235 protein-coding genes, 1 other RNA gene, 3 pseudogenes and 1 riboswitch (2 of these 240 running past the window's edge) are annotated in these 230,686 nt (G+C 38.1%); of the genes and pseudogenes, 126 read left to right on the top strand and 113 right to left on the bottom strand.

Translation table 11 applies throughout. From position 1 onward, the window contains the following. The 9 genes and pseudogenes from IGI46_RS13800 to nth all read left to right on the top strand — a co-directional run. Window positions 1-504, top strand: the final stretch of a protein-coding gene (locus IGI46_RS13800; RefSeq protein ID WP_429963660.1) for a PTS transporter subunit EIIC. It extends 927 nt beyond the left edge of the window; 504 of the gene's 1,431 nt are visible here — the last part of the coding sequence; its start codon lies off the left edge, out of view; its stop codon occupies window positions 502-504. Window positions 505-637: 133 nt separating this feature from the next. Beyond that, a pseudogene (locus tag IGI46_RS13795) lies at window positions 638-1,690 on the top strand (glycoside hydrolase family 32 protein); the annotation flags it as partial. Between the two features lie 15 nt (window positions 1,691-1,705). Continuing rightward, entirely contained in the window at window positions 1,706-2,020 is a 315-nt protein-coding gene (locus IGI46_RS13790) for a GH32 C-terminal domain-containing protein (protein WP_429973630.1), read from the top strand. A 146-nt stretch (window positions 2,021-2,166) separates the two neighbouring features. Then, on the top strand, window positions 2,167-3,096 hold the full coding sequence (gene cysK, locus IGI46_RS13785) for a cysteine synthase A (RefSeq protein WP_429973629.1): 930 nt from the start codon (window positions 2,167-2,169) through the stop codon (window positions 3,094-3,096). A 95-nt stretch (window positions 3,097-3,191) separates the two neighbouring features. Then, the gene (locus tag IGI46_RS13780; protein ID WP_429963658.1) at window positions 3,192-3,623 is read left to right on the top strand and encodes a Fur family transcriptional regulator; all 432 of its coding nucleotides are present in this window, start codon (window positions 3,192-3,194) and stop codon (window positions 3,621-3,623) included. A gap of 802 nt (window positions 3,624-4,425) precedes the next feature. Continuing rightward, a complete protein-coding gene (locus tag IGI46_RS13775; RefSeq protein WP_429973628.1) occupies window positions 4,426-5,850 on the top strand; it encodes an MSCRAMM family protein in 1,425 nt (474 codons plus the stop codon). A gap of 283 nt (window positions 5,851-6,133) precedes the next feature. Next, window positions 6,134-7,480 carry an FAD-dependent oxidoreductase gene (locus IGI46_RS13770; protein ID WP_429963656.1) on the top strand — a complete coding sequence of 449 codons (1,347 nt, stop codon included), beginning with the start codon at window positions 6,134-6,136 and terminating at the stop codon, window positions 7,478-7,480. A 148-nt stretch (window positions 7,481-7,628) separates the two neighbouring features. Beyond that, entirely contained in the window at window positions 7,629-8,342 is a 714-nt protein-coding gene (locus IGI46_RS13765; RefSeq protein WP_429973627.1) for a DnaD domain protein, read from the top strand. Further along, entirely contained in the window at window positions 8,332-8,982 is a 651-nt protein-coding gene (gene nth, locus IGI46_RS13760) for an endonuclease III (RefSeq protein WP_429973626.1), read from the top strand. The genes IGI46_RS13765 and nth overlap by 11 nt, the downstream gene beginning before the upstream one ends. Before the next feature lie 78 nt (window positions 8,983-9,060). Here nth and IGI46_RS13755 read toward each other — a convergent pair whose 3' ends face one another. Both IGI46_RS13755 and recU read right to left on the bottom strand, forming a co-directional pair. Next, the gene (locus IGI46_RS13755; protein WP_429973625.1) at window positions 9,061-11,376 is read right to left on the bottom strand and encodes a PBP1A family penicillin-binding protein; all 2,316 of its coding nucleotides are present in this window, start codon (window positions 11,374-11,376) and stop codon (window positions 9,061-9,063) included. A gap of 6 nt (window positions 11,377-11,382) precedes the next feature. Then, window positions 11,383-12,006, bottom strand: a complete 624-nt coding sequence (gene recU / locus IGI46_RS13750) for a Holliday junction resolvase RecU (RefSeq protein WP_429973973.1) — start codon at window positions 12,004-12,006, stop codon at window positions 11,383-11,385. 67 nt (window positions 12,007-12,073) lie between these two features. On the opposite strand from recU, the gene IGI46_RS13745 reads away from it, so the two are divergent. From IGI46_RS13745 to IGI46_RS13720, 6 genes are all read left to right on the top strand, one after another. Further along, window positions 12,074-12,631, top strand: a complete 558-nt coding sequence (locus IGI46_RS13745; protein ID WP_207703097.1) for a DUF1273 domain-containing protein — start codon at window positions 12,074-12,076, stop codon at window positions 12,629-12,631. Window positions 12,632-12,703: 72 nt separating this feature from the next. Beyond that, window positions 12,704-13,111, top strand: a complete 408-nt coding sequence (gene gpsB / locus IGI46_RS13740; RefSeq protein ID WP_207703096.1) for a cell division regulator GpsB — start codon at window positions 12,704-12,706, stop codon at window positions 13,109-13,111. A gap of 12 nt (window positions 13,112-13,123) precedes the next feature. Continuing rightward, window positions 13,124-13,489: RNase P RNA component class B (gene rnpB / locus IGI46_RS13735), an RNA gene on the top strand. Window positions 13,490-13,611: 122 nt separating this feature from the next. Then, the gene (locus IGI46_RS13730; RefSeq protein WP_429973624.1) at window positions 13,612-14,763 is read left to right on the top strand and encodes a THUMP domain-containing class I SAM-dependent RNA methyltransferase; all 1,152 of its coding nucleotides are present in this window, start codon (window positions 13,612-13,614) and stop codon (window positions 14,761-14,763) included. Beyond that, entirely contained in the window at window positions 14,760-15,443 is a 684-nt protein-coding gene (locus tag IGI46_RS13725) for an HD domain-containing protein (protein WP_429973623.1), read from the top strand. Before IGI46_RS13730 ends, IGI46_RS13725 begins: the two co-directional genes overlap by 4 nt. Before the next feature lie 65 nt (window positions 15,444-15,508). Further along, entirely contained in the window at window positions 15,509-15,856 is a 348-nt protein-coding gene (locus IGI46_RS13720; RefSeq protein ID WP_207703093.1) for a hypothetical protein, read from the top strand. A 13-nt stretch (window positions 15,857-15,869) separates the two neighbouring features. On the opposite strand, the gene IGI46_RS13715 is transcribed toward IGI46_RS13720, so the two are convergent. After that, window positions 15,870-16,184, bottom strand: a complete 315-nt coding sequence (locus IGI46_RS13715) for a hypothetical protein (protein ID WP_429973622.1) — start codon at window positions 16,182-16,184, stop codon at window positions 15,870-15,872. A gap of 205 nt (window positions 16,185-16,389) precedes the next feature. Here IGI46_RS13715 and IGI46_RS13710 point away from each other — a divergent pair, with 205 nt between their 5' ends. The 8 genes from IGI46_RS13710 (at window position 16,390) to cls (ending at window position 26,537) form a co-directional block, all read left to right on the top strand. Further along, window positions 16,390-17,568 carry a VanZ family protein gene (locus tag IGI46_RS13710; RefSeq protein WP_429973621.1) on the top strand — a complete coding sequence of 393 codons (1,179 nt, stop codon included), beginning with the start codon at window positions 16,390-16,392 and terminating at the stop codon, window positions 17,566-17,568. Beyond that, window positions 17,555-18,904 carry a DEAD/DEAH box helicase gene (locus IGI46_RS13705; RefSeq protein ID WP_207703090.1) on the top strand — a complete coding sequence of 450 codons (1,350 nt, stop codon included), beginning with the start codon at window positions 17,555-17,557 and terminating at the stop codon, window positions 18,902-18,904. The genes IGI46_RS13710 and IGI46_RS13705 overlap by 14 nt, the downstream gene beginning before the upstream one ends. 205 nt (window positions 18,905-19,109) lie before the next feature. After that, complete coding sequence (locus IGI46_RS13700) at window positions 19,110-20,162, top strand: DUF7278 family profilin-like fold-containing protein (RefSeq protein ID WP_429973620.1); 1,053 nt, start codon at window positions 19,110-19,112, stop codon at window positions 20,160-20,162. A 263-nt stretch (window positions 20,163-20,425) separates the two neighbouring features. Further along, complete coding sequence (gene alaS, locus IGI46_RS13695; RefSeq protein WP_429973619.1) at window positions 20,426-23,059, top strand: alanine--tRNA ligase; 2,634 nt, start codon at window positions 20,426-20,428, stop codon at window positions 23,057-23,059. A gap of 271 nt (window positions 23,060-23,330) precedes the next feature. After that, window positions 23,331-23,615, top strand: a complete 285-nt coding sequence (locus IGI46_RS13690; RefSeq protein WP_429973618.1) for an antitoxin — start codon at window positions 23,331-23,333, stop codon at window positions 23,613-23,615. After that, window positions 23,608-23,757, top strand: coding sequence for a hypothetical protein (locus tag IGI46_RS13685; protein WP_429973617.1), 150 nt, complete (start codon window positions 23,608-23,610; stop codon window positions 23,755-23,757). The genes IGI46_RS13690 and IGI46_RS13685 overlap by 8 nt, the downstream gene beginning before the upstream one ends. A gap of 11 nt (window positions 23,758-23,768) precedes the next feature. Next, window positions 23,769-24,455 carry a zeta toxin family protein gene (locus IGI46_RS13680; RefSeq protein WP_429973616.1) on the top strand — a complete coding sequence of 229 codons (687 nt, stop codon included), beginning with the start codon at window positions 23,769-23,771 and terminating at the stop codon, window positions 24,453-24,455. Window positions 24,456-25,076: 621 nt separating this feature from the next. Then, window positions 25,077-26,537 (top strand): cardiolipin synthase, encoded by a 1,461-nt coding sequence (cls, locus tag IGI46_RS13675; RefSeq protein WP_429973615.1) that lies wholly within the window; start codon window positions 25,077-25,079, stop codon window positions 26,535-26,537. Here the strand turns inward: cls and IGI46_RS13670 are convergent. After that, on the bottom strand, window positions 26,532-26,933 hold the full coding sequence (locus IGI46_RS13670) for a ribonuclease HI family protein (protein WP_429973614.1): 402 nt from the start codon (window positions 26,931-26,933) through the stop codon (window positions 26,532-26,534). The two genes, cls and IGI46_RS13670, sit on opposite strands and share 6 nt — an antisense overlap. A 34-nt stretch (window positions 26,934-26,967) precedes the next feature. Here IGI46_RS13670 and IGI46_RS13665 point away from each other — a divergent pair, with 34 nt between their 5' ends. After that, the gene (locus IGI46_RS13665) at window positions 26,968-27,396 is read left to right on the top strand and encodes an EbsA family protein (protein ID WP_429963637.1); all 429 of its coding nucleotides are present in this window, start codon (window positions 26,968-26,970) and stop codon (window positions 27,394-27,396) included. Window positions 27,397-27,425: 29 nt separating this feature from the next. Here IGI46_RS13665 and IGI46_RS13660 read toward each other — a convergent pair whose 3' ends face one another. Further along, window positions 27,426-27,635, bottom strand: a complete 210-nt coding sequence (locus tag IGI46_RS13660) for a cold-shock protein (RefSeq protein ID WP_207703082.1) — start codon at window positions 27,633-27,635, stop codon at window positions 27,426-27,428. 256 nt (window positions 27,636-27,891) lie between these two features. Between IGI46_RS13660 and IGI46_RS13655 the strand changes: the two genes are divergently transcribed. Next, window positions 27,892-29,565: a formate--tetrahydrofolate ligase gene (locus IGI46_RS13655; protein ID WP_429973613.1), complete on the top strand. Its 1,674-nt coding sequence runs from the start codon at window positions 27,892-27,894 to the stop codon at window positions 29,563-29,565. Window positions 29,566-29,647: 82 nt separating this feature from the next. Here IGI46_RS13655 and IGI46_RS13650 read toward each other — a convergent pair whose 3' ends face one another. Beyond that, on the bottom strand, window positions 29,648-30,517 hold the full coding sequence (locus tag IGI46_RS13650; protein ID WP_429973612.1) for a MurR/RpiR family transcriptional regulator: 870 nt from the start codon (window positions 30,515-30,517) through the stop codon (window positions 29,648-29,650). 376 nt (window positions 30,518-30,893) lie between these two features. Between IGI46_RS13650 and deoC the strand changes: the two genes are divergently transcribed. Together deoC and IGI46_RS13640 are read left to right on the top strand one after the other, a co-directional pair. Further along, window positions 30,894-31,592, top strand: coding sequence for a deoxyribose-phosphate aldolase (gene deoC / locus IGI46_RS13645; protein ID WP_429973611.1), 699 nt, complete (start codon window positions 30,894-30,896; stop codon window positions 31,590-31,592). A 413-nt stretch (window positions 31,593-32,005) separates the two neighbouring features. Next, on the top strand, window positions 32,006-32,977 hold the full coding sequence (locus IGI46_RS13640; RefSeq protein WP_429973610.1) for a tyrosine-type recombinase/integrase: 972 nt from the start codon (window positions 32,006-32,008) through the stop codon (window positions 32,975-32,977). Window positions 32,978-33,116: 139 nt separating this feature from the next. Here the strand turns inward: IGI46_RS13640 and IGI46_RS13635 are convergent, their stop codons facing one another. Next, on the bottom strand, window positions 33,117-33,584 hold the full coding sequence (locus tag IGI46_RS13635; protein WP_429973609.1) for an Rrf2 family transcriptional regulator: 468 nt from the start codon (window positions 33,582-33,584) through the stop codon (window positions 33,117-33,119). A 106-nt stretch (window positions 33,585-33,690) separates the two neighbouring features. Here IGI46_RS13635 and IGI46_RS13630 point away from each other — a divergent pair, with 106 nt between their 5' ends. The 4 genes from IGI46_RS13630 (at window position 33,691) to IGI46_RS13615 (ending at window position 36,814) form a co-directional block, all read left to right on the top strand. After that, window positions 33,691-34,536: an SDR family oxidoreductase gene (locus IGI46_RS13630; protein ID WP_429973608.1), complete on the top strand. Its 846-nt coding sequence runs from the start codon at window positions 33,691-33,693 to the stop codon at window positions 34,534-34,536. Between the two features lie 64 nt (window positions 34,537-34,600). Further along, window positions 34,601-35,458, top strand: coding sequence for an NAD(P)H-binding protein (locus IGI46_RS13625; protein ID WP_429973972.1), 858 nt, complete (start codon window positions 34,601-34,603; stop codon window positions 35,456-35,458). Between the two features lie 151 nt (window positions 35,459-35,609). Beyond that, window positions 35,610-36,047 (top strand): MerR family transcriptional regulator, encoded by a 438-nt coding sequence (locus IGI46_RS13620; protein WP_429963630.1) that lies wholly within the window; start codon window positions 35,610-35,612, stop codon window positions 36,045-36,047. After that, on the top strand, window positions 36,044-36,814 hold the full coding sequence (locus tag IGI46_RS13615; RefSeq protein WP_429963629.1) for an SDR family NAD(P)-dependent oxidoreductase: 771 nt from the start codon (window positions 36,044-36,046) through the stop codon (window positions 36,812-36,814). The genes IGI46_RS13620 and IGI46_RS13615 overlap by 4 nt, the downstream gene beginning before the upstream one ends. A gap of 152 nt (window positions 36,815-36,966) precedes the next feature. Here the strand turns inward: IGI46_RS13615 and IGI46_RS13610 are convergent, their stop codons facing one another. Further along, on the bottom strand, window positions 36,967-37,770 hold the full coding sequence (locus IGI46_RS13610; RefSeq protein ID WP_429973607.1) for a MerR family transcriptional regulator: 804 nt from the start codon (window positions 37,768-37,770) through the stop codon (window positions 36,967-36,969). Window positions 37,771-37,852: 82 nt separating this feature from the next. On the opposite strand from IGI46_RS13610, the gene IGI46_RS13605 reads away from it, so the two are divergent. Together IGI46_RS13605 and IGI46_RS13600 are read left to right on the top strand one after the other, a co-directional pair. Next, entirely contained in the window at window positions 37,853-38,539 is a 687-nt protein-coding gene (locus IGI46_RS13605; RefSeq protein WP_429973606.1) for a PRD domain-containing protein, read from the top strand. A 198-nt stretch (window positions 38,540-38,737) separates the two neighbouring features. Next, complete coding sequence (locus tag IGI46_RS13600) at window positions 38,738-38,908, top strand: hypothetical protein (protein WP_429973605.1); 171 nt, start codon at window positions 38,738-38,740, stop codon at window positions 38,906-38,908. A gap of 168 nt (window positions 38,909-39,076) precedes the next feature. On the opposite strand, the gene IGI46_RS13595 is transcribed toward IGI46_RS13600, so the two are convergent. From IGI46_RS13595 to IGI46_RS13570, 6 genes are all read right to left on the bottom strand, one after another. Next, window positions 39,077-39,190, bottom strand: a complete 114-nt coding sequence (locus IGI46_RS13595; protein WP_347298847.1) for a putative holin-like toxin — start codon at window positions 39,188-39,190, stop codon at window positions 39,077-39,079. Between the two features lie 96 nt (window positions 39,191-39,286). Then, complete coding sequence (locus IGI46_RS13590; protein ID WP_429973604.1) at window positions 39,287-39,961, bottom strand: DUF2922 domain-containing protein; 675 nt, start codon at window positions 39,959-39,961, stop codon at window positions 39,287-39,289. A gap of 39 nt (window positions 39,962-40,000) precedes the next feature. Further along, complete coding sequence (locus IGI46_RS13585; protein WP_429973603.1) at window positions 40,001-40,384, bottom strand: hypothetical protein; 384 nt, start codon at window positions 40,382-40,384, stop codon at window positions 40,001-40,003. Window positions 40,385-40,495: 111 nt separating this feature from the next. Then, window positions 40,496-40,714: a DUF2922 family protein gene (locus tag IGI46_RS13580; protein WP_429965670.1), complete on the bottom strand. Its 219-nt coding sequence runs from the start codon at window positions 40,712-40,714 to the stop codon at window positions 40,496-40,498. A 12-nt stretch (window positions 40,715-40,726) separates the two neighbouring features. Next, window positions 40,727-40,933, bottom strand: a complete 207-nt coding sequence (locus tag IGI46_RS13575) for a hypothetical protein (protein ID WP_429973602.1) — start codon at window positions 40,931-40,933, stop codon at window positions 40,727-40,729. A gap of 401 nt (window positions 40,934-41,334) precedes the next feature. Continuing rightward, window positions 41,335-41,484: a hypothetical protein gene (locus IGI46_RS13570; RefSeq protein ID WP_429973601.1), complete on the bottom strand. Its 150-nt coding sequence runs from the start codon at window positions 41,482-41,484 to the stop codon at window positions 41,335-41,337. A 255-nt stretch (window positions 41,485-41,739) separates the two neighbouring features. Here IGI46_RS13570 and IGI46_RS13565 point away from each other — a divergent pair. From IGI46_RS13565 to IGI46_RS13530, 8 genes and pseudogenes are all read left to right on the top strand, one after another. After that, a pseudogene (locus tag IGI46_RS13565) lies at window positions 41,740-42,216 on the top strand (DUF2716 domain-containing protein); the annotation flags it as partial. A gap of 152 nt (window positions 42,217-42,368) precedes the next feature. After that, window positions 42,369-42,998 carry a hypothetical protein gene (locus IGI46_RS13560; protein WP_429973600.1) on the top strand — a complete coding sequence of 210 codons (630 nt, stop codon included), beginning with the start codon at window positions 42,369-42,371 and terminating at the stop codon, window positions 42,996-42,998. A 718-nt stretch (window positions 42,999-43,716) separates the two neighbouring features. Continuing rightward, window positions 43,717-44,655 (top strand): sugar phosphate isomerase/epimerase family protein, encoded by a 939-nt coding sequence (locus IGI46_RS13555; protein ID WP_429973599.1) that lies wholly within the window; start codon window positions 43,717-43,719, stop codon window positions 44,653-44,655. 16 nt (window positions 44,656-44,671) lie between these two features. Further along, complete coding sequence (locus IGI46_RS13550; protein ID WP_429973598.1) at window positions 44,672-46,042, top strand: PTS transporter subunit EIIC; 1,371 nt, start codon at window positions 44,672-44,674, stop codon at window positions 46,040-46,042. A 15-nt stretch (window positions 46,043-46,057) separates the two neighbouring features. Further along, complete coding sequence (locus IGI46_RS13545; protein WP_429973597.1) at window positions 46,058-46,519, top strand: PTS sugar transporter subunit IIA; 462 nt, start codon at window positions 46,058-46,060, stop codon at window positions 46,517-46,519. A gap of 19 nt (window positions 46,520-46,538) precedes the next feature. Next, window positions 46,539-47,204, top strand: coding sequence for a ribulose-phosphate 3-epimerase (locus tag IGI46_RS13540; RefSeq protein WP_429973596.1), 666 nt, complete (start codon window positions 46,539-46,541; stop codon window positions 47,202-47,204). Next, on the top strand, window positions 47,201-47,641 hold the full coding sequence (rpiB, locus tag IGI46_RS13535; protein ID WP_429973595.1) for a ribose 5-phosphate isomerase B: 441 nt from the start codon (window positions 47,201-47,203) through the stop codon (window positions 47,639-47,641). The genes IGI46_RS13540 and rpiB overlap by 4 nt, the downstream gene beginning before the upstream one ends. A gap of 174 nt (window positions 47,642-47,815) precedes the next feature. Next, window positions 47,816-48,556 (top strand): DeoR/GlpR family DNA-binding transcription regulator, encoded by a 741-nt coding sequence (locus IGI46_RS13530; RefSeq protein WP_429973594.1) that lies wholly within the window; start codon window positions 47,816-47,818, stop codon window positions 48,554-48,556. Between the two features lie 213 nt (window positions 48,557-48,769). On the opposite strand, the gene IGI46_RS13525 is transcribed toward IGI46_RS13530, so the two are convergent. Then, window positions 48,770-49,663, bottom strand: a complete 894-nt coding sequence (locus IGI46_RS13525; protein ID WP_429973593.1) for a LysR family transcriptional regulator — start codon at window positions 49,661-49,663, stop codon at window positions 48,770-48,772. 265 nt (window positions 49,664-49,928) lie between these two features. Between IGI46_RS13525 and IGI46_RS13520 the strand changes: the two genes are divergently transcribed. From IGI46_RS13520 to IGI46_RS13395, 26 genes are all read left to right on the top strand, one after another. Further along, window positions 49,929-51,104 (top strand): Gfo/Idh/MocA family protein, encoded by a 1,176-nt coding sequence (locus tag IGI46_RS13520; RefSeq protein ID WP_429973592.1) that lies wholly within the window; start codon window positions 49,929-49,931, stop codon window positions 51,102-51,104. A 20-nt stretch (window positions 51,105-51,124) separates the two neighbouring features. Next, on the top strand, window positions 51,125-51,871 hold the full coding sequence (gene aroD, locus IGI46_RS13515) for a type I 3-dehydroquinate dehydratase (RefSeq protein WP_429973591.1): 747 nt from the start codon (window positions 51,125-51,127) through the stop codon (window positions 51,869-51,871). A 284-nt stretch (window positions 51,872-52,155) separates the two neighbouring features. Next, window positions 52,156-53,187 (top strand): N-acetyl-gamma-glutamyl-phosphate reductase, encoded by a 1,032-nt coding sequence (gene argC, locus IGI46_RS13510; protein WP_429973590.1) that lies wholly within the window; start codon window positions 52,156-52,158, stop codon window positions 53,185-53,187. A gap of 18 nt (window positions 53,188-53,205) precedes the next feature. Continuing rightward, window positions 53,206-54,399, top strand: coding sequence for a bifunctional glutamate N-acetyltransferase/amino-acid acetyltransferase ArgJ (gene argJ, locus IGI46_RS13505; RefSeq protein WP_429973589.1), 1,194 nt, complete (start codon window positions 53,206-53,208; stop codon window positions 54,397-54,399). Between the two features lie 13 nt (window positions 54,400-54,412). Beyond that, a complete protein-coding gene (gene argB / locus IGI46_RS13500) occupies window positions 54,413-55,162 on the top strand; it encodes an acetylglutamate kinase (protein WP_429973588.1) in 750 nt (249 codons plus the stop codon). Continuing rightward, window positions 55,159-56,304: an acetylornithine transaminase gene (locus tag IGI46_RS13495; protein WP_429973587.1), complete on the top strand. Its 1,146-nt coding sequence runs from the start codon at window positions 55,159-55,161 to the stop codon at window positions 56,302-56,304. Before argB ends, IGI46_RS13495 begins: the two co-directional genes overlap by 4 nt. A gap of 178 nt (window positions 56,305-56,482) precedes the next feature. Then, the gene (fic, locus tag IGI46_RS13490) at window positions 56,483-57,088 is read left to right on the top strand and encodes a protein adenylyltransferase Fic (RefSeq protein ID WP_429973586.1); all 606 of its coding nucleotides are present in this window, start codon (window positions 56,483-56,485) and stop codon (window positions 57,086-57,088) included. Window positions 57,089-57,395: 307 nt separating this feature from the next. Next, window positions 57,396-57,575: a hypothetical protein gene (locus IGI46_RS13485; protein WP_429973585.1), complete on the top strand. Its 180-nt coding sequence runs from the start codon at window positions 57,396-57,398 to the stop codon at window positions 57,573-57,575. A 133-nt stretch (window positions 57,576-57,708) separates the two neighbouring features. Beyond that, complete coding sequence (locus tag IGI46_RS13480; protein WP_429973584.1) at window positions 57,709-57,915, top strand: hypothetical protein; 207 nt, start codon at window positions 57,709-57,711, stop codon at window positions 57,913-57,915. A 116-nt stretch (window positions 57,916-58,031) separates the two neighbouring features. Then, on the top strand, window positions 58,032-59,720 hold the full coding sequence (locus IGI46_RS13475) for a hypothetical protein (RefSeq protein ID WP_429973583.1): 1,689 nt from the start codon (window positions 58,032-58,034) through the stop codon (window positions 59,718-59,720). After that, entirely contained in the window at window positions 59,713-60,423 is a 711-nt protein-coding gene (locus tag IGI46_RS13470; protein ID WP_429973582.1) for an ABC-three component system middle component 1, read from the top strand. Before IGI46_RS13475 ends, IGI46_RS13470 begins: the two co-directional genes overlap by 8 nt. Beyond that, entirely contained in the window at window positions 60,407-62,692 is a 2,286-nt protein-coding gene (locus IGI46_RS13465) for an AAA family ATPase (RefSeq protein ID WP_429973581.1), read from the top strand. The genes IGI46_RS13470 and IGI46_RS13465 overlap by 17 nt, the downstream gene beginning before the upstream one ends. A gap of 226 nt (window positions 62,693-62,918) precedes the next feature. After that, complete coding sequence (locus IGI46_RS13460; RefSeq protein ID WP_429963604.1) at window positions 62,919-63,617, top strand: CBS domain-containing protein; 699 nt, start codon at window positions 62,919-62,921, stop codon at window positions 63,615-63,617. A 4-nt stretch (window positions 63,618-63,621) separates the two neighbouring features. Continuing rightward, a complete protein-coding gene (gene lspA / locus IGI46_RS13455) occupies window positions 63,622-64,086 on the top strand; it encodes a signal peptidase II (protein ID WP_429973580.1) in 465 nt (154 codons plus the stop codon). Continuing rightward, window positions 64,076-64,984, top strand: a complete 909-nt coding sequence (locus IGI46_RS13450) for an RluA family pseudouridine synthase (RefSeq protein ID WP_429973579.1) — start codon at window positions 64,076-64,078, stop codon at window positions 64,982-64,984. Before lspA ends, IGI46_RS13450 begins: the two co-directional genes overlap by 11 nt. A 215-nt stretch (window positions 64,985-65,199) precedes the next feature. Further along, window positions 65,200-65,742 (top strand): bifunctional pyr operon transcriptional regulator/uracil phosphoribosyltransferase PyrR, encoded by a 543-nt coding sequence (gene pyrR / locus IGI46_RS13445; protein ID WP_010759041.1) that lies wholly within the window; start codon window positions 65,200-65,202, stop codon window positions 65,740-65,742. Between the two features lie 6 nt (window positions 65,743-65,748). Next, entirely contained in the window at window positions 65,749-67,020 is a 1,272-nt protein-coding gene (locus IGI46_RS13440; RefSeq protein WP_429973578.1) for a solute carrier family 23 protein, read from the top strand. Window positions 67,021-67,032: 12 nt separating this feature from the next. Next, complete coding sequence (locus IGI46_RS13435; protein ID WP_429973577.1) at window positions 67,033-67,959, top strand: aspartate carbamoyltransferase catalytic subunit; 927 nt, start codon at window positions 67,033-67,035, stop codon at window positions 67,957-67,959. 164 nt (window positions 67,960-68,123) lie between these two features. Then, on the top strand, window positions 68,124-69,404 hold the full coding sequence (locus IGI46_RS13430) for a dihydroorotase (RefSeq protein ID WP_429973576.1): 1,281 nt from the start codon (window positions 68,124-68,126) through the stop codon (window positions 69,402-69,404). Between the two features lie 4 nt (window positions 69,405-69,408). Continuing rightward, entirely contained in the window at window positions 69,409-70,488 is a 1,080-nt protein-coding gene (locus IGI46_RS13425) for a carbamoyl phosphate synthase small subunit (protein ID WP_207701329.1), read from the top strand. Next, window positions 70,489-73,671, top strand: coding sequence for a carbamoyl-phosphate synthase large subunit (gene carB, locus IGI46_RS13420; protein ID WP_429973575.1), 3,183 nt, complete (start codon window positions 70,489-70,491; stop codon window positions 73,669-73,671). It abuts the gene before it with no gap. Between the two features lie 95 nt (window positions 73,672-73,766). Then, window positions 73,767-74,537 carry a dihydroorotate dehydrogenase electron transfer subunit gene (locus tag IGI46_RS13415; protein WP_429973574.1) on the top strand — a complete coding sequence of 257 codons (771 nt, stop codon included), beginning with the start codon at window positions 73,767-73,769 and terminating at the stop codon, window positions 74,535-74,537. Continuing rightward, complete coding sequence (locus IGI46_RS13410) at window positions 74,537-75,460, top strand: dihydroorotate dehydrogenase (RefSeq protein WP_429973573.1); 924 nt, start codon at window positions 74,537-74,539, stop codon at window positions 75,458-75,460. Before IGI46_RS13415 ends, IGI46_RS13410 begins: the two co-directional genes overlap by 1 nt. After that, window positions 75,460-76,176, top strand: coding sequence for an orotidine-5'-phosphate decarboxylase (gene pyrF / locus IGI46_RS13405; RefSeq protein ID WP_429973572.1), 717 nt, complete (start codon window positions 75,460-75,462; stop codon window positions 76,174-76,176). The genes IGI46_RS13410 and pyrF overlap by 1 nt, the downstream gene beginning before the upstream one ends. After that, entirely contained in the window at window positions 76,173-76,805 is a 633-nt protein-coding gene (gene pyrE / locus IGI46_RS13400; protein ID WP_429973571.1) for an orotate phosphoribosyltransferase, read from the top strand. The genes pyrF and pyrE overlap by 4 nt, the downstream gene beginning before the upstream one ends. Window positions 76,806-76,915: 110 nt before the next feature. Continuing rightward, on the top strand, window positions 76,916-77,932 hold the full coding sequence (locus IGI46_RS13395; protein ID WP_207701335.1) for an AI-2E family transporter: 1,017 nt from the start codon (window positions 76,916-76,918) through the stop codon (window positions 77,930-77,932). Here the strand turns inward: IGI46_RS13395 and efbA are convergent. Together efbA and IGI46_RS13385 are read right to left on the bottom strand one after the other, a co-directional pair. Continuing rightward, window positions 77,929-79,632, bottom strand: a complete 1,704-nt coding sequence (gene efbA, locus IGI46_RS13390) for a fibronectin-binding protein EfbA (RefSeq protein ID WP_429973570.1) — start codon at window positions 79,630-79,632, stop codon at window positions 77,929-77,931. The genes IGI46_RS13395 and efbA overlap by 4 nt on opposite strands. A gap of 80 nt (window positions 79,633-79,712) precedes the next feature. Then, complete coding sequence (locus IGI46_RS13385; RefSeq protein ID WP_429973569.1) at window positions 79,713-81,380, bottom strand: phosphoenolpyruvate carboxykinase (ATP); 1,668 nt, start codon at window positions 81,378-81,380, stop codon at window positions 79,713-79,715. A 158-nt stretch (window positions 81,381-81,538) separates the two neighbouring features. On the opposite strand from IGI46_RS13385, the gene IGI46_RS13380 reads away from it, so the two are divergent. From IGI46_RS13380 to IGI46_RS13310, 15 genes are all read left to right on the top strand, one after another. Then, window positions 81,539-82,114 (top strand): hypothetical protein, encoded by a 576-nt coding sequence (locus IGI46_RS13380; RefSeq protein WP_429973568.1) that lies wholly within the window; start codon window positions 81,539-81,541, stop codon window positions 82,112-82,114. Window positions 82,115-82,475: 361 nt separating this feature from the next. Beyond that, on the top strand, window positions 82,476-83,489 hold the full coding sequence (gene trpX, locus IGI46_RS13375; RefSeq protein ID WP_429963590.1) for a tryptophan ABC transporter substrate-binding protein: 1,014 nt from the start codon (window positions 82,476-82,478) through the stop codon (window positions 83,487-83,489). A 3-nt stretch (window positions 83,490-83,492) separates the two neighbouring features. After that, a complete protein-coding gene (locus tag IGI46_RS13370) occupies window positions 83,493-84,371 on the top strand; it encodes an ABC transporter permease (protein ID WP_207701340.1) in 879 nt (292 codons plus the stop codon). A gap of 4 nt (window positions 84,372-84,375) precedes the next feature. Continuing rightward, complete coding sequence (locus IGI46_RS13365) at window positions 84,376-85,158, top strand: ABC transporter ATP-binding protein (protein WP_429963589.1); 783 nt, start codon at window positions 84,376-84,378, stop codon at window positions 85,156-85,158. Window positions 85,159-85,509: 351 nt separating this feature from the next. Beyond that, window positions 85,510-86,676 (top strand): chorismate synthase, encoded by a 1,167-nt coding sequence (gene aroC, locus IGI46_RS13360; RefSeq protein WP_429963588.1) that lies wholly within the window; start codon window positions 85,510-85,512, stop codon window positions 86,674-86,676. Window positions 86,677-86,690: 14 nt separating this feature from the next. Further along, on the top strand, window positions 86,691-87,773 hold the full coding sequence (locus tag IGI46_RS13355) for a prephenate dehydrogenase (RefSeq protein ID WP_429963587.1): 1,083 nt from the start codon (window positions 86,691-86,693) through the stop codon (window positions 87,771-87,773). A gap of 4 nt (window positions 87,774-87,777) precedes the next feature. Beyond that, window positions 87,778-89,061, top strand: coding sequence for a 3-phosphoshikimate 1-carboxyvinyltransferase (gene aroA, locus IGI46_RS13350; RefSeq protein WP_429963586.1), 1,284 nt, complete (start codon window positions 87,778-87,780; stop codon window positions 89,059-89,061). A 2-nt stretch (window positions 89,062-89,063) separates the two neighbouring features. Then, window positions 89,064-89,564: a shikimate kinase gene (locus tag IGI46_RS13345; RefSeq protein ID WP_207701345.1), complete on the top strand. Its 501-nt coding sequence runs from the start codon at window positions 89,064-89,066 to the stop codon at window positions 89,562-89,564. After that, window positions 89,564-90,403 (top strand): prephenate dehydratase, encoded by an 840-nt coding sequence (gene pheA / locus IGI46_RS13340; protein ID WP_429963585.1) that lies wholly within the window; start codon window positions 89,564-89,566, stop codon window positions 90,401-90,403. The genes IGI46_RS13345 and pheA overlap by 1 nt, the downstream gene beginning before the upstream one ends. A 99-nt stretch (window positions 90,404-90,502) precedes the next feature. Next, a complete protein-coding gene (locus IGI46_RS13335) occupies window positions 90,503-91,681 on the top strand; it encodes an LCP family protein (protein WP_429963584.1) in 1,179 nt (392 codons plus the stop codon). An 80-nt stretch (window positions 91,682-91,761) separates the two neighbouring features. Further along, window positions 91,762-92,610, top strand: coding sequence for a DegV family protein (locus IGI46_RS13330; protein WP_429973567.1), 849 nt, complete (start codon window positions 91,762-91,764; stop codon window positions 92,608-92,610). Window positions 92,611-92,727: 117 nt separating this feature from the next. Further along, window positions 92,728-93,207 (top strand): DUF6530 family protein, encoded by a 480-nt coding sequence (locus tag IGI46_RS13325; RefSeq protein ID WP_207701349.1) that lies wholly within the window; start codon window positions 92,728-92,730, stop codon window positions 93,205-93,207. An 18-nt stretch (window positions 93,208-93,225) separates the two neighbouring features. Further along, entirely contained in the window at window positions 93,226-95,469 is a 2,244-nt protein-coding gene (locus IGI46_RS13320; RefSeq protein WP_429973566.1) for an AAA family ATPase, read from the top strand. An 83-nt stretch (window positions 95,470-95,552) separates the two neighbouring features. Beyond that, window positions 95,553-96,065: a type 1 glutamine amidotransferase domain-containing protein gene (locus IGI46_RS13315; protein WP_429973565.1), complete on the top strand. Its 513-nt coding sequence runs from the start codon at window positions 95,553-95,555 to the stop codon at window positions 96,063-96,065. 64 nt (window positions 96,066-96,129) lie between these two features. After that, a complete protein-coding gene (locus IGI46_RS13310) occupies window positions 96,130-96,615 on the top strand; it encodes a GNAT family N-acetyltransferase (RefSeq protein ID WP_429963581.1) in 486 nt (161 codons plus the stop codon). A 34-nt stretch (window positions 96,616-96,649) separates the two neighbouring features. On the opposite strand, the gene IGI46_RS13305 is transcribed toward IGI46_RS13310, so the two are convergent. From IGI46_RS13305 to IGI46_RS13295, 3 genes are read right to left on the bottom strand one after another with little or no spacing between them, the layout of a single operon-like run. Then, the gene (locus tag IGI46_RS13305; RefSeq protein WP_429963580.1) at window positions 96,650-97,189 is read right to left on the bottom strand and encodes a TIGR01440 family protein; all 540 of its coding nucleotides are present in this window, start codon (window positions 97,187-97,189) and stop codon (window positions 96,650-96,652) included. Between the two features lie 15 nt (window positions 97,190-97,204). Continuing rightward, the gene (locus IGI46_RS13300; protein WP_429963579.1) at window positions 97,205-97,699 is read right to left on the bottom strand and encodes an ECF transporter S component; all 495 of its coding nucleotides are present in this window, start codon (window positions 97,697-97,699) and stop codon (window positions 97,205-97,207) included. Then, entirely contained in the window at window positions 97,696-98,481 is a 786-nt protein-coding gene (locus IGI46_RS13295) for a bifunctional hydroxymethylpyrimidine kinase/phosphomethylpyrimidine kinase (protein WP_429963578.1), read from the bottom strand. Before IGI46_RS13295 ends, IGI46_RS13300 begins: the two co-directional genes overlap by 4 nt. A gap of 152 nt (window positions 98,482-98,633) precedes the next feature. Here IGI46_RS13295 and IGI46_RS13290 point away from each other — a divergent pair, with 152 nt between their 5' ends. Then, complete coding sequence (locus IGI46_RS13290; RefSeq protein WP_207704874.1) at window positions 98,634-99,257, top strand: NAD(P)H-binding protein; 624 nt, start codon at window positions 98,634-98,636, stop codon at window positions 99,255-99,257. A gap of 38 nt (window positions 99,258-99,295) precedes the next feature. On the opposite strand, the gene IGI46_RS13285 is transcribed toward IGI46_RS13290, so the two are convergent. Together IGI46_RS13285 and IGI46_RS13280 are read right to left on the bottom strand one after the other, a co-directional pair. Beyond that, window positions 99,296-99,751: a pyridoxamine 5'-phosphate oxidase family protein gene (locus IGI46_RS13285; protein ID WP_429963577.1), complete on the bottom strand. Its 456-nt coding sequence runs from the start codon at window positions 99,749-99,751 to the stop codon at window positions 99,296-99,298. Next, the gene (locus IGI46_RS13280; RefSeq protein WP_207704876.1) at window positions 99,751-100,350 is read right to left on the bottom strand and encodes an ECF transporter S component; all 600 of its coding nucleotides are present in this window, start codon (window positions 100,348-100,350) and stop codon (window positions 99,751-99,753) included. Before IGI46_RS13280 ends, IGI46_RS13285 begins: the two co-directional genes overlap by 1 nt. A gap of 113 nt (window positions 100,351-100,463) precedes the next feature. Beyond that, window positions 100,464-100,580: riboswitch (FMN riboswitch) on the bottom strand. A gap of 288 nt (window positions 100,581-100,868) precedes the next feature. Between IGI46_RS13280 and IGI46_RS13275 the strand changes: the two genes are divergently transcribed. The 4 genes from IGI46_RS13275 (at window position 100,869) to IGI46_RS13260 (ending at window position 103,105) form a co-directional block, all read left to right on the top strand. Continuing rightward, complete coding sequence (locus IGI46_RS13275) at window positions 100,869-101,369, top strand: hypothetical protein (RefSeq protein WP_429973564.1); 501 nt, start codon at window positions 100,869-100,871, stop codon at window positions 101,367-101,369. Continuing rightward, a complete protein-coding gene (locus IGI46_RS13270) occupies window positions 101,257-101,841 on the top strand; it encodes a GrpB family protein (RefSeq protein WP_429973563.1) in 585 nt (194 codons plus the stop codon). The genes IGI46_RS13275 and IGI46_RS13270 overlap by 113 nt, the downstream gene beginning before the upstream one ends. 372 nt (window positions 101,842-102,213) lie before the next feature. Further along, a complete protein-coding gene (locus tag IGI46_RS13265) occupies window positions 102,214-102,582 on the top strand; it encodes a DUF6483 family protein (RefSeq protein WP_429963574.1) in 369 nt (122 codons plus the stop codon). Window positions 102,583-102,604: 22 nt separating this feature from the next. Next, complete coding sequence (locus IGI46_RS13260) at window positions 102,605-103,105, top strand: hypothetical protein (RefSeq protein WP_429963573.1); 501 nt, start codon at window positions 102,605-102,607, stop codon at window positions 103,103-103,105. 183 nt (window positions 103,106-103,288) lie between these two features. Here the strand turns inward: IGI46_RS13260 and IGI46_RS13255 are convergent, their stop codons facing one another. Further along, on the bottom strand, window positions 103,289-104,071 hold the full coding sequence (locus IGI46_RS13255) for a tyrosine-protein phosphatase (protein ID WP_429973562.1): 783 nt from the start codon (window positions 104,069-104,071) through the stop codon (window positions 103,289-103,291). 754 nt (window positions 104,072-104,825) lie between these two features. On the opposite strand from IGI46_RS13255, the gene IGI46_RS13250 reads away from it, so the two are divergent. From IGI46_RS13250 to IGI46_RS13180, 15 genes are all read left to right on the top strand, one after another. After that, on the top strand, window positions 104,826-105,344 hold the full coding sequence (locus IGI46_RS13250; RefSeq protein ID WP_429963571.1) for an AmiS/UreI family transporter: 519 nt from the start codon (window positions 104,826-104,828) through the stop codon (window positions 105,342-105,344). 21 nt (window positions 105,345-105,365) lie between these two features. Next, the gene (locus IGI46_RS13245) at window positions 105,366-105,668 is read left to right on the top strand and encodes an urease subunit gamma (protein ID WP_429963570.1); all 303 of its coding nucleotides are present in this window, start codon (window positions 105,366-105,368) and stop codon (window positions 105,666-105,668) included. A gap of 37 nt (window positions 105,669-105,705) precedes the next feature. Continuing rightward, the gene (locus IGI46_RS13240) at window positions 105,706-106,032 is read left to right on the top strand and encodes an urease subunit beta (RefSeq protein WP_429963569.1); all 327 of its coding nucleotides are present in this window, start codon (window positions 105,706-105,708) and stop codon (window positions 106,030-106,032) included. Between the two features lie 29 nt (window positions 106,033-106,061). Next, window positions 106,062-107,783 carry an urease subunit alpha gene (gene ureC, locus IGI46_RS13235; RefSeq protein ID WP_429963568.1) on the top strand — a complete coding sequence of 574 codons (1,722 nt, stop codon included), beginning with the start codon at window positions 106,062-106,064 and terminating at the stop codon, window positions 107,781-107,783. Window positions 107,784-107,945: 162 nt separating this feature from the next. Continuing rightward, window positions 107,946-108,401, top strand: a complete 456-nt coding sequence (locus IGI46_RS13230; RefSeq protein ID WP_429963567.1) for an urease accessory protein UreE — start codon at window positions 107,946-107,948, stop codon at window positions 108,399-108,401. After that, the gene (locus IGI46_RS13225; RefSeq protein WP_429973561.1) at window positions 108,391-109,095 is read left to right on the top strand and encodes an urease accessory protein UreF; all 705 of its coding nucleotides are present in this window, start codon (window positions 108,391-108,393) and stop codon (window positions 109,093-109,095) included. The genes IGI46_RS13230 and IGI46_RS13225 overlap by 11 nt, the downstream gene beginning before the upstream one ends. Before the next feature lie 12 nt (window positions 109,096-109,107). Further along, window positions 109,108-109,719: an urease accessory protein UreG gene (gene ureG / locus IGI46_RS13220; RefSeq protein ID WP_429963565.1), complete on the top strand. Its 612-nt coding sequence runs from the start codon at window positions 109,108-109,110 to the stop codon at window positions 109,717-109,719. A gap of 1 nt (window position 109,720) precedes the next feature. Continuing rightward, window positions 109,721-110,569: an urease accessory protein UreD gene (locus IGI46_RS13215; protein WP_429973560.1), complete on the top strand. Its 849-nt coding sequence runs from the start codon at window positions 109,721-109,723 to the stop codon at window positions 110,567-110,569. A gap of 248 nt (window positions 110,570-110,817) precedes the next feature. Then, the gene (locus tag IGI46_RS13210; protein WP_429963563.1) at window positions 110,818-111,588 is read left to right on the top strand and encodes a class I SAM-dependent methyltransferase; all 771 of its coding nucleotides are present in this window, start codon (window positions 110,818-110,820) and stop codon (window positions 111,586-111,588) included. A 62-nt stretch (window positions 111,589-111,650) separates the two neighbouring features. After that, on the top strand, window positions 111,651-113,243 hold the full coding sequence (nikA, locus tag IGI46_RS13205) for a nickel ABC transporter substrate-binding protein (protein WP_429973559.1): 1,593 nt from the start codon (window positions 111,651-111,653) through the stop codon (window positions 113,241-113,243). Between the two features lie 15 nt (window positions 113,244-113,258). Continuing rightward, on the top strand, window positions 113,259-114,194 hold the full coding sequence (locus tag IGI46_RS13200) for an ABC transporter permease (protein WP_429963561.1): 936 nt from the start codon (window positions 113,259-113,261) through the stop codon (window positions 114,192-114,194). Then, window positions 114,191-115,012, top strand: coding sequence for an ABC transporter permease (locus tag IGI46_RS13195; RefSeq protein WP_207704893.1), 822 nt, complete (start codon window positions 114,191-114,193; stop codon window positions 115,010-115,012). The genes IGI46_RS13200 and IGI46_RS13195 overlap by 4 nt, the downstream gene beginning before the upstream one ends. 15 nt (window positions 115,013-115,027) lie before the next feature. Then, entirely contained in the window at window positions 115,028-115,852 is an 825-nt protein-coding gene (locus IGI46_RS13190) for an ATP-binding cassette domain-containing protein (RefSeq protein ID WP_429963560.1), read from the top strand. Beyond that, complete coding sequence (locus IGI46_RS13185) at window positions 115,830-116,573, top strand: ABC transporter ATP-binding protein (protein WP_429963559.1); 744 nt, start codon at window positions 115,830-115,832, stop codon at window positions 116,571-116,573. The genes IGI46_RS13190 and IGI46_RS13185 overlap by 23 nt, the downstream gene beginning before the upstream one ends. Window positions 116,574-116,679: 106 nt before the next feature. Further along, window positions 116,680-117,894 (top strand): ammonium transporter, encoded by a 1,215-nt coding sequence (locus IGI46_RS13180; protein WP_429963558.1) that lies wholly within the window; start codon window positions 116,680-116,682, stop codon window positions 117,892-117,894. A gap of 659 nt (window positions 117,895-118,553) precedes the next feature. Here IGI46_RS13180 and IGI46_RS13175 read toward each other — a convergent pair. The 5 genes from IGI46_RS13175 to IGI46_RS13155 form a co-directional block, all read right to left on the bottom strand. After that, the gene (locus IGI46_RS13175; protein ID WP_429973558.1) at window positions 118,554-119,909 is read right to left on the bottom strand and encodes a hypothetical protein; all 1,356 of its coding nucleotides are present in this window, start codon (window positions 119,907-119,909) and stop codon (window positions 118,554-118,556) included. Continuing rightward, window positions 119,902-120,474 (bottom strand): RNA polymerase sigma factor, encoded by a 573-nt coding sequence (locus IGI46_RS13170; RefSeq protein WP_429963556.1) that lies wholly within the window; start codon window positions 120,472-120,474, stop codon window positions 119,902-119,904. Before IGI46_RS13170 ends, IGI46_RS13175 begins: the two co-directional genes overlap by 8 nt. Before the next feature lie 134 nt (window positions 120,475-120,608). Continuing rightward, on the bottom strand, window positions 120,609-121,241 hold the full coding sequence (locus tag IGI46_RS13165) for a pentapeptide repeat-containing protein (protein WP_429973557.1): 633 nt from the start codon (window positions 121,239-121,241) through the stop codon (window positions 120,609-120,611). Between the two features lie 362 nt (window positions 121,242-121,603). After that, the gene (locus tag IGI46_RS13160) at window positions 121,604-122,035 is read right to left on the bottom strand and encodes a VOC family protein (protein WP_429963553.1); all 432 of its coding nucleotides are present in this window, start codon (window positions 122,033-122,035) and stop codon (window positions 121,604-121,606) included. A 16-nt stretch (window positions 122,036-122,051) separates the two neighbouring features. Continuing rightward, complete coding sequence (locus IGI46_RS13155) at window positions 122,052-122,762, bottom strand: DUF2087 domain-containing protein (protein ID WP_429963552.1); 711 nt, start codon at window positions 122,760-122,762, stop codon at window positions 122,052-122,054. A 152-nt stretch (window positions 122,763-122,914) separates the two neighbouring features. On the opposite strand from IGI46_RS13155, the gene IGI46_RS13150 reads away from it, so the two are divergent. Next, window positions 122,915-124,345, top strand: coding sequence for a cryptochrome/photolyase family protein (locus IGI46_RS13150; protein WP_429963551.1), 1,431 nt, complete (start codon window positions 122,915-122,917; stop codon window positions 124,343-124,345). 28 nt (window positions 124,346-124,373) lie between these two features. Here IGI46_RS13150 and IGI46_RS13145 read toward each other — a convergent pair whose 3' ends face one another. The 5 genes from IGI46_RS13145 to IGI46_RS13125 all read right to left on the bottom strand — a co-directional run bounded on the left by IGI46_RS13145 (window position 124,374) and on the right by IGI46_RS13125 (window position 128,350). Beyond that, a complete protein-coding gene (locus tag IGI46_RS13145) occupies window positions 124,374-125,186 on the bottom strand; it encodes a helix-turn-helix transcriptional regulator (RefSeq protein WP_429963550.1) in 813 nt (270 codons plus the stop codon). Continuing rightward, window positions 125,183-127,180, bottom strand: a complete 1,998-nt coding sequence (locus tag IGI46_RS13140) for a HelD family protein (protein ID WP_429973556.1) — start codon at window positions 127,178-127,180, stop codon at window positions 125,183-125,185. The genes IGI46_RS13145 and IGI46_RS13140 overlap by 4 nt, the downstream gene beginning before the upstream one ends. 82 nt (window positions 127,181-127,262) lie before the next feature. After that, window positions 127,263-127,523, bottom strand: a complete 261-nt coding sequence (locus IGI46_RS13135) for a TfoX/Sxy family protein (protein WP_207703498.1) — start codon at window positions 127,521-127,523, stop codon at window positions 127,263-127,265. Continuing rightward, window positions 127,520-127,765 (bottom strand): zinc ribbon domain-containing protein, encoded by a 246-nt coding sequence (locus tag IGI46_RS13130; protein ID WP_429963548.1) that lies wholly within the window; start codon window positions 127,763-127,765, stop codon window positions 127,520-127,522. The genes IGI46_RS13135 and IGI46_RS13130 overlap by 4 nt, the downstream gene beginning before the upstream one ends. A gap of 6 nt (window positions 127,766-127,771) precedes the next feature. Continuing rightward, window positions 127,772-128,350, bottom strand: a complete 579-nt coding sequence (locus IGI46_RS13125) for a TetR/AcrR family transcriptional regulator (protein WP_429963547.1) — start codon at window positions 128,348-128,350, stop codon at window positions 127,772-127,774. Between the two features lie 127 nt (window positions 128,351-128,477). Between IGI46_RS13125 and IGI46_RS13120 the strand changes: the two genes are divergently transcribed. Continuing rightward, on the top strand, window positions 128,478-129,416 hold the full coding sequence (locus IGI46_RS13120; RefSeq protein ID WP_429963546.1) for a helix-turn-helix domain-containing protein: 939 nt from the start codon (window positions 128,478-128,480) through the stop codon (window positions 129,414-129,416). A gap of 37 nt (window positions 129,417-129,453) precedes the next feature. On the opposite strand, the gene IGI46_RS13115 is transcribed toward IGI46_RS13120, so the two are convergent. Then, a complete protein-coding gene (locus tag IGI46_RS13115; protein ID WP_429973555.1) occupies window positions 129,454-131,709 on the bottom strand; it encodes an ATP-binding cassette domain-containing protein in 2,256 nt (751 codons plus the stop codon). 194 nt (window positions 131,710-131,903) lie between these two features. Here IGI46_RS13115 and IGI46_RS13110 point away from each other — a divergent pair, with 194 nt between their 5' ends. Continuing rightward, window positions 131,904-134,006, top strand: a complete 2,103-nt coding sequence (locus tag IGI46_RS13110) for an LTA synthase family protein (RefSeq protein WP_429973554.1) — start codon at window positions 131,904-131,906, stop codon at window positions 134,004-134,006. A 53-nt stretch (window positions 134,007-134,059) separates the two neighbouring features. Here the strand turns inward: IGI46_RS13110 and IGI46_RS13105 are convergent, their stop codons facing one another. Beyond that, a complete protein-coding gene (locus IGI46_RS13105; RefSeq protein WP_429973553.1) occupies window positions 134,060-134,416 on the bottom strand; it encodes a hypothetical protein in 357 nt (118 codons plus the stop codon). A gap of 100 nt (window positions 134,417-134,516) precedes the next feature. On the opposite strand from IGI46_RS13105, the gene IGI46_RS13100 reads away from it, so the two are divergent. Then, the gene (locus IGI46_RS13100) at window positions 134,517-135,329 is read left to right on the top strand and encodes a MerR family transcriptional regulator (RefSeq protein WP_207703505.1); all 813 of its coding nucleotides are present in this window, start codon (window positions 134,517-134,519) and stop codon (window positions 135,327-135,329) included. 187 nt (window positions 135,330-135,516) lie between these two features. Here IGI46_RS13100 and IGI46_RS13095 read toward each other — a convergent pair whose 3' ends face one another. The 16 genes from IGI46_RS13095 to IGI46_RS13020 form a co-directional block, all read right to left on the bottom strand. Continuing rightward, window positions 135,517-135,648: a hypothetical protein gene (locus IGI46_RS13095; protein ID WP_429973552.1), complete on the bottom strand. Its 132-nt coding sequence runs from the start codon at window positions 135,646-135,648 to the stop codon at window positions 135,517-135,519. Window positions 135,649-135,674: 26 nt separating this feature from the next. Next, on the bottom strand, window positions 135,675-137,561 hold the full coding sequence (gene asnB / locus IGI46_RS13090) for an asparagine synthase (glutamine-hydrolyzing) (protein WP_207703506.1): 1,887 nt from the start codon (window positions 137,559-137,561) through the stop codon (window positions 135,675-135,677). A gap of 555 nt (window positions 137,562-138,116) precedes the next feature. Beyond that, the gene (locus IGI46_RS13085) at window positions 138,117-139,148 is read right to left on the bottom strand and encodes a hypothetical protein (RefSeq protein ID WP_429973551.1); all 1,032 of its coding nucleotides are present in this window, start codon (window positions 139,146-139,148) and stop codon (window positions 138,117-138,119) included. Continuing rightward, the gene (locus IGI46_RS13080) at window positions 139,149-139,985 is read right to left on the bottom strand and encodes a hypothetical protein (protein WP_429973550.1); all 837 of its coding nucleotides are present in this window, start codon (window positions 139,983-139,985) and stop codon (window positions 139,149-139,151) included. It lies immediately after the preceding gene. Window positions 139,986-140,151: 166 nt separating this feature from the next. Then, window positions 140,152-141,198 carry a DUF1002 domain-containing protein gene (locus IGI46_RS13075; protein WP_429973549.1) on the bottom strand — a complete coding sequence of 349 codons (1,047 nt, stop codon included), beginning with the start codon at window positions 141,196-141,198 and terminating at the stop codon, window positions 140,152-140,154. Between the two features lie 155 nt (window positions 141,199-141,353). Then, window positions 141,354-142,115: an alpha/beta hydrolase gene (locus IGI46_RS13070; protein ID WP_429963538.1), complete on the bottom strand. Its 762-nt coding sequence runs from the start codon at window positions 142,113-142,115 to the stop codon at window positions 141,354-141,356. Between the two features lie 115 nt (window positions 142,116-142,230). Further along, complete coding sequence (locus IGI46_RS13065; RefSeq protein ID WP_429963537.1) at window positions 142,231-142,413, bottom strand: hypothetical protein; 183 nt, start codon at window positions 142,411-142,413, stop codon at window positions 142,231-142,233. 57 nt (window positions 142,414-142,470) lie between these two features. Next, on the bottom strand, window positions 142,471-144,495 hold the full coding sequence (locus IGI46_RS13060; protein ID WP_429973548.1) for a penicillin-binding transpeptidase domain-containing protein: 2,025 nt from the start codon (window positions 144,493-144,495) through the stop codon (window positions 142,471-142,473). 32 nt (window positions 144,496-144,527) lie between these two features. After that, window positions 144,528-146,294, bottom strand: coding sequence for a BlaR1 family beta-lactam sensor/signal transducer (locus IGI46_RS13055; RefSeq protein ID WP_429973547.1), 1,767 nt, complete (start codon window positions 146,292-146,294; stop codon window positions 144,528-144,530). Continuing rightward, window positions 146,278-146,664, bottom strand: a complete 387-nt coding sequence (locus tag IGI46_RS13050) for a BlaI/MecI/CopY family transcriptional regulator (protein WP_429973546.1) — start codon at window positions 146,662-146,664, stop codon at window positions 146,278-146,280. The genes IGI46_RS13055 and IGI46_RS13050 overlap by 17 nt, the downstream gene beginning before the upstream one ends. A 129-nt stretch (window positions 146,665-146,793) precedes the next feature. Then, a complete protein-coding gene (locus IGI46_RS13045; protein WP_429973545.1) occupies window positions 146,794-147,423 on the bottom strand; it encodes a hypothetical protein in 630 nt (209 codons plus the stop codon). Further along, window positions 147,407-148,600 carry an ABC transporter permease gene (locus IGI46_RS13040; protein ID WP_429963532.1) on the bottom strand — a complete coding sequence of 398 codons (1,194 nt, stop codon included), beginning with the start codon at window positions 148,598-148,600 and terminating at the stop codon, window positions 147,407-147,409. The genes IGI46_RS13045 and IGI46_RS13040 overlap by 17 nt, the downstream gene beginning before the upstream one ends. After that, entirely contained in the window at window positions 148,597-149,484 is an 888-nt protein-coding gene (locus IGI46_RS13035) for an ABC transporter ATP-binding protein (protein WP_429963531.1), read from the bottom strand. Before IGI46_RS13035 ends, IGI46_RS13040 begins: the two co-directional genes overlap by 4 nt. Before the next feature lie 194 nt (window positions 149,485-149,678). Next, window positions 149,679-150,839 carry a HAMP domain-containing sensor histidine kinase gene (locus IGI46_RS13030; protein WP_429963530.1) on the bottom strand — a complete coding sequence of 387 codons (1,161 nt, stop codon included), beginning with the start codon at window positions 150,837-150,839 and terminating at the stop codon, window positions 149,679-149,681. Beyond that, window positions 150,827-151,501: a response regulator transcription factor gene (locus tag IGI46_RS13025; RefSeq protein ID WP_429963529.1), complete on the bottom strand. Its 675-nt coding sequence runs from the start codon at window positions 151,499-151,501 to the stop codon at window positions 150,827-150,829. The genes IGI46_RS13030 and IGI46_RS13025 overlap by 13 nt, the downstream gene beginning before the upstream one ends. Window positions 151,502-151,528: 27 nt before the next feature. Continuing rightward, a complete protein-coding gene (locus IGI46_RS13020) occupies window positions 151,529-152,170 on the bottom strand; it encodes a lactate utilization protein (RefSeq protein ID WP_429963528.1) in 642 nt (213 codons plus the stop codon). Between the two features lie 135 nt (window positions 152,171-152,305). Here IGI46_RS13020 and IGI46_RS13015 point away from each other — a divergent pair, with 135 nt between their 5' ends. Then, window positions 152,306-152,851 carry a guanylate kinase gene (locus tag IGI46_RS13015; RefSeq protein WP_429963527.1) on the top strand — a complete coding sequence of 182 codons (546 nt, stop codon included), beginning with the start codon at window positions 152,306-152,308 and terminating at the stop codon, window positions 152,849-152,851. Window positions 152,852-152,866: 15 nt separating this feature from the next. Here the strand turns inward: IGI46_RS13015 and IGI46_RS13010 are convergent, their stop codons facing one another. From IGI46_RS13010 to IGI46_RS12985, 6 genes are all read right to left on the bottom strand, one after another. Beyond that, window positions 152,867-153,526, bottom strand: coding sequence for an N-acetyltransferase family protein (locus IGI46_RS13010; RefSeq protein WP_429963526.1), 660 nt, complete (start codon window positions 153,524-153,526; stop codon window positions 152,867-152,869). A 3-nt stretch (window positions 153,527-153,529) separates the two neighbouring features. Then, window positions 153,530-154,441 (bottom strand): sce7725 family protein, encoded by a 912-nt coding sequence (locus IGI46_RS13005; protein WP_429963525.1) that lies wholly within the window; start codon window positions 154,439-154,441, stop codon window positions 153,530-153,532. Between the two features lie 4 nt (window positions 154,442-154,445). After that, window positions 154,446-155,132, bottom strand: a complete 687-nt coding sequence (locus IGI46_RS13000) for a hypothetical protein (protein ID WP_429963524.1) — start codon at window positions 155,130-155,132, stop codon at window positions 154,446-154,448. 74 nt (window positions 155,133-155,206) lie between these two features. Further along, window positions 155,207-156,532 (bottom strand): dihydrolipoyl dehydrogenase family protein, encoded by a 1,326-nt coding sequence (locus tag IGI46_RS12995; protein WP_429973544.1) that lies wholly within the window; start codon window positions 156,530-156,532, stop codon window positions 155,207-155,209. Window positions 156,533-156,634: 102 nt separating this feature from the next. Next, window positions 156,635-157,582 carry an ABC transporter ATP-binding protein gene (locus IGI46_RS12990; RefSeq protein WP_429963522.1) on the bottom strand — a complete coding sequence of 316 codons (948 nt, stop codon included), beginning with the start codon at window positions 157,580-157,582 and terminating at the stop codon, window positions 156,635-156,637. After that, on the bottom strand, window positions 157,583-159,118 hold the full coding sequence (locus IGI46_RS12985) for an ABC transporter permease/substrate-binding protein (RefSeq protein WP_429963521.1): 1,536 nt from the start codon (window positions 159,116-159,118) through the stop codon (window positions 157,583-157,585). Window positions 159,119-159,236: 118 nt separating this feature from the next. Here IGI46_RS12985 and IGI46_RS12980 point away from each other — a divergent pair, with 118 nt between their 5' ends. Then, window positions 159,237-159,851 carry a hypothetical protein gene (locus tag IGI46_RS12980; RefSeq protein WP_429963520.1) on the top strand — a complete coding sequence of 205 codons (615 nt, stop codon included), beginning with the start codon at window positions 159,237-159,239 and terminating at the stop codon, window positions 159,849-159,851. 50 nt (window positions 159,852-159,901) lie between these two features. Here the strand turns inward: IGI46_RS12980 and IGI46_RS12975 are convergent, their stop codons facing one another. The 3 genes from IGI46_RS12975 to IGI46_RS12965 all read right to left on the bottom strand — a co-directional run bounded on the left by IGI46_RS12975 (window position 159,902) and on the right by IGI46_RS12965 (window position 162,069). Then, entirely contained in the window at window positions 159,902-160,252 is a 351-nt protein-coding gene (locus tag IGI46_RS12975; protein WP_429973543.1) for a carboxymuconolactone decarboxylase family protein, read from the bottom strand. A gap of 382 nt (window positions 160,253-160,634) precedes the next feature. Then, entirely contained in the window at window positions 160,635-160,976 is a 342-nt protein-coding gene (locus IGI46_RS12970; protein ID WP_207703649.1) for a metal-sulfur cluster assembly factor, read from the bottom strand. Between the two features lie 196 nt (window positions 160,977-161,172). After that, a complete protein-coding gene (locus IGI46_RS12965; RefSeq protein ID WP_429963518.1) occupies window positions 161,173-162,069 on the bottom strand; it encodes a YitT family protein in 897 nt (298 codons plus the stop codon). Window positions 162,070-162,207: 138 nt separating this feature from the next. Between IGI46_RS12965 and IGI46_RS12960 the strand changes: the two genes are divergently transcribed. Next, the gene (locus IGI46_RS12960; RefSeq protein ID WP_429963517.1) at window positions 162,208-162,699 is read left to right on the top strand and encodes a YajQ family cyclic di-GMP-binding protein; all 492 of its coding nucleotides are present in this window, start codon (window positions 162,208-162,210) and stop codon (window positions 162,697-162,699) included. Between the two features lie 40 nt (window positions 162,700-162,739). Here the strand turns inward: IGI46_RS12960 and IGI46_RS12955 are convergent, their stop codons facing one another. Then, complete coding sequence (locus IGI46_RS12955) at window positions 162,740-163,138, bottom strand: SRPBCC family protein (protein ID WP_429963516.1); 399 nt, start codon at window positions 163,136-163,138, stop codon at window positions 162,740-162,742. A gap of 360 nt (window positions 163,139-163,498) precedes the next feature. After that, window positions 163,499-165,850 (bottom strand): ATP-dependent DNA helicase, encoded by a 2,352-nt coding sequence (locus tag IGI46_RS12950; protein WP_429963515.1) that lies wholly within the window; start codon window positions 165,848-165,850, stop codon window positions 163,499-163,501. Window positions 165,851-166,121: 271 nt separating this feature from the next. Here IGI46_RS12950 and IGI46_RS12945 point away from each other — a divergent pair, with 271 nt between their 5' ends. The 5 genes from IGI46_RS12945 (at window position 166,122) to rpsT (ending at window position 170,964) form a co-directional block, all read left to right on the top strand. Continuing rightward, a complete protein-coding gene (locus IGI46_RS12945) occupies window positions 166,122-166,748 on the top strand; it encodes an MBL fold metallo-hydrolase (RefSeq protein ID WP_207703654.1) in 627 nt (208 codons plus the stop codon). Window positions 166,749-166,765: 17 nt separating this feature from the next. Beyond that, complete coding sequence (locus IGI46_RS12940) at window positions 166,766-167,470, top strand: histidine phosphatase family protein (RefSeq protein WP_429963514.1); 705 nt, start codon at window positions 166,766-166,768, stop codon at window positions 167,468-167,470. Window positions 167,471-167,637: 167 nt separating this feature from the next. After that, complete coding sequence (locus IGI46_RS12935) at window positions 167,638-168,468, top strand: undecaprenyl-diphosphate phosphatase (protein ID WP_429963513.1); 831 nt, start codon at window positions 167,638-167,640, stop codon at window positions 168,466-168,468. 207 nt (window positions 168,469-168,675) lie between these two features. Continuing rightward, on the top strand, window positions 168,676-170,586 hold the full coding sequence (locus tag IGI46_RS12930; RefSeq protein ID WP_429963512.1) for a heavy metal translocating P-type ATPase: 1,911 nt from the start codon (window positions 168,676-168,678) through the stop codon (window positions 170,584-170,586). Between the two features lie 123 nt (window positions 170,587-170,709). Beyond that, on the top strand, window positions 170,710-170,964 hold the full coding sequence (gene rpsT, locus IGI46_RS12925) for a 30S ribosomal protein S20 (RefSeq protein WP_010758954.1): 255 nt from the start codon (window positions 170,710-170,712) through the stop codon (window positions 170,962-170,964). A 28-nt stretch (window positions 170,965-170,992) separates the two neighbouring features. On the opposite strand, the gene holA is transcribed toward rpsT, so the two are convergent. The 13 genes from holA to IGI46_RS12860 all read right to left on the bottom strand — a co-directional run bounded on the left by holA (window position 170,993) and on the right by IGI46_RS12860 (window position 184,746). Then, on the bottom strand, window positions 170,993-172,021 hold the full coding sequence (holA, locus tag IGI46_RS12920; protein WP_429963511.1) for a DNA polymerase III subunit delta: 1,029 nt from the start codon (window positions 172,019-172,021) through the stop codon (window positions 170,993-170,995). Window positions 172,022-172,053: 32 nt separating this feature from the next. Beyond that, window positions 172,054-174,279, bottom strand: coding sequence for a DNA internalization-related competence protein ComEC/Rec2 (locus tag IGI46_RS12915; protein WP_429963510.1), 2,226 nt, complete (start codon window positions 174,277-174,279; stop codon window positions 172,054-172,056). A 2-nt stretch (window positions 174,280-174,281) separates the two neighbouring features. After that, window positions 174,282-174,773 carry a ComE operon protein 2 gene (locus IGI46_RS12910; protein ID WP_207703660.1) on the bottom strand — a complete coding sequence of 164 codons (492 nt, stop codon included), beginning with the start codon at window positions 174,771-174,773 and terminating at the stop codon, window positions 174,282-174,284. Between the two features lie 26 nt (window positions 174,774-174,799). Next, on the bottom strand, window positions 174,800-175,423 hold the full coding sequence (locus IGI46_RS12905) for a helix-hairpin-helix domain-containing protein (RefSeq protein ID WP_429963509.1): 624 nt from the start codon (window positions 175,421-175,423) through the stop codon (window positions 174,800-174,802). 273 nt (window positions 175,424-175,696) lie between these two features. Next, window positions 175,697-176,743, bottom strand: a complete 1,047-nt coding sequence (locus IGI46_RS12900) for a SepM family pheromone-processing serine protease (protein WP_429973542.1) — start codon at window positions 176,741-176,743, stop codon at window positions 175,697-175,699. Beyond that, on the bottom strand, window positions 176,733-177,227 hold the full coding sequence (gene coaD / locus IGI46_RS12895) for a pantetheine-phosphate adenylyltransferase (RefSeq protein ID WP_429963507.1): 495 nt from the start codon (window positions 177,225-177,227) through the stop codon (window positions 176,733-176,735). Before coaD ends, IGI46_RS12900 begins: the two co-directional genes overlap by 11 nt. Beyond that, window positions 177,228-177,785, bottom strand: coding sequence for a 16S rRNA (guanine(966)-N(2))-methyltransferase RsmD (gene rsmD, locus IGI46_RS12890; RefSeq protein ID WP_429963506.1), 558 nt, complete (start codon window positions 177,783-177,785; stop codon window positions 177,228-177,230). Between the two features lie 146 nt (window positions 177,786-177,931). Further along, the gene (locus tag IGI46_RS12885) at window positions 177,932-178,273 is read right to left on the bottom strand and encodes a YlbG family protein (RefSeq protein WP_429963505.1); all 342 of its coding nucleotides are present in this window, start codon (window positions 178,271-178,273) and stop codon (window positions 177,932-177,934) included. Beyond that, the gene (locus IGI46_RS12880; protein ID WP_207703665.1) at window positions 178,266-178,691 is read right to left on the bottom strand and encodes a YlbF family regulator; all 426 of its coding nucleotides are present in this window, start codon (window positions 178,689-178,691) and stop codon (window positions 178,266-178,268) included. Before IGI46_RS12880 ends, IGI46_RS12885 begins: the two co-directional genes overlap by 8 nt. Window positions 178,692-178,693: 2 nt before the next feature. After that, window positions 178,694-179,803, bottom strand: coding sequence for a CAP-associated domain-containing protein (locus IGI46_RS12875; RefSeq protein WP_429963504.1), 1,110 nt, complete (start codon window positions 179,801-179,803; stop codon window positions 178,694-178,696). 12 nt (window positions 179,804-179,815) lie between these two features. After that, window positions 179,816-183,241, bottom strand: coding sequence for a pyruvate carboxylase (locus tag IGI46_RS12870; protein ID WP_429963503.1), 3,426 nt, complete (start codon window positions 183,239-183,241; stop codon window positions 179,816-179,818). Window positions 183,242-183,246: 5 nt separating this feature from the next. Continuing rightward, on the bottom strand, window positions 183,247-184,440 hold the full coding sequence (locus IGI46_RS12865) for an FtsW/RodA/SpoVE family cell cycle protein (protein ID WP_429963502.1): 1,194 nt from the start codon (window positions 184,438-184,440) through the stop codon (window positions 183,247-183,249). A gap of 3 nt (window positions 184,441-184,443) precedes the next feature. Beyond that, the gene (locus IGI46_RS12860) at window positions 184,444-184,746 is read right to left on the bottom strand and encodes a DUF1507 family protein (RefSeq protein WP_207703669.1); all 303 of its coding nucleotides are present in this window, start codon (window positions 184,744-184,746) and stop codon (window positions 184,444-184,446) included. Window positions 184,747-185,063: 317 nt separating this feature from the next. On the opposite strand from IGI46_RS12860, the gene IGI46_RS12855 reads away from it, so the two are divergent. From IGI46_RS12855 to IGI46_RS12845, 3 genes are read left to right on the top strand one after another with little or no spacing between them, the layout of a single operon-like run. Next, the gene (locus tag IGI46_RS12855) at window positions 185,064-185,840 is read left to right on the top strand and encodes a DeoR/GlpR family DNA-binding transcription regulator (RefSeq protein ID WP_429963501.1); all 777 of its coding nucleotides are present in this window, start codon (window positions 185,064-185,066) and stop codon (window positions 185,838-185,840) included. After that, window positions 185,833-186,456, top strand: a complete 624-nt coding sequence (locus tag IGI46_RS12850) for an HAD family hydrolase (protein WP_429973541.1) — start codon at window positions 185,833-185,835, stop codon at window positions 186,454-186,456. Before IGI46_RS12855 ends, IGI46_RS12850 begins: the two co-directional genes overlap by 8 nt. 2 nt (window positions 186,457-186,458) lie before the next feature. Then, on the top strand, window positions 186,459-186,680 hold the full coding sequence (locus tag IGI46_RS12845; protein ID WP_207703671.1) for a hypothetical protein: 222 nt from the start codon (window positions 186,459-186,461) through the stop codon (window positions 186,678-186,680). Window positions 186,681-186,787: 107 nt separating this feature from the next. Here IGI46_RS12845 and IGI46_RS12840 read toward each other — a convergent pair whose 3' ends face one another. The 3 genes from IGI46_RS12840 to IGI46_RS12830 are packed head-to-tail and all read right to left on the bottom strand — an operon-like array spanning window position 186,788 to window position 188,215. Beyond that, the gene (locus IGI46_RS12840) at window positions 186,788-187,540 is read right to left on the bottom strand and encodes a methyltransferase domain-containing protein (protein ID WP_429963499.1); all 753 of its coding nucleotides are present in this window, start codon (window positions 187,538-187,540) and stop codon (window positions 186,788-186,790) included. Further along, window positions 187,533-187,886 (bottom strand): cupin domain-containing protein, encoded by a 354-nt coding sequence (locus IGI46_RS12835; RefSeq protein WP_207703673.1) that lies wholly within the window; start codon window positions 187,884-187,886, stop codon window positions 187,533-187,535. Before IGI46_RS12835 ends, IGI46_RS12840 begins: the two co-directional genes overlap by 8 nt. Next, on the bottom strand, window positions 187,883-188,215 hold the full coding sequence (locus IGI46_RS12830) for an acetate kinase (RefSeq protein ID WP_429963498.1): 333 nt from the start codon (window positions 188,213-188,215) through the stop codon (window positions 187,883-187,885). Before IGI46_RS12830 ends, IGI46_RS12835 begins: the two co-directional genes overlap by 4 nt. 253 nt (window positions 188,216-188,468) lie before the next feature. On the opposite strand from IGI46_RS12830, the gene IGI46_RS12825 reads away from it, so the two are divergent. After that, window positions 188,469-189,131 carry a Crp/Fnr family transcriptional regulator gene (locus IGI46_RS12825; protein ID WP_429963497.1) on the top strand — a complete coding sequence of 221 codons (663 nt, stop codon included), beginning with the start codon at window positions 188,469-188,471 and terminating at the stop codon, window positions 189,129-189,131. 60 nt (window positions 189,132-189,191) lie between these two features. Here the strand turns inward: IGI46_RS12825 and typA are convergent, their stop codons facing one another. From typA to IGI46_RS12760, 13 genes and pseudogenes are all read right to left on the bottom strand, one after another. Further along, a complete protein-coding gene (gene typA, locus IGI46_RS12820) occupies window positions 189,192-191,033 on the bottom strand; it encodes a translational GTPase TypA (protein ID WP_429963496.1) in 1,842 nt (613 codons plus the stop codon). Between the two features lie 107 nt (window positions 191,034-191,140). Beyond that, complete coding sequence (locus IGI46_RS12815) at window positions 191,141-191,899, bottom strand: inositol monophosphatase family protein (protein ID WP_429963495.1); 759 nt, start codon at window positions 191,897-191,899, stop codon at window positions 191,141-191,143. A 96-nt stretch (window positions 191,900-191,995) separates the two neighbouring features. Continuing rightward, window positions 191,996-192,268: a UPF0223 family protein gene (locus IGI46_RS12810; RefSeq protein ID WP_429963494.1), complete on the bottom strand. Its 273-nt coding sequence runs from the start codon at window positions 192,266-192,268 to the stop codon at window positions 191,996-191,998. 164 nt (window positions 192,269-192,432) lie between these two features. Next, window positions 192,433-193,194 carry a helix-turn-helix domain-containing protein gene (locus tag IGI46_RS12805; protein ID WP_429963493.1) on the bottom strand — a complete coding sequence of 254 codons (762 nt, stop codon included), beginning with the start codon at window positions 193,192-193,194 and terminating at the stop codon, window positions 192,433-192,435. A gap of 742 nt (window positions 193,195-193,936) precedes the next feature. Next, a pseudogene (locus tag IGI46_RS12800) lies at window positions 193,937-194,227 on the bottom strand (class II fructose-bisphosphate aldolase); the annotation flags it as partial. A gap of 14 nt (window positions 194,228-194,241) precedes the next feature. After that, entirely contained in the window at window positions 194,242-195,636 is a 1,395-nt protein-coding gene (locus IGI46_RS12795) for an SLC13 family permease (protein ID WP_429963492.1), read from the bottom strand. A gap of 45 nt (window positions 195,637-195,681) precedes the next feature. Then, complete coding sequence (locus IGI46_RS12790) at window positions 195,682-196,830, bottom strand: iron-containing alcohol dehydrogenase (RefSeq protein WP_429963491.1); 1,149 nt, start codon at window positions 196,828-196,830, stop codon at window positions 195,682-195,684. Between the two features lie 21 nt (window positions 196,831-196,851). Continuing rightward, a complete protein-coding gene (locus tag IGI46_RS12785) occupies window positions 196,852-197,646 on the bottom strand; it encodes a sulfite exporter TauE/SafE family protein (protein ID WP_429963490.1) in 795 nt (264 codons plus the stop codon). Between the two features lie 13 nt (window positions 197,647-197,659). Beyond that, window positions 197,660-200,140: a (2S)-3-sulfopropanediol dehydratase gene (hpfG, locus tag IGI46_RS12780; RefSeq protein WP_429963489.1), complete on the bottom strand. Its 2,481-nt coding sequence runs from the start codon at window positions 200,138-200,140 to the stop codon at window positions 197,660-197,662. A 31-nt stretch (window positions 200,141-200,171) separates the two neighbouring features. Then, entirely contained in the window at window positions 200,172-201,122 is a 951-nt protein-coding gene (gene hpfH / locus IGI46_RS12775) for a (2S)-3-sulfopropanediol dehydratase activating enzyme (RefSeq protein WP_429963488.1), read from the bottom strand. A gap of 214 nt (window positions 201,123-201,336) precedes the next feature. Continuing rightward, window positions 201,337-202,446: a response regulator transcription factor gene (locus IGI46_RS12770; RefSeq protein WP_429963487.1), complete on the bottom strand. Its 1,110-nt coding sequence runs from the start codon at window positions 202,444-202,446 to the stop codon at window positions 201,337-201,339. A 276-nt stretch (window positions 202,447-202,722) separates the two neighbouring features. Then, complete coding sequence (locus IGI46_RS12765) at window positions 202,723-202,905, bottom strand: hypothetical protein (RefSeq protein WP_429973540.1); 183 nt, start codon at window positions 202,903-202,905, stop codon at window positions 202,723-202,725. 464 nt (window positions 202,906-203,369) lie between these two features. After that, complete coding sequence (locus tag IGI46_RS12760) at window positions 203,370-203,534, bottom strand: hypothetical protein (RefSeq protein WP_429969592.1); 165 nt, start codon at window positions 203,532-203,534, stop codon at window positions 203,370-203,372. A gap of 270 nt (window positions 203,535-203,804) precedes the next feature. Between IGI46_RS12760 and IGI46_RS12755 the strand changes: the two genes are divergently transcribed. Further along, window positions 203,805-204,962 carry a hypothetical protein gene (locus IGI46_RS12755; RefSeq protein ID WP_207703691.1) on the top strand — a complete coding sequence of 386 codons (1,158 nt, stop codon included), beginning with the start codon at window positions 203,805-203,807 and terminating at the stop codon, window positions 204,960-204,962. A gap of 84 nt (window positions 204,963-205,046) precedes the next feature. Here the strand turns inward: IGI46_RS12755 and IGI46_RS12750 are convergent, their stop codons facing one another. The 6 genes from IGI46_RS12750 to IGI46_RS12725 form a co-directional block, all read right to left on the bottom strand. Next, window positions 205,047-205,793, bottom strand: a complete 747-nt coding sequence (locus tag IGI46_RS12750; protein ID WP_429963484.1) for a hypothetical protein — start codon at window positions 205,791-205,793, stop codon at window positions 205,047-205,049. Between the two features lie 612 nt (window positions 205,794-206,405). After that, window positions 206,406-206,756 carry a hypothetical protein gene (locus IGI46_RS12745; protein ID WP_429963483.1) on the bottom strand — a complete coding sequence of 117 codons (351 nt, stop codon included), beginning with the start codon at window positions 206,754-206,756 and terminating at the stop codon, window positions 206,406-206,408. Window positions 206,757-206,973: 217 nt separating this feature from the next. Then, window positions 206,974-207,267, bottom strand: coding sequence for a hypothetical protein (locus IGI46_RS12740; protein WP_429963482.1), 294 nt, complete (start codon window positions 207,265-207,267; stop codon window positions 206,974-206,976). 59 nt (window positions 207,268-207,326) lie between these two features. After that, window positions 207,327-207,632 (bottom strand): hypothetical protein, encoded by a 306-nt coding sequence (locus IGI46_RS12735; protein WP_429963481.1) that lies wholly within the window; start codon window positions 207,630-207,632, stop codon window positions 207,327-207,329. Window positions 207,633-207,766: 134 nt separating this feature from the next. Beyond that, window positions 207,767-208,003, bottom strand: coding sequence for a hypothetical protein (locus IGI46_RS12730; RefSeq protein ID WP_429963480.1), 237 nt, complete (start codon window positions 208,001-208,003; stop codon window positions 207,767-207,769). An 835-nt stretch (window positions 208,004-208,838) separates the two neighbouring features. Continuing rightward, window positions 208,839-209,000, bottom strand: coding sequence for a hypothetical protein (locus IGI46_RS12725; protein WP_429963479.1), 162 nt, complete (start codon window positions 208,998-209,000; stop codon window positions 208,839-208,841). Window positions 209,001-209,706: 706 nt separating this feature from the next. Here IGI46_RS12725 and IGI46_RS12720 point away from each other — a divergent pair. The 7 genes from IGI46_RS12720 to IGI46_RS12690 all read left to right on the top strand — a co-directional run bounded on the left by IGI46_RS12720 (window position 209,707) and on the right by IGI46_RS12690 (window position 214,548). Beyond that, complete coding sequence (locus tag IGI46_RS12720) at window positions 209,707-209,940, top strand: hypothetical protein (RefSeq protein WP_429963478.1); 234 nt, start codon at window positions 209,707-209,709, stop codon at window positions 209,938-209,940. Beyond that, a complete protein-coding gene (locus IGI46_RS12715; RefSeq protein WP_429963477.1) occupies window positions 209,924-210,166 on the top strand; it encodes a DUF2922 domain-containing protein in 243 nt (80 codons plus the stop codon). The genes IGI46_RS12720 and IGI46_RS12715 overlap by 17 nt, the downstream gene beginning before the upstream one ends. A gap of 139 nt (window positions 210,167-210,305) precedes the next feature. Next, window positions 210,306-210,695 carry a hypothetical protein gene (locus IGI46_RS12710; RefSeq protein ID WP_429963476.1) on the top strand — a complete coding sequence of 130 codons (390 nt, stop codon included), beginning with the start codon at window positions 210,306-210,308 and terminating at the stop codon, window positions 210,693-210,695. A 58-nt stretch (window positions 210,696-210,753) separates the two neighbouring features. After that, window positions 210,754-211,353: a DUF2922 domain-containing protein gene (locus IGI46_RS12705; protein WP_429963475.1), complete on the top strand. Its 600-nt coding sequence runs from the start codon at window positions 210,754-210,756 to the stop codon at window positions 211,351-211,353. A 68-nt stretch (window positions 211,354-211,421) separates the two neighbouring features. Beyond that, window positions 211,422-211,520 carry a type I toxin-antitoxin system Fst family toxin gene (locus IGI46_RS12700; RefSeq protein WP_207701710.1) on the top strand — a complete coding sequence of 33 codons (99 nt, stop codon included), beginning with the start codon at window positions 211,422-211,424 and terminating at the stop codon, window positions 211,518-211,520. Window positions 211,521-211,809: 289 nt separating this feature from the next. Beyond that, window positions 211,810-213,570, top strand: a complete 1,761-nt coding sequence (locus IGI46_RS12695; RefSeq protein WP_429973539.1) for a CocE/NonD family hydrolase — start codon at window positions 211,810-211,812, stop codon at window positions 213,568-213,570. A gap of 72 nt (window positions 213,571-213,642) precedes the next feature. Beyond that, entirely contained in the window at window positions 213,643-214,548 is a 906-nt protein-coding gene (locus IGI46_RS12690; protein ID WP_429963473.1) for a LysR family transcriptional regulator, read from the top strand. Window positions 214,549-214,716: 168 nt separating this feature from the next. Here IGI46_RS12690 and IGI46_RS12685 read toward each other — a convergent pair whose 3' ends face one another. The 16 genes from IGI46_RS12685 to IGI46_RS12610 form a co-directional block, all read right to left on the bottom strand. Continuing rightward, window positions 214,717-215,523 carry an alpha/beta fold hydrolase gene (locus IGI46_RS12685; RefSeq protein WP_429963472.1) on the bottom strand — a complete coding sequence of 269 codons (807 nt, stop codon included), beginning with the start codon at window positions 215,521-215,523 and terminating at the stop codon, window positions 214,717-214,719. Window positions 215,524-215,646: 123 nt separating this feature from the next. Then, on the bottom strand, window positions 215,647-216,936 hold the full coding sequence (locus tag IGI46_RS12680; RefSeq protein WP_429973538.1) for an MFS transporter: 1,290 nt from the start codon (window positions 216,934-216,936) through the stop codon (window positions 215,647-215,649). A 180-nt stretch (window positions 216,937-217,116) separates the two neighbouring features. After that, entirely contained in the window at window positions 217,117-217,752 is a 636-nt protein-coding gene (locus IGI46_RS12675; RefSeq protein ID WP_429963470.1) for a TetR/AcrR family transcriptional regulator, read from the bottom strand. 230 nt (window positions 217,753-217,982) lie between these two features. Further along, window positions 217,983-218,936 (bottom strand): uroporphyrinogen decarboxylase family protein, encoded by a 954-nt coding sequence (locus IGI46_RS12670; RefSeq protein WP_429963469.1) that lies wholly within the window; start codon window positions 218,934-218,936, stop codon window positions 217,983-217,985. Beyond that, window positions 218,923-220,077, bottom strand: a complete 1,155-nt coding sequence (locus IGI46_RS12665; protein ID WP_429963468.1) for a trans-sulfuration enzyme family protein — start codon at window positions 220,075-220,077, stop codon at window positions 218,923-218,925. The genes IGI46_RS12670 and IGI46_RS12665 overlap by 14 nt, the downstream gene beginning before the upstream one ends. Then, window positions 220,067-221,362: a Sapep family Mn(2+)-dependent dipeptidase gene (locus IGI46_RS12660; RefSeq protein WP_429963467.1), complete on the bottom strand. Its 1,296-nt coding sequence runs from the start codon at window positions 221,360-221,362 to the stop codon at window positions 220,067-220,069. The genes IGI46_RS12665 and IGI46_RS12660 overlap by 11 nt, the downstream gene beginning before the upstream one ends. A gap of 15 nt (window positions 221,363-221,377) precedes the next feature. Continuing rightward, window positions 221,378-222,202: a PTS system mannose/fructose/sorbose family transporter subunit IID gene (locus IGI46_RS12655; protein ID WP_429973537.1), complete on the bottom strand. Its 825-nt coding sequence runs from the start codon at window positions 222,200-222,202 to the stop codon at window positions 221,378-221,380. Between the two features lies 1 nt (window position 222,203). Beyond that, window positions 222,204-222,956: a PTS mannose/fructose/sorbose/N-acetylgalactosamine transporter subunit IIC gene (locus IGI46_RS12650; RefSeq protein WP_429963465.1), complete on the bottom strand. Its 753-nt coding sequence runs from the start codon at window positions 222,954-222,956 to the stop codon at window positions 222,204-222,206. A gap of 12 nt (window positions 222,957-222,968) precedes the next feature. After that, window positions 222,969-223,814, bottom strand: coding sequence for a PTS sugar transporter subunit IIB (locus IGI46_RS12645; protein ID WP_429963464.1), 846 nt, complete (start codon window positions 223,812-223,814; stop codon window positions 222,969-222,971). Continuing rightward, window positions 223,811-224,281 (bottom strand): PTS system mannose/fructose/N-acetylgalactosamine-transporter subunit IIB, encoded by a 471-nt coding sequence (locus tag IGI46_RS12640; protein ID WP_429963463.1) that lies wholly within the window; start codon window positions 224,279-224,281, stop codon window positions 223,811-223,813. Before IGI46_RS12640 ends, IGI46_RS12645 begins: the two co-directional genes overlap by 4 nt. A gap of 15 nt (window positions 224,282-224,296) precedes the next feature. Beyond that, window positions 224,297-224,686: a PTS sugar transporter subunit IIA gene (locus IGI46_RS12635; RefSeq protein ID WP_429963462.1), complete on the bottom strand. Its 390-nt coding sequence runs from the start codon at window positions 224,684-224,686 to the stop codon at window positions 224,297-224,299. Between the two features lie 156 nt (window positions 224,687-224,842). Further along, entirely contained in the window at window positions 224,843-227,347 is a 2,505-nt protein-coding gene (locus tag IGI46_RS12630) for a sigma 54-interacting transcriptional regulator (protein ID WP_429963461.1), read from the bottom strand. Window positions 227,348-227,654: 307 nt separating this feature from the next. Further along, window positions 227,655-228,689, bottom strand: coding sequence for a S66 family peptidase (locus tag IGI46_RS12625; protein WP_429963460.1), 1,035 nt, complete (start codon window positions 228,687-228,689; stop codon window positions 227,655-227,657). Further along, on the bottom strand, window positions 228,686-229,093 hold the full coding sequence (locus IGI46_RS12620) for a hypothetical protein (protein WP_429963459.1): 408 nt from the start codon (window positions 229,091-229,093) through the stop codon (window positions 228,686-228,688). Before IGI46_RS12620 ends, IGI46_RS12625 begins: the two co-directional genes overlap by 4 nt. A gap of 204 nt (window positions 229,094-229,297) precedes the next feature. Continuing rightward, complete coding sequence (locus IGI46_RS12615) at window positions 229,298-230,224, bottom strand: transketolase family protein (RefSeq protein ID WP_429973536.1); 927 nt, start codon at window positions 230,222-230,224, stop codon at window positions 229,298-229,300. After that, on the bottom strand, window positions 230,208-230,686 hold the 3' portion of the coding sequence (locus IGI46_RS12610) for a transketolase (RefSeq protein WP_429963457.1). It continues 355 nt past the right edge of the window; the window shows 479 of its 834 coding nt (coding positions 356-834); its start codon lies beyond the right edge, outside the window; it ends in the stop codon at window positions 230,208-230,210. Before IGI46_RS12610 ends, IGI46_RS12615 begins: the two co-directional genes overlap by 17 nt.

Raw genomic sequence — 230,686 nt, 5'->3', positions numbered from 1 at the left:
TATCCATTAGCAGTTATGACCGGAATGCACCACTTGTTTATAATGATTGAGACTAGTTTATTAGCCCAAACTGGATTCAATCCCTTGATTACATTATGTGCCATGTATGGCTTTGCTAATGCAGCTGTTTGTTTTGCAATAAGTACTAAAGCAAAAAACAAGAAAATAAAAGTTATTGGTACTAGTGCTGGTATTACCCAGTTGCTGGGAGTTAGTGAACCGGCTTTGTTCGGGATAACGATTCGTTATGGAACTAAACCGTTAATTGTTATGTTAGGTTGTTCTGCATTAGGAGGCGCACTCTTATCTGTGTTAGGTGTACAAGCTAATTCTTATGGTTTAGCAGTTATTCTTTCACCTTTAATGTATATTTATGAGCCATCTCAGTTTGTTACCTATATAGTTGTGGGTCTGCTGATATTTATTCTGGCTTTCGTAATTACGTATCTTTTTGCAGTCCCCGAAGAGGTAATGATACCAGAAGAAGCTTTAGCGGAAGAGTGAAAACATGGAATGGACTAGGAAAGAACGATATCGACCATATAACTCTGTAGATCGAGTGGAGTTAGAGAACTTAAGTCACAAAGCTGCTGCTAGTGTCTGGCGGCAAGCCTTCCATATATAACCTAAATACGGCCTTTTAAACGATCCTAATGGGTTTGGCTGGTTTGATGGGAAATATCATCTGTTTTATCAGTGGTTCCCTCTAGGAGCTGTCCATGGCTTAAAATACTGGTATCAAGTGACGAGTATGGATTTAGTGAATTGGAAAGATGAAGGAGTAGCTTTGACACCGAAATATGATCACGAGTCTCACGGTATTTTTTCAGGCAGCAGTCTAGCAAGTAAAGATAAACTTTATTTGTTTTACACTGCAAACAACCGGGATTCTGATTGGGTGCGCCACTCTTCTCAAGCCTTGGCGTGGATAAATAAGGACGGATCAATCGAAAAACTGGAAAAACCGCTGATTCCTAAACCGCCAGAAGGTTACACAGATAACTTCAAAGATCCTAAAGTGTTGAAGCATGAGAGAATATACTATATGTTTGTTGGTGGTCAAACTGACGAACAAACTGGTTGTATATTGACCTACCAAAGTAACGATCTCTCTAATTGGCTCTTTAAAGGACCTTTGGAAATAAACGTTGAAAGACTTGGATTTATGTGGGGATGCCCAGATGTGTTCTCGATAGATGGGAAAGATCTACTAATGCTGTCTCCCCAAGGATTATCATCAAAGGGGCATCAATTCCAAAATGTTTATCACTCCGGAACTTTCATTGGTGAACATCAAATAGCAGAAAATATATTTAGAACTGCAGGTGAGTTTCAGGAGTTAGATTGCGGCTTTGATTTTTATGCGCCACAAACTACTTTAGGGCCTGATAATCGACGAATTTTAATTGGTTGGATGGGTTTGCCCGACACGATTTACCCAGCTGATGTGGATGGTTGGGCTAATTGCTTGACCATTCCTAGAGAGCTTTCGATTAAGCAAAATCGTCTGATTCAAAAGCCAGTTGCTGAACTTATGAAGTTTCGTCAAGAGGCTTATCAAATAGAAGTTGAATTAGTCAGTGAGCAACTGGAGATAGCGAATGCAAATGGACGGCCTGTTGAAATCCATCTGATTTTGACTAACGTCGGGTGTGAGCAGGCGGGAATTAAGTTTAATGTGAGTGAATAAGAAGAGACAATTTTCTTGCTTAATTTCGCGGAAGGACACTTAGTTTTAGATCGAACCTTAGCAGGGCAGCCGATTGCGGAAGATTATGGAACGATTCGGAGAAAACCTTATACGGAAACAAAGGTTGAGCTGACTTTATTTATTGATACTTCTTCAGTAGAGGTATTCGTGAATCAAGGCGAGGCCGTATTCACCAGTCGTTTATTTCCTAATCCGGATAGTCAAGGTTTAAAGTTGTTTGCTGAAGATGGAGCCTGTAAGTTTGATGCAACGGTTTGGTCGCTAGGTTCTGAATTTTCCAAAGAGTCATCACTAAATTTTTTTCAGTAAAAGATGGTGGGTCTTCAAACCTTAATTGCGGATCAACCTTTTTTTACGTTATCAGTTAGCATTTTTGTAAGAAGTGATGACGTATTTCTAGCATATATTTGTTTTTTCGTTTACTATACTTACATAAGGTAAGGGAGGATGCAACGATGACAAAAGTTTTTGATTCCATTTTATCGACAATTGGTCAGACACCTATTGTAAAATTAAAGCGCTTAGCTTCCACTGATATGGCGCAAGTATATGTAAAGGTAGAGTCTTTTAATCCTGGAGGCAGTGTGAAGGATCGTATTGCTTTGAGTATGATTGAACGGGCTGAAAAAGAAGGGAAATTGACGGAAGATGCAACAATCATTGAACCCACCTCCGGGAATACTGGAATCGGTTTAGCAATGGTTGGTGCGGCTAAAGGCTATAAAGTGATTCTAGTAATGCCGGAAACCATGAGTATTGAAAGAAGAAAATTAATGCAGGCTTATGGTGCGGAGCTGATTTTAACACCTGGTCCTAAGGGTATGAAAGGCGCAATTGCTAAAGCCGATGAGCTGGCAAAAGAGAATGGTTGGTTCGTCCCTTCACAATTTGAGAATCCGGCCAATCCTGCAATCCATGAAAAAACGACAGCCCAAGAAATTGTCGATACCTTCGGCAATAGTGGATTGGATGTTTTCGTGGCAGGAGTCGGAACGGGCGGAACAATTACTGGTGTCGGCCGAGAACTAAAACGTGTCTATCAACAAATCAAAATCGTTGCAGTTGAGCCGGAAGAATCACCCGTATTAGAAGGCGGCCAGCCAGGACCTCATAAGATTCAAGGAATTGGTGCGGGTTTCATTCCGGCCAACCTGGATACCTCAGTATACGATGAGGTTGAAGCAGTCAAGGGGACCGAAGCGATGGAAATGGCTCGCGAGCTAGCTAAGCAAGAAGGCATCCTGGTTGGTATTTCTTCAGGCGCTGCTTTGAAAGCAGGATTGGACTTAGCGAAAACAATGACGAATGACAAAAAGGTGTTAGTTCTGCTTCCTGATAGTGGAGAACGTTACCTGTCAACGGAATTGTTTAATTATGATGACTAATTTTTGGGTATTTGTGAAGTTTTAACATTTTCTCTAGCTTTTATAATTGAAGAGTAGTATTATTTAAGAAAGATTATAAGGGGGAGGGATATATTATGGCAGAACAAACTGTAGCACATGCGATTGAAGGACTTAAAGAATCGAATGTACGAATCACACCACAACGTTATGCGATCTTAGAATTTCTAATTGAGCATCGCAGTCATCCCACGGCAGACGAAATTTTTAGAGCTTTGGAAAGTCGTTTCCCAAATATGAGTGTGGCAACAATCTATAATAATTTGCGAAAATTTGTTGAAATCGGTATCGTGCAAGAAATGAGCTATGGAGATGCGGCAAGTCGGTTTGATTTTGGTGTACAAAAACATTATCATGCGATTTGTACAGACTGTGGCAAGATCGAAGACTTTTTCTATCCAGGTTTAGAAGACGTTGAGATGGCTTCCAGTGAATTGACTGGATATCAAATTAGCGAACACCGGTTAGAAGTTTACGGAGTTTGCCCTAATTGTCAAAAGAAAGGATAAGTCGTTTCGACGATTTATCTTTTTTTCTTTATGAAAGGTTTCATTATAGACTGAAAAGAGAACAGCAATTATTTCGTCGTTTTAATTCACAGTCTGTGTCTTTTGCTACCTAGAGCTAGTGGGTAAGACAACTAAAGAAGAAGTGGGGACATTGTTCTTGAGACGATGTCTTTTTTTGTTTCCCTGAATACATAGAGTATTGTTGTAAAATATTTTTCCAGTGAGATCGATTATAGTACAAATAGATATTTTGAAAAAGAGACTACAATATATGAAATAACGTACTTTTTGTTTATGAAGTGCAAGATAATCTCGTGAGAAGAAATCCAAATCAATTATCCTTTAACGACAAAATATCTTTATCTTTAAAATTTGTTATATTATTCAATTGATTTTGATTCGATTAAAAAAATGAATTATCTTGCATATATCTTATAGCTTTCTTTTTTTAAGTTATTTTCTGTTTTCATGCGAAAAAAATAGAAAAAAAGAGCAAAGCTATGATATCATAGAAGTGTAAACTAATTTAATTAAATTAGTCAATCTGAGTCGTGATGTTTTTTTATAAATTGGATATTTGCAATTTCTTTTACAGGGAAAAGTATAAGGTAAATAGGGTTGTAGTCGATTAGGAATAAAAAATAACTATATGGGGTGAATCGTTTTACAAGAATAGAAAAATCAGTTGCAACGACCAAAAGCTAAAGCTTTGCAGCCATTAGAAGTGATTCCTGAGTTTTTTTGCTGACCTGTTTTTGAAAACTTCCGAACTGTCGATATGCAGTGGAGAGGGGAATATACTATGAAAAATGCTAAGGTAGCATATTGGTGGACGCTCATTTTACTGGTTCCATTTTGTTTTTCAATACTGGCCTTTTTTTTAGGAGAGACAGTGTCAGCTCAAGAGGATGTCACACATAAAACCACTATCTCAGAATTTGAAATGCAATCTGATGATGCAAAGCGAATCAATAAAGACAATCCTATCAAGATAAAAAACATTATTCTAGCGAATGACAAAAAAAGTGCCCTTCAAGAAAACGAGGCGGGAAACAGTTTTTCCGGTGATAATCTAAAACCAAAGCCAGCTTCAGTTGAAGTAGGATTGAAGGTACGAAATCAATTAATAGGACGCCCATTGACTGCGAAGGAATTTGAATTTGAATTGTATGATGAAGCTGGGAATTTGCTAGAAACGCAAGCTAATGATGAAACAGGTGAGATCACCTTTTTGAAACGAGAATTTCGGGATACAGGAACTTACTATTACACCATTGTCGAAAAAGCAGGATCAGAATCAGAAATAATTTATGATGCAAAAAAGGTGACGGCTATCATCGAAATAGTTGAAGAAGATGGACAACTGTTAAGCAGTGTAACTTATAAAGACAATGATCAAAAGGACAATATTTCAGAAAAATTTATCAATAGTTATCATGATAATTCATCCCCAACAGGGAGCCTCTTACTTAAGAAGATCGACAGTAATTCTGAGGAACCTTTGGCAAACTCAGTTTTTCATTTGTATAATTCAAATAATCAGCGGGTCAAGGAAAACGAAGTTATTCAAACCGGATCAGATGGAACCATTGAAGTAACGAATCTGCCCTGCGGTGAATATCTTATCTATGAAATTAATGCTCCAAAGGGATATCAGATTGGTAAAGACCCAGAAAAGATAATCATAAACGAAGAAAACGCCCATCAGAAGAAACTGGTTTTTAATCGAGGGCCTAAGGTTAAGGAAGGCATTATCTTAACCAAAAGCGATAGTGTCACCAATAAGAAACTTAGAGGTGCAGAATTTATCCTCTGGGATGCTTACGGAAAAGAGATAATCACGGAAGATGATCTGGTAACCGATGAGAATGGAATCCTGCATATCGGTCGTTTGCCGTCAGGTACTTATTCATTAGTCGAAACGAAGGCACCCAGTAACTATCTTTTAGACGAAACGCCATTGATATTCAATGTTACTGAAGAGAATAACCTGATCGAGTTGACGAAAAAGAACAAAAAGATTCCGGAGCTGATTCAAACAGTTCAAAACAATTATTCCAGCAAAGCAGCCTCAAAGAGTATTCCAATTGCTGCATCCGGAATAGGGAAGACTTCCCCTGCATCGGGAACAAAATCAGATTGCATTTTGTGTTTTATTGGTTTTTGTTTAGTTGTTGGTATATGGGTATGGACTAAGAAAAAAATTGATGATTATTTGACCTCATAAACCTATTCTGTTTTTAGACTAGTTTCTAATAGAAGGAACTAGTCTTTTTGTGAATGAATAAGGTAAAAACTTAGCGAATTTCCATATTTAGGACAAAGAATCTTAATGCTTAATCTACGGCGTTTTTTAGTTGAACATTTAATAAAACGCTTGAATAGTTTCGATAAAATGATAGAAAATGCAAATCTGTGAGCAAAATAGATAGGGAATTCGCTCTATTCTGCTATACTTATTGTGCAAATAATTGCAAACTAATAATGGTTACAAAGAAAGAGGGATATAGATGAAAGTCGTAGTTGTCGGATGTACCCATGCTGGTACTGCAGCAGTAAAAAATATTTTAGCAACTCATCCAGAAGCTGAGGTTACTGTTTTTGAACGTAATGATAATATTTCGTTTTTGTCATGCGGAATTGCTTTATACGTCGGTGGCGTTGTGAAAGACCCTGCAGGATTGTTCTATTCAAATCCTGAAGAATTAGCTTCTTTAGGTGCGAGTGTGAACATGGAGCATGATGTAACAAACGTTGATACTGAAGGCAAAAAAGTTACAGCAAAAGATTTAAAAACCGGCGAAGAAAAAATCGTCGATTATGATAAATTGGTAATGACTACTGGCTCTTGGCCAATTATTCCGCCAATTCCAGGTATTGAATCAAAAAATGTTTTATTATGCAAAAACTACAACCAAGCCAACAAAATTATTGAAGAAGCAAAAAGCGCACAAAAAGTTGTCGTAGTTGGCGGGGGCTATATTGGAATTGAATTAGTAGAAGCTTTTGCAGAATCTGGCAAGGATGTTACCTTAATTGATGGTCTGCCTCGTATCTTGAACAAATATTTGGATCAGCAATTCACAGACCTGTTAGAAAAAGAACTTGAAGACCACGGCGTAAAACTAGCTTTGGGCGAAAACGTTAGTGAGTTTGTAGCAGATGAAAACGGTGCAGTGAAGCAAGTTGTTACACCAAGTGCCCAATTCGATGCTGACATGGTTATCTTGTGTGTTGGTTTTAGACCAAATACTGATTTGTTGAAGGGCAAAGTAGATATGCTTCCAAGTGGAGCAATCCAAGTCAATGACTATATGCAAACTAGCAATCCAGATATTTTTGCTGCTGGTGACTCGACTGTGGTTCATTATAACCCGACTCATAAAGACAGCTATATACCTTTAGCAACCAATGCTGTTCGCCAAGGTATGCTAGTTGGTCAAAATCTAACAGAACAAAAAATGAAATACCGCGGTACTCAAGGAACTTCTGGCTTATACTTATTTGGCTGGAACATCGGTTCAACTGGTTTAACGAGTGAAGGCGCGAAAATGCAAGGAATTGATGTAAATGTTACCTTGATCGAAGATAACTATCGTCCAGAATTCATGCCGACGACTGAAAAGATTCTAATGGAATTAGTCTCAGAAAAAGGGACAAACCGTATCGTTGGTGCTCAATTTATTTCTAAGTACGACATTACTCAGTCGGCTAACACTATGTCAGTTGTAATCCAAAATGAAATGACTGTTGAAGATTTAGCATTACAAGATTTCTTCTTCCAACCTCATTTTGACCGTCCTTGGAATTACTTAAATATTTTAGCCCAAGCAGCTTTAGAAAAAATTAATCAATAAGACGACTAAACAACTGAGGTCTGGACCTAGGATTTTTCCTAGGTCCTTTTACTATTGAAGCCAAAAAAGGAGCTTTTTTTTCTCATGAAAAGCTATCTTGGATATCTGAATTATTTAGTGTACACTAGGAAAGAACGGAGGCAGTAAAATGATTTCACTTGAAGAATATTTAGCGAGCGGGCAAACAACCGTGTCGAATCTTTTTTTGACGAATTACGCGCGCCTAGGGCTTTCAACTTTTGAATATATGCTTTGGCTGCAGCTTTCAGCAGCTAACCAAAAGGGAAACGATTTTCCTGATTTGGGAAGAGTAGCCGAGGCCATGGGGATTGGCACTGAGAAAGCCTATGACCTGTTAGGTGATTTAATAAATAAAGGTTTTGTTGCTCTGGAAACAACTCAGGATGAGAATGGCCGAAAAAAAGATTGTTACAACCTTCTGCCTGCTTATGATCGATTAGCCATCTTAAGAGAACAGGAACGTTTCCAAGAAGAACAGGAAACCGAAGAGCAGGCAATTAAGAAGATGTATCAATCCTTCGAGCAGGAATTCGGCCGACCGCTTTCTGCGATCGAATATCAACGAATTGGTCAGTGGCTGGACGAAGATCATTATGCACCAGATTTAATTGCTCTAGCCCTACGAGAAGCAGTTTTGAATCAAGCTTACAATTTAACCTATATCGATCGAGTACTGCTGAGTTGGGAACGAAAAAACATCCGTACCAAGCAGCAGGTAGAGGAGGAACAAAAACGTCGCAAACAGATTCTGTTGCAAAAAGAAGAAGTAAAGAGCTCCGAAGAGTTGCCGAAAGTATCGTTGTACAATTGGCTGAAGGAGAATGATTCAGATGCTAAGTAAAGAAAGAACAATGGAAGCTATTTCGCGAATGTACGAAATGTTTCCTGAAGCTCACGGTGAATTGGTTTCAAATAATCCTTTCCAGCTTTTGATTGCAGTGATTTTGAGTGCGCAGGCAACTGATGTATCGGTGAACAAAGCAACTCCAGCGCTTTTTGCTGCTTATCCAACCCCTGAAGCATTAAGTCAGGCACCGATTGAAGGGATTATTGAAAAGATCAAAACTATCGGCTTGTATCGTAACAAGGCAAAAAATATCAAAGCCTGCTCGGAAATGCTGTTGATGGAATATGATGGTGAGGTTCCTAAAACCCGAGAAGAGCTCATTAAATTACCGGGTGTAGGTCGTAAAACAGCCAATGTTGTGTTGGGAGATGCATTTGGTATTCCGGCAATCGCCGTAGATACTCACGTGGAACGAGTTAGCAAACGTCTGAGAATCTGTAAATTGAAGGCTAGTGTAACAGAAGTAGAAGATGTGCTGATGCGTAAAGTACCTAAAGAGTTGTGGGTAAAAACCCACCATACTATGATCTTCTTTGGCCGCTATCATTGTTTGGCTCGAGCCCCTAAATGCAATATTTGCCCTCTGTTGGATATGTGTCAAGAAGGCAAGGAACGGATGCGGATTGCTAAGTAGAAACTGAATTTCCTAAAAAGATCAAAACTAAAAAGACCTCAGAAACTTGTAAAAAAGTTTCTGAGGTCTTTGCTTTGTCTATTGTGAAGCAGGAGGTGTTTGATTACCTCCTTGATTGTTATCTCCACCGGTGCCACCATCACCGCCAGTGCCTGGATCAGGCGGCTGAGGAGTGCTGCTGTCCGGAGTCTGACTTGGTTCTGTTACCGGATTAGATGGTGTCGTTTCTGATGGAGTCACTGGTTCCTGTGAGGAAGAAGGTGTTGTTTCTTCTCCAGAAAAAGAGCTGGACGGTGTCGTCGTGCTCGGAACCGTATAATTTGGCGTATTATTATAATTATTGTAGTAAGAAGAACTTGGTGCTTGATATTGAGTAGAGTTTGACCCCTTAACATAAAGTTCATTGCCGACTCTTACTAGATCGTCTGGGAAGTCCCAGTCCACATTGGGAACACTTGATGACACATATTGCATTAATTCTCGATAAACATCCGATGCAATCATGTCAGACTGCGAGGTAATTGGCTGCTGTCGATCATTATAACCAGTCCAAACAGATATAGCATAGTTAGTGGTATATCCGCTAAACATAACGTCAGGTGAAATACTGCCATAATGTGGTATCTTGGCTAATTCATCATCGGTATAGTTAGACGTGCCGGTTTTACCTGCTTGAATTAAGGACGAAATTCGGGCATTTGTTCCAGTCCCTTGAGTGATTACATCCTTTAAGATATCAGTTACCATATAGGCCGTATAAGGCTCCATTGCCTTTTCGCCATCGCTCTTGAATTCTTCTTCTGTGCCATCCTGATAAACGATCTTGTTTACATATTGTGGTTCAAAATAAGTTCCACCGTTGGCAAAAGCAGCATAGGCGGCTGCCATTTTCTCAGTTGAGATTCCATATTTTGTTCCATCCTGGGTTTCAGTATTGCTAGAAATCGCATTTGACATCAAAACATCCTTGTACTCAATGCCTAATTTCTTCATAAATTCAGCAGATCGATCCGTTCCCACTTCATCGAGAAGCTTCACAGCAGGTACGTTTCTTGATTCATATAACGCTCTGCGGAGAGTAATGTTGCCGTAGTAACTGTTGTCCCAGTTCGTTACTGGTGTCTTGGTACCTGGATAATTGTACGGTGCATCTTGAATATAGGTTCCTGTTGATTTTTGCAAATATTCAAAGGCTGGACCGTAATCGGTAATTGGTTTCACTGTTGAACCAAAATCGCGAGCCGTAGTAACAGCTAAATTAAGTCCTAAAGTCACGTCATCAGCAATTTTACGTCCCCCAATTTGGGCAGTAACTTTACCGGTATTAACATCAACCAGTGTTGCGGCTACCTGGAATTGATCATCAGGGAATTGAATATACTGATCGGTATTGACGATGTCGTATAATTCTTTTTGGGTATTCAAATCCAAATTGGTATAAATCTGCATACCATCAGTATAAACATCTCGACCAGTTTTACGCTGCACTTCATTAATTACTTCTTTCACGTAGTTATCAGTAACCTTCAATTCTTCATTGTTAGGCTCTAATGTCTGCAAACCAGCTTGGACGTCTGAAGCAACTGCTTCGTCGTATTCTTTTTGAGTGATCTTTTTGTTATCTAACATGGTATAAAGTACTGTATCACGGCGTTCTTTGGCAGCATCAGCGTGCTGATAAGGGTCATAAGCATTTGGTGCTTGGGGCATACCTGCCAGTAAAGCAATTTCAGCAATCGTTAGTTCATTTAGCGACTTGCCATAGTAAGTTTTCGCAGCTGTCTCCATGCCATAGATACCATTAGACATATACACTTTATTAATATAGTAGGTCAAAATTTCTTGTTTCGATTTTTCTCGCTCCAGTTTCAAAGCCAGCCAAGCTTCCTGAGCTTTTCGGCGCAACGTTTGGTCTGAAGACTTGGTAGAGAAAAAGGAAAGCTTAATCAGCTGCTGGGTCAGGGTACTTCCCCCTTGAACACTATCGCTGCTGACGTTATGCAGTGCTGAGCCGATAATTCGAATGGGATCGATTCCGCTATGATCAAAAAAGCGGCGATCTTCTACTGAAACAATCGCGTCGTCTAGTTCCTGTGGAATTTCATCGGCTGAAGCAGTTTCTCTTTTTTCTGCGCCTAGATCCAAAAACATTGTTCCGTCGTTCGCATAAAAATTAGACGAAGCTGATGCCTCCAAATTCTTTTCATCGAGACTAGGGGCATCCTTAACATAAAAGAAGAACAGCCCAACTCCGGCTAGCATAACTAAGCATAACAGCCCTACAATTACAGTTAAGATTTTTATGGGCAGATTACTCTTTTTGCCGGTACGTTTTTTGCTGCTTTTTTTTGCTGTCTTTTTCGGTCGTTTCTCTGAACGAGAGGTCTTTGCCATAGTGAGTTACTCCTTTTTACAAATAAATTCATCAACAGCATCTAAATAAGGAATCCGCGGTGCTATTTTTGGATAAATTTCGATTCCTTCTGTTTCGACTTGAGTTAAAGTCATAGATTTCTTTCCGGATGCTTGTTGCTCCCAGAGAGTAATTAATACTTCACTGGACAGAAAGAAACAACGTTGGATGCTGGAAAACCATAATAGGATAAAACAAATACCGCCTTGCTTTAAACAACTCCGCATGTGGTTAATCTGGTGTTCGTGAAAATTCTTAAAAGGGAAAGAAGTTTTGTTCTTAGTTTCTTTGGCTTCAAAGTCCAAATAATATCCCTTATACACACCATTATAGTCAGTTGTGGAGGGTTGTCTAAAATAAGCTTCCTTAATGACCGCTGCACTTCTTCGTGGATAGTCCACTTTAACGATTTGAAGCGGCGTTGGTTTTTTATGAATAACTGCGATATCATGGGTAAGGTAATAATCATTACTTTGATTGATGGCTTCCTCAAAACGCATCCCACGATTAGCGAAGTTGGTTCGTTTCGCTGTTTTCGAAGTTTCATTTGCTGTACTATTTGGCGTACTATTGGATGAAAATAATTGACCGTTAGGGTAACGGAAGGCCATGCTTATCACGCTCCTGTTTGACATTATAACAAAAAATTCACTTTTTATCTGAAAGAGAGAAAAAAATATGGCAGAAATTATCAAAAGATTATACATTAGCGGCTACCAAAGCTTTGAAATGGGGATTTTTAATCAAAAAGATCCCCGAGTTGTCGTGATCAAAAAAGCTTTAAAGCGTGAGCTTAAGAATTATTTAGAAAATGGATTGGAGTGGGTCATGACTGGTGGTAACCTAGGCTGTGAGATATGGGCCGGTCAAGTCACGATTGAATTAAAGCAAGAGTATCCTGAGCTGAAGCTGGCGATGGTTCTTCCCTTCCAAGAATTTGGCAGCAAATGGAACGAAGCCAACCAGCTTTTACTGACAGAACTGCAAGGAAAGGCAGATTTCGTGGATTCGGTGAGCCATCACCCTTATCAAAATCCAATTCAGTTTCGAAATTACACTCAATTCATGCTGGAGCATACCGATGGCAGCTTGCTCGTTTATGATGCGGAATTTCCTGGAAAAACCAAGTTTTTAATTTCATCAATTGAAAAATATCAGGAACAAAATGACTATTTCCTGCAAACAATTTCAATGGACGATCTAGAAAATTCGTATGATTTCGAGGATAGTGTTTGATTTCCGCAGCCTTATCCGCTATGATAGTTAAGGAAAGCTATAATTAGTTAATGACGTTAATGAGGTGGAAAAATGGCGAACGTAATTTATACTCCTAATGATATCTTGGAACAAGAATTCAAAACAAAGATGCGTGGATACGATCCAATTGAAGTGGATGAATTTCTGGACAATATCATTAAAGACTACGAAGCATACAATAAGGATTTATTAGCATTAAGAGAAGAAAATGACCGTTTGAAGGCAAAAGTGGATCAATTATCTAAAGCCCAACCGTCTGCAACTCGTGTAAAAGAAGCAGCTCCTAAAAGCTCAGCTGTAACGAATTTTGACATTTTGAAACGTTTGTCAAATCTTGAACGTGAGGTATTCGGTAAAAAGCTTGATCAACAAGCTTCAGCGACTCAAACTGCGGTAGACGATATCAAACAAAATTACACGCAGGCAGAAGACGACAACGAAAAAACACGTCAGTTTTAATTGACTTTTGCAATTTTCGGGTAATCGCGGCTGTTTTACAGCTGAGGAAAGTCCATGCTCGCACAAGACTGAGATTGTCTGTAGTGTTCGTGCTTAGCGAAACCATAAGCTAAGGTACTCTTATGGAGTAACGGCAGAAAAAAGGGCTAAGGAGTAATCTATGCCTGAGTATTCTTGAAAGTGCCACAGTGACGAAGCATTTTAGGAAACTAAGATGGTGGAACGCGGTAAACCCCTCGAGCGAGCAACCCAAACAACGGTAGGGGCACTTCTTCTAAGGAAATGAACGATGAAGGAGCCGACTTGATCGGAGATAGATGGTTACCACGTGAATCAGCTTCCCTGAGCTAATTCACGTACAGAACATGGCTTACAGAAAATTGCAGGATTTCAGGGTACCTTCCAACTATGTTGAGAAGGTTTTTTTTCTGACAAGGATAAGATGTGTCATTAGACTTTCAACTAAGAGCTCAGCTCTTACATAAGACAAGGAGCAAAATATGAAAAAATATCAATTAATCGCGACAGCGGCTGCCGGTATTGAAGCACTGGTAGGAAAAGAGTTACGAGATTTAGGGATTGATTGCCAGGTTGAGAATGGTCGAGCTCGCTTCGAAGGCGATTTGGGAACTATTGCGACAGCTAACCTTTGGTTGCGTACGGCTGATCGAGTAAAAATCATTGTCGGTGAATTCGATGCCTTCACCTTTGATGAACTATTCGAGAAGGTAAAGGCGTTACCTTGGGAAGATTTTTTGCCAATGGATGCCCAATTCCCCGTAGCGGGACGTTCCATCAAATCAACGCTCTACAGTGTGCCGGATTGCCAAGCTATCACTAAAAAGGCGATTGTTGAACGGCTACGTGAAGTTTACCATCGTCCAGCCCGAGTACCATTGCCCGAAACCGGAGCTTTTTTTCAGTTAGAAGTGGCTTTGCTGAAGGATCATGTTGTATTAACGATTGATACCACAGGTCCTAGCTTATTTAAACGTGGCTATCGTTTGGAAAAAGGCGGCGCTCCATTAAAGGAAAACATGGCGGCGGCGTTGATTATGCTGACCAATTGGCGCAAAGATCGTCCATTTTATGACCCAGTTTGCGGTTCAGGGACTCTGTGTATTGAAGCTGCCCTAATTGGTCATAATATCGCCCCTGGTTTTAATCGGGAATTCGTTTGTGAAACATGGGATTGGTTTGGCAAAGAAGTGTTTGAAAAAGTTAGAACGGCAGCGGATGAAGCTGCGGATTATGATAGTGTATTGGATATTACCGGATCAGATATCAATGGACATATGATTGATATTGCTAAGCGAAATGCCGAAGAAATCGGCTTAGGGGATTCGATCACGTTTAAGCAACGGGCGGTTAAGGATTTCCAAACGGATAAAGAATATGGGGTTATTGTAGCGAACCCGCCTTATGGAGAACGTCTAGGCGATGAAGAAAAGGTTCAAGAGCTCTATCGTGAAATGGGCCAAGTATTTATCCCTTTAAAAACGTGGAGCAAATATATTTTGACCAGTGATTTGACCTTTGAGAATCACTATGGAGCTAAAGCAACCAAGAAGCGTAAATTATACAATGGCGCGATTCGCACAGATCTCTTCCAATATTGGGGCCAACGTCCAACGAGAAGGGATGCCGAATGAGTGAACAGTTGAGTGCAATCCGCAATTACAGCTATGAAAAGCTGAATACGGACACGAGCGGCCACGATTTCTTTCATAGTGAACGAGTGGCTAAGATTGCTCTAGCCTTGCAGGAAAAAGAAAACGCAGGAGATGCAGCTGTCATTTGGGCAGCTAGCTACCTGCATGACGTGATTGATGACAAGGTTGTGACTGATCCTCATCAAGAACGCCAAAATATTAGCGACTTTCTAGCTTCGCTGGAGTGGTCCTCTGATCAAATCGCACATGTCCTATCTATTATTGATAATTTGTCTTATTCTCGTGAATTGGAAATGGGAAAGGCAGAGTTGACTTTAGAGGGACAACTTGTTCAAGATGCGGATCGAATTGATGCTCTAGGAGCAATTGGGATTATGCGAACAGCTTACTATGGTGGGCATACAGAAAGTCCGCTTTATTTACCTGATGTAGCACCAAAGAATTTCAAGACTAAAGCCGAGTACCGCAAAAAAAGTACAGTCATCAATCATTTTTACGAAAAACTTCTTTTGTTAGAAAAAACCATGAATACGACCGCTGGAAAAGCAGAGGCCAGATTGCGCACAAAATTCATGCAAACTTTCCTGATGGAGTTTTATGCGGAATGGGACGGAAAATTATTGACTTCTAATGAAAATGATAAAATGAAGAAACAATAAACTAAATGATGTCTTTATGAACGGGTTTTTCGTATAATGAGGGTATAAAGAAAGGGGATCGACGGATGTTAAATCGACAGATGATACAGCCAGAGAAAATGTTAGCCCTTCTTTCGGACCCAAACGAAGGCCTGTTTGCGATTCGTGGAAAAATGGATATGAAGACCTATCAGGTTTTATTATATAAATACGAGGAAGACTTTTTTCTTTTAAAAAATCCGTACCTGCTTCATCTTTTGATGGACAATCCTCAAAAATATTTGTGGAGTGATCAGGATTTATTAAATAGTATTGAAGAGACACTGGAGAGAAACCAGTATTATCCAGTTTCGAAAGAATGGGTTGATTTGGATTTAAAGATACTTAAACAAATCGAAAATGTTGAAATCGAATGGTTTCAAATGGAAGAATAACAGGACGAACCTGTTATTCTTTTTTTCTGAACTGTTGAAACAAAAGAATGAAATTAAGAATAGTCAAAATAATTCCTACGACTAAAGGAATGAATAGCAAATTTTGACTATAGCCAAACGATTGTTTAAATTCTTTTAGGGAATTGACTAAAAGGACTGTCTGACTATAACGATACACTTGGTAACTGAAAGTGGTCAAAAAAACTGAAATCAATGCCAAAACAAAACGTCGGTAATCAGCGTATCTTGTCCTTTTGATGAACCAGAAAACCAGATAAAGAAGGATAAGTCCAATCGGCACACCAAAAGCAAAGGCTGCATTTAACATAACAAGTCTCCTTATTTAATTAATTAAGGTGAAGATACCCGCCAAGAAATTATCTGACAGTGATTTTTCAGTCAGTCATAAAAACCAAAGGGTATCTTTATCTACAATTACTAGTTTTCACAATTTAAGGGAATTAGTCAAGTAAATACTTAGTCGTTGTGAAAAAGAAAAAAATTCAGTAAAGTAAGTAGAGGAGGTTTTGTTGATGTCGAGTTATGTTTTTCCTATCAAAACGGCACTGGCCTTTTTTCCGCTGCTGGCCTTGTTAATCACCGCGCCGTTCTTAATTTATTATTACCGTAAATATGGCACCTTAGGAAAAAAGCGCAGCCTGATTCTTTATTCTTTTGTCTTCTATCTATTATGTGCCTACTTCTTAGTAATACTACCATTACCAAGCATTCAAGAAGTTGCTGCTATGACAGGACCTAAATACAATTTGCATTTATTTCAGTCTTGGCAGAATTTTACCAGTCAGACGGTATTACGAATCAACGAACCTAGTACATATTTGCCAGCTATGAGGCAAAGTGTGTTCTTAGAGCCTGTTTTCAATATTTTGCTATTATTTCCGTTTGGTGTTTATTGTCGTTATTACTTCCGTTTTTCATGGAAAAAGACCATCGCAGCTAGTTTCTTTTTATCACTTTTTTTTGAGTTGACCCAGTTGAGTGGTTTGTATTTTATTTATCCTAGACCCTATCGATTATTTGATGTGAATGATTTGCTGCACAACACAATAGGAGGAACCTTCGGCTATATTTGTGCACCGCTGTTCACGTTCTTCCTGCCAACGCGCAGTGAATTGGATGAAGAATCGTTGGAAAAAGGTCATAAGGTAACACTTTTACGGCGTGCTGTAGCAGCTGTGATAGACTGGTTCGTAATTGATTTGACTACTGGCCTAGTACAACTAGTGCTTGCCTTATTTCCAGCTACCAGTTTTTTAGCAGATACTGTTAAGCTGAGATATCACTTAGGCTGGTTTACCTTGCAGGTAGTCGTTTATTTCATGATTTTGATGTATTTCTGGCAAGGCCAAACGGTAGGGAAGAAAGTCGTAAGAATTAAAGTAGAAGAAACAGGCCGTCCGCGAGTTCGTTTTATCTCACTGGTAAAGCGATATAGTTTCTTTTATCTGCTGATGTTTATTATCAACCAGATTTTCCAATTTAGTGTGACCCACTTAAATACCACGAACCATGTATTGTTTATCGCGTATTCTATTTTAGCTTTGATAAGTTTTGGAATTTTACTTTTATTTGTCTTCAACTTATTGTATGCTCTCATAAGAAGAAGTCCTCGTCTCTTCCATGAGAAGGCGAGCCGCACGTACACGAGAAGTACGCTAGAAAAGAAAGAGGTAGAACATGGCAACATTTAAAAATTTTCAATTCCAGCCTTTTATTATGGAAGCAATCCAGGATAAAGGCTTTATGGAACCAACACCCGTACAAGAAAAATTGATTCCCTTAATAAAAAAAGGGAAAAACATTGTTGGGCAATCTCAAACAGGCTCAGGAAAAACGCATACCTTCCTACTACCGTTAATGGATAAATTGGACGGCAATCAAGACGACGTGCAGATAGTGATTACCGCACCGAGTCGTGAATTAGCTACTCAAATTTATCAGGCAGCTATTCAAATTGCCAAATTTTCACCGACTGAAATCCGGGTAACCAACTTTGTTGGCGGAACAGACAAGCAACGTCAATTGGATAAATTAAAAGGGCACCAACCGCATGTTGTGATTGGTACACCAGGCCGTATCCTAGATATGATGAATGAACAAGCTTTAAAGATTCATACAGCGAAATATTTTGTTGTCGATGAAGCAGACATGACTTTGGATATGGGCTTCTTGAACGAAGTAGATCAAATTGCTGGTCGCTTGCCAAAACAAGTCCAAATGCTGGTCTTTTCAGCGACAATTCCAGAAAAATTACGACCTTTTTTATTGAAATACATGGAAAATCCTGTCATTGAAGAGATCAAAGCTCAGGCAGTTATTTCCGATACAATTGACAATTGGTTGATTTCAACCAAAGGTAAGGACCGCAATCAGTTAATCTACAAGTTGTTAACAGTGGGCCATCCCTATTTAGTAATTGTTTTTGCTAATACCAAGCAGCATGTTGATGAAATCACTGAATACCTTAAATCGCAAGGCTTGAAAGTGGCAAAAATCCATGGCGATATCACACCGCGGGAACGTAAAAGAGTGATGCGACAGGTTCAAAATTTAGATTACCAATATGTCGTGGCGACTGACCTTGCTGCTCGCGGGATTGATATCGAAGGTGTTTCCCATGTAATCAATGCTGAGGTCCCTCATGAGTTGGACTTTTTCATTCATCGAGTTGGTCGGACTGGCCGAAATGGTTTGCCAGGGACTGCGATTACTTTGTATAATCCTAGCGATGAAGATGCGATCAACCAGATTGAAAAGCTGGGCATTACTTTCCAGCCTAAAGAAATCAAAAACAACGAAATTGTTGATACCTATGATCGTAATCGGCGACAAAAACGGGAGAAAAACAAAGATGAGTTAGACCCAACCCTAATTGGTTTGGTGAAAAAGAAGAAGAAAAAGATTAAGCCAGGTTACAAACGCAAAATTGATCGGGCTATATCTGAATCGAACAAACAAAAACGCCGGCAGACACGTCGTCAGACGGAACGCTCGGTTCGGAAAAGCAAAAAGAATTCCAATAAATAAACGAAATAGGCAGTGGGCAAAGTGTCCCGCTGCTCTTTTTATTGCTGCGATCAGAACTGTTTACAAAATTCAAAAAAATAAACAGATGGGCAAAAATTATAAAATTCTACCGTCTATTTCCAAATAATTCCTCCATTTTCCTCACACATTCTTGAGATAATGGTATAATTTGAAGGATAGATAAACGAAGGAGGCAACCTAACCTATGAATCTCGTTGATCAACTGGACTGGTCCTATTGGAAACGATTGAGTGATAAAGAAAAGCGTACCTTATTTGGTCAGGTATTAATGTATTTTGTTAATCCTTTATTACGAATCACGGATATAGAATTAAAAGAATATGAATTATATGGAATAAAATGCCAAACTTTTGAGCTGATGATTGATGATGAGGAATTTGTTTTTATTCCAGGAAACAAAGATGCAATTTTAGGCTGGAATTTGGGCACTAAAGGCTTATCCTTGTTAGAAACCGCACCCAATTCACCACATGTACGAATTCCTGAAGAGCTGCAAAACAGCTATGATTTACTTGATGTTCACTCACTGGCTGATTATATTAACGATCGCACAACCAGCTTACGAAAGGTCAAGATTCCGCCGATGTTTGTTCAGCGTTTTGCTTTACCGGCTGGCACTAATTTTTTAGGTGTTTATGACGCTGTTACCGGAAGTTTTACCGGTCAGGCTGATCAATTTTTAGTCTTTGAAGGAGAAATTCGGGAAGTTCTTTGTCCGAATTTAACACCTTCTGAAAGTATTCGGTGGAGTTTTCCTAAGAGTGTATTGAGAGAAAACAGCTGGTATATTGAAATGGTACCAAATAGTGATCTTTATCACGTATACACTCATGAAACGCATACTTATACAACTTTACGCAAAAAGGTTCGTAAACGAAACTTCGATTTATTGACGGAAGACCAATGGGAGTATGCTAATGGGGCCGGGAGTCGACGTTTGTTCCGCTGGGGGAACGATTTGAATACCTCTGATCCCTACCGAGGTAAAAAAATCCGCCAGATGATGACAGGGTTAAACATGTTTGGGCTATCCTTTGATACAGCAATGGAACGTTATGAAATTACCGAAGATCCAGGAGTATTGAAGCTAACTACAAGTTCACTAAGCACAGGTTTGCCAATTGTTGATAAGCTGCCGCTTTCGACCTATTACGCACCAGAAAGAACACTTCTGCACGAAGAATTCTTGAAACCGAGTGAATACCTTTATCGCAAAGCCATTATTGTGAAGATCTAGTTTGACATTTGGCCTGCTTTTTCTTATACTTACTGACAGGACAAGGTTTGTTAACGAACATCCACAGGAAGTGCGGCATAACTGAGAGCTGCACGATGAACCTAACAGATTGCTCCCTGACTACTTTTGGTTGAAAACCAACGTTACTCGGCGTTAACGAGCTGAAGAGGTAATGATCTATCATTGCAACCAAGGTGGTACCGCGAGTTTTCGTCCTTGGATGCAGTGGTAGTTTTTTTATTTTTTAGAAAAGAGGAGAAATGATGAAACAATTAACGAGTGCACAGGTTCGTCAAATGTACCTGGACTTTTTCAAATCTAAAGAACACATGATTGAGCCCAGTGCTTCTTTAGTACCAGTCAATGACCCATCTCTTTTATGGATAAACTCGGGTGTTGCTACAATGAAGAAATATTTTGATGGCTCCGTAACTCCAGAAAATCCACGCATTGCCAATGCTCAAAAATCAATTCGAACCAATGATATCGAAAACGTAGGAAAAACTGCTCGTCACCATACGATGTTTGAAATGCTAGGAAACTTCTCAATTGGCGACTACTTCAAAAAGGAAGCTATTGAATGGGCTTGGGAATTTTTGACTTCACCGGAATGGATCGACTTTGATGCGGAAAAATTATATGTAACGGTTTATCCTGAGGATGCTGAGGCAAAACGCATTTGGCTGGAAGAAATCGGCTTACCAGAAGATCATGTTGTAGAAGTAGCCGACAACTTTTGGGATTTAGGCGTTGGGCCAAGTGGACCAGACTCAGAAATCTTTTACGATCGCGGAGAATCCTTCAATGATCTTGCAGAGGATGATCCAGAAAACTATCCTGGCGGCGAAAACGAACGCTACTTGGAAATCTGGAACCTAGTGTTCTCTGAGTTTAATCACAAACCAGACAATACTTACGAACCACTTCCTCATCAAAACATTGATACCGGCATGGGCTTGGAACGGATGGTTTCTATTATTCAAGATGCTCCAACCAACTTCGAAACTGACTTGTTCTTGCCAATAATTGGTAAGGTAGAAGAGCTAAGCGGAAAAAAATACGGATTGGACAAGCAATTGGATGTTTCCTTTAAAGTAATTGCTGACCATATTCGTTCATTAGCCTTTGCGATTGGTGATGGTGCATTGCCATCTAATGAAGGACGCGGTTATGTATTGCGCCGTCTCTTACGTCGTGCGGTAATGCATGGTAAAAAATTAGGTATCAATGAAGCATTCTTGTACAAATTAGTACCAATTGTTGGCGAAGTCATGGTCAGCTACTATCCTGAAGTGCTGCAGCAAAAAGACTTCATTCAAAAAGTAGTTCGCAATGAAGAAGAACGATTCCATGAAACAATCAACGAAGGGTTAACTATGCTGAATGATGTATTGGCTGAACTAAAAGCTAATAATGAAACGATTTTAGACGGCAAAGTAATCTTTAAGCTGTATGATACTTTTGGCTTCCCAGTGGAATTAACCGAAGAAGTGGCTGAAGATGAAGGCTTGAAAGTCGATCATGAAGGTTTTGATGTTGAAATGCAAGCACAGAAAGAAAGAGCTCGGGCAGCACGCTCAACTGAAACTTCTATGGGCGTTCAAACTGCCCTATTAGGTGATATTAAAGTTCAAAGTGAATTCATCGGCTATGATCACTTAGAAGTAGAAAGTCAATTGTTGACCATTTTACAAGAGGATGCGGTTGTAGATGCAATTAGTGGTGGAACAGCTCAATTAATTTTCGCGCAAACGCCATTCTATGCGGAAATGGGTGGACAGGTGGCTGATCACGGAATCGTGGCAGATAAAGACGGTAATGTAGTGGCCAAGGTTATCGATGTGCAAAAAGCACCAAATGGGCAGCCGTTACACAAGGTTGAACTTCTACAAGCTATCAAGGAAGGCAAGACATACTTCCTACAAGTTAATGCAGCAATGCGTAACAAGATTTTGAAGAATCATACAGCAACTCACTTACTGCACAAAGCCTTGAAAGAAGTTTTAGGAGAACATGCTAACCAAGCAGGTTCCTTAGTCGCACCAAAACACTTACGATTTGACTTCAGCCACTTCGGACAAGTAACCGCAGCAGAGCTGAAAGAAATGGAAAAAATCGTGAACCGTCGAATTTGGGAAGCAATTCCAGTAGTAACGATTGAAACAGATATCGATACAGCAAAAAACATGGGCGCAATGGCGCTCTTTGGCGAAAAATACGGCCATGATGTTCGCGTAGTAAACATCGGTGACTGGTCAATCGAATTATGTGGGGGAACGCATGTCAGCAACACTGAAGACATTGGATTGTTCAAAATCGTTTCCGAATCAGGAATCGGTGCTGGCGTTCGACGGATCGAAGCTTTAACTGGTCAAGAAGCCTATGAAGCCTTCCGTGAAGAAGAAGATCTGCTAGTACAAGTTGCGCAAACAGTGAAATCACCACAGATGAAGGACGTTGTCAGCAAAACGGAACAGCTGCAGCAGCAATTACGCGAATTACAAAAGGAAAACGAACAATTAAGCACCAAATTAGCTAACCAACAAGCTGGAGATGTCTTCAAAGATGTGAAGGAAATCAATGGTACGACCATTATTACCGCTCAGGTTAACGTAAAAGACATGAACCAATTGCGTCAATTGGCTGACCAGTGGAAACAAAAGAACTACTCAGATATTCTAGTTTTAGGAACTGGTCAAGGAGAAAAAGCCAACTTATTGGTAGCAATGAATCCAGCAGCGGTCGAAAAAGGTCTAAAAGCTGGCGATCTGATTAAAATAATCGCGCCTAAAGTTGGCGGCGGCGGTGGCGGTCGCCCAGATATGGCCCAAGCCGGGGGGAAAAATCCAGCTGGGTTACCAGATGCTTTGAAAGCTGCGCAAGAGTGGTTAAAGTAAAAGTTAAGTCTCTATAAAAATATCGATTTTCCAGAAGTCTGCTTTATGAGATAGACTTAAGGAAAATCGATTTTTTCAATACCTTTTTGATGATCAAATTTTATTCGGTGGCCTGGAGAACAAAAAGTATGGTGAATTATAAAGTGAATGAATTTCTCTTTTTATAAAATAAGAGGATAAGAAGTGAAGCGCATAATACTAGGATAAAATTAGTCCAAGTGTAGAATTTGCTGATTTATGTTACAATTAGGAGAATAAATAAAGAAGGTTGGTGAGAAAAATAGATTATGAAAAAACTTTTAAGGTTGAATCATTAAATGAATTTTCTCGCAATGTCTACAATCGTGTATTGAGATATGTTGTTAATCATCAAATTGATAGAAAAAATAAAAATGATTTATATGCCGAGTTGTTAGATCAATTAAAAGGGATGCTACAAATGAATCTTTTTGAAATGACAATGGATGATTTGGTTAAAGTTGAATCTTACTGGAATACAATGGATGTGTATACGAAATCTATAACTGGTCAGAAGGCAGTTGAACAGTATGTCTAATTTTTATACGGATTATACTGAACAGCAATATTCTTTAATCTTAGAAGATACCTTAGAAGCTTTGACGCTCTTTAAAGTTCCAACAGAGAGTCCAAAAGCTTTTTTACTTGGCGGACACCTGGAGCGGGTAAGACAGCACTAAGATACGCTATCATGAATGAAATTGATACAAATGTAATTGTAGTGGATAATGATTCGTTCAAACAAGCCCATCCAAATTTTGATGAGATTGTGGAACAGTATGGCAAAGACTACGTGACACATGTGACGCCATTTTCTAATCGTTTGACAGAAGATATTGTGGAATATTTGAGTGACAGAGATTATCACTTGATTATAGAAGGAACTCTGAGAACGACAGAAGTGCCGACAGTGACTGCTAATCTCTTAAAAGCAAAAGGATATGAAATGAGTCTATATGTCGTTGCGGTTTCAAAAGATTTGTCATATTTAGGAACGCTTGCAAGATATGAGTATCAGTTTTCTAAAGATCCTGTAACAGCTAGAGAAACTAAAAAGAAGCATCATGATTTAGTTGTACAAAATTTATCTGAGAATATTTCGATTTTATATAAAGAAAACGTGTTTAAAACAATCAAGATTTTTGATCGGGAAATGAATCAATTGTACCATTCTGGAAAGACACCTTTAAAGAATCCGAAAGAAGTTTTAGACCCAATAGTAAATGAGGAAGCAGAAACTAAAAGTCTTCTTGTTCAAATTCAAAAAAATTTACAATTGATGGAGATAAATGGACATCAAAAATCGAATAGTTATAAGGAATTAGTATCTAAATATAAATCCTTGCGGTCGCCCAGACATGGCCCAAACCGGGGGTAAAAATCCAGCCGGGTTACCAGATGCTTTGAAAGCTGCGCAAGAGTGGTTAAAGTAAAAGTTAAGTCTCTATAAAAATATCGATTTTCCAGAAGTCTGCTTTATGAGGTAGACTTCTGGAAGTCGATATTTTTTTATGATTAGAACCTTCTAGGATAGTAAAACAGTTCAAGAAGTAAATCGTTCTTTGTGTAATGCATTCGCATCATTTCTGATACGTATATTGAGATACTTGAGTGACTCTTAAATCTCATGCTAGCTCAGATGAATTATTGAAAGCTCATAGGATCCAGAGTGAACGTTGGAACTAAAACGTATATATGTATAGCTGCTTACTTGCGTTTGAATAAAGAGTAGGCTGATCATTTAGCTCGATAATGTTCCAGTGCTAGTTAATAGTCGTATGAGTAAGCTAATCTTCGATAAAACGCTTTCTCAAAAATTTTACCTCCTCAAACAAATTAAAACATACTCCAATCTGTTTCAGATTCTTTCGTAATCCTTGAGATAACAGGAAGTGTACAGCGCTTTTCTTGTTATCTTTTTATTTTATAGGTATAATTCTAAGAAGAAGATCGGAATTCTGTGGATTTTCGCAGAATTATGAAGAATGGGGATTTATCTATGAGATTAATTGAACAAATTATTTTAGCAATTATTGTGGTTAATACGATTATTGCAATAATAACGGTATTTCGTAAACAACGAAGCATCACAACCATCTTAGCATGGCTGCTGACGCTAATTTTTTTGCCTGTCGTAGGTTTTATTCTTTACGCCTTCAGCGGCCGAGGGATCGATGGAGAAACGGTCTATCGTTTTGAACAAGAGGACCATCGTCGGATTAAGGAAATTGCTGATATCATTGCGATAGACAATCAGGATGTTCGTCATAATGAACCTAGCAACTTATATCCGACAGCAGAAGCACTGTCTCATTATTTTGATCGACGGGATGAGTCGCCAATTGCAGTTAGAAATGAAATTGAATTCTTTTTAGATGGTAACGAGAAATTTGAGCATTTATTTGAAGATTTGCGAAACGCAAAAAACAATATTCATGTAGAATACTATGCCTTCTTTAACGACCGAATCGGCAATCGCTTTTTACGAATCTTGGAAGATAAAGCGGATCAAGGAGTTGAGGTTCGGTTAATTTACGATCCATGGGGGTCTCCAAAGGCCAACAAGAAATTTTTCGCCACTTTAAGAGAAAAAGGTGGTCGAGTAACACCGTTTATTACTTCTAAAAATATTATTGCTAAAACACGTTTAAATTATCACTTGCACCGCAAACTTGTGATTATCGATGGACAAATCGGTTGGACTGGTGGATTTAACGTGGGTGACCAATACCTAGGTGAGTCAGAACGATTTGGTAACTGGCGGGATACTCACGGTCGCGTAGTTGGAACCGCCAGCTTTACGATGCAAGAAATCTTCTTGAGAGACTGGAATGCTTCCGTTTCTAAAAAAGAAGATCGGATGGCTTACTTACCAGAATACTTCGTCTTACCGGATAAGGAAATCAAGAAGGGCGTTCCGATGCAAATTGTTGCGGATGGCCCAGAATCAGAGGAGCTGATTATTCGCGATGGCTTCATACGAATGATTCTAGCAGCGGAAGAGAGTGTTTGGATCCAATCGCCATATTTAGTGCCAGATGAATCGATGCTATCAGCACTATTAATTGCGGCTCGTTCAGGAATTGATGTGCGAATTATGGTTCCGATTATGCCAGACCATCCATTTATCTACCGTGCAACTCAGTATTATGCCAATTATTTGCATGAACGAGGCATTAAAATTTATCATTACAATAACGGCTTTATCCATGCGAAGACGGTGGTAGTTGATCACGAGCTAGCCAGCTTTGGCTCAACCAACCAAGATATCCGCAGCTACGAATTGAACTTCGAAGTCAGTGCTTTTATTTATGATCCAGTGATTGCCCAACAATTCCGAGATATTTTCGAAAAAGATATGGAAGAATCAATTCTGTTAACGGATAAAATGATTGCTGACCAATCCTTCTGGTTGAACTTTAAACAAAAATTTTCGCGTCTGTTGTCACCGGTGCTATAGCTTCAAGCTTTTTTGTAACCCTTGACGAGCGAGATGATCAGCCCCTTTATTCTTACTTTCCGGAATCCATTGCAGGACTAGTAAAGTGAATTGAGGGGCTAATTCGTTAAACTCCATTAAATATGGAAGAAAACGGTTGTTTTTTGTCCGACCTTGGTCTAATATTTTTATAGCCGTCTTACTATCTGAATACAAAAGTACATTTTGATCAGTCAAATGTTGATCTAGCAAATACCGTATAGCATAGAGAAGTGCAGCAAGCTCAGCAGTATGGTTATCTTCCTCTTCAAGAGGAATCGCCAGTTGTGTTTGTTGTGTATCATCAACGATTAGAATGCCGCCGCCGCTTTTTTTTTCTTGGGCGTTCGTTGCGGCGTCTGTAAATACTTTTATCATATCAACCATCCTTTTATTAGTTAGGAGTAAATGCATGAAGAGCAAGCGTTATTTCTGGCAGCCCGAGCTGTCACTTGCCATCATCTATTGGTCAGTTACCTTCATTATCCTGTTTTATGGATTAATCGTGACACTGGAAAACACGCGACCGTTCTTGAAAGGCAATTTGATTATTGGTTTGTTTTTCATCTTTTTGATTATCGGTTTACACCGCTACTTAACAATCAATGAAAAGGGATTAACCATTCACTATTCACTGTTTTGGCGTAAGAAATTCCTGCCTACATCCCATATTGAAGAAATCTGCAACCGCAAAGATGGCATTATCATTCAACAAAAGGGCTTAGGTGATTATCGGCTGTCTATGTCAAAAAAGCAGCGACAACGTTTTTTTGAAAACTTAGCTGCGCATTTTCCTGAAATCAAAGTAAAAGAAGAAAACGTAAAGATTAGTCATGACTAATCTTTACGTTTTTTAACTGTATAACTAAATTAGTTTTGCATTTCTTTTTTCACATGCGCTGCTTGCTCGCCGCGAGCGCCTTCAACAATCACAAATTCTACTACTTCACCTGACCTCAATGATTTGAAGCCATCCTCTTCAATAGCTGTAAAATGGACAAAAACTTCCTGATCTTCATCATAAGTGATGAAACCATAACCTTTTGCTTCATCAAACCACTTAACAATCCCCGTTTGCATACAGCCACACTCCTTATCAGTAGTGATTCCATTATAATCGAAAGGGTAGAAAAAAGCGAATATACACACGACTTTTCCTAATAAAAGTGAAGTCGTTACTAGTAAACCGAGGCGAATCTAGGAGAATCCGAACGCTTTTGCCTATGAAGGAAATTTACTAATGGTATTTAGTGTTTTTCTCAAATAAATTCGTTATAATGTGAATGAACGAATAAAAAAGAGACCAGAATGATTATCGTTCGGGAAAGGAAGGCTTATGAAAACAGATATCGAAATTTCTCAAGCAACAGAATTAGCCCCTATCACGCAAATTGCGGAAAAATTAAACCTTACAGCGGAGGATCTTGAACTATTTGGCAACTACAAAGCTAAAATTGATTTTTCTGCTTTGAATCGTATCCATCAACAGCCTGAAGGCAAACTAATTTTAGTAACCTCAATTAATCCAACACCAGCGGGTGAAGGCAAATCAACTGTTACGATTGGATTAGGGGATGCTCTAAACAAAATCGGTAAAAATACTGTGATTGCACTGAGAGAACCTTCGTTAGGTCCAGTTATGGGAATTAAGGGAGGCGCAACCGGTGGCGGTTATGCGCAAGTATTGCCGATGGAAGATATCAACCTTCACTTTACCGGCGATATGCACGCCATTACTACTGCCAATAATGCCTTATCTGCATTATTGGATAATCATCTTCACCAAGGCAACGAGCTTGGTATTGATCCTCGTCGGGTAATTTGGAAGCGCGTCGTGGATTTGAACGACCGTGAATTGCGTCATATTACAGTCGGTCTTGGCGGACCGATTAATGGTGTTCCTCGTGAGGATGGCTTTGATATTACTGTCGCCAGCGAGATTATGGCAGTTCTATGTTTATCTACAGATATCCAAGACTTGAAGAAACGGTTAAGCAATATTGTCGTGGCTTACACTTACGATCGTGAACCAATTACCGTTGGTGACCTGAAGATTGAAGGTGCACTTGCTTTGATCTTGAAGGATGCTATCAAGCCGAACCTGGTTCAAACGATTTATCAGACACCAGCTTTCGTGCATGGTGGACCATTTGCCAATATTGCTCATGGCTGTAACAGTATTCTTGCGACCAATACTGCTCTTCATTGCGGAGATTATACTGTGACTGAAGCTGGCTTTGGCGCTGATTTAGGTGGAGAAAAATTCTTAGATATTAAGGTTCCAAGCCTAGGTAAAGCACCCGACCTAGTAGTAATCGTTGCAACAATTCGAGCGTTAAAAATGCATGGCTGTGTAGCCAAATCTGATTTAAGTGCAGAAAATTTTGAAGCCCTAAAAATAGGCTTCAGTAATTTAGCAAAACATATTGCTAACATGAAGAAATACGGGCTGCCTGTAGTCGTAGCAATCAACGAATTTATCAGCGATACCGATAAAGAAATTGCTTTACTAAAAGAATTATGTGAAGCAGAAGATGTAAAGGTTGAACTAGCAAGCGTTTGGGAAAAAGGTCCAGAGGGTGGAATCGACTTAGCCAACACTGTTGTTCAAACAATTGAAGAAAGTGATGCAGCCTTCACTTCAATCTTCAGCCGTGAACACGACGACTTAGAAGAAAAGGTTGAAACCATCGTCAAAGAAATTTATGGTGGTTCAGAGGTAAGCTATAGCAAAAAAGCTAAACAGCAGTTGGCAACCTTTAAAAAATATGGCTGGGATCGACTGCCAGTATGTATGGCAAAAACGCAATATTCATTGTCTGATGATCCAGCTAAGCTAGGGGCACCAAGCAATTTCACAGTAACAATCCGTGAATTTGTTCCTAAGATCGGTGCTGGCTTCATTGTTGCCCTGACTGGTGATGTAATGACGATGCCTGGTCTACCGAAGAAACCAGCAGCCTTAAATATGGATGTTGATGAAAATGGTACGGCGATCGGATTATTTTAAGCAATAGATTACTTTAAATAAAATCAATAAAAGATGATGTATAGCTGCCCTAGTAGTTAAGGTTGGCTATACACCATCTTTTTTAGTAGTTTTTCTTTTCGACTAAGGTATTCACTTTGTCTAATATGGTTGTATATTTTTCGTAATCACTTAACAGAATGCCCATATACAACATATCAACTAAAGAGAGTAGGGACATTCTGGAAACCATTGTTTCACTATAGAATGTTGTTTCATGATCACCAGTTAATAGATCAATATCTGAATACTTAGAGATATGCGAAGCCTTATAGTTTGTTAGGGCAATCGTCGTTGCACCAGCTTCCTTGGCAATTTTCAAACTGTCAACCGCATCAATCGTGCTGCCAGAGTGGGAAATTGCAATTGCGACATCCTCTTTTCCTAACGATACAAGGCTCAATTGTTCTAAGTGGTTGTCAGCAAAATAGCGTGCATTCAACCCAATACGAATCAACCGACTGACGAAGTCTAAAGCAATACTGCCGGAAGTTCCTACCCCAAAAACCTCAATTCGATTGGCTTTAGAAATACTATGAACAGCTTTCTCATAGGCTTCATAATCAAAAATTTTCATGGTATCCTCTAGCCCCTTCATAGAAGAACTAATAATTTTTTGAGGAATACTTTCCAACTTATCCTCTGGTGAAATATTCAGATCAACAAACTTATCAGATTGAGGAAGAGAGCTTTCTTTTCCCCAATCTCGTAATACGTGAGATTTAAAATCGCTAAAACCTTTATACCCCAAAGCTTTAGTAAAGCGGACGACCGAAGGATCACTGACTCCGGTAGCTTTGGCAAGTTCAGCTAAAGCCATTTCAGAGACTTTATAGCCAGTTTCTAAAACATAATCTGCTATTTTCTTTTCAGATTTGCTGAGAGAATTGTAGTTCAATTTGATCGTTTCTGAGTATAATTGGTTTTCATTCATAGATTCAACCAGACCTTTTTAGTAGTTTTACTACATGATAATGTATTTCTATAGAGACGTCAAACCTTGTTTAATAAATGCATGTGTATGGTAGAAAGTGTGAATTTTTTTTTGTTGAGAATGCTTTGTAAAGTTAGAAGACTGAACAGTTGAAATAGATTCAGCATCATAGAGTAAGGTTTAGTTTACCTACTTAATTGGAAAGATAGAAAGTTGATTAAAACTATGACCTTTACAAAATTCAAGCTAGAATAGACAAAGCGAATCGTGATAAGTACTTTTACTACATTTTTCTCTTTACAAAAGAATAAAAAAGATTTATAGTTGGATTGTAGTAAAAATACAATTGGTTAAATCGAATAGGAGGTTTACTACTATGAAGGAGGCAACAGAAATGACAGTAGAAGAATTAGGAATGTATATTGACCAATCCGTATTGAAACCAGATTTTACAGAAGCGGAAATTCGTAAGTATATTCAAGAAGGCATTAATTACCATTGTGCGACAGTATGTATCAATCCTTCATCGTTAGATATTGCAGCAGAGATGACAAAGAATACCAAAACCAAAATCTGTGTGGTTTGTGATTTTCCATTTGGAACAAGTACAACTGCTTCAAAAGCGTTACAAGCGGAAGAGTATTGTAAACGTGGCGACATTTATGAATTGGATATCGTAGCTAATTTTGGATGGATCAGAAGCGGAAAATACGACGACGTTACTACTGATATTAAAGCTGTTGTGGATGTATGCCATAAGTATGGAACAGCCGTGAAAGTTATCTTTGAAACGGATACCTTGAATGAGGAACAAGTTCGTCAAGCCTGTGAATGTGCGATTACTGCAGGAGCAGATTTTGTAAAAACGAGTACTGGGTTTATTACTGGATACGAATCGAATGGCGCTACAAATGAAGTAATCAAGATCATGATGGACCAATGCAAAGGACGCATTAAAATAAAGGGCAGCGGAGGTATCCGTACTCGTGACCATTTCTTAGAATTGATCGATATGGGAATTGACCGTATGGGTGTAGGGTACAAATCAACACCAACTGTTTTAGGCTTAAAATAATCCTGCTGGTCCAAATTAAGTGAAAAACCAATATTTATATTAACAAATGAATATCACTAGTTAGACAACGATTTTTCTGTCATGTAAGGCTTCTTTCAAAAAAGTGATAGGAATGAACAAACCGTTTGTTCACGAAAATGCTCGAACTTTTCAGCCAATATGTCAACATGATGTGAGAGTAGATTATCTTAGCGGCTTCCAGTAATTCTGATTTACACCATCAATTGATTCCCTTGATTCAGATTGCAAGACTTATTATAATTATTTATTCCTTTGGTTATTTAAATTGATGATCGTTTAATGATTGTTAGTTTTGTTGTTATGAGTGATGGAAATATTAGGAAATTTTTTCCTGCTATAGTAAAATAGGAAGGTAAAACGATTTGATCGTTTATAAGCAGGGAGAGGGATAAATGTCGAAAAAAGGGGACAATATTTATTTAAGATCAGATGGCCGTTGGGAGGGACGTTTTCCAATCGGCAAAAGAAAAAATGGTGGAAAGAAATTTTTTTCTGTTTATGGTGAAACCAGAGAAGAAGCCAAAGCAAAAAAAGTAGAGATAAAGAAAGCCTATGAAAAAGAGTTTATAAAAAAACATCGTTTTGTGGGTGATTTACCTAATCGAAAGAATGCAACGACAAAGGTTTATACCTTCAGCGAATGGTGCATATATTTTCTAGAGGCCGATAAAGAAAGACGAGAAAGAAAAAAATGGACACATCAGAGATACAAAATGCTGATAGAGAACCACCTTGTTCCAGAATTTGGTAATCTGCCTATCACATTGATTACACCTGAGAGAGTCAATAAATTTATAAAGATGCTGATTGAGAGCTATGAAAAAGAAAAAGCCAAGGAGATCTTTTTACTATTTAACGGATTGATGTGGAAAGCAAAAAGAGCGAAATTCATACGGTATAATCCTTACTATTATGCTTGGCGACCAAATAAAGAGGAGTTCTTCGCACATTTTACAATAGCAAACTTGCTGGAAGAGTCTCCAGAGAGCGATGGGTTCCAGCTGAAAGCTGCTTTGTGCATCAATCAGGAAACAAAACTGCAAATGAGCAAGCTGCTATCGTTAGAATGGAAAGATATTGATTTTGAAAACCGATTAATTGAGCTAAATACTTCCTATCAGAATGTAGTCAGTGAGGTAGTCGAGCATACTAGCATTCGCAAACTACCGATACCAGAAATGACTTATCAAGTCTTACAGGAACTTAAGAAGAGCGCGAAGAATGAGCTTGTTTTTAGAAGAGATCGGATACTTTGGACTGAACCAAGGATAAGTGATACATATGTTGAACTAGGTTACAAGAAGGTGCTGCCTATGTGGCCGTTCTTAAATAATAAAAAAGGGAACGTTCCTAAATCTTACTAAATATCAAAGTACCCCTGCAAGTACAAAGCTATAATTGCAGGGGTACTTTTTTTGTATCAATACATGATGAGCCACCTAGTTTCACCTTAAAAATTCCGACGAAGCAAGCAACTCACCCAATACTCCACAAAACAATCACTTATAGATATTCATCGACAATAGTCCTGTTTTCAGGTCTCTTTTCAATCTCTAACTGTGCAATTTCATGAATGAACGAATCGAGTGTAATCTCACTCATTTCCTTTTCTATACTGCGCTGAAGCAGGGTATATTTTTCCGACAAGACTTCTTGAATATTGGCACCAACAATACAATTTGGATTCGTTTTTGGATCAACCTGGATTAAATTGGTGTTGCCTTCAATACTTTTATAGATAGCTAATAAACTTATTTCTTCAGGCGGTTTTGCCAAGGTAGGGGTTGGTTTCCCTGCTTGGGTAATAATCAAGTTTGATTTTCTCAGCTGACTCATAATTTTTCGGATATTTGCTGGATTCGTTTCAACACTTTTGGCAATCCTATCACTGGAAAGCCAGTCAGTATTCTTAAAAATTTCAATGTAAGCAAGGATATGTATCGCATCGCTCAGTTGGATTGAATATTTCATTTCTGTCGTTCCCTTCAAAATCTTCTTCTTGACATATCATATCATACTACTTATCATTAAACCTGTAAATTAAAAATATACAGCTAAAAGAAAAGGAGTGTGTGACATGAACTATTTAGTTACAGGTGCAACAGGTGGATTCGGTGGATATGCATTGGATTTTTTGAAGGAAATGGTCCCAATCTCTACTATCTATGCCCTTGTTCGCAGTGAAGAAAAGGGAATTGAACTAAAAGAAAAAGGATTCAACGTAAAAATCGGTGATTACGCGGATGCATCTTCAATGAAAGCGGCAGTACAGGGAATTGATCGCCTGCTATTTGTTTCAGGGGCCCCTGGCAATCGCCAAGTAGAACATCGTCATGTTGTAGAAGCAGCGAAAGAAGCGGGTGTTTCTTATATTGCGTATACTAGCTTTGCGGGAGCGGATAAGGCGACAAGTCCTCTTGCAGCCGATCATCTTTTTACTGAGAAGCTGATCGAAGAATCTGGGATTGCCCATACCTTCTTACGAAATAATTGGTACCTAGAAAATGAAATGCCTATCATTGGAGCCGCTCTTAATAGTGGGAAATTCATTTATGCGGCTGGTAACGGTAAAACCGGCTGGGCCTTAAAACGTGAATATGCTGAAGTAGCTGCTAAGGCCGTCTCAGGGACTGAATATCCTTCGACTCTTGAGTTATCAGGGACTCCAGTAACATATGAAGTGTTAGCCTCTGCTTTAAAAAAAGCTACTGGAAAAGAGCTGGATATAGTAGGAGCCGAAGATCGTGTCTTTGCAGAAAGCTTGGTTGCTAATGGAATGCCGCAGCCTGTCGCGGAAATGTTCTTGTCATTCCAACATGACATTAAAAATGATTCATTGGACGTTGTTTCTTCTGACTTTGAAAAGGCCTTAGGAAAACCTTTGACCAGCTTAGAAGAAGGTTTAAAAGAACTGTTAATCTAAGTCATTAATTGAATATTCTAGCTTCTGGAACGTTTTTGCTAAATAAAAGAAAAGAGGAAGTCAACTGAAGTATGCAATTACTGGAGCAACCGGGAATTTAGGTAGCCAAGTCGTAAAGGAATTCACCCGTTTTGTAGATAAGAAGGAACTGCTAGCTCTTGTACACACGCCATCAAAAGCTCAAAGCTTGATTGATCAAGGCATTTCAGTCAAGACTGGAGATTATTTAGATGTCGAAGGAATGACCAATTCCTTAGAAAATGTGGAGCTGTTGATCTACATTCCCAGCAAGACTTATGACGTTGTTCAGCGTGTAATCGAACTGGAAAATATACTTGAAGCGATGAAAAAAGCCCATGTCGAAAAGATTATTTTTGTCAGTTTCTTTGCTGATCAAGAAGCCAATCCATTTGTTATGTCTCCTTATTATGGATACGCACCAAGACGTTTAGCAGGTTCAGGACTGAATTATACAATTGTCAAAAATTCGTTGTATGCAGACCCGTTGATTCCTTATTTGCCAGAACTTATTGAACGAAAGAATATCATTTATCCAATTAAACAAGAAAAACTGTCGTTCATTACCTTGGAGGATAGTGCTGAAGCTTTAGTACAATTAGCTATCCAACCAGAATTGAGAGATAAAGGTCAAACTTATTTACTGAGTCAGGAAAAAAATTACTCGATGCAGGAACTTAGTTCACTAATGAGGGAAGTTACTGGCAAAGAGATTGGCTATCAGCCTGTTCATTTAGAAGAATTTGCAGAAATCTATCAAGGAGATGGTGATGGTAAAGAATTGGCATCAATGTACCAAGGCGGAGCGTTAGGGATGTTAAGTCAAGTTTCAACTGATTTTGAGGCAATCACTGGTCATGCACCTATGGCAATGAAGGATTTTTTACAAGAAAATTGGAAATGAGTAAACAGAAAAATTAAGTGACTTTCAGCTCCCTAAGATTTTAGACTGCATTTTTTATATGGAATCAGTAAATAGCGCGAACTTTTCTAAAAATCGTTGTTGACATAGTGTGCACTCTATACCCTATACTTGCTGTAAAGAGGTGAATGAGATGACCTATTCTATTAAAGAAGCAGCCGGAAAATTAAGCATTACCAAACACACATTGTATTATTATGAAAAGGCCGAATTATTACCACCTATTCAAAGGGATGAACGAGGCAATCGAGTGTATACAGACTCAGTTATATCCTGGATTTATCTAATCTGCTGCTTGAGAGACATCAATATGCCCATTCAGCTAATACGGTCCTATGTAAAACGGTTATTAGATAAAACGAGCACCTTAGAAAAGCGCAAAGAAATCCTGTTACTGTTTCAGCAAAAAATAGAAGCGGATATCCAGCACTACTTAACAATTCAACAATTGATTAAGAAAAAGTTAGCGTTTTATGATCAAGCAGAAAGCCCAGCTAATGAGGCTGAAAATTGTTACGATTATAAAAAAAGATTGGGAACATTTCAAGCTGATTTTGGAGGAGAGCCATGACTAAAACAGCATTGATTACAGGAACTACCAGTGGCATTGGCTGCGAATTGTGTCATCAATTTGCCAGCAATAAAACCAATCTTGTTCTCGTTTCCCGTTGTGAAGCCAAGCTTCTCAAACAAAAGCAACACTTGGAAAAGCGTTACGGCATTCAAGTTGAAATAATCTCTTGCGATTTGACTAAACTGGATGCCGCTGAGTCAATAATTCGACAGCTAAATGAGAAAAAGTTTCCCATTGATTATTTGGTCAATAACGCTGGATTTAATGAGGTAGGGAACTTTTTGCACACCGAGTTAGACAATGAACTAGATATGATTCAGCTGCACGTTACCTTTATAACTAAGCTCACGAAGTATTTACTACCTGGAATGATCGAACGTAATTATGGACGTATTTTGAACATTGCCTCGACAGGTTCATACATTCCCTGTCCTCATGATATTGTCTATACGGCGACTAAAGCTTATCAGCTTTCTTTCACTAAAGGATTAGCAGCAGAGTTGGAAAATACCGGAGTAACCATTACCGCCGTCTGTCCTGGAGCAAGCAAAACAAATTTTCCAAAAAGAGCAGGAATCGATCAAACCTTATTATTTAACTACTTTGTCATGCATCCGAAGCTGGTCGCCGCCAAAAGCTATCAAGCTCTAATGGCTGGTAAGAAGGTAAAAATTATTGGTTTATACAATAAGCTGCTCGTCTTTTCCGCTTGGATATTGCCCAAACGATTAATTAATCAACTTAGTCTAAAAATGATCGAATAATCTACCACTTCCAATGATTTAAACATTAGCAGAAAAATTTCACGAACCTATTAATGGTTGGTGGAATTTTTTATACTTGAATAATAAAAGATTAATGGTCTGTTTAAATAATTGTTCCAATAAAAACTGTAGTCCACAATTCAGTAAATTACTTACTTCTTTTCAACCTGAAGCATCATTTTATTTAGAAAGTGGTCGAAGTCAGCTGAGATTAGTTCATTCGCAATAAAATCAATATACAAATCACCTACGATTTTCCAGTTATTTGCAGCAGCATAAGCGACCATTTCTTTATAGGCTTGTTCCTGCTGTTTGTATCCGCGAATGTATTTTACAAGATAATTACCTTTTGACCGACAATCTTCAGATTCTGGAACTTTTGCATAAAAAGTAATTTTGGTAAAAGGTGGGGATTCAGACATATCAATATCTGAAACCATGAGACCCATGGGATAAGGAAAATCATACCCTTTAGAAAAACAATAACGGTAGAATTCAGTAATGGAGTCAGAGCTTCTAAAATTAGGGGCCTTATTTTTGACAGGGCTCAATAGCAGTGGCACTCTATCGTAAGCAATAATCGTAAGCTCTTTTGCATCGGGAATAATGTTTTGACTTAACGATTGTATTTGAAGATCAATCATTTGGTTTAAGTCATTGTAATAGTGTTGTTTTTCTGTCACCAGAAGTTTTTGTTCATTGAGTAAATCAATTATCTTTTTAGGTGATTTAGTTAGCATGTATTCTTTTATTTCTTTTAGAGACAAACCAATATCCTTCAAAAAGCGAATCATACTGGTCTGGTAAAGCTGATGATAATGATAATAACGATAGCCTTTTTCATTAACCTTTTGGGGTTTTAGCAGATCAATTTGATCATAATAAATTAGCGTTTTTCGTTGAACTCCTGATTTCAAAGCAAATGCACTAATTGATAAGTAGTCTAAGTCATCCATCTGATTATCTCCTATTAGTTTTAGTTGACTGTATAGTTACTATACATTATACACTATAGGTAGTAGGAAGGAGACGAGAAGGATGGAGAAAACAGAATTATCTTTTGAATTAGAAAAGGAAATTATTAATAGGCTAATTAATTTAGCCGAAACGAAGTATTCCTTGAAAGTGAATAGCTGTCTTCCTAGTATGCTTGGTCAGTTTCTGCATGAAGTTAATCAGAATAGACAAGTATTTATGAAATACCATCAAGATTACATAATAGTAATTCGTTCGTTATTTACGCAAGAATCTCTATTTGCAACTGAAGCAATCCAGCTTATTCAATCAATGAATGAGTTTTTTAAAGTAAAACATTATGAATTTATTCTTCTATCGGAAATTATGATTTGTTCAGGCTGGGATCTCAACATAACTAGGAATGAACAAGAAGAGTTCATTGAACTGCTTCTCTTTTTGCTAAAAAGTATTAGCTTTAACGCCGGAATACCTTTGGAATACTTACTTAAGCAAAAGGGTGGTTTGACCAATCATCTCAAGTTTTTAGCTTATCGAGTATTAAAGAAAGAAATCGAAAAAGAGACCTCAGATGATGCAATCTATTTTTATATCAAAGAAAACTATAATCAGTTATTCAGCTTTACAAATCGCATAAGAAGACACATTACTGAAAAATATGATGTCGATCTTTCAAATAATGAAGTTAGTTATTTGTCCTTACAGATTCAACGGACTCAATCAAGGTATGGGAAGCATGAAAAATTGTGAGTGTAGATCATGGGTTCGGACGATTCTACTTACTAAGTTCTCCTGATGTATCTAGATTAACGAGCCCTAAAGTAAATCTAAGTGCATATTTATTTAAAGGTTAAACCTTAGCATTTAAAGTAATGAACAATAGATTGCTGGTGTTCTCAAGCACTAATCACTATCCCATTTTAGCGAAGAGAAATTCTTCAGATGCTAATGAATCATTTGAAGGTTTTGAGAAAAGAGCCAAAGGAAATTGACCAATCAATTGATCAAGAATTTCTTGTTTTCTCTAAACAAATTAATCTATTGACTAAACGACTGAATGTTTCGCTAACAATTCTAGCTTCTATCATCACTGAGATTGAAGCAGTTAAATTCTTCTAAAAAATATTCTGTTGTCAATGAACAGATTCTTCAATTCAGCTTTTATTTATGTAGCAGAAAAATAGATCAGAGAAAATTAGTAACCCTCTACTCAGATAAGAGGTGCCGCGCGCTGGCACCTCAGTAGCACCATTTAAGACGGCGACTGTGGAAGTAGAATAGTAGAATCTATTTCTTGTTCTGTCGATCAATGGTAATGATCAAGGTCGCAAAGGCAATTGCCAGCGTCAACGCTTGAAACACAGTCATGGCGGAGAATCCTTTCCTAGGGTAAGCATCCAAGCATCCCTCCTTTATAGAGTTCAGCCACCGCCAGAAACACTGCTCAATCAATCATCACCACCTTTGTGACAGATAAGGGCAGGGTAGAAAGTCAGTTTAGCGTTTCTTCTTCGTCCCTTTTTTCTTCTTCTTGGCTTCATGAAAGGCTCGGACTCGGTCTACCTGAGCCTTTCGCGGATTGATCGGTTTGACAGGGGCTTCAGGTTCGTGTGATTCAGTCGCTTCAAGCAGTTGTTTGGCTGAATCATTTGAAAGATTCTTAGGTTTTATTTCTTCAGGGACAGGTACTAGTGGAATAGAAGTTTTTGCTGGAACAGCAGCTGGAGCGGTTCTCTTCATACCAGCAGCTTCTACTGCTTTCACTGAAACAGGAGCTACTAGCCCTAGTTCAGCTGGTGCAGTCGGTGTTTTTGCAGCCTTTTCTTCTTCTACAACGATGGCTGCTTTCTCATTATTAGTAACTTCTTCAGAGACTTGGGATACTTCTTCGGTCACAAATTGCGGCGCAAATACATTATCAGGATCCGCTACATACGCCTGCGGTGCTGGCTTTGATAAATCAAAGAGCGGTGTTTCAATCGTCTCCACGAATTTAGCAGAAACCACCTTTTGGAATTGCTTCACATTGTCTTTCTCAAATAATTTCAATGTGGTTAAAGTTTCTAAGGATGTACGAATTTCTTCCGGCGTCAGATTTGGATTAGGTTCATTGTAAGACCAACGGTGTCTTTTTCCCATTTCGTCTTCAAATGAAGCATTTAGTTTTAACATATAGGTCTCTCCTCTTTTTTGGTTTTAGTTGATTTGTATTCAGGAACTTTCTGCTGCAGACAGATCAGCTCCAAGGGTAGTGGCTTCAGTGACTTCAAATAATTCAGTAGTGACAGGTTCAGCTGGAAAACATCGCGCAGTCAGCTTTTGCCACTCATCTTTGGTAAAATAGTCCGCAAAGAAAAAGAAGTAACGGCGAAGGGCACGGTTAACGGTTGCTTTGGCAAATAAATGCCGTACCAATCCCTTCATAAATAAGTGAAAGCCTGTGTCGCCTAGCTGGTAACGAACCTTAGCGGCTAGTAAAACTTGGATAGTGACAGTACTGTCCTGTGTTTCTTGATAGAAGTTCAGAATTTCTTCTTCTAATTTTCCTTGTTTTGAATGAAACAGCTGATGAGTGGTAAAAGGCTGTTCTGACATCGATTATTTCCTCCTTTAGCACCCGCAGGACTCAGACTGCGGGGCTATTTTTAATGTTTTTAGTGATGACTTCGAAAATTTCTAAGCGAACGAAGCTTTTATAATAAGTGACTAAAAGATCGTTGTTTCTTTGGTAGTAATAAATTCAGCACTTTGGATCGCCGCAAACTGACGAATGCCATGCTTTTGAAACAGATTTAGTTGAGTCATTCTCTCAAGTGTTTCCTTCATTTCTTCTGCTGTTTTACTCGTATTGGGTGTTTCATAAGACCAAGTTTGTTTCTTTCCGTCTTCTGTTTGAAATCTAGCGACTAGTTTAGTTGTAGGCATAGTTGACCTCCTTTATTTAGTAACTCGTGTTTGGTTTGTTACAATCACGCTGTCCAACGAGCTGCCGTCAGGTGCTAGGTCAGCCATTATTTCCCCTAATGCTACGATGTCGGCTTCCGCTGGATTGTTGATGATATTACTGAAATTGACTTTCTTTTGTTTGTCTTCGCCATTCTGTTCAATTTGGACCTGCAATTTTGTTCCTAGTAGTTGAATCATTTTTTTCATTCCTCCAATGGTGTTGTTTTATTTTTCGTTTTTGTGTCCCGGCCGGTGACTAAACAATAAATAATTTTCCAAAAAAAAGCTATAGGGACCCCAGAGAATAATTTGGGCTTACAGGCCCATTTCAAAAATAAAAACCTTGATTTGATAGGCTTTTGGTTTTTGAGAAAGTGAAAAAAGAGGCTGGGGTACCAGAAAAGTTTTTTTAATCGGGGTGTTCTCCGTTTGTGGGAAAAAGCCGATAAACCTTGATATACCAACGAAAAGAGCAGTTTCAGCTTTTTTGAGAAAAAGATAAAATAACAAAACACGAAAAAACAAGAACAACCAAAGAGGCAGTTTCACCTGATGAAAGGGAAACTGCCTCGATTTTTTAGTTATTTATTTTTATTTGATCATACCGACCGTTCATCCAAAGGAAAAGTATTGAAGCCGCGATTCCTCTCTGCTTCAGCCTGATAGTGGGTTGTCCAGCGAGTCGAATATTGGTGATAATAAATACCGGAATCGAAAGGAAATTGTTGTAAAATTGGCTGCTTGCTCAACAGGAGCCCGAATGGTGTGTCTGGCAAATGCAGATAGTCTAGCGGTGTCCCGTAACGCGATCGTTTCGTTGGTCAAGGCAGATCCCGTTCAGAACAGGCAAAAGCTAGAGCTGCATTTGCGGCATATTTGATAATGGTTTCTTTGCGGGTTTTGACAACTGCTCCATGGGCCACTGGCCATCTTGATGTAGGTTCGGCCAGAGTCTTCCCAAACGGTGTGAATGGATAAAGGATTGATCCAGATACCAACGATTTTCTTTCGAGCCAGACTGTTATGCAAAAGATTCTCGCTATACGTTAAAAGAACCTTACGATCTTTACCGCTGTGAAGGGGTGTTTGCTATAGCTGACTCTGATCCCAATTGGCGAGAAACGATCCAAGATATTTTTTGCACTTGTCTGAAAGATCAGGAATATATGTATGTTTTAGATTGGCATCATACCTGTTACAAATATTATCCAAAGGTAAAAACGCGTAAAGACAAACCGACATTTATTGAGGATGAAAAATATTCTCATGGCGGATATTATGCGTACTTTCCAGAATTTTACCCCGACGGAGATTACTATTTGTTCTTTTCCAAAGATTTGTCCTGGGGGTATCTGACTGATCCATGGCGAAAGGAAATTTTCGTGTATGGTGAGCAGCTGAGAAAAGAAATCCAAAAGAAAGCCCAGTATCTTGGATTTGTATTGATTGAGGCAAGTGAAAAAAGTAAAGAAGACATATAAATTAAAAGTAGCACAAAAAATGAAAATAGTAGTTCAAGCAAGTATGAAGATACTGAAAAATTTGTAGACTTTACTTATAATTTTTCAGCTAGGTATATTGAAGCATACATATAGCGAAACATGGAAATGTACCATGAAATGAGATCATTTGTTTGAAAGCCGGTGATGATGTGAACGATAAACCAGATTTTAGCAAACAAAAGATTAGGGGCTGGAAAAGAAGAGTAAGGGATATTGAACGATGGAATGCCTACTACTTGCATTTAGATTTAGATCTTTTAGAAAAATATGGTAGAGACTATGTGAAGTTAAGCAGCCTATCGTTTTACTCATTATTTAGGAAATATGATCTACCAACATGGTATAAACGATTAATAATTCGAGCGTTAATTGATGTATATAATTCATGGAAACAAGAACTTGAGCAGCTGGATGAACCTTATTATTTGAAGGTATGGGTTTTTGAAGCGGATATTTTGCACTCTCAGGTAGTAGCAAGCTATAAAGAGAGGTTAAGTTTTTACGATACTACTTTTTTGGAAATCGAGAAAGTTAAATCACTCCCTAAAAAATTCACTGCTAAAAATACAAGTGATCTAAGTTGGTATAAGGGCTTTGACGTAATTGTTTGGTCGGAAGTAGATTTACTGGAAGATATCAGTGATGGTTTTTACACTGTCGAGGAAGTTCAGTCAATCAGGGATTCTGCGTATTCAATCAGCGAGACTTCTGAGGATACATATTATATTCACAAAGGTGGTGCAGTTTGGCTCGGCGGTTGAGACCAAATTTAATAATTTTGAATTGTCCAGTATTATGGAAGCTGTATGAATTAAAAAAGAGGTTCCATATAATGATATACAAATTCAGAAAAGGGTTATCATGCAACGCCAACAAGAATGGGAATTCTTCTTAGGTGAAGCAGAAGAAGAACTTTTGGAATTTCGTCTGCCAACGATTTTATTTTGAACTGGACTATTATGCAAAAGATTCTTATTAATCCAATCTGCACCATAAGCAAAATTACCCTTCTTTATAACAGGAAACTTGAACATCTTAACACTTAAAGAAATAGCCGATGTATCTAAGAACTAGGTGCGTAGGCTATTTTTTTGTATAGATATTCTCTTTGTTTAATTAAGGCAATCACTCGCTAATTTCTGCTCGGTGCGCCCTTTTTATTACACATGTGTATGTTTTAGTTGTTCTGTCGGCTTCTCCTGCTTAATCGTAATCAATTAGCGGCCTTCTTAAAAATATTAAATCCAATTTTTTTCGTTTTTAATCAAAAAATATCACCAAGAGGATAGACTAAACACCTTTATAGAATAGGGATTATTTCTATTTAGAATCTTTCATTTTTGTGCTTACGACTCTACTAGCGATATTCTCTTTCTGGAAATTAATGAAATTATTTGAATTAAAATGGAATAATATGATTGTAAGCGATTGTGTTCTATGGTATGCTCTAAATGTAAAGAAAAGACAGGAGGAAAAAAGATGAAGTTAGCAACAAGAATTAATTCGTTTTTACCAATATATGAACATGATTTAGGGAAGGTTTTTAAATCATTCAATGAATTAGGGCTAGGGTATGTCGATTTGAATTATCCAGAGCATGTTGAGGGATTAGATGCTTTAGCTATGAAGAAATTACTTGATGACAATCAGTTAAAACTCAATGGGGTTGCGCTGAGGTTTAGAAACGAGTTTATCAATGGTGAATTGGGAAATGCGGATGCTGAAGTCGCTGGACATGCTTTAGAATTGTGCAAAGAAGCTGCGGATTATTGTCGTGAATCCGGAGGAAAGGTCGTTACCATTTGGTTGGGGTTTGATGGCTTTGATTACAGTTTCCAAATCAATTACCAAAAGGTTTGGAATCAAATTCGCGATGCGTTTATTGAAATTGCGGACTATGCCCCCGATTTACAGATCAGTATTGAATACAAGCCTTTCCAGCCAAGGGCTTATGCTTTTATCGACAGCATGGGTGTGACCGGAATGATGCTCAATGAGATTAATCGTAAAAACGTTGGGGTGACATTGGATTATTGTCATATGCTGATGAAGCATGAAAATCCTGCTTTTGCGGCGGATATTTTTGCTGGACAAGGAAAACTTTACGGTGTTCATCTAAATGATGGGTATGGTTTGAATGATGACGGATTAATGATTGGAACAGCTACACCGTTCAAAACTCTAGAATTTCTATACTATGTAAAAAAACATAATTTTGATGGGGTTATCTATTTTGATACGTTCCCGATTATTGAGCACGCCTCGAAGGAATGTGAACAGAACATAAAAATGATCCGTTTGTTTGATCAACTAATTGATAACGTGGGGTTGGATCACATTCAATTGATTATTGACCAAAATGACGCAGTTGCGGCTAGCGAGTTGATGGCATCGTTTTTCTCGGCTTCAGTAAAATAAAAAAGGGGTGGAAAAGATGGATTACAAAAAAATGGCGAAAAGCATCTTAGAAAATATTGGTGGTTCTGAAAATGTTGCGAACATGACCCACTGTGCAACCCGGTTACGCTTAACCTTGAGGGATACTTCAAAGGCTGATGATCAGGCCGTCGAGAATATCGACGGTGTGATCAATGTAATTAACAAAGCTGGTCAATATCAGCTCTTGATCGGAACGGAAGTTGGTAAGCTTTATGATGAATTCGAGCCGTTAGTTAAGGGTGAAGGAATTGTTGAGAGCACAGATACGAAAGAACAAACTGGAAGTATCATCAGTAATATTTTCTCGGCTGTTTCAGCAATTTTTGCCCCAATTTTACCAGCCTTAGCTGGTTCGGGTATTTTACGAGGATTATTAATCTTGTGTGTGCAATTAGGTTTGATTAGTGAAGACAGTGGAACTTATTCTATTATATTTGTTGCATCGATGAGCGTATTTTACTTCTTGCCAGTATTGCTAGCGTTTACTTCAGCTCGACGTTTTGGTGCTAGTCCATATATTTCTGCGCTAATAGGTGCGGCATTGATCAATCCTGATTTTATTGGCTTGATGGGGGATGCTGGAAATGGTGCAACAACAGAATTCTTTGGTATTCCAGTAGTATTAATGAACTATAACTCAACCGTGGTACCAATTATTCTTTCTATCTGGGCCTTTTCGTATCTGTATAAGTTTTTAGATGCAAAAGTTCCAGAGACACTGAAGCTGGTAATAATTCCGTTGGTTTCATTAGCTATTATGGTTCCGCTAACAGTGATTGTAATCGGTCCAATCGGTGTTTACAGTGGTGAAGCGGTGGCTAATGTTGTGAATTGGTTAATCGAACGAAGCAGTGTTCTAACTGGCGTGTTAGTCGGTGGAGGTTGGAGTATCTTGGTAAGCCTGGGAATTCATTGGGCAGTGAATCCAATTATGATCAACAATGTCTCTACTTATGGTTTTGACTATATCGTTCCTTTTACGTTTGCTTGTAACTTTGCGGTAATTGGTACCACAATCGGTGTTTACTTCAAAGCGAAGGATAAGAAATTACGTAGTTTTGCATTGACGGGCTTAGTAACAATTGCCTTATCTGCAATTATTGAAGCAACACTGTTCGGACTATTAGTAAAAAACAAAAAATTATTCTTGGCTCAAATTATTGGTGGAGCAGTTGGCGGGGCTTACTTAGGCTTGATGAAGGTTGTAACGAATGCTTTTGTTTTTGGTAGTGTGACAACATTCCCCGCATTTGTAGGAGAAAAATCCTCAAACTTTATTCAAGCGATGATTGGTTTGTTGATTTCTATGGCAGTATCCGCAGTATTAGCCTTCATTTTTACCAACAAGGATGAAAAATTAGCATAGAAAGCAGGAGTATCTATGGGATTATTCAATAAAAAGACAACCATTTATTCGCCGGCAAAAGGATTTGTCAAATCGATCGAACGAGTGAATGATCAAATGTTTGCTGCAAAAGCTCTGGGTGATGGTTTTGCTGTTGAACCAGCAGCAGAATTGATTGTATCACCAATTGAGGGAACGGTGGTCTCTGTATTTCCTACTAAACATGCCATATCCTTAAAAAACAAGCAGGGGTTAGAGGTTTTGCTTCATATTGGTATTGATACGGTGGAATTAGGTGGTGCCGGATTTACGATCAAAGTTAGTAAGGGAGATCAGGTGACCGAAGAAACGGCATTGGCAGAGGTGGATTTCAGCCTGTTAGCCTCAAAAGGAAAAGAGACAGATGTCATGGTGATTTTTACTAATCTTGAAAAAAAGACTGTTGTTTTTGATGAGGGTCAGGTAGTTGCAGGACAAGCAATCGGAACAATTAAATAGACAGGGAAGAGGGAGTCTTTTGGAAAACACGCTAATCTGCCCTTCCATGATGTGCGCAGATTTTACTAACTTGAAACGAGAGGTCGAAGCTTTGACAGATGCGGGCATCGATATTTTCCATCTTGATATTATGGATGGCCGCTTTGTTCCTAACTTCGGAATGGGTCTGCAGGATGTTGAGGCTATTCGTAAACTGACAAGTCAATTAGTTGATGTTCATCTGATGATTGATGATCCAGGAGAGTATGTTGAGAAATTTGCGGACATTGGAGTTGATATTATTTACTTCCATCCCGAGGCGGACAGACAGCCCACACGAACAATTGATAAAATTAGAAACAAACAGAAAAAGGTTGGTCTAGCCCTTAATCCTGGCACCAGTATCGCAATGGTGGAAGAATTATTACCTTTGATTGATTATGTTATGGTGATGACGGTTAATCCTGGGTTTTCTGGTCAAAGCTATTTGAATTATGTGGACAGAAAAATAAAGCGTTTAGTCAATCTAAAGTGTAATTATGATTATCAGGTGATTATAGATGGGGCTGTTTCGCCTCAAAAGATTAAAGTATTAAGCAAGCTTGGCGTAGATGGATTTGTTCTTGGAACATCAGCCCTATTTGGAAAAGAAACTTCTTATAAAGAACTTGTCTTGACGTATAAACAAAGGATGAAGAATGAATGAAACTAGCAATTGGTTGTGATCATGTCGGTTGGGAATTAAAACCAGCTATTATAGAATTTTTAGAGGAAATGGGACATACTGTACAGGATTTTGGTACTACCAGCGATTTACGCGTGGACTATCCTGAGTATGCACAAGCCGTTTCCGAAGCTGTAGTGTCAAAAAAGTGCGACTTAGGTATTCTAATTTGTGGTACGGGTGTCGGAATCTCGATTGCAGCAAACAAGATAAAAGGGATCCGAGCGGTTGTTTGCAGCGAACCTTACAGTGCAAAGCTTTCAAGAGAGCACAATAATACCAATATATTAGCCTTCGGATCACGTGTGATCGGTTCAGAATTAGCGAAAATGATTACTAAAGAATGGCTTGAGGCTGTTTATGAGGATGGTCGACACCAGAAAAGAGTGGATCAAATTGCTGAAATTGAAAATCTATAAATGGGAAAGGGATGCCTAGCGCATTCCTTTTTTATATGGAAAAATAATCTGTTTAGTTTGTAAACGATGTAACTAGCTAAAGAACACATCCTATAATGATCAGAACAGGAAAAGTATGATATAATTTGAAAAAAAGTGAGTGTTCAGCAAAGGCTCACATTGATGGAGGTCGCTATGATACCTTATGAAAGACAAGAAAAAATATTAGAAAGACTAAACTCTGAAGAGATCATGAAAATTGAAAGATTGCAGGAGATTTTACCTGGAGTATCTATTTCTACCTTGAGAAGAGATTTGAAAGAATTAGAAAAAGCTGGAAGAGTAGAAATGCTTTCTGGAGGCGCCGTTAAAATCTGCTCGACGACTTCTGAAATACCTATTGCGACAAAATCAACATTGTTTTCCAAAGAAAAAGAGAAGATTGCCGAAATAGCAGCTGGATTTATTCATGAAGGTGATGTGATCTATCTGGATTCTGGATCAACTTGTACAGCTTTGTTAAATAAAATCCTTAACATGAAAATCACAATCATTACAACAAATACCAGTATTTTCAATATTCAGCAGGAAACACAAGCTGAAATCGTTCTTCTTGGCGGAAGATATAACCCTGTAATCTCCTCATTAAATGGGCCGCTGACGGATTCTAACATTCAGACATTTAATTTCCAAAAAGCTTTTTTAGGTGCCAATGGAATCGATGCTAAAAAAGGGGTTAGTACCCCCAATTTAGTTGAAGCAAACAAAAAACAGCAAATTTTGAGTAATTCGAAAACGGCTTATTTGTTATGTGATAGTTCGAAATACAATAAAGTAGCTGCTGTCAAAGCATTTAGTACGGATGAGGTTACTATTATCTCAGATGCAAATGATGAAAAAATAGGTGAAATTACTGAGATTATTTATCCCAAGTAAAATGGAAACTAGTATATTTAAATCAACGAATTCGTTTAAAAAGAAGGATGTTTAACAAAAAACTAAATGATCAAGAATCATCTTTTTGACTATTAGAAAAAAGTAATCAGTTGTTACAAAGGATCTTATATAAAAAAAATACCTTATGGAATGTTGAAAAAGTACATTTCATGAGGTATTTTTCTTGTATGCGTTTATTTTGACGATAAAGCTCTAAAAAGTCAACTCTAGTGAAAGCTGAAATTCTTTTTCCTTCAAGAAGGTTTCAAAGGCTTTGGCCCCAGCTGGTAATTGGATATCCTTCCTTTTAGCTAAATATACCGGACGATAAACCGGAGTTTCTAAAGGCAGGACCACAATATCATGAAATTTCATTAAATTGTTGTAAGGCAATATGGCAGCTCCTAAATTAATCGAAACCAATCCAGCTAATGCTTGATCTTCCTCAACTCGACAAGCGATGTTTAGAGGAAGTTTTTCTTTGCGAAACAAATTATCAATGAAATAGGTCTTATCCAAACATAGAATCATCGGGATTTCGGATAATTCTGCGATGGAAACTTTTTTCTTCATTGCGTATGGATGAGACTTTGCGACGATAGCTACCAAGGGTTGATCCAACAAATGAAAGAATTCGATTTCTGGTTCATTCTTTAAGTAGGAACAAATGGAAAAGTCACAAATTTCTTTTTTTGCGTTGTCAATCAAACGTGGGGTATTGCCCTGCCAAAATTTGAATTTATATTTGGCACGTTCGGGATCACTGCGGAATTGTTTCAGCAGCTCAGGAATAATCTCAGGTCCTAAGGTAAAAATGAACCCTAAATCAATACTGCCGAAATATGGGTCGACAATATCTTGAATCGTGTCAGCTCCCAGCTTGATTTCCTCCAAACCTTTTTTGACCTTTTCGTAATAAATCTTGCCCATCTTGGTTAAGCGAATATTTCGACCCACAGGTTTGAACAGGGCCACACCCAAGTCATCTTCCATCCGGCGAATCATTCGGCTGAGGGAAGGCTGGGCAATACCTAGTTCGTCGGCGGCCTTTCCATAGTGCTCCACCTCGGCCAGACGGCAGAAGGCTTCTAAGTTATGCAAGTTCATGGTTAGCTCCTTTTTCTATTTAATGAAGGAATTGATTTTTTTGAATTGAGCATTATCACAAAAATGTTATCAGTGTTTAAATTGGATACACATTTTTCTAACTGGATTCTGGATATGGAAAACCAGAAAAGAGCCTTTCTGTTAAATTATAACATGATTGTTATGGATATCAATCATGTTTGGAATTGTTTTCGCCATCGAAAATCCATATAGTATTAATAGAAAGAAAACGTTTTAGAATAAGAAAAAATGGAGGAATCAATAGATGGAAAAAGTGACAATTGCTTTAATTGGTGCCGGATTTGCAGGGAATTTTCATACTAATTCCTACAATAAGGTCAACGGTGTGAATTTACGAATCAAGTATGTTTATGACAATGATCAGCAGCGTGCACAACAGCTATGCGACAAATGGGACATCATTGAAGAAGTAGCCACCAGCTACCAGCAGGTTCTGGAAGATCCTGAAGTGGATGTCGTTGATATCATTACACCACCTGTAACTCACTTGAGTCTGGCTTATGAAGCGTTGGATGCCAACAAACATGTTATCTGTGAAAAACCGTTAACAGGTTACTTTGGTGAAGAAGGCGATGAAGAGCCCATTGGTCTGAAAGTACCTAAAGCAAAAATGTACGAAAGCTTGCTTAAAAATATTGATGAGTGTCGTAAGAAATTTGAAGCTTCAGATCGTCTGTTCATGTATGCCGAAAACTATGTATATTCACCAAATATCTTACGTTCAGCTGAAATCATTGAAGCAAAAAAAAGCAAGATCATGTACATGAAGGGGGAGGAAAGTATCCGTTCCTCCACTTCTCCAGCTTCTGCTTATTGGTCATTAGCTGGCGGCGGTTCATTAATCCGTCTAGGCAGCCATCCAATTGGCGGCATGCTGTTCTTGAAACAAGTTGAAGCAAAAGCTCGCGGTGAAGAAATCGGTGTTCAAAGTGTTGTAGCAGAAACAGGACGATTAGCTCCAAGCTTGAACGAGCATGACAAACGCTATTTTCCAGCAAAATCAATTGATACGGAAGACTTTGCGACAGTAATTATTACCTTTACTGATGGTACCAAAGCTATTTCGATTTCTAATGACAATACATTAGGTGGTGTGAAAAACTATGTGGAAGTTTATACCAATGACAGTGCTTTGGTAAACAATATTACACCAGCAGACAACCTGTCAACTTACTTCTTGGATCAAGACAATTTGGATGATGTGTACATTTCGGAACAGCTGCAGGATAAAATTGGCTGGAATAAAGTGTTTGTGGCTGAAGAAACTTTGCGAGGATACTTGGCGCAATTCCAAGATTTCGCAGAATGTGTGGCAGAAAATCGTCAACCACTATCCGGTTTGGACCTCGCTTATGATACAATAAAAATTATCTATGCGGCTTATCTGTCAGCTGAAGAAGGGCGCAGAGTAGATTTTTAAGAAAGAAGTGATAACTTAAGATGGAAACTGTAACTGTTGAAAAAGTAACGTTGGGTGAAGGTCTGCCGAAAGTGATCGTTCCTTTAGTGGGAAAGACTCGCGAGGAAATTCTACAAGAGGCCGAAATCGCTGTAGCCAGCAATTGTGATATTATTGAATGGCGTATTGATCATTTTGCCGAAATTACTGATTTTGCTAAAGCGGCTGAGTTTGTTAAAGAAGTGAAAGCTGCTGTGAAGATGCCTTTGTTGGTTACCTTCCGTACAGCGAAAGAAGGTGGCGTTTGTCCGATGGATGATGCGCAATACTTCGAAATGTATAATGCGTTCTTGGAGCAAGGAAACTTTGATTTGTTGGACGTTGAATTGTTTATGCCAGAAGCTGAGGTTGCAGAGTTAGTGAAAGCAGCTCATGACAAAGATGTGAAGATTGTAATGTGCAACCACGACTTCGATAAAACACCACCAAAAGAAGAAATCATCACTCGTCTTCGGACTATGCAAGATAAAGGCGCAGATATCTGCAAGATTGCGGTAATGCCGCAAACCACTCATGATGTGATTGTTCTATTGGATGCTACGCAAGAAATGTATAATAATTATGCAAAACAACCGCTAATCACAATGTCTATGGGCAAACTAGGTGTTGTCAGCCGAGTTTCCGGTGCAACATTCGGTTCTGCCGCAACCTTTGGCGCAGCGAAGAAAGCTTCAGCACCAGGACAAGTCTCAGTTGGCGAACTACGCACGATTTTAGAAACTTTATAGGAAGTATTAAGATCAGGTGAGAGATTACCTGGTCTTTTTTTCTAGATTGTCTTTTCAAAACTCGCTTATTATTTCAGAGATGAATGAGTTTGAGAAGGCTTTTTTGTGTATAAATGCATAAAATTCTGTATATGGATGGCATGCGGGCATATTAATGAATAAATTTGCGGTATTTGGTGAAAAAACTTATAAAAAAGCATTGACTTATTCAGATTAGAATTCTATAATCATAAACTATACAACAACTAATTGTATTTTTATGCAATTTGATCGGAGGGTTTTGAGTGAAAGTATCAATTATCGGTGTGACTGGCTACAGCGGACTGGAATTACTACGTTTATTAAGTAACCATCCAGCTGTAGAGATCGTTTCAATCCATAGTCATTCACAAAACGGGGAAGCGATCGATCGACGATTCCCACATTTGAAACAGCTGATCGAATTGCCTTTAGAAGAAGTCGATCCTGAGAAAATTATGGCACAGGCAGATTTAGTATTTTTTGCTGCTCCTTCTGGGGTAGCCAAGGATCAAGCACTACCTTTTATCGAAAAACAGTTTCCAGTGATTGATTTATCTGGCGACTATCGTTTGAAAAATCCGGCTCAGTATGAAAAATGGTACGGCAAGACTAGTGCTCCGATTTCAGCTTTAGAGAAGGCAACGTACGGTTTGGCAGATTTTGACCTGCCGAAGAACTTGAAGCTGATTGCGAATCCAGGTTGTTACGCCACAGCAGCAATTTTATCCGTCGCTCCATTAGTGAAGCAGCAGTTAATTGAAAAGAACTCCATCATTTTTGATGGCAAGTCTGGATTATCAGGCGCTGGCAAGAAGCTTTCTGAAGCGGCTCATTATACTGAAGCGAACGACAACATGTCAGTGTACAAATTGAATCAGCACCAGCATATTCCAGAAATTATTCAACAGCTGCAGACATGGGATGCTGAAATTCCAGCGGTTCAGTTTTCGACAGCCTTGATTCCAGTGACTCGTGGTATTCTGATGACCACTTATTGTAAAGCTAAAGCCGGTATTACTGGCAGCGAAGTTCGTAAGTCTTTTGAAGCAGAGTACGGCAATAAACCATTTATTCGCTTGCAAGAAGGGGAAGAGTTCCCTTGCATCAAACAAGTGGTGGGATCCAACTACTGTGACATCGGAATGGCCTATAATGAAGCAACTCAGACGATAACGATGGTCAGCGTAATTGACAACTTAGTCAAAGGTGCAGCCGGCCAAGCTATTCAAAACTTGAACCTACTAATGAATTTACCGGAAACAACTGGCTTAGAGCTGGTACCTGTTTATCCGTAACGACAAAGGAGACGACTTATGAATATTATTGATGGAACAATCGCCAGTCCCAAAGGCTTTCAAGCTACTGGCTTACACTCAGGATTAAAGAAAAACAAATTGGACCTAGGAGTCATTTACTCAGAAAAGGCAGCGAAGGCCGCTGCTGTTTACACGACTAACCAAGTAAAGGCCGCTCCGATTTATGTAACAAAGGAAGCGATGCAAGAACCAAGCATCCAGGCAGTCGTAGTTAACTCAGGGTACGCTAATGCCTGTACGGGAGAAATCGGCTTGGTCCACGCAAAACAAATGCAGCAGGCTACAGCAGATCACTTAGGAGTTACAGCTGATAAAGTAGCCGTTGCCTCTACTGGAGTTATCGGCAAAATTATGCCGATTGAACTAGTCGAACAAGGAATTCAAAAGGTTGATATGGATGATTGCGAACCTTACCACTTCCACGAAGCCATCATGACAACTGATACGACAACTAAAGAAATCGTCGTTCAAGACACAATCAATGGCGAGACGGTAACGATTGCCGGAACAGCTAAAGGTTCTGGGATGATTCATCCTAATATGGCAACAATGCTAGCATTTATTACAACTGATGCAGAAATCTCACAAGAGCTGCTGCAGGAGTTGTTAAGTGAAAAGACGGAAACGACATTTAACCAAATTACAGTCGATGGAGATACTTCAACTAACGACATGGTGTTAGTTATGGCTAACGGGCTTGCGGGCAATGCTGAAATTGAAAAAGGCACAAAAGGCTATGACAAGTTTGTAGCAATGTTCCAGCTAGTAAGCGAAACATTGGCTCAAATGATTGCCAAAGACGGCGAGGGAGCCACTAAGCTGATTGAAGTACAAGTAGAAGGCGCAACTGACGAGTTGGCTGCCCGAATGATCGCTAAAAAGATTGTTGGCTCAATGTTAGTAAAAACCGCGATGTTTGGAGAAGATCCCAACTGGGGCAGAATCATCTGCGCTATCGGTTATTCAGAAACAAAGATTGATCCTGAGAAGGTAGATATGTGGATCGGCAGTGTGCAGGTACTGAAAAACAGCCAACCGCAAAGCTTTGACGAAGATGCGATTAAACAAATTTTAGAACAAGACAAGATTGTTATTGCTGTTGATATGAATTTAGGAAACGCAAAAGGTGCCGCTTGGGGCTGTGACTTAACGTACAAGTATGTTGAAGTCAATGCGTTATACCATACGTAAGGGGAGTAAAGACATGGGAAAAATCGTAGTGAAAATTGGCGGCGTCGCCAGTGATAATTTAACCGAAGAATTTTTTGATACATTAGGAGAGTGGCAAGCAGCCGGCAAAGAAATCGTGATCGTTCACGGCGGCGGCTACTACATCACTGAAATGATGGAAAAACTAAATGTTCCAGTAACAATCGCTAACGGACTGCGTGTGACCTCTGCGCAAGCACTAAAAATCACTCAGATGGTATTAATCGGCCAAGTTCAACCAGCCATCACCACGGTTTTCCAACAAAACGGCTTCTCAGCTGTTGGTCTGCATGCTTCTTGCGGCCAACTAATTCAAGGAACTTTTATCGACAAAAACAACTTAGGGTATGTTGGCACCATTACCAATATCGGTACTGGAATGATTAACGACGTATTAGCAAAAAATCATGTGCCCATCATCGCTCCTCTTGGTTTAACTGAAGAAGGCGAATGGTTGAATATTAATGCCGACACAGCCGCCTGCAAAATTGCTGAAGCATTAGATGCAGAAGCTTTATACCTAATTACTGACGTACCTGGCGTAAAATGTGAGGGCGAATGGCTGGAACATTTAACGACTGACGACGTTGAACAATTAAAAAACCAAGAAGTAATTACAGGCGGCATGATCCCTAAGCTGGACAGCGCTACTTCCGCATTGACTAAAGGCGTAAAGGAAGTCTTCATTACTAACAGTATCGCAAAATGCGGCACAAAGATTACGAAAGCGAAGGTGTTTGCATGACTCATCTATTTCCTAATTACAAAAGAGAATCCATTGATCTAGTCAGAGGCTTCGGCAATTACGTCGAAGACCAAACGGGTAAAGAATATTTAGATTTCACCAGTGGAATTGGGGTAAACAGCTTAGGCCATCAACACCCCAAGCTGATCCAGGCCCTAGAAAAACAAATGCACTTAATCTGGCATACTTCCAATCTATATTCCAGCAAGCTGCAAGAAGACGTAGCCAAGAAATTAGCCAACAACAAAAATTACTTAGCCTTCTTCTGCAACAGCGGAACCGAAGCCAACGAAGCAGCCATCAAGCTAGCCCGAAAAGCCACTGGACGATCAAAAATTATCAGCTTCCAGCAATCATTTCACGGACGTACCTATGGCGCACTTAGCGCCACCGGCCAAGAAGCGCTGCATGAAGGGTTTGCTCCAATTTTACCCGATTTCCAATACGTACCTTTTAACGAAATCGCACCATTGAAGGAACTTGTCGATCAGGATACCGCAGCCGTCATGATCGAACTAATTCAAGGCGAAGGCGGGGTACTACCAGCCGAGGTCTCATTCGTCCAACAAGTCGTAGAACTTTGTAAAGAACAAGGCGCCTTGTTAATCGTCGATGAGATTCAAACAGGAATCGGCCGTACGGGTAATTTGTACGCCTACGAAGGCTATGGCATCGAGCCAGACATCTTCACCTTAGCCAAAGCCCTCGGCAACGGCATCCCAGTCGGCGCCATGTTAGGCAAAAAAGAATTAAAAGACGCCTTCGGACCAGGTTCTCACGGCACAACCTTCGGCGGGAACAAGTTAGCCTTACGGGTAGCAGTAGCAGTATTGGATATTATTAATGATCCGAACTTCTTAGACAAAGTGAAGCAAAAAAGCAATTACGCGTTGAAATCCTTAGGCAGCTTGAAAGACTCAAGTGATAAAGTACTAGATGTCCGCGGCCAAGGTTTAATGATCGGTGTTCAGCTGAAAGATCAAGATACCTTAAGTGCTACTATTGCGAATCTGCAGAAAAAGGGTCTGTTAGTATTGAAGGCAGGTAACAACACACTTCGACTGTTGCCTCCTCTAACGATTGAACAGGATGAGTTGGAGAAGGGGATTGGGATGATTAAGGTGGAGTTGTTGGATAAGTAATAAGAATGTGAGCTCGGAATGCCGGTGGGTGTTTCGGGTTTTTATTTGGTTGATGGATGGCAGAGAATTCGACTCATTAATAGATGATTTAAGTTAGTATGGTTTTTACATAGCATATTTGAAATGGTAACATTAGGTTAATACAAAACGGTTGATGTTTTCTGGATTAAGGAGAATTTTGATGTTAGAAAATAAGTTGGACATTACAGATCAAATCGAATTGGCTAAAGCTGAAGAAAAGATCAGTAAACAAAAAGCCAAGCAGCTATTTGAATCTGGAAAAATTAATGAATTAGAAGTAGGAACCTTTCAAGGATTAGCTGAAATTCACAGCTGTTTTTTTGAAGATATTTACTATTTTGCTGGAAAAGTTCGAGATGTTAACATAGCAAAGGGAAATTTCCGGTTTGCTCCGGTAATGTATCTAGAAACAGCCTTAGAACATATTGATGAAATGCCTCAGAATAACTATGAAGAAATCATTGCTAAATATGTAGAGATGAATGTTGCTCATCCTTTTCGTGAGGGAAACGGAAGAAGTATGAGAATCTGGCTAGATTTAATTTTGAAGAAGAGACTTGGTAAAGTTGTAGACTGGAGCCAAGTTGATAAAGAAGCCTGCCTTTCTGCTATGGAACGTAGTCCTGTAAATGATTTGGAGATCAGATTTTTGTTGAAGGATGCGCTGACGGATAAGGTCGATGATCGTGAGATTTTCATGAAAGGGATAGATACTAGCTATTTCTATGAAGGGTATATGGAGTATAGGATTGAGGAGCTGTAAAGTAAAAATATACTAAATTGGCTGAATAATTCATATAAATCGTTGCTTATTTTCATAATGAGCAGCGATTTATTTTTTTTTACTGTTATGATTGAAGGTAACTACTATCGTGGAGGAAATACCTAATGGATTATAAAAATATAGTTGATAGCAATAGAGCTGCTTAGAATGAAGCTTCGAATTATCAGCAGAGGTCCCACAACATTTCATTGCGAGAAGTATTTCAGAATGCAGATTTCACAATATTTATTTGAGATTGCGATGCTGTACTATTGGAAAACTGGATAAAATTGTTTTAACCGATAAAGTGATTGGTCAACTACCTTGTAATAACGAAAGAAAATTATTATCCCTGATGAAACTAGGAGCCCAAAAAGCAGTTGGTTTTGACATATCAGACAATGCAATTCAAGAAGCAAAACATTTAGCAGAAATAGCTAAGGTGGATGCCATATTCGAGCGAATGAATATTTTGGACATAAATTAATCATACAATAACTATTTCGATTTCATTTATATATCATATCAGAAAGCTCACGTAAATGGTTTCCAGATTTGAATGCTTTTTTTGAAGTAGTTAGCCGTTTATTGAAAAGGGTGGTCAACTACTAATTTTTGAAATGCATCCAATTGTTTTCCTATTTGAGGTCGATTTTGACGCAAAAAGTCCCGATTTTGATTTATTGGTCCCTTATTTCGAAAAAGGACCGTATTATTATAGAGACGGACTAGATTATATTGGCGGTGTTGAGTATGAATCCAAGGAAGGGTATTGGTTCATGAACAAGATGTCGATTAGTGTGAATGTTTTCATAGTTAATATATAAATAGAATATATTTTAATAATGTGAATTGGATATAACAAATTACTCGTTTGAAAATAGATATCCAGGTTTTTGAATTAATGGAAAGAGTATAAAATGAAATCCGGAGGAATGGGAGTATGGAAACCGATATTGACATTTTAAGTAAAATAGCAATATGCAAAAAGAAAAGTACTTTTTTGAGCTCTGTAGACTTGAAAAAGCTTCCTACAGGAACTGGGATCGTGTTATTCTTTGTTGAAGATCTAAGAACAGTAAAATTCAAAGAATCAGAAGTAGGACAAACAGGGTTTGATTCAATTGTGTTAATGCAGAGTATTGAAAATTTTGATCAGACAAATATATATTTCAAACCTACAAAAAATATTCGAAGTGAGGTTCGAAAGTTTAAAAAAAATAATATAAAGCAAAGAAGTATACCTCAAGTAATTTTCTCTCAAATAAGTGATACGCAAACTATAAAAGTCGGTTACTTTGAACTGGAAAGCAAGTACTATAATGCTCAAATATTGATGAATCGGTATTTGGAAACACACGATGAAAAACCTGTTATGAACAAATCTTTTAAACAGAATGATGCAACACCCTCGTGGAACGGGTTTAACTTTCAAGGATTTGTAACAGTGCTCAGAACGTTACAAATGATGAATAGTATGCCAGAAACAGATTATGAAAGGTATTCTGTGGAAATTGAGAGAATAGAAGACTTTGTTATATATAAAGATGGTGAAGCTAAAGAATTATTTCAAGTAAAAGCCTATGTTAGCGAGCGAACAGTCGAATCCTACATAGAAGCTTTAAAAAAATTATTGTTACACAAAGAAATTTTAAGAGCTACAGATGCAAAATGTTTTTTGGCCACAGCATCTAGAATAAAGGATTGGGACCAGAGTGGATATCAAGATACTATTGAGTTATATGGTTACGATAATAATATTTTCTTAGATATCAATGCTATCATTAGTAATATAAAAAATGAGCTAAGTATTTTCTTTAATAACATTGAGGGGGAACAAGGCCATTCAGAAATCAATATAGCTCTAGCACGTATTTGCCATATGGTTATAAAAAAAATTAACTATTTGCATCAAAATAGAATTGCTGATAACGAAGAATATAAAATAAATTTTAAATATATTGATGATGCGATAAGGAAATCTGCTGAAGAATTAATCGAGGACAAAGAATTTTTTACAAGAGTGCAAGTTGATAAAACTGTCTTAGAAAATTTTAATAGAGAACTTGCATTTGTTTGTGAAGATTGTATTGATATGGGTTGTGAACTATGTCCGTTAAATAATTTAAGAGATATATTTGAATCGATCAATCGAAAAAAATACGCGAAAGTTTTTTCCCCAGGAACTCCTTCCGATAAATTGGATATATATTTATCTAGTGTATTCAATCAAAATAATGTGCAAAACCTCTTAGAGGAATTAGCTTGTTCTGCTTCAGATATATTGTTTTATGATGATCAAAAAATATATATTGCGAATGTAACTGATTATGAAGAATATTTAGAAAAAATAGTACCTTCAGCAATTAGTATAAAAAGAAATGGGGGGCTAACTAGGGTATTAGATATTATAAAGGATGATGTAGACATTCAACAAGTATATGCGAATAGTTCAATACTTGCTAATATAAAAGATGAAAAAATTGTCTACAAAGATCAAAAGGTCTATTCGATACCCGATGGATTTATAGATGAAACAATTTACGACGAAAACGATAGTATATCACCTGATTTTAATTTTAATCTGGTGAACAGAGATTTGTTCTTAGAAAGGAATGGAGACAATGAATGATGGTGATTTCTTATTATCTATAATAAAAAAACTCGACGTAGAAGAAGGCGATTGGGAAAAATTATATTCCAATCTAGAAGACAACAGCATTCTATATAAATATACACCCAGCGATTCAAAAAAAGGCTATCTATTTTATTGGAGCAACCAAGAACCAATGAGTCAAATTGAAGAAGTTGATAATCTTGTAGACAACGAGATAGAGTTATCTATTGTACCACAAGATACTTACTTAATTCTATTTACAAGGATAGAAGCTCTAAAAGAAAAACAATATAAAAAAATAATTGAAGTTGAAGAAAATGAATTCAGATATAAAAAATACGTTTGCTATTACACTGAAGAAGAACTAATTGAAATGAAAAATAAAATAGAAGAAGGGTTTGTAATCGACAAGGATTTTCTGAGAGATAACTCGCATTTCATTGATGAAAAATTATTTGCCTTTATATACAGAATGATAATAAAAGTACCAATAATAAAAATGAACTTTGAACAAAAAGAATTAGAAGAATTCCAAAGTTTGTATGAAATAGAAAAAGAATCGGAGAAAAAGTATCAACCTGATGAACTGAATGAAATGGAACAAAAAGTTTTTTCTGTGATTCCAGATAAATTAAATTCTGACTTGGTTGCTACGGATATTGTGGATAACCTAATATCTGATATATATGGAGATGATTTAAATGAGTATTTATCTTGAAAGACTAGACGTCACAAATTTTAAAAGCTTTCCGCCGAATAAGATGAAAGTGTTTGATTTTAAACAACATAGAGCCAGTATTTTTGATGGACCAAATGGTTATGGGAAGTCAACAGTTTTTGATTCAGTAGAGTTATTAATTACTGGAAACATTAAGCATTTTAATTCGACTTTAAAAAATGGTTTTCAAACTTCGTTAGCTATAGTTGCTAATTCAAGTGAGTTACCAACAAAAGTAGTTGGTATATTTTCAAACGGGGAAGAAAATTTTAGCGTTTCACGAATATTCAAATGGGAAAAAGGAAGAGAAAACCATAGTGAAGTTCTTTTTCAGGAAGGATATGTAGAAGAGAAAACATTAAGTAATGAAGAAGTGTATTCTTTACTAAATATTAGTCAAAATTTTTTTGAAGTGGGCATGTATATATCACAAAGCGATTCTTTGTTGTTTCTGCAAGAGAAGTATAAGAAACGAAAAGATATATTGACAAGTATATTAGACATGGATGTGATAGAAAATCGAAATAATTTAGTCAAAGAGATAAAATCGAAATATAGTAATCGGCGAAAAAAAATCGGCGAAACCCTCCTAAATAAACAAAAAGAATGCTCGAAAGATAAAGAAACTCTTCAAGAAACTATTGATAAGATTAATCTGGAAGATCAGTTAGTTTCCTATACTAAACTATTTCCTAATATGGATTTTTCTTTTGATAGAAAAGAAATAGATGTGAATTTACCAATTGATAGCTACAAAAAAAACATAAATAAGATAAAGACATTTGTGGTTAACTATGAGTTGTATAAAAAATCAAAGATAAATGTTCTGATAAATAAGCTCCTTGCTATCCCATCAAAACGATTGAAAAAATATTATTACAAAACCGATAGCAAAGAATTTGAAGAAAATCAACGTTGGTGGGAAGAGTTGAAGACTCTTCAAGGTTATGTCAATAAACATCAAATAGTATCTACCCTTCAGGATTTTATCGAGGTAAAGAAAAACGAAGATTTAATGTCATCTATTGAAAATTATTATTCCATTTTGGAAGAGAATAAGATTCTTGAACAACAAATCAATGAGGATAAAAAAGAGATCTTAAGATTCAATGAAAAAAGAAGTCAACTGTACAATCAGTATATCCAGCAAGAAATAGTCGATGATAAACATTGCCCTTTTTGTGGTAAATATGTTGAGGATCTTATCAATGCATACAAAGAGTTCACTGATAATTTAGAGAAATTGATGGATGTTCAACAAGTTAAATTTAATGAGAATACAACAAAAGCTGATAGCAAAAAGGAAGAAATTATTGCTAATCTTAATAAGATAGTTTCTCCTTATAGTGAAAAAATAGCATTATTTCAAGAGTTAAAGGACGTAGACATTTTAGATTCTAAAGAGGTAGCTGAAATCATTGAAGTCATTCCAAATTTTAATGAAGATTTCTTAGATGCTATTCCATCGCTACAAAAATTTGAAAAAAACATAGAACAATTTAATATGAAACTGAACAATATGAAATGTTCTGATAAGGTGTATAACGAAGAAGAACTCGTTGAGTTCGATAGAATATATAATGAAATTTTCAATAATGAAGCACCACACATAAGTGTCAAAGATTTAGAAGAAAAATATTTATATATTCAATCTCAGTTTCAGAATATCTACCAGATGAATTTAAGAAAAGCAGTTGAAAACTTAGCTAAAGTAAATAATTTGTTAGAAAAGCATGATAATGAAGCAAAGCGCATTGACGAAATATTAAGTTCTTTGAAACTGTACAACAATGGAGCATACCTGAAGTATCAAAATAGATTTATTGAAAAAATTCAATTACCACTATTTTTAATTAGTGGGCGAATACTTCAAACATATCAATTGGGGTTAGGGATATATGCTGAAGTAAACAATACACAAGTTGTCTTTAAAGTTGCGTATAAAGATAAAAAAATGGACACCGATATATTCAATATTTTAAGTGTTGGTCAGTTAAATGGTGTTATATTAGCTATTTTGTTTGCAATACGAAAAGTATACTCCAAAGAGAATCAATTAGATCTCATAATGATTGATGATCCACTGCAATCAATTGATGAGATTAGCGCACACTCTTTTGCAGATCTTTTAATTGAAGAATTTCCCAATACACAGCTAATTCTCTCAACACACGAGGAAGACAAGAGTCGACTAATTAGATACAAGTATCAACAAGTTGGTAAAAAAGCTAACAATTTTAACATGCAAGTTGAGTATCTTAAATCATAAATGACTTAAGATACTCAAGCAACTACCTAATAAATTGTGCATCTGCCATCTCAAGAAGGGTTTACCCAGTATGATACTTTGAAGTAGCATATTATATCAGGGTAAATATTTTAAACGATGGTGAAACTTCTACTACTCGGCCCCCGCCGAGTTTTTCGTCGTTCTTGCTTTCTTTATCCTTCCTTTTTTACTATACTGTGAATAGTAACGAAAAAGGAGCACATGCATGGGCGAGAGAGCTGATATTTTTCTTAGTACATTTAATCGTATTGAAAAAGAATTGAAGAATCAATTGAATAATCCTTCGAATATGGGCTTCAGTGAGATGGTTCGTCGTTTGTCTAAACGTAAGGGAACGTTAGTTGGAGACAATGAGAATGATTTGCTGCAGCTTGCGCAGCTGCGCAATGCGATTGTGCATGATCAGATTGCAGATGATTTTGTGATTGCGGAGCCAAATGATTGGGCGGTTCAGCGGATTGCAGAGATTGAAGAGGCTCTAGTTCGGCCGGAAAAGGTTTTGCCGCGGTTTGGTAAGAAGGTTACAGGCTTTGAACAGGATTTTCCGTTGCGAAGAATTATGGAGATTGTGGCTGAGAAGCGCTTTTCCCAGTTTCCGGTTTATCATCGGGGTCAGTTTAAGGGCTTAGTGACTTTGCGGACGATTGGTTTGTTCTTTGCTCAAGCTAGCTTAGCAGGTCCAGTGAATCTGGAAGGAAAAAAGGCAGAGGATTTGCTGCAGACAAATGGTAAGAGTACGAATTTTCATTTTGTTTCTGCCGATACGAAGGTTGCTGAGGTTGAGGAAATGTTCCGCAGCCAGACGACATTGGAAGCAGTTTTGATCACGAAAGATGGCGATCCTAATGGTAACTTGGTGGGGATTGTTCGGCCAAGGGATATTTATGCGCAGAAAGAGGAGTAGTCTATTGTTAGCTGTATATTTATTGTTGAGTGCTGTGATTATTGGCCTCGATCAATGGTTCAAGTTTTGGATTGTTGGCAATTTTAATTTGGGTGATGCGCAGCAGGTCATTCCGAATGTTTTATCGTTAACCTACATTCATAATACTGGAGGAGCCTTTAGTTTGTTAGAAGGGCAACGGGTTTTCTTCATTATTATTACGGTGGTAGCTGTGGGTGCTGGGATTTATTATTTAGCCAAGCATTTGCATGAAAGCAAATGGCTGACGATTGGTATCAGCTTATTTTTGGCTGGAGCAGTGGGGAACTTTATTGATCGCCTGCGTTTAGGATATGTCGTGGACATGTTCCAGCTGGATTTCATCAACTTTCCGATCTTCAATGTTGCGGATATGGCGTTGGTGATAGGTGTAGCGATGATATTTATTTACATTTTATTAGATGAGAGAGAAAAAAAGCATGGAAAATGAAATTGAAGTAGTAATACATGAAGAGAGCGGCCGAATTGACAAGGTTCTCAATGAACGGCTAAAAGAGTATTCTCGTTCTCAGATTCAGCAATGGATCAAGGATGGACAGGTTTCGGTGGATGATCAACCGATTAAAGCTAACTATAAGGTAAGCAAAGGGGATCAGATTTTGATCCGCATTCCTGAACCGGAGGAATTAGAGTTGATAGCGGAAGACTTGCAGCTGGATATCGTTTATGAGGATGAGGATGTAGTTGTGATTAACAAACCGCAGGGCATGGTGGTTCATCCATCAGCTGGCCATTCTCACGGAACGTTAGTTAACGGTCTGTTGCATCAAATTAAAGACTTATCTTCTATTAATGATGTCGTTCGCCCAGGTATCGTTCATCGGATTGACAAGGATACTTCCGGCTTATTAATGGTAGCAAAAAATGACCAGGCTCATGAAGCTTTGGCAAAACAGCTGAAGGATAAGACTTCTTTGAGAAAATATGTGGCTTTGGTTCATGGAGAAATTCCTCATGAAAAGGGTCGGATTGAAGCACCAATAGGTCGTTCGAAGGTTGATCGGAAAATGCAGGCAGTGATTGAAGGCGGCAAGGAAGCCGTCACACATTTCGAAGTGCTGGAACGCTTTACAGACTTTACTTTGATCGAATTGCAATTGGAAACGGGGCGAACGCACCAAATCCGGGTACACATGCAATACATTGGTTATCCAGTAGCTGGTGATCCGTTATATGGACCGAAGAAAACGTTAAAGGGCAATGGACAGTTTTTACATGCGAAGCTATTAGGCTTTACTCATCCGAAAACGGGCGAGAACCTAGTCTTTGAAGCGCCGTTGCCTGAAATTTTTCAAAAAACTTTGAAGCAACTGCGAGAAAATGATTGATTTCTCAGAGAAAGAACGGTATAGTATTCTCAGTGAAAAAAAACTGAATAGCGAGATCCTTTAAGAGTAGTCCCGTGAGGCTAAGAAGGGTGGAGATAGAAGCTTGGACTAAGTGCGCTTGGGATCAACTCTATCATTTTTGACGAAGTCGATTACAATCCTCCTACCTGCATGCGGGTAGGAGTTTTTTTATGGAAAAAAGAGGAGGAGACAGGATGTACAAAAAGGAAGTTGTCGATGAGGTAACGATGAAAAGAGCGTTAACCCGTATCACTTATGAAATTATTGAACGCAACAAAGGAGTTCAAGACATTGTACTAGTAGGTATCAAAACTCGAGGAATCTTTATCGCTCAGCGGATCGCTGAACGGTTGAAACAATTAGAACATATCGAAATTCCAGTCGGTGAACTGGATATCACCCTTTACCGGGATGATGTGAAGAAACAGGAAACAGCTGAACCTGAGCTGCATTCTTCAGATATTCCTTTTGAAATTGCTGGTAAAGAAGTCATCTTAGTAGATGATGTGTTGTTTACCGGACGCACAATCCGCGCAGCTCTTGATGCGGTAATGGATTATGGCCGACCAAATCGAATCTCCTTAGCAGTGCTAGTCGACCGCGGACACCGGGAATTACCGATTCGGGCCGATTATGTTGGGAAAAATATTCCGACAGCATTAACCGAAGAAATCATTGTTGAAATGGAAGAATTGGACGGACAAGATCGTATCTTGATCCAAAAGGAAGAGGCGTAAAGACAAATGCATGAGTTTCACAACGACGATGTGGTATTAGACATCAAGGACCGTCCTAGTGTAGGACATTGGGTAGGATTAAGTATTCAACATCTGTTCACGATGTTTGGCGCAACAGTGCTGGTTCCGATTATGGTGGGAATCAACCCGAGTATTGCGCTGGTCAGTTCGGGATTGGGCACGTTGGTTTATCTAACGGTTACTAAAGGAAAAATTCCGGCTTATCTAGGCAGCAGCTTTGCCTTTATTGCAGCGATGCAATTACTGATGAAATCTGACGGGTATCCAGCAGTTGCACAAGGAGCGATGACCTGCGGATTGGTTTATCTGATCGTATCATTCTTGATTCGCAAGATCGGGTCGGCTTGGCTGGACAAAATTTTACCGCCAATTGTTGTGGGGCCAGTTGTTATGGTTATCGGTTTAGGGCTAGCTGGAAATGCGGCTACTAACGCGATGTACAACAACGACGTTTACGACTTTAAGTATGTACTAGTTGCTTTAATCACCTTGGGATTAACGATTTTCTTCAACATGTTTCTCTCAGGTTTTCTCGGATTACTTCCGATTCTGCTAGGAATTGTTTGCGGCTATATCACTGCCATGCTGTTTGGCATCATCGACTATCAACCGATTATCGATGCACAATGGTTCGCACTTCCAGCATTCGACGTACCTTTTGCCACCTATCAGCCGAAGCTTTATCTGAATGCCATTACGACGATGGCGCCAATCGCTTTTGTAACCATGACCGAACACATCGGGCATTTGATGGTATTGAATAAATTGACTAAACGAAATTTCTTCGAAGATCCTGGTTTGGACCGCACTTTGATGGGAGACGGCTTCGCTCAAATCGTAGCCGGACTTGTGGGTGGACCGCCAGTAACTAGTTACGGTGAGAACATCGGAGTACTGGCAATCACTCGCGTACACAGCGTGTTCGTAATCGGCGGTGCAGCATTCTTTGCCATCGCTTTAGGATTTGTTGGGAAATTAAGCGCACTAATCTTGAGTATCCCTGGGCCAGTTATTTCGGGAATCAGCTTTGTACTCTTTGGAGTCATCGCAGCCAGCGGATTGAAAATTTTGATCGAAAACCAGATCAACTTTGACCGGAAAAAGAACCTGTTGATTGCTTCAACAATCTTAGTTATCGGCATCGGCGGTTTAGTTTTCCAAGCAGGCACCTTTACACTATCTTCAATGGCTCTGGCAACTGTGCTGGGCATTATACTAAATTTGATTTTACCTGAGAAAGCACGCAGCGAAAAATAAGGAGGAAGAATCATGATCATCCAATCTGAAAAAATTAGTTTGAAGCATTTGTTAACCATCGAAGCTTTATCCGATCAGGAAGTTATGGGACTTATTAAACGAGGACAGCAGTTCAAAAACGGTGCACAGTGGTCACCAGAGAAGTCTCAGTACTTTGCGGCTAACCTTTTCTTTGAGAATAGCACCCGGACCCATAAGAGTTTTGAAGTTGCCGAGAAGAAAATGGGCTTGGATGTAATTGATTTTGACTCCCGAACCAGCTCTGTGCAAAAAGGTGAAACCTTATACGATACCGTGCTGACTATGTCAGCAATCGGTGTAGACGTCTGTGTCATCCGACATGGCGACGAAAATTACTACGACGAGTTGATCCAAAGCAGGACCGTTCACTGCTCGATTATCAACGGCGGAGACGGCAGCGGCCAGCATCCAACTCAGTGCTTACTGGACTTAATGACTATCTATGAAGAGTTCGGACACTTTGAAGGCTTAAAAGTAGCAATCGTTGGCGACATCACTCACTCACGGGTAGCAAAATCTAATATGCAAATGCTGAATCGTTTGCGGGCAGAGGTTTTCTTCTCAGGACCAGAGCAATGGTACGATTCCAGCTACGATGTTTATGGAGAATACCGTCCACTGGATGAGCTAGTGGAAAACGTTGATGTAATCATGCTATTGCGGGTACAACACGAACGCCATGATGGTAACGAAAGCTTCTCTAAAGAAGGTTACCACCAAGACTACGGTTTGACGATTGAAAGAGCAAAACGTATGAAGGATAAAGCAATCATCATGCATCCGGCTCCAGTTAATCGTGATGTTGAAATCGCTGATTCATTGGTTGAAAGTTATCAGTCACGAATTGTTGAACAAATGAGCAATGGTGTATTTGTTCGCATGGCGATCTTAGAAGCAATATTGAATGGTGTGTCTTAATCAGTTTGAAGAATATGCTTATATTATATTGAATCCAAGTTGGATGCAGAGCAACTTTTCCTAGTGTTATGCGAACAGTGTAACTGGATGGTGTATGGCGTAAAAATCGAATTAATTTTTCGGTGAAAAGTTAATTCATTAAAATGAACAAGGAGAGATGGATTATGAAGGTACTAATTAAAAACGGTAAAATTGCTGGAAAAGGCAATCAATTAATAGATGCAGATGTTTGGTTAGAAGACGGAATTATCGCGGGAATCGGCAAATCTTTTGCTGATTTGGACTTTGATGAAGTTTACGATGCAAAGGGGCAATTAGTAACACCTGGTTTAGTGGATGTCCATGTGCATTTAAGAGAACCTGGTTTTACTTATAAAGAAACCATCAAAACAGGAAGTCAAGCAGCAGCCCGTGGTGGATTTACAACCGTTTGTGCAATGCCTAACCTTGATCCTACTCCTGATACAGTTGAGAAATTTGAGCAAGTCCTTGATATCATTGAACGTGATGCAGTAGTCAAAGTATTGCAGTATGCACCGATCACAGAAGAGCTGCGCAGTGAAGTATTAACTGACCAAGCAGGACTGAAAGCAGCTGGCGCATTTGCCTTTACTAACGATGGAGTGGGCGTGCAAACAGCCGGAACTATGTATTTAGCAATGCAAGAGGCTGCGAAGCAAGGGATGGCTTTAGTTGCTCATACAGAAGATGATTCATTACTATTCGGCGGTGTTATGCACAAAGGCGAGGTCAGTGAAAAGCTTGATCTGCCAGGAATCATGAGTGCGACTGAATCTTCTCAAATCGCTCGCGACGTAATTCTAGCCGAAGAAACTGGTGCACACTATCATGTCTGCCACGTATCAACAAAAGAAAGTGTAAGAATAATCCGTGATGCAAAGAGAGCAGGCGTTCATGTAACTGCAGAGGTATCACCTCATCACTTGATCTTGATGGATGAAGATATTCCAGAAGATAACGGTTTTTGGAAAATGAACCCGCCATTACGAGGTAAAGAAGATCGTGATGCGCTAATCGAAGGATTAATGGATGGAACTATTGATTGTATCGCCACCGACCATGCTCCTCATGGGTTAGAAGAAAAAAATCAAACGTTCTTAAAATCGCCATTTGGTATTGTTGGCAGCGAAACAGCTTTCCAATTGATCTATACACACTTTGTAGAAACGGGCCGCTTTACTTTAGAACAAGTGATTGACTGGATGGCAGTGAAGCCTGCAGCAATTTTTGGCTTAAATGCTGGTACACTGAATATCGGCGCACCTGCCGATGTGGCGGTATTTGATCTAGACTCAGAAGAAAAAATTGATGATCAGCAATTTGCTTCAATGGGGGTAAATACACCATTCGTAGGCTGGCCTGTTAAAGGCAACACGATGTTCACTTTTGTGGATGGTAAACTGGTGTATAACAAGGAGGACTAATAAGTTGAAGAGACTGTTAATTTTAGAAGATGGTACGGTATTTGAAGGAGAAGCTTTTGGTGCTGAAGCCAACGTGTTTGGCGAGATTGTATTTACAACCAGTATGACTGGTTATCAAGAAACCATTACAGACCAAAGCTTTAACGGACAAATCATTACCTTTACTTATCCAATGGTCGGGAATTATGGAATTAACCGTGATGACTATGAATCAATTGCTCCAACTTGTAAAGGGGTTGTTGTTAAGGAACATGCGCGTCGTGCAAGCAACTGGCGCAACCAAATGACCTTAGATGAATTTTTAAAGCGCAAGGGAATTCCTGGGATCGCAGGAATTGATACTCGTGCATTAACGAAAAAATTACGCAATCACGGAACTATGAAAGCCAGCATTGTTGATTCTGGTGATCAATTCCATCATGCCTTTGATCAATTGAAAGCAACTGTTTTACCAACCAATCAAGTCCATCAGGTTTCAACTGTTACTCCTTACCCAAGCCCTGGCGTTGGCCGTAATGTTGTCGTCATCGATTTTGGTTTAAAGCATAGCATTTTGAGAGAATTATCTCGTCGGGAATGTAATTTGACGGTTATGCCTTACAATACCGATGCAAAAACGATTTTGGATTTGGCTCCTGACGGTGTGATGTTGACGAACGGACCAGGAGATCCTAAAGATGTGCCAGAAGCGATTGAAATGATTCAAAAAATTCAAGGGAAAGTGCCGATTTTTGGAATTTGCTTGGGTCATCAATTATTCTCACTGGCAAATGATGCTGACACGTATAAAATGAAATTTGGCCACCGGGGATTAAATCATCCGGTACGAGAAATCGCAACCGGACGGATTGATTTTACTTCACAAAATCACGGTTTTGCGGTGGATGAAGCAACAATTGACTCTACAAAATTAATGGTAACGCATGTGGAAGTAAATGACGGAACGATTGAAGGGGTAAGACATCGCCACTACCCAGCCTTCAGTGTGCAATTTCATCCGGATGCTGCACCAGGACCACATGATGCACTACATTTATTCGATGAATTTATGGAAATGATGGACGCATGGAAGGAGCAAGCATAAATGCCAAAACGCACAGATATTAAAAAAATCATGGTCATCGGTTCTGGACCGATTGTCATTGGACAAGCAGCCGAATTTGACTATGCTGGTACGCAAGCTTGCTTAGCTTTAAAAGAGGAAGGTTATGAAGTTGTTTTAGTGAATTCTAATCCGGCAACTATCATGACTGACAAGGAAGTTGCAGATTCAGTTTATATTGAACCAATTACGTTAGAATTCGTTTCCCGCATCCTGCGTAAGGAGTTACCAGATGCAATCCTGCCAACTCTCGGTGGGCAAACGGGATTAAATATGGCAATGGAACTGGCTGCTTCTGGCATCCTAGATGAATTAAACATCGAATTGTTAGGTACGAAACTTTCGGCGATCGATCAAGCGGAAGACCGTGACTTATTTAAACAGTTGATGGAGGAATTATCCCAGCCAATTCCTGAATCGGAAATTGTAAATACGGTTGAAGGAGCAGTTGCTTTTGCTAATACAATCGGTTATCCAATTATCGTACGTCCAGCTTTCACACTAGGTGGAACCGGTGGAGGAATGTGTGACAACGAAGAAGAATTGCGAGTGATTGCTGAAAATGGCTTGAAGCTGTCACCAGCTACTCAATGTTTGATTGAAAAATCAATCGCCGGCTACAAAGAGATTGAGTACGAAGTAATGCGTGACTCAGCTGACAATGCGATTGTAGTATGTAATATGGAAAACTTTGACCCAGTAGGCGTTCATACTGGTGATTCAATTGTTTTTGCCCCGAGTCAAACCATGTCTGATTATGAATACCAAATGCTGCGGGATGCCTCCTTATCAATCATCCGCGCCTTGAAAATAGAAGGCGGTTGTAACGTTCAGTTGGCATTAGACCCTCACAGCTTTAATTATTATGTAATCGAAGTGAATCCGCGAGTGTCTCGTTCATCTGCCCTAGCAAGTAAAGCAACTGGTTATCCGATTGCTAAACTCGCAGCAAAAATCGCGGTTGGATTAACCTTGGATGAAATGAAGAATCCAGTAACGGGAACAACCTACGCTGAATTTGAACCAGCCCTAGATTATGTGGTTGCGAAAATTCCCCGCTGGCCTTTTGATAAATTTGAATCTGGTGAAAGAGTACTAGGAACGCAAATGAAGGCAACAGGTGAAGTTATGGCAATCGGCCGTAACATTGAGGAATCTCTACTGAAGGCTGTTCGTTCGTTGGAAATTGGCACTTATCATGTAGAAATCGATGAATTTAGTGAAGCAACTGATGAGCTTTTAACTGAAAAAATAGTCAAGGCTCAAGATGATCGCTTATTCTATTTAGCCGAGGCACTGCGTCGTGGATACACTATTGAAGAGCTCAGTGAACTGACTAAAATTGATTTATTCTTCCTAGATAAATTATTACACATCGTTGAGTTAGAAAATGAACTGGCTCAGCATGTAAAAGATGCTGATGTATTGAAAAAAGCCAAGCAAAATGGTTTTGCTGACAAGAAAATTGCTAGCTTGTGGTCAATGACTGAAAAAGAAATCAGCGACTTTAGACATGAAGCGAAAATTTTACCTGTTTACAAAATGGTAGATACTTGTGCAGCTGAGTTTGAGTCGAAAACGCCATATTTCTACAGCACCTATGAATTTGAAAATGAAAGCATTCGTTCAGATAAAGAATCAGTGTTGGTATTAGGTTCTGGTCCAATCCGAATCGGTCAAGGGGTTGAATTCGATTACGCAACTGTTCATTCAGTAAAAGCGATCCAATCAGCTGGCTATGAAGCAATTATTATGAATAGTAATCCTGAAACGGTATCGACAGACTTCTCAGTCTCTGATAAGCTTTATTTTGAACCTTTAACCTTAGAGGATGTTATGAACGTAATTGAACTTGAGCAGCCAATTGGTGTTATTGTGCAATTTGGTGGTCAAACTGCAATTAACTTGGCAGAACCTTTAGTGAAAAACGGTGTCAAAATTCTAGGAACTAGTATTGAGGATTTGGATCGGGCGGAAGATCGTGACCAATTTGAACAGGTTCTTAAGAAACTAGGTATTCCCCAACCGGTAGGTGATACAGCTACCAGCAGCGAAGAAGCCGTGGTTATTGCTGATCGAATTGGTTATCCAGTATTAGTACGTCCAAGTTATGTACTTGGTGGACGGGCAATGGAAATCGTCGAAAACCAGGCGGACTTGGAAGACTACATGGCAAATGCGGTAAAAGCCTCTCCAGAGCATCCAGTGCTAGTCGATCGTTACATGGTGGGTAAAGAATGTGAAGTAGATGCCATCTGTGACGGTAAAATAGTTCTGATTCCAGGGATTATGGAGCATATCGAGCGAGCTGGAGTTCATTCGGGGGACTCGATGGCGGTTTATCCGCCGCAAACCTTCTCACCTGAGATCATTGCAACGATTGAAGACTACACGCGCAAACTAGCTTTAGGTATGAATTGCATCGGCATGATGAACATTCAGTTCGTTATTCATGAGGAACAGGTTTATGTAATTGAAGTGAATCCGCGGGCTAGTCGGACGGTACCGTTCTTAAGTAAGATTACTAATATTCCAATGGCGCAAATTGCTACTAAAGCAATTTTAGGAAACAGCTTGGAAGAATTTGGCTACAAAGATGGTTTGTATCCTGAAAGCAAACTCGTTCACGTAAAGGCTCCAGTCTTCAGCTTTACTAAATTACAGAAGGTTGATACTTACTTAGGGCCTGAAATGAAATCAACCGGGGAAGTTATGGGTTCAGACCGCAGTCTGGAAAAGGCTTTGTACAAAGCCTTTGAAGCAGCGGGATTGCATCTGCCAGATTATGGTGCTGTCCTATTCACTGTTGCGGATGAAAATAAAGAAGAATCTCTAGACTTGGCGAAACGCTTTACTGATGTGGGCTATAGTTTGATCGCCACTGCGGGCACTGCCAAGTATTTTGAAGAAAATGGTTTAACTGCTAAAACAATTGCCAAGATTTCTGAGTCATCAGAAGACAACGTAGTGGAAATGATCCGCCGCGGCGAAGCTCAGGTAGTTATTAACACCATGGATAAAAATCGCCAGAATTCTTCGGAGGATGGCTTCATTATCCGTCGTGAGGCAGTTGAACACGGAGTGCCATTATTCACATCACTAGATACAGCAAATGCTATCTTGCGGGTAATGGAATCTCGAGCATTCTCCATTCACGAAATTTAAGCCAGACACTTTTGTCTGCTAGTAAAAAATCTATACTCGATTTCAGGCTTCGCAAGCTGAGTGTGTTTGCGGAGCCTTTCTTAAAGGAGGCCATTATGAAACAAGAAATGATGACGATTGTTAGTCAGCAGCAATTAGCACCAAGAATTTATGAAATGGTTTTAACAGGTAAGCTAGTAGAGCAGATGCATAATCCAGGCCAATTTATTCACATTCGAGTACCAAGAGCGGATTTATTGTTGCGTCGCCCAATTAGTATCAATCAAATCGATCGAGAAAAGGCAACCTGCACGATCATTTATCGAATTGAAGGAGATGGCACTAAGTTTTTTGCTGAATTAGAAGCTGGCGACCAGTTGGATGTCATGGGACCTTTAGGAAACGGCTTTGATTTGTCAGGTCTGAAACAAGGTGATACAGCCTTTATCGTCGGGGGTGGAATTGGTGTACCACCGTTGTATGAATTGTCCAAACAATTAACCAAAAAAGGTGTGCAAGTCATTCATTTCTTGGGCTTTGCTTCGAAAGAATTTGTCTATTATGCGGAAGAGTTTCAAGCACTAGGTGATACACGCTTTTCAACCGATGATGGCAGCTTCGGTCTACAGGGGAATGTCGGCAATTTACTGCTGGCAACTCAGGAAAAACCGACTGCAGTTTTCGCCTGCGGAAATAATGGTTTGTTGAAAACAGTAGAACAGCTATATGGAGAAGTCGGTAATGTTCAATTGTCCTTAGAATCACGAATGGCGTGTGGTATGGGTGCTTGTTATGCCTGTGTCTGCCATGTTGCTGACGAACCGAGTAAGAGTGTGAAGATCTGTGATGACGGACCAGTATTCCAAGCAGGGGAGGTTGTTTTTTAATGAATCCATTAGCCGTTAAATTACCAGGCTTAGATTTGAAGAATCCAATCATGCCGGCAAGTGGCTGTTTTGGATTTGGAAAAGAATATGCCGATTATTATGACTTGAATCAGTTAGGTTCAATTATGATTAAAGCCACTACACCTCAATCTCGGTACGGCAATGAGACTCCACGGGTGGCCGAAACACCAAGTGGTATGCTCAATGCAATCGGTCTACAAAATCCAGGCCTAGAAACAGTTATGAACGATATTTTACCTTCTTTAGAGAAATTTGATCAGCTGCCGATTATTGCCAATGTGGCTGGTGCTTGTGAAGAGGACTATATCGAAGTTTGTGCCAAAATTGGGGATGCACCGAATGTTAAAGCGATTGAGCTAAATATCTCTTGTCCTAACGTGAAGCATGGGGGAATTGCTTTTGGAACTGATCCAGAGGTTGCTTATCGTTTAACTAAAGCGGTGAAAGAGGTTGCCAGTGTGCCAGTATATGTTAAACTTAGTCCGAATGTTACTGACATTGTTCCAATTGCTAAGGCAATTGACGAAGGTGGAGCAGATGGTTTTACTATGATTAATACCCTCTTGGGCATGCGTATTGATTTGAAGACTCGCCAGCCGATTTTGGCTAACCAAACCGGAGGCCTTTCTGGCCCGGCAATCAAGCCTGTGGCGATCCGATTAATTCATCAAGTAGCTGGGGTTAGCGACTTACCGATTATCGGTATGGGCGGCGTGCAAACAGTTGATGATGTGCTGGAAATGTTTATGGCAGGTGCTAGCGCAGTGGCAGTGGGGACAGCTAATTTCACTGATCCGTATATTTGTCCCAAATTGATCGATGCCTTACCAGCAAGAATGGCTGAGTTAGGTATTGATTCACTGGAAGAATTACGCAAAGAAGTCAAGGAGGCCAGAAGATAGTGGAAAAACGACCAATTATTGCACTTGATTTCTCTTCAAAAGAAGCAATCAAGACATTTTTAACGCAGTTTCCTGCGGAAGAAAAATTATTTGTCAAAATCGGCATGGAGCTTTTTTACCAAGAAGGTCCTAGTATTGTTCATGAGCTGACGACTGGCGGGCATGACGTTTTCCTTGACCTGAAGCTGCACGATATTCCAAATACAGTCAAAAAAGCGATGAAGGGCTTAGCAAAACTTGGTGTTCGTATGACCAACGTTCATGCTGCTGGTGGAATAGAAATGATGAAGGCTGCTAAAGAAGGTTTAACTGAAGGTACAGCTGCTGGAAATGCAGTTCCGGATCTAATTGCGGTGACTCAATTAACCTCGACCAGCGAAGAGCAGATGCACCGAGATCAATTGATTCAAGTACCGTTAAACGAAAGTGTTGTGCACTATGCTAAGTGTGCCGAAGAAGCCGGCTTAGACGGTGTGGTATGCTCTGCTTTGGAGGTAGAAATGATCCACGCTGCGACCAGCGATGATTTTATTTGCTTAACGCCTGGGATTCGCCCTAAAGGTGCTAGGATTGGTGACCAAAAACGGGTAATGGATCCGCAGCAGGCACGGGAAATTGGGTCAAATTATATTGTAGTGGGACGTCCGATAACCCAATCGGAAACACCCTATCAAAGCTATCTTCAAATCAAAAAAGAATGGAACGGTGAAGAATGAGAACAGTTGCAGAAAACATCGCTAAAGATCTATTGAAAATTGAAGCAGTCTTTTTAAGTCCAGATGAGCCTTTTACTTGGGCTAGCGGAATCAAATCACCTATCTACTGTGATAATCGCATCACCATGAGTTACCCTGAGGTTCGTCGTGAAATTGCTAAAGGATTGGCTGAAGAAATCAAAGCCAACTATCCAAATGTAGAAGTAATTGCAGGGACAGCTACTGCTGGTATTCCTCATGCTGCTTGGGTAGCTGAATTATTAGATCTGCCAATGGTTTATATTCGCAGCAAAGCTAAAGATCATGGCAAAGGCAACCAAATCGAAGGTCGTATTACTGAAGGTCAAAAGATGGTAGTTATTGAAGATCTGATTTCAACTGGGGGCAGTGTGCTGGAAGCAGCTGAAGCAGCTAAACGAGAAGGTGCTGATGTTTTGGGTGTTGCAGCTATCTTTACCTACGAATTAGACAAAGGTGTTGAAAAATTCAAGGCCGCAGAAATGCCATTACTGACTTTGACTAACTATTCAACTTTGATTGAAATTGCTTTAGAAGAAAACTACATTAATGAACAACAACTAACTCTTCTGAAAGAATGGCGTCAAAATCCAGAAAATTGGTTGAAATAAGTAATGACTGCTCCTCACTAGATTGTGAGGAGTTTTTATCTGTTTTTAGTGCTTACACCAAGCCTAAAAAAGGTTTTAATGGTATATTTAAGAGCAGTGGAGGGATGAACATGTACCAAAATTTCATTGAAAATATTCGGCTGCGGCGCTTTGTTGTATTAGCCGTTCTTATTCTAGTGATTTACCTTTCTCGGTCGTTTATTACGATTGCTTTATTAACCTTTATATTTACCTATTTGTCATCAAAAATTGTGAAATTGTTGCATCGCTATCTGAAGCTGCCTAACGCTGCCGCGACGATAGGACTTTATTTAATAGCTGTTTTTTTGCTCTATCTTTTGTTCGCTAAGTATGCGACGATCTTGGCTCAACAGGCGATTCAAACCTATAATTCCTTGCTGCGTTTTTACCAGCATACAGAATTTGATTCAACAGGAGTTACTAACTATTTGTCCAAGTATTTTGAAACCCATAACTGGCAGGATAAATTAGAAAGTGGTGCTGGGATTATTTTCCAGCAATTGCAAAATGTTGGTCGGGTTGCCGTGTCGTTTTTCTTATCCTTTTTACTAAGTTTCTTCTTCATGATTGAAAAGGAACGAACTTTTCAGTTTTCACGACATTTTTTGAATAGTGACTATGACTGGTTTTTCCAGGATGTTCATTATTTTGCCAAAATTTTCACTGAGACCTTTGGAGTCGTGTTGGAAGTTCAACTGATTATTGCATTAGTTAACACAGGGATCACTACTGCTGGTTTAGCCTTAATTGGATTTAATCAGCTGCCGTCTTTAGCGATTATGATTTTCTTTTTAAGTTTGGTTCCAGTTGCTGGTGTAATTATTTCTTTTATTCCGCTTACGTTGATTGCCTACTCAATCAATGGTTTGCAGACAGTAGTCTACGTTTTGCTGTTGGTTATGGCTGTTCATGTTGTGGAGTCGTACATTTTAAATCCCAAGCTGATGTCCAGTCGAACGAAGCTGCCAATTTTCTATACGTTCGTTATTTTACTGTTAAGCGAACGCTTCTTAGGGGTTTGGGGATTGATTGTAGGAATTCCGATTTTCACCTTCTTTTTAGAAGTTATCCATGTCCAAATAAAAAGAGAGCCTAGGGAAAATTAATTTCCTGGGCTCTTCTTTAACGTTTCGATGGTCTGTTCTTCAGGTGTTACATACAGCGTTTTTTGATTTTCATAAATCACAAAGCCTGGTTTCGCACCGTTTGGCTTATGAACATATTTTACAGCCACATAATCAACTGGAACCTGAGCAGAGTGTCGGAACTTGGAGAAGTACGCTGCTAATTCAGCCGCCTCCAACAAGGTTTCATCGCTAGGAGTCTCATCCTTTATGACGACATGTGAACCAGGTATATTTTTAGCATGTAGCCAAATATCTGTTTTACGCGCTTTTCTCAAGGTCAATTGGTCGTTCTGCAGGTTATTTTTACCCACTAAAATTTGAGTGCCGTCACTGGCGTAAAAAGTCTCTGGTTGAGAAGGGGCCTGTTTGCGATTTTTTTTCGTTTTTTTCTTTTTCAAATAACCACTGGCGACTAATTCTTCTTTAATAACTTCGATATCCATTGGACCAGCAATTTCTAATTGCGCTAAAATTGATTCTAAGTAAGCTAATTCTTCTTTAGCTTCATCGATCTGCTTGTAAATTAACTTTACCGCATTTTTTAGTTTTTGATAACGTTGAAAATATTTTTGCGCATTTTGATTAGGAGTCAGAGCTGGATTCAAACGAATCTTAATCAACTTGTCTTCTTCGTAATAATTTGGCAGTTCAACTTCTTCGGCACCCCTAGGCACTTGAGTCATGAACGTAGTTAAGAGTTCTCCATCTCGACGAAACTCTTCAGCGTTTTCTGAATCTTTTAGCGTCTTTTGTCGTTTTGCCAGTTTGGTTTGATTGCGTTTGATTTCGTTTTCGACTCGCTTGATTAGTTCGTTGCCCAGCTGCTTTACGCGATCTTTTTCGGCTTTTTCACCATAATAAGCGTCCAGCAATAAGCTGAGAGATGGATAACTTACTGGTTCGGAAAAGGTTTTGAACAGTAACGGTGCAAAAAACTCTTTATTATTTTTTATACCTAAAGTTGGCTGAATCTGGTCTGTTAAGTCTTGCCAAAAGCTCTGCCAGACATCCATTTTACGATTGGGCTGCTTGTTTAGGCGATAGGCCAACTCATCAGCAGTATCTCGACCTAGGCCTTGAAATCGCTGCTGCAGATAGTTACCAGTCATCTCTTCGGCGGTAGAAAGTACGTGAAAGACATTTTCTTTAGTAACGTTAAAAGGATTTTTTTGATCCTGCTTTGGCGGAGTAACATATTCACTGCCAGGTAAAATAGAACGATAAGTATTTTGTGAATGACCAACATGCTTAATCGCATCCAAAATTTTCCCTGTTTGACTGTTTAGCAAAACAATCGTTGAGTGGCGTCCCATCAATTCCACAATTAACTCGATATCCTGCAAATCGCCTAATTCATTCCGTTTGGTAAAGGTAAAGTGGACCACTCGGTCGTTTTCAATTTGCAAGATATCTTCTAAAATCGCCCCTTCTAAATGTTTTCTAAGCATCATGACAAAATTAGGTGGGGTATCTGGGTTTTGATAGGCAATTTCTGTTAGCTGAATCCGAGCATAGCTAGGGTGAGCCGAAAGTAGTAGTCGATGGTTTTTGCCTTGTGAGCGAATCACTAAGACTACTTCGTTTTCATAAGGTTGGTGAATTTTAGAAATACGACCACTTAATAAAGAGGCCCGCAATTCATTCACCATTGCATGGGTAAAAACTCCGTCGAATGACATCTTTTTCCCTCGTTTCTTTTCATAGTGTCTCTATTATAACGAAAAATTTGTCAGTGACCAACAAAGGTCACTGACAAATTTTAGTTGCTAAGCGTTTCTTTATAAGCTGCCAGTTCTTCCAGCAGTATAATTAGCTGCTTTTCAGTTTCATTTGGCAAACGATCATAGCCATCATTAATTGTCTTTCTTCGTTGAATAAAAGATAAACGTGTTTCAAATCGCTCGATTAATTTTTGGATGTAATTGGCATCTTCAAAAGGTGGAACATGTCCATCAATAGGTAGATAAGATAATGCTTTTAAAGGACCAAAGGTTTTGAATTCTGCCGTATTTTCAACAATTTTTTCTATGGAAGAAAGGGTATGTTGAGGTGTTACATCGTTTCCTTCAAAAACACCTGTATTCAACATGTAACAATCAGTCTGCTTCTTTTGGAATAATTCCAAGAAATCCTGGTAATCCTCAGCCAATGGAAAGCTTCGAAACGGATTGGCAAAAGGTTCTATAACTAATTGATCCGCTTTGGCATTGACGATATTTTCAGCAGTGGAACGTTTAGTGGCTAAAGTAACACCAAAAACGGCCGCTAGACAAGGATCATTTACCTTCATAACTGGTGGCAAACTGTCATCCTTCATAATCCAAAAGATGCCGTCAATCTTCTCATCAAGATGATCTACTCGATTCTCAGTAGCAAATCGACTCTTAATGCTGCGCCCGTTACCATTACGAATATCTTCCGTCACTAATACTTTATTGCCATTTTCATTTAAAGTAATCCCAACGTTTTGAGCAGTAACTACATAGCTTAGCTCTTCACTGCTGCTGGTATAATCCTGCGTTTTATCAAAATAAGAGGGCTCGAGAGCAGTGGTTGATCCTTTTTCTTTGGAGATAACAAAAGCATCGTCATGTAATACTTTTATATCATATTTATTTTGATGCTTAGCCAAGGTGATGGTTGATTTACCTGAGCCAGATAAACCAAAAGCTGCCATTGTATAATTGCGATTAGCAGTACAGTATTGTTTCATTCCCCCATGGCAGGCAATAAAACCGTTGCGGTGAGCTGTTGCCCATGCTAAAGTCAAGGTGGCTTTCTTAAGTTCGCCAAAATAGCGTAAACCAAGGACTGCTGTACAATTATGACGTGAATCAACTACAACCAATCCGTTAGGAAAATCAGGATGCTTCCAGTCTGGATCAGCTAGTAAGTAGATATCGCCTTCAGGGATTGCTTCTGAGTTAGGATAGAAACTCACTGATTCCTGCGCCATTTGGAAATTTAATAAATAAGTGTATAAATTAGCGGCGTATTTCTTTGGCAGCATCAAGTGGGACTGCATGGAGAATTCCTGATCTAAGCCAACAAAGACGCTTCCTTTGTAACACTCTTTAGCGCCAATTTGAAAGACAGCTTCACGCAAAATCTTATCATAATAAGCTTGATCGATATCGGAATGTCCAATAATTCGTCGGGCAGCTGCTGTTCGACCGACAATTTCACCGTCATTGGAAACCAGAACTTTCGTGTCGGTGGGTAATCCTAATTCCTCCGCGTGTCTAACAGGTAAATCTGTAACGACAACATCTTGAGAATTTTGCGCTAACTGATAGGCTTCGGACAGGGAACTAACGGTAGTGACATTGTTTCCATAAAAAGCGGTTTCAATAATCGTTCGAGTGCTGGAAAAGATAGGATTTGCGATTGTAATATCGGTTTGCTTAAAATGCTGAATGCTACTCATGTGGGTCCTCCTCTGCGAAATATATATTATTATAATAGCATTAAAAACTAAGGTGTACAAACGATAAAAAAACATAATACGATGAGAATATTTCAACAGATAGATTAAACTAGTCAAGAGACAAAGGAACGATTATACTATTTAAAGGAGGGAAGTCAATGAAGAATTTTTTGGTGACAGTAAAAAATAGATTGGGAGCAGGATGGCAGCTATTTATTCAGGCTGTGTCTGAAAATGAGAGGAAATCGTTGACAATTGCAGCAAGCTTGGTCATTTTCTCGATTATCTTTTCGGTAAGCGTGGGTTATGCACAAAAAAGTGTACGTAAGGACGAGTTGAATACCTTGGTTAACCAACAGATGCAATCTGACTACATTACCCCCTTTGCTTATGAAGAAGGTGATGCAGCTATTGAGAGCAGCCCAGCAATTTCTGTTATGTTTGCTCAACCTCATGGAGATTTTTTAGAGAATATTTTGACTATTCTAGATACTCCGAAACAAAAAGAAGAGCTTAATCGTACATTTTACTATTATCCGTTGGTTTACAATAGCAGCAAAATCGCAGAAAACTATAACCTGGATCCAACCAAAATCACGTTCATTTTCTTCCAAAAAGGACAGGAAAAAAATCGCTTTGTGGTTGAGGATTTGAAAGATTTAAACAAGGAATTTGTCCCTGAGTTGAACCGATTACCAATGTGGCGCCTGAAAGATCAAAATGAGAATAACTGAAACAATTTCATCTTTTTTTAATAAATAGCATTGACAGCTATCTGATTTTTCGATAGACTAATGTCAATATCAAAGAAGGAGTGACATTCATGTTTAGAACAAACTTATCTGTTCAATTAAATAGCTGGCAAAACTGGCGTAGATAAGTTGTGTTTATGAATTCACTTCATAGATACAACGTTTAGACTATCTCTAAATTGTGTATCTATGCGCTGGTACTATTTGTGTCGTTTCCCGCATAGAGCAGATCTATGCGGTTTTTGTCTTTATTAGGCAGCTACCGTCATTCGTGGGGGTAGTTGCCTTTTTCGCATTTATTTTAAAATTAAACAACTACAATTAGAATTTGGGGGACTTATTTATGAAAAACAAAGGGATTATCGGATCAATTATTGCATTAGCAGTGATATTAATTGGAGTATTTGCTTATCAAATGGGATCAAGACAAAACAACACTCAAACAGATCAAAAAGAAGAAATGAAAACTGTTGGAATTCTGCAGTTCATCAGTCACCCTTCACTAGATCAAATTTCTGATGGGGTAATTGAAGGCCTAAAGCAGGAAGGATTTGAAGATGGTAAAAATATCAATATTGAGTTTTTAAATGGTCAAGGAGACCAAAGCAAGTTAAACACGATGACTCAGCAACTACTAAACAAAAAGTCAGATGTATTAGTTGGTGTTGCAACACCAGCAGCCAAAGCATTAGCTAATGGAACTTCTGATATTCCTGTAATCATGGGGGCAGTAAGCGATCCAGTGGGTTCTGGTTTAGTGGATACTTTAGAAAAGCCGGGTGGTAACGTTACTGGAGTAAACAACTTAGCCCCTGTCGGTCAACAATTTGAATTAATCAAAGCGTTGTTCCCGGAAGCGAAGAAAATTGCTCTATTGTATTCATCATCTGAAGAAAACTCTCAATCGCAAATTGACAAGGCAGAAGAAATGGCGAAAAAAGAAGGGTACGAAGCAACTCGGTACGCTGTATCCTCAAGTAATGAAATTGCGCAGTTAGCGCAATCAGCAGCAGCGGAAAATGATTTTATCTATGTACCTCAGGATAATATTATCGCAAGTGCATTCCAAACAGTTATTAATGAATCTGACAAAACGAAAACGCCAGTCTTTGTTTCAGTGGACAATATGGTAGATGAAGGTGGAATCGCTACGATCGGACAAAATCAATTTGATCTAGGTGTTGAAACTGGTAAAATGGCTGCTGATGTTTTAAATGGTAATACCGATGCGGGTAATACACCGGTTAATGTGATTGATTATGGTGAAATGATTATCAATGAAAAGAAAGCAGCGGAATTAGGTATTACTATTCCAGAAAATATTAAAAAAGAAGCGAAATTGGTTAAAGGAGAATAGAAAATGGTCATTTCAGCAATTGGACAAGGTTTTTTATGGGGGATTTTAGGCTTAGGAATTTTCATGACCTATCGTATTCTAAACTTTCCTGATATGACAACTGAAGGATCTTTTCCTTTAGGAGGAGCGGTCTGTGTAACAGCAATTACACAAGGAATTCACCCTATACTAGCAACACTATTAGGTATTCTGGCGGGTATGTGTGCAGGATTTGTCACCGGTATGCTTTATACGAAAGGAAAAATCCCGGTCATTTTGGCAGGAATTCTAGTAATGTCTGGTTTAAACTCAGTGATGCTGTTTATTATGCAGACACCGAACTTGTCATTGCTGAATAAACCAAAAATTCAAGATTTTTTCACTGGATTAAACTTACCTAACCATTATGATATTGTCATTTTAGGTTTGATTGCAGTTAGCCTGATTATTGCTTTGCTGCTATTCTTCTTTTTCACCGATTTTGGTCAAGCGTACATTGCTACAGGTGATAATGAAAATATGGCTCGCTCAATTGGGATCAATACCGATCGCATGAAGGTAATTGGTTTGACTTTGTCAAATGGAGTGATTGCATTATCAGGAGCGTTAATTGCTCAAAATGATGGCTATGCCGATATTGGTAAAGGAATTGGCGTAATCGTAATTGGTTTAGCGTCCATTATCATTGGGGAAGTGCTGTATGGCGAGTTATCCTTTGGTGAACGGCTAATTGCTGTTGTTTTAGGCAGTGTTATCTATCAATTATTGATCTTACTAATTATCAAACTAGGTTTGGATACAACCTATTTAAAGATCTTCTCATCAATCATTTTGGCGATCTGTCTAATGATTCCACGCTTAAAAGAAGCACTGAATTTAAAAACCGGATTAGAAAAGGAGTAAGCAGATGGAGGCATTACAAATCAATCAAGCAACTAAAACCATTCGCAATGGAATCAACGATAAACGCCAAATTCTGCGCTCTGTTGATTTAACCATTCAACCAGGTGAATTCGTTACCGTCTTAGGCGGAAATGGAGCAGGAAAAAGTACCTTGTTTAACAGTATTTCGGGAACAATGATGTTGGATAGTGGTACAGTTTCGGTGATGGGCAACGACCTAACTAAGCTTTCTGAAGAAAAACGAGCGAATTACATTTCTCGAGTTTTCCAAGACCCCAAGATGGGGACAGCACCGCGACTGACTGTCGCAGAAAATTTAGGTTTAGCTGAAAAACGAGGACAAAAGCGAGCATTGCGGCCACGTAATTTGTCACAAAAACGAGATTCTTATCATCAGCTATGCAGCCAAGTTGGTAACGGGCTGGAAAATCACTTGGATACACCAACCGGCTTTTTATCTGGTGGGCAACGTCAGGCGTTAAGTTTGCTGATGGCAACCTTGACCAAACCAGATTTGCTATTATTAGATGAGCATACTGCAGCACTCGATCCTAAAACCGCAAAACAATTGATGCAGGTAACGGATCAAAAAATTAAAGAAGAACAACTGACCTGCCTAATGGTTACTCACAAAATGGAGGACGCCTTAAATTATGGGAATCGGGTAATCGTAATGCAAAAAGGCCAAATCGTTAAAGACCTAAAAGGTGAGGAAAAAACTAAGCTTTCCCTAACCGATTTGTTCTTATTTTTTGAAGAAGAGGAAGCGGCAGAAGAAAATAGCTAAGGTTTGATGAATTGAAAGTTCAAAAAAGCATTGACAAGTAAATTAAAGAAATTTATACTTAGTGCAAATCAGAAATCAGTTTGGAGCGATGATCATGCAAAATATTAGACATCCACAACTGAATAATTCTTACTTTAGCTATTTTAGATAGGTTTGTATTCATGTGTTCATGGATGCAAACAATGCACGTTTGTATCTATGATGGCTGAAGAACTTTAAATTGACTTTAAAGCCATGTAGATGATTCATCTATAATGGCTTTTTTCGTTTATTGGACCCATTGTAGATGTAACACCTACAAGCGGGTCTTTTTTGTCGGTTGAAATCCAGGTTTAGAAAGAGGAATGAAGGATGCGTTATTTAACAGCAGGAGAGTCACACGGACCACAATTAACAGCAATTATTGAAGGAGTACCAGCAGGAATAGCGGTATCTTTAGATGAAATTAATCAAGAGTTGGCTAGACGTCAAGGTGGGTATGGACGTGGCGGCAGAATGAAAATTGAAAAGGATCAGGTTCAAATCACCTCAGGCATTCGTCATGGGAGAACATTGGGAGCACCAATTACCATGGTCGTGGAAAACCGTGATTGGAAAAACTGGCAAACCGTCATGTCAGTAGAAGAAGTCGCTGAAAAAGATGCGCAATTGCGCAAAGTGACTAAACCACGCCCGGGTCACGCAGATTTAGTTGGTGGCATGAAGTATCAACATCGAGACTTGCGTAATATTTTGGAACGTTCATCAGCACGTGAAACAACTATGCGCGTTGCAGTTGGTGGATTAGCTAAGCAAATTTTAAAAGCTTTAGATATTGAAATTGCTAGTCATGTAGTGAATCTAGGTGGGATTGAAGCTAAAATTCCTGAAGTAATCAGCGTCAAGGAAATCCAACAGGCTGCAGCAGCCTCAGAGGTAAACATGGTTGATCCTTCTATTGATGAAGCGGTAAAAGCTAAAATTGATGAAACGAAAAGAGCTGGCAATACAATTGGCGGTGTAGTAGAAGTTCGTTTAGAGAATGTTCCAGCTGGTTTAGGTAGTTACGTTCAATGGGACCGCAAATTGGACGGTAAAATTGCTCAGTCGATTGTCAGCATCAATGCTTTCAAGGGCGTTGAATTTGGTGTTGGTTTCCAGACTGCAAACTTACCAGGTTCAGAAGTCATGGATGAAATTACTTGGAAAGAAGCAGAGGGCTACCGCCGCAAAACCAATCATTTAGGTGGTTTTGAAGGAGGCATGACCAACGGTGAGCAGATTGTCGTACGGGGAGTGATGAAGCCTATTCCTACTTTGTACAAGCCCTTAATGAGTGTTGATATAGATACTAAAGAACCTTATAAAGCGAGTGTTGAACGTTCGGACAGTACAGCAGTACCTGCAGCAGCTATTGTAGCTGAGAATGTAGTAGCTACAGTTATCGCTACTGAAATCCTAGAGCAGTTTCATTCTGATAATATCGCGGATCTAATTAATAATGTAGAAGAGATGCGTAAACAGCATTTGATGTTTTAGGAAGGTTGTCGCAGATGGAAAAGAAAATTTTTGTGGTGGGTTTAGGTCTTATTGGTGCTTCCTTGTGTCGAGCAATCAAACGTCCAGACATCAAACTGTACGGCTGGGATTTCCAAGCAGAAAGTTGCCAGATTGCACAAGAGACTGGAATTGTTGATGAAATCGCTGAGGGTTTAGAGTCAGCAGTAGAGATGGATGTTATTATTTTAGCGGTACCAGTTAGTGTTTCAATAGAATATCTGCAAAAATTAGCTCAATTACCCTTAAAAAAAGACGCCATTGTTACCGATGTTGGTAGTACCAAATCGGCAATTGTTCAATTGGCCAAAACTTTACCCTTGACCTTTGTAGGCGGACATCCCATGTCAGGCTCACATAAATCCGGAGTAAAAGCAGCAAATCCCAATTTATTTGAGGAAGCCTACTATATTTTAACACCGGTTGAGGATCAACAAGCAATAGTAGATCAGATGATTGAACTTTTAGCACCAACCAGAGCTAAGTTTGTTGTTCTTGACCCAGAGAGTCATGATGAAATGGTGGGAGTATTGAGCCATCTTCCTCATATCGTAGCTTCAGGGCTGATGCAAATGAGCGATCAATTGGCAAGAAATTATCCTAGAGCAAATCAGCTGGCAGCAGGTGGCTTTCGTGATATAACTAGAATCGCTTCTTCTGATCCCAAAATGTGGACTGATATTTTGCTGACCAACCGAAAAATTTTATTAAAGCTGATGGATGACTGGCAGCAGGAAATGAATGAAATCAAGCAGCAACTAAAAAGTAATGATCAGGCAGCTATTTATCAATTCTTTGCTCAAGCCAAGAATACACGAGATCATTTACCGCAAAAGGATCAAGGCGCTATTCCTGCCTTTTATGATTTGTTGGTAGATATTCCTGATATTGCTGGAGCAGTCGCTCAAGTAACAACGGTATTAAGTCAGCATAAAATTTCAATTATCAACTTGAAAATTCAGGAAACTCGTGAGGATATTTTCGGTGTTTTAGAATTATCATTTAAAAGTAAAACAGATCTACTGGCAGGCAAAGCACTTGTTGAAGCAGAAAAATTTAAATGTCGGATAAGGAGTTAATACCATGCGTTTAATGTCAAAGTCAAAAGGTTTATTAGGTGAATTAGTAGTTCCAGCAGACAAGTCAATTTCTCACCGTAGTGTGATGTTTGGGGCAATCAGTCATGGTACCACCACTATCCACAACTTTCTAAAAGCTGAGGACTGCTTAAGTTCAGTTGCTGTTTTTAAAAAGTTGGGTGTTTCAATTGAAGAAAAAGACGAGATACTAACGGTTCAAGGAAAAGGATTTGAAGGGTTGGAGCAACCTACTGAAATACTGGATGCCGGTAATTCAGGTACTACGATGCGTTTAGTAATGGGGATTTTGGCAGGGCGGCCTTTTTATTCAACTATTCAAGGCGATAGTTCTTTAAATAAACGTCCGATGGAACGGGTAATGGGACCGCTACGTCAGATGGGAGCAGAACTTACTGGTAATCAAAAAACAGAATATCCGCCAATCACAGTAAAAGGTGGGGCATTGAAAGCTATCCAATACCAAATGCCAATCGCTAGTGCACAGGTCAAATCAGCAATTTTGTTTGCAGCTTTGCAGGCTGAGGGAGAAACTACAGTAATTGAACAAGCTTGTTCACGTAATCATACGGAACAGATGATTCGTCAATTTGGCGGTGAAATTAAGGTTGAGGATAAGAAAATTTACCTTTCTGGTAATCAAAAACTAACGGGTCAAGAGGTTTATGTACCAGGAGATATTTCTTCAGCTGCCTTTTTCTTAGTTGCTGCACTATTAGTTCCAGAAAGTTCATTGTGTCTTAAAAAAGTTGGTGTAAATCCTACTCGTACTGGTATTTTAGATGTTCTGAAAAAAATGGGTGCTAAGATTACTCAGACAAATGAAGACACACAAAATCAAGCGGCTGATTTGTTGGTAGAAAGCAGTACATTGAAAGCCTGCGAAATTGGCGGAGAAATTATTCCGCGTTTGATCGATGAATTACCAATACTGGCATTGGCCGCAACTCAAGCAGAAGGTACGACGATTATCAAGGATGCTCAGGAGTTAAAAGTCAAAGAAACCAACCGGATTGATGCGACTGCCGATGAACTAAATAAAATGGGTGCTAACATTGAAGCAACCGAGGATGGCATGATAATCCATGGTCCGACACCTTTACATGGAGCAGCAGTTGACAGTCATGGCGACCATCGGATTGGGATGATGCTGCAAATCGCTGCATTGTTAACTAACGAGGCTGTCGAATTAACCAATCCAGAGGCAATTAATATTTCTTATCCAGATTTTTTCAAAGATTTAGATCAATTAATAAAGGGGCGGATATAGTAATGGAAGCAATTGTGTTGATTGGGTTTATGGGAGCAGGAAAAACAACAATAAGCAAAGAATTAGCTGAAACATTAAATTATCAACGAGTAGACATGGATGATGTCTTAGTTGATCGGATTGGTCCGATTAATGTTTACTTTGAAGAGCATGGGGAGCCTTCATTCCGTGAGCATGAAACAAATTTATTGAAGGAAGCTGTTCAACAAGCTTCGGTAATTGCTACTGGCGGTGGTGTCATTTTACAAAAGGAAAATCAAAAAATCTTATCAGATAAAACGGTTGTTTATTTGAAAACCGATCCAGACGTTTTGGTCGAACGTATTCGTAATGATCAAGAAAATATTCGTCCAAATGCTGCCAATAAAAATGATGGAGAAATTAAGCATTTATTCTTTTCTAGGGAAAAGCTCTATGAAAAATTAGCAAAGGTGACGGTGGATACTTCTCGTCGTACACCCAAGGAAATTGTTGAAGAAATCATAGAAAAGGTTGGAGTATAATGGATATTGGCTATTTGGGTCCAAAAGGTTCGTTTACTCATTCTGCTGCCTGCAGCTATTTTTCTAATGGAAATTTTATTAGCTACTCCTCCTTGGTACAATTAATTGATGCACGGATGAACAAACAGATTGATTATGCCATGGTACCCGTAGAGAATACAATTGAAGGTTCGGTTTTGCCGACGATTGACGGAGTTTACCAAACTTTGCCAACTATTCAGGGCGAACTAGTGTTGCCGATTGCTCAGCAGTTGATGGTGCACAAGGCTCATCAAAACCAGTGGCAGAATGCGACCTTGATTTGCAGCCATCCACAGGCACTGGCACAATCACAAGTATTTATTCGTGATCGTATCCCTAATGCAGAGATTGAACAAATGGCTTCAACGACTTTAGGCGCTAAAAAGGTAGCTGACCATCCTAAAGAAATTTATGCGGCAATTGGTCCGAAAATGGCTGCTAAAGAATATAATCTGGTAATTGTAGAGAAAGATATTCAGTCAGTCGCTAATAACGAGACTCGGTTTTGGTTATTAGGAGACGAGCCAATTGACACTGAGCTACTCTTTGCTGAACAAAAAGCTACTTTGATTGTTGATTTGCCGATGGACCGCCCCGGTGCTTTGTATCACTTGCTGGAAATATTTGCTAAAGCAAAAATCAACTTAACAAAGATCGAGTCGCGACCGCAAAAAACTCGATTAGGAGATTACTTCTTCATCATTGATTTAGAGGTTCCAGAAAATTCGACTGTATTAGACAATGCATTAGCGCAATTGGATGGACAAAACTTCCCTTTTAATTTAATAGGAAATTATCCAACTTACCGAAAACCTTAGCACTACGTTAAGGTTTTCTTATTTTTTGTGAGTATAATAGGACATGAAAGCATTCATTTGCTATTTTTGTACTATCATCATCGAAAAAGAGGTGGACCAATGAGTCGAGTGGATCGTTACAAAAAAATCCATGAACAAAGTAAGAAATCTGAACGTAAATCTTCACTGGTTCGTCGTGAGCGCAAGAAGACTGAACATGAACAAAATCAAACGCCACCGACAGAGCCGTTAGAAACACAACCTATATATGAACAAACAAAAGAAACAAATTATTCTGAAGAAACAGCAAAACCCAAAAAAAATCGCAAGCTTCCAACGTTAAAATTACCCAGCTTTAAAAGAAAGTCAAAAAGGCCGGAGGTTTATCCGACTGGAAAAAAACCGAAGAAAAAGCGCAGTGTAAAACGAATTATACTTAGCATAATCGCTATACTATTGCTTTATTCAGTAGTTACCTTTGCAGTAGGAAATGTAATGGCACGTTTTGATTCTTCAATTCCTAAAGTGGAAACACAGGAGTTTAACGGCGTAGAATCAGCAGATGGAACCAAGAATATTCTACTCCTTGGCAGCGACACACGAGATAACGAAACGGGCCGTGCAGATTCCATGATGATTTTGCAGGTAGACGGTAAGGGCAAAACCAAACTCGTTTCATTTATGCGAGACATGTATGTAAATATACCTGGGGTTGGCGAGAACAAGCTAAATGCTGCTTATGCCTACGGTGGTGCTGATTTGGTCCGACAAACCTTAAAGGAGAATTTTGGTGTTGATTGTCGTTATTATGCAATGGTCGATTTTCAGTCCTTTGAAAAAGGGATTGACGCCATGTTCCCAAGAGGTGTTCCCATCGAGGCAGAAAAGGATATGAGTTCTTACATTGATGAGCCTATTTCTAAAGGGTTTCAGCGTATGAATGGCCATACATTATTGAATTATGCTCGCTTCCGAATGGATGAAGAAGGAGATTTCGGACGGGTACGAAGACAGCAACAGGTGATCCAAACGGTCTTTGGCCAATTGAAAAATCCTCTAGTCTTACTGCGTGGACCTTATGCGGCTGGAAAGATTTTCGGTTATCTATCTACGGATATGGGCAATGGATTTTTGTTAGCTAACTCTTTTAATTTTGCTAAAACAGCGGTGGGAATTGATCGGTTGACCTTACCAATTGATGGGACTTGGTCTTATGGAGATACCTACAATGCTGGTAGTGTTTTATATGTTGACTTTGCTCAAAATGCTCAAGCTGTTCAATCATTTTTAGCAAAATAACAGATTTTAGATTCCATTGATCTCTAGAATATGCTATATTTTATTTATTGCAAATTTTTAAGCGAAACGAGGAAATCATCATGAAATTAGCGATCGTGACAGATAGCTCAGCCTATCTCAATGAACGCATTAAAGACCATAAGGATTTGTTCATTATTCCGATTCCTGTTGTAATTGATGGCCAACCTTTTGAAGAAGGGGTAAACATTCATGAAGATGAATTTTATCGTTTATTAAATCAAAGCCAGGAATTCCCAACAACTTCTCAACCAGTTTTAGGCGAGGTGATCTCTCTTTACCAAGATATTCAAGCTAAAGGCTACGACACGATTTTGAGTATCCATCTTTCAGAAGGTATTTCTGGATTTGTCCGGACTCTTCATACGATCAAAGATGAACTCGAAGGATTAACCGTCGTTCCGTATGACTCTACAATTACTAGTGTTCCAATGGGCTATATGGTAGAAAAAGCTTTGGAACTAACGGATAAGGGTAATGACCTGGAAGAAATTATTGCAGGAGTAGACCACATTAGAGATACTACCAATGCTTACATTATTGTTGATGACTTAAACAACTTGGTCCGTGGTGGTCGCTTAACCAATGGTGCGGCTATCATAGGCGGGCTGTTAAAAATTAAACCAGTTCTAACTTTTACTGACGGAAAGATCGTGTTATACGAAAAAATCCGTTCATTGAAAAAGGCCTTACAGAGGACAGAAGAAATTATTGGTCAGCATCGCCAAGACTCTTCTGCAGAATTGCGTTTGTATGTCATTCATGCTAATAACTTGGAATTGGCTCAGGTAGAGTTCAACAAATTGAAGCAGCAATATCCTGAAGCAATTATAGAAATCGGCAGCTTTGGCCCTGTGATTGGGACTCATTTAGGCGATAAAGCAATTGCTTTGGGTGTAGCAGCAGTTTAAAGTACGACCGTTAAGAATTTATTGTTCTTGACGGTCTTTTTTGTTTGTAAAATGCCAGCGACTTCGCTATGCTTTAGTTGTTTAGTAATTTACTAATCTAGTAAAGGAGTAAAATATATGAAAATTCCAACGAACTTAAAACATAAACCAGTCTTCTTAGTAGAGGACTATGATAAAATTGATGGTTATAATGCTTGGGAAAGTGATGCAAAGGGCTTAACGTTAGGTTTAGCTCAGTGGAATGATCGAGGCAAGGTCGACATATCTGGGAAAGTGTGGCGACATACTGGTGAGAAATGGTCACGCCAATCAGAAGAGTTGCCAATCACCCGAATTTTGGATTTGGCGATACTAGTTGCTCAATCAAGTTTATATTTGCAGGATGCTTACCGATATGAAAAATTTTATGATCCAGAGAATCCAACAGTGGATATTATTGGGCTTCAGGGTGGACGAATGACCGTAGAGGTAGACACTGAAAATCCTAAAATTGATGAGGACATTATTCTCTTTAATGACACAATGAATAAGAATGGCGAATTAATCGGAGAACGTTATCGAACCTTAAAACGTTTGTTAACTGATCTAGGCTATTAAAGAAAGGTGTGACTTTACATGACGGAAACGATGCCTTACTCAGTTACTGAAGGTCGTCATTTTTCTAAGATGGAGCAGCAAATGATCTGGCGTAAGCCCTCTAGTCATCAAACCAGTCAGGAAGAACTGCGGATCGCTTCTGAGATTAAATTAAATTGGGAAGATCCAGAGATGAAAGTAATGAATGTTTTGTTAGAAGGGGATGCTGGTTCTGGAAAAACCCAGCTTGCTCGGGCGTTATCCGCTGATTTGCAACTGCCGTATACAAAAGTAACCTGTTTTGCGGATATGGATAAAACAGATGTCTTTGGTGCCTTGCTGCCTGTCGTGACTGCTGACGATGAGGTGGATAATGAATTATTGGAAGCCATTTATCAAGCAGATTGTTTAGAAGGAGTTTTGGAACTAATTGCTAGACATTACAGTATTAGTCAAGAAAAGGCTCGTGAGCGTTTTGCTGAATTGATTCAACGAGTTACCGATGAGGCGGATAATCGACCTATTCAGTACAAGTTTTATCCTTCTGAAATCGTAAGAGCAATCGAAAAAGGCTACTTGTTGGAAATTCAAGAGCCTACAGTTATCCGTGATGCTTCTGTTTTAGTGGCATTAAACTCAGCACTTGAAAACAATGGAATTTTGAATATTCCCACTGGAATCATTCGACGACACCCAGACTGTGTAGTAGTGATTACAACAAATCGCAATTACCAGGGCAATCGTCCTTTAAATGAATCTTTACGGGATCGAGTACAGCATGCTGAAAAAATGGATCTCCCTTCTATTGAAGTAATGACGGAACGTGCTCAGGCAAAAACAGATTTTAATGATACCCGTTATTTAGAAACCATGGCTAAGATTATTCGCCTGTTAGATGAAATAGCGAAAGCCAATGCAATCAAGGGCGTTGCAGGCATGCGATCTTACTTTTTTTGGGTGAATAGTCTGAAACAAGGGCAAGATCCTTTGGCTAGTATTTTCCCAAAAGTCCTATACAAGATAACCACTGAGGAGAATGAGCTCTCAATTTTATCCAATGCTCTCGATGAAAGTGGTTTATTGGTAGAATTGCAGCAGATAGAAAGTAAAGAAATTATTCAACAAAATAAAGGCCGTGTGATTAGTGCTGAGGAAGCAGATAAACGAAACATCACTCGAGAAGCGGAACAGGCTACCTTAACTGGAGAAGCTTTAGATGAGTCTAACTCTACAAATGAACCTGACCAAGAGGCAGATTCAATAGAAAAGGAATCAACAGTCGTTTCTTCTAAAGTAGAAGAAACTTCTGATATGAAACGAAATACCTCGGATGGAAAAAGTGAGAAAGCCGTCATGTCCGAGAATGATAAGACTGGCTCAAATTTTTCATTAGATGAAATGGCAGAATGGGATAAGCAGCAGCGTAAGGAACTAAACCGGGAAACTCGGGCAGTACTCAAAGACACGGTTCATGCTCGAGAAGGCACAATTGTTCATCGTCCTAAAGTTACTGCTGAGGCTGTTGATAAAGGAAAAGAACTAACCAGGATTGTACTACCTGAGGTTGAAAGCTTGAGTCGTGTGATTAATGACCTGCTGGAGAAGGAAGAAAGTACGGACTATTCCAAGGGTAAGTATTATGGCAGTCGCTTCAATCCATCACGGGTGGCTTATGGGGATCTTCGTAATTTTGATAAGAGAAACCCACCTAGCGAACAGCCTTCTCTGGCTTTAGCAGTACGTGTAGATGAATCAGGGTCAATGGTACGGGAGGAACGTATCGAGAAAGCCAAACAAGCTGCCTTGGCACTCGGTCTATTTGCTGAGAAAACGAATATTCCCTTTACTTTGTATGGCGATTCTGCGGACGTTAGCCAGCGGGAAAAGACCTCCTTATACTCTTATAAAGAATTTAACGATTCTTACGATTTTTTGGCTGCGAAAATCACCACTATGAAACCTCGCCAAAATAATCGTGATGGGGTTCCTTTGCGTTTGTTAGCCGAAAAGTTAAGCAATGAAACAGCAGATACTAAAATCTTATTGAATATTAGTGATGGACAACCAAAAGCTTTGCCAGATTACACTGCAAGGAAAGCAGAAGCAGATATTCAACAAGTATTGTCTGATTATGAAAGAAAGAGAATTATTTTTATCGCATGTGCAATTGGTGAAGATAAAGAATCTATCAAGAATATTTACGGTGAAGATCGTTTTGTCGACATTAGCGATTTAGCTACTATGCCACAACAACTCTTACAATTGATTGGTCGATTTATCTAATAATTTTGATACAAACAGATTGTTTGTAATCTTTTTCTTTCTTCGCTAGTCTGTAAGTAAGCTAAAAGAAAGGAAGATACCCTATGACAAAAAAGATTGCAGTAATTGTTACTGACCTAGTGGAAGATGTCGAGTTAACTTCCCCGAAAGAAGCTTTAGAAAAAGATGGCAATGAAGTCGTATTAATTGAAAAAGAAGCAGGCAAAGAAATCACAGGTAAACAAGGCAATACATTTATTATTGACACCAATATTGATGACGTTAATCCTGAAGACTTTGATGCTTTGCTAATTCCTGGTGGTTTCTCGCCAGATCAATTGAGAGCAGATCAGCGTTTTGTTGATTTTGTGGCGTACTTTTTAGAGAATGATCGTCCATTGTTTGCGATATGTCACGCACCACAATTGTTCATTCAAACGGGTTTGACAAAAGGTCGTACCATGACAGCGTACGATACGGTTCGTCCCGATATTGCTTATGCAGGTGCCAATGTAAAAGACGAAGAAGTCGTAGTAGATAATATGCTGGTAACCAGTCGTAATCCAGATGATATTCCAGCATTTAACGAAAAGATTATTGAAATTCTCCATGCTTAATTAACTAGTCTAGCGAATTATTCGTTAGGCTTTTTTGATTAATGGGGGTGTAAGGAGGAAAACTATGGAAAAGCCAATTCATCTTCGTGTTTTTGAAGATCATGATCGAAAATTAATGGAGGACTGGTTATATCAAGACTATGTTCGGCAATGGTTGATCCATCCAGAAAATTGGTTAATGGAAATTGATCAACGTCACGGTAAGTTTAATTGGATTCATCATTATATCGTCATGTTGGATGGTGATCCAATTGGATTTTGCCAATACTATGACTGTTTTCGAGCAAAAGAATTGGAAGAGTGGCTGGATGTAGAAGAATCGGGAAGGTTCTATAGTTTGGATTATTTGATAGGCAAGCCAGCTTTTTTAGGTAAAGGTTATGGCAAGCAGATTATAAAACACCTAATAGGACAAATTCAGCAACAAGAAACAGGAGTACGAGAGGTTCTTGTGGAACCGGATCATGAAAATATTTCTTCAAATAAGGTTTTATTAGCCAATGACTTTATCTATGATAGCGAAAAGGGCTATTATCGAAAGGCATTATAAAGAAATGCCTCTCAAAAAATGAGAAGCGTTTCTTTTAATAATTTGCTCTAGGTCCACCAATATATTTTGCCCGGCTTCTTAAGGCTGTAACGTGAGCACCGCCTAATTCTTTAATAGATGGACGAACGGGAACTTGAACATGTTTAATATGCATTCCAATTGAAGTATCTCCTATATCAATACCTGCTTGTGCTACAACATGTTCCACTTCTACTGGATCAGTAAATTGTTCGAAAGCAGCTACTGAACAGGAGCCGCCGGCATGCAGCACTGGTCTTACATTAACAATTTTCCAATCTTTTTTCTCAGCTATTTCTCTTTCGACGACTAGCGCACGATTGATGTGTTCGCAGCCTTGAACGGCTAAATAAATACCCCTCAAATCCAGGATTTCTTTCAAGGTTTCAATTACCCATTCGCCAACTTCTTTGCTCGATTTTTTACCGATCATACCGCCAACGATTTCACTAGTAGTACAACCTAATACAAAAACATTTCCTGATTTCAGGTCGGATTCGTTTAAAATCTCGTGAACGATTGTGGTTAACGATTCTTTCAATTCTTTTTTTTCCATAGGTAAAACTTCCTTCTATTTAAATTGTAATCGATGAACAATTCGGTGTAATGCCTGATATAGAGGAACTGTCACGGCAATGCCGAAAAGATTTTGAACTAAGTTAGTTGGCAGCGAGGCTAGCCCCGCCGGCCAGCTGTAAAGAAAAGCAGTAGCCAAAGCATAACCAATAATCATAAATAAACTAGCAAATGAAAAACCTAAAATCATTCCGTTGCGATAAGACAGCTTCTGATAAACAGCTCCTAGTATTAATCCTTGCAAACCATGAATCATAATTGAAAAGAACGCCCACTCAGGGTAGCCAGAAATCATATCAATTAATCCACCACTTAATGCCCCTACAAACAATCCACCTGTAGGACCAAATAGTAAGGCAGAAGTGTAGATTCCTGCTTCACAGAGAGTAACAAAACCTTTTGTTGCCGGGACCGGTATGATGAACATAATTGAGAGTGTCACCGTTAATGCTACCATCATTGCTAACGTAGTTAGTGTTCTTATTTTCATTCGTTATCCTCCTTATACCAAACATTTCCATCTCCATTTTTCAACACAACCCCATGCTGAATGGCTTGATAAACAAATTTTTTACTTTGTTGAATTGCCTCAGTGGAAGACTTTCCTAAAACTAAATTGGAAGCAATTGCTGAGGCAAAGGTACAACCAGCTCCGTTGATCGTTTTTTCCATCAGTTTTGGTTTACGATACAGTTCAAACTCATTCCCATCATAGTAGAGATCGAGAGCTGTTTTACCAGCTAGGCGCTGTCCACCTTTTATTACAACGGAGGTTTTCCCTTGTTGCTGGATATTTTCCGCTGCTTTCTTCATCGATAGCTCATCTGTAATGCTCAATCCGCTCAGTAATTCAGCTTCTTTCAAATTAGGTGTTACTATAGTAGCTAGCGGAAACAATTCCTGAATCATTAAGTCACGATAGTTTTTCTGATAAACTTCAGTTGTTTCTTTGAAAGCCAGTACTGGGTCAAGAACGATGGGGACATTTTGCTTTTGTAAAAAATGTTTGATCACCTGAAGTGAACGAATATTATTGATCAACCCAATTTTGATTCCGGCCAAATCTACTCCTGATTGAATTGTCTGCAACTGTTGCTCCAAAAGTTTTGATGAAAGATCCTGAATAATAAATTCTTTATCTTCGACTACGGCAATACAAGTAACGGCTGTTAGACCGAATAATTGATACTGTTCAAAGGTTTTTAAGTCTGATTGAAGTCCACCACCGCCTAAGGTGTCTGATCCAGCGATAGTTAAGATATTTTTTGTCATAACAACCTCCTTATGCTTTTTAATTATAATCTACGTTGTGAAAATAAAAACAGCCAATTGGTTGTTTTGTTGCTCATCCAATTTTCTAGAAGTTTAATCATTTGTGGGAATAGGCGGAATCGGTTAGCATTGAGAAAAAGGAGGAATCATCTATGAAAGTATTTGTTGCTGGAGCAACTGGTCGAGTTGCCCAACTTTTAATTGAAAACCTAGTAGAAAAAGGACACTTCGTTTACGCCGGGGCAAGAAGAGAAAATGAAATTCCTATGAATGATCAAGTAAAACCAGTCCATTTAGATTTGCACGATGATGTGGCTGATTTGGCTAAAACCTTAGGTGATGCAGAAGCCATTTATTTTGTAGCGGGTTCTCGAGGAAAGGATTTGCTGCAAACAGATTTATACGGTGCAGTAAAACTGATGCAGGCAGCTGAACAAGAAGGAATAGGTCGATATATTCAATTAAGTTCATTGTTTGCTTTAGTTCCCGAAAATTGGAGTGATAGTATTTTGAATTATAATATTGCTAAATATTTTTCTGATTCGTGGTTAATTAATAACACTGATTTAGATTATACAATTATTCAACCGGGTTCTTTAAAAGAAGAAACAGGTAGTGGCAATATTACTACTTCCATCGAAAAACGTAGTGAAAACTCCATCGAAAATGTAGCAGCCGTTTTGGCTGAGGTATTGGAACGGCCAAACACCTATCAAAAAGTGATTATGATGGGTGACGGTGATACACCAATTGATGAAGCATTAGCAGCCATTTAAAAGAAAGCAGCCCACCACAATCGGCGGGCTGCTTTCTTCTAATCATAATGTTGAACCTTCGCTTGTTGCTTATCGAAGTCAATTAACACTTGAAAACCTTTTTCTTGATCGTCCTGATCCCAAATCTCAACAAAGTTGGGCAGAATTTCAAGCAGAATTTCAGTGTCTTTGTGGGGGTACGCATTATAACTTTTATCCCAGGATGCTTGATACAGCTGTTGGAAAAACTGGTTAGGTTCATCAACTAACAACCCGTGATTTACAGCTTTCCCTTCGATTTGTACTCCCCAGTAACAAATTGCCACATTGGGATTTTCTAATAGTTGCCTGGTTTTTCGAAAATTTTTATCAGTTTTAAATAGTAAACGACCTTCATAAATAATTACACTGACATTTCGCACTGTGACATGATCATTTAGACTGGTAGCTAATGCCATAATCTTTTTCTTACCAAGCTTTTTATAAAATTGATCCAAAGCTATTTTAAAATCCATTAGCTAAACTCCCGTCTTAAGAAGATTGATCGCAAGCGATCCAATGACAAGTAAACGATGCCGGAGCACACCCCGAATTTTATTAGGTTGAAAGGCACGATCCCAATTACTACTAATTTCCAAACGCTGTCCACAAAGGGATTCACAGCTTGAGTCATTGCAACAACGGCCTCCATAGATAAGCCATAAAGGGTCGCATAAAAAGGGATAATAAAGTAGATATTTGAAACACAGGCCACCACAATTGCTGACAGTGTTCCTACGACCATCCCCATGAACGCCTGCTGTTTTTTATGAGAGCGTTGGTAAAAGAACCATGAAGGTAGGATAAAACTGGCACTCAGAAGAAAGTTTTGAATTTCTCCTGTGAACATAGAGGTAGTTCCTACTGTGGTTAGCTTGATTAACAGCTTAATCAAAACAATCAGCAAACCAGAGATAGGCCCCAAAAGGAAGGTACCAATCATTTCCGGAACACCAGCCAGATCAAAGTCCATGAACGGTGGCATAAACGGTAACGGGAATTTGAACATCATTAATAAATAAGCGATGGTACCCATGATAGCGGTTAATACGAGTTTTCTTGCAGTAAATTTCATTCTGTCACACCTTTCTCAAACATAAAAAAGAACCTTACAACAAATTCGCAAGGCACAACAAAGTAGAAAAAAGGTGCTTAAATAGACCAGAAGATTGATCACTAAACACGCCTATTTTTCTTCTTCCATCCAGACTATACTGTCGGTCTCAGAATTACACTGAGTCAACCTAAAAAGGTTCGCGGACTATCACCGCCGGTCGGGAATTTCACCCTGCCCTGAAGAACTATTGTGTTCATTTTCACATACAAGTTCTGGAATTGCAAGCGGTTTTTCATTTTTTTCTTAGCAAACTATCGACTTTTTCTCATGAAAGACTAAAAAAAGTAGGTGCAGATATGATAAACTAGACAAAGTAACCTTGATCTAGAAAAATATTTTATCAATGAAATGTGGTGATCATCATCATAAGAAAATCGAAAGCAATCAACTATTATATAAAGCAACGAGGGCTGACTAAGGATCAAGCGGAGTATCGCTGGCAAAAGACACATCGCCAGTACGAGGAGCTTGAGGCCTTGTTTTTATCCATTTATTCAGCTACAACGGTCACCTTTGAAGAAAAACCAAGGAAACTGAAGGCGTTGACGATGTATCAATGGGTTAGCTTTGCCTTGATTTTTATTGTTCCCTTTGTATTGGTGGCTAATTCTAATGGAGAACGAACTGAATTGTTTTACGTAGTAGTCTTTATTCTGCTAGTGTCTAACTTAAGTATCGCTGCAACAATTAATCAAAAGAAAACTGAAGAGCTGCAGAACGAAAAGGCCGAAGCAATGATGAGAAATAATCAGGAAGTCATTGACAAGTTAAGAAGAATTCAACAGTTAGAAAGAGGTATGTACTTTCAAAAACCAGTACTTTTATTAGCTTTGCATAAATTGAAGCCTAAAGAGGTAAAAATAAATGAAGAAGAAACTTTCGGATATGAGTCTGAAGGAACTTTGGCAACTCTTTCCTATCGAACTAAGCAACTCAAGATTAGAATGGCAAAACTATTATCAAGAAATCGAGAGTAAGCTGACGGATTGGATTCCAAAAGAGCAATGTTTAAGAATTTCGCATATTGGAAGTACAGCAATAAAAGAAATAAAGGCTAAAAACATTGTAGATGTACTAGTTGAGCTCTCGCCTAATGCAGTACTTCAACCAATAGCAGATATATTAGAAGAGCATGATTGCATCATTATGTCGGCATCTGTAAACCGAATCTCTTTAAATTGCGGATACACACCTGATGGTTTTGCTGAAAAGGTTTATCATATTCATCTACGGTACATCGGTGATAATGATGAATTATATTTCCGTGATTACTTAAACCAATTCCCGACTACCGCACAAGACTATGAACAATTAAAAGAAGTTTTAGCTGTCAAATATCGGAACGATCGGAATCGATACACGGATGAGAAGGGAAGCTTCATCAAAAAAGTAACTGCAGAGGCGAAAAATTTTTATGGAGAAAAATATGGATATGGTAAAAAAGATTGATAGTGGACTGCAGGATTGTTTATCTTCAAATCAAAATCTTTCCTTATTGCAGTATCATTGATAATGATTGGAATACCATTTTGTGACAGAATTATTGGAATAAAAATAAGTAAATTAGAAATGGTAGGACCATTACTAACCGCTATAGGAAATACTATTGTATTAATAATATTCCTGGCGAACTAATAAGCCTTACGATTAAATCAATCGAAACTACGTCTACAGTTTTATCACTGTAGGCTTTTTTGCATTATTAACTATTTGTTCAACCTTACTATCTTAGAAGAATCTTTTTTCTATTTAATTCAATAAGGATATCGTTAGGAAAATGAAAAACGCGGTGATAAAATGAAAATAGCAGGAGGTAAAGTGATGCAAGATGATTGGTTAATGCGTCAATTACAAATTATTCCCAAGCAATTACCGATGATAAAACAAACCAATAATGATCCGTTAATTGATGTTAAGGATTCGCTGACGGGTGAAATGCGCTCGGTTTCCTTAACACAATACATGTACGAAAATGTGTTGCTACGAAATATTTGTGAAGCTGAGGATATCTTTTTTGCGCATCTTCATCTATTAACGAACCATCAAATCACATCTATTTCTTCCTGGTTTTACCAAAAGCTGTCGAATATACCCGAGAGCGAACTTCTAGAAGCCAATTTTTCAGTGGAGGAAATTCGTCAAGGGCAAGATGAACTTCAACGCCTTCTGATTCAGCGAACCGACGGATAAATTTAAAAAGTGTGGTGGAAATATGGCAGATTTAGCAAAAGATATTATGCGCTGGCTGGAACATCCTGCATCTGAAAAAAGAAGTACTCAAGAGCTGACATATTACGATCAGCTATGGCAGGACTTAATTCTTGAAATTCAACGAATCGAAGGCTGTGAAACCCCTATGGATTACGAAGCAGATTTTGCTCGAATGGCCCAATATTCCGGACCTATTTATCGAATTCATCACGAGTTTGAACACAACTACCCATTTGGTGTAATAGAGACTTCTTCATTTGTTTCTTGGAGTAAGCAAATGAACTTTATGGATTATTCATGGCTGGAAAAGGGAGCAGAGATATTATTGATTGAAGGGAAAGTAGACTTTCCAGAAATCGGAATTGATCTGGCAGGAATAAGAAACTGGGCAAACAAGTATGAACATCCCTTATCCTTTGATCAATGCGAAGTAGAACAAGAGGTAGTATTCCCGTTAAATTTAAATCAGATTATTCATATGGAAATTAAGCAGATAGATTAGGATATTTTTGTCTAAGCTATTTTTAATGTCTTGAAAAACGTATTGATTTTTTTGCCATGTTGATTAAAAGAAAGAAACGGTTGGAATCATTAATAAAAGAACACTCAGCAAATTACTGAGTGTTAATTTTTTTCTTGTATTCGTGGAATCCACCCTAATTAAAGTGCTTTTTTTGCAAACTGTCTATTTTCTAATAACAAATTTTTCTCTAAAAGTATCAATGTAATCTTTTTGGACTTTTAAGCCTTCGAACAAGTACCCCTCGAAAGATCCATATGTTTTGTTTAAAACTTCTTGAGCGTGTATTAAATAGGATTTATCAACTAGCAAAGCGATGTTTAAAGCCTTTAACTGATCTTTAGTTAAGGTTGATTTGAAAGTTGAGAGAATTTCTCTGTTGATAGACACACGAGAACTGTTCGTTTTTAGGTAATCATTCATTATTTGTTCATCCGTTGCACCAGCAATTTTTAATATAATTGCCGCAGCAATTCCGGTACGATCTTTCCCAGCAAAACAATGAAAAACCAATGGGGTGTTTTTATCTAGAATCCCTTCAAGAAACTGTTTGTAGCCTTCTATTGCTGACTCACTAGTAATTAAAGAACTGTAAGTTTCGATCATCGCATTTTTCACATTTTTACTGTCAATACCCTGCATGTTGTTCAGTGCGGCCATATTAATAGACGCAACTGATTGTAAAATATCGATATTTTCTTTTTCTATACCATCAATTTCCGTGTCTGGTTGTTCCTCAATCTCTTGTGCACTTCTAAAATCATATATTTTTTTAATTTTATAATCCTTCTTTAGACTACGAATATCTTGCTCACTTAAATCGGTCAATTGTCCACTTCTATAAAAATAACCGGATTTAAAGTTTCCAGCTTCTACAGGTATTCCACCAATATCTCTAAAATTTGCTAACATAATTTCACCCTTTTCGTTTTTTGCTAGTATACACATAGAATAAAAAAGATGCAAAACAAAAAAGTACTCATTTGTCGAAGGTGCAGGAATCCTTCGTTTTACTAGTAACTAATAAATTCTCGTTTATCTAATGCTGGTCATCTTTTTTCTTTTCAAAATTCAATCCTTCTTTTTTAATCAGAACTAGGATTGCTCGAGATAGCAATTTTATTATCCTCAAACTATTCCTTTAGCTAACGCACCCCTCCAATTAAGGTTCAAAAATCCGATTGATTCCATTCCTTATACCTGGTTTTAAGCTCCCAATTTATCACATCATAAAAATTATGCTTGTGAAAATCAGTTTTATTAACTTCTGCAAGTCCGTTTCTTTTCGTAAACCTCAAAACGATATATGGAGGGACAGCTAATATCGGTGGGTATAAAGACAACTCCTAGTTAAAGCTTCTTTAAAAACAGTTATCTGAAATACTCAAAATAGAAAATGTAAACATAGAAAACAATGCGTAAACCTATCTTTTCCTCACTCAAATAAAAACTGCCAATATAAAGGTTTTCGTATTTTCTATTCTTAAATAAGTGCTATAGAAGAAAAATATCTGTCGGAATATCCGCCATAAATTACGTATTTTTACCCAAAAATCTGAAGTATTCTAGCTTTAACAGAGAGGAGAGGTGCCATGACGATACCTATTTGATTAGTTATAAAAAGTTCTATCTAGTTCAGAATTTTTTTAGTGCTATACCAGGTGTAGATTTGTAACTAAAAAATAGAAGGGAGGAACAAAACATGTTGGGTGTCATTTTATTGTATGTAGGCATGGTGTTAATGAGTAATGGTTTTTATCGCTTACAAAAAATAAATGATAAATCAATTGCGGTGATGAATTTGTTTACAGGAGGACTAAGTCTAACTCTAAATCTAGTTGCGCTTTCTTACGGAATAATCGCCAACAAAGATAGCGCATGGTTTTATGCTAGTGCAACAGGTTTACTATTTGCCTTTACCTACTTATACACGGCTGTTAATTCAATTTTCAATTTGGATCAAAAACTATATGGCTGGTTCAGTTTATTCGTCGCAATTAATGCAATTCCAGCTGGTATTTTATGTTTTCAAGGATACGGCGGGAATTCATTGTATGGAATCATCTGGTTTTTATGGGGTATTTTATGGCTCACAGGCTTTATCGAAAATACTCTTGGAAAGAATTTAGGAAAATTCGTAGGATATTTAGCTATTGGAGAAGGAATTTTCACTGCTTGGATCCCAGGATTCCTGATGCTAATTAATTTATGGCCGAAGTAAGTTGAGAGGAGAAAGAAAAATATGCAACTGACGACAAGAGAACAAGAAAAAATGATGATCAGTTTGGCAGCAATGATTGCTCAAAGAAGAAAAGACAAGAAAATCAAATTGAATCATCCCGAAAGCGTCGCTTTGATCACAGATTTAGTTTTAGAAGGGGCTAGAGAAGGAAAAACTGTTTCAGAATTAATGAATGAGGGACGTATCCTTCTAACAAAAGAGGATGTTATGGAAGGAATTCCGGAAATGATTCCAATGATACAGGTAGAAGCAACTTTTCCAGACGGTACTAAACTAGTCACAATTCATGATCCTATTCAGTAAAAATAGGCATAATCTTTTTGATTAAGGAGGAAAGTAAATGATTCCAGGAGAATACAAATTAGCAAATGATCCAGTTTCATGTAATGAAGGTTACGATGCAATCACATTAGAAGTCAAAAACGTAGGTGACCGCGCAGTTCAAGTTGGCTCACATTTTCATTTCTATGAAGCGAATGAAGAGGGTTTAAAATTTGATCGTAAACAGACTTGTGGTAAACGGTTGGACATTCCAGCAGGAACAGCAATTCGTTTCGAACCGGGTGAAACAAGAAAAGTAAATTTAATTGAAATGGGTGGAAAACGCCGCATTTTTGGTTTTAACAATAAAGTAAATGGTTATTTGGATGATGATCGTAAAGCGTAAACACCCAAATAATGGAAAAGAGGGAAAATATGAGCTTTGAAATGGATAGAAATAAGTATTCGCAAATGTTTGGCCCTGTACTAGGCGATAGTGTAAGGCTAGGAGATACTAATTTATTTGCGGCAATTGAAAAAGATTATACGGTTCATGGTCAAGAAAGTAAATTCGGCGGCGGAAAAGTACTAAGAGATGGAATGGGTGTCAGTGCAACTGAGACTCGTAAGGCAAATCCTTTAGTTGCGGACACGATTATCACAAATGCCACGATTGTTGATTACACTGGAATCATTAAAGCTGACATCGGTATTCGTGATGGAAAAATCTTTGCTATAGGCAAAGGCGGTAATCCCGATAATATGGATAATATTGACTTTGTTGTTGGAGCAAGCACTGAAGCAATTTCAGCTGAAGGTTTGATTGTAACTGCTGGCGGCTTAGATATTCATGTTCATTTTATTTCTCCAGGATTAGCGCATGCAGGTCTGGATAACGGAATTACGACACTATTTGGTGGTGGAACAGGTCCGGCAGATGGAACAAACTCTGCCACAACTTCTCCAGGTAAATGGCACATAGAGAAAATGCTGCAATCAGCAGAATCGTTACCAATCAATATGGGGGTTATGGCAAAAGGTTCTGGCGCAACGCCAGATACGATTGCAGAACAGATTGAAGCAGGAGCAATGGCAATCAAAACCCATGAAGACTGGGGTGCGACGAGTGCAGGAATTGATAATTCCTTAAAGGCAGCTGATAAATACGATGTTCAGTTTGCTGTTCATACTGACTCATTAAACGAAGGTGGCTTTGTCGGCAATACCTTAGATGCTTTTGCAGGTAGAACGGTTCATACGTTCCATACAGAAGGGGCCGGCGGTGGACATGCGCCTGATATTATGGTGGTAGCAGGGCATGACAATGTGTTGCCATCTTCAACAAATCCTACCAATCCTTATACAACCAACGAAATCAGTGAACTGTTTGATATGGTTATGGTTTGTCATAATTTAGATCCTAAACTGCCTGAAGATGTCTCATTCGCAGAATCACGAGTTCGTAAACAAACAATTGCGGCTGAAGATGTCCTTCATGACATGGGAGCATTGAGTATCATGACTTCTGATGCAATGGCAATGGGACGTGTTGGTGAAGTTGCAATGCGTTGTTGGCAATTAGCAGACAAAATGAAAAAACAACGCGGACCTTTAGATGGTGATACAGAATTTAGTGACAACAATCGTATCAAACGTTATGTAGCTAAATACACCATCAATCCAGCAATCACAAATGGAGTCTCAGATTATATTGGTTCTGTTGAAGAAGGTAAATTTGCCGACTTAGTGATTTGGGAACCAGCTAAATTTGGAACGAAACCAAAAATGGTTTTGAAAATGGGGATGATCACATATGGTGTAATGGGTGATGCAAGTTCAAGCCTACCAACACCACAACCTCGTTTGATGAGAGACTTATTTGGTGCTTGTGGAAAAGCAGTTGAAACGACTAACATTACGTTTGTTTCTCAATATGCCTATGATCACAATGCTAAAGAAGCAATTGGTTTGAATAAAGTCGTTTTACCTGTTCATAACACTCGAAATCTAACTAAACGAGATATGAAATTAAACAACTATAGTCCAAAAACAATCACGGTTGATCCGCATACGTTCGATGTAAAAATTGATGACGAATTAATTACCTGTGATCCCGTTGAGGCAATTTCATTAAGTCAACGCTATTACTTATTCTAAGTGAAACAGGAGGTTGGAACAAAAGAGCTGGTCTATCGAAAAACTGCTTGATTATGTATTAGTTATGAAGAACAGATTTTTTAACTGCCTTGATCAAAGCTTTTGTTCCAATCTTTCATTAATTTTGAATGAGAATTAAAAAAGTTAAATAGGAGGTAATTTATGATTTTAACAGCAATAGATACAACTGTGAGTGAACTTACAGATATAGAAAAGTATCATGTAGAAACTGTGATTTTAAATAGTGATGAACTAAATAAAAAAATCATTCGAGTAAAAACTGATCACGGAAACGAATACGGCATTCGTCTTTCAAATGAGGATGAAGAGTTGCACCATGGGGCTATTTTTTTCTTGGATGATCATAATTTAGTACTAATCACTGTTCGGTTAGAGGAAATGATCATTGTTAGTCCAAAAACAATGGACGAAATGGGTGAAATTGCTCATATGCTAGGAAATACGCATAAGCCTGTCGTTGTGGAAGAGGGAAATATCGTTTTAGAGGTTGATCCAACAGTGATTGCTTTGTTAGAAAAAAAGCAAGTTGATTATAAAATCGAAAATATCAAACTAAAAAAACCATTGAAGCACGTGGACTTATCTCATGAACATTAATGGGCAAAAGCTTGAAAATTATTTGGATGTATTACAAGTTTGTGATTCAACCTTCCCTATTGGAACCTTTAACCATTCATTTGGAATGGAAAACTATATAAGAACGGATAGAGTGACAAATACAGATGAATTTGAGCTATGGCTGGATACCTATTTAAAAACACAATTCAAATATGGAGAAGGGCTATTGATTGCTTTATGTTTCGATGCCTTGGAAAAAAATGAAATTGAAAAAATTTGGATCTATGACTCCATTATAACCTGTTCTTCACAAGCAAGCGAGACGAGAAATGGGACAAAAATGATCGCGAAACAAATGATCGATTTGGTTCAAACGTTGCACTGTATACCACTTTTAACGGAATACAAAGAATTAATTAGAGAAGATCAGGTGTATGGAAATCCAGCTATCGTTTTTTCTATATTTGCTCATTTCAAAGGATTAGAAGTTCAAGAAGCGATCTTATTATACGGATATAGTATTAATTCCACAATGATTCAGAATGCAGTTCGTGCCGTACCATTAGGCCAAAAAAGCGGACAATTGATTTTAAAACGTACGTTTGCTTTGTTAGAAAGCATTGTCCAAGAAATTGAAACACTGGATAGCTCTTGTCTGGGTGCAAATGTTCCTGGTATCGAGTTATCGCAAATTCAGCATGAAGTACAAATTTTTCGATTATTTATGTCTTAGGAGGAAAAACAGATGAAAAAAACAGTAGTGATCGGCGTTGGTGGTCCCGTAGGATCAGGTAAAACGCTACTTATTGAACGATTAGTAAGACAAACGAGTGAAGATCTGAACGTAGCGGTGATTACGAATGATATTTACACTAAAGAAGATGCAAATTTTTTAGCAAAAAATTCTATCTTAAGTGAAGATCGTATTATTGGCGTAGAAACAGGGGGCTGTCCTCACACAGCAATTCGTGAAGATGCTTCAATGAACTTTGCGGCTATCGAACAATTAAAAGATCGGTTTGAAAATTTAGATATTATCTTTTTGGAAAGTGGTGGCGATAATCTGGCTGCAACCTTCAGTCCGGAATTAGTCGATGCATCTATTTACATCATTGACGTAGCACAAGGGGAAAAGATCCCAAGAAAAGCAGGTCAAGGAATGATCAAAAGTGACTTGTTTATCATCAATAAAATTGACTTAGCACCCTATGTTGGAGCTGATTTAGATGTGATGAGAAAAGATACCCAAGTATTTAGAGATGAGAACACGTTTCTATTTACCAATTTAAAAGATCAAGAAGGCTTAGAATCTGTTGACAATTGGATACGTCATAATGTTTTATTAGAAGGTTTGTAATATGAAGCAGAATATAGATGGATTGATCCAGATGACATTTGTAAATCGTAGTAAACGTACAATTGCTTCAAAAGTTTATCATGAGGGAAATTCAAGAGTATCTTCTAATATTCCTCTACCTAACGAAAAGACACCCTACTATTTCTTTATCAGCACTGGTGGCGGCTTTATTGAAGGTGAAAAATATGAAGTAGATATGATAATTGACAATGAAGCTCATGCGATAGTAACGACGCAAGCACCAACCTATGTTTATAAGTGTGAAAACGGCATTCAAACAAAACAAACGGTTCATATAGACTTAAAGGAAGAATGTACTTTTGAATATTTAACGGATGAAGTCATTCCATACAAGAATTCGATATATAAACAAGAAACAATCATTCACATGAAAGATACTTCAACTATCGCTTTAATTGATGGTGTCACCGCTGGTTGGTCAGAAGATGAAAAACCATTTCAATATACAGACCTGCAAATGAAAACGACGATTCTCATGAATGATCGCTTGATCTACAATGATCATCTGATTTGCGAGCCGCGAATGAATGATATGGCATCGCTAGGACACTTTGAAGGTCATTCGAATTATAATAGTTTGATTATTGTTAGCCCTAAATGTACTGACGAAGTAATTGAAAGAATCAGACAAAAATTGACTGCAATGGATACAGATATTGAGTTTGGACTTTCAACATTAGAAAAACCTGGTTTTGTGTTACGAACTTTAGGAGATAAAAGCGAAAAAAACAGAAAAGTTTTAATGGCTGCTTTAAATTGTTTTCGTATAGAACAACTGAAAGCTCCTGAATTAAATCTCAGTAAAAATGAGCATTATTTTCAAAAGTGATTCATAGAATGTATACTCACGACCGGAGATAAAGAAGTTAATTCGACTATTGGCAACGATGAAAAATAATTGAGTGATTTCGATTACTTTAAAAAAATTTTTTCACCATTTTTTTGAATTTGAAGCTCTAACAAAGCATTAAGAAATTGGTGCTTTGTTCCAGCCCTTCCTTAAATTCGAACAAATGGTGAGAAAATCCTTAGTTCGTAATAAAATCATAGACATTTATGGAACAGGAGAAAAATGAGATGAACAGTACAAAAAGTACATTTAAAAATGAAATGATTGACTATTGGTCGGAACGTTCTGAAACTTATGGGCAACAGCACCAAGAAGAGTTGCTGGGAGAACAGAAGAGACGTTGGCAAGAAGTCATTGTAAATAAATTAAATTCAAGCAGCACGCCAGTTAGAACCATCTTGGATATTGGAACAGGTCCAGGGTTCTTGTCCATTTTGTTAGCTGAATTAGGCTACGAAGTAACGTCGATAGATATGACTACTGAAATGCTTACACAAGCACAAAAGAATGCCGGTGATTTAAAGGATTTGATCCAGTGGCAATTAATGGACGCGCAAGAATTACAATTTGAAACAGAACAATTTGATGCAATCGTGACTAGAAATGTCACATGGAATTTAGAAAATCCTGAAAAAGCTTATCAAGAATGGCAGCGAGTGTTAAAAACAGGAGGAATGTTGCTAAATTTCGATTCAAATTGGTATCACTATCTTTATGATGAAAAGGTTCGAGAAACCTACGAGGCGAACCGCAAAAAAACGCAAGAACTAGATGTAAGAGACTATTATGTGGATACCAATATTGATTGGATGGAAAAATTGGCAAAAGAAATGCCCTTGTCAAAAATATCTCGTCCCATGTGGGATCAACGATTGTTGCAAGAATATGGCTTTGAAAACGTCATAATCCATAAAGATATAAACAATGATTTACTGAGTGAGGTTCAAAAATTAAACTTTCAATTTTCACCTATTTTTTTGATAGAGGCGAAGAAATAATCTTTAGTTACAACCTGTAAAATCTTTATGGCGATGGCACTATGGATGGAAGGAAAAGAGAAATGAAGAGAAAACGATTAAATACTATTTTCTTGGGTTTAGTATGTTTATTGCTAGTATTATCTAGTTGTGGCGAAAAAGTAAATCAAAACCATAAAGCGGGAAAATTGATTTATGGCAGCACTAAAGATATTCGCGATATTAATCCCCACTTATACAATGGCGAAATGTCTGCGCAAAATATGGTTTTTGAAGGCTTGACAAAAAACGAAGATGGAAAAATAAAACCTGCTTTGGCCGAAAGTTGGACGATTTCAGAAGATGGAAAAGAGTATACTTTTAAGCTTAGATCAGGTGTGCAATTTTCTGATGGGGAACCATTTAATGCAGAGGCTGTTAAACAAAATTTCGATGCCATCTTAGCCAATAAAGAGCGTCACGCATGGCTGGATATGGTCAATGAAATAGATACAACTCAAATAGTAGATGATCATACCTTTAAATTAAGCTTGAAGCATCCCTATTATCCAACTCTGACAGAGCTTGGATTAACTCGGCCCTTCCGTTTTATTTCACCAAAAAGTTTTAAAGATTCCGGAACCAAAGATGGCGTCATCAGTTATGCGGGAACAGGGCCTTACAAGTTAGTAGAACATAAAGATAACCAATCCGCAGTTTTTGAAGTCAATGATTCTTATTGGGGTGCGAAACCCAAAATCACAGAAGTTGACTGGAAAGTAATTTCTGATTCTCAGTCCTTACTTTTAGCGTTAAAAAAAGGAGAACTTGACCTGATCTATGGTGCAGATGGCGACCAATTGAATACAGATGCTTTTAATGCTTTAAGCAAAGATAACTCTTTAGTATCCGTTTCAAGTCAACCTGTTGCTTCCAGAGCAATTTTATTGAATAGTAAACGAGAAAATCTTCAATCTTTACAAGTGAGAGAGGCGATTACTCATGCCATTAATAAAAAGAATATCATTAACGGTATCCTGAATGGCTCTGAAGAAGAGGCTGAATCCTTATTGCCTAAAACAGCCCCATATTCTAATGTCGAATTGAAGCACATTGATTATGATGTGGAACAAGCAAAAAAACTATTAGATGAGGCTGGTTGGAAAGAGGGCGATGATGGAATTCGCTATTTAAATGGAAAACCTTTGAAGCTTATCTTTTCTTATAATGCCCAAAATGCACAAGAGGGAACAGTCGCCGAATCGATTCAAGCAGATTTAAAAGAAGTTGGAATTGATTTATCGATTGTCTCTGAAGAAAAACAAGATTTCCTTGATCGTCAAAAAGATGGAGATTTTGATTTACAGTACTCATTGTCATGGGGAACACCCTATGATCCGCAATCTTATGTGTCTTCTTGGCGAATTCCAGCCCATGGTGATTATCAGGCACAAACAGGTTTAGAGAAAAAAGCTTGGTTGGATAATTTAATTAGCGAAGTAATGGTTGAACCAGACGAGACAAAACGACAAGCAGACTATAGTGAAATTTTAACCTATGTCAATGATCAGTGTGTGTATGTTCCAATCTCCTATTCTAAAACAAAGGCAATCGGGACTTCACAACTAAAAAATGTAGTATTTAATGATTCGCAATATGAAATCCCATTTGAAAAAATGTACTTTGAAGAAGAATAAGAGAGTAGTGGTGAAATGATCCTATCAAGTTTGAAGAACATTGGAAAAGTAGTGCTTATTTTATTTCTAACTACCTTTATTCCATTTTTCCTTTTAACTTTTTTATCAAATGACCCTGCAGAGGTGGCTTTGCGTGTCCAGGAGATCACCCCAACCGAACAAAACGTAAGGCAAAAGCGGCACGAATTAGGATTGGATGCACCATTCTTTACGCGCTACATTCATTGGGTAGAGAAGGTTCTTAAAGGTGAATTTGGAACGAGTTATGCGACCGGGAAAAGTGTTAGTAAAATGATTGTGGAAGCATTCCCCTATACTCTTTTCCTAACCGCAATAACTCTGCTTTTCATTTTTATTACATGCCTAGTTCTAGGGATTTTAGCGGCGAGTTTTTACAATCATTGGATTGAAAGATTCTTTCGTATCTTAACATTTGTTTTAAATGCAATTCCTTCATTTTGGTTAGCAATTCTATTGATCTCCTTTTTTTCAGTGGAATTAAATTGGTTTCCGACAGGTGGCTATACCGGGTTATTATCAGTCGTTCTACCTGCACTTACGTTGTCTTTGGTTTACTCAAGTTCCTATATTCGATTGATTCGAAAAGATTTGATTCAAAATAGACAATTACCATATGTTGCTTACTACCAGGTGAGAGGTTTTTCACAGAAAAAAATTACAAAGCATCTATTAAAAAACTCTATACGATCTTCTATTGTTTCTTTTAGTGTAAGTATTCCTAAATTGATTGCCGGCAGTGTAATCATAGAAAGTGTTTTTGCTTGGCCTGGCATGGGATTTCTTTGTATAACAGCCATTCACAATCGTGATTTGCCTGTATTACAAGCGTATATCGTGATCATGTCGTTATTTTTCATTGTTAGCAGTTTGCTGATTGATTCGTTAACTAAGCGAATTGATCCACGATTAAAAGAAAGAGAGAACCAATGAAGTTAATTAGACAGATAGCAAATGATAAATTAGTCACTATTTCCTTTGTATTTTTAATTGTCTTGTTTACGAGTACTATTTTTGCAAATATTCTAGCTCCTTACGATCCGAATAAGCAAGATATTATGAATAAATTGGCTTCTCCGAGTTGGAACCATTGGTTAGGAACGGATCAATTAGGTCGTGATATTTTTTCCCGCCTCCTTTATGGTGGCAGAGTGACAATTCTTTTGTCGTTCGTAATCATTCTACTAATTCTCATTGCTGGATTCATTTTTGGTAGTTTAGCAGGGATGGCAGGTGGGTCAATTGATGCAATCATCATGAGAACTTGTGATTGGTTACTCTCTTTGCCAAGTGAAATGATTTCTTTATGTATTATTGGTATCTTGGGACCGAGTATGCTAACAATCGTCTTGGCGCTAACCATTGTTCGATGGCCCTGGTATATTAAAATGATTCGTTCAGAAGTTATGAAAGAGAAAGGTAAAAATTACGTACTGTTCTCTTTAAGCTCTGGAAAAAATAAGTATTGGGTTTTCAAAAAACATATGCTGCGATCTTTAATTTACTCGTTGATTATTTACTCAACACTGGATATGAGTGCAGTTGTAATGAGTATAAGTGCGCTTTCTTTTTTAGGTATTGGGATTCAACCACCTACTGCTGAGTGGGGTCGCATGTTGAATGATGCAAGAGAAGTTGCTGTCGTAGAGCCTTGGCAAATGATTCCAGCAGGGGCAATAATATTTATCGTAGTAGCTATGCTCAACTATATTGGAGATGCACTAATAGAGACGATGCAGGAAAAGAATTGAGGAATTTGAAGGACAATGGAAAAAATATTGTTTGTAGATCAATTAACCATTAAAGAAAAAGAAACAAAGAAGCATGTGTTATCGAATGTCACATTTGATGTAAAAAATAATTCTTGTTTAGGGATTTTTGGTCCAAGCGGCAGTGGAAAAACAACATTACTAACGACCATCATGCAGATTTGTCATCCTTCTTTACAGACTACAGGTGAGATACGGTACGTTACAAACACGGGCGTAGAACAAATCATTCAAACAAAAGATGAAACGAATAAAAAAATTAAATTAAGTTATGATTTCTCTTTTATTCCTCAAAATGCAATAGAAGCTTTTGATCCAATTGAAAAAATGGGCAAGCAATTAGAAGAAACGTTTACCGAAAATCAATTGGACAAAGTGCAGGCCAAGCAACGAATCAGCACGTTGTTAAAAAAAATGGAGCTTCCAGAAAGTATTTTAACAAAATATCCTTTTCAATTGTCAGGTGGTACATTGCAACGTTGCGCCATAGGACTCGCGATTGAAATGAGAACAAAGGTGATTATTGCAGATGAACCAACAAGTTCATTAGATAGCTTAAATAAAAAAAAGATTGTGGATCTTTTGTTCGAATTAAAAAAAAATAATCAAACAACTATCTTAATAGCCACACATGACATAGAAATTTTAGACTTTTTATCGGATGAAGTGTTGGTGATGGTCGATGGTAAGAAAGTCGAACAGAAGGAAACGAATCCGTTAGATGAAAATGATCAAACTTATTTAGGGGCAATCCGCAAGAAAAATAGAAAAATCAGCGCCCCGTTTTGGAGACTAAAAAATGAAAAAATGGCTCGAAGTTGAACATATTTCAAAAACTTTTTACAAAAAAAATAACTGGTTCAAAAAAAAACAATATGAGGGCGGGATAAAGGATATCTCTTTTTCAGCTTCTGAATCGATTATAGGAATTTTAGGTGAGAGCGGTAGCGGTAAAACTACTTTAGTTAAAGTGATTGCTGGAATCGAAAAATCAGATAAAACGTCTGGACGGATTCGTTTTATGGACACGAAAGAAACGACCAAAAATCATGTAAGCTTGATATTTCAGGATTATACAACAGCGATTAATCCAGAATTTACTATCGAGGAAGCTTTATTGGAATCATTAGAACCGATAAAAAATAAAGCTGAAGCACTTGAAAAGATCATTAGCATGTTGGAAAGAGTGGGTTTATCCGAAGAATATCTGTCGAATAAAGCAACGAACCTGAGTGGAGGACAAATTCAGCGGGTTTGTATCGCAAGGAGTCTTTTATCAGATGCAAATGTATTGATTTTTGATGAAGCATTCAGTTCGTTAGACTTATTGACGACTGATCGCTTACTTGATTTACTACTACAGTTAAAACAAGAACTTGATTTACACTATATTTTTGTTACGCATAATTTAAAACTTGCAACTTATTTTTGTGAGGAAGTCATTTTTCTTAAAGAGGGACAAATGGTTGAAGCTATCACCATACAAGAGTTGATGTCAACTACCTCATCTTATGTTCAAGAATTAATTGATGCACAAGTTTGATTCTTCAAATAAAGATCATCAAGAAGATTTAAAGCAGAGCCTTAAGAAATGAACAGAAAAATCTGAATATTCATATAAATTATTTTTAAGAAGGGAAGACGTTTTTATGTCAAATGCAATAAATACAGGAGATACAGCCTTTATCATTTTATGTACTGCGATGGTTTGTCTAATGACACCAGGCTTGGCTTTTTTCTACGGTGGGCTATCAAGAAAAAACAATATTTTAGTAATTATGGGACAATCATTCCTATCAGTAGGGATTACCACTTTGATGTGGGTATTTGGTGGTTTTGGATTAGCGTTTGGTTCCGATATTCATGGCATAATTGGAAACCCAGCAAATTTTTTCTTAATGAAAAACGTTGGCACGCTCGCTAACTTATTACACGGAGCTACCATTCCATTTATCATGTTTTTCGCTTTTCAGATGATGTTTTGTGTCATTACAGTTCCTTTAATGACAGGAGCTTTCGCCGACCGTTTGACAATGAGAGGCTATATTTTATTGTTGATCGCATGGAATCTATTAATCTATTTCCCTGTATGTCATTGGGTATGGGGAGGCGGCTTCTTAGCTAATTTCAATTTTAAAGATTTTGCTGGTGGTACCGTAATCCACACCACAGCTGGTTTCGGTTCTCTTGCAACAATTCTTTATTTGGGTCAAAGAAAATTATCAGAAAAACAAAAAAATCAACACAATAATCTGATGGTTGCTGCTATTGGAACAGGCTTGTTATGGTTTGGCTGGTTCGGTTTTAATTCGGGGGGTGCATTGCGAGCTAATTTACAAGCTGTAAATGCGTTTGTTTCAACTTTTATTGCATTAGCAACAGCACTAACCGTATGGATTATAGTAGCAAAGGTAAAAAAAGGATACTATGATTTTGTTGACATTTTGACCGGATCAATCGCTGGTCTAGCAACAATCACTCCTTGTGCAGGATACGTAAAACCACCTCAAGCATTATTGATTGGAGTCATCGCAGGAATTGTTTGTAACATTGCAGTAGATTTCCGTAAGAAAAAAGGTTGGGATGATGCATTAGATGTGTGGGGGGTTCATGGAATTGGCGGCTTCACAGGGACAATTCTGATTGGCTTTTTTGGAACAGGGGCTTCTTTAGCTACTGTTGAAGGAATGCATGGTTTGCTTGTTCAAATTTTAGGTGTTTGCTTTGTTGCTTTGTATTCATTTGTGATGACAAGAGGCATTTTGATTCTTATCTCCAAAGTAGTTAGAATAGAAACAACAGAGGAAGAACAAAAAATCGGTTTAGATAAACAATTTTTTCATCAAAATACATATGATGAATAACTATTCCAGTTGAAATTTTAGTTTTTCCAGATAATTTTAATATACTATATGTCAAAGTTATCTGGAAAAACTCATTTAAAAATGTGCAATATATGACTATTTTAGTTCTGAAGAAGACTTTCACCAATACAGCAAGAATTAAGGGAAACAGACATGAGAAAAGAGCACTTCGCAGATTTCAATAGAGAAATGGTTTGCGACTTAATCATCCCATTTCGATTAGATCATTTTATTGGTTGATAAAGAATAAAAAACTAAGCATTCATAGAAAAAAACTAAAGATGTAAATGCTGGATTAATATTTGCAGCATTTTAGATGCTAATTGCTTTAGAAAATGGTTATGGGAAATATTTGTACGATAGAAAGAAACACTATAAAATTATAGGAAAAACGACCAATGAAGTAGAATGTAGTCAAAAAACTAAGCATTTCAGTCCTAGTTTCCAACCACTTAACTTTGTATAATGTATATTATGTAAACTAAAATAAAAATCTAATAATATTACTCAAATTGTATCAAATCCCTAGCTGATCAGTGTTTTTTACAGCCTTTAGCATTTAACAGCGTTAAATCAATCCAAATTATGCATTCTTCTCCTAATTTAGACCAAAAACTCTAAAGAAATGTTTTCGCAGCATTCCTTTAGAGTTTTTGGTGTCAGTTTAACTTTAGCTCTTGATCATTAATCTTAACTGCTTTAACAGTATCCAAATCTATCAATCCAAACTGCCATTCATAGTAATCATTTTCTTGTTGATATTCAAGGTTTATTTCTTTGGTCGTACCATCTTTCAGCATAATTTCTACTGCTGCATCATTTAAAGCTCCAACATGATTGAAACTTAGTGAAATTGGTGATAATCGAATATTCTGTAGTCGGATTTGCTGCCCATTAATGGTTACAGCTTGATCTGCTAATTCCTTCGCCGGTAATTGTTTAGGTTCTTCAAGTTGAATTGCCCAATTTCCTTTTTGATGAGTTTGTGATTCAAAGCCTTCAACTTGTAAATCATAATCAACTAAGTCTTTTTTATCAATTTCGAATAGATGTTCGCTATAATCTGATCGGCCGGTTTCGTTGTTGTGAGTTCCAGCATCAACGCTGAAGGAAGCGATTTCTGATAAAACTTTACCGTTTGTACGATTTTTTAGGCTAATAAACGTTGCTGAACCGACTGTATTGATTTCTTTGGTCTGCAAATGTAGTAACCCGTCCTTAAAGCCTACTGCTGATACGGCAGCGTATTTACCTAGTTCTACCAGGCTTTCTGCTGGGATCAAGTACGTTTTGGCTAGTTCGTCAAAATCTAACGATAGACGTTCCATCGCTTTAGGGTCATCCCCCCCGCCAAAACCTTCTGTTGCTGCTCTTTTTTGCCAATTATCTGACTGAGGAATTTCTTGCCAAGGAACAGAATAGGTTTCTTGGAAGTCTTCTCTATGACTAGTAAAACTTTCCAAGAAATAGCCGGGCTTAATTCCTTCATCCCATTCAACAGCTTGTGTAAGCAGTGTAGCAGTTTTAGTAGTTTGGTCATAATCAACAACACGGCTGTTTCCCCCATTTAACATTTGCCAGCTTTCGAGCTGGGTGTCATCAGCTAAGCGATTGCCAGTTAAATCAGTCAACTGAGATATAAAGTAAGTTGTATTGCCATCTTTAAAGGAACTAATTGCTTTTAATCGAAGACCTTGGTCCTCTACTTCTTGCTCAAGACGATCTGAATTGGCTAGTAATACTTCGATTTCAGAACCAAAATGTTTTTGATAAATCAGCCGTAATTCATCTCGAAAAGTAAAGGCAGTTAAAAACATTATGCTGGCTGCCGCGATTGCAAAGACGGCAATTCGTTTAGAGGAAGATCTTTTTCTCGGCTTAAGCGATTTCTTATTGTGGAATTGCTTTTTTATATTTTCGGTGTTGTTTCCTGTAAAGGGTACTTCTGAATAGTCTAGAAAATCATCTAACTGATCATCAGTTAAGTATTCAAATGGATGTTTTTCTTTACTCATAGCTGTTCACCTCGTTAATGAAATTTTGATAGTCTAGAAACTCCTGCAGTTTTTTCTTTCCACGGTACAAGCGATTGTCGATTTCTTTGCTGGATAAGCCTAATTGTGTTTGAATTTCACTAGGTTTCATTTCGTAGAAAAAGCGCATAATTAAAATTCTGCGGGTAGGCTCATCTAGCTTCATTACAGCATCGTATAAATCCTGCCAAGCAAGCTCTTCCTCTTTTGTTGATATTTCTGCTAAATAAATTTCGTTAATCTCATCAAGATCTTCATGGTGATGCCGGCGTTTTGCTTTTAGTTTGTTTAAGGCTAAGCTTTTAGTCATGATGACTAGATAACTCTTAAGACTGCCTTTTTTAGGATTATATTTTTCTGGCTGCTGCCAAAGACGTAAAAATACATCACTAATGACTTCTTCTATATCCATTTGCTGATTGGAATTTTTAACAGTTAATATGGTTGCCCCCACTGCCCATAATAATTTGCTGTATTGGTTGATAAGCTGATCAAAAAACTGATCATCGCCGGCAATCAACTTCTTTTTCATTTCCTCGTTGGTCATTGCTAACCTCCCCTTCACTAACAATACAATCCAATTGATTAAAATTCCTCAGCTAGAATGAAAAAACGCTCTTTAAACAAAAGATGTCTAATGAGCGTTCAACTAATCTTGTATTTTTATTTTAGCAGTAACATTTAATCAACAATCTTAATTCCTAATCCAGCTGCGATAATCAATGCTTGTTCTTGATTAACAATTAAATCCTTTATTCGATCCTGGGAAAGCATAATTCGTTCAAACTCATTACTTGATAGGTCTAAACCAGACATTTTCGTGTTCATCCAATTGCTATTAGTTAATTCGTTATACTCTAAAAATAAGTGCTTCCAGGTAGACTCAAAAAATTCACTATCGTTTAGCTGACAATGATCAAACTGAACATTTTTTAAATTAGTTGCACTAAACGAAGCAAAATTACTAACGCAGTTGGTGAAACGGCAATCTCTCAAATAACTTTCAGCAAAATTAGTTCCAGTCAGCTTACATTGATCAAAAATCACCTGATGAAAGCTGCCACCGATCCAGTCCAAATTAGACAAATCACATTTCTCAAAAACGACATTGCTGCATTCGACGCGTTCTAAACGGGTCCGTTGCATGGTTACTTTCTTCATCCTCGAAGCGCGAATCATTAAATTTCGAGCAGTCAAATAGCTATAATCCATCTCATTGATTTCAATACCTTCGAAAGTAGCTTCGTCGTCTAAGTAGAAATCATTTGTAAAATGTCCGGGTAAAATCGGCTGAGCTGGTCGGTTCTTTTTCATGTCAGTTCTCCTTCTAATAGTCCGTAAATAAAGGTATCTTGCCAGATCGGCAAGTTGTTGGTGATTTAATTTAAAATAGGTATTACTTCTCAAGTGACCTTCACGAGTGAATCCGATCGATTCACCATGCTGTCCCTTTTTCCACGTACTTGTTCAGTATATCAGTTCTTTTTGTTCACTGAAATCTATTTTTACATGTCCACCTGTTTCCCTGGCATTAAATCCATCAGCAGTTTTTGATCTATTTGCTGAGCTGAAAAGCTTTTAGCTTCATTTACTCTAAGACCTCCTGTAAAAAAATCATCTGTTTCCAGCTGATTATGAATAATCGTTTGTTCTAAAGTAGCTTAATACTCGCTTCTTTATGCACCCTTATGATGAAAAACTTCTAAACGAACACCATTTGGATCTTCAAAAAAGACTGCGTAATAATTGGGAGCAATCTTATCATAATAACGAGCTTCGTCGTGTAAAATATTGACGTCTAACTGGCTAAGAGCCGTGTAAAAGTCGTTAACTGCTTGCTTTGATTCAGCCGCGAAAGCCAAATGCTGAATAGCCTTGGGCGTACGAACATCAATAGTAATGTCTCTTAACTCTTTTTTTGGTGAACAAATTGCGAAATCGAAGCCTTCGTGCATATACTCAACTACTGACATGTCCATATGAGGCAAATCACCTTTATACTTAGTGGTAATATCCCAGCCAAGAATTGTAAAGAGCTGATCGTAAAACTTTTCAGAAACAGATATGTCTTCAACTGTAATGTGTAAATGGTGAAACCGATACTTCATCGCTAACGCCCCTTTCTTAATCAACTACCCAATAGCTTTTGCCATCCTTTGTCCGATTCATAAAACCATATTCAATTAAATACCGTCGCAAAGTTACATAGTCATCATTGACTAACTGCAGAATGTCATTCACGGCCGTTTCAGAGTAATTTTTACTGGCGTCAAAATGCTCGATAATTTTAGTTAGTACGATCACTTTACGTTTTTCTTTGCTTGGCAAAGAGCTTAAACGCCCATCATCAGTAAAATAAGTCGCTAATACCTTATTCCGTTCTGCCGGTGTAATATGATAGCGTTCATCAATCATGCGCGCTCCCCGATGAGGCGGAATAAAGGGTTCATCATTCAGCAAACTCATAATGCTCAGAAAAACTTTGGCTTGCTTTTCCTTTTCTCTTAGCTTAAACCGATGATTTCTAACAGTGGATGTAGAAATCCCTAAACGTTGTGCGATTACCGGGTCGCTTAAACGGCGAGCAAACAACTCTAATATTTCTTGCTGAACTTCACTCAACCCGCTGATTTCTTTGCGCTGCGCAATTAAGGAACCTAATGCTCCAACATGTTTTGTATTCAAATGCTGGAGCATCGCTCGTTGAGCCGTAGCTTGTCGATCCTCAACTGGATAGATGTAACCGTCCTCATATTGCTGGTCACAATAGAGACAAGCAAATATTCCGTCATGGTAGCGATAACCCTTCTGATAGTCCTCAATTGTTTCATCCATAGTATTTCCAGCTCTTTTCACCCTTTTGTTTACATAAATGCTAACATAGATATATTTCGTTTGCAAATACACTAACAAAAATGCTAACAAGCATTTGCGTGTCGTGATTATAAAATGTGTGTCATACTTAAGAAAAAGAAAGAGGTGATCAGATGACCTCAGTAATGTGGTTTCGTCGTGATTTGCGTTTAGAGGACAATACAGCTTTATACCATGCCTTTGAAGATTCTGATGAGGTAATTTTACTGTTTCAGGTAAATCCCGAGCAATTCCTGAAAGATAGTGCCAACCAACATGCTTTTTTCGCAAGTGTGGCTCATTTTCAGGCAGCAGTAAATAAAAAGCTGCATCTGCAAATTTTATATGGTGATTTAGAAGAAAGCTTCAGTAAGTTAAAGGAAAATCTAGAGAATTGGGATCGTATTTATTTCAATTATGATGAGCGAGGCTTTGGAGCTGAACGTGACCAGAAAATGCGAGATTTTTTTAAGAAAAACAATATTGTAGTGCATGATTACATGGATCACCATTTACACGGGGCTAAAGAAATCAAGAATCAAAGTGGAGATCCTTATAAAGTGTATACTCCTTACTACAATCAATGGAAGCAATTAGCTAAACCAACGCCGGTCAAAGTAAAGCTGTCTTCAGAAAAGGTTGTAAAGGATAGCTTGTTTGCTGAGGATGAGAAAAAATTCGAGGAATTGTGCAAAGATCTTCCAGATAAGTCCTTTTATAAATTAGGATCAAAAGCTGCCAAACAACAATTGGAGCATTTCCTTTTAGAAGACGTTGTTGATTATACGAAAGCGCGGGATATTCCGGCACAGGACCGAACCAGCCGCCTCTCCCCTTATCTACGCACTGGTGAGATTTCGATTCGAACAGTTTGGCAGCAGCTGCAAGAAACTGAGAACAGCGCTGGCAAGCAAACCTTCGAAAAGGAATTATGCTGGCGTGATTTCTACAATATGATTTATGCCGTTAATCCAAAGCAAAAGCAGCAACCGATTCAAACTAATTTTCAATTCATTCAGTGGAGTGATAACCAAGATCATTTAAAAAAATGGCAGGAAGGAAAAACTGGGTATCCAATTGTCGATGCTGCGATGAGACAGTTAAATCAAACTGGCTGGATGCATAATCGACTGAGGATGATCGTGGCTTCTTTTTTAACGAAAGACTTGTTAATTGATTGGCGTGAAGGAGAAAAATACTTCCAGAAAAGTTTAATTGACTATGATCCTGCCAGCAACATCGGCGGTTGGCAATGGGGCGCCTCTACTGGCACTGATGCAGTTCCTTATTTTCGGATTTTTAATCCAACGACTCAATCTGAAAGATTTGATGCTTCAGGAGATTTCATTCGTAAGTATGTTCCAGAATTAAAGGATTTGCCGAAGAAGTTTATTCATCAGCCCGACAAAATGTCAGAGGATGAGCAAGCTGAGTATGGTGTTTTATTGGGTGAAGATTATCCTAGTCCTATTGTTAATCATAAGGAAGCTCGTCGCAAAGCCCTATCAGCCTATGAAGGCAGCCGAGAGTTCGCTAAAGAAGTACCTGAATCTGATGAAGACTAAAACAGGCCGCTAAATTCAAATATTGAATTCAGCGGCTTTTATAAACCATTAATTCAGTTGGATACCCAACTTCAATCAATTCTTTGCGAGGTGTGAAACCGACGTTGAGCAGACGTTGTCTTTCACCAATGTCTAATTTATCTTTCGCTCTAAAGGTGGTGGTTGATAAGTTTTTTTGGTCAAAGATTGTTAAGGCTAGAAGTTGCTTTAATAAGCGTTCCTCAATATCTTCATCCCATAGAAATGGTAAGGAAGATAAACCATCTATCCGATTGTTGGCTTGGTCATAGATTAATAACCCGGTTATCAGTTCTCTTGAGACTGCTACCCAGACATGCTCCTTTTTTATTCGCTGATTGACTGCGTAATAGAAACTTCGCTCTTCGTAATAAGGAAAGGCCCATTGGATATGTTCCATATAATCAGCTAATTTGGATAGTTCTTCCATTCTTGCCAAACGAATAATACTCTTGCTTGGAAATTGATAAAGCAGTCGGTTACTAGCTCCAACCAAACCAAAAATTCTTTTTTGCCGCCGAAACTGGCTGGGAGAAACCTTGTATATTTCCTTGAAGGCTTTGGTAAAAGATTGCTGGTTTTGATAACCACTGATCAAAGCAATAGCAATAATAGATCGATTGCTTTTCAACAAACACTGCGCTGCTTCATGCAGGCGGCGCTTTTTTATATAATCGTATATGCTCCAGTTGGTAGCTACTGAAAATTCATGCTGCAAGTGATGCTTAGAGTAATGCAACTGCTGGGCCATAATTTCTAACGATATGGGCTGATCTAAATGTTCATCAACATATTGTTCAATAGTAGTAATCAGTTTACTCAAGAGGCACCTCCTTCTATCAAAATCAGCTGATGAATTGCACGAGTGGCAGCGACAAATAATTGCTGATGGCCAGCTCGACCCGCAAAATTATCCACTTGGCTGTCTAATACAATTACTGCATCAAACTCTAATCCTTTAGCTGTGCCGACACCACACAAATAAATCCCCACTTTGTCAAGAGTCTGGTTGTTGTCCTGCAGTAAAGTAATAGAAATCGAATCCTTTAGACGATCATACCAGTTTTGTGCCTGATGTGTGTTTTTCGTAATTAAGGCAATTGTTTGGAAATTGGAAGTTAACATCCTCACCTGCTTTTTTATTACTGCCAATCGATTGCTGTCTTCAATTTGCAATACTACAGGATCTGCTCCGTGGCGAATAACTGGTTCAATCAACTGATCTTGAATTAATCCTTTGGCAAAATTCATAATTTCGAAGGTTGAACGATAGCTCTTAGTTAGCTGCACTAAGTTGGCGTCCGAAAAAATCTGCTGAAGTTGGGAAAGATTCATAAAATTAGTTACTGTTATTTGCTGTGTATAATCGCCGACTAATAATTTTTGGCAAGGGAATAAATCCTTGATCACTCTCAGCTGCATCATCGTGTAATCCTGTATTTCATCAATCACCACATATTTGTTTTCTTCAAAGGTTAGTGTCTGATCAAAAAAGGATTGAATATGAGCTAGTGGAAACAAATCAGAGTAGCAATAGCTTTTAAGTGGTTGAATGTCTTGATCACTTAAAAAAGCGTCATAAATAGCAGCGCTAGAGCGATAGTTTAAGCATTGGATCAGCTTCTTCTTTAATTGATTCTTTGTAGGCAGTCGCTTTGGTCGAAACGGCTTATTCTTAACTTCTTCTATTATATCATTGGCAATCATCTCGAGACGTATAACAATTGGCTGCCGCCGATAGGCCTGAAATCGTCTATTTAAATAATCGGGAGGAAATTCATAGCTGCCAACTTCCAGCAATTCTGCTTCGAAAATCGTTTGTTCCATCTTGTATAAAAAGTTCTGCAGATCTTTGACACTTTTTGATGTAGCCAAATAGCTGATTTGAGCAGGCAGCTGGTCTGCTATCGCCAACTCGGTTTCTTCCAATCGAGAGATCGTCGCTTTCTGCTTAGTTAACTGCTCCATCAGCAAATCAATACTCCATTCATTCACTGGTTCTTCGCCGAGCTCGGGTAACACTTCAGAAATATAGCTGCCAAATACACGATTCGGAGATAAAATCGTAATTTGATCGGAAGAGAGTCGTTCTCGCTCCTGATACAAAAGAAAAGCTATCCGATGTAAAGCAATCGATGTTTTGCCTGAACCAGCTACACCATGGACAATTAAATCTTTGTGATTAGTGGACCGGATAATTTGACTCTGCTCTTTTTGAATTGTGCTGATAATCGTAGACATTCGCCCACTTTGTTGGTTACTCAGTTCCTTTTGCAAAATGTCGTCAAAAATAGTTGTGTGCGTATCTAATACATAGTTAAGTTCACCCGCTACAAATTTCAGTTGCCGTTTTCCAGTAATAGCTCCCTTAACTAAACCGTTAGGAGCCTCATAATAAGCAGCACCAAAGTCAAAATCATAAAAAAGGCTGGCAATCGGTGCTCGCCAGTCGTAAATCAGCAGCTGGTTTTGTTCGTTTGAAAAGGAAAAGCGTCCAATGTATAAGGCGTCAGCCTTTGTTTCACCATCAAAAAGAAAATCAACTCGAGTAAAATAGGGATTGGATAATTGTTTTTGCAGCTTTTCTAACTGCTGGAACTTAATTGAACTAGCTAAAATTTGCTGCTCCTGCAGACGAACATTAGTAAACATCTCATGAGGATCAATCTCTCCTTTGTAGTTAACCAGATATGTCTGAAACTGCTGTAGTTCCTCAGTAGCTGAATTCAAGGAGCCAGTTAATTGTTTTTGCTGAGTCAGCATTTGCTGTTTAATCTGCTCCCAATTTTTTTGTTCTTCCTTTTCAATTGCATTCATGATCTAGTCACTCCCTTTAGTCACATCAATCATTTATTATAAAGGAAGCGTCGAGCGTATTTTTGTCCAATCCTGCGACTTTTTATTGCTCTAAAGATTGATAAAATTGTAACAACTGCTGTTTGCGTTCAGCTGGTAAATCCTTCTTAGATATTTCCTGGATAGCGCCTTCAATCCCGTAAAGCATATGCAAGCAGGCTCCCGCATCTCGCTGCATCCTAATCTTTAAAAACGTCGCCTCAGTTCCGGATTTTTTTAAGTCTTCAGAAGATTCAATCCCAATAGCCGTTAAATGTTCAGCTAGCACTTTTCCAACGTTAGGTAAGGTTTGTAATTCTGTCATCGTTTAACTCTCCTCCAAGCTGGTAAATCCTTCATCATCGTTTCTACGACTCCGACAGCTGCATCGGCATCAATTCCTTGAGTCCGGATGACAAAAGCGAGTAGGTTTTCCCGTTTTTCTTTGTAGGTTTGCATTCGTCCATCAGGCGTAGCGCAATGTAAACAATAGTTTTTACTAACGTCTCCTTGAGCATGATCCTCCGGTTTTTCCATCGGCATTCCACAAGCAATACATTTCTTCATTTTCTATCAACCTTTCCGTACTAAGTGTAAATAGCCTTCAATCCATTCATCCTTATAACGTTCAATCACTGACGTATCTGGTGCAAACATAACCTTGTTCTGCAGATAGTAATGAATAATTCCAAGCCAGGTATTAAAAAGCAAATGAGGCGGTATACCTGTAAGTTGACCTTCTTGCTCTAATAAAATCAACAAATGGGCGGATAAGGTTGACTGATGACCAAATAATTTCTCTTGAGTTGTCTTGGGCAAAGCTGTCATGTTAGTAATTATTTGTGTGTAAAAAGCTTCTTTCTCTTGCAACAGGGCTAGATGCTGAGCCAAAAATTCTTCTAATGTTCCGCTGTTAGCCACAACCTTATGAATACGAGTATTCATGCTTTTGAAAAAATTATTAATGACTATATCAATCAAATCTTCCCGTGTAGGAAAATGTAAAAACAATGATCCATGAGCTAATCCAGCTGTCTGAGCAATTTTACTGGTAGACACTTGGAACCCTTCTTCAGCAAATAATCGACTAGCTGTTTTTATGAGTTTTTTTCTGGTTTGTTGTTTCTTTTTTTCTCGTACTGACTCTGCCATTTTACTGACCCTCCACTCACTGAGTATACACTCATTTTATTATTGAAACCATTCTCTGTCAATTGATCTTTTCGACTTTTTCCTTAAATGGTAAGATAAAGATACTTCAGCAGAAAGAGAGTCAATTATGAAAACCTGGGAAAGTATTCAACAAACCATCAATTATATAGAAGAAAATTTAGGAGAAATCATCACCTTACCAGATTTGGCTGCTGTGGCGCATCTCTCTCCATTTTATTTTCAGCGTCTATTTAAGAAACTAGTCGGCCGACCAGTCATGGAATACGTGAAGTTGCGGCGTTTAGCTAAATCCTGTCAGCTCCTGATAACTACCAAGGGGAAGATTTTAGAAATCGCCTTAGCAGTCGGGTTTAATAGTCATGCTTATTACACAAAAGCATTTAAAGCTGCTTACGGCATGACACCTGAGTATTACCGCTTGGAAAAACCGGCTTTGAATCAAATGCTTCAGCCGGACTTAACAATGACCCAAGTCATCCTGACAGAAAATGATTCTTTTATTACTGAAGACATGGTGCTGAAGATTCAGCATCGTAATTTGACTGAGGCAGAATATTATCAGGGCATTATCGGGCAGCTGATAATTGGAAATAATATCCCAATTGGCGGGACAACTGGGATTAATCAGGCTAATACTCTTTGGCAGGAATTTCACCAACTAAAAGCGGAGCTTCCAGAACTATTTACTGGAAATATTGAGTTAGGCGCTTCTTTTCTGCAGGATTCTTCGCTTGATCCTCTGGCCTTAAGATCATCACAGACCTTTGATTATTTTGCAGGTGGAAAAGTGAAGCAACCAAAGCATAGTGCACTAAAGACATGGTCGGTTGAACCAGGGGATTATATTGTTTGCAGCTTTGAGGCAGAAAATACAGACGAGATGAGAAATGCTGCTCTTGCTAAAGCACTCAGTTATCTGTTGGGGACATGGCTGCCGAGACAACATTTAATCACCGAAGCTTATTCACTAGAAAAATATTTTACAGCCCCTGCTGAGGAGGCTGCTGCAATAGAAATTTGGGTAGCACCATTACCAATGCCATAAAAGAAACCTGCCGCCATCTCAGCGACAGGTTTCTTCTTTATAAGGAAGCTTCAAGATATGGCTTAGTAATAGAATCTTCACTATCCAGTAATTCTTGAGGAGTTCCGCTAAACAGAATCTCTCCCCCTTTGGCTCCGCCTTCTGGTCCAACCTCGATTAACCAATCTGCCTGCTTCATAATAGCTAAATGGTGTTCCAATAAAATCAAACTATTGCCTTGATCTACCATTTGATTAAACAGTTGAAGCAGCTCCTGGATATCAGCCAAATGCAAACCATCCGTTGGTTCATCCAGTAAATAAATGGAGCCTTTTTTATGCAGCTGCCCTGCCAGCTTTAAGCGCTGGAGTTCTCCGCCAGATAAAGTGGTTAAGGATTGATTTAGTCGAAGATAGCCTAAACCTACATCCACTAAAGCCTTTAATTGCTTACTAAACTTTTCTTTCACGAAAAAGTGATAAGCTTCATTCACCGTAAAGTGTAAAACATCGACAATACTTTTACCTTGGTAATGATACTTTGCGATCTCTGGTGCGTAACGTTCCCCATGACAAACCTCACAAACTGTTACGATATCCTCCATAAAGGACATGTCAGTTACAATGACTCCTTTTCCGTGACAACGTGGACAAGCACCTTTGGAGTTATAGCTGAAGTAGGCAGCGGAGATATCATTCGCTTTAGCAAACAATTGCCGAATGTCACTGAACACATTTAGATAAGTTAGCGGTGTTGATCGCAAATTAATTCCAATATTCTTCTGGGAAATTGCTACAATCTCACGTCCTTCTTCCAATGCCGTCTGGCGGACTGCTTCACCTAAAGAGCTCTTTCCTGATCCAGCCACGCCGCACAAAACGGTGAGGACACCTAAAGGTACATCCACTGAGACGTTCTTCAAATTATGAATCGAACTGTTTTTCACCTGTAATGAATCAGTTGATTTTCGTACTTGCGACTTCAACGGCAAGCGGCTTTGTAATAACTGACTGGTGATGGTTCCGCTTTTGAGAAAATCCTGATAACTGCCTGCAAATTGAATTTCGCCACCGGCTTCACCTGCGCCAGGACCCATGTCAATAATATAGTCAGCTGCTTCGATTAATTGTGGATGATGTTCTACTAAGATGACTGTGTTGCCCTTATCTCGCAGCATGGTTAAAGCTTTTTTGAAGCGATCAATGTCTTTTGGGTGCAATCCGGCACTAGGCTCATCCAACACATACATAATATCCGTTAAAGAGCTGTTGATATATTTGGAAATTTTTATCCGTTGTGCTTCCCCACCAGATAATGTTCCTGTAGAACGAGCTAGGGTTAAATAGCTTAATCCAATATCCAATAAGGCAGCTAAACGTTTTTGTAATTCTCGTTTGATATCTGCCGCTAAAGGACCATCGATTATTTTGATAAAATCAGTTAATTCATCCAAAGACATTAAAACTAGATCTGAAATATTTTTTCCTTTAATTAAACAAGTTCTTACCCGATCATTGACTCTTGTCCCGTGACAAGCTGGACAAGTTTCTACTGTAACAAAGTGATTCAATTGTTTTTGATGTCTTTTCCCTTCATCTTTATTCAAAATGCTGCGCTGCATGCGAGGAATAAGTCCTTCGAACAAAGCTGTATGAGGCCATTCTTTAGGCGGATTTTTCAACTTAATTTGTGGTGAATACAAGAATAAATCCAATTCTTCCGATGAGTAATCCTTAATTTTTTTGTCTAAATCAAATAAGCCACTGTTAGCATACCTTTTCCAACGCCAAAAGCCATGGTGAAAGGTAGGAAAATCGATGGCATCTTCATTAAGGGATTGATTAAAATCCACTAGTTTATGAATGTCGATGGTAGTAGTTAGACCTAGACCATCACATTCAGGACATTTTCCCTCTGGATGATTGAATGAAAAGGTATCGGAATAACCAATAAATGGTTCCCCTACTCGAGAAAAGAGCAGGCGCAAAAAGGTGTAGATATCAGTATAAGTACCGACTGTTGAACGAGCATTTGCAGACAGTTTTTTTTGGTCAATTACAATTCCCACCGGCAATTGTTCAATAGCTGCAACTTCTGGTCGGCCGTACTTAGGTAAATATTGTTGTAGAAAGCTGGGGAAAGTTTCGTTTAACTCTCGACGTGATTCTGCTGCCAGAGTGTCAAACACCAGTGATGACTTTCCAGAACCTGATAATCCAGTAACAACCGTTAGCTGCTTTTTGGGTATTCTAGTTGAGACATTTTTCAAATTATTTTGCCGAGCATCTTTGATCGTGATCCATTGCTGTTCCATGAACGAACCTCCTTATTATTGATCAAAATAGTTGGTCATCTCTAGTCTAGGACATTCTAGCAAGGAACGCAAAGAAACCAATTTTGGGTGTCATTTATTAAGTAATCATCACAAACCTCCTATTTAGTTTGACGCCTTTTACTAAAACCTATAGAATAAATGATGATTGCACTTTCAGAGATAAGGAGCGTTATATGTCTCATATAAAAAAATATAAAAACTTTGTAAATACTAGAATCGGCTTTTTTAGTTTACTGATAGTATTACTATGGGTAAAAAATATGTTCGGTTATGTCATGGATTTTCACCTAAGCTTGCAAAGTCCTTTACAGTTCTTCATTTTAGTAATTAATCCGATTAGTGTTTCTATGTTGCTGATCAGTATTGGTTTGTTCATTAAAAGAACACGCGTTGCTTATACAGCCTTGTTTGGTATCTATCTGCTATTATCGATTTGGCTCTTTTCCAATGCAGTCTATTATCGAGAATTCACGGACTTCATTACCATTAATACCTTACTAGGTGCTGGACAGGTTTCAACTGGACTAGGAGAAAGCGCGGTTCGTTTATTTAGAATCTACGACGTCTTTTACATTGTCGATTTATTTATTCTTCCGTTTTTATTATGGAAGAAAAAGATTAAAATGGATGATCGAGTTCCTCGTTTACGTCAAGCTACTGCGTTAGCAATGGTTTCACTTTTAATCGGAAGTGGAAATTTGTTTTTAGCTGAAATCGATCGTTCAGGGTTACTCAGTCGTCAGTTTTCTCGTGAACATTTGGTAAAGTATCTTGGAATCAATGCCTTTACCTTTTATGATGGATATCAAACCTATCAAAATAATCAGGTTCGAGCTGAAGCTAGTCCAACTGATTTAAAAGAAGTTGAGGATTACGTTGATGAGCATCAAGCGGCACCGAACGATCAAATGTACGGCATTGCTAAAGGTAAAAACGTGGTTTATATCCATTTGGAAAGCTTCCAGCAGTTTTTAATTGATTATCAGTTGACTGATGAAAACGGCGAAGCTCATACCGTTACACCATTTCTGAATAGCTTATTCCACGATCAAAGTACTTACAGTTTTGATAACTTTTTCCATCAGGTAAAAGCCGGTAAAACTTCTGATGCAGAAACGCTGCTGGAAAATTCTTTATTCGGTTTAAATCAAGGGGCTTTATTTACACAAATGGGTGATAAGAATACCTTTGAAGCTGCACCCAATATTCTACAGCAAACAGCAGGTTATACTTCAGCGGTTTTTCATGGTCACTCAGCTAGCTTTTGGAATCGAGATGCTACCTATAAGCATCTTGGCTATGACTATTTCTTTGATTCAAGCTATTATGATATTAACGAGGAGAACTCATTCCAATACGGGATGCATGATAAACCGTTTCTAAATCAATCAGTTCAATATTTGGAACACTTACAACAACCTTTCTATGCAAAAATGATTACGGTGTCTAATCACTACCCTTATTCCAGCTTTAATAATGATGAAGACGGGTTTCCAGTTGCTAATACAAATGATTCTACTATCAACGGTTACTTTGCTACAGCGAATTATTTGGATACAGCACTGCAGGAATTTTTTGATTATATGAAAGCAAGCGGTTTGTATGATGATTCTATTTTCGTGCTTTACGGCGATCACTATGGAATTTCTAACACCCGTAACAATGAACTCGCGCCGTTATTAGGGAAAACCTCTGAGGATTGGGGTGACTTTGATAATGCTCAAATGCAACGTGTACCTTTCATGATTCATATCCCTGGTCAAACCGATGGGGAAGTTAATCATACTTATGGCGGACAAGTAGATGTTTTACCTACGTTGCTGCATTTATTGGGAATATCAACTGATGATTACTTGATGTTAGGTCAGGACCTCTTTTCTTCAGAACACAAACAAGTAGTTGCTTTCCGAGACGGTGACTTTGTAACACCGGACTATACTTTCTATGGAGGCAAGGTTTACGATAATCAAACTGGTTTGCCAGTTGATGAGCCAAACCTAGAGCAGCAAAAACTTTTTACGGAACTAAACCAGGCAGTTGATGAGCAATTAATGACCTCAGATAAAATTAACAACGGAGATTTGCTTCGTTTCTATCAAGGCAGTAACTTAAAGTCTATTGATCCTCAAGATTTTGATTACCATGACCAACTAGAGCGACTGCTTCAAATTGAGGCTGATAAAGGTGGGAAATCGACCAGTTTATATAGTCAAAATGATGAACAAACAACTGTTCCACTTTACCGAACAGAAACCTATACTGAATACCAAAAATAGTGGGAATGATTTCCCACTATTTTTTATTTATTATTCTTTTTTACCTATCTACCCTACTCTTCCACTACAATTACAGCCAAATCCTCTGATTTTTCTAGTTTGGAATGATCTGAGGAGGAATACCCATCATAAACAACCACTGAAAATTCCTGCTTAGCTTTTATTGCTAGAGCGATCAACTTCGCTATAGTACTTTCCTGCAAGTTTCCATTAATCACTAATTTTTTACGAGATTTATTTAATATAGTAGTTAGCTTATCCATAGAATTCCGAGGATTCAGGTGAAAATCTTTGTACGTAATGAATTCGGAAATCTTTTTGGGCTTACAGCCTAATAAGATGTGCTTTTCTTCCAACACTGCTTTTGATTTATTTTGTCTTTCTAAAAGGTAACTCAAAATCATATTCATCCTTTTTCATCTCCTTTTTGATCCTTTACTTGAAGGTAAATTCAAAATGCTATACCATAGTTATAAACTATCCCTTAAAGGGAAGGTCAAGGAGAAACTAATGGATCATAAGAATATGTTAACGATCGGTAAGCTAGCTAAAATTTCGGGGGTTCATGTCAAAGCTTTGCGCTATTATGAACGTATTGGAATATTGCCGCCATCCTATGTAAATTCTGAAAACGGTTATCGCTATTATTCACAGGTCCATATTTATTTAGTTGAAACCATCAGGCTGTGTGCGGAATTGAGTATCCCCTTAAAAGAACTGAAAAAATATATTTCTGAAGATACGTTTACTATTTCTATGCAAGAAATTATTGAAACTGGAATCCAACTGGCCAATCATAAAATGCGACAGTTTCAGAATAATTTAGATTTTCTTGAGGAGATAAAACAAGAAATTCAGCGCTCCGACCGTTTGTTTCAAGCTAAAGAGGACCAAAGAATCACTATTCCTGATAAAGATTATTGGGTGATTCCCTTCGAAGAAAATTTTGACGAGGATAGCTATGATTATCACCAATTACTGAATGAAACTTATGGAAAGGTTTTGGAATTAGGTTTACGTCCGGTTTATGAAATGGGCGCTTTACTTAGATACTCTGGTGGGGATTATCGATCCTATCTTTTTCTAACTCTAGAGAAAAATCAGCAAAACCATTTGTATGAGAATACTCTCACGCTACCGGAAACAACTTATGTTTCCAAACTGACGGATACTAACCGACCACAGCTTGCTGAAGAATTATTTCCTGAGCTTTTCAGCTTGGAATATGATAAGGTGGTTTTCAAATTGGATATTATGACTAGTCAGTTTGATGTTCGTTCACCATTATTTGAAGTCCGGTGTTCGCTGCCAGCTGAAGATTAGACGCAAGCGTATTATTCGCATGAGTTTCTGATTTTTGTTCAAATACGGATGGAATTGCAGGCCGATCACCACACTGGCAGCTGGGCCAACTATATGTGGGAACGATTAATCCGTTTTAGAGAGCGATATTGTTGAAGCACTCAATCATTTTTGTGACGGTGACGCTACCTGCAGCACAAGTACAAGGCTACGTCGTTCCCGACAGCTTTACCCGTTCAAAGTAAAGATTGGTTTGATGGAGGTTATCACCTACGCTAGCTTTCGACATAGTGACATCTTCACGACGAATAATAGTAAAAAAGAAGAGTATCTCAATCATGATGATCGAGATACTCTTCTTATGTTCTAAGCTACGTTAGTTGGTACTGGTACAGGCTTTTCACCATTGTTGACAAAGTATACTTGATACCAAGTTAAGAAGGTATAGATAGTCCAAATTTTGCGTCGACCATCAGCCGTTCCTTCAAAATTATCATCCAATAGCTTCAAGATTCTCTCTTGATCAAAAAATTCTTTTACGAATTCCTGCTCAAACAAATTACGGATAATCTTGTAATATTTTTCTTCTCGTAACCAGTCTTTAATTGGTACAGGAAAGCCTAATTTTTCACGATTGTACCACTCCTCTGGCAAATGGCGGGCTGCCGCTTGACGGAAAGCATACTTCGTATTTTCTGCATTGATCAAATATTTCGTTGGTACTTGTTCTGAAACCTTCATTAATTCTTTATCCAATAAAGGGACACGTACTTCTAAGGAACTGGCCATTGATAACTTATCTGCTTTCAATAAGATATCTTTAGGCATCCATTGGTGCATATCCAAATACTGCATTTTTTTAATCTCTGACATATCTTGGACTTGGTCATAGTGTACTTGAACAATATCTTTAACACTAGGACTTGATTGATAAGTAGGTTGTAAGTAATCTACCGCTTCTTCTTCTTCAAATACCTTAGCCTGACCTATGAAGAAGTCTTCAGCTGGTGCTAAAGAAGTATATAAGTGCAAAGCACCACGGAATGATTTCCCTTTTAGACCGCGGCCAATTTTATAGCGCATGTCTTTAGGCAGTTTTTTTAAACCTTCAGCGACTACCTTTACCATTTTAGAATTTGTGTTCATCCCATAGGCTTGGTAACCGGCAAATAATTCATCTGCACCTTCCCCGCTAAGCGCCACACGAACATCACGACTCGCAAGTTCAGCCAGGAAATAAAGCGGCACACAGGATGGATTTGAATCAGGCTCATCCAAATGGTATTGAATCAATGGGAAATAATCAAAAGCTTCATCTCCAGTTACAACTCGAGATGTATTATTTAAATCAATTAGCTCGGCCAATTTTTTTGCTTCCACTGATTCATTATAAGTCTTGTCACCGAATCCGATTGAATAAGAATGTTCAGGACGTAATACGGCTGTTACATAACTAGAGTCAACCCCAGAAGATAAGAAGGAACCTACTTCAACATCAGCAATTCGGTGAGCTTCCACTGAAGAAATCACAGTTTTATCAATTAAATCAACTGTTTCTTCTAAAGTTAAACCAGTTTCCTTTTCATTAACATCCCAATATTGCTCAATCTTCAATTTACCATCTTTATAAATAAAGTAATGCCCTTCTTTAATGCGATACACATTTTTGAAGAAGGTTTCATCTAATGCCGAGTATTGAAAAGTCATATAAGGCTTCAAAGCTTCCTTATTCAACTCTTTTACAAAATTTGGATGCTTCAAAAAGCTCTTGATTTCTGAACCATACATAAAGGTTCCGTTCATTTGAGTATAATACAATGGCTTAATTCCAAAATGATCCCGAGCGCCAAATAATTCTTGTTTTTCTGTATCCCAAATAACAAACGCAAACATTCCACGGATTTTTTGCAGCAGATCAACACCATATTCTTCATAACCATGAAGCAATACTTCAGTATCGGCATGGGTTCTAAAAATGTGTCCTTTAGCAATTAAATCCTCACGAATGGATTGGTAGTTATAAATTTCACCATTAAAAGTAATAATCTTTGTTTCATCTTCGTTATAGATCGGTTGAGAACCGCCTTCCAAGTCAATGATACTTAAGCGACGAAAGCCTAAAGCAACACCTTCATCAATAAATTGACCAGAGCTGTTTGGTCCACGGTGAACGATGGTATCCATCATTTCCTTAATGACTTGTTCTTTTTGTGTTGTATTTGAACGATCAACGAATCCTACAATTCCGCACACACTGTCTACCCTCTTTCAAATAGCCTCAGATACACACTGGTATCAACTTTCAAAGTATATCATAGGATATCTCGACTTTCACGAATTGCGCAGATTTTCTATACAAATTGTCGAGAATTCTTAATTTTTTACAAAGGGATAGCGAAGAAAACGTTCGCTAATTCTTTTAAACTTATTAATTCAGCTAGCTTCTATCTATCAGGTAAAATCTTTAGAAGAAGTAGTTGAATTTCCTATGTTTAATCCCTTTTTAACCCCGAATACTATCTTTTTAGAACGTGATGCATTGGAACATTTCTGTTTTTCACCAGCAACTTAACAAAACTCCAGAGGTAAGCTTTTCATTATATTCTAAAAAATCCTTAACAGATCTCGCTTCCGGATTGGTACACAGTAAAAATTCTAGAGAAGGAATTAATAATACAGAACCAAGTCTGTCGATGTCACGAATAATCACGACCACGTAAAAATACCCGAACATTTATTAAAAGATCACTTGATGTGAGTGAATCTTTTAATAAATGTTCGGGTATTCTGTATAGTAGCTTTTGAAGTCTACTTTAGAGCTAGTGACACTAAGAACGGGTACGCTCCAAAAAATTCAATCAAGGATTTGTTGCTATTAACCGTGTTTATAGTTAAACGGGTAGCATTTTGAGCTTCATTTTGAATCAACTCGACTCTGTGATCATTTTCCAATTTAATTAAATAGTGATTTTCTTCGATTTTTTTGAAGTCATACTTGGGATTGTTCATAGTTGTAATGAAAATGGCATCCAATGTATCTATACTTACCAAGTGTGGCAAATCAAAGGATAAATTTAATGGGCGGCTATTATCTAATAGATTGTCACCCAAAGCAAAACCTAAGCTCTTCATATGTGTAAAAACGCTATTCATTTCATAGCTAAGTAATGAGTTCTGACCACTGGTATATATGTGGTGCTGGTAGCAATCAGCCAATAAAGTCAAAACAGCATCGTTTAAGACCGCCACTCTCATTGACTCCGGATAAACTGTCATCAAATGAATTTTTTCTGTCCGAATTTTCCCTTCAGAAGTAGGCATCATCAGATTAAAAATAATCTCGTTCTCGTTCATCAATCGATAAGAAAGCGTGAAGTGTTTCGTTTCCCAGGTTGAAAAATCATTACTGGAAAGCTGTAAATCATGTGTTTCCAAGGGTTTTAATAATTCAAAGGTAAAATATTCCAGCAGAGCACTTTTAGCAATTGCTGAAACTTCATAGTCTTTACTTAAAAATACTTCCCGAAAATCATTCAATAAAGTCGCAAAATCTGACTCCATTAATTTCTTTCGGAATTTCAAATCGGCTAACTCTTTCTCGGCATCTTCAATCAGGTTTAACAAGTCTTGATAGTTGTTTTCTCGATTGTCATAATACGAAAGAGAGGATCGACTGAGAGGCTTTTCGTGAACGGGTAATTCTTCAGCAGACTCTAATTCAAAATCAGCTTCATCGGTATGCAGCACTTCTTTTTCTCGAATCATTAATTCTTCATTTTCTTCAGGCGCAACTAGAGTATCATATAATTCGCTAACTCGCGTTTTCTTTTCATCAGTCATTTACTTGTCCTCCTTGTTTAAAAACACTTGGACAAATTGCTGCATTTGCTGTTCCATCTCTTCTAGTGAACCAAAGCGCTTATTAATAATCCGCAATTCTTTCAAGGCAATTGCTTGTTCCAACTCAAGTGCTTTTATTCTTTGAGCTAATTCAATCTTTTGAGATTCACGGGAGACTTCGCTGCTGACAAAAGGAAGCCATTTACGATGCTCTTCCTGAAGAGCTAAAATTTTGCGATTTAACTGATCGATTTCATCATCGATTTTTTTACGATTCAACAACCCCTTTGAATCTTCAAGTTCTGCTTTTTTTTGTTCCTGCTCCTGAATTTGCAGCTCCAACTCTTCAATTTCCGAACGAGCAGCAATTATTCTTGCATCGAAATCATTTTCCTGAGACCTCAAAGCTTCAATTTCTTCGTGATAAGCACCTTGTTCAGTTTTTTTCCATTGTTTTTTTACTTCAGGCAAAATGATTACCGACGGCTGCGTAGCATCAAGCTGAATAACCGCTCGGTCTCGATAATAACTTCCCAGCTGATAATCCAATAAGACTGGTGTAGCTTGGTCTCGTAATTGCATGAAAGGATATTTTCGTAAAAACTCCCGATCCAATTTACTGGTGAAATAATTATCCATTTCATGATTTGCATTGCTGGATTGCTGAATTGACACAGGCAGCTCATTCCAATAAATTTGGTAAACAGCTCCCATATCTTCTCTCTCCATGGCTTCTTCCAAGCGTTGCAATTGCGACATTAAATCGCCTAGTACAACAGAAGCTGATTCCTTTACTGAATCAAAGGACGTTTCAGACTGCTTTTCTGGCGTCTCCATTTGATAGCCTCCTTGTGCATGTTTATAATTTTATAGTACCATTTTTTTATACGAAAAAGTGTTTTTATGACTCGAAATTGGTCAAAAAGAGCGTTGACCTAATGATCAACGCTTATTTATTCATCCTTGGTATTTCATTGTCGAAGATTCGAACAATTTTTTAACATTAGTTCCCAATATTCCCAAAGAAATCTTTAATCGACTGCCATAAATTAGCAAAGAATCCTTGGTTTTCTTCTAGTGTCCCTTTAATAGAATCACCAAATTTTCCTAACTGATCTGAAAGACTATTTACTGTATCTTTGAAATCACCACTGATTTTATCTAGTTGCTCAATTGATTGTTTGTCTAGCACACCATCAGTAGTTTGATATTGCTCAGCAAGAGAAACCAGCTTGTTAATGTCTTCTTGACTAATATATTGAGATAAATTGTTCTTTTCTAAGGCTTGATTGACAATATTTTGGACGTCTTCTTTGGTAGCTAATTCACCCTGTTTTTCCTTTAGTTCAGCTAAATCCTTTTTGATATCCACTAACGTTTGGTTTAGTTGCGCTTTATAAGCTTCATCGGCTTTTTCTTTGTCACTGGCTGAAAGATCTTGTTGTTGCTGATTCTCATTCGCACTATTCACAATTGATTGAGAAACTTCGTTGGTGGTATCTAATTCGGTTTGAGCCAATTGAGCTCGAGCGGGATCCACTTGTTCACCATTAGATTCAAATGCTTTATAAACACCAGTCAAAGCACTTTCACCGGTTACTTTTACCACACTAGCTACTTTTACGGTTGCATCAGATATACCAGCAGTAACTAACGGATTTTTGTATTGATCAGCAGTAATTTGAGTAATATTTTCCGGAGTCAAAATTTTTACATTGATCCCTTTGCCTGGGTCTTCTCTATTCACAACAACTGAGCTAAGCATGACGCTGTCATCTCCGCTGCCATATCCTAAATATTTTACTAGATCAGCACCTGTAGCCTGTTCAGTTTTTACACTATCCTGATTAATGCCTAGTACGTTCATCGTTTCGTTTAACTGCTGTTGATTTAAACCAGCTCCCGCAACAAATGTTGGTTTTCCCCAACGTTCATTGATAACAGCTTCTGAACTAACGTTAGTTGCTTGCGCAGTAGTACTAGCATGAAAGGTACCTACTCCTAATGACAGCGTTAAGCTAGCTAAAATAATATATTTTTGTAGTTTCATTGTTTTTGTCCTCCTATTGCTTTTCTAGTTTTATTTTAGCTGATTTTCTTTTTTTTCAGTAAAAATAATCTGAGGATTTAAGCAATTATTTATCAACCTAAACTTAATTTAACAAAAAAATCAGACCAAGGTTGGATGTTTTTCTTTAGTTTTCCTCAAGACCACAAAAACTCAGCGATCATTTTATCCACTACAGGATTCTCATGAAGCATGAAATGAAAAGCAGTGAGCGGAGAGCCGTTGATAATTACAAACTGGTAGCTTTTCACATAAGGTTCCACAACAGGTTCGATTGCTCGCACTTCCGTCTCCTTAACTAATCCATCTGTTGGTTGGCCCCAAATGTTGCCTGCAATTGTTAAGACAGCCAAATCATTTGGCAGCTTTTCTCCAGAAGCCAAATAGCTCTCACTGGGATGCAGTGGAAAATCGCCACCAATACTTATCAACTTTTCTGGTTTGGGAATTGTCGAATCATTGGGATAAGCAGTTAAGATAGCAACACTCATTGGAGCACCCGTAGAATGCCCCACTAAATTCATTTTGTCAAAACCCTGAGCTTTCAAGTATTGCAGATAAGGATAAATTTGTTTGACTTCTTTTTCCGGCGCTCGGCTATCTTCAAATAATAGTTGAACCATTGAATTATTGCCAAAACCAGCTTGTTTTTGTTGAGAAAATTTACCATCCGACTTTATATATGTTCGCTCACTAAAAGTTCCCAGATCATAACGATCTAATCGATTAACAACTCCACCAAAGGACGTTCGATTTCCGCCGTAACCTGGAACAAATAAAGTAACTGTTTTTGTATGTGGTTCTACCTTCACTTCATTCAATAGTTGTTCTCTTTGTCGGAACCACAAGAAAAAGACAACGATTAAGCCTACTATGATCGTTAAAAAAATGCCCAACACTTTCTTCCACCTCTTCATGGATGTCACCTCTGGAGCTAGTTTACCATGAAATAAAAGAAAAAACTTTTTCCAAGCACAAAACTAAGACTAGAACAGTTACGTCCTAGTCTTAGTACTACAACTCTTTTGTTGTGAAATGAATTTTGCCTTCGTTATCTCTTGATAAGATCGTTTGCTCTTTCAAGTAAGGAAAAGTTAATTCAGGAAGCTTTGGATCTTCCAGCATTTTTTCATATCCTTCAAAGATATCACGCATATACTGCTTATAAGCCTTCTTCTTTCTTTGTCGCTTATTCAAGTTACTGCACCATCCTTCTGAAATATCTTACCAATCTTTATTGGTCTGGACAAGTGCTTATTGATAAGTTGACTGTAGATAAGTCAATAATTCTTTAGATAGCTCAGTAGCTGATTGACCATCAGATCGATTTTCTAAAAATTCCAGAAGCGAATAAGCTTGATTTTGAGCATCAAAAGCATACAAAAAACTATTTTCTTGACCTTTCTCATCTTGCTTTTCCTTGATTTCGGCAGTTCCTGTTTTTGCTGCTAATGGAATATTTAAGCTTTGCAGACTATTAGCTGTACCATTTGGATCGCTAACAACAGCTTGCAAATCCTGATTGATTGTTTCAACTGTTCCTCCTGAAACAACGTCAGGCTTTGTTTTCGTTTCTGTATCTGCTAATAACTTAGGATAAACTAGTGTCCCCTTATTAGGAAATACAGAATAAGTAGCAATTTGTTGAATAGGATTTAAAAGCAGCTGTCCTTGTCCATAGCCAGTATCAGCCAACAATACCTCTGAACCAAAAGAATCGTCATTAGAAATTTGAGCGGGATCCATTGCAATTGGCAAATCTAACTTCTCACCAAAGATAAATTTGTTTAATCCATCTCTAAAAGTCTTTTCACCCATTTGCAAAGTTTCTTGTGCCATGTAAATATTGTCTGAGTAGACTAAAGCTGTTCGCAGGTTAACAGGCGAAACATCACTTACTCGAGTAACTTGATAACCACCCCAAGAACTATCTTTTTGCCATTTTAATCCATTAATTGCCAATTCTTCATTTGGATCAAGTGTACCAGAATCTAAACCGATCGCTGCAGTGACAGTCTTGAATGTAGAACCCGGAGCATAACCAGTAGCAAAACGACTCATAAATGGTAAATTTTTATCGTTATTGTACGCATCATAATCTGCCTGACTGATTCCATTGGTCATTTTATTTGGATCAAAGCTTGGTGAGCTGACAACTGCCAGAAGGTCGCCTGTTTTAGGAGCGGTTGCTACGCTCGAGCCGGGTTGTCCTTGTAAAGAATCATAAGCAAGTTGCTGTGCTTTTAGGTCAATGGTTAATTTAACGTTCTCACCATCCGTCTTTTTAACTTCTTGCAGAACTTTCTTTTGTGAATCAGCTTTATCCACAATGGCTAACACTCCACCATCTTGTCCTCTTAGCTGCTTATCTAAAGCACGTTCTAATCCCGTTCTACCGATTAAACTTTCAGCAGCAAGTGTATCATTTTTTTCTATATCTTCAGCAGTAACTTTTCCCACATAGCCAATTAGCTGTGCAGCAGCCTCTCCTAAAGGATAAGTTCTACCTGTTGCCTGGTGAACTTCAGCTCCTGCTGGTACATTTTCTGGTATTTCGGATACGGTTTTTAGAGGAACAAAGAAGTCGTCTTGGACCCAGCCTTGTTCTAAAGCACTATTAACTGCATCAACCGTACTGCCAATTGACTCAGCGATTGCTGCAATTTTCTGAGAGCGTTCATTATCACTGCCTAATTGATTTGGAATTACACCGATTTGATAAATCGTACCATTAACAGCTAGACCTTGATCATTGCGATCAAGTATTTCACCGCGTGTAGCTGAAGTAGCTTGGTAGCTGATTTTATCTGTAGCAGACATTTCTGGAAAAATTAAATCGGGTTTCCAAATAATTTTTTGATTTCCATCTGCTAGTGTCCCTTCGTACTTTTGATTATCTAGTTTGCCAAGACCAGTTGTTAAAGTCAATTTGTAACTGAAGTTGTAGCCATCATTGCCTTTTTTCACTTGAATATCACTGGCTTTAATATTGGAAGCGTTGATGCCGGTAAAAATGTTTTGGTATTTTTCTGCCACGCTATCTTTAGTAAACGCGTTATCTTTTATTGAAGATTCAGTCAAATAGTTAGGTATTTCATTGTATTTACCTTTTGAAATCGCAGAGATAAATTTCTTAACCGTCTGCTCTCCCTCATTTCTCAATTGATTAGCGTGATAAACGGTATATCCGCCAAATCCTGCAATAGTTATCAGAACGATTGCACCTATAATAATTAAAGGCAGTTTGGTACTTCTTTTGCTTTTTTGGCTTCTTTGCATAGACTGTTTGTCCCTTCGTTTGGTAATAATAGTTAGTAAAGATCTCTTTCACGTAAAATACGCAAGGTTTCCTTAGCAGCCTCTTGACCAGAAGTATCCTCACCTTGCAAATGACAGGCAAAATAATAGGTTTGATCTTCTGCCTCGATAAACCCGATAAACCAGCCACGACTTTGTTGATTTTGCCTTCTACCTGTTCCAGTTTTACCATAAAGAGTATAATTCGGACCAGATTCCAGCTTAATTGCGTCCTTTATAAATTGAATTTCTGCTGTTGAAAAGTTCAATTCATTATTTAAAAGTTTTTTTAGTAATTGAACCTGTTCAGTAGCGGATATCTTTAAAGAAGATTCCAACCAATAATCGTTTATCGATCCTAACAGATTTGAATTACCATAATTGATTGCTGAAAATTCTTTAGCCAATGAAGCTTTACCTAGACGACTATCTAGCAGCTGGAAATACCAATTAGTCGAATTAGTTAAAGCTTCCTGCAGCCCTTGATCTTTGTTCCAAGCGGCAAAAGGATAAGCTGTTCCGTCCCAGGTTAATTGATTCTGATTTGGTTGAATTATGTCGTATTTCAATCCAAACAAACCACTCCATAATTTGTAGGTACTATCTGGAGAAAAGCGTTGATAAGCAGCTTTTTCATTATAGATAGAATATTTTTCCGCTTTTTCATCATATAAAACCAGAGCATTCTGGCTGTTCTTAAAAAAGGATGTATCTGCCAATACTTCAATAGAGGCCCTTTCCTCCAGTAATGAGGCATTCTGATTACCTTCACTTTGAGGAATCGCTATAAATGCTGCTCCTGTTATTAGAAGTATCATTAAAATTTGAATGTACCAGTATTTTGTTTTTGCTCGATAATCAGCGATAATATGGATTCGCTCTATCAACAATTTTTTGTTGTCAGAAAAAGCGATTAGTTGAGTATTATTTTTTTGAACGAAACTGTTCAATAATGCTTGTCCATAACTAATGATTTCAGTTTCTGTTAAACGAGACAGGACAAGCTGGTCACAAGCTATTTCACGATCCTTTGCAGCTTTTCCTGCCATCCAATAAAGTAGTGGATTATACCAAAAAAATATCGTAGACCAGATAAACAAGCATTGCTGATAAAAATCTTTATTTTTGTGGTGTGCCAGTTCATGCATCAGGATGAGGAATAGATGCTCCTCCGACTCTTTACTACAATACCCATCCGGTAATAAAATCACTGGATGAAACAACCCGCTGGTAGCAGGTGTTAAAATTCTTTTAGAAGAGATAATACGAACTCTTTTATGGTATTTTAATACTGATTGGGCCTTTTCTAAAGAGTGTTGAATCGTACTATTCTGCAGCAGTTGACCTTCTTTTATCCAGCTATGTAAGTTGTAAAAAGAAAAAAGAAAAAGAAATCCTTTAATACCTACGCCGATCACCCAAACAAGCACAAAAAAATTCATATAATCACTAAATGCCGAACTTGATGGCAGGGAATAATCATTCATCCATTCATTTTTCAACGGATAAAAAGAATCGAGTATCCCTGAATTAGTTTTCTCTATCCAGCTGTTTTGAAAATTGCTGATAGTGCCTACATTATAATGCAGAAATGCTTTAAAATTTGCTAGAGGCTGATAAGGAATAAAAAAGAGAATACTCAAAAAGGGGAAATACCAAAACAAACCTCTCAACCGCGGATTCAACTGCTTTCCAATTACATTTCGCACTAATGCGATCAATAACAAAAATAGACTCATAGATACATTATTAAACAAGAATCGTTCAATTAGCTGAGTCATTATGCTTTTTCCTCTCCGTTAATAACGTTCGCAACTTTTCGAGTTCTTTTTGATCAACTGCTTCTTCCTTAACAAAATTCATAACTAGCTCACTAACTTTGCCATCAAAAAACTTTTGTATAAACTTTTTACTCTCTTGCCTTACAAAATAATCTCTTGGAATCAGTGCATTGTAAATATACCTACGACCGGATTTTACATGTGTAATCACTTCTTTCTGCTCTAAGCGCGTCAACAGTGTTCGGATTGTATTAGGGTTCCAACCTTGTGACTGCTCCAAGAGCTGATTAATTTCCTTTGAACTGATAGTTCCATGATCCCAAACAACTTCCATCACCTTTAGTTCAGATTCAGTGATATTAATCTCCATGTTCATTTTACTCCTTAAATTTTAAACTACAAGTGTAGTTTAAACGAGTTCAGTCATCCTGTCAAAATAATTAAGAAAATAGATACCTGTCTTCAGCAAAAGCGAAAAAACAGATATCTATTTTTTTAACTATACACTATTTCTTTGATATGTAGTCAGCAGTACGCTGCTAACTATCAAAAACAGTCCTACTAAAAATAGCAAAATTTTAGATTCCCAGTCATTTTCAGCTAATGTAAACAAATAAAATGGCCCTAAATATTTTTGATTACTAAACATATTCATGACATAGTACATAACAGCAATCATAGTACTAGGAATAATATGATGAAAAAAAGTATAGCCTATACTTAGTAAACCACCTAAAAAAAATACGGTTGCAAATTCAGCGAAAAAAAATACTTGGAAGTTAAACTGAGAGTGATTAAATTTAAGTGTACCAAGAAATAGTGTCAATGCAATTAAACTCATACATAGGATTTGTCCTAAACGTATTAACAGCAAAATCACATAAGAGGTTTGTTTAGCTCGAACCACTGCTATTATCTCTTTTTGAGTATCCGGTAAATAAAGGGGAATGAAGAGGAATATCCCTATAATTGTAAATACTCGTTCTACTACGAATGCAGTTTGTGCACTTTCTAAATATTCTGCCCCGAATAAAAAAGGAAAAAGGAGTAGAAAAATTATTGTTACCAAGACAAAAGGCATATAGTGAAAGCGAAAAAAATAAAGGTTCAGCTTATTGATCTTTTCCAAATAAAGCCCCTCCTTTTCGCTTGTAATCTGCTAATAGTACTGTTAGCAGACAGCAAATAATCCCCATCACACTCCAAAAAATTCGATTAGCAATAAGCTCAGGCAGCATTTGACTAAACAAATCCCTTTGACCGACCTCATTGAAACGAGGAATTAAGTTCCAACCTGCACTGCCGGTGATTGATCCGCCATTCATAAATAAGTTTGCTAACCAAAATAGTAACTGAGCTAAGATAGCAACAATCCCACCCGCTAATTCAGTTAACAAGAAACCAATACCAACAACCGCTAAAATAGTGGGTATCAGCCAACCTAAAACGTATTGATAAAACAATAAAAGATTTCCTTGCGCGTGTAAATTCTTAGCCATTGTTAAAGATTGCATACCAGGCATCAAAACGAAGAGTAGGATTGGTACTACTAACAAAAGTATGCAGCTAAAATAGCGGCTTATAATCAGTTTAGCTGTCGAAGTTTGCTTAGTAAAAATCACCTGCTGGGCTTGAGCACGTTTATCTCGCACTATCACAGTGGCTGCCAGAAAGACTGGAACTAGTGCTAAAATAATACCAAAATAATCACACACCATTCGGGCATATGCACCACTTACTTGATCTTCCTCAACGATTTTTTGAAAGTCTTTATGAGCTTGTTGGTAAGTCTTTGGTTCTACAGCTTTTGATTTATAGCGTTTTTCTTCGAAATTGGAACCTTTTCCTATTATTTTTTCAGCTCTGTGCATATTTTGCTGAAACTCCTTGTAGCTATAACCTTTCTTTACTGGAAAACTAAAGACCGTTTGACCATTCGAAGTTATTGACTCTTGATACTTTTTGGTTAATTCATCAATAGACATTTCGCTAGCCGAAGTTAAGATTTTTTCAATTTCCTTTTGCTGATTGTTCGACAAGCGTACAGATTTTAGAAAACCTAATGGGTAAGTTGCATAGCTATTGTTAATATACTCTGGAAAAAGCTGTTGATAGGTTGACTCTTGAATTTTCTTTGGATCTTTAGTGGGTTGTAAACCGTACTCTTCTTCGTTAGGCTTTGGCTCTTTGATCATTGTCAAGTCACTGCCAATTTGTGAAAAGGCAAATAAGCCAATTAGTAGAATTACTACCCAAAAAGTCATGCTTTTTAACGTTATTTTCATTTCTTTGATTACCAAGCTCATGAGTGATCACCTACCTGTTCAGATAGACAATACAGATAAGCATCCTCCAGAGTAGGCTGAACCTGACGAACTAATGGGTGTTCCATGATTAAAGAGCCTATTTTACCAATGAAACGAATGCGGGTATTTGCACCATCAGGATGAAGGCTGATAACTTCCACTTGTTTTTTCATGGATGCTAATTCAGTCCGCGGTAGATCTATCTCGTAGATATTGCCTTCCGCTTCATCTAACAATTCATTGACTTTACCAGCGAAGATAATCCGGCCTTCATCTAGGATAGCCAATTGCTCCGCCACTGCTTCGATATCCCCAGCGATGTGGGTAGATAATAAAACAATTTTATTTTCACTGATTTCACTTAGCAAATTCCGAAAACGTAATCGTTCTTCCGGGTCTAAGCCAGCGGTTGGTTCATCAACAATTAAAATTTTTGGGTCATTTAACAAAGCTTGAGCAATTCCTAAACGCCGCCTCATTCCCCCTGACATCGCCTTGACTTTGGTTTTTTGATGGGCTGACAAATTTACCTGCTCAAGCAAATTTAAAATTTGTTTTTTTTTTTCTCTTTTTTTGATATCTGACAATACTGCTAAATAATCCATCGCATCATAGACAGTCATGTTGCCATACATTGAAAAGTTCTGTGGCAAGTAACCAACCATCCCTCGAATTTCTTTGCGTCGTTCGACAGAGATATCAGCCATGCGTACAATCCCTTCTTTAACCGGCAATAAAGTGACCAAGGTTTTCATTAAAGTCGATTTCCCAGCACCATTTCGTCCTAATAATCCATACATCCCAGTTTCTATTTCTAAGTTAATGTCATGTAAAACTTGTTTCTTGCCATAAAATTGATTCAAATTCTTAATAATAATTTCCATCTGATCTCCTCCATTCACTAACAGTTTACTAAGGAAATATCTATATTTTCTCTACATAATATGAGGAATTGGATCAAAATAGCCGAACTATTTTCGTTTTGCTTCTGACAAACATCAATGGAAAACACAGAAGAAAACCTAAATTAGTTCGGATACTTTATTATTGGAAGATAACTGAATGGCACAACACTTGTTTACCTCATATTCAACTGAAAAACAGCAGAGACGATGGCGCCGTTTTCTGCGCCATTAGCCAATTTAAGAACGCCGCCGTGTTTTTCTGTTAAACTGCTGGCAATAGTTAAACCTAAGCCAAAATGATTGTCTTTACTCTTGGAAAAATATGGGAGCGTGGCACTGGTTAATTCTCCTTTAGAAAAACCGTTCCCATCATCTTTTACAAATAGGAAAATATAGGGATTTTGGTACTCAAGTGTAACTTCAATACATTGCTTTTTATATCTCATAGCATTTGTTAGAAGATTTTCGAAAACCTCCATAATTAGATACAGATCATAAGCTGCTAGTACAGAAAAATTGCCGCTAAGACGAAGAGCGGAGTCTTCTAAACCAAATGTTTTTAATAAGTCTCTAATGTTTTCCACTAAATCAGATAAGGGATTTCTGCTCATATGTACTTCAAAATCATCAATTTTTTGGATCGATTTCATAGTTTCCGAAAACGCGTCGAGGCGCTGAATATTCGACTGAATTTTACCTAAGGATTTATATAACAAATCATCAGCCATTTGCCCGGTCGGATAATAGGTCTCGATTAATTCTACATTATTTTGAATTACGGTCAATGGGGTGCGCAAATCATGGGAGAAAGCTGAATTGATTTTCTTTTGTTCTATATGAAGTTGATGAATTCGCTCCTGACTATCCTTCAACTGGATACGCATTTCGTTGATCTGTTCTGTAAGCGACTGGAATTCATCTTTATTGATAGCATAAATCGGATGTCCAAATTCTCCTGACTTTATTTGTTCAACACCATCAGAAATAGCAATTATTGGTTGCATTACCTGATTCTCTACGAAAAAAGCAGCTGCTAGTCTACAATACAATACTAAATAACCAGCTAAACTCCCCCAACGAACAAATTCAAACCGTTGAATCACTATATTTTGCTTTAGAACAGTAAGAGGTGGCTGCCAGGTTAAATATTCCCAAGTACTTAGCCGTTGCTGATCCATAATTATTAAACGTTCCCAACTAACAATTATGCTAACTGTGAATACCCATGCAAGCAATGCTAAAATAAGCCCAATTGTCATTATCATAAAGAGACTACCCTTTAAGCCAAATGCTCCTATTTTTAATTTGTCTAGCTGATCTTCTAACCAATCCATTTGTACCCCAGCCCCCAAACTGTATGGATGCACTCTTGTGTTGTCAATTTTTTTACCTTTGTACGGATTCGACGAATGTGCTCAGTGATGATTGATTCATCTCCCTCCTTGTCAAAGCCCCATATTTTTTCATAGATTTGTTCCCGACCAAATACAACACCCGGATGCTTAGCTAGTAATTCTACAATTGTGAATTCAGTTTTTGTTAGAGGAACTTGTTGTTCTTTGGCAAATAACTGTTTTTGGTCGTACTCAACAACCAATTCTCCAAAGAAGCTCACCGATTGTTGCAGCTTTTTTCGCTCTTCACGTCGCAAATGAGCAGCTACTCGCATACCTAATTCTTTTAGGCTAAAGGGTTTTAGCAAATAATCGTCTCCTCCAGCCATCAAACCGGCTAAACGGCTCGACTCGTCAACCTTAGCTGAAAGAAAGATAATTGGGCAGCCCACGAAGGAACGGATTTTTCTACAAAAAGTAATGCCATCTATATCCGGCATCGAGACATCCAACAAAATTAAGTCTGGTTCTGCTGCCAATAATCTTTGAGCCTGATGGATATTCTCTGCTGTGTACACTAAATAATCTGATAGTTCAAAAAAATCTTTTAAAGTATCTAAAAGTTCCGTTTCATCATCAACAATAAGCAAGCTCTTTGTCATTATTATCTTTCCTTTTTAGTAATGTATTTAAAATCCCACAGGTTCCAAAATTAAAAAAATAGTGATTCTTTCTGAATCCCAAGATCGCCGAGTGATAGCCATTGTATTACAAATGCATTCTTCATTGAGACAATCGCCACAGATTCCTTTTTTAATACAAGGTGTACCTTCTAGTCCAATTCGGTGAGCATTTAACGGAGCAGTCTTTTTTCTAACCATTTCAATGGTAGTATCCAAATCTCCGTAGACTTTATTAATGCCAACAAATGCAAAGACTTTATCTGGACCATATGCAATAGCTGCTACTCGATTTCCGATATTATCGACATTCACTAGTTGGCCATCCTCTGAAATACCGTTAATACTGGTTAGAAAAAAGTCTGCAGTCAATGCTTTTTTCATTAATTGGTGCCTTTCAGCTAAGCTTTTTGCCTTTTCTCGATCTATAATTGATTGACCGCGACCATACAGATCATTGATAATTCCTGATTCTACTAGCGTGTTTGAACCACCAAAGGAAACAACAGCTTCTGAATCAATAAGCACCAACGCTTTATTCTTAGCTTCTTCGAGGGTATCACAAATAATTGTCTGGAAATTTCTGCGATTTAACCGTTTACTTACTGTTTGTGCTGCTACTTTATAGTACTGGTGACGGATTTCTTGCATAAGTTGATTACTCCTTTAATTCTTTCTTTCATTTTCCTTTATTTCTCTTTGATTAGCAATACTAGAATTACTTCCGACTTGTTTCTGGATGAAATCATTCTTTTTCTTTATACTTAACCAAAAGGAGGAGATCAAATGAATCATTGCTACTTATTTATTGGTCCTAGCGGTTCAGGTAAAACTACCTTGGCTGCTAATTGCTTCACTCCTGACCAAAAAATTGTCTCCTACACAACAAGGTTGAAACGAAATGGTGAAAAAGATAATGTAGACTATCATTTTATTTCAAATAAAGCCTTTGAAGATATGATTCAACAAGGAGCATTTGCTGAATACGACTGTTATGATCATCATTATTACGGAATTGCAATGTCTAGCATCCAAGAAGCGCTTAAAAAAGGAGATTGCTATGACCCGATCACTATGTCTGGTTTCTGGAATTTACGTAAAAAATTCGATATAACTGTTGTACCAGTGTTAATTGACGTGTCAAAAGAGACCATTTATCAGCGCTTAAAATATCGCCAAGCCTCATTTGATGAAATTAATCGACGTTTAGAATTATTTTCTGAAGAACAAAAGCAATACCCAGAATTAGAAAAAATACCGGATTTAATAAAAATAAACGGAGAACAACCATTAAAAGCCATGATTCAGCAGCTGAAAGCGAACCTTCTTTAGCTGAATCATGGCTTTTTATTTAATATCTAACAGTTGGAATGCCTTTCGTTCTCCGTGTTCGAATGGAAAGTGTACCATCCCACAATAGGTGAATCCCAATTTGTCGATTAGGCGCAGCATCGGTTTATTGCCTGGATAAGTATCAATTCGAATATCATAATAACCAAGTTCCTTAGCTTTTTCAATAGCTTTCACTAATAAAAGATTGCCTAATCCTTTACTGCGTGTTTTCTGACTGACAGCAACTCGGTGAATGGATACATATTTTTGGTCTCCTTGCCAAGTTCCATCAATCGCTTCATACACAGGGTCTATCCCACCAACCAATGCTGCTGTTCCAATTATTGTTTCATTCTTCTGAACTAAGACATAACTAAAATCAGCTGCCATATCTCTCAAAATTGATGACTCATCAGGACCATGACCATCTTGCCATTGAGGCGAGCCCTGCTCTTTTAAATAGTTTGTAGCCCCTTCGAAAATCATCAATATTTCAGGGATGTCTGCTTTGGTTGTTTTCCGAAGCGTAAACGCATCCTCCAATGTATCACTAGCTCGTTGTTCTTCTCCAAAAGATAAAATTTCTTCAGCATCTTTTTTGCCTAATAATCCGCCTAATACCTCTCCAGCTTGTTTAGCCATTCGAGTAATGTAATCCTTGTCTTCATACCCCACTGATTATTTCATCCCTTCCATCCAATGGTCACCGTGATCAAAAAAACTGCTTAACAATTCTAAATGATGGGCCAACGACCATTTCTTAATTGTACCTAAGCCTGGAAATTTTCCTTCTTTTTCATAGCTCAAAAGCTGTTGCAATCCGAGAGTTAACAACAACTGATCTTGATTTCGGTAATACCACTTGCTTAATTTGATCAAAGCTTCATTGAACTTCATGCCTTGATCCTTAGCTGAATCATTTGTATCAGAAACAAAATGCTTTACACGTAAATTTAGATATGCATCAAAATAGGTGACATGAATCGCTATTGCTCGGCTTGGTCCACCCTTGTCGAAATAATGACTACCTTCGATGGTATAGTCACTATAACCAGAAAAACCATCTTCTAAATAGTATAAATGATTATCGGTGAAAAAGTCATCCTCTTTTATTCCATAATCTGCAATATGCCGTCTTGGTTGGAAAGATTCTTGCAATAAAATTCTTTCATCAACTGGCAAGATGCGAAAACGTCCTTGGTCCGGAATAACCATTTGCGCTTTTTGTTCCATCAAGTGCTGGATTTGCTGAACAGTTCGTGGAGAGTGTTCATTGAATAAGAATAGGTCTGCAGGTTTTGTTAGATCGGTTTCCGTTATGATTCGTGCTTTTTTTACTGAGGAGCTATCTGATAAAATCCATGTATGCTTTTTGTCATTAAATAGTTTGAAGGTCCCCACTTGTGGATTCTCCACGATATACAAAGAAAGATTCATCTGATCAAATAATTCAATTGTCTTTTTTAAAGTGGCAGAATCACGCACAGGTTCTATGATTGGTACAATTTGATGAGACCAGCGTTTTTCATTAATTAATGCCGTCAAGGCCAGTAAATCAAATTGTTTTCCTCTTAAATAAGGATAATACATCTACTCACTCCAAAGTTTCAGTTGGTCGACGAATCTGCCGCTGACGTTTCAAAAAATCATAATCTTGTCGTAAAGCTGTTAACTCTTCTTCCAGACTGGCTACTCGCTCATTTTGAACATCAGCAACAAAGCGTTGATAATAATTATCTTCGCTCAAATGATCTTTATCTAAACTTCTTTTACGTAACTCCCTATAAAGCTGTTCAGTTGAGAAAAACGATGTGCCATAATCCATTCGCTTAGCCTTTTGAACTTCACGAAACATGGATGACATGAAGCGCTGAGTCAAGGCTAATTCTGTTACCTTCAGCTCTTGTCTTACTGGTTTTTTGACAATCGTAAAGGTTCCTTTCGCTCTCATTTCATCGTTTAGATTATCATAAGGGCGATAAACCATCGCGCCAATTTCAGTAGGAATTTCCGATTTAACCCCTTCATATAAAGCAAGCGGCAATACAAAATAGTTATAGTGACCAATAAACGATAATTTTGCTTTCGAACGGAAATCAGCTTTGGTGACCTTTAACTCATAACAACGCCATTCAAAGCTTTCTTCTTTAAAAAAACAAGCCAAAGTATCTACAATTCCCTGTTCTTCAGGCATGGATACTTCTTCTACCACTAGGGCTCCTAGCTCTATACAATAATAATACAAAGCCTTTTCTATTTCTTGTGTTAATTCTGTTTTCATTTCATCACCATGGGAACGTATTTTCGTATACTTTAGCACAAAAACTACAAAAAAAACAGAGGAATTCCTCTGTTTTAAATGAAATATTCTAAGTCGCTTGCCGGTGTTGGATAGGCAAAGATGAAATCAGTTAATTCTTCATGACTAACCTTTTTCTCCAAAATCAAGTTAAAGTAATTGATCAATTCATCAGCTAATTCACTGAAGCAGGTAATCGCTACAATCTTTTGATTTTCATCGTAAACTAATTTGATCTTAGCTTCTTGATCATTGATCCGGAAGTAAGTAAACCAACTGCCTAATTCAATAGTTTTACTATGATATTTTTGAGCATTTTCGCTTAATTCTTTTTCACTTAGACCAACTCTAGCCAGCTTTTGATCACCAAAGACTAATGAAGGTATTTGTGGGTAATGGATTGGTTCAGTATCACCATTCATTGCTTTTACCACGTAAGAAGCTTCGAATCCAGAAACAGGGGTTAATTTAGGATGAGACTTATCCAATACATCACCACAAGCAAAAATGTGTGCTTGATTGGTCCGTAAATAGTCGTCAACGATAATCCCTCTTTTGGAATAATTTACTCCTGCATTGTCCAACTTCAGTGATTCAATGTTTGGCACTCGTCCAGCAGCAACCACCACCATATCAGTTGATAGCTCAAAATTTTCAGCAGATAAGCAATAACCTGGCTCAACAGCTTCTACTTTAGCGATATCTATATTGAAATGGAAAGTAATTCCTTTATTTTTTAAATGGTCGACTAAATCCATAGCTAACTCTTTGTCAAAGCCTTTCAGTGGTTGATCATTGTGTTGGATGATGTGAACATCAGCTCCAGCGGCATTCGCAATAGTAGCTAATTCAAAAGCGATATAGCCAGCACCAATGAAAGTAATTCGTTCAGGCATTTTATCCAAATTAAGAAAGTCGGTACTTGTCTGTAGATACTCCTGTCTTTCAACTGGTAAGATAGCTGGACGCTGCCCAGTAGCGATTAAAAATTGTTTTGCAGACAGTTGTTCATCTGCTACCTTTATTGTATTAGCATCGATAAACTCTGCTTGACCCTCAAAGGTATCAATTTCTGCATCCTCAAATCCTTTTTTTGTATTGCTTGGAACAGAATCAGTGTAAGAACGTTTAAAGGTCATGAGTTCATCCCATTGAATCGTTGGTGAGCCATTAAACCCTTTACCGTTCAATTTTTCTATCCGAGATTTTGCTTCCACTGCACTCATCAAGATTTTTTTTGGATCACAGCCGCGGTTAGGACAAGTTCCGCCCCATAGATCAGCTTCAATCACTGCAACTGATTTGTTTTGTTCCTGTAAAGCATAAGCTGCAGCAATTCCTCCGGGTCCGCCTCCGATAACAATTGCATCATAATTCTTCATATTATTTCCTCCTCTGGTGTTAATGAGTTGGTTTTCCAAAGAAAAATCAGCTCTAATTATCTATTAAATCTTATTTTTGAAAAACTTATTCCACATTTCTAATTAACTTAAGAAACGGAAAATATCCGCTCGTGTAACTTCAGCAATTACGTTTTGCTGTGCATCTTTGATGTAAATTTTCTCATGATCAGCAAATGCTTCAAAAGCTTGACTAATGTTTGTTGTAATTGCCAAGACCGGAATATCCTCCTCGGGTATGATAACTGCTTGATGGTAACCTGCATTATAAACTGTTTCCAGTGTTTGCTCATGCAGTTCATCCGTTGCCTCATCAAAAAAGGCTTTTACAAATTCGTCTTTGGGCTGACTCTGTATCATTTCGGGAGTATCGCATTGGACTAGTTTCCCTTCATGCATTACTGCAATTCGATCCCCTAGCTTTAAAGCTTCCTTCATGTTATGTGTTACGAAAACAATAGTATTACCTAGTTTCTTGTGGAGCTCCAAGACTAAATCTTGCAAGCTGGTACGTGAAATTGGGTCCAAGGCACTGAAGGGCTCATCCATCAAGATAACATCCGGTTCAGCAGCTAAAGCACGCAAAATGCCGATTCGTTGACTTTGCCCACCAGACAATTCAGCCGGCATACGAGTACGAAAAGTTTTAGGATCAAGATCCACTTCTTCCAGTAATTCATCAGCACGCTGATTACGACGCTTTTTATCCCAACCAAGCATTTCGGGAATGATATCAATGTTTTCTTTGACGGTCATTGTTGGGAAAAGAGCGATTTGCTGTAAAACGTAGCCAATCTGCCAACGCAGTTTATGAATATTATACTCTTTGATTCGCTGGTTTTTGTAATACACATCTCCTTCGCTAGGCTCAACCAAGCCGTTAATCATTTTTAAAGAAGTAGTTTTTCCACTGCCGGAAGGTCCCACCAGTACAAAGATTTCTCCTTTTTTGACCGAAAGATTTAAATCTTTTAAGACGACCTGACCTTCGAATTCTTTTCCCACATTTTTAAACTCAATAATTGATTCCATCTACTTCTCCCCCCCAATGATCTTTTCTTTTGTTAAAAAGTCACGGGCAACTGCTGCTGGCTGTTTTCCTTCAACATTTACTTGATAATTCATGTCGATCATTTGATCTTCAGTTATTTTTCCAGCCAAACGGTTCATAGCTTTCACAACTGTTGGATGCTCTGAAGCAAAATCATTCCGCATTAAAGCCGCTCCCTGGTATGGAGGGAATAGATTCATATCATCTTCCAAAGTCACTAAATCATATTGTTTGATTTCACTATCTGTAGAATAACCATCAATGACATCTACATCACCATTTTGAATTGCTTGGTAACGCAAGGCTGGTTCCATACTCTGAACCGAACCAAAATTCAAACCATACAATTCCTGAATTCCTTTATAACCATCTTGACGATCAATGAATTCTAAAGTAAATCCGGCACGAAGATTTCCCTCATCAGCAATTAAATCAGAAATCTTCTTGTAGCCGCGTTCTTCAGCTACCTCACGTCGCATGGCCAAAGCATAAGTATTTTCATATGCCATTGGTTCCAACAGCTTCATATCAAACTGTTTATTCAGCAACTTATTAGCTTCTTCATAGGTTTTTTCCTTTGATCCATTTGTTTCTGCTCCATCTGGTACTTTTACTAAACTTTCTAATACAGTTCCAGTAAATTCAGGATAAATATCTACTTGATTATTCTCCAATGCACTAAACAAGAAGCTAGTTTTACCAAAGTTTGGTTTCAGATCAACCTGAATCGATGAATCTTCATCTTGAATGACTTCTTTATAAATATTAATTAGAATATCAGGCTCAGATCCTAACTTTCCAGCAATCGTTACAGTTTGATTTCCTAACGGATTGTGTTGAGCAAAGAAAATACCACCTATTCCTAAGAAAATAATTCCTAATGTAATTAGAGTAGCTTTCATGCTGCGATGCTGTAAAAAACGAATTAATCCGCTAAAGATAATTGCTAATAAAGCAGAGCTAATAGCACCAATCAGCGTCAAGGTTGGATCATTACGGTCAATTCCCAGCAAAATGAAAGTACCTAATCCACCAGCACCAATTAAAGCAGCTAAGGTTGCAGTACCAATGATTAAGACCAAGGCTGTCCGGATACCTGAGACAATTACTGGCATAGCCATCGGCAGCTCTACCTTGAATAGCTTGCGCATACGAGACATCCCGAAGGCGTCCGCCGCTTCTTCTATTGAGGGGTCAATTTCTGACAAACCAATATAAGTATTTTGGAAAATCGGTAAAAGAGCGTATACTACTAATGCAATCAACGCTGGCACGGTTCCTATCCCTACAAAGGGAATGAGTAGTCCTAATAAAGCCAGTGAAGGAATTGTTTGCAAAATACTCGTCAGCTGCAAAACAATCTCTGCTAATCTTTTTCTTTGACTAAGTAGAATTGCCAAAGGTATTGCAATCAAAATGGCAATCAAAAGAGCGCTTAGTGAAATAGCCAAATGTTCAAAAATCGCATTTAGCAAATCATCCTTCCGCTCCATAAATGTTTGTATAATTTTGTTCATAACCTGTCCCTTTCCCTTCTGAATTAATTTAAGTATAACGGAATAAAGAAGTGCGTCAAAAGGATTCGCTCAATTAAGGATTGTTAAAAAAAGCAAAAAAACAAAGGAGTTTAGATAAATGTTTGAAAAAGACCTATCCACTGTTCAATTGGTAGTAAATAATCACACGTTAACTTATACAAATTCTTTTTATTACAACTGGTTCAAAACACTTCACGGTAACCTGCTGCAAACCACTAATTTTACAAATCAATTTGTTCTCTTAGAAAAAAATGCTCCAGAGACTTACAAGAAGATTGAGGAGCAGCTCTTATCAACCAGCATTGTGGCATTTTTAAAACAGCTTGAACCAACTGAAACTTTTCTGTTATTGACAGTCGCTTGGAGCATGGGGTTAGCTAATGAAAATCAAGCAAAAGCACTTAAAAATTATCTGATAAGTTACACAATTCAGGCGGAGGATTTACGTGGCATTAATCAAATGAATGCTGACCTCAATCAGGTTTTGATTCAGCATATTCCCTATATACAAATAAAGGATTTAAAAATGATTTACCGAATGTTGGAAATCAATTTTTTATCAGACACAGAACAAAATCAAAAGTTGTCAAAGTTAAATCAACCTGCTAAGAAACGAACGAAAGAGCTTTTATCTTTATTGGAAGATATCTCTCACATAGCAAATGGCAATAAAAAATTGATAACAGACCCTACTTTAATTAAACGTCTGTAAAAACTCCATTGACAAAATCCCTATGAGGATTTTGCCAATGGAGCGATTAATTATTGTTGTTCCTGGTTAAGCAAATATTCCGCAATTGCTAATGCTTTAGCACCATAGGCTGTTGATGGGCCCCCGCCCATTAAAATTGCAACCTCAATCGTTTCGGAGAGTTCTTCCATAGTTGCTCCGGTTTGAATGGCATTACGTACATGAGCCATAATGCAGTCCTCACATCGAACAGACACTGCAATCCCTACAGCAACTAGTTCTTTTGTTTTCGCATCCAAATGTTTCGGAGTTAGTACTTCCTTAGCCACACCCATAAATTTATTCATAACTTCGGGGCTATTCTTCTTTAGTATCTCGCTATTTAGTGCGGATTCTTCAAATTTAGCTTTAAAATCTGTCATATTAATATTCCTCCTTTATTTTAATAATAATTGTACCACAGCCTTTTAGGGAACGTTCTCATTTTTTTATTCGAAAGATTTTAGAATTCAACTATTTTGAGAAAAAATTTTTTAGTGTGCACAGCCTTTTTAACCACTAAGACTTTCACGAATTAATTCTTTATCATAATGAAATGGTAATGTTTTTTATGAATAAAGAAGATTTAAAATGGGTGGGGCAATTCCTTCTTATTCAGAAGGGATCCTTAATTTACTATTTGACATTCCTGAAAGCAGCTTTAATAAATAGAAATATACAAACGCTCTTTCATTCGTTGTGACTGCAACAAAAAAAGCCTTCCTGTCAAGAAAAGGCTTGTAGTTTGTTTAGTTTGAAAGCAACCTATCTAATTCCCAAGGCAATACGTGCATAGCGACTCATCTTATCAGTGGTCCATGCTGGATACCATACTAGCTTCACTTCTACATTGTTTACTTCAGGAATTTCGTGTAAAGCAGATTGGATTTGATCTGTTAACACGTCAGCTAACGGACAGCCCATTGTAGTTAAAGTCATTTTAATTACGGCATTTCCACTTTGTTCAAAATCTACTTCATAAATTAAACCTAGATTGACGATATCTATACCTAATTCTGGGTCAATAACAGATTCCAAGGCTGTCAAAATACGTTCCTTAATCTCCTCGATTTCTGCTTCAGACCAATTTTGTTTATTTTCTTCCATTTAAACGCCACCCCTTTTTCGAGTTTCGAACTTATTTTACTCTATCAATAAGCTTTTGTAAATGAGAATTGAGAGGATTTTTGCAGTCACAACATAAATAAAGGTCTTTCTTAAAGAAATAGAAGACAGATTCTATATATTTCTATACCCAGAAAATGGATTTGTTTTGAATACTCAAGTAAAAATCTTTTGTATATTAATTAACGCCCTTTTTTACCTTTTTTTGCTCTTCTTCGCTCAAGAAAGTACCAACGACAGATTCAGTAGCTACTATGTTGGTGAAAGCCATAGGGTCAACAGCTTGTACAATTTGCTTTAAATCATACAGTTCATAGCGAGTTAAAACGATCATTAACACTTCTCGATCCGTGGAGCTAAATCCTCCCCTTGCCGGAATTACTGTCATCCCACGAACAAGTCCGTTGTACAAGTCTTCCCGTAATTCTTTACTTTTATCAGTTGTAATAAAGGCAGTCATCTTTTGATGGCTCGTATGAATCATATCCACCACGCTTCCCATTGTAAAAATCGTGATTATTGTATATAGGGCACTCTCCCAGTTAAAGAAAAAACCAGCTATTACAACGATCACCCCATTTAGCAGCATGATATAATTTCCAACTGTTCGTCCAGTTGTTCTAGAAAGCAATAAGGAGATAATATCTAAACCGCCAGTAGTGAAACCATATTTTAACGAAAAACCGCCCCCTAAACCGAGCAAAACCCCACCAGTAATTGCATTCATTAAGACATTATTGGTAATCTCTCCCACTGGAACTAACGTTGTAAAGAAAGACATGGACAAAACATTAGCAAAGCTCAAAATCATAGCCGATTTTCCTAATTTAAGAAAACCTAAAACAAAGACTGGCACATTTAAAAGAAAAATCAAAATACCAGTATCAATAGCCGCACCAAATAATTGTTGAAAAAAAGCTCCAACAATTTGTGCAATCCCTGTCATTCCTGCAGAAAAGACATTCGCTGGTATTAAAAAGAAGTTTAGTCCGACAGCACCAGTTACTCCTGTTAAAAGGATAACGAATATTTTTTTAATAAGGTCTTTTTTATTGTAATCGATCACTTTATGCATTTCATCAACCTCCTGTTTCAATATCATCTATAGATTAACAGGGAAGATGAAAAAGCTCCAATCTTTTCTTAAAAAGATAAGAGAATAATAATAGCTTTCTTAACGTTTTTTGATAAACTGAAATAAAGGAGGATGACTATGGCAAAAGATGCAAGTTTTGACATTGCTTCAGAAATGAATAAAGAAGAAGTGAAAAATGGGATTCAAATTGCTTTGAAGGAATTAAAGAACCGGTTTGATTTTAAGGGATCAACGTTTGATATTAGTTTAGAGGGCAATCAACTAGTAGTTAGTGCTGAAGATGATTATAAAATTGAACAGGTGAAAGATGTCTTGTTTAGTAAATTGATCAAACGAAATGTTCCATTAAAAAATATCCAATTTTCTAATTCTGAACACGCTCTTGGTGGAACTGCTCGCCAAAAAGCTGATTTAATTAGTGGAATTGATAAGGACAATGCAAAAAAAATAACTACTGCAATTAAGAACAGCAAGTTAAAGGTAAAAGTACAAATTCAAGAAGATCAACTAAGAGTGACTGGGAAAAATCGTGACGATTTGCAGAAGGTTATTGCTTTGGTTAGAGATCTTGATTTGCCAATTGATGTTCAATTTACAAATTATCGCTAATAAAGAAATGAACGAGGTGTGAGATATCTCGTTCATTTCTTTATTTTTCTAAATATTTTTTCAAGTCTTGCACGTATTGTTTTTGTTGCTTAGCTAAATAGAATTTTACAAAAGGTCTTAAGAAGATTTTTTTTGCATATACTTCTTCTGTAAATTTGAGCTGCGTACAATTTCCCTTTGCGATCATCACTCCCTGCCAGGTGCCTTTCATGTTGTCATTATTCATAGTGAAACTGTAAAAATTGGGTGGTTGAAATTTTGTAACTGCAAAATGTGTTGGATATCCTATTGGTGTATATTCAATAAAAGATTTACCATCCTTTATAATGTCAATTCGATCGATATCACTTCGCCACTCACTATTTTCTAATTGAGTGACTAGTTGCCAAACGTCTTCGATCTTAGCATGAATTATTGCCTCGATGGTTGATACTGTCATTTTACTCACCTACTCTTTTTACTAATATTTTACTATATCAGCGTATAAAAACCTCTCTAATTTTATCATAGTTGAAAAAGATACAAACGAATTTTAGGACTACCAATTTCTAGCCGCTTAGAACTAAAATACATCTTTAGACATCTAATCAATATGTAAAAATGTTAGTATTATGGTTTAGTCAGATTAATCATTTCAATAAATTAAAGAACATTTGTACCTTTGAGCTTCTGTGGACACGGATTATGAATTTTAGGTTGTTTTAATGAAAGATTACTGATAAAAAATTGGATAAAATACAAGAAACGACGTACTTTATAAAAAGACCATTCATTTATAGTACAAAAAAATGGATACAGGTTAGCTGCATCCATTTTCCCAAAATTTTTCTGCTAATTGTGTAATTTCTTGTGTTGTGCGAATAATTTTTCGTTCTTTCCAATTAGTTGGCAAAAGTTTTCTGTAATGCGGGTTAGTGTAGCGCTGATCTAGCAAAAGCACAATCCCTCGATCAGACATAGTTCGAATGACACGCCCAGCTGCTTGAATAACTTTATTCATACCTGGCAATTGATACGCATAGCTGAAACCAGCATTCTTTTTTTCATCGTAATACTCTTTAATTAACTCTTGTTCGTGGTTCACTTGCGGTAATCCCACACCTACCACAATTGCACCACTCAGTCGCTCACCTACCAAATCAATACCCTCTGAAAAAATACCACCTAGCACACAAAAAGCAATCATTGTTTCTGCTGGTGATTCTTGGAATTTTTCTAAAAATGCCTCTCTTTCAGTTTCATCAAGCTTAGAACCTTGAATACTCACTTGATATTCAGGATAAACCTTTAGAAATTCATCTGCCACGTCGTCTAAATACTTGAAAGATGGGAAGAAAACCATATAATTTCCAGTTTTAGTTTTGATTAACGCATGTATTGCTTCGACAATTTGCGGTAGACTTTGCTCACGCATACGATAAGTTGTTTGAATATGAGCATCTACAATTATCAATTGATTCTCTGGTGGAAACGGACTTGGTAAGCGATAGGTCAAATTACCTTCCTCTCCGCCTAAAACATCTTTATAGTAATCAAGAGGGGAAAAACTAGCTGAAAAAAGTGTTGTGCTGCCAACCTTTTCCATCGTTTGCTGTAAGAACCATGAAGGATCGATGCAATATTCCTTAACGATCAGGTCATAGTTTTTCACTTCTATCGTGGTTTCGTAATGATCATCGTACAACTCACCCATTCGAGTATAGCGAATAATATCAAAATAAACCGTCAATATTTTTTCTTGTAACGGATCTTCGGCATTTTCAGCCAACCATTCCTTCATTAGTTCTTGAAGCTGAAATAAACGATTTAGTAAAGCTTCTGCAGCAGCTGGCTGATGAAAATAGGTAACCTTTTTTTCTTCCAATAATTGATTAATTAATTCAAACTCATTATCTACACGATTAAATGCATTTCGTAGTTTTTTTTGTTTCTTGTTTAGTTGCTGGCCAACGTCATAGATTCGCTGTCGGGAGATAGCTGCAGAATACATCTCTTTAGAACGATTAACTAAATTGTGGGCCTCATCTACTAAAACAATATTACTTTTATCTTCTTCTTCAAAAAAGCGACGCAAATAGACCGTTGGATCAAACAAATAATTGTAGTCTCCAATTACTAAATCACTAAAACGACTAACATCCAAAGATAGTTCAAATGGACATAACTCATGCTTGCGTGCATATTCTTCAATCACCGGCCGAGTATATTGGTCTTCATGGTGAAGCATATCCCACAGGCCATCATTTACTCGATCATAGTATCCCTTAGCAAAGGGGCAATGCTCTGGAGTACAATTGCGTTCGGTTAAAAAACAAATTTTATCCTTAGCTGTTAGTGTAACACTTTTTACGCGAGCGTCTTTTTTAGCCAGTTTGCCAACTGTTTCCTCTGCCACTTGGCGAGTAATAGTTTTTGCGGTCAGATAGAAAATGCGCTCTCCTAGTTCCTCCCCTATTCCCTTGAAGGCGGGAAATAAGGAGGACATAGTTTTGCCAATCCCGGTAGGAGCCTCTACAAATAATTTTTGCTGGGCAGCAATCGTCTTGTAAACCGCCCCAGCCAATTCCCTTTGGCCTGCTCGATACTCTGGAAAAGGGAATTGCATTTCCTTTAAGGACTGATTGCGTGTCTCTCGCCACTCGGTTTGGAAAACCAACCATCCTTCATATTTTTCGACTAAATCATTAAAAAACGTGCGAAGTTCTTCAAAACTGAAGGTTCGAATGCGAGAAGTAATTTGTTCCTCAACAGTCTGAAAATAAGTTAGCCGAGTACCAATTTGATCTAATTCCTCTTGCTCAGCATAAATATAAGCATAAACCATTGCCTGATAAAAATATAAATCGACAATCCCTTTTTCAACCTCTTCAAAGGGTGTTTCCGAAGTTTTTATCTCATCAATGATAGTTAAATCATTTTCTATAAAAATGCCGTCTGCTCGACCTTCGATTTGTACATCGATGCCAGCAATGGGCAATTGTTTTTTCAACCATACCTCTTTTTGGTATTTTTCTCCCGCTGCCTTCTGCAGCTTGCGATGGATTCGAGCACCTTCTTGAGCGGTATGACTGCTATTTTTTCCTTCATCAATACTGCCGCTACGCAAAATAAATTCCACTAAGCTTCTTACGGCGATTTTTTTTATGGACACGTTCTCACCTCTTTTCGTGCCTTTTCACAATAGAAGATTTTTTGCTTGTCGTCAAGTAGTCTCTTTCTATACTAAAAAAATTTCATTATGCCTACTAAAGTATACCAATCTCTCAATCTTTGTCCTTTCTAGTATTCAACAATTAAGTTGATTTCTTATAGGCCTTTAGTTCCAATCTTCAGTTGCTGTAGCTTGTAGGAATAAAAAACAGTCGAACCCCACTTTTTTACTATTTTCATGTATAATGTAAAAGAATGTTAGGAGGGAAAACATGATCCATATTGAAGGACTCGTGACAGGTGCAGCGCAAGAAAACTGCTACCTAGTTTATAATCAAAACAACTTGCTGATTGTTGATCCAGGGTCAGAGGGTGATCGTATTGCAAACGAAATAAAACGAACTGGTCGCAAGCCCGTAGCTATTTTATTGACTCACACTCACTATGATCATATTGGTGCAGTAGAGCAATTACGTAATTTATACAAGGTGCCGGTGTATGTGAGTGCTTTAGAACAAGAATGGTTAGGCAACCCAATCTACAACCTTTCAGGATTAGACAGCCATCGAAATATGCCTGATCTGATTGTGCAGCCAGCTGAATATGAATTTGAATTAAAAAAATATGAAATTGGTGGAATGACCTTTGAAGTTGTTCCAACACCTGGTCACTCAATTGGTAGTGTCAGCTTTATCTTTGACGATTTTGTTGTGGTTGGCGATGCTTTATTTAAAGGGAGTATCGGCCGAACTGATCTTTATACAGGTGATCTGCAGCAATTGCTATACAGTATCAAGACCTATCTATTCACTTTGCCTAGAGAGTTGCCTGCTTATCCAGGACATGGCGAAGCAACCACGATAGGACATGAAATAGATACAAATCCTTTCTTTAATTAAAAAATGGAGGTAATAAGATGAAAGAGACAAATCTTTATATTGTACGTCATGGGAAAACAATGTTTAACACTTTAGAACGTGTACAAGGCTGGTGTGATACACCGTTAACACCGACTGGACGAGATGGTATTCAATATGTTGGTTTAGGTTTACAAGATACTAAATTTGAAGAAGCTTATTCAAGTGATTCTGGTCGTGCGATTGAAACAATGCGTATTCTACTCGGTGAGCATCCAGATGGCAAAGACTTGCCTTATCATGTGGACCCAAGGATTCGTGAATGGTGCTTTGGCTCATTAGAAGGTGCTTACGATGCTGAGATGTGGGGTGTTCTTCCCCGTGTTTTAAACTTCAAGACAGAGGATGACCTATTCGCTACCGAAGTTACTTTTAAGGAAATCGCTGATGCTGTTGTAGGTGCGGATACTGCTAACTGGGCAGAACCTTATGAAAAGCTAAGAGCTCGTGTTTGGAATGGATTCGAAGACATTGCTCAACGTCGTGAAAAAGACGGAGGAGGAAATGTTTTAATCGTATCTCATGGTCTAACGATTGCTTTCTTATTAAGCTTGATTGACAGTAAACAGCCTGTACGTGCTAATCTGTTGAACGGTAGCATCAACCGTGTGAAGTATCAGGATGGTAAATTTACTATTCGTGCCATTAACGATATCAGCTACCTTGAACGTGGTAAAACGATTGCTGATAAGGCAAATGATTAATTAATACTTCGTTACAGGAGCCGATTTGGTTCCTGTTTTTGTGTTTTTAAGAGAAATATTTTCAATAAATGAAGGAATCTTAAAAAAACCTTTCTTTTATTTCAATGGTTTTTCAGGTAATGAAACGGTATACTTATCTATGTCATTAATCAGAAAGGAATAAATACATGCTTATTAATATTTTCAAAGCAATTATACTCGGTATTGTCGAAGGTATCACCGAATGGCTGCCGATCTCTTCAACAGGACATTTGATTTTGGTGGATGAATTCATCAAAATGGACGTTAGTCCTGCATTTACTGAAATGTTCAATGTTGTAATTCAATTAGGAGCTATTTTAGCCGTTGTCGTTCTATTCTTTGACAAATTGAATCCCTTTTCTGGCAAGAAAAATCAAGTAGAGAAAACTGAAACCTGGACTCTGTGGTCAAAGGTTGTCGTTGCTTGTATCCCAGCTGCTGTTCTCGGCTTGCTGCTGGATGACTTTCTTGATGCACATTTCCACAAATTCCTACCGGTTGCGATTATGCTGATTGTCTACGGGATTGCTTTTATTGTAGTAGAACGCCACAATAAAACGAAAACGCCGAAATGTACTAGCTTGAATGACTTTACTTATAAAGCAGCTCTAATCGTCGGTTTTTTCCAAGTCTTGTCATTGGTTCCTGGCACTTCTCGCTCTGGAGCAACTATTCTAGGCGCGATTCTAATCGGATCCTCACGCTTTGTTGCGACTGAATTCTCATTCTTCTTAGGAATTCCTGTTATGTTTGGTGCTAGCGGTTTGAAGATCCTCAAATTCTTAATGAATGGCAACTCTTTTGATTTTGCTCAAATTATCATTTTGCTAGTGGGCATGGCGACAGCCTTTGCTGTTTCGATTGTAGCTATCAAATTCTTATTGGATTATATTAAACGCAATGACTTCACCATCTTCGGTTGGTACCGAATTATTCTAGGAATCATTTTAATCGGCTACTGGCTAATAGCCATGTAAAATAATTGCTGCAAACATTCACTGTTTGCAGTTTTTTTATTCTGTTTTTCAACTAATTTAGTTTAGAATAATTATACCTCTTGTTCTTTTATAAATCCTGAATTACGCCCCTTTTCTAATTGATAATTACTTTCATTCTCAATTGGCTATTTTTATTATCAATTAGCATTTAGATATGCTAGGATAAAGTAGAGAGGAGGATGAAAAATGAGTAAAGAAGAAAAACAAGCGTTTCTCTCTACCCTTTTCTGTCTTATTTTACTAATTTTCGGCAAAATGATCGAAATGACTAACATGACTTATTATCCAATCTTGTACGTGGCTGCTATCGTATTGGGCGGATGGAAACAAACAACTGAAGGTATTTTAGAATTATGGAATGATCGTACGTTAAATGTTGACTTATTGATGGCATTAGCTGCGATTGGTGCCTGCTTAATTGGTAATTGGTTTGAGGGTGCTATGCTGACCTTTATTTTCTGTCTGAGTGGTGCATTAGAAGAATATGCGACAAATAAAAGTACGAAGGAAATTACTGCATTGATGAATTTGTCACCAACTAAAGCCGTTCGAATCTCTGAGACAGGTGAACAGATTGAAGTGGATGTAAGCGAGCTGCAGGTAGATGACTTGGTCTTTGTAGCAAAAGGAAGTGCGATTCCTATCGATGGAATTTTATTAAATCACAGTACTACAATTGATGAATCAGCTATTTCTGGCGAATCGGTTCCAGTTGAAAAGGAACCCAACGATGATGTTTTTGGCGGAACAATCAATACAGGGAATGCATTTAAAATGAAGGTGACCAAAACTAGTGACGAGACCTTATTCGCTCAAATCATCAAGTTAGTTGAACATGCTCAAAACGAACAAAGTGAAACAGCTGGTTTTATAGGAAAAATTGAGAATGTCTATGTAAAAGTTGTTTTAATTGCTGTGCCTCTGATGATTTTGCTTACTTACTTTTTGATTGGGTGGAGTTTTCAAGAGAGCTTTTATCGAGGGATGGTTTTACTAGTAGTAGCTTCTCCTTGTGCCTTAGTTGCTTCGGCTACTCCAGCTACACTTTCAGCCATCTCCAACGGTGCGAAAAAAGGAGTGCTTTTTAAATCAGGGAAAGAACTGGAACGTTTAGCAGATTTGCGAGCAATTTCTTTTGATAAAACGGGAACGTTGACTCGTGGCAAGCCAAGAGTAACCGACTATAAACAATTAATCGAAGATCCAATGATTCCAAGGATGTTGGTCTCTATGGAATCTCATTCAACGCATCCTCTTGCTCTAGCTATCCTTCAATTTTTCCACGCAGAAGAACGTATTACCGAACTTCGCGTAGAAGAAAAAGCGGGAACAGGATTAGAAACAGTTTACGGAGGCTCAACTTGGAAGCTCGGAAAGCATGCTTACCAGAGAGGATCAACAGCGGAAGCAGCAATTGAACAATTAAGAGATGACGGTAAAACAGTCATCTTTCTTTCAAAAGATGATCATTTGGTTGCTCTGCTTGGATTAATTGATCTGCCTAAATCTGGCACAGAAAATGTTATTGCTTACTTTAAGGAGCAGAATATCCATACGATCATGTTAACTGGCGATAATGAGGGTTCAGCCGCTTATGTAGCAGAAGCAACAGGTATCGATGATTACCACGCGAACTGTCTGCCTGCTGAAAAAACTGAATTTATTCAAAGGCAAAAAGAAGAATATGGAGTAAATGCTATGGTCGGAGATGGAATCAATGATGCGCCAGCCTTAGCTACAGCTACAATAGGTGTTGCTATGGGTCAAGGAACTGATGTGGCCATGGATGTTTCTGATATTGTACTGATCAAGAACGATTTAGAGAAATTAGCTTACAGCCATCGACTAGCAAAGAAACTAAAACGAGTAGTAAAACAGAATATTGTCTTTTCGTTAACAGTGATTGCTCTTTTGATCATCAGTAACTTTACACAATTCTTAAGTTTGCCTTTAGGCGTTGTGGGACATGAAGGAAGCACTATTTTGGTCATTTTTAATGGTTTGCGGCTGTTACTACCGTTAAAAGAAGTAGTTCACTCTGACCGTTCGCAAAATTGTAATGATTGTCCGTTGTATCAGTCCAATCATTCTCATTGATCTTTTCTGTTAAGGAAAAAAACTTGTCACGATTTTATTGCATTGCGACAAGGCTTTATGTATAATGAGTAATGTTGAATTGTACGGATTTTCCGTATAAGACTGAATTCGGAGGTGAAACCCATGCCAAACATTGAATCTGCAATTAAACGTGTACGCACAAGCGAAAACGCAAGTGCAAAAAACTCTTCACAAATGAGCGCAATGCGCACAACTATCAAGAAATTTGAAGAAGCTGTGGCAGCAGGAGCTGAAAATACTAACGAGCTTCATAAAGCAGCTGTAAAAGCAATTGATATGGCTGAATCAAAAGGATTGATCCATAAAAACAAAGCAAACCGCGACAAAGCACGCTTAGCACGTGAATTAGCTAAATAATAAAAACCGATCATTTTGATCGGTTTTTTTATTTGATTTTAGCAGTCGTTTTGAGTATAAATAGCTGAAAAGCCAGCTCCTTATCCAATTGACCGATTTTTACTTGATAATCATTTTCTACCAGCTGATCATACATATCTGATAAAACAGTTAAAGGAAATTTGGCTACTTGCTGCATCGCCAGTTTGATTCGATAAGGATGAATTCCTAATGTTTCAGCAATATTAGCCTGCTGATAGCCAATCTTTTGTAGAATTTTCGTTTGCAGCAGCAAGCGAACCTGACCGATTAAAATAGCATTCAATTTGATTGTTTCTTCTCCTTGAATATGCAATTCTTCGTAAGTCTGATAGGCTTTCGCAGCATTACCTTTCAGTACCTGTTCTGTCAGTTCAAAAACGTTATGCTCTAGTGTTTTTGGAACTAAATCCTCTACTTGCTGCAGCGTAATTGTTCCGCCCTCTCCAACAAACAGCAATAGCTTATTTAATTCATTCATCGCCTTTGACAAATCAAAGTCCGTCAATCGTAGAAATAAATCAAACGCCTCACGTGATATCTTAACACCTTCGTTTCCGATATAACGCTGCAGAAAATTACGCAAATCTCCTTCTTGCAGTGGTGCAGCATCAATTATTAATGCCTGTTTTTTTAAGACTTTAGTAATTTTTTTACGAGCATCTAATTTAGGATAGCTGGCCCAAATAACCAAGATAGTCGAATCCAATGGTGTTTTCAAGTAATTTAGCAGTGCATCGATATCCTGTTCTGGTGCAGAATTCTTCTTCTCACCAGTTAAGAAGTAAGGTTTCTCAATAAAAACCATCCGATAGTCTCCAAAAAAGGGCATAGATTCGGCTTCTCCCACGACTTGGTCCAAAGTATTCTCTTCCATATCAAAGGACATGAAGTTTAATTCCTCCAAATCATCTGCTCTCATCCGCTCCATGAAGGCTCGACGTAATTCCTGCTGAAGATAATCCTCTGTTCCTGTAATTAGATAAATCGGCTGCAACGCTTGGCTACGAATGGCTTGAAGTGCTTCTTGTGTATTCATGGCTTTCCTCCCGCTGTTTTATGCTACCACGATTATTCCAGAAAAGCTATCATGGTTTTTAAATTTTTTTCTTTGCTGAAAGGCTGCCATTCGTAGTAGATCATTCCTTGTTGATCGGTTCTATAGATTGCCGTTTTTGATTCTGATAATGTCGCTAACGTTTCCGGCACTGGATGACCATACCGATTATTTTTCCCGACGGAAATAATCGCGCTTTCTGGCTGAAGTTGATGTAAGAGTTCAGGGCTTGTGGAGGTATTACTGCCATGGTGTCCTACCTTGAAAATATCTGCCTTAAGTTGAGGATACAGTTTAAGCAAAGTGGCCTCTCCCTCTTTTTCCAAGTCTCCAGTTAACAAAAAACTTTTTTCTGGAACAGAAAAATAGGTGACCAGTGAGTCATTGTTGCTACCATCACTGCTTTCAGGCGAAAGGATAGATATCTTTAATTTTTTTCCGATCACGTCTCCCCTTTTGATTAGATGAATTTTTGGTTGATGACTCATTCTATTAAGTATGGGGAGAATATCCTGTTCTGATCCCTTGCCAATATATAAATTCTTTACTATCAGTTTTTCTGTTACGTTTAACAGCTCTCCCATGTGATCTGCATCGTTGTGTGTAATAATTAGGTGATCGATAGACTTATAACCTTCTCCCTTTATAAAGGGTAAAATAGTATAATCAGAGAGTGATTTGTTTTGTCGCTTTTGCCATTTCTCTTGCTTGAAGATCAATCGCCCACCGGTATCAATTAGAAAGGTTTCTCCATGAAAGGGTAGTTTAATAAAAATACTGTCTCCTTGTCCCACATCAATAAAGGCTACTAGACCACGACTAGAAAAGGGAATAGACAGAACTAAACAAACAATCAAAATTATTAGCTTCAAAATAGTTTGTCGCTTTTTTAGTTGATGAATCAATCCTAACACCAATAAAATCAACAGCATTAACAGAAGAAAACTTGGCTTGCCAATTACTATAGGCGGTATGTTGCCAAAAAGCAGGGCTTTTTCCAGCAGAATAAAAATATCTTCGAATAGGCGTAAAAGAACAGTAGGCAATGGAAACAGAAAACTAGCAAAAAATAAGCACAAGCTTCCAGGTAAAATTAGCCAATTGAAAATCGGCAATAACAATAAAGTAAAGAATCCTGCAACCAATGACCATTCAGAAAACTCAAACAGCAATAATGGAAACGCTAAAAAAGGAAACAACAGACTCTGTAGCCAACGATTGTCCGATAAATGAGGTAGATACAATAATAAAAACGAGAAGAACAAACTCAATCGGCCACCAATTGAGTAAAATACTAGTGGTCGCCACAGCAGCAAAAGCAGTAGCATAATTCCCCATCGATCCAATCCTGAAATTTTCCAGCCAAAAGTCAAACAAGCCATGCCAATAAGGTAGCTAAATACTGCTCGTAAAATACTGGCTCCCCCTCCACATAAGAAAATGATCGCCAAGCCAGCTAAAGTCAAAATAGCTAGGCGAGATTCTCGCACCAGTTTGCACCGAATCAGCAATAGATGTAAGCCGCCTAAATAAAACTGAATGTGCAAACCGGACAAAGTAAACAAATGCAACAAACCACTTAATTGGTAACCTACGGTAAATTCTTCAAAATTCTCATCCTTGTGGCCCACTACCAATGCATTTAAATAACTGGCTAATCGTTCAGGAAAAACCTTGCCAGTATGAAAAATCAAATAATAGCGTATCTTAGCGAATGAGAAACTGTCAGTACGTTTCGTGTCCAGCGAATCAGCTTGTATGTTTCCTGCGATTCCTAAACTTCGATCATTTTGCCAGCCATTATATCCATGTAAATTACGAGCGGGATCGGCTTCAGAAAAGCTGCCGCTTACTAAAACATGTTCAGGTGGTTGTTCTTGTAGCCAAATTTGTTGCTCTTCTTGGCTTTTTAGCCGATAGTAAACTCGGTATTTTCCAGTTTTGTCTTTGCTTATAAAACGTAGCGAGTTCCCTTCAACTCTTGTTGTATCAGCCAAAACTTTTAGTACTTTCGTCTCTACTTTTTCTGACAGGGGTTGAAAGCTTTGTACATAGCAATAGGTTCTAATACCCACAAAAAAGCTGCACAAAACAGTCATAGCTAATAGCTTATGATTGTTCATGCAGCAGATTCTAATCAATAATACAACTAAAAATAAAATTAACAACCAATGAATCTGGTAGAATAAACTCCCAATTAAGGCAGCCGTTAAAATCGGTAGAATATAGTAATTCTTCACGCTTACTCTTCAGGAAAGACGGCAGCATCTTCTCCTAATTGCAGTTTGGCAAAATATTTGCTTTCAAGGTGGACCTGATGCGCACTAGCACCCACCTGACTAATTAATTCTACGGCGTAAGGATCATTACGATAGTCTTTCAAGTAATGAATTTTTTTGATTCCTGCTTGTAACAATGCTTTCGTACAGTGTAAACAAGGAAAATGCGTTACATAAACCTCAGCTTGATCTGTAGCAATTCCTAACTTTGCACACTGCAAAAGAGCATTCATCTCAGCATGGATCGTACGAATACAATGGCCATCGACAACGTAACAATCTTCATCGATACAGTGAACATCGCCACTTACAGAACCGTTGTAGCCTCCAGCAATAATCCGCTTGTCGCGAACAATAGTAGCACCAACTTCTAAACGCGTACAGGTACTGCGCAAAGATAGTAAAACTGCTTGTGCCATAAAATATTGGTCCCATGGAATTCTTTCAATGGTCAATTTCTTCTTCCTCTCCTGTTTCTTTCTTATATTGTAATCGAGTTACGTAATTTTTCAAGCGTCTTTTGACCGATCCCCGAAACATTCATCAAATCTTCCACAGATTGAAAGCTGCCGTTTTCTTCTCGGTAATGAATGATATCTTGGGCTCGTTTTTCACCGATTCCAGATAATTGTTGCAATTGTGTAGCATCTGCTGTATTGATATTGATTTTTTCTATCGCTGCATCACTAGTCGTTGATTGGGGTGAGTCCGGAATTTTATCTGTCGCTTGCTGCACGACAGGAATTTCTTCTCCATTTTTTGGGATATAAATAATTTCTTGATCGGCCAAAAGTTTCGCTAAATTCACTTGATTCTGATCTGCTTCATCAGTAAAACCTCCGGCCAGTTCAATTACATCCATTAACCGCATCCCCTCTTTAATTCGGTACATTCCTGGTTGCTGAATTGCCCCCTTTAAATCAACAAACCATTCTGAATGTTCTTGGCTGCTGCTTACAGTTGTACTAGTCTCTTCAGTTGAAAATAGGATTTCTTCGCGAATTGTCTCTTGCGAGGGACGTAGGACAATCCATAGTAAAACAAACAGCAATATACCTCCAACTGCGAGGATCGCCATTTTCTTTTGCTGCTGCTCAATTCTCACGCAATTCCTCCTCTCTGTTTTTAAGTTACGCAAGAAAAGGAAAAATCTTTTTAAAAAGAAGATTTTTCCTACTTAATCTTATTAAAATGAATCACCCTGTACGATCTCAGTAACAACTCAAAGGTGTTTGATTATACTGACTGAGGAATGTGAGTAAAAGTCTGGCTGGACAGACTAGGCTTAATATTTTAATGCATTTTGAATCATTGGTGCCAACTTTTTTTCAAAGATAAAAAACGTAGCTATGACACTTTTGTCATAACTACGTTTATCTTACTTCATTTTTTCTAAGTAGTCCAAAGCATCCTGCACCGTTTTTACTGGAACAACTTTCATGTCTGTTCCTAATTTTTTAGCTGCTGCTTTAGCTTCTTGGTAATTCGTTTTTATATCTGGTTGAACTTCCTTCATTTCATCAGTAATTTCATCATCAGGGGCAAAGAAAACTTTCGTGCCGCTTTCGACTGCACTAGCTACCTTCTTGTCAATGCCGCCAATGCGACCAACCGTACCTTCAGAGTTAATTGTACCTGTTCCAGCGATTTTTTCGCCATGGTGGATGTCTTTACCTACTAGCTGTTCGTAAATTTCTAAAGTAAACATCAATCCAGCTGAAGGTCCACCAATATTGCCAGCATTGATGTCAATATTCTCATCCGACTTTATTTCTGTATGATCGGTTAAAGTAATTCCGATTCCCGGTTTTTTATCGCTTGGCAATTCAATCAACTTTTCAGTTGCTTCTTTGGTTTCACCATTATGAGTATAAGTAATCGTTACTTCTTGACCGACTTTTTGACTCTTCACATATTCCATAAATTTTTCACTGCTTGTAAAACTTTGATTATCCACCTTGGTCACGGTGTCTCCAACACTAACTTTATCAGCAAAATTAGATGTTTTTTCCACTCCTAATACATAGACCCCTTTGTATTCTAATTTGTAGGGCTTGTCAGCCAACTTTAGAGCTTGCTCAATCGCTGCATTTTGCGAAGACTCCATGTAAAACTGTTGCATTTGTTCATATTCTTCATTTGAAGATCCACCAGTCAATTCCTCGGCAGAGACTACTTCCTCAAAAGGTTTAAAATTAGCCACTAGTGCTCTAAAAGCTGTCGCACGTCTGATACCTACCGAAGTCAAACTAAAAGACCCATCCTGTTTATCCTTTTGATCATTCACCGTAATGAGTTCTTTCAAATCAATTGTTTCACCGGGTTGTTCTACGTAATAAGGAATTGGAACAATCATACACGCTGCAAAAACTAGAATTCCAAAGAGAGTCAGCAGCTTTTTTATAGGTGCTTTTTTATTTTTCAAATTTTTCACGCTTCTTTTCTAAGGCTTCATAAACTGGTTTGGGAAGGTATTCCTTCACATTACCATCAAATATCATGATTTCCTTTAATATACTGGAGCTAACATGGCTGTACTTAGGTGACGCAAGTAAAAAAACACTTTCTAACCGTGAATCTAAATGTGAATTCATAAGAGCAATTTCTTTCTCGTACTCGTAATCTTTTATACTGCGAATACCTCTAAGTAAAAACCTCGCATCTAAATCTTCAGCGACTTCAACAGTCAGCTTACGGGCTTGAGTGATTACCCGAACATTTTCAATATGAGCAACTGATTCTTTAACCAGAGCTAGTCTTTCTTCAACCGTAAATAAACTTTTTTTACTTGTATTTACGAATATGCCAATGATCAATTCATCAAACAGTCGGGCACCTCGCTCAATAGTGTCTAAATGGCCCATCGTTAATGGATCAAAACTTCCTGGAAAAAGAGCAATTCGCTTCATTTATTCAGCCTCCCAATCATAAATTGTTACTGCACTTAAACCATAAAGCTGCCGTTTTCTTTGAATAAATTGTTCTATTCTTTCAGGCAGTTCAATACCCTTGTCGGTTTCGCAAATAACAATCGCCTCCGGAGCTACTAACCCTGCTTGAGCTAAAACAGTCAGTTGTTTAATGATCTCTTGTTCAGCGTAGGGTGGATCTAACAAGATTAAGTCGAAGGTAATGTCTTTATCTATTAATTGCTGAATCGCTTTATTTGCCGGCATTTGCATCAGATGAAAGCTGGCCTCTTCTTTCGTCATAGCTACATTTTCTTTGATGACTTCCATAGCTCGGAAATTCTTTTCTACTAAGAAGGCTTGATCCATCCCACGGGACACTGCTTCGATTGCTAATGACCCACTCCCTGCAAAAAGATCCAGCACATTACCGCCAGAAAAATAAGGCCCAGTCATGTTAAACATGGCACCTTTCACTTTATCGGTTGTCGGTCGGGTTGTTTTACCTGGCAAAGTCTTCAATTTTCGACCGCCAAACTCTCCTGCTACCACTCGCATAATTGGGTATCCTTTCTCTTATTGTAAGAATCCTTACTCATCAGACTAAATAGAATCGTTGATTCCTACTATTTCGCAAATCTGTTATTCATTATAGAAGAAAAAGATGAAAAATGTTTGATCAAATCAGACATTTTTCATCTTTTTTAAACTGTCTCAGCCAATCGGATTTTCGTATTTGCTTCTACTACATCTAATTCTTCTTCTTCTTTTACCTGATAAGCCGCTTTTGTACCAATACGATCTGCGAAGTTCATCTCAACGTCAGGACGGTAAGATCGTTCAACCTGCCGAACGAAGTGAAGTGCTTGGAGCTTTTCTTCAGATTCTTCTAAAGCTTCTTCATTCACATATAGCACTACATATTTCATCTTACGTGATACATAGTGAATTAAGCCATAACGTTTCAACGTCTTCAATTGTTTAAGGGAATAAACCCAAACAACAATTCCGCGTCTTTTTTGTACTGTAAATTCTGTATTATCCATGACAGTTCCCCTTACAATGATGATTGCCTGTTTCAAAAAAAGGATTTCCTGCGTCGACCTTAATCTCTGGTGAAACTGTTTGAGCAAGTGTCTGACTAATTTCATCCAATAAAGTTTGTAAATCAGTTTCAGCTACTCGAAATTGTGCCACATTTTCATTAAAATCTAAAGCACGTTTTGCACGCCGAGCACTTTTTTGTTTCTCTAGATAATCTGGCGCGAAATCCCCGTAATCAGCCACTCGTTCAAAGCGTTCCTTTTCTCGTAAAAACTCTTGCTTCAGCCGCTTAACTTCTGGACAACTATCCATTTGCTGTTTTTTTGCTAAATAATTTTTAAACACCTGACTAGTTTTAACACAGTCTATCAAACGGTGGGTTTGATCCTCCAAGGAAAATAATGCCTCATCTATAATCAATGTTATTCACTTTCCTTCGTTTGTTCTGGTTCCTGTAACAAGACTAGCACATTTTGCTGGTTAAATGCAATGCTTAACTGGTAATCAGTCTCTTCAGAAAAGCGGTCAGCCCAACGTTCCTGACTAATCCATTCAAATAGACTGAACCAAGGATCAATAACCGGAGAATAGAATAGCCCCGCTTCTTGATTTACTTGTTGATTTTTAGCTAATTTTTGAAATTCCTTATCACTTAGTGTAAATGAAAGATTACCTGCTCGTGCTTCGGCAGAAGTAGCCCATTCGTCTTGGCGACTTCGGGAAAGTACACTTTGCGGTTGTTCTAGAAAGTTATCCAACATGTTTTTACCTTCAGTCACTGTTGTTGTACTGATACTGAAAGGTGTTAAATCTTTAAGAGAGCGATACGTATTAATCGCGTCAAACAGTTGCTGCTCCTTTTGTTGATTGACCTGCACCCAGTCAAAGTTGTTTTCCTGAGCCTGAAAAGATAGCGGATTTCCACTATGAATTCGATAAGGCATAACGCGAAGCAAAGTTTCAATATCCAAATAAGACACTGCAAAAAGTTCCTCGTTTGTTCCATCAAAGAACGGAATTGCAAAGGTGCCATTATCAAAAGCAATCAAGGGTCGAAAGCGCATATCATCTTCGGTCAATTCAATATCAATTGGCTCATCGTTGTAATTCACTGCAAAATTAGAAGACAGTGTCATTTGTTCTGCCAAGTCACTGTTGGACATACCGAAAATAAATGGAGAGTTTGTGTTCTCTTGACCAATAACTTTAATCGCAGTAATATTGCCATCAACCACGTTGACCTGAAGAGATCCGCCTTCAATCGGATACGTCCGAATTTCAAACAAAAATCCGCTTGATTCAATTTTTGTTGGAGACCCTAAATCAGGTTCAATTTCACTAACAGGTAAACCAACATACTGAGCGCAGCCAGCCGTTGCTACAGTCTCATGTTTGAGAGAATTACGTTTAGCCGGTCGACTGGAAGGCTCGACCGGCGTATTCGTGGTATTAGGTGGAAAGAGTATCGGCTGCACATAATACCCGATCAAAACGATGATTAAGATACTAATGAAACCAAGAGCTCTTTTCACTTTTCTACACTCCTATTTTTCTTTTACTTCAATTAATAAATCACCTGAAGAGATACTTTCTTCCTCTTCAACATAAATATGCTCAACTTCTCCGTCAAAACGGGCATCAATAGAGGTTTCCATCTTCATGGCTTCAGTAACCATCAATGGTTGTCCTTTTTCAACATGCTCGCCTTTTTTAACTAAAACCTTCAAAACAGAACCAGACATCGTTGCCCCAATCTGTTCGCGATTGGTAGGTTCAGCTTTGCGTTTTGTTTGAACAGAACTCTTAATAGAAGAGTCCTTCACATTAATTTCACGACGTTGTCCGTTCAAGTTGAAGAACAAGGTGCGATTTCCTTCAATGTCAGCTTCACCTATTTCATCCAGACGAATAATCAACATTTTACCTTTTTCAATCTGAACGCTGATCGTTTCCCCTAGACGCATACCAGCAAAGAACGTTGGTGTATCTAATAAGGTTACATCGCCAAATTGGGCGTAAGATTTTTGATAATCCAAGAATACCTGTGGATACATTAAGTAGCTTAACACATCCGTCTTGCTTGGTTCAAATCCTATTAACTCAGCTAGCTCAGCCTTTACTTTTTCAAAATCAACTGGTGCTGCTGAAGCTCCTGGACGTTCCGTTAGGGCTGGTCGTCCTTGCAAGATGATCTTTTGCAGCTTCTCTGGGAAACCGCCTGTTGGTTGCCCTAAATCACCTTGGAACAAACTGATAACAGAGTCTGGGTAACTTAATTCATCACCACGATCATAGATATCTTGTTCTGTCAGATTATTTTGCACCATAAACAAGGCCATATCTCCGACAACTTTAGACGATGGAGTAACTTTAACGATATCACCAAACATCATGTTAACTGTATGATAAACATCCTTAATTTCATCCCAGCGATCTCCTAAGCCAACTGCTTTAGCTTGCTGCTGCAGGTTAGAATATTGTCCACCAGGCATTTCATGCTGATACACCTCTGTTTGAGCAGCTACGATTCCATTTTCAAAACTGCGATAGTAAGGACGTACATCTTCCCAATAATGATTCAATTGCTGAACATTCGCTAAATCAATATCTGGAGTGCGGCCGCCATTTTGTAAAGCATAGTATAAACTACTCATACTTGGTTGGCTAGTCGCACCACTCATGGCACTCATAGCCACATCCACAATGTCCACTCCAGCTTTGACTGCTGCTGAGCAGGTAATAATCCCATTACCAGCTGTATCATGAGTATGCAAGTGAATTGGAAGATCTGTTGTTTCCTTCAGTTCGCTAATTAAGCGATAAGCAGCTTGAGGCTTAAGCAACCCTGCCATATCTTTGATTGCAATGATATGTGCACCGGCCTCTTCCAAAGCCTTTGCCATATCTTTATAATATTGAACGTTGTATTTCGGACGATTTGGATCTAAGATATCACCAGTATAACAAATTGCCGCTTCAGCAATTTTACCTGAATCACGAACAACTTGAATACTTTTTTCCATTTGCGGCAACCAGTTCAAGCTGTCGAAAATACGGAAAACATCAACACCGTTATGAGCCGCCTCTTTAATAAATTCCTCGATTACATTATCAGGGTAGTTCGAATATCCTACCGCATTAGAACCACGGAACAACATTTGCAGCAAAGTATTTGGCATCGCTTTGCGTAATAATTTCAATCGTTTCCAAGGATCTTCACTCAGGAAACGGTAAGCCACGTCGAAGGTTGCCCCACCCCACATTTCGCTAGAGAATAGCTCTGGGAGAGCATCACCAGTTGCTTTTGCAATTTTTACGAAATCATTGGTACGAACTCGTGTTGCCAACAAACTTTGGTGAGCATCACGGAATGTAGTATCTGTTAACAGAACATTTTCCTGCTGCTTCACCCAACTAGCGACTGCTTCAGGACCTTTAGTATCAAGAATTTGTTTTGCTGTTTCAATTTCCTTAATTTCAAGATTTTTAGGCATACGAGGAGCTTCGAAGAAACGTTTCTCTTGTTTTTCGATTCCTGGGAAGCCGTTAACTGTAATTTCAGAGATATAACGCATGGTTTTGTTGCCGCGGTCTCTTACTCTTGGAAATTCAAATAGTTCTGGAGTGTTATCAATGAACGTTGTTTTCGCATCACCACTTTGGAATAATGGATGACTAATAACGTTATGCATAAACGGAACATTCGTTTTAACACCACGAATACGAAATTCGCGCAGACAACGCTGCATTTTCTGAATTGTTTGATCAAAGGTCAAGGCATGGGTACATACTTTGACCAATAATGAATCAAAGTGCGGTGTAACTACGGCACCAGCATAAGCGTTTCCAACATCAAGACGTACGCCAAATCCACCTGGAGAACGATACGTATCGATCTTACCAGTATCAGGCATAAAGCCGTTTAATGGGTCTTCCGTTGTAATACGGCATTGGATTGCAGAACCATTCATCTCAATATCTTCTTGTTGAGGTAAGCCAATGTCATTGTGCAAATCCTGCCCTTGAGCAATTAGTAATTGTGTTGTAACAATATCTACACCTGTGATCATTTCAGTAATCGTATGTTCCACTTGAACCCGCGGGTTTACTTCAATGAAATAGAACCCATCATCTTCAACTAAGAACTCAACTGTCCCAGCATTAATATAGCCAACATGCTTCATCAACTGAACAGCGGCGTCACAAATTTCTTTTCGTTGTGCGTCACTCAATGAAAGACAGGGAGCAACCTCAACAACCTTTTGGTGACGACGTTGGACTGAACAGTCGCGTTCAAATAAATGCAGCACATTCCCATGACTGTCTCCTAAAATTTGAACCTCGATATGTTTTGGATTGCCAATGTATTTTTCAACGTATACCTCGTCGCTGCCGAACGCTGCTTTAGCTTCACTTTTTGCCCGTTCATAGCCTTCTCTAGCTTCTTTCTCATCGTGAGCAACCCGCATACCACGACCGCCGCCGCCTAATGCTGCTTTGATCATGATAGGATAGCCATGAGAATTACCAAAAGCTAAAATATCTTCAATTGTTTTAACTGGGCCATCTGAACCAGGAATTGAAGAAATCCCCGCTTCTAAGGCAGCAGTTTTAGCTTTAATTTTATCACCAAAAATATCTAGGTGATGCAAAGAAGGGCCAACAAAAACAAGTCCTTCTTCTTTACAACGTTTGGCAAACTCAAGGTTTTCAGATAAAAATCCATATCCCGGATGGATTGCATCTGCACCAGCTTCCTTAGCAACACGAATAATGTCCTCAATATCTAAATACGCATCAATCGGCTTCTTGCCTTGTCCCACCAAATAAGCTTCATCTGCTTTAAAGCGATGGACTGAATAAGTATCCTCTTCAGCAAAAATTCCGACTGTTTTAATATTTAATTCGCTGCAAGCACGGAAGATTCTTGTTGCGATTTCACCACGATTGGCCACCAAAACTTTTTTCATTAACTTCACTCCTGACTTTTCAAATATTCATATTCTATTGCAAGCTTAGTCCGTTTCTCATCTGCACTAATATTAAGTGCAAAAGCAACACCAACAGACAAAACTAATAGGCTGTTTCCGCCCTGACTTAAAAACGGGAAGGTAATCCCAGTCAACGGAATCAAACCTAGCAAACCACCAAGATTAATAAACACCTGTAATAAAAATAGGCTTCCGATACCAATACAAATCAGCGAATTGAATGGTTTCTTCGACCGGATACCCACGAGAAAGATTCGTATAATCATAAAGATCAAAAGACCTAAAATGACTAAGGCACCAATTAATCCGACCTCTTCTGCAACAATCGCAAAAATAAAGTCAGTATGAGCTTCACTTAAAAAGCCTTTCTTTTCAATACTATTACCTAATCCACGGCCAAACCAGCCTCCGTTGAACATTGCGTAGTAACCATTAACCAGTTGATGGCCTTGATTCAATTCATCCATAAAAGGATTTTTGAAAACCTCAAACCGACTAACGATATATTGAAAACGCGCTGGAAAAATGTACTTACCAAAGTGAATTAAGAACTCTATAGCTAAAAAACTCAGGCCAACACCTATACCACCGATAATTACCGTGTAAAACCAGTTAACTCCACTAGCCAAAAGTAAAATCAAAGCCAATAGAGTGATGATTGCGGCATTCCCCATGTCTGGTTGAATAACAACTAGAAGAACCATGAAAAACACTAAAAGTAATGGCCGCTTCATATCTCCCCAAAAGTTATCTTGAATTGTCTCCTGACGCTTAGACAAGATGTAAGATAAATACCAAACCACCATAATCTTTAAATACTCAGCTGGCTGCAAACTAAAACCGAAAAAATTTAGCCAGCCTTTTGCCCCGTTAATTTCCTCACCAATAAAGGGAGTAAGTATCAACAGAAGAAAAATAACTAAAGTCGAAAATACAATCAACTGTTGACTCTTCAAAACATCGGTTTTCATTTTGTACATCAGTGTAATAACAATCAAACTTAATGCCCAAAATATCGCCTGGTTAGATACGAAGGAAGTCGGATCCAAGCCTCGAACAATTTGGATATAAGAGGTGGAGCTATAAACAAAGATCAATCCTACAACCGATAAGATTAAATAGGGAATTAAAATACTATAATCTAAAAAGTGACGTTTCCTTATCTTAGACTTCGGCAAGGATTATGCCTCCTTGCTAGTTTCATTAGTTTCTTGACGGTTTTCATACAGTTCGGTATATAAACGATTCAACTCTGCTTCTAAGTCGCTTAGCATCTGTTGGCCTTCTCCTTTGTTAAGAATACCAATCCGTTCCGCGAAGAATACTTGACGTGAGAAGCCATACATCTGTGTATCAACAACTTCTTCGAAAGCCTTGCACTGAGAAATACACAAACTATTATGTTGATTTTGGATCAGCAGCTTGATGCGCTTCGCATCATCATTCAATATTTTTATGGCAAAATCAGAAGAAATAGGTTCCATTTTGCTTCCCTCCTATCCTTAGTTTCAATATTATAGCACAGAAAAAATACAAAAAGGAGAAAAAAAAGAGCATCTAAGCTTTAATTAAATTCTTTGTTCGGATTTTAGGTTTTACACAAGCTATCGATGTTACAGATTGATGACAAACACGAAAAATGCTCTGAAAACTCTTTGTGCCGCTAAAAAAAATTATATCTTCGTGGAACAAATTAAAAATGTGAAACAAATCTAACCCAATAGTTTTTCATCTTCCATTTTAAGCTACTTTAAGTTAAAATATACTTATGAATTAAAATAGCTTGAAAGGAGAACTTTTTATGATCCAAAAAGAACGGCTGCAAGTGATTATGCAGACTCTGGAAGAAAGGCAGGCGTTAAGCTTAAAGGAGATTATCCAGCTAACAGGTGCATCCAGAGATACCGCTCGTCGAGATATAGTTAAGCTTGCGGATAGAAATTTAATCCAAAGAACCTATGGCGGCATTGCCCTTCCACAATCTTTTAAGCAATTGGATGATTATTTACAGCGGAGTTCTGAGGGAAACAGCGAAAAGCAACAGCTTGCGCAAATCGCTGGAAAAATGGTCCACGACGCAAAATCCATCTATTTGGATGTGTCCACTACAATTAGTTATATTCCCCAGTACTTGGAGAATTCTACTCAATTGTTTACTGTTACAAATTCTATTGATATTGCTGATCAGCTGCTTCGGAACAGTGAGTGTGAAACACGAATGCTTGGCGGGAATTTAGACCGTGAAAAACGATGTGTAATTGGGACCAGACCCTTAATTGAAATGGAGCAATACCAATTTGATTTAGCATTTGTTAGTGTGGTAGGACTTGATTCTGAAGGAGTATATTATGCCTACGAAGAAGACATTGATATGAAAAATAAATTGCGTAAGCAAACCGCCAAATTAGTGTTGTTGGCTGATACCAGAAAAATTAACCAGGCTCATTATTTTAAAGCCTATAACTGGGATCAAGTAGATACACTTGTTACTAATAAATCTTTACCGAACGGATTAGCGGAAATTTTGGAAGAACAACATGTTACGGTGCTATATGCAGGAGGAAAAATGCATGATTAAAACAGTCTTATTTGATGTAGATGGAACTTTGCTCGATACGGAATATGCGATTATTCAATCATTCAGAGACACATTAGCGATTGATCCAGCGATTTTGGATGAAGAGTTGCATTTCATTTTAGGTATTCCCGGAGTTAAAGCCTTGGAACGATATGCCGGATCAACTGAAGAAATCCAAAATCTTTTAGAGCTTTGGGTAAAAAACCTCAATAGTCATATGAAGAATGTACAACTGTTCCCAAACGTACTCCCCGTACTCCAAAATCTGCAGGATAGAAATTATCAACTAGGAATAGTCACCTCCAAATTGCGACCTGACATGGAGAGTACTTTGGATTCTTTTAATTTAAGAGATTACTTTACAAAAGTCGTCACCGCTTCAGATACTGAGAAGCATAAGCCTCATCCCGAACCTATTTTAAGAGCGATGGAACTCTTAAATTCTAGTCCTGAAGAAACTATTTATATTGGTGATTCCATTTATGATCTGCAAAGTGCCCACAGTAGTCAGGTATCTTTTGCTTTAGCGGGTTGGGGAGCGAAGGTACACGAAGAATTTGCTCAAGTTCATCAGTTGGTAACTCCTGAAGACTTAATCAATTATTTAGAGGGATAATTATGCGCGCAATCGAACTTTTTTTATGTCAGTTAGGAGAAGAAAGTAACACCCTTCTTACCTATTCTTCTATCACAGCTGCCGAGTATACAGTTTGGGTAGAAGAAAATACTTCTGTAAAAGAATTGCCATTAAAAGTATTTACTATTTTATGCACTCTTTCACATTTAAGCTATGATGAAGTACTTAAGCAATTAGTTAAGTATGAGCTATTAGCAGAGTAAGATCTTGGACATTTTCCAAGATCTTACTCTTTTTGTTTACATAATATTATAGAAGACAACTAAATATAGATAATTTCCTCCATGTCTATGATGAAATATTGTTTGGCTTATTTTTCTACGCAATTTACAATATATTGCAGATTGTTCCGTTGATTTTTAAAATAGTGAAACATTGCTAAAAACTGTTCCCGGTTGTCTTCCTTCAAACCATTTCTAATAATCCGTGCGGTTCCGATTAAACCTTCATCTCGAACCATTCCCCTAGGACTCATTAAAGACATCTCACCAGTTTGACTAGCAATATTTCGAAAGCCGATTTGCTGGTAAAGAGACTGCCATAACGATTTTGTCAAAGGTGCAACCCGCATGTTGATAGTCCGGCTCAACTGATCCATTTGCTCTAAATCTTCGACCTTCAAGGCAATATCATGAGTCAGTAGCTTGCCGCCAGGTTTTAAGACACGATAGTATTCCCTCAACGCTTTTTCTTTAGCCGACTGAGCTAGCATAGTCAACATCGCCTCATTTATCACCATGTCAAACGTATTATCCTCAAAAGGCAATTTCAATGCATTTCCCTGCTGCACAGTTACTTGATTCTCCAGTTTAGCCGTTTTTATTGCTGACTTTGCCTTCTCTAAAGCCTGAGAATCTAAGTCTACACCTATCATTTTACAATGGTAAGTTTGAGCTATCTCTATTAATGTCGTTCCCATGTTGCAAGCAACTTCTAAAACATAGTCATCTTTTGAAAATTGAGCCTGTTTCATCAACCAGCTGGTTGCCTCAATACCTCCTGGACGTAGTCTTGTTTTGCCAAGGCTAGCTAGAAAAGTGTGTCCGACTTTCTTATCACTCATGCTTACACACCTTTTCCGGTTTTACAACTACCAACAGCATCTGAAAAGCTTCAAGAGCATATAGGGCATGAGGAATATTGGCAGGCATGACAATAGTTTCACCTTCTTCTACCAAAAACTTTTCTTCCCCGATCGTAATTTCTACTTTACCGCTTAACAAGTTCACCATGGCATCACCAGGTGATGAATGCCCACCAATTGATTGATCTTTATCTAGGGCAAAAACAGTCATCCCCATACCTTTTCTTTGGACAAGTGTCATGCTTGCTACTTGATCTTCGGAAACAGGAACTAGTTGTGTCAGATTGATTACTTCACTTTGAGGTAATTTATTAATATAGGTCATTGATTATCTTTCCTTTCTGGTAACTCTATTTGCAAGTATTTACATTTTTCATTCGCTTGAATACTATGAAGACTGTTGGCTGGAATAGCTAATAATTCTCCTGCTTGAGCTGTCCATTTCTGTTGAAAAATTGTCACTTCGAGTTTCCCTTCCAAGATGTGCAGCAGCTTCACTAAGCCTGTTTTTTCTGAGCTGACACTCTCACCTTCATCCAGTGCATAGATGACTACTGTTGGCTCTATATTGAGCGCTTGACTAACAATCCGGCTGCGAATCTGATAGGCTGAATAATCTATCATCTCATTTAATGGTAAAAGAACCGGCTTCATTCGTTTTCCTCCTTTATCCACGAGAGCTTTTCTGCTACAATAATTTCTAGAACGATATTGAGAATCATTCTCATTGAATATATCATAGGTCTTTCATTCTGTCGGTTGCATTTGCAACAAAAAAACTATTTTTCGTAGTCTGTTCAACCAATGAGGATTTGTAGTCAAATCCGATCGCTCATTTTTTAATGAATATTTTCAGGTTTCTAGGATTCTCCTTGTAAATCCTAAATAAATCTATGAGGTAAAAACGATGCACAGTTATTTGGATATGCTCGAACAAACGACTATTTTTCGTGGATTAACTGCTAGTGAAATAATACAGGCTTTGAAATGCTTAGGTGGTGAAATTGTTGAATATGAAGGGAAGGGAACTGTTCTTACCTCAGACAATCAGACAGATTCTGTGGGAATTGTCCTAGAGGGAAGTCTTTATTTTAACAAGTTAAATATCCATGGAGAGCGTCATATTTTTACTGAGGTCAAAGCTGGAGAACTATTTGGCGAAAACTGTCTCTGGCCAAATCCTAGTGTATCCTCCTTTGAAATTGAAGTTCCTCAATTTTGTAAAGCATTGCTCATCAAAAAAGAAAAGCTCATGCATCCTGAAGCGACCACCTGTCGTTTACGGAAACAAATTATTGAGAATCTCTTTTATCTTTTACTAGTAAACAATCAAACTCTTTACCAGAAAATCGATTTGGTAACCCAAAAGAATTTGCGGGAAAGAATTCTCTATTGCTTGGATTTTCAATACCGTAAATCAGAGGAACCATTTTTTACCATTCCCTTTTCTCGCCAAGACTTTGCGGACTACCTAGGTGTAGACCGCAGTGCTCTTTCTCGTGAGCTGGCCAAAATGAAGGAAGAAAAGCTAATTGATTATAATCGCAATACCTTTGCACTATTAAATTAGAATGAAAAAAAGTTGTCCAAAGAGTTTTTTTCCACTCTTTGGACAACTTTTTGTTTGCTATTATGCTTCCACAGCTTTATTTTTCTTCGCTGCTTTTTCACGTTCTGATTTGTTCAGAATTTGTTTACGCAAACGAATGTTTTCTGGTGTAATTTCGCAATATTCATCCTCATTCAAGAATTCCAAAGATTCTTCTAGAGATAAATCACGAGGTTTTTTAATAACTGAAGTTTGGTCCTTATTAGCAGAACGAACGTTAGTCATTTGTTTTGCTTTTGTGATGTTTACACCAAGGTCTTTGTCACGACTGTTTTCACCGACGATCATTCCTTCGTAAACTTCAGTACCAGGTTCAACAAAAACAGTTCCCCGTTCTTCCACACTCATAATTGAGTAAGTGGTTGCTTTACCAGTATCAACTGAAACCAACGCACCATTACGGCGTCCACCAAGATTTCCTTGGATTTTTGGCAAGTATTGATCAAAGGTGTGGTTCATGATTCCGTAACCACGTGTCATAGATAAGAATTCAGTAGTAAATCCAATCAATCCACGAGCAGGAGCCAAGAATACCAAACGTACTTGTCCATTTCCAGAATGGATCATGTCTTGCATTTCAGCTTTACGTTGGCCCAATGCTTCAATTACGCTGCCCATATATTCTTCGGGTGTATCAATTTGAACTAATTCAAAAGGTTCGCAACGAACACCGTCAACCATACGCTCAATAACTTCAGGACGAGATACTTGCAACTCGAAGCCTTCACGACGCATATTTTCGATCATGATTGATAAATGTAGTTCTCCACGTCCAGAAACAATCCATGCATCTGGAGAGTTTGTTGGATCAACACGTAAAGATACGTCAGTATGAAGTTCAGACATCAAACGTTCTTCAATTTTACGAGAAGTCACGTATTTACCCTCGCGACCAGCAAATGGTGAGTTATTCACTAAGAAAGTCATTTGCAAAGTAGGCTCGTCGATGTGCAGGATTGGCAAAGCATCTTGGTGGTCTGCAGGCGTTACTGTTTCCCCAACAAAGATATCTTCCATACCTGACAAAGCGATTAAATCGCCAGCTTTTGCTTCTTGAACTTCCAAACGTTTCAAACCAAAGAAACCAAAAATCTTAGTTACCCGGAAATTTTTCGCTGAACCATCCAATTTAAGCAAGGACACTTGGTCACCGACTTTAATTTTTCCACGGAAGATACGGCCAATTCCGATACGTCCTACGTAGTCATTATAATCCAACAAAGAAACTTGGAATTGCAGTGGATCTTCGCTATTGTCAACTGGCGCAGGAATTTTTTCAATAATAGTATCAAATACAGGAACCATTGTTTCTTCCTGATCAGCAGGATCATCAGACAAGCTAGATGTTCCGTTTAAAGCTGAAGCATAAATCACTGGGAAGTCCAACTGATCATCATCAGCACCTAATTCAATAAATAATTCTAACACTTCATCGACAACTTCTTCTGGACGAGCTGAAGGTTTGTCAATTTTATTAACTACTACGATTGGAATTAAATGTTGTTCCAATGCTTTCTTCAAAACAAAACGTGTTTGAGGCATTGTTCCTTCATAGGCATCTACAACTAGTAATACACCATCAACCATTTTCATGATACGTTCAACTTCGCCACCGAAGTCCGCGTGTCCAGGTGTGTCCATGATGTTGATCTTGTAGTCTTTGTAGTTTACTGCTGTATTTTTAGCAAGAATGGTAATACCGCGCTCTTTTTCCAACGCATTGGAATCCATTGCCCGTTCTTGTAAGCTTACATGGCTATCTAAGGTATCTGATTGTTTCAACATTTCATCCACTAACGTTGTTTTCCCATGGTCAACGTGGGCGATAATGGCAACGTTACGAATATCATCTCTGTATTTCACTATAATTGCTCCTTTTCTTATAACAAGTCACTCGACAAGCCATTATAGCAGATATTCACGTGAATTGTTAGTAAAACATTTTCATTTTTTCTGAAAACTTATATTTCTTAATCTTTGTACTCTTTTACTTGGTTCATAGCTGCTGAAGTAAGTCCCATAAAATACTCACGACCAGAGAAATTTAATGGCTGGAAATCCGCTCCGCAGGTTGGCATTTCAAACTGTTCCATCATTACTTTGCCTGCAGCGTAATCCCACGGACTTAAGCTGCTCAGATAACCAATTTGTGTACCTTGTAGAATTGCGATAAAATCTAGGCCAGCACATCCTAGAACTCTAACTCCCATTGTTCGTACACCAATGTCCTTAGTATGATGATAGTTGTTAGTATAAACAGGCATACCTACACCCAACAAACCTTCTTCAAGCGTCTTATTTTTCGGCGCCTTTAATTCTTTCTCGTTGTGGTACACAGCGTTTACCTTCGGGCCTCCCCAGAAAAGATCATCACGCATGACATCATAAATAAACCCTAATCGCCCGATACCTTCTTCATATACAGCAATCATAATACAAAAGTTTTCTTTTTGGTAAACAAAATTCAAAGTTCCATCAATTGGATCGATCACAAACACACGGTCCTGATCAATCGCCGTCGTATCCTGTCCATTTTCTTCACCTAAAATTTTTGCTTTAGGATCAAAGGACTTAATTTTATCAACTAAAAAGTTTTGGATCTCTTTGTCAACATTGGTTACAATATCTGTTCTGCCAGATTTATGATCTACCTGAAGTGTATCTTCTTTCAAAGCCTTTCTAATCTTATCTCCAGCCGCATAAATCCACTCAATAATTTCCTTTTCCATAGTGATCCCCCTTGTAGTAATGTATTAAATCTGTCTGCTATTCACCAAAAATTTAAATTAGTTTCTATTAATAATCGCTGAATATCTGTCAAATTGCTATCCTAATTTCAGCCGCTTCTTCGATTCTTTTTTAGCTGCTTGAACGGTTCTGTATACGGAATAACCACTAACTGATTCAAATTCACGTCCAATTTTTTTCTCTTCGCCAATGCTGCGAATGACTTGCTTAAACTTTTGGTAACCGACTAAAAAGGCTTGCGTATCAACGCCGCCTTCGTTTGCTTGTTCGACTAAGTTAAGAAAATCGATCACGGCAATCATTTCTTCTCTGCTCCATTCAGGATCGATTGGGTAACTGTAATTATCCAATTGCTTCACTCCATTCCTGTTTAGTTTACCATAGATTTCTTAACTAAGCGCTTATTTGAACATGGCAAAGCACAACAAAAAGCCTTTATCATTTTTCTTTGATAAAGGCTTTTGCTTCTATTAGAATAGAACTTCTACGTTAAGATTATGTATCCCTAGTGCTTCTAGAAAGAGACAATATTGTCAAATGTTACAAGCTCTCTTGAAATTGCAGCTAAAACATTAGCAGCACGATCAGTCCGCATAAATTTACAAAAGACTGAGTCAAGAGAATAGCCCTGTCCCCATTTAGTAATCAAGGTTTCTCCATCATAACCTGCATGCTTCAACTTCGTTTTAATTTTTGCAATGATACAGGATAATTGAGAGCGATTTGAGCTTGTATCGCCATCACGCCATAAAAATTGGCAAATTTCGGTTCGTGACAAGGTTTTGCCATCTCCCTGCAACAGAAGTGAAAATACTTTCTTCTCATTCTTAGAAAATCTTACACTGCTCAATATGTGTTGGTAGGATTCCTCTTCAACTAAACGTACCGGACGGTTTGAATATTGAGTATTGATAAAGAAGTTTTTCTGAAGCAACACTAATTTTTCTCGAACCATTGTATTGGAAAGCGATTTGTTCAACCAGCCCCTTATAGCAGTACTCCTTATTGTTACTTGATCCTCTTCAGAGTAAGCTTCATCAGTCAGACGAATAATTAAATTATTATCTGTATTGATCAATGCTGATACCTCAGCTACTTCTGCATCTGTAATAGTTTCGCTAAGCAAGATAGTTGGAAAATACGAGAAGATGTTATGGTTACTGCTACTTTGATAAATGTCACTAGAACAAAATACTTCATAGTTTAATAACTGCAATTGCATTTGAAATTTTTGTTCCGCTAAAATGTTTTTTGTGAGAATCAAGATCTTGTTCACACATTCACGCTCCTTGTTTTTCTTAATCATCGATAGAATACCCTACTACAATGAGTAAATATCCATCGCTTACTTTATTTTATTTTTTTTACATAAAGATTAAAATAAAGCTTGAAAACGATAAGAAAAAAGCTGCAAATTCGACATAAATAACGAGTGATCATTTTCACATATAATTTTTCAGAAATTTGCACATCTCAGAGCCTATTTACCTGGAAAGTGAAAGCGAAGATTCTTTAAACCAGGATAGAAAATACTAATACTAACTATTTTAAAGAACAACACCCTGTTAATTGAGGAGTTAAAAGTAATCAACTGGGTCAAAACAGGCTAGCGAAAAACTAATAAATTCATTCGTGAGGTAATCACTTATATAGGTGAATAAGGAAAATCAATTTATTTATTTCTACATAAACTATTTTTGTAATTATAGGTTGTGAAAAAATTTGTCAGACAAGCAGTGTTTACAATTTACGCACCAAATTTGAAGAATTTAGTGCATGGGATTATAGAGACAAGCGTTACCCTTCTTTTTTTACTTAAATTCTTCAGAAAAGACATAACTAGGAATCAGAAAATCTTTGATTCCTAGCTATGTCTAACGTCTAAGATAATCGTTTTTATCATTATCGAATCTATAATCTGCATTATTCTCTGATTTTATTTTCTAAATTCGATAATAATTGTGCGTAATCAATTTTTGAAAAATCGGTGACGTCCAATTCATGAAGCTCTCCTAGAATGCCGTATTTCCCAAGATAATATTGTGTTGCAAAGACTTATTAACTTCAGTTTCTCTAAGATTATCTTTCACTTCACGTGTCCAATTAATCAGCAGTTCTGTCCCCACGTTAAACTTCCGAGTACCATTATTTATTAATTCTGAATAGTCTTCTTTTTTGACTCCAGTCCCTCCAATTGTTCCCAACTCTCCTTCAACTGAAACTCCGTGGGTGTGAGCATAAACTACAATCGCTTTGGTTTTAACAATATTTTTTTTTAAAGGCAAATGAGAGCCGTCGTAAATCAAATTAGCTTTTCTGACTATTAAATCAATCCAAACAGATTCCACAGTGGATACATTACTACAACAAAACCAACAATCATCAGCACTGCCTTCAAGGTCATTTGCTTCACAAATTCCTTCATGGGCATCATTCCATATCCATACATAATCAAATTACCTGCTGATTCATAAGGTAAGAAAAGCAATTCACAGGAATATAGCAAGCACATACAGGCGGCAACCGGATTAATTCCTAAAGTAGCTGCAATTTGCACAAAGGGAAGCGCCAATCCGCCCAACATAGCATAGGGAGTCATAAAAAAATTTGCCACCGTTCCCATTAGTATAAAAGCAACACAAACAACTAGCGTACTTTTACCAGCCAACATAGGAACCGCAATACCGGTCAAGAAATCTCCAAAACCAACTTCTGCCCCTACGATACCAATTCCGAGACAAGCCGAAACGAAGAATACCATAGAAAAGTTCAAACCAGTCAAGGATTCTGGATCGCCAATCCCTATTCTTGGAAGGAACATCAAAAATGGAATAGCCATGAATCCATACGCAGCTGGCAAACCAATAAAGCTTGAAGCACAGAGGTAAGCCAATAAAAGAACAATCATAACTACGGCTTTCTTTTCCTTCGTTGACATTTTCCCCAACAAGCGGTATTTTTCATCGAATAATTCCTTGCTAGCATTGATCTTTAAATTTTTCGTGTCATAAATTTTCATCAAAATCAGAATACTGGCTACACATACTAGAATAAAAAAGCCGTTATATTTTAGTGAAGTGAACATTGACATCGTATAACTTGGGATCAATTCACGGATAGCTACCTCTAGCATTGAGAAGTAACCTGGATAATATAGGCAGACTGTACAACCAGTAGCACCGATCGTTCCGGCAAAGCATACTAGCGAAGCTTCCTTGGAAGGCTTCATTTCCATCGCTTTACATACACCAAACACCAAAGCACTGGCAACTAGCCAACCGTTACAGAAGGTAATTAGATTCAAAATAATTCCAATAAAGAAACAACCAAAAACAGCCCCTGCATACGTACCTCCACACAAACGAATCACGTAATAGGCAATTCGGGTCAATAATCCGGTTTCATCCAAAATGTTACTGAATATCAAACCGCCTAAAACCATCCAAACAGTTGTGCTGGTCCAGGAACCAAATGCAATCTCAGCGGGAACAAGCCCGCTGATTAAATACAGTGCTGGCAATAAAATGGCTGAGACTAACCTAGGAAGCAGTTCCATGGCGATAATCAGGATAACAAAGATCGTAATCACAAGAAACAGTTTCAAGCGTGAAGTAAAGGTGTCCGAAACTGGAATAAAGGCGATCAGCGCTGGGGTCGCCAGACTGACGATCCATCCCATTAGATTCTTTTTACTTACATTAATTACACTAACATCCATTCTCTTTTCCCTCAATTATTATGATAGTCGAAAATCCAGTGACACTTACAGGGCTTTTTCGTAAAGAGCAATAATATCTTTCACCGTAGTTGCTCGCGGATTTACAGCGACATTGGGACTCTTCATAGCATCTTCTGCCATCTCAGCAATCTTATCTTCTGTTACACCCATTTCTGAAAGAGTCTTAGGTATGCCGATGGCTGCATTTAATTTTTTGATTTCATCTACCAACATTTGTGGCTCAAAATTCTTCACTGGTTCAGTTTTCCCACTAATAAAGTTATAAATTTTTTCGTAACGTCCACGATCTGCCAGAGCATTGTATTCCATGACTGTCGGTAGTAGGATTGCATTTGCTACACCATGGGCAATGTGGAAATGGGCGCTTAACGGATGACTCATTGCATGAACATTTCCCAGTTTTGCCCAAGCAAAGGCGATTCCTGCGAAGGTCGACCCAGACATCATAGCACAAGCTGCTTCCCCATTCTGACGATTCGCGACAAACTGACGAAGATTGCTGCCAATCAGTAACATTGCTTTTTCTGCCATCGCATCCGTAAATGGTGAGGCATTTCTTGAAATATAGGCTTCCATTGCATGGATCAAGGCATCAATCCCGCAAGAGGCAGCAATCGATGCCGGAGCAGTCATAATCATTTCCGGGTCTAATACGGCATATTTCGGCAGCATTTCATAGCTGATGACTGACATTTTGTAGTTTCTAGATTCATCGGTAATCACAGCAGAAGCTGTCACTTCGCTGCCTGAGCCTGCAGTTGTTGGAATCGCGACAATTGGTACAACTGGTCCTGGAACCTTATGCAATCCTTCATAGTCAGTGATTTCACCACCGTATTTAGCTAAGACACCAGTAGCTTTCGCGACATCCATTGAGCTGCCTCCACCGAGTGCAACAATACTAGTAGCCCCGCATTTTTTGTACAATTTTGTTGATTCATTCACCACGTCAACGGTTGGGTTCGGTACTGTACCCAGATAGGTAGTACATTTAATACCTCCAGCTTCAATGATATCCTGGATTTTTTTGACTACACCTAAACCTTCTAAACCACGGTCAGAGATTAGAAATACATCCTCTGACTGATTTTCCTTCAATATTTCTGGCAGTTTCTTCAAGCTTCCCATGCCAAACTCAATGCTTTGAGGTATTTTAAATGTAAAATCTTTCATATTTTGTATTCCTCTCCATCTCTAGATTACGGACAATAAACTGGTGATCAGCATATTCCCGCCAACAAATAACAATACGACATAGACAATTTGCAAAAACTGTTCGCGGTTGATTCGTTTTAGAAAGCCCATTCCTAAGAAGAAGCCTAATGCTGCCATAGGAAGACCGATTGCCAAGGCACTCCACATATATGGAGAAAAGGCCCCGTTGCGGAATTGTGTAAAAGCATTCCATGTATTCAGGATCACCCATACCATGTTCATGGTGTTGCGGAATTTTTCTTTATCTTGGACTGCTTCAATTGTATAAACGGTAATTAGTGGTCCACCGATAGTAAACGCTCCATGAACAATCCCACCTAGAATTAGACAGCCATAACGGAAAATCTTCTTCAGGGGTGTATCTACTTCTTCTTCTACCTTTGATTCTTTGGACATTCGCGGCTTCACAACGTATTTATAGACATTCATTAAGGCAATTAACGTAACCATGAAACCAATCCCAATTTTTGCTGTAGTAGGACTGATCGCATAAAACAAGTAGTTCCCAACTAGGATTCCTGGTAAACATAAGGCAAGAATTTTCGCCAAATCTTTCCAGGAAACATTTTTGAATTGCTTGATTCCTAAATAATATAAAAATGGCAGTGTAATTAATGTTCCATAGGGTACCCCTACCTCGGTTCCCAACAATCCGTTGGTAACGGCTGCCGCAATTACGGTACAGCCGAAACCAGTACAACCCTGAACAAAAAAGCCGATTACCTGCATCAATGCCACTAAGATAAAATTAAATTCAAATCCCAACTTTTTCACCTACCTCATTTTTTTAAAAACTCAGTTCTGTTCGCTGAATCAAATCCTTTTGTAATGGTTTGCCAAGCTCAACGAAGTAAGCACTATAACCGGCAACACGTACTAACATGTCTTTGTAATCCTCAGGCTTCTTTTGTGCCGCCCTCATTGTAGCTGAGCTCATAATATTGAATTGAACATGCATTGGCTGCTTAGCCATATAAGCATCCACAAAGCTGATTAGGTTATCCCTTCCTTCAACCCCAGCAACTGCTTCTTCAGGGAACCGCAGATTCATTAATGTTCCATTGGTAGCTAAGCTATGATCAACTTTCGCTAAAGAGTTAACTAACGCCGTAGGACCAGCAATATCATGCGATCCAGCATCTGTATGAACCGGTCCCATATTATCAGATATCGCTTCACCCTTTTTACGACCGTCAACTGAAGCGTTAGTGTTCATTCCCATTGCTACGTTGGCATTTACCGAATAGACCCCGGGACTAAATTCTCCGCCTCGTGGATTTTTGCGACCACTAATATGTCGGCAGTAACATTCGAACATGAATTTGAACAAATCGTCAGCGTAATCGTCATCATTACCGTAATGATGAACTTTCGAACTGTTAACTAGGGCATAAAGAACATCGTGACCTTTCCAGTTATCCTTGACTGCTTGTAAAAGCTCAGACCCAGCATAACGATTTTCCTCAAATACCAGCTGCTTGATCGCAGATAGAGAATCCGCACAAGTCGCCATGCCGCTTGCTTGAGGTCCAATGCCATTGTATTTTGCTCCACCTTCAGTTAGATCCTTGCCGGATTCTAAACAGTCTTCGAAAAAGGCTGATACATAAGGCAGCGGCTTAAGTTCTTTATGGACGGTATCGATAATATTTAAGCTGCTGCACATTTGATCCGTCCAATACTCAAATTGCTGGTCAACGCTTTCGAGCACTTCATCAAAGCTTTGATAGGTATCCAAGCTACCTGTATCAGGCCCCAATTGCTGGCCAGTGTTTAAACTACGGCCGCCATTGACCACCATTTCCATCATTTTTGGTGTATTCACATAAGCTGCATCATGCCATCCATACTCTTTTCCAGGCAAACTAATTTCCACACAACCTACTACACAATAATCTCTTGCTTCTTCAAGAGTCATACCTTTGCGCATCATTCCTTTAATTGTAGGACCATCATTGAACAGCTTCGGATGACCATAACCAGCTCGAATACATTCAATGGTTTTTACCCTTAACTCGTAAGGAGTAAACTCATGCATCCGTACACACACCCAAGGATTCATCATGCGGGTATGAGCAGAAGCTTCCAGCATCAGCATGGTTAAATCGTTGGTCGCATCATTTCCATTACGATCTACTCCGCCGATAGTCAAACTTTCACCGCCGAAACCGCGGCCGTTACGTAAAGCCATACTTCCCTTGTCTTTTAACTTCGTAGGGTTGTTCATTTTCACATAGACAACTTCGATTAGTTCTAAAATAAATTCTTTAGGAACATTTCCCTTTCTCATATCAGCTTCGTAGTAGGGTTTCAGCCATTGATCCATCCGGCCATATGAAATCGAATGTCCATTGCTTTCCACTTGAATCAAGGTAGTTGCAAAGTTGAACAGCTGCAAGGCCTGCCAGAAAGTTTGTGGTGCTCCGTCAGCAATTTGATAACAATTCACTGCCATTTCCTTGAGCTCTAGCTTGCGTGTTGCATCTTTAGTAGTTTTTGCTTGTTCTTCCGCAAGCAAGGCGTAACGTTTGATGTATTTTCTAGCAGCTTCGTGCATGATAATCATAGCTTCATAAAAATCTCGTTTTTCACCATATTCAGGATCACGTTTACTCAACTTAGCAAGCCGAGTTTTCGCTTCTTCGATTAGACCAATGTAACCAACACGCATCAGCTTTCTATAATCAATTGCCAAATGCCCAGCACCTGCGTAATGATAAAGATTGGTTTGGAAAATCTTTTCACCAACCTCGGAACCCTTCGTTTGGTCCTTATCCAGTTTAACATTCACTAAATCATCAACGGTTTTACCCTTCCACCATGCACAAAGCTCAAGAATTTCATTTCGTTCTTCCTCGTTGCGAATATAGAATTGGTCATTTGGTCGTTCTTCAAAGGGAGAATTTATAATTTCATCTAGAATCCAATTGACAGAAAATTCTGGATAAATCGGCGAGGCTTTCGCCGGTGCTGCAATCTCACCTAATATCAAATCTTCATCATAAATGTATAATGTTGAGTTCAGCAAAACATTTTCGAAAGCATAAGCACATTTTAATTTGCGTGAACAGGTTTCATGACTTTGATAAGCTTCAGTAACTAATTTTAGCCGTTCAACATCCACCTCATATGGCCGATCCAAAAAGGCTTGTCTTAGATGGTTTACCCGAGGAAATGGCGACCAATCCTCATGGTGAACCTGATAGCCGATGCTATAGGTCTTATCAAAGGGCTCTGTTCCAACTGCTGTTGCTTGTTTGATACTCATTTATAAAATCCTCCTTCATTAATCAACTGATTTATTGTCTTTCTTTAGTTCCAACTAAACAGTGAATGCCGCGATCGTTAAAATATTCTGCTATTTTATTCACCTTTTTCTGAAAAGACTTTCGTTTGATCTTAATCCCTTCCATCCCGTAAGGAATGCCTAATGCTTGATACTTCTCCTCACCCAACCGCATAAAGCTGAGCAACTGCAGAGTTCGAATACGACCATTTAGCTCATTTAAAATGAAGTCAGCGGTTGCTTCAATATTTTCTGGATCATCATTGACCTCAGGAATAACTGGAATACGCAGAATCAATTCCCGTTCCAAATCAGTCAGTTTTTTTAAGTTTTCTAAAATCCGATTATTGCGGACCCCTGTGTGCTTCCGATGAAGCTTACTGTCCATGTGTTTAATGTCTGAAATCCAAATATCAGTGTATGGTAAAAGCTTTTCCACTTCTCGCCAGTTGCCGTAAAAAGTTGTTTCAAAGCAGGTTTGAATGCCTTCTGACTTACAGGCCGCGAATAATTCTGCTACAAAATCACTTTGCAACAATGCCTCTCCTCCTGAAACAGTCACTCCTCCACCTGACTGTTCATAATATTCACGATCTTTACGGATGATTTCCATACACTCTTTTACTGACATTTCTTTTCCCCACTGTTTAATGGCATCGGCTGGACAAGCATCTGCGTAAACTGAACAATCTAGATGCCCCTCGCTTTCGATCCCAACTAACTTTCCACGATGGAAATTAAGAATATCCCGATTATCGCACACAGTTTCACAAAGTCCGCATTTTCTTTGAGAGATACACTTTGATTTATAAACGCCCAGCTCGATTTTGGTTGACCAGCTCTCCGGATTCCCACACCATTCACATCGCATTGGACACCCTTTCAAAAACAGCTCAGTACGTAGACCTGGACCATCATGAAGGGTAAATCTTTGAATGTCAAAAACGACTCCCAGCTGAGACACAGCTTTCCCTTCTTTCCAACTTTTATAAGAATGTTTAACTTGCTCAAAGCTTAACAAAGTTAACATCTCAGTATAAGTAGGCATCAGGATTATTTCGTATAGGGAACATTCCCTATTCTGCCTACGTTCAATTGAAAACGATCCCAAAGTAAAATTAGTCAAAAAAAAACTCAGACAAGTTCGCCTGGGTTTTTCTTTTATTGATCCTACAAAACTAATTCTCTCGGTGCTCCAAAAGCTTGTATAGTTCAAAGCGACTGTTTACTTCACATTTAATATAAATATTTTGAACATGTTTTTTGATGGTATGGTAACTAACCACCATTTTATCAGCAATCGCTTTATAAGTCAGTCCTTGATACATCAACTCTGCCACTCGCTGTTCAGTCGCCGTCAGCGGTAAATTATCTAGCGAAAAAGCAGGCACTTTTTCTTCATCCTTTTTAGCGATTGTAATCCAGTGATAGCGGTCAATAATGCCATTTGAATAGGTTTGATCATAGGTATAAATTTTGAAAATGTAATTCTTAATGATCTTTGTTTGGACGCGATCTGAGCTGATAGTTTCTTCTTCCCCACCTAAAAGGAAAGGCAGCCAGCTGCAAGGGGTGGTACTGCTCATCTGTTCAGCAATCACTGGACCTAAAATATCCGTTAAACATTTAACAGCAGTTTGACTATAACTCATGATATGCATGAAATCATCTGTCACCAAATAAGCTTTTTCCCCACAGGCAATAATTTCATTTTGGATATTCTGAACAATCTTCGCCTGTTCAAATTTTTTGAAGTTTTTATAAGAGTTCGCCAAATAAACGTAAATTTCATTAAGCTGGGTAATCTCTGCTACCGTAAAATCTCCTTGATTCTGACTTTTGAAAAAAGTCACTTGAATATAGCCATTCATTCCAAAGGCCAAGGTCGTACTATAATGCTGCTGAAAGTTCTCCTCGATGAAGCGAACATAAGCCGAATGCTCATAATCTCTTTGGACGATTATATCTGTGGACTTATATAGACGGGGTTTCACATTAAAATACGTTAATTGATCTCGCAAAGCATCCTGATAAATCATGTGCCTGATGACATCATTAGCAAAGAAAGTACGATAAGGATGCTCGTCACAATCAATTGAGATTCCTTGCCAACTAGTCCAAGATAAAAATTTTCCCTGCGTATCGTAATAAGAAATCAGTACCTTTTCCCAGCCAAAATTCTTGAATAAGTAGTCTAATAAAACCGTACTAAAAAATTCACGGGCAGAAATTTGATACTCGGATATTTCTGAGAAAAAATTAACTTGACCAGCATGCTCTTCATTCATAATGCTTCCCCCATCATTAATCGTTACTTCGCCATTACCCTGTCGTATCCATTTTACAAGCTTCTCTTCAAATAATTAATTAGATTATACCATGCCTCTTCTTTGCGCGTCATTTGAATACAGGAAAGAACGATCCATAAATATAAACCAAGGAAGCTGTCAAAACATCGCTTGGAGCTACTAATTTAAGTGCATTTTTGAATTCTTTACAGGTATATTTAGAGCAGCCTTATCGCTAAGTAAGACTAGTCAACCAGTTAACAAATTGAAGAAAATTCATTTAGGTATTTCTACTTTATACCTTTCATTTACTTGATTATTGTAGAGAATGAATGTATCACCATCCAGCCATTCTACATCAAATTGGATGGTTTCCATGAAACCTGGTCCTTCATAATTAAAAATCTCTTTTCCACTTTCTAAAAATACAGATGGTCTGCTTATATAATCATAGCGCACAAAAATTTTAGTTTCACTGTTAGGCGAAACAAAACTTTGATCAAATTTCGACTCATATCGGAGTTTTCTAAACATTACCGTGTAAACAAAGAAAAATCCAATTATCAAAATAAAAACTAGCAGAATCTTACAATATTTTCTCAACTGTTTTTCTCCCTTTACTCTGATTAACTAGGGACTTCAATAATTTATATTAAAAACTACTCTTAATTAAACACTGAAGTAGTCCTTCCTTTCCATTTAATACTTTATAAAGCGGAATACTTGAAGTACCGTACTTCTCTATATACAAAACAATATAATTTACTGTCACCTCTTTGTAAACAATCTTTTCTAGCGAAAAAGTCTTTTTTGCGAATACTGAACAATTTCCTCAGGATTGTTTTCAAGAAATTTATTTACTAAGTCTTTTTTTCTTTTTGCAGCGCTAATAATACACAGTAAAGTTTCTTTTAAAATGCAATTTAAAAAATAATTGTTAAGAAGATGATTTCAATTTCCATGACACAGTAATTGGCTAAGTAAATAACAGTAGCATAGCCATAAAAATCAGCTTTCCTTGCCTTTTGATTGAACGGATTATGTTTAAATAAGACCAATTCATCGTGGTATTTCAGCAAAACGTTCATAACCTCCCAGATAGTGTGCCCTCTTCTACTAGAATAATAGGCGAGCTATTGATCAATTTCTACAATTTTAAAAACTTTAGTCGCTATATTTTTTTAATTCCAACTCTATTTTATTAAACGAAAATAACTAATAGATGAGTGAAATTAGTGTTATCATACGTGAAAAAATAAGAATAGTAATATTGTTGCATTAATCAAATATGAAAGGTAAAATGAAGGAGTACAAAAACTACAAGCGCTCTCAAAGCGTAATTTTTGGAGGAGATGAATATGAAAAAAGGGTTTTCTTATGCTTTTGTTGGGGCAGCAATGTTAATGCTAGGTGCTGCTGTTGTGCAGGCTGATACTGCCGAAGCCTCTACATTATATCGTGCATATAATCCAAACACAGGTGAACATTTGTACACGCAGAATTACAATGAAATTCCATTTGTAGTTCGTGCAGGTTGGCAAGATGAGGGATCTGCTTGGACAGCTCCGGATAAAGGCGTTGAAGTGCATCGGCTGTTTAATCCAAACAACGGAGGCGATCATTTCTATACCCTAGATACAAATGAACGCGATCATTTAACCAGGGTTGGTTGGACCTATGAAGGTCTTTCATGGCGATCAGGTGGGAAAATTCCTGTTTATCGTTTGTATAATCCAAATGCAAAATCAGGTACTCACCACTATACCACTGATGGGAATGAACGTAACCATCTAGTTAATCTTGGTTGGCGTTCTGAAGGAACTGCTTTTTACGCTTCGGAGGTAGGCAAAGGAAATCCTAACCCAGCTCCTAGTCCCGGAGTAACACCGAAAAAAGTGGATGTGAATATCACTGCTCCAGGTGGCGAGGAACGTAACGTTCCTGGTTCTTACCGCTTGCTTTATTCAAATAGAGCCTTTGATAATGCCTCTTTGGGAACAGCAACTATTGAGTTTGTTGCAGATGTTGCAATGGTAGGATCAGGCAGTGATTACGAAACACAATTTGTAATTGCAGGTAACGGTCCTGCAAGTGGTCAAGTAGGAGTTGGCTTACACTATCAGGCAGGTAACGATGGGAACTTTGCGCAAGGTCGCATCAATACAACCAATATTAACTTCCCTGCAAATGCTGGAACTACTGGACAACAATATTATTCGGTGAATACTAATGCACCTGGAGTTGGCAGCAACCAATCGGTCAATCTTAAAGTAAGATATTTTGACTCAGGGTATATGCAAGCCTTTGTGAACAATACCTTAGTTGGACAGTATAAGACTAAACTAGTCCCAGGCGGGAATGCTTACATCCTGCATGTGAACAGCACAAATGCTACAGCAAAAGTTCGCAATTTGAAAGTATACAAAAATGGCGCAGATGTAACTACAAAAGGTCAAGTGCCATTCGCACAAACATCATTTGATATTGCAAATGATGTAAGAGATGGTGCATACTAAATATTAATCTATACAAAAAAACCTTCTAGAGTTTAAAAAGATCTCTAGAAGGTTTTTCTCTTGGAATCAGCGAAAGATTTACTACTATCCAACATAGATTGGATAAAATTCTATAGAATACCAAACAGATGAATCGGACATTTTTACCTCCTTCGATATAAATGCCCAACTATAATTCCAATCACCATTTACCGGGTTTCCGTAATAATAAATTGATTTAGGGTCTTTTCTCATCGCATCCCCTTTAGCACCGGCAGCTTGTAAGGTTTTTTCCAGAATCCCGCTATTTCCTAACTTACTTACTGGAGTAGGTGCTGAGTTGGTGTTATTCTCACGATTCGTTCCATACCAAGCCAAGCCTTCATCTTTCCAACCATTCCGAATCAACATATTTTGCTCTGCACCATTTACCGTGTAGTTATGGCTGCCTGCTTTCGCATTCGGATTATAAGCACGATATAATTTTATTGTTTTATTTGTGTCAGAATACCAGCCAACACCTTCATAGTGCCAGCCAGTTTTGACCAGCATATCCTTTTCATTGCCATTTAATGTATAATGATGATCACCCGCGTTCGCATTGTACAAACGATATACCGGATCACCAGCAGTTGGCGCATACCAACCAATCCCCTCGTCACGCCAACCAACCTTCTTCAGCATGTCCCGTTCTGCCCCGTTTTTCGTGTAAAAATGTTCCCCACTGTTTGGATTGTATAAACGATACATATCGTCCGTCGCAGCCTCCGCCTTAGAAGGTATAATAAAAATAAGTACCACCGCTACCAACAAAACAAATTCTCTTTTAGAAACATATTGTCTCTTTTTCATATACTCCATCCTTTCTTGACTATTTCTCTTAACAGATAAGCCGAAATAGTTTACATAATATTTTACTTGAAAACAACTGTTTCAAAATTGTACTATATAAATGACTTTCTTACCTATTATCAACAAAAACTCTTTTTTCAAGCATCATTCATAAGTGAACTGTCTTGATAAAAAACTGGAATTAAAGTTTAAGTATCTCCCTACACTCTTCTATTATAAAATTAGTTATTTTATCGCTTAACCCATTCTTCTAGGAATAAACCTTATATACTTCAAATACTACTAATAAACCAACTTGTATTCCTAATCTATTTAAAATGTAAAATTATTAGTAATAATCAATGACCCCGTATTATATATTATATAGAAAAAATGCAGCCTTTGATAGCCATTTATTAACCCTAAAATGCCAACTCAACAAGTTAGAATAAAGTTTCTCATATATTGGAAATAGACCTTCATGATTATCTGTCGCCAGGCAATCATTCTTCCTATATAAAAAATAGAACGATGGTTTATTTACCATCGCTCTACTGCTTATTTATTTTAACTGACTATTAAGTAACAGTTGCCAATCAAAGTCTTTTCATTTCGGAGCTAATTCAGTAACCGCTACTTGATATCAAAAATAAATTGTACTAAATACTTACCTTCAAAATCCTTATAATAGCGGATCGAATGAATTTTACCTAAGCAGTCTGAGTCAATTTCTTCCTGAAGCGCTGCTCTGTAAAAATCAGATTTAAAACTCTTTTCTACATACTTTTCGGGCATCTTAACTAGATAAGTACGTTTGTTGCCATCCTCAGTCATTTGACGTTCGAATTCTTCCAAAGGATTTTCCTCTACTGATTCGAACAGGTCGCCAATCGAAAGCTGAAAATTATCGATAGCTGCTGGCAAAACGTCACCAAAAAAAGTTAGTCCAGGAATATTTTTTTGCTGTATCTTTTTGTAATTCATTAGGTGTCTCCAATTCTTGATTAGTAATAATTGCTCTGACTTAATTTTATGCTAACATATATCATTTGTATAGGGTTAGCTTGATTTTATTAGAATTGGATTTTAAATTAGCCGTTTGATAAATTTTCTTCATTTGAATTTTTGTTTTAATAGAGTTTGCTTTGCTAGGATTAGCGACGTACTCAATTTAAAATGCGTAAGCAACCTACCTGAACTGCTAATCATAATTTTTTATCTTTACATTGTAGAAATTTATTCTGTGGACCGAACGAAGCATTACTTTAATCATGTCGTAACCCTCTACCTTTGAATAAACAATTCCCGCTCGATTCTCTAAGTGCATCAGTTCATAAGCTTTTGGCGTATTGGTTATTATCGATTCTATAAAACAGGATTTTTCGAATTCGTCTTTGACAATGCTCTCAGGAATTCCTTCACGAAATAGTTTCAGAACTCTTTTCTGATCAAGCAGGTATATTTCTGCTGTATTTCCCAAACCAATTTGTTTCATAATCCACCACTTCCAATTGTTTTAGTACATAAACGTAGAAAAAAGAGACGATTGCTTTTTTAGTTTTCAGAAAAATAAGAATCGATATAGTCCTTAATCTCATCGTATTTTTTATCATAGAAGTGAACGGCAGGAACTGATATTATTGGTACACTGTTGTCATTTTGGTATGGTCCAAAAGGTTTCGGAACTATCAAGGCATCTAGTATATCTTTATCATGTAAATAATCGGCAGAAACATCATAGTATTTGGAAAAATAATTCTGCAAATCAGCTTTATTTTTCTTTAACGAAAAGAGTGTTGGGTGCAAAGTAGTATAACCAACGCCTGTTTCTGCGGTTAGAACAAAATATATCTTATGCATAAAAAATCCCCCTTATAGCTATGTTAGCGACCAAAAATATGGAGCGGCACTAGGAAAAAAAGACATAGAAATGATTGGTGTTGAGAAAAAAGAAGCAGAACCTATTATTTGAAGCACTACTAATGAGCAGTCAATTATTTCTTCAAAGATATTTTTATGTCGGCTTGCTTGAAAGTCCTAATAGTGAGTATCCATAAAAGCAAAGTAATAAATCCCCACATATAAAAGCTTACTTCTGTGAATACATTCAAAATATCGAGTAATGACATAATTGCTGGAACAATTACTCCTATAGTGTTGATCATAAGTAAAAACAAAACCAAACTAGCTAAACTTTTAAATTGAGATAGTACTTTTTCCTCATCAAACACTTTTCTCACCCCTTAGTATGGTTTACATTATTATAACTGTGTCAATTACCCAAAAGAAAGTGACTATCAGGATATTTTGAATGAATAAACGACTCTGTAGGTAGTTTACGAGAAAAAAGTGGAAGAACAACGAAGCGATTTCAACTCAAACGGGAAAGTCGTAATCCTCAACAATGGTGATTTTGTGTTCTTCAAATTTCTTTAAAAGAACCGCTACACCCTTCTGCTTGAATTCGCCATACCTATTTATTACTGTACTTTACATCAATATGAGAACCCTTGTTAGACCATTTTATGAGCTTTACTTTTTTTATCGAAGAAAAAGTTGGCCCGAAAATAGGAGTTACAGAGAATCTTTTCTGATGGATAATCAGTTTAAATCTAAAATAGAAGTAAAGGGTTATTTCCAACAAAACAAAAATAAAGCCGGCAATTACTATCCACATCAAAACTCCTGTGATTGAATAGAAATAATCGGCAATAAGATCAATTGAATCCGCTGATTCTATAGATGGTGGAGCCATAAGGCAAACAGGTAAAACGATTGAAAACATCATTGAAAGGAAAACAACCCAAAATAATGGTCTTCTTATAACATTTTCACTTGCGTCAATTTTTGGGGGTTGTCTTTTTTTTTTTCATAAGATTCCTTTCACCATTGATATAGATGACCAAATCTCATCGAATTTGTAATCTTAAAGCTGTATCATCTACCTTCACTATCAGATATGAAATCAGTAATGATATTCTAGCTATCTTTTTCAACATATAAGAACTACTCTAATGTGAAAAAATTTTTCTACAATCGTTTGTAGAGCATAGATATTCTTGCTATTTAGTTGTTTCCTTTTTTTAGATCATCATATTTATTGGATTTTTCTTCCAAAAGTTTGATATAAGCTTCAAACTCTTCAATAGAATTGAACCCGTACTTCTTTTTAATATAGGTAATAACCGGCATACCTTTATCAATTTCATCCTTAATATTCTTTAACATAAAATCACCTCAATTTATTATATAACGAACCAAATAGTTTAACAAATGAAAAACGATCAACATATATTTTTTGAAGTGATTTACTAAATTCAACATAGAAAGGAGACTATTAAGGTCAGCTCAAAAAAAGATATAAGTAGTGATAGAAATCGGAAGGCAATCCATATCCTTGGCCCCCACTTAGTAGTAAGTGCATCTCCCTGATGACCAGCCTCCTTGAACTTGTTCTTAATCTTGGTCTTAATACACAACAGTTGACTTCGGTTGGTAAACGACTTTTCTCTTTAACCTACAGTTATCTGAAAACTAAATATAAATAACATTAGAAATTATTTCTTCTTCGTTTAATTCAGATGGAGCAAAAGGAATTTTCTGCTTTTCTATCTATATTTCAGTTATTTTATGATAACTAGGTTTTTTTATTTTTAGATAAAGACTGATATATCAACTTTTTTGGAGTTTGGCAAAAAATAAGTTAAAAAAATTTTTTATACGTTATACGCAGGTTTTTGGCTTTTTTTCGCTTCTCCAAAAAATAGAATCCTTTATTATCAACCTTTCTATTTTTCAAATCGGCGTATAACTCACTTTTTTTGTCTATAACTGCTCTAGCTTTTTTTTGAAAAATTCTATATCTTTTAGTCACCGGCCGGAACAAAAACAAAATAACGACAAACAAATCATTACAGAAAACGGAGGAATCGGAATGATTCAAAAACTGGGTACCAAATTACAAGTACAAATCGAACAAGCAGGCGAAGATAAACAGAAAAAGGTGAACTTCTCAAACGTAATTGATAATCCACCTGAAGCAGATGTAGTCAAATTAGGAGAGATCATGGCAGAGCTATCCCAGCAAGGCAGTTCATTGGATAGTGTCATCCTGACTGTGCAATCTCGAATTACGAAGGAGGTTGATAAGTATGAAACGAGTCGTTAAATTAGTTTCCATCTTTAGAAATGGTGCAGGTAAAAACCAAACTTGGAGTATGACCAATCCTGATACAACCAAGACGCCGACACAAATCAAAGGATTATTGGAACAATTGACTAAATTAAACTTGTTTCAGAAGGATGGTATCAAACAATATGAGAATGTTGTTAGTGCAAAATATGTAGAAACCATCGAAACAATCATCTTTGAAGAAGAACCAGCAGTCAGATAATTGAACATTGAGTTGCGGCGGTAGACGTACCGCCCTTCTCTTATCTTATTAATCTTTTTAATTGGATATTGTATAGAACGAAAATCAAACTATTTTTTGTAAAAAATAATTCATTACTATGAATGAGGAGCGATTAATTATGTCAGAGCAACCCTTTACTCACCACCAACTGTTTAATCTTAAGCGTGAAACGCTAGAACAACAAATCGTGGAATATTATCAGGAAACTCAGAATGGCACCATGACCATCAAGCTATTGCTTGCTTTGCGTGTCCGTTACCAGCTTGGTGCGAAGGAGTTTGCTCTGGTACTGCAGGATTTGGTTCATTACTTATTTAAGAACACCAAAGCAACCAAAACAATGAAGCGATTTTTCTGGTACTTTGCGGATTACTTTGAAACCAGTGAATTGCGGATCTTAGCCTTAAAGCTAGATCCTATTCGTAATTTTTTTGAAGCTACCAAGTCTTTTATAAAGGCACAAGTTGCTAAGCTTTTCCATACAGAAGCTGGCACTGAAGCCACGTGAAACTAATATTTATTGTCTGTCTCACCTACGCGAATAAATGATGAAAAGGAGTTAAAAAATGATCAAACTAGTGTCTACCTTCCTAAATAGTGAAGGCAAGAAACACAATTTTTCCTTTAAAGATCCTGATACCACTAAAAGTCCTGAAGAGATCAAAGAAACGCTGGCCTTGCTAACCAGCTTAGAACTCTTCGAAAAAGATGGTGTTGGATTGTTTAAAGAAATTGTGAAAGCGAAATATGTAGAAACGATTGAACGGCCGATTTTTGATGGCGGCGAAATGTTTGGAGTTTCCGCTCCAGAAGAACCGGAGGGAACTGAGGATACTATAGCTGAACAAGAAACAGTCCTTCGTTGTACCTGGGAGGAAACACCAAAGCTTCCAGAAGTATCTTTTGATTTACCTCCAATAAGAAGTGAGGTACATGAAGTTCTGTCTGCTCACCTAAACCATGAAGCTCTGGCCGATTCTTCGGATACGAAAATGACTGTAAGAAATCTTCCAGTAGCTAAATCAGTAAAAACTAGTGAAGAAGCTTCCCTGCCAGCGGATAATTTTTACGATGTAGTCAAAGAACTGGTGAAGCGACGAAAGAGAAGAAAAGCCAAGGAGCAAGAGAAAAGAAAACAGAAGGCCCCACCTGAAACACCTTCATGATGTCTGATCATTTACCAGCGTAGGTAAAATAAACTCGTCTGGATCATGAGCTGCACTGAAGAGGGGTGATGCATTTGCAATCTCTTGTGCAGTATATTTTAGCCCCGATTTTTGTCGGACTGGTTATCGCATTGGTTAACCACTGGTTAGATGATCATGATCCCTGACGATACACAGACTGTTGCAAAGCGAGACAGTTGCAATAGCCACACGTTCCTTGAAAACTGAAGAAAAGAAGAATTGCCTGTAAAGATGGTGCCCTTTACAGGTGGTGATTTTTGATGGGCACTTGTCTGAATAAGGAAAAATTTATTAAGATGACACTGCTATTCATTTTATGAATAACAGTCCTATACATAAAGTTATTATGCAAAATTGCAATTGTACATTTGGCTGTAGGGCTCCTATAATCAGGGGTGTTCCAAAGAATAAATGAGACAATCGGAGGAAAACTATATGACAGCAAAAATTACTGAAAAGATGCGCTTTAGCCCATCCTTTGAATACATTGATAATTGTATTGAACATGGTGTGCTAAGCCCTTTTGAAACCAAAGAAATTATTTTGAAGAAAAACGAAACGATCGCAGAAGGCTTCAAGCCGCTTTCTGGTGATATCCGCATGCTGAAAGATGTTCCAGTTAAACTGCGGGATGGTGTCACTATTTATACAGATATTTATTTGCCAGTAACCGAAGAAAAAGTGCCGGTGCTGATTGCATGGAGTCCTTATGGTAAAAGTGCAGGAACAGCACCACGTTATAAGAATCTTTTTAACATGTTGGGTATGGGCAATCACTGGAACTCAGGATTGACTAAGTTTGAAGCGCCAGATCCTGATTACTGGGTTGCGAAAGGCTATGCGGTAGCTAACCCAGATATGCGAGGAATCGCTCACAGCGAAGGCAATACCACGATGTTGGGGACTCAAGAAGCCCAAGATGGTTATGATTTGATTGAATGGCTGGCTGCTCAGGAATGGAGTAATGGTAAAACAGCTCTTACTGGCACTTCTTACTTGGCCTTCTCTCAATGGTATATTGCAGCGGAGCAGCCACCCCATTTAACTGTGATCAATCCAACTGAAGGATTAGCAGATAGTTATCGTGATTTGGCCTTTATTGGTGGTATTCCTGACAAGAACTTTATTGAACGGCTTCAGGTAAACCATGTTAGTGCTACTGGCGCTCAACGCGAAGATTTAACGAAGGAAATGGATGCTTATCCTTTAGCGGATGATGACATTTGGTTAGACAAAATCGCTGATCCCAGCAAAATCACTGTGCCGGCTTTTGTAATTGCCAGCTATTCTAATACGCTGCATACTATGGGAACCTTCCGTTCTTGGCGTACATTGGGCTCGCAGGAAAAATGGCTTCGTATCCACGATCGGCAGGAATGGCCTTACTATTATGATGAAAAAAACATTGAAGAACTGCGTCGTTTCTTTGATTATTACCTGTTAGGAAAAGACAATGATTGGCTTGCAACTCCAACGGTTCGTTATTCACTAATTGATTTCCAAGGTGGGAATCAAACAGATATTCCAGCAGAAGTCTTCCCTCCTGCTGCCAGTGAATTGAAACGCTACTATCTGAATGGATTATTCCGGACCTTGCAGGAAAATAAGGAAGCTAACGATGTACCCGTCAAATACACCGCTGAAGCTCTGCCAGGTCGGACTTCATTCCAAATGACCTTTGATCAAGAAACCACTTTCGTCGGTTATCCTAAAGCTAAATTGTTTATGGAATCAGATGGATATGACGACATGGACGTCTATGTTTGGGTTCAAAAATTGGATAAATTCGGCAATGTATTAAGTGAATTTGTCGTACCCAATCATGGTGCTGCCTTGCAGGATTTCACCCAAGAAGGAGCTTCTGCCCTACGTTACAAAGGTGCCTGGGGTCGGCTGCGTGCTTCTATGCGTCGCCTTGACAGTCAACTGGCAACTGATGAAATTCCTGCTTATCGCTTTGATCGTGTGGAGAAATTATCTCAGGGCGAAATCGTTGAGTTGGATATTGTCTTGAGTCCAATGGGCTTGTCTTATCAAGCCGGAGAAACCTTAAGAGTGGTGGTTAGTACTAAAGATGAACTTGGCTCAGTTATGCCCGGAACACCAGGAAGTACACCTGCTAATAAGGGCGCTCACATTCTGCATACTGGAGGAGAATATGCTTCTTATCTTCAACTACCCTTGTTGTCAGAATAATAGTTAAAACTTGTGAAAATTCAGGGACCACTTTATACTGAGTTCATTATCTTTAGTGGAATGGAGTCAGTTATGAAGTTATCGACCTTACACTACTTTGTGGAGGTTGCTGCTGAGGGCAGCTTTACTAAAGCTGCCCAAAAGCTGTATATCTCTCAGCCTACATTAAGTAGACGAATCCAAGAATTAGAAACTGAATTAGGTGTCGCTTTATTCATTCGTCATAGCCATGCACTAACCTTATCAGATGCCGGTGAACAGTTCTTAGTTGAAGCCAATGAGGTATTAAGCCGCGTAGATCAACTGTCCCATATGTTCGACCAGCAAAAGACAGCTGATACGGCCACTCAGCTGCTAAAAATTGGTTATTTATCAAATTTTAATATGAGCAAAATGTATGAGCTTTTCGGACAATTCAAAGCGGATCACCCCAACGTGACCTTCCTAACGAAACAGGATACACCGCTGAGTTTGTCAGACGGGCTGGCTACCGGGCAATACGACTTAGTTTTTGATTTGTCGACCTATTTTCAACACAGTGAAAATGTTGAGCAGCTGATATTTATCAAAAACCATTTGCAGATTGCTGTGCCGCTTCATCATGCTTTGAGCAAAGAGACAAAGGTTTATTTTGCTGACTTGAGTCAGGAGACGTTTATTTTGCTGGAAAGAAAACAGTCTCCTATTATTGTCGATTATGTAGTCAATCAGTTTGTGAAATACGGCTTTAATGTACGAGCTAATTCGTATGTGAAAAATCTCGATGAGGGGCTTGCAAAGGTTGCGCTTGGAGAAGGTTTAGCTTTCTTGTATTCTGGAATGAATGATGGATCACTTGAAGAAAAATACCCGATCAAAATTATTGATCTAGTAAGCGATAGTAATGATCAGAATATAGTAGCAGCTTATGATAAAAGAAATGAAAGTTCCCTGCTTCGAGAGTTGTTCACTTTCTTTAAAAATAATCTAAAGGGTTAGACGCTTGAGGATAATTCAGGTTTTAACCTTTTTTTATCATACTTAATTCTGTTTTACTTCACCAAGTTGCTTTTTAAAATATTCTCACTGCAATTATACATTGTTGAATTCCATATTTATATACTATGATCTGCTAGTTACTCTCCAAGTAACGATTGAATTGGTTCTCTACTTCTTCAAAAAATTGACTACATCTGGAAAGAAGCGCTTTTCCTCTTCATATGCAGCGTGTCCGAAACCTGGATAGATGATTAATTTGCTACTTGGGATACTTGCAGCAATCTCTTCTGAAGTAGCTTCACCAACAACCTTATCGGAATCTCCACCAATAACTAATGTTGGGTACTCAATTCTATTTAATTGATCAGACACATCATGAGAAAGACAGGCTTGGGCTTGAATCAAGAAGCGCTTGAAGCTTTCAGGTTTGCCGATTCGAGTAATAATTGGAAAAAATGGACGATACCTTCTGAGTGTTTTTAAAGAATATGTTTTTTCCATAGTATCTTTCATTAGTAGTTGGTAGTTCTTTTCTTCTGCCAGCTTGATCCAGTGACGGATTGTCTTTTCCATTGTTGGCGTAACCTTTGACGTAGAAACACCGATTATTAATTTAGCGACACTCTCAGGATAGTCAATTGCAAGCTGCTGTGCGATCATTCCACCTTGAGAAATCCCCATCAAATAGACATCGCTTAAACCTAGCTGTTGCAATGCGAGAGCTTGATCTTTGGCCATTTCTTTTATGGAATAAGGTGCCTTTAAATTGTTCTTTCGGCTGAAGACATAGACTCTAAAATGAGGGATCAGTTTTCGAAAATAGAAAGCCAAATTTAAAGACTGTCTATGAACAGTCTTTAACCCATCAGACAATCCTGGTAACACAATCAAGGGTTGCTCTCCTTTTCCAAAAGCCACATAAGTCATCGTTTCATTAGCAATTTTTACATTGTTTTCTTGAAGTGATTGAAGCATCAATATTCCCACTCTCTTTTTTGAATGATGATTTCCGTTCAGTACAGGTTTCGTTAATGATTTTTGTTGCTAGTTAATTACCGACAATTTTTATGATTGATGAATTATCTTTCTACTATTTCATTAGTCTTCTACTATATTTTTGAAACCGACTTTTGCAATTAAGGACACAAAGACCAGCAATAGCGTTATAAAAAGTAAAGGTAAAAACAATTGGGTTTCAAACGTATCCAATAATTTTCCATAAAGCAGTTGCCCCAACGGCAAGCTGCACTGAGCGGCAGCCATAATGATCGCCATTACTTTTCCTAACTGTGCATTTGGTGTTTTCCGTTGAACCTTACTGATTAGAAAAATCGACAAGATCGAGATCAGCATCGAAATGGGGATCGCTCCAGACATCAATATCAGAAAAGGCCAAAGGTTTCCTGTGGACAAAACGATTGGTAAAACAGCTGCCATGATCGGTAAGATTAAAACACTCAGTCCCAGTAACCAGAGATACACATTTGCAAAACGCAATTTTTTAGTAAAAAATCCAATTGTCAACGCCCCGAATACCATGGCAAGTCCAATCAATCCATTCCCCAATCCATACATCGCTTCTGAACTGTTCATCACCAGCCGTAAAATTGCCGGAACAGCTACGACCAGCAACGGTGTCACCAGCATATTCAGTGCCGCAGCTAGCAAAACTGATTTATAAATGAACGGTTCTTTCCTCACATAGATAAAGCCTTCTTTTAAATCATTTATTATCACCTTTGCCAAATTCCCCTCCATCGTGCCTTTTTCAAACGGAATGTGGATAAACAATTCCATCACTGCTGACAGAAAAAAGGCGATGAAGCTAATGAAAATCAGACGATCAATTGGTAAGTAGCCATACAATAAACTTCCCAAAATCGGTGCTAGCACACTCCCTAATGATTGTACGGCGTTAACAATTCCATTTGCCTTTTCTATTTTTTGCTCCGCAACCAATAACGGGATGCTGGCTGAAACAGTGGGATTATACATCGCACTGATGAAAGATAAACAGGTCATAATCAATCCAATTAGCAGAATAGAATTGTTTCCTCTCCATAGCAAGAAAAATAAAACAAACGCAATTCCACTACTGGTAAAATCATAAATCACCATCAAGTTTCGTCGATTGAACCGATCTGCAATGGCGCCCCCGAACGGCCCCGCTATTAAAGGTATGCTGGAAACTGCTAATAATGTGGCAAAAATATCTGCTCTTCCTGTTTGATCCAGTACAAACAACGACAAGGCAAAGCGCAGCAATGCCGAACCCATAATTGAAACGACTTGGCCTAAAACCATCAAGGTAAAATTTCTCGGTGCTGGAATTATTTGTGGTATCTGTTGTTGCTTTAAAAGTTCTGGTTTGATTTGTTTCTCCTCCATGTATGTTTCCAACCTCTCTTTTTTAACTATGAATAGCAGTATTTAAAAACATCACTCCAACAAACAGACTGACTGTTTTTTTTTATAATTTTAGTATTCTTTTGATGGTGTGTCAATCATTATTTGAAACAAAAACTGTTCAAACGTATAAAATCAACGTTTGAACAGTTTTTCTGGTTTCTATTCTTTTGGTTTAAATATTGCTTTGAATTTTTGAATATCCTCTTCGTCGATCAACGGAACCTCTAATTTTTGCAATAGCAGGTAAAGAAAGTCGAAACGATTGCATATTTCAGTGTACTCTCTTTTGATAATCGTGGGATCCAACCAAATTTCTACAGTAAATAAAAGCGTTTCACTTAATGCTTCTGGATAATCGCAGGTATATTCGCCATTTTCTATTCCTTGCTTCACAATTTTTGTTACCTGAGGAGCTACACGATCATTGAGATTGCGAACACTTTCTAATAAAGCAAAGGGAACTTTTTCAACCCAAGAGGCTTGTGCCAATTGACGATGCATGTAGTCATCCCCACTATTCACAATGATTTTTGTAATCTTTTCCTTGGCTGAAAGTGTCTTATCAGCGACAAGCTCTGTTAAGAAATCATTGGTTTGTGCATAAATTTCAGTCATCAAACTGCGTAAGATCTCTTCTTTACTCTTAAAATGGTGGTACATGGCCCCTCTTGAAAGACCAGACAGTTCAATAATATCTTGCGTGGAGGTGGCGTCATATCCCTTTGATGCGAACAATGAAAAAGCAGCTTGAATAATCTTGGCCTTACTTTGCTTACTTTTTTCTTCCCTTTTCATTCGTTCCTCCTTCAGTTTTTCAAAAACAGATTCGTTGTATGTTTCATATGCTAGTCATTCTTGTGCTGTCTGTCAATGAAAAACTGACGCCAATTTTTTAAGCGATAAAAAAATCTATAAATATGGATCAGACCATACTTATAGATTTCTATTGTTTATCTTATTCTAGAAGCACCAAACCAAACTCTTTTGCATTTGACTCGCATACCCTTAACTTGAGTTTTAGCTATTTATTGCTTAAGAAAACCATGAATTTGACGAAGTTTAGCTAATGAAATATCGGTTGGTAAGGTACAATCTGCACCAATAATATATCTCTTACCATTAAACTCCTGTTGAATTCGGGTAAGTTCTGTTTGTATTTCCTTTTCGTCCCCTTCGACTAACACGCCCGATCGGTCATCGAAGCCACCTAAATAAACCTTGTTGCCAAAGATTTGATATGCCTCGTCAACGGAATAGTTGCTTTCATGCATCGCCCAATTGATGACATCGAAGGGGTAATCTTTGTAATTCTCTAGAACAGTTTCTTCTTTACAAATATGAAGGAAGGTAGAAAAATCTTCTTTCTTTTCCGCTTGTTTTAATAAGCTTTGTTCTGCCGGTCTCAAAGCTTCTTGTATAAAGTCATCGCTAAACTTATTTTTTTCTCCGCCTAAAGCTGCATAGTAGATACCTTGCACTCCTGAACTCATTGTCATTTCTAAAATATGCTGGGTGTTTTCTTCAATAATTTTCAGCCCGTCCATTACAGCCTGAGGATCACGCTGATAATGGTCGTTAATTAAGTCCGGGGAAACAGAATAACTATGACCTGAAGCATGAGATAAGGAAGCGATTAGACCATGAACTGTTCCCAGCAAGTAACAATCTTCTTCGTTGGCTTCTACAATTCGTCGTAAGATATCCGCTTGATCGGTAACCAGCTTGGAATCCTTGGAAAGCTTCGCAATATTTTTCCATTCATGAAGCTGCTCAATTTTTTGAGTGCTGCGCATCTCGTTTTCGTTCATGATCTTCAAGATATCTGTTTGGGTTTCATCTTTAAAAGCCAGATGGGCTGCTGCTTGTGCTTCTACTCCTTTAGAAATAACCTCTTTAGGAAAATGCAGCCAAAATCCCATTGGAGGCTGATCAGGTGCTGTTCCTCTTAACACGCAATTTACTCGTTCAATTTTCTTCATTTTCTTCTCCTTCAAGCGCTTGCTGAATGTCTGACCACAAATCTTCTGCGTCTTCTATCCCGCAGGACAACCTTACCAGCTGTTTCGTCACTCCGGCTTTTAAACGATCTTCTTCAGTCATACAGGCATGGGACATCGTCCAAGGATAGGATAAAATACTCTCCACCCCACCTAGGCTTACTGCTACGATTGGAATTTTTACCTGCTGAAATAACCGCTGAACCTGCTGTTCTGTATTCAGTTCAAAGGATAAAACGGCCCCTCCGCTCGTCGCCTGTTTAAAATGCTGCAAATGATCGAGATGATTTTCTAATCCTGGATAATGCACAGCCTTCACATTAGATAAGGTTTGCAATTTTTGGGCTAGAATTAATGCATTGCGGCTAGCCTGCTTCATTCGTACTGTTAATGTTTTTATTCCTCTTAGCAGAAGCCAAGCTTCCTCAATTCCAGGAATTGATCCGATAATTTTTTGATTTTTATGCAGCTTTTCTTTGAGTACATTGTCATTAGTTACCGCAAAGCCCATAACTAAGTCACTATGTCCGCCTAAAAACTTCGTGGCACTGTGAATAACAATATCTGCACCGAGTGTCAAAGGCTGCTGATAGTAGGGTGTCATGAAGGTATTGTCGCAGACGGTCAAAAGCTTATGTGTTTTAGCAATTTCACAGACCTTCTGAATATTCGTGACTGTCAATAAGGGATTCGAGGGGGTTTCTAAATAGAACAGCTTGGTATTCGGACGGATTGCCTGCTCCCAAGCTAAAGGATTTCGCTCGTCAACAAAGGTATAGGTGACTTCAAATCTACTTAACAGTTCTGTTAAAAGTTGGAAAGTACCACCGTAAATATTTCCTCCTAAAACCAAGTGATCACCCGCACTTAGAAGCAGCAGTGAAGCCGTTATAGCTGCCATGCCAGAGGAAAATGCAATCCCGTACTGCGCATCTTCTAAGGTCGCGACTGCTTTTTCCGCCGCTTCCACAGTTGGGTTACCAAAGCGTGTATAGGTGTACTCCTGTTGTTTAGGAAAGTCTTTTTGGTGAAAAGTTGATGCTTGGTACTTAGGAATGGATGCTGCTCCAGTCGCAGAATCAACGACTGGGTAGCTATGGAGTACTTTGGTATCAAAGTTCATTTTTTCTCGCCTCTTCTATAACTATTTGAATCGCGTCTTTGTAAATCTGAATAAGCTTCTCTAAGTCAGAAATCTTCATGCGTTCATTCTTTCCATGAGCATAAGTTCTTGTGTCAGGAAATCTCGGACCAAAAGCAGCAAAATTGTCAAAGTAGCTGGCATACGTGCTGCCGCCCATATATATTGGCTCCGTCTGATCGGTTGGATCGTAACTACGATACAAGCCAATTAATTGGTCTGCTAAGTGTCTGTCCTTTACTAGATGGACATCCTTAGAAGTAAGAACCTTCATTGTCCAATCGGGGAAAAATTGTTGAAGCTTATGCAAAATCATTTCTTGAGTGAGTTTATTGTTGAAGCGTATATCTACTTCTACACGCCAATTGTTCTCTTTAAAATTGATTATGCCCGCATTAACTGTGGTGTTTCCAAAACGGCTTTCGGGACAGCTTAACTCTATATTTGTACCGTTTACCTCTGAAAGTTGTAACAAGTTATTCATCTTTTTTGAACGTGCGAGTGGGTCAATCGCCTTCATCAGCTGGAAAAAGGCATTCTTTCCTAATTCTGGTTTAGCGGCATGTGCGGAAATCCCTTGGCAATAAACTGTTCGATCTTCACAGCCACTTACAGCATTAAGATTAATCTTGTCTAAATCTTGTTTAGCTTTTACTTTAAGAATTGCTCGATCAGGTACAGAGTTAACCTGCTCACCGGTGACAACTTCATCGAGCCAGGGAATTGACTCCTTGGATTCCAACAGAAGATGCATCCGGCCCTTTTCACCTAAAACGATGGGGAACATCGCATCAGGTACAAAACCGGCAACGGGCTTTTCTTCCAGTAAAGTATATTGCTGGATACAGGCCATTCCAGTTTCTTCTTGGGCTCCAATAATAAGTCTTACACGTACGCCTGTTTCTTCAATTTTTTGTCTAAGTTCGTTTAGAAGTACAATCATTACTGCGGCGGGTCCCTTGTTATCATAGACACCTCTGCCAAAAAGAATCTGATCTTGCTCAACCAAAGTAAAGGGATCTGTAGTCCATCCATTACCAGGAGGAACAACATCAAGATGGATCGGGAAAGCAACTAATGGACCTTCATTACCTATTTGAACCCAACCAAGTGTGCTGCTTATTTTTTTCACTATGAAGCCGAATTCAGAGCAGTGTTTTAAAGTGAAATTCACTACGTCCTCTTGATCAGTAGTTTCACTCGTCGGATAGGATTGATACGACACAAATTGCTTCAAAAGATCGATCGTTTCTTGTAAAAGTGTCACTGTCACACGCCCCTTCTAGAATAATCGAATAAGTGACCCTACTAAACTGAAGATAATTAAGATCCACAAAAGCTTTGAAGCATTCCATTTCTTGGCGGTCATTCCCCAATAAACAAAGAATACTAATACTAAAGGCAACAATCCTGGCGCAATTTTGTCCAGTGTCTCCTGCAGGCTGATCTCCTTGCCGGAAATATTCAGCGAGACAGTTGTGGAAAGGGAGACCATTGCTGCTGATAAGGCGCCCATCATAAACATTCCTAAAATGCTTCCGCCTTTAATAATGCTGTTGACCAAACCACCTTGTAAAACTTTTACAATCGATCCCCGGCCAAGTTTGTAGCCATAGTGAAAGAAGAAATACCCTTCAAAGAAGTTGATAATGCACCAGAAAACTATAAAGAATGCACCAATCACGTTCCCTTCTGCTGCAAAGGAGGCTCCCAGTGCTGAAAAAATTGCTAAAAATGTTCCTGCATCAATTGCATCGCCAATACCTGCCATCGGACCCATCAATCCCGTTTTGAAATCGGTAATTACTTCATCAGGGATCCGTTCCCCCTGAGCCTTTTGTTCCTCCATCGCCAAAACGCTGCCGTGAATCAATCCTCCCCAGATAGCTTGGGTGTTGAAAAATCCAAGATGCCGTTTCAGTGCTGCCTTCAAGTCCTCTTCTTCTGGATAAAGCTTTTTCAATACTGGTGCAAAAGAGGCCCCTACTGCTAAAGCCTGCATCCGCTCGAAGCTGTTAGACAGTTCTGCTGTCCACCACCATCTTAGATAGGTCTTAGTTACATCCTTCTTTGTTAGCAATCCTTTTTTTTCTTCAGTATTTTCCATTTTATGCGCCCTCCGTTCCAACATTACTGCCGATAGTCATCATTAATGCCAAACACGTTCCAAAAATAGCAGCTCCCATGATTGGAAGTTCAAAATATTTAACCAAGAAGAAACCTGCGATGAACAGTGGAATATATTGCTTTTTACCAATCATAAAAATAGTTGTCGCAAATCCTAACGCCGGCAGCACGCCACCCATTACCGTTAAACCATTCATTACCCATTCCGGGATAACCTTTAAAATTTTATCTACTAAATCTGACCCATAAAAATTCACTAGAAAAATGATTGGAAATCTTAGGAAGAAACCAAAAATAAGTGAGTAGGTCGTTGCACAGCGCCAAACACCCTTAATGTTCCCAGCTTCTGCATAATCATCGGCTTTATGAACCAGAAAAGCATTCCCAGTACGTCGGATATTGTTGATGAAGACGCCGATGATTCCCATCGGTACCGCGATACTTACGGCCACCTCGGTAGAAACTCCCGTTTGAAGGACAATTGGAATGGCGATTAAAGCGGCTAATGATTTGTCTGATGGGATATTCCCACCAGCAGCGACCATTCCTAGATAGATTACTTCAATTCCAGCTCCTGTTATTAGCCCTGTAGTAACATCTCCCCAAAAAAGTCCTAGTGCAAAACCAATAAACGTCGGTGATTTAAGAATTGGATAAAGTGTGTACCCGGCGATACTGGCTGCTATCCAATACCATAAAGCGGTGAAAAGAGCTAACATTACTGTAGATTGCATAGAAATCTCCCCCTAAAATTTATTCTTTATTTCATCAAACGCCATCGCAGCTTCCTCTGGTACAATCTGAGCAACTACTTCTGTTCCGCTGTTTGTCAGTTCTTCTAGGAAATCGACCTCCTCTTTTAGTAGTGATACTGCTGAGATGACCTTTGTCCGTCCTTGCTCATAGGGAACACCACCTAATTGGAGTTGTTTCAGTATTAATCCATTGTTGACAGCTTTGTTTACTGAAGAAATATTTTTGAACAATAAAAACAGCTGATCGTTGGCATATTCTCCATTGGTTAGTCGTTTAACGATTTCTTGCGTATCAATAATTTCTACTTTTACACCTTCTGGAGCTGCCATGGCGTATATATCTGCCATAAATGGATCTTTTCCTAACGTATCATCAACGATCACGATCTTGTTTGCATTGACTAATTTCATCCATTTGGTAATGACCTGTCCATGAATCAGGCGGTGATCCACGCGAGCGAATTTAATTTCTTCCATAGTTGATTCCTCCATTTGAAATTGGTTGAATGTTTCGATTATATTTTCGTAGTCTTTACTACAATCACTCATTAAATCAAGCAACAAACGCAGTGATAAATCCGTGTATACTTTTCCGCCTAAATCTAGACCTAAGCGGATAGAGATTTTATACGTAGTGCTGCCGTGCAAATCACTGATAATAATCAGCTCTGCTTTGCCAGCAAGCTCTTGCTTCATTTGTTTCAAAAGCTGTTCATGATCCATATCGGCATTAAGTGAATAATGCAGCAGTTCGTCCTTCGTTCCAAAATGTGCTTTGACATCCGCAATCAAACAGCTCCCCCAAGTTCCGTGTGTCAGCAATACGATTGTTTTCATAATCGGAGCTCCTCAATTATTTTTTTTAAATCTATGGCTTGTTCATCTGGGACCATTTGATAATATACGTAGACTTCTTTATCAATTAGCTGTTGGAGATCAGAGATTTCTTTGCGCGTTAAAAAGAGATTGTTGAATAATTTAATTTTTCCAATACCAGAAGCCATTCTACCGATATTCAAGCGATCAATTGATCGATTCGCGATAAATGAGCAAGCAGTTTGGATGTCCTTAAAGAGAATCATCAAGGCTTCCTGCGTCTCTTGAGAAATACGATCCATCTCCGTACTCCGCAGAATTTCAATTTCACAATTTTTGGGTTTTGACATCAGGATCATCTGCTTTTCGATCAAATCAGAAGCTGTGCTGGTATCTACTACAATAATTTTTTCGATGTTCTTTTCATTTGTCCATTTGAATAGGACTTGACCGTGAACAAGTCGGTCATCACAACGAATAAATGGCATCTATTCCACTCTTTTCTATGGATTGACTTCAACCACACTATTGATTCCTGTTTGTTTGCAATGCTGTGTTAGCTCGTCTAATCCCATTGATTCCCGCATCATTGCACCCTCCACTATCATGGATAAATTTAAACCGGACAGCAGCTTGAAATTCCGTCTTTGTTTTAAGGTTACCGAGCAAACATTAAACGGTGAGCCTCCAACCAAATCCACTAATACGATGACGCCTTCGCCTTGATTCAGACTCTCCAAAGCGTTCTCTACCTCGTCCTTCAAATTTGAAATGCTGTCATCTCTGTTTAGAGAAATAGTCTGGCAATTGGAAATGGGACCAATAATCAGTTCGGCACTCCTTTTTATTTCTTCTCCAAATTCTCCGTGGGTTACTAAGAGAATCCCTATCATGACATCCCCTCCTCTTACTCTTTTAAAAGCAAGTTGTATGCCAACTTTTCTTTTCCTTGTGGCTAACGGCTTTGATCAGCACAAACAACCCACTAAACTTTCAATTTAGCTACTGAAAGTTTAGTGGGTTGTATTGTGGGTTGATTTTATACGCTCTTACTCACTCAATTGATTTACTGGGTCATACAAAAATAATTGTTCTGGAAATTCGTAAACAAAGATATCCGCAACATTGATTAATTCCTTTTTGGGGACCTCAATTCCGAAAAATTCATTTACAATCGAGTAGTGCTTTTCAAGCAGCTTAATTAAGGAGGAAGTCGCTTGATAATTGGCCTCAGGTATTTCTTGGACACTTGAGTCAACAAGAACCTTTTCAATCATGCAGCCATTATGGAAGATAAACTTCAATAGAAATTCATCCGTAATCTCAATTTTTAGATCCGCAGCAATTACCTCCAAAACCGATTTGAAAAGCAAGAATACTTTTTTGCTGTCCAAGAAAACGAGTATTTTTTTCATACGTTGAATCATCATTGTTTCGAAATAACGGAAATCATCCGTAGGTTCAAAGCTTTCTTGTATCGTTTGCCAGTGTCGTGACATGATCGAAAGTAGTGATTGAACCAACTCTTCTAATGACAGCTTACGGCTAAGGGATAACTTGGCTGCTTCCAGAATTAGCGGTGTACTTGCCATGTCTATAACACGAACGCTCATTCCTAGCTCATCGTTTAACTTTTGCTCGAAGGATTTAATTGACCCCATATCGGCCATGATCAGTACCCCAAGTCCATTGTCTAATTCACGAACCATTTCTTTTGTTCGCTCGTAGGCGTCTTGGACTTTTTCCTCCAGTCTCATATCGATCGCCTTCACACTGGTAATGCCTAAAAGTGAATTCACCGTGTCTGCAATACTAGAAGCGGTGTTCTCCCCATGCATAACCACTAATAAAGAGATATGCGGCCGGTCAGAATATTGAATCAACTGCTTCAATAGCCGATCAACGATTTTAATATCCAACTCCGTTAAGGAAAGTTCTAAACCATTTTTCGTTTGATAAACGATTTGCTTGGTCGCCATGGAAATTTCTCCTGGCTGCTCTAGAAGGTCTTCTATATCCTCCTCTTCAAGGGTTGTCGAGGCATTTTTCCAAACAATCGTTAGATGATAAGCAATTATTTTACAATAAAGCTCCAAATTCTCTTGATCTACAAAGCTAGCTAGAGCTTGCTTCACTGAGTCCAAAATGTCGCCGTCAATAAACATGTTTTTTACTACTGCATCTTTACTCAGGATTTCTTGATTCACTTTTTTCATCATTTTTCCCGTGTATTCGGAAATTACCGCCTGTGCTTCATCCTCATAAGCAGCTACGCTGTTCGCTTTATTCATTAATAAAAAATTCTCTTTAATTCGCTGGTAGACTTCCTGTTCATTTTTCTCGAAGGCAAAAGGCTGTGTGTGTTTCTCTTTCTTGAACAGTAAACTCTCTGGCAAATTATATGCAAGGCTTCGTTGATCCTCAATGCCATCTAAGTGCTGAGCTATATTCATGGGTAGATGACGAATTTCAATCGATACCTCACTGGACCCATTTTTTATAGTATCAACAAAGGCATTGGCACAGGAGAACTGAAAATCACTTTTCAATTGTCCGATATTTCCCTCAAACTGATAATTTAATAATAAACTCAGCACTTCCTGAGTGATTCGAATATCGCGACTGATTCTGCGACTTTCTTCACCAGCAAAGCGTGTAATGAAGGCCATCTTCTCTTCCCAGCTTCTTTGATACAACGGAGGTAAATGAATATGAACAGGTATACGTCTTAAAAAGGTGTTCAGCATCACCTCAGAAGGCTGCTCAGTAGTAGCCATAATCAGACGAACATTCGTCTCATAATCGTTCTCAACTTCTCCTAATTTTCGATAAATACCTTTGTCCATTAAATAAAACAACATTTCTTGTCCTTTGGCACTCAAGCGATGCACTTCATCCAGAAATAGAAAGCCATTGTTCGCTGCTTCAACTAGACCTTTGGTGTCTTCTGCTGCCCCTGTGAAAGAGCCTTTTTTATGACCAAAAAGATGAGATAACAGTAATTGTTGATTATCAGCGAAATCCGCACAGTTAAAGGTAATGAACGGTGCCTTCTCAGGAACTTTCCCCTCATTCAACGCATACAGATACATTTTTTCGGCAAATAAAGATTTTCCTACTCCAGTTTCTCCAGTAATCAAAGTAGTTAATCCATTTACCGGATATAAAATTGCTGCTTGGGCTTTCTTTACTGCTTCTCTCAATGAACCAGTTTCACCAACTAAGTCGAAAAAGCCCGAATCCTGTGTCCGTTTTTCCTTAAATAGAATTTTTTGCAGCTGCTCTAAAGATGAAAATGAACTATCCTCAATCTTAAAATGATAATGATCTTCTAGCGTTTGCTTATCAATAAACAATACGGGTCTTCTATTTATTTTGATAACCCTTTGTTCAGCTACTAAGCGATTCAAATCTTTACTGACATTTGCTCGATCTAAGCCTAATTCGTCCGCAATCTCAGTTGATGTACTCCCTTTGATTTCTATTCCAAATAGAGCCAGCTGCTTACGTGAAGCATCGATTAATTGCTGATGCACAAGATCCATTCTTTTCATTAAAGTCACCACCCTATTCTCATTTTTACGACTTCCCCAAATCGTTTATTCCTATATTCTTTCACCAAGTATATTATCCGAAAAGGGGTTTATCAAGTGGGAGATAAAATAAGAGCTGCGACTTGTTTGAATTCTTTTCCGTTTGAATATGGGTAAATTAATTGATAGATTAGGTGACAGATCGGGAGATTGCATCTTATAACAGAAGCTCTAAAAAAAGCCTCATCAACAGATTTTTGGAGTAATTAGACAGAGCTATTTAGAAGAATCATGTTAAGTCTTGTATTTGCGGATGACTGCAGTACTGCTAAATTACGGGACCCTCAACCACTATGATTTTTTGAGCAGGACAATCAATTTTGACTTCACAACCAATTGGTAAACTGATAATCGGTGCATTATGCCCGAAGTTTAGATTATAAACGATTGGCAGATCAGACAACCCACATTCTTTTTGGATCACTTGGAGTAATGCATCTTTATACTCATGATAATAAAGCTCTCCCATAGGCTTAGCTACTAACACTCCAGAAATCTGATTGAAAATCCCTTGAGCTGCCAGCCCCCTTAATAGAATTGTGAACATCTCAGGATCAAGCTGCATCTCTGAAGTTTCCAGAAAAAGGACTTTTCCCTGCCAATCTCTTGTCTGCGGCCAAATTTTTGTTCCTATCATCATAGGGAAAGTGTCCAGACAGCCGCCAAGAAGCTGACCTATGACTTTTTGTGTTCCTTGTAAGAATTCGTGACCGCGAACTTCTGCTATCATTTTTCGCTTGACAGATTGATTAGCAGGCTCGAACCAGTCTAAAAATTCACTGGTCCATTCAGGACTACTTTCAATTGATAATGGAAAGTTATCTTTTGAAACTAAATCCAAGAAGTAGTTCAAGGTATAGTCATGCATTTCAATATTTTCAGCGAATTCAACCAAAGCACAAGGTCCATAAATAGAAGCAACACCAGCATGATGAAACATAAAATGATTGATGGTGGTATCCGAATATCCAATGAAGAGCTTCGGATACTTACGAATAATGTCGAAATCGATATACGGCAGCAAGCGAATCGTGTCATTACCACCAATCATACAAATAAGCGCATCTATACTGGGGTCCTGAAGTGCCTCCATTAGATCTTCTGCTCGTTTTTCGGGATGATCATGCAGATAATCTGACTGTTGTAAGGCATTAGGCGTCAAAACCACTTGGTATCCTAAGTTCTCTAGTCGTCGTTTTGCCTGTTTCCAGCGATAATCTAGCTGGGCTTCACCAGCTAGTCCAGCAGATAATGAAATGAGTGCAATCGTATCTCCTTGTGAGAGTCTTTTTGGTTTAATCAATTTTTTCCTCCTTTTCCACTATCAATTGTCAGCCATTCGTACTGAAGCCATAATTCCACCTCAGGGAAACAGGGAACACTTTCAGAAGGCTTTTTTGCCAGAATAATATTGATCTGTTTGTCATGGATCAGATTTTGACTGACCGCATAAGCAAGCTCTGAGAAGCTGGCAGCACCAATATAGCCGATTATTCCATTCTTTTCTTTGTTCAATAAGTAAAATATATCTGCTGCTTCGATATTTCTGAAATAATCGGAAAGAATGATTGGATATTCTTCGGTCAAGTTATTACTTAGTTTTGGGTAATCGATAACTTCACAGTCTTTAGATTCAAAGCGGCGGATCAGCTCCCTGTATTCAGTTTGAAAATCTATACTTCCTGAAATAACTACTTTTGGCATCATCGCACTCTTCCCTCTTTATTCGTTTGATTCTATTATACGCCAAAATTCTTTCTGCTGTTTATTCAAACTCATGTGCTGAACGAAATCTAAAAGTGAGCAAACTATCGTTTATAAGATTCACCGAGTGTTCCTTTTCGGTTAAAAAGAACGCCACATGCTTCGATAATTGCGAGCATGTGACGTTCATTCTAACTATAATACGACCTATTTCCCTAGCAGTTTTTTGGTTGATTCAACAATATTTTCCACAGTCAGTCCGTAGATTTCAAAAAGTTCGTCAGGATTTCCTGATTTACCAAAGCTATCTTGAATTCCGATCATGCTCATCTTTTTAGGATTATTTTGAGAAAGCAGTTCACTCACTGCGCTGCCAAGTCCACCAATCACAGTATGCTCTTCCACTGTCACAAAATAGTCTACTTCATTGGCTGTTTCAAGTAACAATGACTGATCCAACGGCTTAATTGTCGGCAAGTTGATCACTTTTACGTTAATGCCTTGTTTTGACAATATTTCTGCAGCTTCTTTTGCTTTTGCTACCATTAAGCCAGTACTTACAATTGCAGCTTCTTTACCTTCTGTGATTACTTCCCCTTTTCCAATTTCAAATTTGTAATCCTCTGAGTGGAGGGTTGGGGTTGCAACTCGACTTAGTCTCAAATAGACAGGGCCATCATGTTCAGCAGCAGCCAAAACTGCTTGTCTGGCTTCGACATCATCGCAGGGATGAATGACCGTCATGTTGGGTAAACTGCGCATAAGTGCAATGTCTTCAATTGACTGATGAGTGCCTCCATCTTCACCAACACTAATGCCCGCGTGTGTTCCTACAACTTTGACATTTACATTGGGATAACAAATAGAATTTCTAATTTGATCAAATGCTCTTCCGGTTGCAAACACCGCAAAGGTACAAGCAAATGGAATTTTCCCGCTTAATGCCAGTCCTGAGGCCATCCCCATCATGTCAGCCTCAGATATGCCTGCGTTAAAGAATCGATCTGGACATTCTTTAGAAAACATGATTGACTTTGTTGCATGGGACAAATCTGCATCTAAAACAACCACCTCTTCATTTGACTTTAATTCTACTAACGCACTTCCAAAGGCCTCTCTAGTGGCTAAATTCATTTTGTTCACCCCTCAGTTCTTTTACAGCTTTTTCACATTCTTCTGCACTGGGCGCAGCACCATGCCATCCCCCATTATTTTCCATGAAGGAGACTCCTTTTCCTTTGACCGTCTTCGCAATAATAGCGGTTGGTTGATTTTTGACTGCTTTGGCCTGATCAATGCTCTTGGAAATCTGATCAAAATCGTGACCGTCAATCTCAAGCACCTTCCAATTAAATGATTGAAATTTTTCCTTGATTGACCTAACCTTCATTACTTCATCATTGGTTCCATCAATTTGCAACCCATTGTGATCGATTATTGCTATCACGTTGTCCAGATTGTAATGAGCAGAGCTCATTGCGGCTTCCCAAATCTGGCCTTCTTGCAATTCACCATCACCAATGAGTGTATAAATTGTATGATCGTCTTGTTTCATTTTTGCTACCAAAGCCATACCATTGGCAATGCTCAGTCCCT

The sequence above is a fragment of the Enterococcus sp. AZ163 genome, from assembly GCF_050498925.1.
GTDB lineage: Bacteria > Bacillota > Bacilli > Lactobacillales > Enterococcaceae > Enterococcus_A > Enterococcus_A ferrettii.
This window is presented reverse-complemented; position numbering and strand designations above follow the sequence as displayed.

Coding starts and splice junctions, on each gene's coding strand:
- cysK (WP_429973629.1), top strand. CDS start 2,167: ATGACAAAAGTTTTTGATTCCATTTTATCGACAATTGGTCAGACACCT.
- IGI46_RS13780 (WP_429963658.1), top strand. CDS start 3,192: ATGGCAGAACAAACTGTAGCACATGCGATTGAAGGACTTAAAGAATCG.
- IGI46_RS13775 (WP_429973628.1), top strand. CDS start 4,426: ATGAAAAATGCTAAGGTAGCATATTGGTGGACGCTCATTTTACTGGTT.
- IGI46_RS13770 (WP_429963656.1), top strand. CDS start 6,134: ATGAAAGTCGTAGTTGTCGGATGTACCCATGCTGGTACTGCAGCAGTA.
- IGI46_RS13765 (WP_429973627.1), top strand. CDS start 7,629: ATGATTTCACTTGAAGAATATTTAGCGAGCGGGCAAACAACCGTGTCG.
- nth (WP_429973626.1), top strand. CDS start 8,332: ATGCTAAGTAAAGAAAGAACAATGGAAGCTATTTCGCGAATGTACGAA.
- IGI46_RS13755 (WP_429973625.1), bottom strand. CDS start 11,376: ATGGCAAAGACCTCTCGTTCAGAGAAACGACCGAAAAAGACAGCAAAA.
- recU (WP_429973973.1), bottom strand. CDS start 12,006: ATGGCCTTCCGTTACCCTAACGGTCAATTATTTTCATCCAATAGTACG.
- IGI46_RS13745 (WP_207703097.1), top strand. CDS start 12,074: ATGGCAGAAATTATCAAAAGATTATACATTAGCGGCTACCAAAGCTTT.
- gpsB (WP_207703096.1), top strand. CDS start 12,704: ATGGCGAACGTAATTTATACTCCTAATGATATCTTGGAACAAGAATTC.
- IGI46_RS13730 (WP_429973624.1), top strand. CDS start 13,612: ATGAAAAAATATCAATTAATCGCGACAGCGGCTGCCGGTATTGAAGCA.
- IGI46_RS13725 (WP_429973623.1), top strand. CDS start 14,760: ATGAGTGAACAGTTGAGTGCAATCCGCAATTACAGCTATGAAAAGCTG.
- IGI46_RS13720 (WP_207703093.1), top strand. CDS start 15,509: ATGTTAAATCGACAGATGATACAGCCAGAGAAAATGTTAGCCCTTCTT.
- IGI46_RS13715 (WP_429973622.1), bottom strand. CDS start 16,184: ATGTTAAATGCAGCCTTTGCTTTTGGTGTGCCGATTGGACTTATCCTT.
- IGI46_RS13710 (WP_429973621.1), top strand. CDS start 16,390: ATGTCGAGTTATGTTTTTCCTATCAAAACGGCACTGGCCTTTTTTCCG.
- IGI46_RS13705 (WP_207703090.1), top strand. CDS start 17,555: ATGGCAACATTTAAAAATTTTCAATTCCAGCCTTTTATTATGGAAGCA.
- IGI46_RS13700 (WP_429973620.1), top strand. CDS start 19,110: ATGAATCTCGTTGATCAACTGGACTGGTCCTATTGGAAACGATTGAGT.
- alaS (WP_429973619.1), top strand. CDS start 20,426: ATGAAACAATTAACGAGTGCACAGGTTCGTCAAATGTACCTGGACTTT.
- IGI46_RS13685 (WP_429973617.1), top strand. CDS start 23,608: ATGTCTAATTTTTATACGGATTATACTGAACAGCAATATTCTTTAATC.
- IGI46_RS13680 (WP_429973616.1), top strand. CDS start 23,769: ATGAATGAAATTGATACAAATGTAATTGTAGTGGATAATGATTCGTTC.
- cls (WP_429973615.1), top strand. CDS start 25,077: ATGAGATTAATTGAACAAATTATTTTAGCAATTATTGTGGTTAATACG.
- IGI46_RS13670 (WP_429973614.1), bottom strand. CDS start 26,933: ATGATAAAAGTATTTACAGACGCCGCAACGAACGCCCAAGAAAAAAAA.
- IGI46_RS13665 (WP_429963637.1), top strand. CDS start 26,968: ATGAAGAGCAAGCGTTATTTCTGGCAGCCCGAGCTGTCACTTGCCATC.
- IGI46_RS13660 (WP_207703082.1), bottom strand. CDS start 27,635: ATGCAAACGGGGATTGTTAAGTGGTTTGATGAAGCAAAAGGTTATGGT.
- IGI46_RS13655 (WP_429973613.1), top strand. CDS start 27,892: ATGAAAACAGATATCGAAATTTCTCAAGCAACAGAATTAGCCCCTATC.
- IGI46_RS13650 (WP_429973612.1), bottom strand. CDS start 30,517: ATGAATGAAAACCAATTATACTCAGAAACGATCAAATTGAACTACAAT.
- deoC (WP_429973611.1), top strand. CDS start 30,894: ATGAAGGAGGCAACAGAAATGACAGTAGAAGAATTAGGAATGTATATT.
- IGI46_RS13640 (WP_429973610.1), top strand. CDS start 32,006: ATGTCGAAAAAAGGGGACAATATTTATTTAAGATCAGATGGCCGTTGG.
- IGI46_RS13635 (WP_429973609.1), bottom strand. CDS start 33,584: ATGAAATATTCAATCCAACTGAGCGATGCGATACATATCCTTGCTTAC.
- IGI46_RS13630 (WP_429973608.1), top strand. CDS start 33,691: ATGAACTATTTAGTTACAGGTGCAACAGGTGGATTCGGTGGATATGCA.
- IGI46_RS13620 (WP_429963630.1), top strand. CDS start 35,610: ATGACCTATTCTATTAAAGAAGCAGCCGGAAAATTAAGCATTACCAAA.
- IGI46_RS13615 (WP_429963629.1), top strand. CDS start 36,044: ATGACTAAAACAGCATTGATTACAGGAACTACCAGTGGCATTGGCTGC.
- IGI46_RS13610 (WP_429973607.1), bottom strand. CDS start 37,770: ATGGATGACTTAGACTACTTATCAATTAGTGCATTTGCTTTGAAATCA.
- IGI46_RS13605 (WP_429973606.1), top strand. CDS start 37,853: ATGGAGAAAACAGAATTATCTTTTGAATTAGAAAAGGAAATTATTAAT.
- IGI46_RS13600 (WP_429973605.1), top strand. CDS start 38,738: ATGAATCATTTGAAGGTTTTGAGAAAAGAGCCAAAGGAAATTGACCAA.
- IGI46_RS13590 (WP_429973604.1), bottom strand. CDS start 39,961: ATGTTAAAACTAAATGCTTCATTTGAAGACGAAATGGGAAAAAGACAC.
- IGI46_RS13585 (WP_429973603.1), bottom strand. CDS start 40,384: ATGTCAGAACAGCCTTTTACCACTCATCAGCTGTTTCATTCAAAACAA.
- IGI46_RS13580 (WP_429965670.1), bottom strand. CDS start 40,714: ATGCCTACAACTAAACTAGTCGCTAGATTTCAAACAGAAGACGGAAAG.
- IGI46_RS13575 (WP_429973602.1), bottom strand. CDS start 40,933: ATGATTCAACTACTAGGAACAAAATTGCAGGTCCAAATTGAACAGAAT.
- IGI46_RS13555 (WP_429973599.1), top strand. CDS start 43,717: ATGAAGTTAGCAACAAGAATTAATTCGTTTTTACCAATATATGAACAT.
- IGI46_RS13550 (WP_429973598.1), top strand. CDS start 44,672: ATGGATTACAAAAAAATGGCGAAAAGCATCTTAGAAAATATTGGTGGT.
- IGI46_RS13545 (WP_429973597.1), top strand. CDS start 46,058: ATGGGATTATTCAATAAAAAGACAACCATTTATTCGCCGGCAAAAGGA.
- rpiB (WP_429973595.1), top strand. CDS start 47,201: ATGAAACTAGCAATTGGTTGTGATCATGTCGGTTGGGAATTAAAACCA.
- IGI46_RS13530 (WP_429973594.1), top strand. CDS start 47,816: ATGATACCTTATGAAAGACAAGAAAAAATATTAGAAAGACTAAACTCT.
- IGI46_RS13525 (WP_429973593.1), bottom strand. CDS start 49,663: ATGAACTTGCATAACTTAGAAGCCTTCTGCCGTCTGGCCGAGGTGGAG.
- IGI46_RS13520 (WP_429973592.1), top strand. CDS start 49,929: ATGGAAAAAGTGACAATTGCTTTAATTGGTGCCGGATTTGCAGGGAAT.
- aroD (WP_429973591.1), top strand. CDS start 51,125: ATGGAAACTGTAACTGTTGAAAAAGTAACGTTGGGTGAAGGTCTGCCG.
- argJ (WP_429973589.1), top strand. CDS start 53,206: ATGAATATTATTGATGGAACAATCGCCAGTCCCAAAGGCTTTCAAGCT.
- argB (WP_429973588.1), top strand. CDS start 54,413: ATGGGAAAAATCGTAGTGAAAATTGGCGGCGTCGCCAGTGATAATTTA.
- IGI46_RS13495 (WP_429973587.1), top strand. CDS start 55,159: ATGACTCATCTATTTCCTAATTACAAAAGAGAATCCATTGATCTAGTC.
- IGI46_RS13480 (WP_429973584.1), top strand. CDS start 57,709: ATGCATCCAATTGTTTTCCTATTTGAGGTCGATTTTGACGCAAAAAGT.
- IGI46_RS13475 (WP_429973583.1), top strand. CDS start 58,032: ATGGAAACCGATATTGACATTTTAAGTAAAATAGCAATATGCAAAAAG.
- IGI46_RS13470 (WP_429973582.1), top strand. CDS start 59,713: ATGAATGATGGTGATTTCTTATTATCTATAATAAAAAAACTCGACGTA.
- IGI46_RS13465 (WP_429973581.1), top strand. CDS start 60,407: ATGAGTATTTATCTTGAAAGACTAGACGTCACAAATTTTAAAAGCTTT.
- IGI46_RS13460 (WP_429963604.1), top strand. CDS start 62,919: ATGGGCGAGAGAGCTGATATTTTTCTTAGTACATTTAATCGTATTGAA.
- IGI46_RS13450 (WP_429973579.1), top strand. CDS start 64,076: ATGGAAAATGAAATTGAAGTAGTAATACATGAAGAGAGCGGCCGAATT.
- pyrR (WP_010759041.1), top strand. CDS start 65,200: ATGTACAAAAAGGAAGTTGTCGATGAGGTAACGATGAAAAGAGCGTTA.
- IGI46_RS13440 (WP_429973578.1), top strand. CDS start 65,749: ATGCATGAGTTTCACAACGACGATGTGGTATTAGACATCAAGGACCGT.
- IGI46_RS13435 (WP_429973577.1), top strand. CDS start 67,033: ATGATCATCCAATCTGAAAAAATTAGTTTGAAGCATTTGTTAACCATC.
- IGI46_RS13430 (WP_429973576.1), top strand. CDS start 68,124: ATGAAGGTACTAATTAAAAACGGTAAAATTGCTGGAAAAGGCAATCAA.
- carB (WP_429973575.1), top strand. CDS start 70,489: ATGCCAAAACGCACAGATATTAAAAAAATCATGGTCATCGGTTCTGGA.
- IGI46_RS13415 (WP_429973574.1), top strand. CDS start 73,767: ATGAAACAAGAAATGATGACGATTGTTAGTCAGCAGCAATTAGCACCA.
- IGI46_RS13410 (WP_429973573.1), top strand. CDS start 74,537: ATGAATCCATTAGCCGTTAAATTACCAGGCTTAGATTTGAAGAATCCA.
- pyrE (WP_429973571.1), top strand. CDS start 76,173: ATGAGAACAGTTGCAGAAAACATCGCTAAAGATCTATTGAAAATTGAA.
- IGI46_RS13395 (WP_207701335.1), top strand. CDS start 76,916: ATGTACCAAAATTTCATTGAAAATATTCGGCTGCGGCGCTTTGTTGTA.
- efbA (WP_429973570.1), bottom strand. CDS start 79,632: ATGTCATTCGACGGAGTTTTTACCCATGCAATGGTGAATGAATTGCGG.
- IGI46_RS13385 (WP_429973569.1), bottom strand. CDS start 81,380: ATGAGTAGCATTCAGCATTTTAAGCAAACCGATATTACAATCGCAAAT.
- IGI46_RS13380 (WP_429973568.1), top strand. CDS start 81,539: ATGAAGAATTTTTTGGTGACAGTAAAAAATAGATTGGGAGCAGGATGG.
- trpX (WP_429963590.1), top strand. CDS start 82,476: ATGAAAAACAAAGGGATTATCGGATCAATTATTGCATTAGCAGTGATA.
- IGI46_RS13370 (WP_207701340.1), top strand. CDS start 83,493: ATGGTCATTTCAGCAATTGGACAAGGTTTTTTATGGGGGATTTTAGGC.
- IGI46_RS13365 (WP_429963589.1), top strand. CDS start 84,376: ATGGAGGCATTACAAATCAATCAAGCAACTAAAACCATTCGCAATGGA.
- aroC (WP_429963588.1), top strand. CDS start 85,510: ATGCGTTATTTAACAGCAGGAGAGTCACACGGACCACAATTAACAGCA.
- IGI46_RS13355 (WP_429963587.1), top strand. CDS start 86,691: ATGGAAAAGAAAATTTTTGTGGTGGGTTTAGGTCTTATTGGTGCTTCC.
- aroA (WP_429963586.1), top strand. CDS start 87,778: ATGCGTTTAATGTCAAAGTCAAAAGGTTTATTAGGTGAATTAGTAGTT.
- IGI46_RS13345 (WP_207701345.1), top strand. CDS start 89,064: ATGGAAGCAATTGTGTTGATTGGGTTTATGGGAGCAGGAAAAACAACA.
- pheA (WP_429963585.1), top strand. CDS start 89,564: ATGGATATTGGCTATTTGGGTCCAAAAGGTTCGTTTACTCATTCTGCT.
- IGI46_RS13335 (WP_429963584.1), top strand. CDS start 90,503: ATGAGTCGAGTGGATCGTTACAAAAAAATCCATGAACAAAGTAAGAAA.
- IGI46_RS13330 (WP_429973567.1), top strand. CDS start 91,762: ATGAAATTAGCGATCGTGACAGATAGCTCAGCCTATCTCAATGAACGC.
- IGI46_RS13325 (WP_207701349.1), top strand. CDS start 92,728: ATGAAAATTCCAACGAACTTAAAACATAAACCAGTCTTCTTAGTAGAG.
- IGI46_RS13320 (WP_429973566.1), top strand. CDS start 93,226: ATGACGGAAACGATGCCTTACTCAGTTACTGAAGGTCGTCATTTTTCT.
- IGI46_RS13315 (WP_429973565.1), top strand. CDS start 95,553: ATGACAAAAAAGATTGCAGTAATTGTTACTGACCTAGTGGAAGATGTC.
- IGI46_RS13310 (WP_429963581.1), top strand. CDS start 96,130: ATGGAAAAGCCAATTCATCTTCGTGTTTTTGAAGATCATGATCGAAAA.
- IGI46_RS13305 (WP_429963580.1), bottom strand. CDS start 97,189: ATGGAAAAAAAAGAATTGAAAGAATCGTTAACCACAATCGTTCACGAG.
- IGI46_RS13300 (WP_429963579.1), bottom strand. CDS start 97,699: ATGAAAATAAGAACACTAACTACGTTAGCAATGATGGTAGCATTAACG.
- IGI46_RS13295 (WP_429963578.1), bottom strand. CDS start 98,481: ATGACAAAAAATATCTTAACTATCGCTGGATCAGACACCTTAGGCGGT.
- IGI46_RS13290 (WP_207704874.1), top strand. CDS start 98,634: ATGAAAGTATTTGTTGCTGGAGCAACTGGTCGAGTTGCCCAACTTTTA.
- IGI46_RS13285 (WP_429963577.1), bottom strand. CDS start 99,751: ATGGATTTTAAAATAGCTTTGGATCAATTTTATAAAAAGCTTGGTAAG.
- IGI46_RS13280 (WP_207704876.1), bottom strand. CDS start 100,350: ATGAAATTTACTGCAAGAAAACTCGTATTAACCGCTATCATGGGTACC.
- IGI46_RS13270 (WP_429973563.1), top strand. CDS start 101,257: ATGAAGAAGAAACTTTCGGATATGAGTCTGAAGGAACTTTGGCAACTC.
- IGI46_RS13265 (WP_429963574.1), top strand. CDS start 102,214: ATGCAAGATGATTGGTTAATGCGTCAATTACAAATTATTCCCAAGCAA.
- IGI46_RS13260 (WP_429963573.1), top strand. CDS start 102,605: ATGGCAGATTTAGCAAAAGATATTATGCGCTGGCTGGAACATCCTGCA.
- IGI46_RS13255 (WP_429973562.1), bottom strand. CDS start 104,071: ATGTGTATACTAGCAAAAAACGAAAAGGGTGAAATTATGTTAGCAAAT.
- IGI46_RS13250 (WP_429963571.1), top strand. CDS start 104,826: ATGTTGGGTGTCATTTTATTGTATGTAGGCATGGTGTTAATGAGTAAT.
- IGI46_RS13245 (WP_429963570.1), top strand. CDS start 105,366: ATGCAACTGACGACAAGAGAACAAGAAAAAATGATGATCAGTTTGGCA.
- IGI46_RS13240 (WP_429963569.1), top strand. CDS start 105,706: ATGATTCCAGGAGAATACAAATTAGCAAATGATCCAGTTTCATGTAAT.
- ureC (WP_429963568.1), top strand. CDS start 106,062: ATGAGCTTTGAAATGGATAGAAATAAGTATTCGCAAATGTTTGGCCCT.
- IGI46_RS13230 (WP_429963567.1), top strand. CDS start 107,946: ATGATTTTAACAGCAATAGATACAACTGTGAGTGAACTTACAGATATA.
- IGI46_RS13225 (WP_429973561.1), top strand. CDS start 108,391: ATGAACATTAATGGGCAAAAGCTTGAAAATTATTTGGATGTATTACAA.
- ureG (WP_429963565.1), top strand. CDS start 109,108: ATGAAAAAAACAGTAGTGATCGGCGTTGGTGGTCCCGTAGGATCAGGT.
- IGI46_RS13215 (WP_429973560.1), top strand. CDS start 109,721: ATGAAGCAGAATATAGATGGATTGATCCAGATGACATTTGTAAATCGT.
- IGI46_RS13210 (WP_429963563.1), top strand. CDS start 110,818: ATGAACAGTACAAAAAGTACATTTAAAAATGAAATGATTGACTATTGG.
- nikA (WP_429973559.1), top strand. CDS start 111,651: ATGAAGAGAAAACGATTAAATACTATTTTCTTGGGTTTAGTATGTTTA.
- IGI46_RS13200 (WP_429963561.1), top strand. CDS start 113,259: ATGATCCTATCAAGTTTGAAGAACATTGGAAAAGTAGTGCTTATTTTA.
- IGI46_RS13195 (WP_207704893.1), top strand. CDS start 114,191: ATGAAGTTAATTAGACAGATAGCAAATGATAAATTAGTCACTATTTCC.
- IGI46_RS13190 (WP_429963560.1), top strand. CDS start 115,028: ATGGAAAAAATATTGTTTGTAGATCAATTAACCATTAAAGAAAAAGAA.
- IGI46_RS13185 (WP_429963559.1), top strand. CDS start 115,830: ATGAAAAAATGGCTCGAAGTTGAACATATTTCAAAAACTTTTTACAAA.
- IGI46_RS13180 (WP_429963558.1), top strand. CDS start 116,680: ATGTCAAATGCAATAAATACAGGAGATACAGCCTTTATCATTTTATGT.
- IGI46_RS13175 (WP_429973558.1), bottom strand. CDS start 119,909: ATGAGTAAAGAAAAACATCCATTTGAATACTTAACTGATGATCAGTTA.
- IGI46_RS13170 (WP_429963556.1), bottom strand. CDS start 120,474: ATGACCAACGAGGAAATGAAAAAGAAGTTGATTGCCGGCGATGATCAG.
- IGI46_RS13165 (WP_429973557.1), bottom strand. CDS start 121,241: ATGAAAAAGAACCGACCAGCTCAGCCGATTTTACCCGGACATTTTACA.
- IGI46_RS13160 (WP_429963553.1), bottom strand. CDS start 122,035: ATGAAGTATCGGTTTCACCATTTACACATTACAGTTGAAGACATATCT.
- IGI46_RS13155 (WP_429963552.1), bottom strand. CDS start 122,762: ATGGATGAAACAATTGAGGACTATCAGAAGGGTTATCGCTACCATGAC.
- IGI46_RS13150 (WP_429963551.1), top strand. CDS start 122,915: ATGACCTCAGTAATGTGGTTTCGTCGTGATTTGCGTTTAGAGGACAAT.
- IGI46_RS13140 (WP_429973556.1), bottom strand. CDS start 127,180: ATGAATGCAATTGAAAAGGAAGAACAAAAAAATTGGGAGCAGATTAAA.
- IGI46_RS13135 (WP_207703498.1), bottom strand. CDS start 127,523: ATGACAGAATTACAAACCTTACCTAACGTTGGAAAAGTGCTAGCTGAA.
- IGI46_RS13130 (WP_429963548.1), bottom strand. CDS start 127,765: ATGAAGAAATGTATTGCTTGTGGAATGCCGATGGAAAAACCGGAGGAT.
- IGI46_RS13125 (WP_429963547.1), bottom strand. CDS start 128,350: ATGGCAGAGTCAGTACGAGAAAAAAAGAAACAACAAACCAGAAAAAAA.
- IGI46_RS13120 (WP_429963546.1), top strand. CDS start 128,478: ATGAAAACCTGGGAAAGTATTCAACAAACCATCAATTATATAGAAGAA.
- IGI46_RS13115 (WP_429973555.1), bottom strand. CDS start 131,709: ATGGAACAGCAATGGATCACGATCAAAGATGCTCGGCAAAATAATTTG.
- IGI46_RS13110 (WP_429973554.1), top strand. CDS start 131,904: ATGTCTCATATAAAAAAATATAAAAACTTTGTAAATACTAGAATCGGC.
- IGI46_RS13105 (WP_429973553.1), bottom strand. CDS start 134,416: ATGAATATGATTTTGAGTTACCTTTTAGAAAGACAAAATAAATCAAAA.
- IGI46_RS13100 (WP_207703505.1), top strand. CDS start 134,517: ATGGATCATAAGAATATGTTAACGATCGGTAAGCTAGCTAAAATTTCG.
- IGI46_RS13095 (WP_429973552.1), bottom strand. CDS start 135,648: ATGATTGAGATACTCTTCTTTTTTACTATTATTCGTCGTGAAGATGTC.
- IGI46_RS13085 (WP_429973551.1), bottom strand. CDS start 139,148: ATGACTGATGAAAAGAAAACGCGAGTTAGCGAATTATATGATACTCTA.
- IGI46_RS13080 (WP_429973550.1), bottom strand. CDS start 139,985: ATGGAGACGCCAGAAAAGCAGTCTGAAACGTCCTTTGATTCAGTAAAG.
- IGI46_RS13075 (WP_429973549.1), bottom strand. CDS start 141,198: ATGAAACTACAAAAATATATTATTTTAGCTAGCTTAACGCTGTCATTA.
- IGI46_RS13060 (WP_429973548.1), bottom strand. CDS start 144,495: ATGCAAAGAAGCCAAAAAAGCAAAAGAAGTACCAAACTGCCTTTAATT.
- IGI46_RS13055 (WP_429973547.1), bottom strand. CDS start 146,294: ATGACTCAGCTAATTGAACGATTCTTGTTTAATAATGTATCTATGAGT.
- IGI46_RS13050 (WP_429973546.1), bottom strand. CDS start 146,664: ATGGAGATTAATATCACTGAATCTGAACTAAAGGTGATGGAAGTTGTT.
- IGI46_RS13040 (WP_429963532.1), bottom strand. CDS start 148,600: ATGAGCTTGGTAATCAAAGAAATGAAAATAACGTTAAAAAGCATGACT.
- IGI46_RS13035 (WP_429963531.1), bottom strand. CDS start 149,484: ATGGAAATTATTATTAAGAATTTGAATCAATTTTATGGCAAGAAACAA.
- IGI46_RS13030 (WP_429963530.1), bottom strand. CDS start 150,839: ATGGATTGGTTAGAAGATCAGCTAGACAAATTAAAAATAGGAGCATTT.
- IGI46_RS13025 (WP_429963529.1), bottom strand. CDS start 151,501: ATGACAAAGAGCTTGCTTATTGTTGATGATGAAACGGAACTTTTAGAT.
- IGI46_RS13020 (WP_429963528.1), bottom strand. CDS start 152,170: ATGCAAGAAATCCGTCACCAGTACTATAAAGTAGCAGCACAAACAGTA.
- IGI46_RS13015 (WP_429963527.1), top strand. CDS start 152,306: ATGAATCATTGCTACTTATTTATTGGTCCTAGCGGTTCAGGTAAAACT.
- IGI46_RS13005 (WP_429963525.1), bottom strand. CDS start 154,441: ATGTATTATCCTTATTTAAGAGGAAAACAATTTGATTTACTGGCCTTG.
- IGI46_RS13000 (WP_429963524.1), bottom strand. CDS start 155,132: ATGAAAACAGAATTAACACAAGAAATAGAAAAGGCTTTGTATTATTAT.
- IGI46_RS12995 (WP_429973544.1), bottom strand. CDS start 156,532: ATGAAGAATTATGATGCAATTGTTATCGGAGGCGGACCCGGAGGAATT.
- IGI46_RS12990 (WP_429963522.1), bottom strand. CDS start 157,582: ATGGAATCAATTATTGAGTTTAAAAATGTGGGAAAAGAATTCGAAGGT.
- IGI46_RS12985 (WP_429963521.1), bottom strand. CDS start 159,118: ATGAACAAAATTATACAAACATTTATGGAGCGGAAGGATGATTTGCTA.
- IGI46_RS12980 (WP_429963520.1), top strand. CDS start 159,237: ATGTTTGAAAAAGACCTATCCACTGTTCAATTGGTAGTAAATAATCAC.
- IGI46_RS12975 (WP_429973543.1), bottom strand. CDS start 160,252: ATGACAGATTTTAAAGCTAAATTTGAAGAATCCGCACTAAATAGCGAG.
- IGI46_RS12970 (WP_207703649.1), bottom strand. CDS start 160,976: ATGGAAGAAAATAAACAAAATTGGTCTGAAGCAGAAATCGAGGAGATT.
- IGI46_RS12965 (WP_429963518.1), bottom strand. CDS start 162,069: ATGCATAAAGTGATCGATTACAATAAAAAAGACCTTATTAAAAAAATA.
- IGI46_RS12960 (WP_429963517.1), top strand. CDS start 162,208: ATGGCAAAAGATGCAAGTTTTGACATTGCTTCAGAAATGAATAAAGAA.
- IGI46_RS12955 (WP_429963516.1), bottom strand. CDS start 163,138: ATGACAGTATCAACCATCGAGGCAATAATTCATGCTAAGATCGAAGAC.
- IGI46_RS12945 (WP_207703654.1), top strand. CDS start 166,122: ATGATCCATATTGAAGGACTCGTGACAGGTGCAGCGCAAGAAAACTGC.
- IGI46_RS12940 (WP_429963514.1), top strand. CDS start 166,766: ATGAAAGAGACAAATCTTTATATTGTACGTCATGGGAAAACAATGTTT.
- IGI46_RS12935 (WP_429963513.1), top strand. CDS start 167,638: ATGCTTATTAATATTTTCAAAGCAATTATACTCGGTATTGTCGAAGGT.
- IGI46_RS12930 (WP_429963512.1), top strand. CDS start 168,676: ATGAGTAAAGAAGAAAAACAAGCGTTTCTCTCTACCCTTTTCTGTCTT.
- rpsT (WP_010758954.1), top strand. CDS start 170,710: ATGCCAAACATTGAATCTGCAATTAAACGTGTACGCACAAGCGAAAAC.
- holA (WP_429963511.1), bottom strand. CDS start 172,021: ATGAATACACAAGAAGCACTTCAAGCCATTCGTAGCCAAGCGTTGCAG.
- coaD (WP_429963507.1), bottom strand. CDS start 177,227: ATGAAGCGAATTGCTCTTTTTCCAGGAAGTTTTGATCCATTAACGATG.
- rsmD (WP_429963506.1), bottom strand. CDS start 177,785: ATGCGAGTGGTAGCAGGAGAGTTTGGCGGTCGAAAATTGAAGACTTTG.
- IGI46_RS12885 (WP_429963505.1), bottom strand. CDS start 178,273: ATGGATAATACAGAATTTACAGTACAAAAAAGACGCGGAATTGTTGTT.
- IGI46_RS12870 (WP_429963503.1), bottom strand. CDS start 183,241: ATGAAAAAAGTTTTGGTGGCCAATCGTGGTGAAATCGCAACAAGAATC.
- IGI46_RS12860 (WP_207703669.1), bottom strand. CDS start 184,746: ATGGAACCTATTTCTTCTGATTTTGCCATAAAAATATTGAATGATGAT.
- IGI46_RS12855 (WP_429963501.1), top strand. CDS start 185,064: ATGATCCAAAAAGAACGGCTGCAAGTGATTATGCAGACTCTGGAAGAA.
- IGI46_RS12850 (WP_429973541.1), top strand. CDS start 185,833: ATGATTAAAACAGTCTTATTTGATGTAGATGGAACTTTGCTCGATACG.
- IGI46_RS12845 (WP_207703671.1), top strand. CDS start 186,459: ATGCGCGCAATCGAACTTTTTTTATGTCAGTTAGGAGAAGAAAGTAAC.
- IGI46_RS12840 (WP_429963499.1), bottom strand. CDS start 187,540: ATGAGTGATAAGAAAGTCGGACACACTTTTCTAGCTAGCCTTGGCAAA.
- IGI46_RS12835 (WP_207703673.1), bottom strand. CDS start 187,886: ATGACCTATATTAATAAATTACCTCAAAGTGAAGTAATCAATCTGACA.
- IGI46_RS12830 (WP_429963498.1), bottom strand. CDS start 188,215: ATGAAGCCGGTTCTTTTACCATTAAATGAGATGATAGATTATTCAGCC.
- IGI46_RS12825 (WP_429963497.1), top strand. CDS start 188,469: ATGCACAGTTATTTGGATATGCTCGAACAAACGACTATTTTTCGTGGA.
- IGI46_RS12815 (WP_429963495.1), bottom strand. CDS start 191,899: ATGGAAAAGGAAATTATTGAGTGGATTTATGCGGCTGGAGATAAGATT.
- IGI46_RS12795 (WP_429963492.1), bottom strand. CDS start 195,636: ATGGATGTTAGTGTAATTAATGTAAGTAAAAAGAATCTAATGGGATGG.
- IGI46_RS12790 (WP_429963491.1), bottom strand. CDS start 196,830: ATGAAAGATTTTACATTTAAAATACCTCAAAGCATTGAGTTTGGCATG.
- hpfG (WP_429963489.1), bottom strand. CDS start 200,140: ATGAGTATCAAACAAGCAACAGCAGTTGGAACAGAGCCCTTTGATAAG.
- IGI46_RS12770 (WP_429963487.1), bottom strand. CDS start 202,446: ATGAATGAAGAGCATGCTGGTCAAGTTAATTTTTTCTCAGAAATATCC.
- IGI46_RS12760 (WP_429969592.1), bottom strand. CDS start 203,534: ATGAACGTTTTGCTGAAATACCACGATGAATTGGTCTTATTTAAACAT.
- IGI46_RS12755 (WP_207703691.1), top strand. CDS start 203,805: ATGAAAAAAGGGTTTTCTTATGCTTTTGTTGGGGCAGCAATGTTAATG.
- IGI46_RS12750 (WP_429963484.1), bottom strand. CDS start 205,793: ATGAAAAAGAGACAATATGTTTCTAAAAGAGAATTTGTTTTGTTGGTA.
- IGI46_RS12745 (WP_429963483.1), bottom strand. CDS start 206,756: ATGAATTACAAAAAGATACAGCAAAAAAATATTCCTGGACTAACTTTT.
- IGI46_RS12740 (WP_429963482.1), bottom strand. CDS start 207,267: ATGAAACAAATTGGTTTGGGAAATACAGCAGAAATATACCTGCTTGAT.
- IGI46_RS12735 (WP_429963481.1), bottom strand. CDS start 207,632: ATGCATAAGATATATTTTGTTCTAACCGCAGAAACAGGCGTTGGTTAT.
- IGI46_RS12725 (WP_429963479.1), bottom strand. CDS start 209,000: ATGTTAAAGAATATTAAGGATGAAATTGATAAAGGTATGCCGGTTATT.
- IGI46_RS12720 (WP_429963478.1), top strand. CDS start 209,707: ATGATTCAAAAACTGGGTACCAAATTACAAGTACAAATCGAACAAGCA.
- IGI46_RS12715 (WP_429963477.1), top strand. CDS start 209,924: ATGAAACGAGTCGTTAAATTAGTTTCCATCTTTAGAAATGGTGCAGGT.
- IGI46_RS12710 (WP_429963476.1), top strand. CDS start 210,306: ATGTCAGAGCAACCCTTTACTCACCACCAACTGTTTAATCTTAAGCGT.
- IGI46_RS12705 (WP_429963475.1), top strand. CDS start 210,754: ATGATCAAACTAGTGTCTACCTTCCTAAATAGTGAAGGCAAGAAACAC.
- IGI46_RS12700 (WP_207701710.1), top strand. CDS start 211,422: ATGCATTTGCAATCTCTTGTGCAGTATATTTTAGCCCCGATTTTTGTC.
- IGI46_RS12695 (WP_429973539.1), top strand. CDS start 211,810: ATGACAGCAAAAATTACTGAAAAGATGCGCTTTAGCCCATCCTTTGAA.
- IGI46_RS12690 (WP_429963473.1), top strand. CDS start 213,643: ATGAAGTTATCGACCTTACACTACTTTGTGGAGGTTGCTGCTGAGGGC.
- IGI46_RS12685 (WP_429963472.1), bottom strand. CDS start 215,523: ATGCTTCAATCACTTCAAGAAAACAATGTAAAAATTGCTAATGAAACG.
- IGI46_RS12680 (WP_429973538.1), bottom strand. CDS start 216,936: ATGGAGGAGAAACAAATCAAACCAGAACTTTTAAAGCAACAACAGATA.
- IGI46_RS12675 (WP_429963470.1), bottom strand. CDS start 217,752: ATGAAAAGGGAAGAAAAAAGTAAGCAAAGTAAGGCCAAGATTATTCAA.
- IGI46_RS12670 (WP_429963469.1), bottom strand. CDS start 218,936: ATGAAGAAAATTGAACGAGTAAATTGCGTGTTAAGAGGAACAGCACCT.
- IGI46_RS12665 (WP_429963468.1), bottom strand. CDS start 220,077: ATGAACTTTGATACCAAAGTACTCCATAGCTACCCAGTCGTTGATTCT.
- IGI46_RS12655 (WP_429973537.1), bottom strand. CDS start 222,202: ATGGAAAATACTGAAGAAAAAAAAGGATTGCTAACAAAGAAGGATGTA.
- IGI46_RS12650 (WP_429963465.1), bottom strand. CDS start 222,956: ATGCAATCTACAGTAATGTTAGCTCTTTTCACCGCTTTATGGTATTGG.
- IGI46_RS12645 (WP_429963464.1), bottom strand. CDS start 223,814: ATGAAAACAATCGTATTGCTGACACACGGAACTTGGGGGAGCTGTTTG.
- IGI46_RS12640 (WP_429963463.1), bottom strand. CDS start 224,281: ATGCCATTTATTCGTTGTGATGACCGACTTGTTCACGGTCAAGTCCTA.
- IGI46_RS12635 (WP_429963462.1), bottom strand. CDS start 224,686: ATGATAGGGATTCTCTTAGTAACCCACGGAGAATTTGGAGAAGAAATA.
- IGI46_RS12630 (WP_429963461.1), bottom strand. CDS start 227,347: ATGAAAAGAATGGATCTTGTGCATCAGCAATTAATCGATGCTTCACGT.
- IGI46_RS12620 (WP_429963459.1), bottom strand. CDS start 229,093: ATGATGCCAAAAGTAGTTATTTCAGGAAGTATAGATTTTCAAACTGAA.
- IGI46_RS12615 (WP_429973536.1), bottom strand. CDS start 230,224: ATGAATTTAGCCACTAGAGAGGCCTTTGGAAGTGCGTTAGTAGAATTA.